Origin of the sequence: Ilumatobacter sp. (assembly GCF_039969435.1) — a bacterium.
Classification (GTDB): Bacteria; Actinomycetota; Acidimicrobiia; order Acidimicrobiales; family Ilumatobacteraceae; genus Ilumatobacter_A.
Genome location: NZ_JBDVNU010000017.1, coordinates 114,040 through 343,472 on the forward strand (window position 1 = coordinate 114,040; position 229,433 = coordinate 343,472).

Here is a 229,433-nt window from a genome sequence, read left to right on the forward strand (position 1 = left end):
CCGTACTCGTTGAGCATCGGCAGGCACATGCCGTGGCTGATGATGAACTCGCCCGTCATCATCCGGTAGTTGCCCTGCACCTCGCGCCAGATCTTGTCGTGCTCGAGCGTGAGCCCACCGCCGCCGAACTCCTCGTCGAAGGGGACGCCGGCGAGACCCGCGCCGGCAGCGGCCGCGAGGAACGCCTTCTGGTCGTCGATGCCCGGCATCGCCTTGCCCTGCGCGGCAGCGTGCTCCTCCATGAAGTCCACGCACTTCTGGCGGAACTCGGTGGCCTCTTGTTCGATCAGCGTCTGGCTCATGTGATGTCCTCTCGTTGCAACTCTCGAAACACTTCGACTTGGAACATACTGTATGTCGTCGTACAGTACGAATCCAGACGAGCCATGAGCAATCTCACCAACAACGAACTCGACGCTCCACCCTGGCTGCGGGTCGAGTCGACGCTGATGGCCACGGCGCGCCTCATCCGCGAGGCATTCGATGCCCGCCTCAAGCCGCTCGACCTCAACCTCACCCAGGCGAGCCTCCTCGCCTACGTCGCCGAGTTCGGCGCCACCACCCAGAGCCGGCTCGCCGACCAGATGGGCACCGGGCGCGCGGCGATGGGCAGCGTCGTCGACGGACTCGAGCGCCGCTCCCTCGTCGAACGGCACCCCGACCCCGACGACCGTCGGGTCTGGCGCGTCGACCTCACCGCCTCCGGGCGCGACCTCGCGGCGAGCGTCGTCACGGTCGACGAGATCCTGCGCAGCGAGCTCCGACGCGGCATCGGTCGCGAGGAACGCCAAGCCCTCAGCTGGGTGCTGACCCGGCTGCAGCACAACCTCCATTCAGCCATCCATCACCCCTGATCGCTCGCCAGTGCGACGCACTTGCGGACGATTCGCCACAACACAGGAGAACACCACATGACCGAAGCAGTGATCGTCGATGCAGTCCGGACCCCGGGCGGCAAGCGCAACGGACAGCTCAAGGACCAGCATCCCGTGGACCTCGCGGCCCACGTGCTCAAGGCGCTCGCCGAGCGCACCGGCCTCGACCCGGCCATGGTCGACGACGTCATCATGGGCTGCGTCATGCAGGTCGGTGAACAGTCGCTGAACATCGGGCGCAACGCCGTGCTCTCCGCCGGCTGGCCCGAAGAAGTGCCCTCGACCACCGTCGACCGCCAGTGCGGTTCGAGCCAGCAGTCGATGCACTTCGCCGCGCAGGGCGTCATCGCCGGCGCCTACGACGTCGTGGTCGCCGCCGGTGTGGAAGTGATGACCCGGACGCCGATGGGCGCCTCGATCGTCCAGGGCATGGGCTTCCCGTTCAGCCAGGACCAGCAGGACCGCTACGCCGAGACCGGCCTGCCCCCGCAGGGCATCGGCGCCGACATGATCGCCGACGAGTACGGCATCACCCGCGAGGACCTCGACGCGTTCGGCGCCGAGAGCCAGCAGCGCGCAGCGGTCGCCCGTGACGAAGGCCGTTTCGAGAACGAGATCGTGCCGGTCACCGTCGACATCGACGGCAGCCAGGTCGAGGTGAAGACCGACGAGGGAATCCGTGACGGCACCACGGCCGAGAGCCTCGCCAAGCTCAAGCCCGCCTTCAAGGAGGACGGCAAGATCACCGCCGGCAACTCCTCGCAGATCTCCGACGGTGCATCCGCCGTGCTGATCATGAGCAAGGAGAAGGCCGAGGAACTCGGCATGAAGCCCCGCGCCCGCTTCCACGCCTTCGCGCTCGCCGGCACCGATCCGGTCACCATGCTCAAGGGCCCGATCCCGGCGACCAAGAAGATCCTCGAGAAGACCGGCATGAGCATCGACGACATCGATCTGTTCGAGGTCAACGAAGCCTTCGCCTCGGTCGTGCTCGCATGGCAGAAGGAGACCGGCGCCGACATGAGCAAGGTCAACGTCAACGGCGGTGCCATCGCCCTCGGCCACCCACTCGGTGCGTCGGGCACGAAGCTGATGGCGACGCTGCTCAACGAACTCGAGCGCACCGGCGGACGCTTCGGCATGCAGGTCATGTGCGAGGGCGGCGGCATGGCCAACGCGACCATCATCGAACGCCTCGACTGATCGGAGCGGCGCCGGATCGGTTCTCGATCCGTCGTGCCACCGGACATCACTGCAGCGGCCGGGCCTTCGGGTCCGGCCGCTGCGCGTCCGGGGGTGGGATGATGGGCGGGTGGCGAGTGTTCCGAACCGGAGTCGGCGGGCGCGGGCGTCGCGCAAGCGGCAACGGCGGATGAAGCGTGTCGAACACGACCTCACCGACGAACAGTGGTCGGCGTTGCTGGGCGAGTGGGGCGGGTGCGCGTACTGCGGCCGGTCGGATGTCGCCATGCAACGCGACTGCGTCCAGGCGCTGTCGCGTGGAGGTCGCTACACGCTCGACAACATCGTTCCCGCCTGCGGTTCCTGCAACGCGAGCAAGAGCAACGACGAGGTCACCGGCTGGCTGCGACGCAAGAAGCTCGACGAGCGCACCTTCCTGCTGCGGCACCTCGAGGTCCGTACGGTGCTGGCCCGGCGCTACCCGGTCGACGATGCCGCGGGTCCACCGACAGCTGATCCGCTGCCGAGCGACGAGGCCGAACCGACCGTCTGAGGTCCGGTCGCCGCGAGAGGCTCGGGAACCGGGCGATCGTTCAGAACGGCTGATTGAGCTCGATCAGGTTGCCCGTCGGATCGCGGAAGAAGCACTGGCGGCAGATGCCGGCCTGCTCGGCGGGCTCGCTGACCGTGACGTCGTTGCGGAGCAGGTGCGAGCGGGCGGCATCGATGTCGGCGACACGCAGTGCGAAGTGCTGACCGACCGGCGGGACGAAGTCGGCGACCTCGAGCAGGTGGATCTGCTGTTCACCGGCTTGGAGCCAGGCTCCGTCGAACGAGAACGCCGGACGGTCCTCGCGCAGCCCCATGCCGAGGACGTCGACGTAGAAACGAATCGACTCGGCCGCATCGGTGACGTTCAACGAGACGTGGTGGACCCCGACATCGAACATCGGGCAAGGGTAGATCAGCGCGGTCAGCTCGGCTTGTCCGGCGCCATGGAGTACATCATCGGGACCATGTCGATCTGGTGATCGGGGAGGTGGAACCGTTCGTCGGCCTCGATCTGGTGGGCGAAGAACCGCCACTCGAGGAAGCGATGTTCGTCCAGTGTCGTCACCCTCAACCCGGCGTTGGTGAGCGCCATGAACACCTCGCCGATGCCGTGGTTCCACTCGTGGCTGACGGTCTCGGCCACCGCCACTCCACCGGTGTCGACGTACGTGTCGGCCTGGTCGAAGGTCATCGGCTCGACCGTTTCGAAGTACGGGTACTTGACCACGAGCGCCGTGTCGTCGCGTTCGTCGTCGAGGGTGCACAGCATCGGATGACCTTCGCGGATGTAGAACGAACCGCCGGGCCGGACGAGGGCGGCGACGACTCGGCCCCAGCGGGCGATGTCGGGGAGCCAGTTCAGCGCGCCGACTCCGGTGTAGACGAGGTCGAACTCCTCGCCGTCGAGAGCGTCGACGGCGTCGTACACGTTCGATTCGACGAACCGACCGGCGGTGTCGACGGACGCGAACAGTTCACGGGCGGCGGTGAGCGAGGAGCCCGACTGGTCCAGCCCCGTGACCGTCGCACCGAGTCGCGCGAGCGAGAGCGTGTCGGTTCCGATGTGGCACTGGAGGTGCAGCACCTTCAGCCCGCTCAGGTCGCCGAGGTACCGCCGGTCGAAGTCGACGACGTCACTGAGCAGCGAGCGGTCGTCGCGGTAGCGGTCGAGCCGGTACCCGGTCGTGGCCTGCGCGTGGAGACCGGCCCGGTCGTCCCAGTTGCGCCGGTTCTGTTCGATGAACGCATCGTTCGACATGGGCCACGTTCGCACAGCAGGCCGCGCGTTCGTCGGTCAGTTCGAAGCGGGGCGCACCCGTGGAATGATCGCCGGACCGCCCGGTGCGTGCCGGCGGTGGGATTCGCGCCATCGGGCGAACGTGTCGACGATGTGGACCGGCGACCCGTGGATCTCGGTGAACCCGCCGGTGATCGACCGGGTGTCGAAGTAGGCGGCGTCGACGTTGTCGGCGAACAGCCTCGTGGCACACACGAAGCCGGCATCGACGAGCCGGTCGAACTCCGCTTCGAAGTCCTCGACGAGGATGCCGATGTGGTGGAAGCCCGCACCGTGCGGCGGTCCGTCGGGATACATGTCGAGGTAGATCGACGGCGTGTCGTCGTGTTGGACGATGAACTGGATCATCACGTCGTCGAGGTAGCCGAATGCGTACGACACGTCGGCCTGGGCGTCCGTGCCGCGGTAGTCGAAGCGGTCGCAGCGATGATGCGGCGAGACGACGAACGGGCCGGCACCGAGCGATTCGGACCACGCCGCGGCGACTCGTTCGAGATCGTCGACGTAGTAGGCCTCCTGGAACAGCGTGCCGACGACCGGGAGTTGCATCAGGCTGCGACCTGGTCGCCGAGCAAGCGCTTCACCGCACGCGAGCTCTCCAGTTCCAATTCGGTGCAGCGCGCCAGGTCGGCGAGCGTGTCCGGGTCCGTGATGCCGGCATCGGCCAGCCGCACCCACGCCTGCGACCCCTGGATCTCCGCCTCCGACTGCAGGTACACCTGGTCCTCGGGGGAGTACGGCTCGAAGACGTCGTAGTACAGCGCGACCGCTGCGGGCAGGATCGCGTCGATCTGCGCCTGGTGTTCGCTCGACACCGGGAACCGACGGGAGATCACGTCGGCGATCTCGTCCTCGCGGCGGGCGCAGTCGCCGAGCACGTCGGCCCAGTCGGGCAGGGCCAGGGCCCAGTCCCGATAACGCTGCGCCGCCGATCGTTCCAGTCCGGAGAGGAAGGCGGGTTGCGCCTCGGGCGGGACGGACTGGATGTGCTCACGCAGGAGCGCACCGAACTGCGGAACCTCGGGTCGGTCGGCCATGGGACAGTGTCGCGCCGTCGCCCGCTCGGGTGTCGAGTCGGGGGAGTCGGTGGCGGGAGCCTGGTGCCCGACTTCGATCAGGGCGACGCCGAGCGGTGCGGTGCGTTCCATACTTGGATCGTGAGCGGAACCGAGAACTACGACGCACTCTGCCTGGTGAGCTTCGGCGGACCCGAAGGTCCCGACGACGTGATCCCGTTCCTGCGCAACGTCACCGCGGGTCGCGACGTGCCCGACGATCGTCTCGCCGTCGTGGCCGAACAGTACGAGCAGTTCGGTGGACGTTCGCCGATCAACGAGCAGAACCGGGCGTTGATCGATGCGCTGCGCGTCGAGTTCGACGCGAACGGGCTCGACCTGCCGATCTACTTCGGCAACCGCAACTGGGAGCCGTACCTGGCGGACACCGTGCGCGAGATGGCCGAGGACGGGGTGCGACGCGCACTCGTGCTGGTGACCTCCGCGTTCTCGTCGTACAGCGGCTGCCGTCAGTACCGGGAGGACCTGGCTCGAGCAGCAGCCGAGGTCGGCGACGACGCCCCCGAACTCGACAAGCTGCGGCTGTACTACAACCACCCGGGCTTCGTCGACGCCGTCGTCGACCGCATCGGCGAGGTCCACCGTCCCGGTGCTCGGCTGGTCTTCACCGCCCATTCGATCCCGCGGTCGATGTCGCAGTGGTGTGAGTACGAACCTCAACTGCACGAGATCGCCGGGCTGGTGGCCGACCGGGTGGGCGCGGAGTGGGACCTCGCGTACCAGAGCAGGAGCGGCCCACCGCAGGTTCCGTGGCTCGAGCCCGACATCAACGATCATCTGACGGCACTGTCCGAGCAGGGAGTCACCGACGTGACCCTGGTGCCGCTCGGCTTCGTCAGCGACCACATGGAGGTCGCGTACGACCTCGACCTGCAGGCATCGAAGACGGCCGCCGACGTGGGGATCGACCTGCGGCGTGCGCCGACGGTCGGCACCCACCCGGCGTTCGTGACCGGGCTGCGTCGACTGGTGCAGGAGAAGGTGTCGAACGGCGAGGTGCTGTGGGTCGGCGACGCCGGTCCCTGGCCCGACCCGTGTCCGGAGGGGCACTGCCTCTCACCCGCCGGCACCCCCACGGGCCGCCCCGCCCCGACCTGATTCCCCAGTCGCCGGGGTGTGGAGTGGGTCAGACCCCTGCCACACCACCGGGTGCGCTCCGTCTACGGTCGGCAGGATGACCTCGACACAGACGCCCATCGGCTCCGGCTTCGGCATGCGCAGCGAACCGGCCGAGATCCTCGATGGTGTCGACCTCACCGGAAAGCGAGTCGTGATCACCGGCGGCTACTCGGGCCTCGGGCTCGAGACCACCCGTGCGCTCGCCACGGCCGGTGCATCGATCGTGGCTCCCGCACGTCGCCCGGACCACGCCCGCCAGGTGTTCAGCGACGAGGGGATCGACGGCGTCAGCGGATCCGATGTGGTCGTGGCGGAACTCGATCTGGCCGACCTCGCCAGCGTCGAGGCGTTCGCCGCCGCGCAACTGGCCGAGGGCACGCCGATCGACGTCATGATCGACAACGCTGCGGTCATGGCCTGCCCCGAAGCCCGTGTCGGGGACGGCTGGGAATCCCAGTTCGGCACGAACCACCTCGGCCACTTCGCGCTCGTCAATCGGCTCTGGCCTCTGATCGCCGCAGCCGGTGCGGTCGATGGAGCGCGCGTGGTGTCGCTGTCGTCGACCGGGCACAAGCTGTCGCCGATCCGCTGGGACGACCTGCACTTCGCCGACGGTTCCTACGACAAGTGGATCGCCTACGGCCAGGCGAAGACCGCCAATTCCCTGTTCGCAGTGCAACTCGATCGGCTCGGCGAGTCGTCGGGCGTCCGGGCGTTCGCCCTGCACCCCGGCGGGATCATGACGCCGCTCCAGCGTCACCTGCCGCAGGAGGAGATGGTCGCCATGGGCTGGGTCGACGAGGAGGGACACGTGAACGAGCGGTTCAAGTCGACGACCCAGGGGGCTGCGACGACGCTGTGGTGTGCGACGTCCGAGCAGTTGGACGGTCTGGGTGGGGTGTACTGCGAGGACTGCGACGTCGCCGTGGTGAGCGATCCGGCGGACCCGGCGGCTCGTTTCGTCGGTGTCTTCGAGTACGCGATCGACCACGCACAGGCCGAACGGCTGTGGGCGTTGTCGGCGCAACTGACCGGCGTGGACGCCTTCGCCTGACGCCCGGAATCGAGTCGTCGGAATCTTTTCCGAGCGCGGTTTGATCCGGAATCGGCCGGGGTACGAACCCCTCCACAACACAACGACATCCGACACCGGAGAGCCTGCAGGCCCAATCCCTCCCCCTGAGTCTGCCGACCCGAGTTCTTCCCAGATCCATCCGGTTGGGGTGTCGCCACAACGAAGCCCCGGTCACCGATCCTCCCCCCCGTCGGTCCCGGGGCTTCGTCGCGTCCGGGCGACGTTTCCGACGACCCGGGGTTCCGACACCGTCGGACCCCGGGTCGGTTCGGACTCCGAACGCTCAGGCGGCGCCGGGGCGCGGCCCGAAGTCGGGGCCCTCGGTCCGGGTCTTCTTCAGTTCGAAGAACCCGTCGATGTCCATCATCGTGGTGAGGGCATCCCACATCCGCAGCGCGTCCTCGCCGCGCGGGATCTTCGTGATCACCGGTCCGAAGTAGCCGACGCGCTCACCGTGTGAGTTCCTCATCGCGATGATCGGCGTCCCGACGTCGTTGCCGACGAGTCCGAGTCCGTCGTCCATCGCCGCCTGGATGGCGACGTCCCACTGCTCGTCGTCCGCTGCTGCGGCCAAGGACGTGTCGAGCCCCACAGCAGACAGCGCGTCGGCGAGGTCGGGCGTGCGATCGCTGTCGTGGTGGATCCGAGAGCCGAGTTCCCAGTACAGCTTGAACACGTCACGATTGGCGTCCGACGGGGAGTCCGAGGCGGCGCGAATCGCCTCCATCACCCGCAGGTGCCCATGCGTGGTCTTGACGGGCCCGTAGTAGTCGGAGTCCTCCGGTGGATCGTTCTTCAGCAGCAGGCTGATCGAGCGCCACACGACCTCGATGTCTCGGTGTGGAACCACTTCGTCGACGACCCAACGGGCCGTCTCCCAGCAGAAGGGTCAAATGGGGTCGATCCAGAACTCGATCGTGTTCGGTGTGGTGGAGTCACTCATGACAAGAGCCTTGCAGAGGGACGTTGAAACCGAAACGTCGAGATCGTGGTCCGCCGAGTGACGATCAACTCGCTGATCGTGAGATGCCGAGCCCGCTGCGTGCGTCTCGTCCGAACCGCTCGAGCTCACGAGGAAGATGGAGTTCGGTCGTCTCGTCACGACCGGCGAGATCGGCATCGGTGAGATCCGCGGCAGGGATCAACCACACCACCTCGAACTCGAGACCATCGGGATCGCGTGCGTAGAGACTCTTCGTGCTGCCGTGGTCGCTGGCGCCGACGAGTGCGCTGGCCGAGCGCAACGACGAGGAGAGATCCTCCAGTTCGCCGAGCGTCTCGACCTCCCACGCCAGGTGGTACAGCCCGACCGTGCCGCGGCCCGACGGGTTCGGACCCGCTGCCGCGCCCACCTCGAAGAGGCCCAGGTCGTGATCGTTGGTCGAGCCCGGTGCCTGCAGGAAGACGGCGCGCGGCAACTCCGTGACGACCCGGAACCCGAGCAGGTCCATGTAGAACCGCTTCGACACCGCCACGTCACGCACGTGGAGGACTGCATGGTTGAGCCGATGGATTCCCATGTGCACACTCTACCTCCACCGACGCGGTACTTGCGAGCGCAATCAATTGGCCAGTTTGCGCTTGCGATGATCGGCGGTGTGCGTGCGGCTCGCGCATCGTGGGTCGGCGCAGAACCGTTTGGACCGATTCCGTGTGGCGTCGTAGAAGAGGTGATCGCAGTCGTCGGCGGCGCACACCCCGAAGCGGATGGTGCCGTTGTCGCAGATCTCCTGAGCCAGCACCATGAAGATGTCGGCGAGTACCTGGTCGTCGAATCGAGCGGTGGCGGGCGTCCAGTGGATGTGCGGACCGGCACCGTCGTGGTCGACGATCGAGGGTGTGATGGGCAACTCCGTGAGTTCCTCGGTGATCCGTGCGGCCGCGACGTCGGCGTCGAGGTGGGGGAGTTCGGTGAGGAACGGAGCGAGCGACGTGAATCGTTCGGCGACGCGCAACATCGAGGCGGCCGATGCGTCACGCGCGCGACTGAACCCGGCGGCGGTCAACAGCGGGCGCACGTCGGCGCCGGGCTGGTCGTCGAGTGCATTGTGAAGGTCGACCATCGCGTCGAGGGTGAGGCGGTGTTCGTCTGTGACGGATGCGACGTACATGCGCCGATTCTACCTTCATGATCGGTTGTGTCATGGGCTACAAGCTGTTAGAACCTTACATCTGTCAGGGTCTATCGGACCAACGGTCCTGACAGATTCGATCCCAACTTCCTCACCAGGTGAGATGGCTCCAGGAGGTGCCGACCAATGACTGCAATCTTCGTGACGATCGTGATCGTCGTCGCCAACGTGATGGGTGCCGGCATGGCGTACCCGCAGGCGTCGAGGCTGATCCGTACCGGCAACACACGTGGCGTGTCGGGCGTGTGGGCCGGGGTCAGCCTGACCATGAACATCTGGTGGCTCGCGTACGGGCTGGCCAACGACCTCTGGGGCCTCGTACCCGTGTCGGCCGTGGCCGCGGTGCTCTACGTCGCGATCATCGTGGCGTACGTGCGCGCCGCCGGCCGATCGGTGGTCGGCGGTGTGGTGCTCGGGGTCTTCGTGCTCGGTCTCGTGCCCGCTCCGTTTCTCGCATTCGGCGGGTGGACGGTCGCCGGCCTCGCGATCGGCCTGTGCTACGGCATGCAGTTGGTGCCGGCGGTCGTGGCGGCGTGCCGCACCCGCGAGCTCCATGGAGTGGCGCCCAGCACGTGGATCATGGCGTGGGTGGAGGCGGTGATCTGGGTCGTCTACGGAATCTTCGTGCTCGACGCAGCGCTGCTCGCCGGCGGAATCAGCGGCGCCGTGATGGCATCGGTGATCCTCGGACGCCTCGCCACGACCGGCCACGAGCCGTTCAGGCGGCGGCGTGCCGACTGGGCCATGGCCTGATCCGCGAACCGTTTCGCGCATGCCACGACTACAGTGGTGGGTGCACATGTGGGTCATTGAGAGGCTCACTGAACACAAGGAGCCCCAATGGCTACAGGCATCGTGAAGTTCTTCAACGACGAGAAGGGCTTCGGATTCATCACTCCGGACGAGGGCGGCAACGACGTCTTCGTGCACTACTCCAACATCGTTGGCTCCGGTCGTCGTTCGCTGAACAACGACGCCAAGGTCGAGTTCGAAGTCGCCCCCGGGCGCAAGGGTCCAGAAGCAGTCGACGTCAAAGAGATCTGATTTGAGAGGAGGTGATTCTGCATGGCATCCAGCCCGCAGAGTTACCAGAAACGCCAGCGTGAACTCCGCAAGAAGGAGCGCAAGGCCGAGAAGCAAGCAGTCCGCCACGGACGGAGCGCCGAGAAGAAGGACGGCGACGACGAGGACGGGCCCGACGAGGACGCGTTGCTCGAGGAGTTCCGCGTCCTGAACGAAGGGTTCGCCGAAGGCGAGATCGAGGAGCGGGTCTTCGAGTTCCGCAAGGCCGAGATCTTCCACCAGATGGGGTTGGGCGAGAAGCCCGAACCGCTGGAGGACGAGGAGGCCCCGGCTGCGGCCGGAGCCTGACCACCCGCAACGAACGTGTGGCCCCCGGAGCGATCCGGGGGCCGCTGTCGTTTTCCGAACACCTCACTGCGGGAGGACGCGACCGACCCGTCCGGACCCGGGCGACGACCGCCGTGCAGCGCAGCCTCCGAGGCGCACCCGCTCGGTTCAGGGTTGGCTGACGGTGACCTCGGAGAGGCCGGGGTCGGCGAGGATCTGTTCGTCCGTGAACGCCACGGTGCGCCAGTTCTTCTCGCTGAACCGGACGGTCTGCGCACCGAACAACGGCGAGTCGCGCAGCCCGGTCTGGCCGTACGTGAGGATGGCCGATGCCTGCACGTTCTCGGCGGTGTAGTCGACCACGAGCACGAAGCTGGTGCCGAAGTTGACCGGATGACCGTTCCCGCGCAGTGCGCCACCCGGTGCGACGACATCGCCGCGTGTGGGGGCAGGTTCGGTCGACGAACCGGAGTCGGACCACGACACGACGTTGGTGACGCCCTCGCTGTTCGTACCGCCGTGCAGTGGAATGCGTTCACCGGAGCGTTCGGTGAACTGCGCGGTGCCGAGCGTGGAGTCGACCGCGAAGCCGCCCGTCACCAGGGTCTGCACGCCCCGTGCGAGCGCCTGGAGGATGGCCGTGCCGTCGACCGTGAAGCCACCGGGGGTGGTGTACGGCTGCGCCGGATCGAAGGCCACGTCGAACAGTGGACCTGCCGAGGTGAACGCCGATGCGTCGAAGCGTGCGAGGACCTCGCGCCAGAGCAGCGCGCCGGAACTGGACAGGTCGAAGCGACCGTCCCACGCCGACAGCACGTCGCATGCAGCGGTGAGGTCGACCGCCTCGGCCGGGAGCGCGACCGTGCCGTCGGCGGCGAGGAGTTCGTCGACCTCGACGAGGGGGACGAACCTGCAGAGTTCGACGACCTTCTCGCGCAGGAGACGGGCGGTTCCGGCGGTGTTGTCGAAGGCTGCGGTGCGCAGCTCGTCGGCCGTCCAGTTTCCGTCGGGTCCGGCGAGCTGGAGGGGGTTCGCGTCGGAGAGCACCGCGGCGTTCTGGCGAGTGCGCATCGACAGCGGAACGTTCTGTTCGCCGTGCAGCACCGAGTAGTCGCCGCTCAACTGGAACTCGGCACTGGGGACCCAGAAGCTGTCGTTCGCGTTGAACACGTAGTCGGTGCGCAGGGCCCTGGGTTGTTCCTCGAACGGGACGAGGCCCGGATCGCGGGCGCCGTCGACCTCCTCCCACCGGAACCGCGAGTCGGATCCGTCGAGCAGGATCACGCCCTGGGCGAACGCGGCTCCTGCGAGGCCACCCTCCAGTCGCTGTGCGAGGTAGATCTGTTCGGCCTCGGCCGAGAGGTTGGGGGTGGCCGAGGTGTCGGCGTACCAGGTCTCGCCGGACGCGCCCACGGCGACCGTGTTGAACAGCGGCACGCCCTGGTGGCGCGCGGTGGTGTCGCGCAGGTCGGCGAGGTCCTCCACGTCGAGCAGGTCGGAGTAGAACTCGACGAATTCGTCGTTGTCGATGTTCGCGTCGCGATAGGTGAGCACCTGCTGGTCCGTCCAGCCGACGTTCGGGAAGTCGATGATCGGGCCGTATTCGCTGGCGTACAGCGTGCGGGTCTCGGTGTCGACGGTGCCGTCGGGTCGCAGGATCTCGACGACGTGATCCGTGGCGGTCATGGGTCGTGACACGCCGTCGACGAGGTAGCTGGTGGGCGAGGCCGGGTCGAGCGTGAGTGAGTAGGCTGTGAAGCGGTGCCCGGCCGACACGGTGTGGGACCAGGCGACGCCGTCGGTGAAGCCGATCCCGATGCCGGGCAGTCCGGTCAGCTGTGCGCCGTAGATGTCGATCTCACCGGGCACCGTGAGGTGCGTCTCGGCGAAGCGCAACTCGCCCTCCCACGGGAAGTGCGGGTTGGCGACGAGGATTCCGCCCTCTCCGGTCTCGGTTCGTTCGGAGCCGATCCCCCACGCATTCGAGCCGAGGTCGTCGTTGCCGAGCACACCGAAGTCGACCGCACCGGTCCCGGCCGGCAGGCGGCCTCGTGTCCCGTCGGCCGGGACGCCGGTCTCGGCGGCGGGCGCCGCAGGCGGCTGCGCTCGTGCGATGAAATCGAGGAAGTTGGCGCCGCTCGCCAAGAGCGCGACGGATCGCGCGTAGGTGTACACCTCGACGGGTTCGATCGGACGCACCCACGTCTCACCGACGCACCAACCGCTCAGCCCGACATCACCCTGGTCGCGCAGGAACTGGTTCCAGCCCGCGGAGAAGGCGCTGAACTGTTCCACGACCTCGGGTGATGCCGCCTCGAAGTCTCGGGCGGCGATCTCGGCGATGCCGATCGCCCGCCAGGCGAAGTCGCTGTCGACGTTCTGGCCGTTGTCGCCGGGGCCGAGGTTGCGAGCCCGCTCGCCCTCGACCTTGAGGATCTGGTCCATCAGCGTGCACCCGTAGTCGCCGCCGCTCACGTAGCCCTGTCCGTAGGCGAGGTCGGCCCGGTTGCGGCCCGTGATGTGCGGGACCCCGTCGGTGGTGCGGCGGATGTTCGCCTCGAACGTCGGCGGGACGGCGGTGGTCGTGGTCGTGGTCGTCGTGGTCGAGGTCGTGGTCGTGCTGCTGGTGGTCGTGGTGGTGTCGGGTGATGTCGGCAACGGGATCGACTCGGGACCCTCGCCGGGACTGCAGGACACGGCGACGACGGCTGCCACGACGAACGCTGCGAGCCTTCTCGATCCGGCGTTCGCTGCGTCCCGTCCCGTCATCTGCACGACTGGCCATGATGTCAGATCGGACGGCGTCACCTTCATCGAGACGGCCGACCCGACCGAACTTCCCCGGCGGGCGCCGTTCGGCCGACCAGTAACCTCGTTCCCGATGACGGTGCTTCGAGTCGCGCTCGCCCAACTCAACCCGATGGTCGGCGCGCTCGACGCGAATCTGGCCCGGTTGATCGACGCATACGACGAGGCCGAAGCGGCGGGTTGCGACATCATCGCATTCCCGGAGTTGTCGACCGTCGGCTACCCGCCGGAGGATCTGGTGCTGAAGCCGGGCTTCGTGGAGGACAACCTCGAGGTGCTCGACCGGTTCGCCGCACGCACACGAGGGTGCGCCGCCGTGGTCGGGTTCGTCGACCAGGACCGTGACATCTACAACGCCGCGGCGGTGTGCGTGAACGGCGAGGTCGTCGGGAAGTACCACAAGCGGTTGCTGCCCAACAACACCGTGTTCGACGAGCAGCGGTACTTCACCGCCGGCCACGACTCCGACCCGCTCGAGCTGTACGTGATCGGCGGCGTGAAGGTCGGCATCTCGATCTGCGAGGACATCTGGAGCCCGTTCGGGCCCGTTGCCGAGCAGGCGGCGGCGGGGGCCGAGGTGAACATCAACCTCAACGGATCGCCCTTCGCGACCGGCAAGGGAGCGGTGCGCGAGCGACTGCTCGCCACACGCGCGGCGGATTCGCACTGTGCGATCGTCTACGTCAACCAGGTCGGCGGACAGGACGAGTTGGTCTTCGACGGGGGGTCGCTGGTGTACGACCACGAGGGCACCCTGCTTGCCCGCGGCGTCCAGTTCGCCGAGCAACTGCTGATCGTCGACGTGCCGGTGCCGCCCGTCTACCGCAAGCGCCTGCTCGACCCGCGCGGTCGCGTCACCGAGGCCATGCTGCCGGTCGTCGAGGTGTCGGCCGTGCCCGTGCGTCACGAGGAACGCGTCGAGGAACTGGCGTCGCCGATCAGTGAGCCCTTCGATGCCGATCGCGAGCTGTACGACGCACTCGTGCTGGGGACGCGCGACTACTGCGTGAAGAACGGATTCTCCGACGTGGTGATCGGTCTCTCGGGTGGGATCGACTCGTCGATCATCGCGGCGATCGCCGTGGACGCCCTCGGGGCCGAACACGTGCACGGAGTCTCGATGCCGTCGCGCTACTCGTCGGATCACTCCCGGTCCGATGCGCAGTTGCTCGCCGACTCGCTCGACATCGAGTGTCGGACCATCTCGATCGAGCCGGCGTTCACCGCGTACATCGAGATGCTCGCCGATTCCTTCGACGGGCGCGAGCCGGGCCTCACGTACGAGAACATCCAGTCGAGGTGTCGCGGTCAGTTGCTGATGGCGCTGTCGAACGAGTTCGGTTGGATGGTGCTCACGACCGGGAACAAGTCCGAGGTGGCCGTCGGCTACTTCACGATCTACGGCGACTCGGTGGGTGGGTACGCGGCGATCAAGGACGTGCTCAAGACGCGCGTGTACGACCTGTGTCGCTACGTGAACCGGCGCGAAGGTCGCGAGATCGTCCCCGAGAGCGTCATCACCAAGGCGCCGTCGGCCGAACTCAGGCCCGATCAACGTGACGACGACAGCCTCCCGCCCTACGAGGTGCTCGACCCGATCCTCGAGCTGTACGTCGAGGACGACCGCACCGCCGGTGAGATCGTCGAACTCGGCCACGACGCCGAGATGGTGAGGCGGGTGACCCGCCTCGTCGACATCGCCGAGTACAAGCGCCGCCAGTGCCCGCCCGGCGTCCGCGTCAGCCGCAAGGCGTTCGGCAAGGACCGTCGCATGCCGATCACATCGGGCTACCGCGGGTGACCGCGTAATTCGTCAAAGCGGTTGTGTTCTTGTGACTACTGTCGCTTCGTCGATGAGGATCCACCTCACGATGATCCTCAGGAGGGACCGACATGAAGAAGTTCAACACGAGGCGCACGAGGCGCCTGGCAGGGGCGACCGTCGCGGTCGCCCTGGCCGCCACCGGCGTCATCGGCGCCAGTTCGTTCGCCAGCGGCGACGACAACACGTCAGACGTTCCCGACGCTCCGCCCGGCGAACCGTTCGTTCCCGATGAGTCCGAACTGCCCGCCGACGACCCGTCGGCGATCGGATCGGACGAACTGATCCAGACGTCGGGGACGACGTTCGACGAGACGATCCTCACCAAGTACATCCCGGCCAGCGGCTTCGACCCGTACACCGACGTCGCTTTCAACGGCGACTCGATCAACTTCGACAGTGGTTCGTGCCTCACGGTCGACACGGCGTCGGTCGGGGCGGTCACGAGGATGTGGGCACCCGTGGAGTTGCCCGACGGTGCACGCATCAAGCGAGTGACGTTCTTCGGTGAGGACAGCAGCGTGGCGGACAACATCACGGTGCGGTTGCTCCGTCAGGAGTTCACGTCCGGGCTCGCGATCTTCCCGCTTCCACCGACCGTGAGTCGCACGAACACCGTCGTGGACCTGTTCTCGACGTCGACCAGTGGCGGAGACGTCATCGTGTCCGGCGCCGACGGCCTCGGTGAACTCACCGGTTCACCGTCGAGCGGTGGGCTCGCGCTGAGCTTCCCGAATCGGTTCCACACCATCGAGGTCGACCTCGACAACAGCGCCGACGCCGATCACACACTGTGTGGAGTGCGGATCGAGTACCAGGTGGCGGCTCCGGCTGATGCCGGCACGGTGTTCCACCCGCTCGACCCGGTGCGTGCGTTCGACTCGCGTATCGCCTCGCTGCCGCAGAGTGGTCGGTTGGGTCCGAACCAGACCAAGGTGATCGACATCACCGACGGCTACGACTCCACCGGTGCCGCCGTGCCGGCACAGGACAACGTGGTGCCGACCTCCGCAACCGCCGTGGCGTACAACATCACGATTGCCGGAGCCGACGGCCCGAACTTCGTCGCGGTCACCGCAGGCGACGCGGCGGCCTTCACGGCGTCGGCGATCAACTACTCGGCCGGCTCGAACGTCGCCAACGGCTCCAGCGTCACGGTCGCAGCGGACCAGACGATCAAGCTGTGGGGCGGGGACAACACCGGCTCCAGCCACGTGATCATCGACATCGTCGGGTACTACTCGCCGCCGGTGCCGTCGAACATGGGCAACTGATCCTCACCTGAAGTTCCAACCTCTGTTGTTCCGTCCGGGACGGAACAACAGAGGTTGGTGTCAGTCGAGGGTCATCGAGTCGTCGATGTCTCCGGTCTCACCCACGGCGCGCTTGAGTTGGGCCTCGCCGAGAGCGGTGAACGTGGCGGTCGATTCGGCGCGGACGACACCCTTCAGGTTCAGGATGCGACCGGCGGTGACGATCTCGCTGTCGGACTGTTCGACGATCTCGGCTTCGACCACGTGGGGCTTGTCGACGTAGATCGCACGGTGGAACTTCGTGGAGGTCTCCGACGTGACGGCCCATTGACGACCGATCGCGATACAGGCCCACGCCATCGCCTCGTCGAGCACGGCGAGCGTGACACCGCCGTGGAGCATCGTGGGTGCACCGCTGAAGGCGTCGGACAGCGTGAACTCTGCGGTCACCAGACCACGATCGAGGTCGTGGAAGAACGGGATGCGGAGCCCCGCCTCGTTGGTCTGCTCGCAGACGAAGCAGTTCGTCTCGTACCCGAGGTCGTCGTTGTGCAGTCGGATCTTGCCCACGGCCAGCACCGTAGGCGCGTGCGACACTGGTGCCGTGCGCGACGTGATCGAATGTGACGAAGCCCTCCGAGCGGTCATGTCGGATCGACTCGCCGCCCACGACCGTCTCGAGTTGCCGCTCGACGGTCGGCGCCATGCGGCGGTGGCGATCGTGGTCGTCGACTCGAACGTGGGTGACGACGCCGAGGACCCGTACGAGTTCTCCGACGCGGACATGCGGGTGATCCCGGGATACCACTCCGGTCGCGCCGACGAACTCCACGGTCGGATGGCCGACGTCGCTGGTGGAGCGTCGTTCGTGCTGTGTCGGCGGAGCGCAGGATTGAGAAGTCATGCGTCCCAGTGGGCGCTGCCCGGAGGTCGACTCGACACGGGGGAGACGGTCGTCGACGCCGCACTGCGCGAGACGTGGGAGGAGGTCGGCGTGCGGTTCGACGAGGATCGGGTCCTCGGCGTGCTCGACGACTACGTCACCCGATCCGGCTACGTGATGACACCGGTCGTGGTGTGGGGCGGCCCGGGCGTGGAACTCGACCCGAACCCCGACGAAGTGCTCGCTGCGTACCGGATCGGACTCCATGAACTGGCTCGCGAGGACTCCCCGCGTTTCGTCGACATCCCGGAGAGCGATCGGCCGGTCGTGCAGGTGCCGCTCGGTGGCGACCTGATCCATGCGCCGACCGGGGCGGTGTTGGTGAACTTCCGCTGGGTCTGCCTCGACGGTCGATCGAGTGACGAGTCCCGCGTCGACGGGTTCGAGCAGCCGGTGTTCGCCTGGGGGTAGTGGTCTCCGTCGGCGGCCCGAGTGGTCGGGGCCGACCCGCTATCGCCCGCTGTGGCCGAAGCCGCCGCCGCGGTCGGCACCGTCGAGGTCGTCGGTGACCTGCCATTCGACGTGGGCGACCGCCTGGATCACGAGCTGGGCGACACGGTCGCCACGCTCGATCGTGTAGTCGGTGTCGGGGTCGGTGTTGACGAGGATCACCTTGATCTCGCCGCGGTAGGCCGCGTCGATGAGCCCGGGTGCGTTGACGACACTGATGCCGTGCTTCAGCGCCATCCCCGAACGGGGGAGCACGAATCCGCCGTGGCCCGACGGGATCGCGATGGAGATCCCGGTCGGCACGAGCCCTCGCCCGCCACCGGCCGCGAGGGTGATGCCCTCGCGGGCGTACAGGTCGAGTCCGGCGTCGCCGTCGTGGGCGTACGCGGGCAGCGGGAGGTCGGCGTCGAGTCGGACGATCGGCACGGGCAGGTTCACGCCGCCGACGTTACCCAGCACGCGCCGAGGGGATGTTCTCGTCCAGGAGGTGTCCGGTTCCGAGCAACCCGACGAAAACCCCCGACCGGACAGCGGGCGTGTGAACGGGTGCAGTCGTATGATCGAGCCGATGCGTCCCGGGGCACTTCTGTGATCGCACCGCAGCGTCCGCCGTCGGTGGACACCCTCGCCCGATCGCTGGGGTCGTCGGGCCTGCCTCACCCGATCTGTGTCGACATCGCCCGCGAGGCGATCGCGGCAGGTGACGTCGACTCGGCATCGGCCCGAGCCGAGGCCTTCCGCCGCACGCTGCTGACCGACGTGGTCAACGCCACGGGTGTGCTGCTGCACACCAATCTCGGACGGGCACCACTCGCCCACACGCAACGCGCCTCCGCCCAGACCGTCGAGTTCGACCTGGCGACCGGTGCGCGCGGCTCGCGGCAGAGTGCGGTCGGCCGACTCTTCAGTCGCCTCACCGGGGCCGAGGACGCGATGGTCGTCAACAACAACGCCGCCGCGGTGCTGCTCGTGCTGGCCGCCGTGGCCGCCGGACGGGACGTGCCGGTGAGTCGCGGCGAGAGCGTGGAGATCGGTGGCTCCTTCCGGGTTCCGGAGGTCATGGAGCAGTCGGGATGCCGTCTCGTCGACGTGGGGACGACCAATCGGACCCGTCTGTCGGACTACGAGCGCGCGGTGGCTCGCCCCGACACCGACGTCGCCCTGGTGATGAAGGTCCATCCGAGCAACTACCGGGTCGAGGGCTTCATCGAGGAGACATCGATCGCCGAGTTGGCGACGCTGGACGTACCGGTGATGGCCGACATCGGCAGCGGTCTCGTCGACTCGACCGTCCCGTGGCTGCAGGGGCCCCCACCGGCGTGGCTCGCCGGTGAGCCGGCCGCGGTTCAGGCGATCGCCGACGGCGCCGACATCGTCACGTTCTCGGGCGACAAGCTGTTCGGCGGCCCCCAGGCGGGGATCATCGCGGGTCGGCGTGACCTGATCGATCTGTGCAGGCGTCATCCGCTCGCACGTGCGTTGCGCCCCGGCGGGCTCGTGTTGCGTTCGTTGCAGGACACGGCCCTGACGTATCTCGACAAGCGTGCGGCGACGGACATCGCCTTCTGGCGGATGGTCGACCGGTCGACGGCCGATCTCCGCGCCGATGCCGAGCGGATCGTCGCACAGATCGGCGACGGGCGCGTGAGCGTCGCCGAGATGGACGCTCTGCCCGGCGCGGGGTCGGCACCGGGGATCACGATGCCGTCGGTCGGCCTCGTCGTCGAGGGGGACCACCTCGTGTCGCTGCGTTCGCACGTGGTGCCGGTGATCGCCCGTTCCCGTGACCACCGAACGTTCCTCGACCTGCGCGCCGTCGATCCGTCCGACCACGCCGTGATCGTCGCCGCGTCGATCGAGGCCCTCCGATGAGCACGAGTCGGGCCGTCGTCGGCGCAGCGGTCGACGCCCTCGACGGACGATGCCCGGCAGCGTGCCTCGGTTCGTGAGATGACCGTCGTCGCAACGGCGGGCCACGTCGACCACGGGAAGTCGTCGTTGGTGCTCGCGCTGACGGGGACCGACCCCGACCGGTTCGAGGAGGAGAAGCGACGCGGGCTCACCATCGACCTCGGATTCGCCCACACCGTGCTTCCATCGGGTACGGACCTGAGTTTCATCGACGTCCCCGGTCACGTGAAGTTCCTGCGGAACATGCTCGCAGGCGTCGGTGGCGTGAACGCGTGCGTCTTCGTGGTCGCCGCGACCGAGGGATGGAAGCCGCAGTCCGAGGAGCACCTCCGCATCCTCGAGCTGCTCGGTGTGCGGTTCGGACTGATCGCACTGACCAAGGTCGATCTCGTCGACGACGATCTCCTCGAACTCGCACGGATGGACATCGCCGACCACGTCGCAGGGTCGTTCCTCGACGGGGCTCCGGTGATCCCGGTGGCGGCCACCGCGGGCCGGGGCGTCGACGAGATGCGCCAGGCACTCGACGAACTCGTCACGCAGAGCGGTGCTGCCGCGGACCGGGAGCGTCCGCGTCTCTGGATCGACCGGGTCTTCGCTGCGAAGGGGAGCGGCACGGTCGCGACCGGGACGCTCGTCGGAGGGTCGCTGTCGGTCGACCAGACCGTGCACGTCGCACCGGGCGGCCACGACGCACGGATCCGCTCGATCCAGACCGCCGGTGCGACGGTCGAGCAGATCGGCCCGGGCAACCGCGTGGCCGTCAACCTGAGTGGCGTCGACCACCACGACCTGTCGCGTGGAGATGCGGTGATCGAACCCGGTCGGTGGCACCTCACGAATCGGCTCGACGCGTCGCTCGACGTGCTCGCCTCACTCGACCACGACGTGTCCCGACGAGGCGCATACGTCGCGTACATCGGTGCAGGTGAGCACCCGGTCACGATGCGCGTCCTCGGGACGGAAGCCCTGTCGCCCGGCACGACCGGAGCGGTGCGGTTGTTCCTGCCCGATGCACTGCCGCTCCTGCCGGGCGACCGGTACATCCTGCGCGAGTCGGGACGCGACGAGACCGTCGGCGGCGGCGAGATCCTCGACATCGAGCCGGTGATGCGCGCCTCACGAGCGGCACCCGACCGCACGGTCGAGCGTGTCGTGCGCGAGCGCGGGTGGGTCGACGCGGTCGAACTCGAGCGACTCACCGGCGAGGTCGTCGAGCCCACCCTCGGACGATGGGTCACCACGCCCGAGGCGGTCGCAGCGACGATCGCCGCGGTGATGGAACGCGTCGAGGAGGCCGGTGCAGTCGGCGTCGACCTCGCCGCGTTCGACGATCGCGAGCGTGCGGCGATCGAGACGAGCGACGAACTCGTCGTCGACGCCGGACTCGTGCTCCCGGCTGATGCCGTCGACCCGTATGCCGACCATCCGTTCCTCGCCGAACTGATGAACGGCGGGTTCACGCCGCCGAGCGCCGATCACGTCGACCGCAACGACATCCGCGAACTCGCCCGTCGTGGGCACATCGTGGAGAACGACGGCATCGTGTTCCACACCGACACGATCGACGAGGCTGCCCGTGTCGCCGCACGGCTGCTCGCGGACCACGTCGAGGGCTTCACCGTCGCACAGTTCCGCGACGCCACCGGTGCGAGCCGGAAGTTCGTGCTGCCACTCGTGTCGGAACTCGACAAGCGTGGCGTCACCCGCCGACGCGACGACGTGCGCATCGCCGGACCTCGCCTCCCGGGTCGCTGAGACGACGGGCCCGCGCCACGGGCGTGTCGCAGCGAATCAGTCGGACGCCACGACGGCGATCCGTCGTTCGCGATTCGTCAGCCCACCCCAGATGCCGAAGCGTTCGTCGTGGGCGAGCGCGTGGTCCAGACACTCGGACGTGACCGGGCACGACGCGCACACCGCCTTGGCCCGTTGTTCCCGGCTGGAACGAACGGACCGTCGCTCGGCGCGCAGCGGTGGGTAGAACACCGATCCGCTCTCGCCGGCGCACGCTGCGGACGCCTGCCATCCGCTCCGGTCCTGGCGTTCGAGACTGCTCATGGTGACGAATCCTCCGTGGTCGGCCGCCACGGTCACGCTACGAGGCGTGCGCATCGCGGTCAAGAGGTTCGTGCAGAGCGTCAGTCGTCGGTGGCGGCGCCGGTCGATTCGTCGTCGGCATCGTCGTCGGCGTCGGCCTCCGCCGAGTTGCCCCGACGTTCGCGGTAGTCGCGTGCCGCTCCCTCGAGCGGTTCGACCTCGAGGGTCACGCCGTCGATCGCTGCGACGCGGATCCGCTCGCCTGCCATGACCGGCGTCGCCCGGTTGGTGAGTGCGCGCCAGCGACCGTCGCCGACTTCGACCACGCCTTCGGGGTTCACGTCGGCGATGACGACACCCTCCTCGCCGATCATCCACTCGCGTCCGATGGTCGGCGTGGCGAAGCGGGTGCGGACCATGTTCGGCATGCCGACGATGAACGTCAGCGTGATGCCGACGATCCCGGTGAGCAACGCGATCCACGACGGCCTCAACGACGTGCCCGGGAGGCTCTCGAAGAGGAAGAGGCTGGCCACGATGGTGCCGCAGAGGCCGACACCGGTCCAGAACCGCGGGATGCCGACCTGCACGTCGACGGCGAATGCGACCATCGACAGCAGGATCACCACCACGGCCCACGGGCGCGTCGGCAACACGGCGAGTCCGGAGGTGGCGAGCACGAGGCACACCGCACCGACCACCGCGGCGACGCCGACGCCGGCCGTGAAGAACTCGAACAGGATCAGTGCGAGTCCGGTGAGCAACAGCAGGTAGGCGACCGGTGGACTCGCCACCGTGTGGAACAGTTGGTCGGTCAGCGAGAGCTTGGCGAAGCGGACCGTCGAGGTGGTTTCGCGTTGCACCTGGCCGCTGTCGGTGACGGCCTCCTCGGTGGTCTCGAGGGTGACTCCGTCGACCTGCTTGCCGTCGAGCACTTCGATCATCGAGGTGATCGTGGGCACGCCGATGTCGAGGGTCTCGGTGAGCAGCCCGAGGTCGGGCCGGGACGGATCGGAGGGGTCACCGCGCACCTCGTCGAGCCCACCCGAGTCGTTCCTCAGCTGCAGAATGGCGTCCTCGGACAGTTCGATCTCGACGTTCTGCGGGTTCAGTGGCGAGCCGAGGTAGCCGATGCGGGTGCCGGGGGACATGCCGGTGATGTCGGCCACGGTCAGCATCTGAGCGGCTGGACCGTAGAACCTGGCGCCGTTCGGGCCGACCCAGATGGCGATCGGGATCGGTGCGTCGGCCACCTCGTCGAGCAGCTCCTCGACGTCGTCGTCGGAGAGCACGGTGCCCGGGGAGTTGACCTGGAGCACGAGCGCCTGGGAGCCCTCGGAATCGGCACGGTCGATCGCTCCGCGGATCGAGTCGACGAGGATCGGGTCGATCAGGCCGCTGACCTGGAGTACGTCGACGCGTCCGATGGGAGCGTCGTCGTCGGCTGCCGTCGCAGGGCTCTGGGTGCCCAGCAACATCATGCCCGCAAGGGCGACGAGCATGCCGATCGCTAGTCTGCGCACGAGTGCCTCCGGAAAACGAGAACCCCGTGCGGTCGTCGATCGCATCCGGCGTCGTGATCGTCGCCGGCAAGGGTGGGGTGGGGAAGACCACGGTAACGGCAGTCCTGGCCCGTGCAGCAGCACGTGACGGCCGGCGGGTGCTCGTCGTCGAACTGGACGGCAAGGCGGCGATCGACGACCTGCTCCCGTCTCGCGAGGGGGAGTCGCTGGAGGTGGTCCACGTGTCGGCACCCGACGCCCTCGAGGAGTACCTGAACGACCACGGATTCAAGCGGATCGCCAAGCGACTGAACCGCACCGGCGTGATCGACATGATCGGCACGGCGGCTCCGGGCATCGACGACATCGTGGTGCTCGGCAAGGTCAAGCAGTTCGAGCGGTCGGGCGACTACGACCTCGTCGTCGTCGACGGCCCCGCTGCCGGGCACGCCGTGACCTTTCTCACATCGGCTCGCGGGTTGGCCGACGCAGTGCGCGGCGGCCCGATCCGCCAGCAGTCCGACGACGTGCTCGAACTCCTCACCGATCCCGAACGGTGCCAGGCGGTGCTCGTGGCCCTGCCCGAGACCACGCCCGTCAACGAGACGATCGAGACCGCGTTCGCACTGGAGGACGAGGTCGGAATCCGGCTCGGTCCGATCGTGGTGAACGGTGTCGACGACGGCGTCGCGCTTCCCGACGACGTGTCCGAGGCCGCTGCGCTCGAGGGGCTCGACGACGCTTCGGTTCGGACACTGGTGGCCGCCGCCGCGTTCCGGCGGTCGCGCCGCGCGATGGAGACCGAGGCACTCGATCGTCTCGCGACCGGGTTGCCGCTGGCTCGGATCACGATCCCGGCCCTCCCCGTCGCCGGTCTGTCGGCGCAGGACATCGACACGCTCGCCGACGGTCTCGTGAACGGCGTCGCCGACGGATCGGGCGGGTCGCGGTGACGGCCCGGGGCCGAGGCCGGCCGGCTGCGATGGCCGAGGTCGTGAGCGACGCCTCGGTGGTCGTGTGCTGTGGGTCGGGCGGCGTCGGCAAGACCACGACCGCCGCCGTGCTGGGCATGCACGCCGCACGAGCCGGTCGGCGCGCCGTGGTGGTCACGATCGACCCGGCCAAGAGGCTCGCGGACGCTCTGGGACTCGAGGCCGGCCTCTCGTCGGAGCCGCAGCGGATCGAGGGGGTCGCCTCCGCCGGCGGGGGCGAGCTCTGGGCGATGATGCTCGACACCGCCGCGACGTTCGACGGCCTGGTGCGCACGCACGCCGACGACCCCGAGCAGGTCGACCGCATCCTGACCAACCCGTTCTACCGGAACATGGCCGGCGCGATGAGCGGGACGCAGGAGTACATGGCGGCCGAGACGTTGCACGCGCTGCACCACGACGACCGCTTCGACCTCGTCGTGGTCGACACGCCTCCGAGCCGCAACGCGCTCGACTTCCTCGATGCCCCCGGCGTCCTCTCCCGATTCCTCGACCACAAGATCTTCAAGCTGGCGATGCTGCCCACTCGCAGCGGCCTGAAGATCTTCGGAGCGGCCGCACAACCGATCTTCAAAGCGATCGGCAAGGTGGTCGGATCCGACGTGCTCGCCGATTCGCTCGCCTTCTTCCAGGCGTTCTCCGGGATGGAGACGGGCTTTCGAGAGCGCGCGGACGACGTCGTCGCGCTGCTGCGGGCGCAGGGCACGGCGTTCGTGGTGATCGCGTCGCCACGCCACGACACGATCACCGAAGCGGTGTGGTTCGCACAGCAGTTGCGGGACCAGGAGGTGCGGTTGGCCGCGGCGATCGTCAACCGACTGGTGCCCGACTTCGGCGAACTGGGCGACGACGTGTCCGTCGGTGGACGAGGTGATCGAGCGGTGCTGGTGGCGAACGTTGCCGAGCTGCGAGCGATCCGCGAGGCGGAGTTGGCCGCGCTGCAACCGCTGATCGACCTGGCCGGCGACGCGCCGGTCGCTCTGCTCCCGCTGCTCGACCAGGACGTCCACGACCTGGCCGCCCTCGACCGCATCGGTGCCGAGCTCTTCCCCTGACCGGTCTGTCATTCGGTGTCAGACACCGTTTGGATTTGGGGCTGCGGGTAGCGTGGCGGGGTGCACATTCTGCTTGCCACCGATGCCGACTGGATCGTCGACGAGGTCACCAACGCGCTGGGCTCGTCGGGTGACACGTTCACGGTGTGCCGTGACGGCCGGGTCGTGGCCGACCAGGTCGAGGAGCGCGTTCCCGATCTGGCGATCTTCGACCTCCAGATCGGGTCGATGGGCGGCATGGCCGTCACGATGTCCCTCCGACTCGACGAATCGGCCGACCGCCTGCCGCACGTGCCGGTGCTGATGCTCGTCGACCGCCGCGCCGACCTGCACCTCGCTCGTCGCTGTGGTGCCGAGGGCTGGCTGATCAAGCCGCTCGACGCTCTCCGCCTGAAGCGGGCCGCGAAGGCGATCATGGCCGGCGGCACCTACACCGAGGGCCTGGCGGCCGACGCGACTCCCGTCGCCCCGATGGTGGAACTCGGCGAACTCGCCGGCGAGCCCATCTCCGCCGACTGACCCCGCGCACGTCGACCCGCCCCCTGCCCCGGATCGGCGGACGTTCGATCGCGCCTCGGTGACATTTCCTCTCAAGTTGGAGCCCGGGATGCCGACGGACTCCTGCGCGAATCGTCGAGACGGCCGTTGTCCCTGCCTGCCCACCGTCGATCGCAAGAACCCCGCGACGAACGAGAGCATCAGGCAATGTCGAGAACCACCGTGTTTCCCGGCGACTCGCCGTCGCCACGGCCGCGACCATCGTGGCCGGGTCGGCAGTCGTCGGGTCGTCCGGCCCTGCGTCGGCCGCCGATCCCCTGGAGTGCAGGGACGCGCTGTACATCGCCGACAACACCTCGGACAACGTGCTGCTCTTCGATCTCACCACGAACGGCGTCGTCGCCGGGTCCGGCTACGACGCCATTCCGGGCGCGCAGGCGACCGCGAACCAGAACGGCATCTCGAGCGGCGGACTGACGGCGATCAACACGGCGAGCGCGGGGACGGGCGCCGCGCAGATCGTCGAGTACGACACGGTGACCGGAACCTTCACATCGGTGGCCAGGCCGGAGGCAGCAGGCGGGGTCGCGGGAGCGATCAACCCGGCGGACGGCCTCTACCACTTCGGTGGCTACGGCACGGTCGCGACCCAGACGCCGTTCACCCTCTACACCTACGACCCGGCCACGAACACCGTGGCGGCCGGCACCCGCACGATCACCGTCGCCAACGCGCCCGGCGGCAATGGCGACCTGGCCTTCGACAGCGTCGGGACGATGTACTTCGTGGCGGCGAGCGCGACGGAGACCGTTCTGTACCGGGCGAACGCCGACGACACGGCGACCGAACTCGTGCGCACCACCGGTCTCGCGAGCGCGTCGAACGGCATCGCATTCGGGTCGGACGGATTCCTCTACCTGGGCCGCGCGACCGAGCTCAGCAAGGTCAACCCCATCACCGGCGCCGTCGTCGGATCCGCCCTGCCGCTCGGCGCGGGCTACCTCAGTACCGACCTCGCCTCGTGTGCGGGGCCCAGCTCGGTGCGGGTCAGTGTCGAACTGCCCGACGGGCGCATCGTGCCGGGCGACCAGTTCACGGTCGAGGTCACCGGCGGCGACTACGACACGGTCGACTTCCCGTCGGGGCTGACGCAGGGCTCGGACACGGGGGTGCAGGACGAGCCCGGTGAGTTCGCCGGTCCCGGCCTCGTTCTTCCCGGTTCCACCCATCAGGTCACGCTGTCGCCCGCTGCGCCGACCGACAGCGTCTACACCACGAGCTACGAATGCATCGACGCGGCGACGGCCACCACCGTCGCCAGCGGTCCCGGATCGGTCGTCGACCTCGTCGTGCCGTCCGACGACGCGGCCGGTTCCGTGGTCGACTGCCGGATCCTCGTCGAGTTCTCCGGCCCGACGGCCGAGGCTGACACGGCGACCACACCCTTCGACACGCCGGTGACGCTCCCGGCGGGCAACGACGACACCGCGGGCAACACGGCCATCGACCAGACGGCCACCGTCTTCACGTCCGCGGATGCGACGAACAACGGCAAGACGCTGACGAACGCAGAGGGGACCTGGACGATCGACGCCGCCGGCATCGTCTCCTTCACCCCGAACGGATGGGAAGGACCCACCACTCCGGTCGAGTACCGGATCGCCGACGCGAACGGCCTCACCGACACCGCTCTCCTCTCGGTCACCGTCGGATCGGCACCCACCGCCGGATCCGACGCCGGATCGACACCGTTCGCGACGCCGGTGACCGTCGACGTGCTCGTCAACGACACGGGGGGCACCGACGCGCCGCTGCAGCCCGGCTCGGTGGTGTTCACGTCGCCCGACGCCGCTGACGGTGGCAAGACACTGGTGATCGAGTACCAGGGAACCTGGACCATCGACGTCGACGACGTGGTCACCTTCACACCGCTGCCCGACTTCACCGGACCTGCCGACACCGTCGAGTACTCGGTGACCGATCTCAACGGCACCACTGCGACGGGCACCGTCGACGTGACCGTCGGCGCGCCGCCCGCAGCCCTGCCCGACGTGGACGTGACGACCCAGAACACGCCGAACGTCGTCGACGTCATCGGCAACGACCTCCCCGGCGACGACGGCACCGGAGACATCGGTGACGGGTTCGATCCCGCGTCGGTCGTGTTCCCGTCCGTCGGGCAGCCCGCCGGGTCCATCGTGACCGGAGGCGGATCGACGCTCACGATCGACGGTGAAGGAACGTGGACGATCGACCCCGACACGGGTGCCATCACGTTCAGCCCCGAGCCGACGTTCGTCGGCTTCACCAGTTCGGTGGTCTACGAGGCCACCGACGACTTCGGCCACACCGCCGACAGCATCCTCACCATCGAGGTCGAAGCGATCGTTCCCGTCGCCGACGACGACGCGGCGAACACCGCGTTCGACACGCCGGTGACGCTTCCCGGCGTCACCGACGACGAGGCCGGTGATCCGCGAGGCGGAGTCGCTGCGCCGCTCGTGCCGGCCGCCACCGTGTTCACGGCAACGGGGCAGCCCGTCGGAGCCGAACTGTCTCCGGACGCCAAGACACTCACCGTCGCCGACCAGGGGACGTGGACCATCAACGCAGACGGCACCGTGACGTTCGTCCCCGCACCGGGATTCACCGGACCGACCACCCCGGTCACGTACCGGATCAGCGATGCGAACGGCACGACCGACACCGCACTCCTGACCGTCACCGTCCAGGCCGGTCCGTCGTCCGTCGCCGACGTGGCCACGACGGATCAGAACGTGCCGGTCACCCTGCTTCCGCTCGGCAACGACACGCCGAGCCTGCAGGCCGACGGCAGCCCCGGTTCGTTCGTCCCGACGACGCTCACGTTCGACCTCGCCAACCAACCGGACGGGTCGCTGATCACGCTCGACCGCAAGACGCTGACCGTCGACGGCGCGGGGAGCTACGCGATCGCACCCGACGGATCGGTGACGTTCACCCCGGCTCCGCAGTTCCGTGGTGATGCTCCGCCCGTCTCGTATCTCGTGGACGACGCCGCCGGCAACACCACCGGATCGACGATGACGGTCACGTCGTGCCGGACGCCGCCGACGACGCCGCACGCACGCCGCTGGCCGCGCCCGTCACGATCCCCGTGCTCGACAACGACACGGCGGGCGACACGGCACCGTTCCAGGCCGGCTCGGTGATCTTCACGTCACCCGATGCCACCGCCGGCGGAAAGACCCTGGTCGTCGACGGTCAGGGAACCTGGACCGTCGAGGACGACGACTCGGTGACCTTCACGGCGGAGCCCGACTTCGAGGGCGTGGCCGACCCGGTCGAGTACGCCGTGACGGACCGCAACGGAACCGTGGCCAGGGCGACGGTCGACGTGGTCGTGGGAACAGGACCCCTCGCGCGGCCGGACTCGGACACGACACCGCAGAACACGCCGGTGGCGATCGCCGTCCTGTCGAACGACCTCCCCGGCGACGACGGTGCGGGTGACGTCGGCGACGGCTTCGATCCCACCTCGGTGGTGTTCTCCCCCGACGACCAACCGGACGGCGCAGTCGTCTCCGCCGATGCGAAGACGCTGACGGTCGACGGTGAGGGCACGTGGACGATCGACCCGGCGGGCGTGATCACGTTCACGCCCGATCCCGACTTCTCGGGTGTGGCGACGCCGATCGTCTACGTCGCAACGGATGACTTCGACAACACCTCGTCGACCACGGTGTCGGTGACGGTCGTCGGGATCACTCCGATCGCCAATGACGATGCAGCGGTCACGAGCTTCGCCACGCCGGTCACCCTTCCGGCCGTCACCGACGACGTCGCAGGTGACCCACAGGGTGGGACGCCCGCACCGCTGGACGCGGATGCGACGATCTTCCCGGTCGGCGGACGGCCCGCCGGAGCACAGGTGTCGGCCGACGGAAAGTCGATCGTCGTCCCGGGGCAGGGAACCTGGACCGTCGACGACGGCGGCACGGTCACGTTCGTCCCCGCTGACGGATTCAGTGGCCAGACGACGTCGGTGAGGTACCAGATCGCCGACACCAACGGCACCACGGTCTCGGCGCTGCTCACGGTCACCGTGCGGCCCGGCCCGGTCGCCGTGCCCGATCTCGAGGCGACGAGGCAGAACGTGCCGGTCACGTTCGACCCGATCGCCGACGACACCCCCGGTGAGCGGGTGGACGGCACCGACGGAACCTTCGATCGGTCCACGTTCGTGTTCCCGGCCGTCGGCCAGCCGAGCGGTGCCATCGTCTCCGACGGCGGACGAGCGCTCGACGTGCCCGGCGAAGGCGTCTACACCGTCGACGTCGAGGGCAACGTCACGTTCACCCCCGCCACCACGTTCTCCGGCCGCACGACGCCGGTCCGGTACGAGGTGTCCGACCAGGCCGGCAACGCCGCGGAGTCGACCATCACGGTCGACGTCGCGTCGATCGTCCCGATCGCCGTCGACGACGCGGCGACGACCGTGTTCGCCACGCCCGTGACCTTCGGCATCGTCGGCAACGACATCGCCGGCGACGACTCGGCTCCGATCGACGACGACGCATCACTCTCGTTCGAGGCGGGCGACAACCCTGCCACCTGGATCATCGGCGCCGATGGCACCAGCATCGTGGTTCCCGGCGAGGGGTCGTACGTCTTCGCCGACGACGGCACGGTCACGTTCGCACCGGCTGACGGATTCTCCGGCGTCACGTCACCCGTCGTGTACACCGTGCGCGACAGCAACGGGGAAACAGCGACGGCGTCGATCCAGGTGACGGTCCAGCCCGGGCCCGCAGCCCGTCCCGACACCGCGAGCGTGCCCCAGAACACGCCCGTCACGATCGACGTGCTCGGCAACGACACGCCGAGCGCCAACGTGGACGCCACCCCCGGGTCGTTCGATCCGGCGTCGGTCGTCTTCCCGACGACAGGTCAGCCGGCAGGGGCGACCGTCGCGGACGGCGGCACGACACTCACGGTGCCCGGTCAGGGCGTCTACAGCGTGCGCGACGACGGGACGATCGTGTTCACGCCCGACCCCCGGTTCAGCGGAACGGCCACGCCCGTCCGCTACCTCGTGACCGACGTCGGCGGGAACACCACCGGCTCCACGGTCACCGTGACGGTCGGTCGGGTGGCCCCCACCGCCGTCGACGACTCGGCCCGGACGAGTGTCGACACCGCGGTCACCATCGACATCGTCGGCAACGACGTCGCGGGTGACCCGGCGGCCCCCATCGATCCGACGGCGACGACCTTCGAGCCCGGCTCACAACCCGCAGGCTCCACGATCAGCGACGATGGCACGACCCTGACCGTCCCGAACGAGGGAACCTATGCACTCGATGCGACCGGACGGGTGGTCTTCACGCCCGTCACGGGATTCACCGGGGAGACCTCGCCGGTGACCTACACGATCCGGGACTCCAACGGGTCGTCGGCGACCGCCGAGATCACCGTGGTCGTCGAGGCACCGGGTACCTCGGTGCCGTCGAGGGCGACCAGCAACGGCGGTCCGGTGACGGTGCCGGTGCTGGACAACGTGACGCCCGCTGCCGGCGAGGAACTGGTCCCCAGCTCCGTGTGCCTCGTGACGACCACGTCGTCGGATCCGTGCCCGAAGCGGGTCACCGTCGATGGCGTCGGCACCTGGGTCGTCAACCCCGACGGCACGGTCACCTTCACCCCGGCCGACGGCTACTCGGGGACCGCCCGGATCGACTTCACGGTCGTCGACACGGCGGGCAACGTGTACCAGGACACCGTCAGTGTCGAGGTCTCACGCGTCGCCGCACCGACGACGACGACGACCACGACCACGACGACACCGACGACACGGCCCACGACGTCACCGAACCTGCCGAGGAGCGGTGCCGAGATCTTCTCGATGCTGCTGCTCGCGCTCGGGTTGCTCGCCGTCGGCGGGTTCGCGACGGTCGGGAGCCGACGAAGGAAAGCAGACGAGATCTGACGGACACGCCTCCGGTTCCGCCTCGCGCAGGAATCGGCGGCGGGGCCGTTACGATGCGCAGCGCACTGCACCGGGGTGTAGCGCAGCTTGGTAGCGCGCCACGTTCGGGACGTGGAGGCCGGGAGTTCAAATCTCCCCACCCCGACCAACGGGCCCTGATCAGAGCATCTCTGATCAGGGCCGAGTCGTTCGGTTCGTGACGCATCGGACGTCGACTTCTGTGCAGCTCCATCGCTGCGCACGAAAGTCGGCCGGAGGTCAGTTTCCCACGAGGCGAGTTCGCAGGGCGGCGAGCGAACGGCGACCGTCGGTGGGGGTCGTGGCCAGCACCACCACGTCGTGTCCCTCGCCGAACCGGCACCCGACGGTCAGGTCACCCACCCCGGTGTCGATGTCGACGGCTGCACGTGGCTGATCGACCGAAACGTCGTCCGGTTGCTCGCCCACGTCGAAGGTCACGGACGCACCGACCATCGCCCGGGCGGTCGGTTCACTGTGCACGCCGAGGTCGGTCATCAGGCTCTCGTGTCCCGGCACGCTTCGGCCCGCAGGGATCCGAACGGTGATGTCGAGTCCTCGTGCCAATCGGGTGGCCACCTCCGCTGCCAGGACCGAGTCCGATTCGGCACCCGACGTCAGCGTCACCGACGCCGGACGCCGTGGCGCATCGGTGTCGACGACCAGGACGTCGACACGGGCATCGTTGCGCAGACGTTGCGCGAGGGCGTACGTCTCGTCGCCCCGGTCGGCCAGCACCACCAGGTTGGGGCGGGTGCGCCCGACCTGAGCGACGAGCTCTCGGCCGACGTCGTCGGTGAACTGCGACAACGGCACCGAACGGATGCCGGCGTCCTCCAGTGAGCGAGCCATCGCCGACACGGCTTCGACGGCGCTGGTCATCGCCCCGAGGTCGCCGATGAAGCCGGTGCCCAGCTCGCCACGAGAGCGCAGTTCCCCGAGACGACTCAACACGATCTCGGAATCCGGCTCGCTGCGCGCCATCCCAGCAGCCAGATCGATCTCGGGGCCGACTTCGTCGGGGTCGTCGATCAGGACGAGAAGGCGATACGCGTCGGTGAGGGCGAGCCGACGGAGTTCGGCGTCGGCGAGATCGTTCGCGATCAGATCGTCGGAGTAGGTGAGGGAGAGCAGCGGGCCCGAGATGATCGTGGTGGCCACCGCGGTGGTGACCAACACCGTGAACATCGTCGTGTCGAGCACCCCGATGTCGCGACCGATCGACAGGATCGCCAGCTCCGTGAGTCCCCTGGTGTTCATCAGGCAGCCGACCGCCATGGCCCGTCGGCCGCGGAATCCACTCGCCCGAGCGCCGAGCGATGCGCCGATGAACTTGCCGGCAGTGGCCACCACCAGGAACACGACGAGCAGGAGCAGCCCGTCGCCGTCGAGGGCACTCAGGTCGACGCCCAGCCCCGTGACCACGAAGAAGACGGGCAGCAGGAGCAGCACGCTCACGCTCTCGAGGCGTTCTGTCGTCTCCTGCAGGATGCCGGTGGTGCCGATGCGTGGGACAGCTGCGCCGAAGAGGAAGGCACCGAGGATCGGAGAGATGCCGAGCCACGTCGTGAAGCACGCCGATGCGAGCAGCCCCACGAGGAGTGCGGCCAGCAGGTCGGGCGTCATGGACCCGTCACGGCCCCGGGTGCGTTCGATCAGGCGCGCCAGTGCCGGCCGCACGACGACGAACAACACGACCACGAACAGGGCGAGACCGCCGAGCGTGACGGGGACCCCGGCGAGTCCCGAGGCTGCGGAGACGGCCAGGACCACAGCGGCGATGGCCCACACCCCGATGTCGTCGACGACGGCGCATCCGACGAGGACCGGACCCATGCGAGTCCCGAACAGCCGCCGTTCGTCGAGGATGCGGGCGAGGATCGCAAAGGCACTCCCGCAGATCGACAGGCCGCAGAACAACACGAACGGCACGTACTCGACCGAGACCGACTCCGCCGCCGCTCCGATCCCTCGGAATGCGACGTCATGACTCCCGTGGATCACCACACCGACCAGTGCCCCACCGGCGAACGCGACGCTGATCGACGAGAGCGAGATCGTGACCGCTGCTCGACGATCGTTCGACAACACCGAGACGTCGAGTTCGAGTCCGACGATGAAGAGATAGAAGACGAGACCGAGCTGGGCGATGATGCGCAGGTACGGCACGATGTCGGGTGGGAACAGCAGCTCGTCGAGGCCTCCGGGGAGCACGCCGAGCATCGATGGTCCGAGCACGATGCCGCCGACGACCTCGCCGACCACCGCCGGCAGACCGATGCGTTGGAATGCCCACCCCAGCAACCGCGCCGTCACGACGATGACGCCGATCCCCGCGAAGACGAGGATGAAGATGTCGTCTGCGCTGCGGTCCATCGCCAAGAGCGGCACGGCGAAACAGTACATCCCGGCGGTTCGGCTCTGGGATGGTCGTACGAATGGAGGAGTCCGTGTCGATCGCCGCCCGGGAATCGGATCTCCTCCTGTGCCAGGATCGAGCGGTGGGCAACCCGAACGAAGCACGACCGGTACTGCTCGCCCACCGTGGAGGCGCCCAGGAGGGGAGTCCGAACAGTCTCGAGGCGATCCGGTCGGCCAGGGCCCACGGCGCCGGCGGTGTCGAGATCGACGTGAACGAGTCCGAGGACGGAACCCTGTTCGTCGTGCACGACGCCGTCTACACGACCGCAGCGCGTTGGATCAGCGACCTCGCCGGCCACGACCTGCCGCCGGTCGACGGAATCGAGTGGAGCCGACGCGACCTGGCAGACGCGGTGGAAGCGGCCTCGGCGGACGACCTGGTCGTCTACCTCGATCTCAAGTCGATCCGACGGACGGGCGTCGAGAGAATCCTCCGGGAGTGGAACGAGCCCATCAGGGCGGGCCGGATGATCCTGGCCTCCACCCGTGGTGAGGTGCTCGCGTACGTCGCGGAGCGTGTACCCGCTGCCACGACGTCGTTCCTGTACTACGACCCGCAACTCGACATCAAGTCGCTCGCCTCCTTCGTCCGACCGACGTACATCCACCCGTGCTTCGACCACCTCCGGGATCCTCTCCGTTCGGTGGACGAGCACTTCGTCGAGCGAGCACGAGCGCTGGACTTCGGGCTGGTGTCGTGGAGCGAGAACGACGGCGGACGCGTGGGGCGACTGGCCGATCTCGGATTCGACTACATCTGCACCGACGACCTCGACACGGCGACCGCTGCGATCCGCCCGGTCGAGGTGTGATCGACGCGCGGGTCCGCTCGTGTCAGGCGGGCGGTCTGGCGGCGAGCACTGTTGCGTGGTCGAGCGGGCGTGCGCCGTCGGGTGGCGGACGGACGTCGACCTCGGCGCCGACGAACCCGACATCGTGCAGGTGAGCGACGACCGTCGGTGGGAAGAGTTCGAAGGCCGTCGTCACGGCGTGATCGAAGGGTGCGCCGTGACGCTCGGAGGTCGCCGCGGCGAAGAACGACACCAGGACCGGAGCGCCCGGTTCGAGCGTCCGCATCCACTCCGCGAACACGTCGGGCAGGAGCGAGGGCGTCAGGTGGATCAACGAGTATCTCGAGACGATTCCGCCGAGTGACGAGTCGGCGGAATCGAGCGCCGTGAGGTCACCCAGACGGAAGTCCGCGTGGGGGAAGGCGGTGCGAGCCTGCTCGATCTGCCCCGGCGACAGGTCGACGCCGATGGTGGTCAGGCCGAGCCCGTTCAGGTGGTGGACGACGTGGCCGGGTCCACACCCGAGGTCGACGACCACGCCGATGCGGGGAGCGGCCAGTTCGGTGAACCTCGCGAGCCACGCCCGAGCGGCCGGATCCTGGTCGAGGTCGCCGAGGAACAGCGACGCGTACTGCTCGGCAACGGCGTCGTAGGACTCACGGATCTCCGCCGATCGTAGACGCTCGCGATCGCGAACCACTCGCGTCACTGGGGGATCGGGGCCCGATCGCGGTAGTCCTCCCACTCCCATTCGCTGCCGTAGTCGTCGAGCAGGTCGAGGAACGGCTTCGGCGGGAGCGCCTCGGGTCCGACGATTCCCACCGCCGACCAGACGCCGGTGGCCATCAACTCGATCGCCACCGCCGGCATCACCGCCGTCTGCCAGACGACGGCCTGGTGACCGAACTCCTTCATCGTCCATGCGTTGTCGACGAGGTGGTACACGTACACCTCGCGCGGTTCACCGTCGAGCCCCGTGCCCTTCACCCAACTCCCTGCGCAGGTGCGACCCGTCATGCGGTCGCCGAGGCTCGCCGGGTCGGGAAGTGTGGCCGCCACGAGATCCCGTGGTGACACGTTCACTCCCTTGACGTCGACCCCGGTGGTCGAGTCGAGCTTCAGGCGGTGCAGGGTCTTGAGCACATCGATGAAGTCCTCGCCGAGGCCGTACTTGAACGTGACCCGGTCGACGTCGATCCACCGCGGCATCAGGATCACCTCCTCGTGCTCGACGTTCACGCAGGTGACCTCGCCGATGCCCTCGGGGAAGGTGAACACCTCGGGTTCGCTGAACGGCTCGGTGGTGAACCAGCCACGCTCGCGCTCGTACACGACCGGTGGGTTCAGACACTCCTCGATGGTGGTCCAGATGGAGAAGGTGGGGGCGAAGTCGTGGCCGTCGACGACGAGGTCGGCTCCGTCGCGCACGCCGATCTCGTCGACCTTCGAGAACAACTCGTCGGCGGCGAAGCGGGCGGCCACGTCGGAGAAGCCCGGCTCGACGCCCATCCCCACCAGCGCCATCAACCCACGGTTCTTCCACGTGGGGTGCTCGGCGAACTGCCCGTCGCCGAGGCGGATGCCCGTCCGGTTGTAGGGGTCGTCGGGGTGCGGAGTGGACAGGTTCATCGCCATGTCGACGTAGTTGCACCCGGCGTCGAACGCACCGAAGAAGATCGGCGGATTGAACCTGGGATCACACGCGTTGAGGATCACGTCGGCACGCATCGCACGTGCCAGGGCGGTGACCGATTCACGGCTGCTCGCATCGACGTGGGCGGCGGCGAATCGGACGTCGCCACCGTGTTCCACGACGCGTGCGACGGTCGAGGCCGCCCTGTCCAGGTCGATGTCGGCCACCGTGATGTGTGTGAACACCTCACGCGTCGCTGCGATCGAGACGAACGCCGACCCCACACCACCGGCACCGACGACGAGGACACGCATCGCGCCAAGCTACTCAGAGGCGGGAGTTCGTCGGCCCACCCTGCGAGCAGGACGCGACGACGCGGGCGAGGCGCGTCGGTGCCTACGATCGGGCGATGCCGCCGGCAACGAGCTCGACCGACGCCGGGTCGTCGCTCTGGGCGAGTCAGGTCGGCCCACCGGGTGCGGTTCGGCCCGCCCTCGACGGCGACCGGCGCGCCGACGTGGCGATCATCGGGGCGGGCTACACCGGGCTGTGGACCGCCCACTCGATCCTGGCCGCCGAGCCGACGATGTCGGTGTGCGTGCTCGACGCCGAGCACGTCGGGTTCGGAGCGTCGGGTCGCAACGGGGGGTGGTGCGTCGGTGAGATCGCCGGAGGGCTGCACAAGGCGATCGCGCTGTCGCAGGCCACGGGCGGCGGCTCCGACGGCGGGGTCCGCCTCACCCGGGCCGTGATGGACACCGTCGACGAGGTCGGCCGAGTCGTCACCGCCGCCGGCATCGACTGCGGGTTCGTGAAGGGCGGCGTGATCCGGCTCGCCCGCACCCGCCCGCAACTCGACCGCCAGTTCGCCGAGGTCGGCGACCACCGTGCTGCGGGCTTCGACGACGACGACCTGCGCCTGCTCGATGTCGGCGAGGCACGCTCGATGCTCGCAGCCACCGGCGTCCTCGGTGGCGTGTACTTCGCCGCCGCCGCACGTGTCCAGCCGCTGCACCTCGCGTCGGGAGTCGCGCGGGAGGTCGAACGACTCGGCGGCGTGATCCACGAAGACACGCGGGTGATCGAGGTCGTCGCCGGTCGATCGGGCGGGGCGCCACGAGTCGTGACCGAGCGGGGGACGGTGACGGCCGATGTCGTCGTCCGGGCGACGGAGGGTTACACCGGCGGCCTGCCGGGTGAACGACGCTCGCTGATCCCGTTCTCCTCGTCGATGGTCGCGACCGAGCCGCTGTCTGCAGAAATGTGGGACGAGATCGGGCTCACCGACCGCCAGACCTTCGGTGACGACCGTCGGATGGTGATCTACGGTCAGCGGACCACCGACGACCGGATCGCCTTCGGCGGACGTGGAGCGCCCTACCTGTTCGGGTCGAAGGTGCGCACCGACCACTCCGACCCGGCGGTGTCCGACCGCGTGGTGCAGTCGCTGCACGAGTTGCTGCCCGTGCTCCGCCGGGCCGAGATCACCCATCGGTGGGGTGGCGTGCTCGGCATCCCTCGCGACTGGCGGCCGTCGGTCGGCCTGGATCGAGCGACGGGCGTCGCGTGGGCGGGCGGCTACGTGGGTGAGGGCGTCGCTGCCGCGAACCTCGCCGGCCGCACTCTCTGCGACCTGATCCTCGAGCGTGACTCCGACCTCACCACCCTGCCCTGGGTCGACCATCGCTCCCGGCGGTGGGAGCCCGAGCCCCTGCGGTGGGCCGGCGTGACGTCGATGCTCCGACTCTCGGCGTTCGCCGACCGTGACGAAGTCCGAACCGGGAGACCGTCGCGGCTCGGCGCCGTCGCCGACCGTCTGCGCTGACGAGGTGTACGGTCCGGAGAATGCCGCGGCCCGACGACAACGGACCCGCCGAGCCGCTGCTGGCATCGGTCCTCGTCACGGGCGGCGGAACCGGGATCGGCGCAGCACTGGCTCGCGAGCTCGCAGCCCGGGGGTGCGACGTGCTCGTGACGGGTCGCCGCCAGGGTCCTCTCGCCGAGGTCGCCGCATCGTCGGCGAGGATCACGACGCTCGTCGGAGACGTGACCGACGCGTCGCACCGCACGGAGTTGGCCACGGCGCTGGCATGTCTGCGCGCGCCAAGGGCGGTCTTCCACGGTGCCGGGTACTTCCAGGCCGGGCTCCTCGACTCGCTGTCGGCCGACGACTGGCGACGCTCGTTCGACATCAACGTGCAGGCGCGCTGGGAGTTGTCGCTCGCGTGCGCGTCGGCACTCGACGGCGGGCGGATCCTCTTCATCGGGAGCGACGCCGGGGCAGCACCGCGGGCCGGTGCGGCGGCCTACTCGATCGCGCAGGCCGCATCGGAGACGCTGCGCCGCTCCCTCCAGGCCGAGTGGGCGGACAGCGGGATCGCTGTCGGTGCGTTCAAGCCGGGGCTGGTGGACACCGACATGGTCCGTGGGTTCATGCGGCTCGCACACCGTGACTTCCCGGCGAGGTCCGCCTACGACGAGTACCTGGTGAAGGGCTTGATCGCGTCGGCGCGTGACGTCGCTCGCTTCGCCGCCTGGCTCCTGCTCGACGTCGCCGCCGCCCGGTTCACCTCGACCGACTGGGACGTCCGCGACGTCGGGCACCATGGCGAATGGACCGACGGGCCGCTGTATCCCGACGCACGGTGATCACCGGCCGGTCGGGATCTGCTGGGTGATGCAGTGGATGCCGCCCCCTCCGTAGGCGAGGATGCGACTCGACACCCCGACCACCTCGCGGTCGGGGAACGCGGCGCTGACGATCGCCAGCGCGTCGGCGTCGTTGCCATGGTCGGCGGTCGGGACGACCACACCCCCGTTCGCCACGTAGAAGTTGAGGTAGCTGTTGCGGTGGGTGTCGCCGCCGACCTCGAAGTACGAGTGCTGCGGCAGTTCGATCACTTCCAACGGAGACCCGGTGGCGTCGACGGCATGTCGCAGCACCTCGAGGTTCGCCGCCATCCGACCGTGGTTCGGGTTCGTCGGGTCGTCGCACGACTGGGTGATCACCTGGCCGGGACGGACGAATGCGCACACGTTGTCGACGTGGCCGTCGGTGTGGGTGTCCTCGACCAACCCCCACGGCAGCCAGACCACCGTGTCCACGCCGAGTGTGCGGTGCCATTCGGCCTCGATCTGCGCCCGCGACATCTCGGGGTTGCGGGACGGGTGCAGCACGCACTGCTCGGTCGTGACCAGGGTGCCCGCCCCGTCGACGGTGATCGAGCCGCCCTCGAGGACCATGAGCGAGTCGCGCCTCGTCTCCCCGAGGTGGTCGAGCACCGCCGCAGCGACCGCGGCATCGGCATCGAACGGGGCGAACTTCTCGCCCCAGGAGTTGAACACGAAGTCCACGCCGGCGCGACGGCCCTGCGAGTCGACCGTGAAGACCGGACCCGAGTCGCGCAGCCAGGAATCGTCGATCGGCAACTCGATCACGGTCACCTCGCCGGGCAGCGCGCAGCGTGCCTCCCCACCCTGTCCGGGAGCTGCGATCATCGTCACCGGCTCGAACGTCGCGATCGCCGCAGCGGTGTTCGTGTAGTCGACCACCGCAGCGTCGAACTGCTCCTGCCACAGATCCCGCCGAGTCGGCCACGCCATGAGGCACCCGTCGTGCGGCTCCCACTCGGCCGGCATCCGCCACCGCGCTCCGACTCCGGCATCGGGTTCGGTCACGTCGGGCGGCCCAGGTCGGAGTGGTGTGCGAGTCGTGCGTAGGCGTCGGGGCGACGCGTGTAGATCAACCCGAAGTCGAGCCAGTCCTCGCGTTGACCGAGGTCGAGTTGGGCCACCAGGACGGCGGGCCGGTCACGCGGTGCCTGGACGACGGTGCGGCCGTACGGGTCGGAGACGAACGACGACCCGTAGAACGTGAGTGGGCCTTCGGTGCCGATGCGATTGACCGCCACCATGAACGTCGCGTTCGCAAGCCCGTTGGCGGCGATCATCTGATGCCACATCGGCTGGGAGTCGAAGCCGGGGCGGTGTGGCTCGCTGCCGATGGCCGTGGGGTACACGATCACCTCGGCGCCGTCGAGTGACATCACGCGCGCCAACTCGGGGAACCACTGGTCCCAGCAGGTGGGGAAGGCGAAGCGGGCGCCGGACACCTCGGTCACCGGACAGCCCGTGTCGCCCGGCTCGAAGTACACGTCCTCGTGGTAGTACTCGAACTCCGGGATGTGCGTCTTGCGGGTCCCGGCGACGAGAGCACCGGTGCCGTCGACGCACACGGCGGTGTTGTAGCCGACGCCACGTGACGCGATCGGCTCGCCACGCTCGAAGAGCGACGCGTGCACGGCGATGCCGTGTTCGACGGCCAGCGAGCGGATCAGCGCAACGGTCGGCCCGCCCTCCAGGTCCTCGGCGAAACAATCGAGCGCATCTGCCACGTCGGGTTCCACGCAGAAGTACGGCGACAGGGTCAACTCCTGGAGCAGCACGATCTCGGCACCTTCCGCGGCAGCCAGCGCCACGCCGGCGCGCAGCGTCGCCTCGTGGGCGGAGGCGTCGGGGTGCCACGCACACTGCACCGCGCCGACGCGCAGCGGCCGCTCGTCCGTGCGGTCGCCGCGGAACGGCGAATCGAGCGCCGTGTCGGACACGATCACGTCGAATCGATCGATCACGCCGTCACCGCCGGGCGTGTCGGCGTGTTCGTCACGAGTCGAAGCCCAGGCCGAGTCGGTCGAGGGTGCGGAGCCAGGCGTTGCGTCGCCCGTGCTGGTCCTCGCGGTCCATCGACCAGCGGGTGGCCTGGATGCCGGCGAAGCGGAACGGTTCGGGCGGGAACGGCAGCGGCTTGGACCGGACGAAGTCGGTCTGGGTGGCGATCGTCTTGCGACCCTGGAGCAGGTCGAGCATCGTCGACGCGGCGAACCGCGTCGCCGCGACACCGAGGCCGGTGTAGCCGACGGCGTAGACGACCCGGTTCTGCATCGCCGATCCGAAGAACACCGAGAAGCGGGTGCTCGTGTCGATCGCGCCACCCCACACGTGACTGAACGCGACGTCCTCCAACTGCGGGAACGTCTCGAAGAAGTGCTCGGACAGCTTCGCCCACGTCTCGGGCCGCGACTCCAACTCGACGGAGGTCTTGGAGCCCCAGTAGTAGATGGCGTCGTAGCCGCCCCACAGGATCCGGTTGTCCGCGGTGAGACGGTAGTAGTGGAACTGGTTGGTGATGTCGGACAGCCCCTGGCGCTTCTCCCACCCGATGCTCGCCATCTGCTCGGCGGTGAGCGGTTCGGTCACGAGGCAGTAGTCGTACACCGGCACCATGTAGCGACGCACCCGCTTCAACAGCGGCTTGTCGGCGTTGGTGCCCAGCACCACCTGCGCACAGCGGATCTTGCCGAGCGGGGTCGTGACCAACGTGCCCACGCCGTCGGTCTCGACGTCGGTGGCCTTGGAGTGCTCGTAGATCCGCACGCCGAGGCTCTCGGCCACCCGCTTCAGCCCCCACGCCAGTCGGGCGGGGTCGACCAGTGCGGCACGCCCCGACCGGAACAGCCCGGCGACGTACGTGGGCGAATCCACCTCGGCGCGCATCGCGTCGGTGTCGAGCCAGTCGACGGCCTGACCCATGGACCGCAGGGTGTCGTGCTCCTCACGCAACTCGTCGACGTACGACGCAGGGTGACCCGTGTGGGCGACGTCGATCACGCCGGTGCGCTCGTACCCGCAGTCGATGTCGTAGCGCTCGATCGCCGCCTCGATCTGGTTCAGGTTCTGGAGGCCCAGTTCCTCCAGGACGTCGATCTCGTCCGCGTGACGGGCGAGGCCGTTTCCGACGCCGTGTGTGAGCGACGACTCCATGAACCCCCCGTTGCGGCCGCTCGCAGCGCCGCCGACCTCGCCCTTGTCGATCAGCACCACGTCACGCGACGGGTCGCGCTCCTTCGCGATGACGGCGGCCCACAGCCCGGTGTAGCCGCCACCGACGATGCACAGGTCGCAGTGCTCGTTGCGCACCAGGGTCGGGTTCGAATCGGGGATGTCGACGCTCTCGGTCCAGAACGGGATCGGCTCGGCGTCGGAGATCGCGTTCAGCGCGCGCTGCGACACTGCGGCGTCGAAGTCGTCGGGACGCTCGGATGCCAGAAATCTGGCCATGGTGGTCCTTGGTTGATCGGGAGGGTTCGTTCGGATGGGCTGGGTGGGCTGCGGTGACGTTCAGCGGGACTGCCGCCGGCCGCGCAGTGTGCCGATCAGCGTGCCCGACGCCATCAGCAACACCGACACCAGCAGCACGATGGTGGCCAACACGTTGATCTGCGGCGAGAACGAGTTCTTGAAGCTCGCGTTCACGAACAGCGGGAACGTGCTGAGCGAGCCCGCATTGAACAGCGTGATGATGAAGTCGTCGAGCGACAGCGCGAACGAGAGGAGGGAGGCAGCGAGGATCCCCGGCAGGATCAGGGGGAACGTGACCTTCCAGAACGTGCGCATCGGAGATGCCCCCAGATCCTGTGCGGCCTGTTCGAGCGTCCAGTCGAACCCGCGCACGCGGGCGCGCACCGTGAGCGCCACGAAGCTGATCTGGAACATCACGTGGGCGATCACGACGGTGTTGAACCCGCGCGTGATGTCCTGGTCGAGGAACAGGGTGGCGAGCGACGAGCCGATCACGATCTCGGGGGTGGTGAGCGGCAGCACCAGCACGAAGTCGAGCACCGCGTTGCCCTTGAAACGGTAGCGGGCCAGTCCGATGGCGATCAGGGAACCCAACACCGTGGCGATGACCGTGGAGATCGCGGCGATCTTCAGGCTCTCGACGAGAGCGTCGGTGAGCGCTTCGTCCTTCAGCGGTTCGCGCCAGTTGTCGAGCGTGGCGTTCTGCCACACGAAGTTGAACTTCCCCTTGGGTTCGTTGAAGGAGAAGAACACGATCCACAGGATCGGCAGGAACAGGTAGACGAGCACAGCTGCGGCGAACAGGTTCAGGCCCCACCGCACGACCGACCCCACGGACGACGACGGTGCGCTCACGATGCCACCTCCATTCCGCGGATCATGCGAGATCGTCGGTCCCGAAGAAGCGGCTGTAGATCACGACGAACACGGTGATGATCGCCATCAGCACGAACGACATCGCGGACGCGACCGGCAGGTTGTTCTGGACGAGGAACTGGTTCTGGATCGACTGGCCGATCACCGACGTGTTCGGATTGCCGAGGTACTGCTGGTTCACGAAGTCACCCGACGCGGGGATGAACGTGAGTAGCGTGCCGGCGAACACTCCGGGCAGCGAGAGCGGGAACACGATCTTGAAGAAGGCCCGCACCGAACCCGAGTAGAGGTCCTTCGCCGCGTCGACCAGGTTGAGGTTGATCTTCTCCAGGCTGACGTAGATCGGCAGTGCCATGAACGGCAGGAAGTTGTAGGTCAACCCGCCGATCACCGCCGCCGGTGTGTTGAGGATCTTGTCGCCGTCCATGATCCCGACGGCGTCGAGCAGCGGTTGCACGCCGATCGCGTCGAGCACGTTGGGGATCGGTCCGGTGTCGGCCAGGAGGCTCTGCCAGGCGATCGTGCGGATCAGGTACGAGGTGAAGAACGGGATGATGATCAACCCGAGCAGCAGACCACGGTACTTCCCCCCGCGGAACGCGATCACGTAGGCGAGCGGGTAGCCGAGCAGGATCGTCAGGATGGTCGCCACCGCTGCGTACCCGAAGCCCCGCCCGAACTGCCCGCCGAAGTCGCTGAAGGCGGTGGAGTAGTTCCCGAAGTTCCAGTCGAACTCGGCCTTGACGGCGAACCGACTCGGCAACGTGGACAGCGAGTTGCGCAGCAGCGTGACCAGGGGTGCCAGGTAGAACAGTGCGAGCCACAACATGCCGGGCTTGAGCAGGCCGTAGGGCGCGATCTTGCGCCGCGCCTCGGGGCCTCCCAACACCGCCGTCACCACGAGCATCACGATGGTGCCGAGCGTGAGGGCGAGGGCGATGACGGACACCACCCCCGTGACCAGCCTCGTGCCGACGAGCACGAGCAGCAGACCGGCGAGGACCAGCCCGGCGAGACCGATCCGTTCGGGATCGATCGGTCGACGGTCTGTGTCCGGGGCGTCTCCGGGTAGGTCGGAGCCGTCGTCGGGGTTGCTGACCGAATCGAGACTCGGGTCGGAGATGGTCACGGGAACGGGTGGCGATCGGTGTCGGGTGCGGGGTCGATGCGGATCAGGCGCCGGTGATCTCGGCGAACCTCGCGTCGTACTCGGCTTCGACGTCCTCGGCGAGGTTGGCGAAGGCGAAGGTGCGCGCCACGGTCTCGTCGTCGGGGAACAGCAGCGGGTTCACGGCGAGTTCGGGGTCGATCTTCTCGAGTTCGGCCTGCACGCCGGCGACCGGCGACACGTACTGCACCCACGCGGTGATCTGTGCTGCCTGGACCGGGTCGTAGCAGAAGTTCATCCACTGTGCTGCGGCGTCGCGGTTCACCGCACCCTTCGGCATGACCATTGCGTCGGCCCAACTCGTGCCGCCCTCCTCGGGGATGACGAAGCGGATGCTCGGGTTCTCGATGGCGAGTTGCACCACGTCGCCCGACCAGCCCACGCAGGCGGCGAAGTTGCCGGTGCTCAGGTCGTTCAGGTAGTCGTTGCCGGTGAAGCGGCGGATCTGACCGTCGTTCTTGGCCGCCTCGAGCTTCTCGAACGCCGAGGCGGCGGCGTCGAACGTCGACACGGTCGAGATGTCGACGCCTTCGGCCAGCATCAGCAGGCCCATCGTGTCGCGCATCTCGGTGAGCATGCCGATCTTGCCGTTGAACTCGGGGTCGAACAGGTCGGCGGTGCTGGTCAACTCGCGGCCGGTGGCGTCGATGTTGTAGGCGATGCCGGCGAATCCGGTCTGCCACGGCAGCGAGTACTCGCCCGTGGGGTCCCACGACGGGTTCATCAGGTCGGGGCGCAGGTTGGCGACGTTGGGCACCTGGTCGATCGGGAGCTTGTCGAGCCAGCCGAGCGAGATCAGGCGACCGACCAGCCACGAGGTGGGGGCGATGATGTCCGGATCGATGGTCTTGCCGGTGCCGAGGAGCGGCTGGATCTTGGCGAAGTACTCGACGTTGTCGTTGTACGTCTCGGTGTAGTTCATGTCGATGCCCGTCTCGGCCATGAACCGGTCGACCGTGCCGGTGAGGTCGTCCTCGGTGGGGTCGACGTACTCGGGCCAGTTCTCGAAGAGCAGGCTGTTGCCGCCTCCGCCTGCGACCGGAGCGCCGGAGCCCTCGGGTTGCGTTCCGGAGCCGCCGTCACTGGTCGGGCTCGCGTCGCCGTCGCCGTCGCTGCCGCCGCAGGCCGCGAGGAGGGCGGGCAGCGACATCCCGGCGGCACCGATCGCCCCGGCGCGTGCGAGCAGGCGGCGCCGGCTCATGGCCATGCGGGAGAAGTCGTTGTTGGGGGTGGTCATGGTGGAGGTTCCTTTCGTGGCCCCGATGCGTCGGCGTCGGGAGAATGGTGGCGGGAAGGTCGGTGTCAGCTCGTGGCGTGTGCTTCGAGCGTGTCGATGTCGTCGGCGGTGGCGCCCGGTCGGCTCGGCCACCCGGTCAGGAGGAAGGCGGCACCGGGATCCCATTCGAGGTGGACGGTCGCCCCGGGGAGCAGGAACGGCAGGTCGGTGCCGGTCCCGACGGTGGCGACGACCTCGCTGTGGTCGGCGAGGCGCAGGCCGAGCCGGGCCGTGGCACCTTGGAACACCAGGTCGGTGACCGTTCCGTCCAGCGAGCGACCGTTCGAGTTGGCCTCGGCCGACGCCCGCAGGCGTTCCGGGCGCAGCATCAACGACACCGGCGCACCGATCTCGTTGGAACGCGTCGCACGGGAGCGCACGACGGCACCGCTGTTCAGTTCGACGATCGTGTCGTCGCCGTCGAACCCGCGGACCTCGCCGGGCAGCAGGTTGGCCGAGCCGATGAATCCGGCGACGAACAGGGTCGCGGGGCTGTTGTAGATCTCTTCGGGTGTGCCGATCTGTTCGACGCGACCCTCGCTCATCACCGCGATGCGGTCGCTCATCGTGAGTGCCTCACCCTGGTCGTGGGTGACGAACACGAAGGTGATGCCCACCTCGCGCTGGATCCGCTTCAACTCGAACTGCATGGCCTCTCGCAGCTTGAGGTCGAGCGCCGCGAGTGGTTCGTCGAGGAGCAGCGCGCTCGGCAGGTTGACGAGCGCACGGGCCAGAGCGACGCGCTGCTGTTGACCGCCGGAGAGTTGAGCGGGCTTGCGGTGGGCGAAGTCGCCGAGGCGCACGACGTCGAGCATCTCGGTGACGCTCGCCTCGTAGTCGGACCGGGACCGCTTCTTCGACCGGGGCCCGAAGCGCACGTTGTCGGCCACGGTCATGTGGGGGAACAGCGCGTACTGCTGGAACACGGTGTTGACGTTGCGCTTGTGCGGCGGGACCCGGCTGACGTCGACACCGTTGAGCACGACCTCGCCCTCGGTGGGTTGCTCGAATCCGGCGATCATCTTCAGCGTGGTGGTCTTGCCGCAGCCCGACGGTCCGAGCATCGCGAAGAACTCACCTTCGCGGATGGAGAAGTCGGCTTCCTCGACCGCGACGAAATCGCCGAAGCGTTTGCGCACGTTGCGCAACTCGATGACGTTGCCCGTCTCGGTCATCAGTTCTCACTCTCCCCTGTGGTGCAGTCGGCGGGTGCCGCTCGTCGACGGCAACGTCCCCCGTCGCGGTTGCGCAGCAGAGTAGACGCGCGACGCTCGAGGAAGGAACCGTCGGGTCCCGAGTTCACATTGCCGACACGAATCGCCGGGGTGCCGGTGGTGGCGTCGCCGAGATGGGTGATCATCCGGTGCCCCAGTTGTAGGTCTGTTTGACGAGCTTGAGATAGGTGAGGATCTCGCTGCCGCACACCCCCGGCACGCTGCGGACGTGGTCGTTGACGACACGCAGGAGGTCGTCGGTGTCGGAACACACGACCTCGACGAGGATGTCGAAGCGCCCCGCGGCGACGACCACGTACTCGAACTGCTCGAATGCCGCGAGCTTGTCGGCGACGACGCCGATGTCGCCTTCGACGTTGATCCCGATCATCGCCTGGACCGGGAGTCCGATCTTGGCCGGGTCGGTGACGGCGACGATCTGCATCACGCCGCGCTCGGTGAGTCGATGCACCCGTTGGCGCGTGGCCGCTTCGCTCAGGCCGACCGCCGTCCCCAGTTGCGAGTAGGCCAGACGGCCGTCGCGCTGCAGCGCCCGGACGATCTCCTTGTCGATGTCGTCGAGGTCGTGGTTGGCCATCAGGTCGTCACCGTGTCGTTGCAGCACACTGTTGTTGCGGTGCGGTCGTCTCGGGCGAGGTTCCGCATCGGCCTGATCACATTCCGAGCTCGGCCATGCCCTTGAGGAGCACGGTGCGCAGAGCGGTGGTGATCTCCTCGAAGTGCTCGGGCCCCGCGATCAGCGGAGGGGAGAGTTGGATGACCGGGTCGCCACGGTCGTCGGCGCGACAGATCAACCCGTTCTCGAGCAGCGACTCCGACAGGACACGACGGATCAGCAGTTCGGATTCGGCTGGTGTGAACGAGGCCTTGGTGTCGCGGTCCTTGACCATCTCGATCCCGTAGAAGTATCCGGCGCCACGGACGTCGCCGACGATCGGAAGATCCTTCAGCGTCTCGAGTTGGCGGCGGAACTCGGGCTCGTTGTCGAGGACGTGTTGCAGCAGTCCCTCGTTCTCGAAGATGTCGAGGTTGGCCATCGCGACGGCGCAGCTGACGGGGTGGCCACCGAACGTGAAGCCGTGCAGGAACCGGTTCGTCGAGTTGATGAACGGTTCGACGAGGCGATCGCTGACGATCATCGCGCCGAGCGGGGAGTAGCCCGACGTGAGGCCCTTCGCGCAGGTGATGATGTCGGGGACGTAGCCGAAGCGGTCGGCACCGAACATGTGTCCCAACCGGCCGAACGCACAGATCACCTCGTCGGACACCATCAGGACGTCGTACCGGTCGCAGATGTCGCGAACGCGCTGCATGTAGCCGTCGGCCGGGACGAAGCATCCGCCCGAGTTCTGCACGGGCTCGACGAACACCGCGGCGACCGTGTCGGGACCCTCGTGCAGGATCATCGCCTCGATGTCGTCGGCGCACGCCAACGTGCAGCTTCCGGCGAGGGCGCAGAAGTTGCAGCGGTACTCGTTCGCGTTCGCGACCTTGAACGCGCCGGGCACGAGCGGTTCGAACGTGTTGCGCAGTGCCGGCACACCCGTGATCGACAGCGCACCCATGGTGGTGCCGTGGTACCCGAGATAGCGACTGATGACCTTGCGTTTCTGGGGTTTGCCGACCGACTGGAAGTACTGCATCGCGAGCTTCCACGCGGACTCGACGGCTTCGCCGCCACCGGTCGTGAAGAAGACCCGGTTCAGGTCGCCCGGCGCGTGGTTCGCGAGTCGCGCCGCCAGCTCGATCGCCATCGGGTGGGAGTACGTCCAGACCGGGAAGTAGGCCATCTTCTCGGCTTGCTCGCGCGCTGCCTCGGCCAGCTCGACACGGCCGTGACCGACCTGCACGGTGAACAACCCGGCGAGGCCGTCGAGGTAGCGGTTGCCCTGGTCGTCCCAGATGTAGCAGCCGTCGCCACGCTCCATGATCCGCACCGTGTCGATCCCGCCGCCCACCGTGGAGAAGTGACCCCAGAGGTGGCGGTTGCCGAGCTCGGCGAGTTGATCGTGGTTCATGGACGTCCTTGCAAGGAGTGACGACTCGATCGGTGACGAGCCACTGGATTCACGACGTGATCCGTGCCACGATGACCGTAACACGACGAAATCGGTCGTGTCGAGAGGCTCGCGTCCAGCGGCCACGAACCCACTCGCCCCGCGACGGGGCACCGACCGGAGAGGACCATCACCCGCATGGCCACGACCAACTCGCCGACCCTGGCAACTGCGAACTTCGTCAACGGTGGCTGGCAGGCCGCCGCCGACGGTGCGACGGACGTGGTGCTGAACCCCGCGACCGGCGAGGTGCTGGGGGAGGTCCCGGCGTCGTCGGCCGCCGACATCGACGCCGCGGTCACTGCGGCACATGCGGCGTTCGGCGGGTGGGCCGGACTCACCCCACGCGAGCGCAGCGAGGTGCTGCACCGGGTGGCCGACATCGTCGAGGAGAACATCGACGAGCTGTCCGAGTTGGAGTGTCTGAACGTCGGCAAGCCCGTGGGCATCGTCGAGTTCGAGATGGACCTGACGAAGGACAACTGGCGCTTCTTCGCATCCGCCTGCCGCTTCCTCGAAGGCAGGGCGGCCGGCGAGTACCTGGAGGGCTACACGTCGATGGTGCGTCGCGACCCGATCGGTGTGGTCGGGTCGATCACGCCGTGGAACTACCCGCTGAACATGGCCACGTGGAAGCTCGGCCCCGCCCTCGCCGCGGGCAACACGGTCGTGCTCAAGCCGTCGGAGCTGACGCCGTACACCGCACTGCGTCTCGCGGAGTTGACCGCCGACGTGCTGCCGCCCGGAGTGCTCAACGTCGTGTGCGGGCAGGGCGGCACCGCCGGTGTGGCGCTCACCGAGCATCCCGGCATCGCGATGGTGTCGATCACGGGCAGCGTCGGTGCGGGCAAGTCCGTGGCACGGTCGTCCGCCGACACGCTCAAGCGGGTGCACCTGGAACTGGGCGGCAAGGCACCGGTGATCGTGTTCGACGATGCCGATGTCGACGCCGCCGTCGAGATGTTGCAAGGCATGGCGTTCTACAACTCCGGACAGGACTGCACCGCTCCGTGCCGGGTGATCGCGGGAGCAAAGGTCCACGACGACTTCGTGAACAAGCTCACCGACGCGGTGGGCAACGTCACGACCGGCGACCCGATGTCGGCCGACACCGACATGGGCCCGGTCATCTCGGCTGCCCACCTCGACCGCGTGGCGGGGTTCGTCGACCGGGCGCGCGAGTCGGGCGCCGAGGTCACCGTGGGCGGGAACCGGATCGACGGCGGCGGCTACTTCTACGAACCGTCGGTCGTGATCGGCTCGCCGCAGAGCGCCGAGATCATCCAGCAGGAGGTGTTCGGCCCGGTCGTCACCGTGCAGTCCGCCGCCGACGAGGCGACCGCGCTGGAGATGGCCAACGACGTCGCCTACGGCCTGGCGGCCAGCGTGTGGACGAGCGATGTCGGGCGCGCCATGCGGATGAGCAAGGCGCTGCAGTTCGGCTGCGTGTGGGTCAACGACCACATCCCGATCGTGTCCGAGATGCCGCACGGTGGGTTCAAGAACTCGGGCTACGGCAAGGACATGTCGATGTACGCGGTGGAGGCGTACACCGAGGTCAAGCACGTGATGATCAAGCACTGACAGGATCCGACATGGCTGCCGATACGTCCAATCTCTCCAACGTGTGGTTCAAGGTCACCGACCTCGAGGTCGCCTCGGGCTCGGGATCGTGGGTCACCACCACCTCCGGTGACCGCTATCTCGACTTCTCGGGTGGCATCGCGGTCACGTCGACCGGCCACGCGCACCCGCACGTGGCCCAGGCGATCGCCGACCAAGCGCAGCGCTTCATCCATGCGCAGGCCAACGTCTACACCCACGATCTGATGCAACCGCTCGCGGCGCGCCTCGCCGAGTTGGCGCCCGCCGGCATCGACACGTTCTTCTACGCGAACTCGGGTGCGGAGATCACCGAAGCCGCCGTGAAGCTGGCCAAGCAGGCCACGAAGCGACCCAACATCGTCGTCTTCCAGGGCAGTTTCCACGGTCGGACGCACCAGGCGATGGCGATGACCACGTCGAAGACGGGCTACCGCGCCGGACACGCGCCGTTGCCGTCGGGCATCTTCATCGCGCCGTACCCCGAACTCCTCGCCGCCGATCCCGAGGCTGCTGTCGCCGCGGCGCTGCGCGGGTTCGACCGACTGCTGGCCGAGGTGACGGCGCCGAGCGAGACCGCTGCGGTGATCATCGAACCGGTGCTCGGTGAAGGCGGCTACGTGCCCGCGCCCCGCGGGTTCCTCGAGGGCATCGACGCCCGCTGCAAGGAGCACGGGATCCTGTTCATCGCCGACGAGGTGCAGTCGGGCTTCGGTCGATCCGGCTCGATGTTCGCCATCGAGCAGTACGACGTGGTGCCGGACATCGTGTGCATGGCCAAGGGCATCGCGTCGGGCTTCCCCTTCGCAGCACTCGGTACCCGTCGCGAACTCGACGACCTCTGGCCGACCGGATCCCACGGCGGCACCTACGGCGGCAACGCCATGGGATGCGCCGCGGCGCTGGCCACGATCGAAGTGCTGACCGCCGACGGATTCATGGACGCCGTCCGTGCGCGAGGCGAGCAACTGTGGTCAGGCCTGCGCGAGCTGCAGGGTCGCCACGACGGCGTCGTCGACGTGCGCGGACCGGGACTCATGGTCGCCGCTCAGTTCGACACCGCGGCGCGCACGTCCGCCGTCGTGTCGCACTGCCTGCAGCACGGCAAGCTGATCACGATGACCGCCGGCTCGGCCGGCACGACGATGCGCTTCATGCCACCGCTCACGGTGTCCGCCGACGAGATCGACCTCGCACTCGCCGCCCTCGACAAGGCCCTCGTCGACGCGGCATGACCAGCACGAGTCGGGGTCGTCTCGACCCGGCGGCGCTCCGGTTCGATCCGCCGTCGGTCCCTCTCGACCAGATCTCCGAGACACTCGCCGAACACTGGGGACTCTCCGGTCGTCTTCGCCCGCTCGACGGAGAACGCGACCAGAACACGCAGGTCACCACTCCCGACGGACGCGACTTCGTGCTCAAGATCGCGTCGCCGAGCGAGGACCCGCTCACCGCCGACTTCCAGTGCGCGGCGCTGCGCCACGTGGCTGCTGCCGATTCGAGCATCGGCGTCCCGCACGTGGTCCCGACCGCCGACGGGCACGACATCGTCTCCACATCCGTCGACGGTTCCCCCGCGCCGACGCGCCTGCTGACCTTCGTGGAGGGGATCACGTTCGACGATGCGGGAACGCTCGACCTCGCGGCGCTGATGGAGGTCGGCGCGTCCCAGGGTCGCCTCGCCCGAGCGTTCCGAGGCCTCGAACACCCGGCTGCCGGCAACTTCATGGCGTGGTCGCTCGATGCCGGGATGATCCATCACGACGATCTGTGGGACGGGTTGGGCGAGGCGGGCCGAGCCGCAGCGGGTCCGTTCCGTGAACGGGTCGACGCGGTCGCCACGCGCATCGAGTCGGCGGACCCCGCCCTTCGTCGTCAGGTGGTGCACAACGACGGACACCGGGGGAATCTGCTCCGCAGCGACGCATCGAGCACCGAGGTGACCGGCGTGATCGACTTCGGGGACATCGCCGACACGTGCGTGGTCGCCGACCTCGCGATCTGCGTCGCGAGCTTCGTCGACGGGCACCCCGATCAGGCCGACGCCGCGGCCTCGATCGCCGCGGGATACGACCGGTGGATGTCACTCACCGACACCGAGATCGAGGTGCTCGTCGACGCTGTCCTCCAGCGGATCGTGCTCGGCCTGCTGCTCGTGGAGTTCCAGCGGCGCCACGCGCCCGAGCATCGGCTGGGCGAGATCGGTGACGGATTGTCGGAGTACCGGGCGAACATGACCGCTTGGGCTGCACTCGACATCGGCCGGACCACCGACGTGATCATGAGACGCATCGAGCGTGATCGGGCCGACCGGGGCGGTGCGACATGACCGCCGACGCGCAGAGCGATCTGATCGAGCGACGCAAGGCTGCGTTGGCACCTGCGTACCAACTGTTCTACGACGATCCGGTCCACCTCGTGAGCGGGTCGGGCGTGTGGGTCCACGACGCCGACGGCCGTCGATACCTCGACTGCTACAACAACGTGCCGTCGGTCGGGCACTGCCACCCGCGGGTCGTGGCCGCACTCGCCGGGCAGGCCGCACTGTTGAACACCCACACCCGCTACCTCCACGGCAACGTGGTCGAGTTGGCCGAGCGGCTCGGTGCATCCCTGGCCGGGGACCTGTCCGTCTGCTTCTTCGTGTGCAGCGGCACCGAGGCGGTCGACCTGGCCGTGGAGATCGCGCGGGTCGCCACCGGAGCGCAGGGCGTCGTGGTGACCGAGTCGTCGTACCACGGCAACACGTCGCTGGTCTCGAAGCTCTCGACCGACGGCTACCCGGCGACGGATCGACCGGACTGGCTCGGGGTGATCGAGCCGCCCAACACCTATCGAGGCCCGTTCCGTGTCGCGACGTCGACCGACGCGACCACCTCGACCGACACGGCGGATGCGGTGCCGGTCGGTGAGCGATATGCGGGACTGCTCGCCGTCGAGATCGAGGCACTCGCCCGCCGCGGGAACGATCCGGCGGCCCTGCTCGTCGACACCAGTTGGGATTCCAACGGCGTGTTGACCGCGCCCGACGGCTACGTCGAGCGCATCGCCGAGATCACCCGTGCTGCCGGTGGGCTCGTGATCGCCGACGAGGTGCAGGCCGGCTACTGCCGACTCGGCGACCACTTCTGGGGGCACGACCGGTACGGGTTGATCCCCGACATCGTCACGATCGGCAAACCGATGGGCGCAGGACACCCGGTGGCCGCCGTCGTCACCACCCCCGAGATCGCCGCCACATTCGCCGAGCGGCGGTCGTACTTCAACACGTTCGGAGGCAACCCGGTGTCCGCGGCCGTGGCGCTCGCCGTGCTCGACGTGATCGACGACGAGAACCTGCTGGACAACAGCACCGACACGGGAACGTACCTCGGTGGTCTGTTGCGCGAGCTCGCGACGCGCCACGAGGTGATCGGCAACGTCCAGGGATCGGGCCTGTTCTGGGGACTCGACCTGGTCGCCGATCGAGCGACCCGCACGCCGATGTCCTACGACGACGGTCGGCGCCTGGCCACCGCGCTCCGTCACGACGGCATCCTGATCGGCCTCACCGGCCGCTACTCGAACGTGCTCAAGATCCGCCCACCACTCGTCTTCGGTCGAGAGCACGTCGACGAGTTGATCGCCACGCTCGACTCCCGACTCGCCGCCTTCGAGTTGCACGGCGGCGACTCGCGCCGTCGCCCCGGCGCCGAGTGGTAGTCGTGACCTGGTCGTTCCACCGTCAGCCGACCGTGGTTCGAGCCGGTCGGCGGTATTCCTGCGGTTCGCAGCGGCAGTTCCATGCTCCCGTTCCCTGAAAAGTCAGGCTGGGCTGACAGAGCGGAGTTCCGCGTCAGGCCAGCCTGACGAACAACCCGACCAGTCGTCGGAACTCATCCTCGGAGTGCGGCCGAAGCCGCTCCCACCGCCGCCGGGGCGGCCGATGAGTTCGTGAGGCCGCAGTCCACACCGAGCCTCGCTCTACGCTCTGGAGCATGGACTTCGCCGAACTGCAGGACGTGATCGACCGCACCTACGGCGACCGCGACCGGGACCGAGGAACGGCGCCGACGGTCGCATGGCTGTGCGAAGAGGTCGGGGAGTTGGCGCAAGCCGTCCGCAAGGGAACGCGAGAGCAGCAGATCCACGAGTTCGGCGACGTCGTCGCTTGGGTCGCGACGCTCGCGAATCAGATGGGTGTCGACCTCAACGAGGCCGCAGCACGCTTCGCGCTCGGGTGCCCCAAGTGCGACGTGCTGCCCTGCGTCTGCGTCGAGCCAGTCCAATAGCGCCGGGCCAGTAGCGCCGACCCGGCGGTCGACCTCAGTGCCGGCCGGCGGCGATCAGTTCGGCGATCTGGAGTGCGTTCAACGCGGCACCCTTGCGCAGGTTGTCGTTGCTGAGGAAGAGGGCGAGGCCCTTGCCCGCCGGGGCTCCCTCGTCGGCGCGGATGCGACCCACGTAGGTCGCGTCCTGGCCGGCCGCCTGGAGTGCTGTGGGGATGTCGCTCAGGACCACGCCGGGTGCGCTGCCCAGCAGCTCGATCGCCCGCTCGACGGAGATCTCGTTCGCGAACTCGGCGTTGATGGCCAACGAATGCCCGGTGAACACCGGGACGCGCACGCACGTGCCCGACACGAGGAGACCGGGGATGTCGAGGATCTTGCGTGACTCGTTGCGGAGCTTCTGCTCCTCGTCGGTCTCGAAGCGGCCGTCGTCGACGATCGACCCGCACATCGGCACCACGTTGAACGCGATCGTACGGGCGAACTTGCTCGGCGCCCCGAAGTCGAGTGCTGATCCGTCGTGCGTGAGCTGGTCGGCCTGGTCGATCACCTTGCGGCTCTGCTCGTGCAGTTCCTCGACACCGGCGAGTCCCGCACCGGACGTGGCCTGGAACGTCGCCGCGATCAGTCGGACGAGACCGGCCTCGTCGTGGAGCGGCTTGAGTACCGGCATGGCCGCCATGGTCGTGCAGTTCGGATTGGCGATGATCCCCTTCGCGAGGTCTGCGACGAGGTGGCCGTTCACCTCGGGGACGATCAGTGGGACGTCGGGGTCCATGCGGAAGGCCGAGGAGTTGTCGATCACGATGGCGCCGGCGGCCGCGTACCTGTCGGCGAGCGCTCGCGAGGAGGTGGCTCCGGCGGAGAAGAGTGCGATGTCGAGCCCGGACGGGTCGGCCGTCTCGGCGTTCTCGACGACGATCTCGCCGTCGCCCCACGGCAGGGTGCTGCCGGCCGAACGTTCGGATGCGAAGTAGCGCATCTCGGCGACCGGGAAGTTCCGTTCCGCCAGCAGCCGCCGCATCACGCCACCGACCTGTCCGGTCGCTCCCACGACGCCGACCCGGAGACCGTTCGACGAGTTCTGCTGCGTGTCCATGGCGAAAAGCCTAACCGGGTGCCCGCAACGACCCAGCGGAGGTTGACGACCAACCTCTGTTGATCCGTCCGGGAGCGAACAACAGAGGTTGGTCGAACGGGGTGGGGAGGTGGCACACTCCTGGGGTGAGTCGTCGTGGTCAGTTCGTCCCGTGGGTGACCGCCGGTCGCGTGACCGAGCGCCAGAGCAATCCCGACGACGTCGTCCGGGCGACCGGCTGGGTGTTCAACAACGAGACCGGCAGCGAGTTGACGCTCGAACAGTTCGTCGCGACCGGCGACCAGGAAGTGGCGACCTACCTCACGGTGTTCGGGTTGCGCGATCCGGAGAACGACGAGCAGACCTTCGTCGAGATCGGTTCCGGTATCGGGCGGATGACCTGCGCTTTCACGCGTGACTTCGGAAAGGTCGTGGCATGCGACCTCGATGCCGGCTTCCTCGAGCGCTGTCTCGAGACCGTCGGTCGCTTCGGCAAGCCCGATCGGCTGCAACGACTGCACGTCGCCGACGGCCGCAGCCTCGATCTGCGGGCGAACTCAGCGGACATCGCCTTCAGCTACATCACCCTGCAGCACTGCGACGCCGACGACGCGCTCGACCTCAGCTCCGAGGCGGTGCGGGTCGTCCAGCCGGGTGGCAAGGTCGTGCTGAACTACCGCAGCAGGAGCCGGGTCGACACGGTGATCCTCCCGCTCAGCAAGGTGATGCGGTCGCTGTTCAAGGTGCCCGGCATCGGAGGGTTCCTGTCACGCCAGCGCGTGTTCGCCCGCCTCGGGTGGCAGGCGAACCGGCTGCAGCCCGACGAGATCATCGGTCCGCTCGCGCCACTGCTGCGCGATGTCGAGGTGTGGCGCAACCCGCGCAGCCGCACCTCGGGCCACGAGGCGACGATCCGCGAGTTCGACGGGATCAACCGGCACCACTACTGGATCGTGGCCACCGTCCGCTGATCGCGGCCCTGGCGCCGGTCCGGGCTTCAGTCGATCGGTGAACGAGTGGCCGGGTCCGGCGGGGCCGGCTGCGCCCTCCGACGTCGACCTCGCGGGAGTGCACGCGCCGCGGTCCCGCCTCCGCGCTTCACCTTGTCGATCGCCCATCGACCGCCTTCGAGGGTCTTGTCGGCGAGCAGGCCGGTGCTGTCACGGAAACCGGGCAGACGGACGTTGAGGATCGGTGGCATGCGCAGGTCGCGCTGGCGGGCGAACGTGCTGGTCGCCGAGTGGATGGTCTCGACGTGGCGGATCAGTCGGCGTCGCTGCAGCAGTTCGAGGCCTTCGAGCCCCGTCGGCTCCATCAGCCTCTCGATGAGGTCGGCGAGGTCGTCGACCAGTGCCTGATCCTCCCGCCGGTGCATGTCGAGGCTGGACTCCATGTCGACCAGCACGGCGTCGAGGTGACCCGGCTCGGTGCGGGTGACCCGATCGAGTCGGAGCCGCTGCCAACCGACGAGGTTGTACTCGGTCGTGGCGAGCAACCCGAGAGCGTCGGCGAGGTTCGCATCGACGAGACGTTCCGCAGCGTCCACCCGGCTGCGGACCATGCGCCCGGGGTCGGTCAGCCCCATTCGCGAGCGGATGAAGAATCGGGTGCGTTCGAGCCCGCTGACGATGTGCGGGTGGAGGTGGGCGACCGCCGACCAGTCGGTCTGGCCGAGGCCACTGCCGTTCGGGTCCTCGATCATCGCGAGCCGTTCCCGGATCACCCGGTGGTGCCCGAGCACCTCGCCGGCCTGGCCCGCCCGCACGAGATCCCGGAGTTCGTCGACCCGGTTCTCCACGCGCTCGACGGCATCGGCGAGATTCTTGATCGATGCGTGGAGGGCGAGTCCGACCGCGGCGGTCTGGAGTTGGATCAGGTCGGCCCCACCGACGGCGGGCTGCCAGTCGATGGTGGCGGGCAGCACCCGACCGTCACCGAGCGCACCGCGGAACAGGCCGTCGCCTGCCTCGATCAGTCGGTTCTCGCGCAACAGCTCGAGCGCGCGCTGGGAGAACTGGAACACCCGGGGTCGTTCGTCCTCGCCGACGCCCGGGATGACGTCGATGCTCGATGCGATGGTCGATGCGTACTGCGTGGCCTGGGAGAAGTTGGGTGAACCGATGAGCCGCCGTGCCCGCTCGGCAAAGCGTTCGACCGCGTCGACCGGGCCCTGCACGGCCACCACTCCGTCCGAGCGCGTCGCGATGGTGATCGAATCCGCACGCCCATCGTGCGGCAACTCGAGGAACGCCGGCGTGTCGTCGGAGCTCGTGTCGGTGGGCTCGGTCATCGGCCTCGAACGGTATCCGTCGGGGAGCATCGGAGTCGTCGATCGCGCACCCTCGGTCGGACATGCCTCGATTCGCGCGCCGATCTGCGCCAGAGTATGGGGGACGAACGAGGTGTCGTCGCACGAGGGGATCATCATGAACCAGAACAGTCGTCACAGGATCGTTCGGCACGTCGCCGGTGTCGCGGCGCTCGCCGTGTTCGCCGTGGGATGCGGTGGATCGTCCGACGGAGACGAACCCGTGGCGTCGACCCCGGCATCGGAGGTCTCCACCGCTCCCGTCGCGACCGAGGCACCCGTGGCGACCGAGGCGCCGGAGGTGAGCGAGGTCCCCGTCGCGACCGATCCGATCGAGATCCCGACGGTGCCGTGTGCGGAGTACGTCGACGAGTCGGGCTACCCGCTCAAGCCGTGCGACAAGGGAGTGCTGACCGAGACGTTGCAGCGCGACCTGGAGTCGTTGTTCCCGGGCATCGCGATCGACGGCCTGTTCGGAGGCCAGACGTTCGAGTTCATCAAGGAGTACCAGACATCGAACGGGCTCGAGGCGACCGGGCTGGTGAGCGAGGAGCTGGCCGGCCAGATCGCCGACGCGGAGTCGCTCGGTGACGGATCCGACGCTGCGACGGCTCCCGACGACACGACGGTCGACACCGCGGTCGAAGCCGATGCGCCGGCGGTCGCAGGCGATGAGGTCACCGAAGAATTGTGCAACGGGCTCGTCGGCAATCCGGACGACCCGGACTTCACGTCGGCCCGGATCGAGCAGTGCGGCGACCTCGGCATCGACATCGTCGGAGAAGGCTGAACGCTCGCCGCTCCGCTCCGATGGGCAGCGGACGCCTCAGCGGACCGCGATCTCCAACCGCTCGACGCCGCGCAGGTTGATCCGTCCGTTCCACTCGACGTCACCGGTCGCATGCGCACCGGGGAAGCGGCGCAGGAAGGAGCCGATCGCCACCTGGGCCTCGAGCTTCGCGAGCGACGCGCCGAGGCAGTAGTGCGAGCCGCTGCCGAACGACACGTGTTGACCCGCACCCGTGCGTCGGACGTCGAGTTCGTCGGCGTCGTCACCCCACTTGGCCGGGTCGTGGTTCGCCGAGGCCAACCCGGCCATGACGAACGTCCCTGCAGCGATCTCGCGGCCACCGAACTCGATCGGCTGCAGGGTGATCCGACGTGAGAACTGGACCGGCGACACGAAGCGGAGCAACTCGTCGACGGCACCGGCATCGAGCGACGGGTCATCGCGCAGGATCGCCGTCTGCTCGGGTCGGTGGAGCAGTTCGTGGATTCCGGTGCCGATCAGGTTGACCGTCGTCTCGTGGCCGGCGACGAACAGCAACTGCACCTGGTCGCGCAGCTCGCTGGCGGTCAGACGGTCGCCGTCCTCCTCGGCCTGGATGAGGGCCGTGAGCAGGTCGTCGGCCGGGTTCGCCCGCTTCCACGTGATCACCTCGTCGAGCAGCGCCCGCATCGATCGCTCGGCGTTCGCCGCTGCCTGGATCTCCTCGTCGGTGATGATCGGGTCGAGGGTCTTGACCAGCGCCGACGACCACTCGGCCACCTGGTCGCGGTCGGAGTCGGGCATGCCGAGCATCACCGAGATCACGTCGAACGGCAGGGGGAAGGCGAGGTCGGCGACGATCTCGGTGGAGCTGCGCTCGTCCATGTCGTCGAGTGCCGTGTCGACCAGGTCCTGGATCACGGGTCGCAGGGCCGCGATGGTCGACGGTGTGAACGCCTTGCTGACCAGTCGACGCAACCGGGTGTGGTCCGGCGCGTCGCGACCGAGCATCGACCTCGTGCGCTCCATGTCGGAGAACGCGTCCTCGACGGCGGCGAGGCGGACCTCGTCGTGGACGGTGACGTTCACGTCGTCGACGCTCAGAGTCGGGTCCTTCAACAACCGGGACACGTCGTCGTAGCGGAACAGGAACCACTGCGTCCCGAACAGGTCGTGGACCGGTTCGCGTTCACGCATCTCGGTGAAGTGCGACCAGGGTGAGGCTGCGTAGCCCTCCTGGAGTGGGTTGAAGAACAACGGAGTGTCCTGTTCAGCGGTCGTCGAGGTGTCCGTCATGGACTGATACTAGACACGTTTGGAACACTGTTCTGGAACGGGGTCCACCGCGCTCAGCGACGGACGGAGAAGAGGTCGCCGGGTGTGCATCCGAGGACGTCACAGATCGCGGTGACGTCGTGAACCGGATGGCCTCGGCCTACGTGCGCTCGGGGAGCGGGGCGCTGTAGTCGCTGCCGGAGTCCAGACCGAACGCCGTGTGCAAGGCTCGCGCCGCGAGCTCCATCTGATTCGCGGGAATGATGATCGACACGCGGATCGTCGAGGTGGAGATCATCTGGATGTTCACGCCGTTGTCGGCCAGGACGCGGAACATCTTGGCGGCGATGCCGGGCGACGACTTCATGCCGGCACCGACGAGCGACACCTTGGCGATGTCGTCGTCGTGGGTCACCTTCGTGGCACCGATCTCCTCGGCGACGCGCTGGACGATCGACTCGGACTGCGCGAGGTCGGCCATCGGCATCGTGAAACTGATGTCGGTGGTGCCGTCGGTCGACGTGTTCTGCACGATCATGTCGACGTTCACGTTCGCCTCGGCGAGCGGCTCGAACAGCGCCGCCGACACACCCGGCTTGTCGGGGACGCCGAGCACGGTGACCTTGGCTTCGGTCATGTCGGTCACGACACCGGAGATGATGGGATCTTCCACGGAGGGCTCCTCGTTGCTGACCCACGTGCCCTGTTCCCACGTGAACGCGGAACGGACGTGGAGGGGGACGTCATGGTTTCTGGCGAATTCGACGGACCGCATGGCGAGCACCTTCGAGCCGGCGCCGGCCATCTCGAGCATCTCGTCGAAGTTCACCTTGGCGAGCTTGCGAGCGCGAGGCACGATGCGCGGGTCGGCGGTGAACACGCCCGTCACGTCGGTGTAGATCTCGCACGCATCGGCATTCATCGCACCCGCAAGGGCCGACGCCGTGAGGTCGGAGGCGCCCCGACCCATCGTGGTGATCTCCTTGTCGGTGCTCACCCCCTGGAAGCCGGCGATGACGGCGACGCGGCCCGCAGCGATCGACTCGCGGACGCGATCACCCTTGACCTCGATGATCTTCGCCTTGCGGTGCACGGTGTCGGTGATGATGCCCACCTGACTTCCGGTGAAGCTCACGGCGTCGACACCGCGATCGTGCAGCGCCATCGTCAGCAACGCAGCGGTCTGGCGCTCGCCCGTGGTGAGCAACATGTCCATCTCGCGGCCGGACTGGTTCTTGGAGACCTGGTCGGCGAGTGCGATCAGGTTGTCGGTGGCCCGGCCCATGGCCGACACGACGACGATCACGTCATCGCCGCGCCGCCGGGTGATGGCGACGTTGTCGGCAACGGCCTTGATGCGATCCGGGTCGGCAACCGAGGTGCCGCCGTACTTCTGAACGATCAGTGCCACGGGTACGGCAGGTTAGCGGTCGGCCGACGGTCGGGGGCGTGACGAGACGACGCCGATCATTTCCATAGCCATGGAAATCATTAGCTATGCTCAGTATTCGTGAACGCCGTCGCCGAAGTCCCCGAGATCGCCGACCTCTCGTCGGTCGACGACGTCAACCGGCTGCGGCTCGTGCTGCTGCGCACGGCACGGAACATCCGCACCCATTCTCTCGGCGACGTCACGCAATCGCAGGTCGCCGTGCTCGCGACGCTGTGGCGTCACGGCGACTCCACCATCGGACAGATCGCCGAGCACGAGCACGTCCAGCCTCCGTCCGCGAGTCGGATCGTGTCGAACCTCGAGGTGCAGGGGCTCGTCGTGCGCCGCCCCGATGGAGTCGATCGTCGCCGTGTGCTGATCGGTTTGAGCCCGTCGGGCGAGGAGTACCTCGCCGGGGTGCGGCGCGCCGGCACGAGTTGGCTCGGGTCGCGTCTGGCCCGACTCGCCGACGACGATCTGGCCCGACTGGGTGCAGCACTGCCCGTGCTCGAACGGTTGCTCGAGGTCGAGTCGTGAACGCACGGGTGTCGGCGGCCGGGAAGCGCACGTTCGCAGCGATGCGCTTCCGGAACTACCGGCTCTACTTCTTCAGCCAGATCATCTCCTTTTCGGGCACGTGGATGTCGATGCTCGCCCAGTCGTGGCTCGTGCTCGAACTCACGGGCAGCGGCACCGCTCTCGGCACCGTCGTCGCGATGCAGTTCCTTCCGACCATGTTGCTCGCCCCCGTCGGTGGCGTGATCGCCGACCGTTTCGACAAGCGGCGGCTGATCACCATCACCCAGACCGCCGCAGGGCTGCTCGCTCTGCTGCTCGGCGTGCTCACCGTCACCGACACGATCGAACTGTGGATGCTCTACGTGATCGCAGCGATGTTCGGCGGGGTCACGGCACTCGACAACCCGAGCCGCCAGACCTTCGTGATGGAGATGGTCGGGCCCGACGACGTGTCCAACGCGGTGACGTTGAACAGCGTGGTCGTCAACGGTGCACGCGTGATCGGCCCGGCGGTCGGAGGTGTGCTGATCGCGACCGTGGGGATCGGCCCCTGCTTCCTGATCAACGCGGCCAGCTTCGTCGCCGTGCTCGCGGCTCTGCGGATGATGTCGGCCGACGAACTCCACCCGACCGAGCGGACCAAGCGCGGCAAGGGGCAACTCCGTGAAGGCCTGCGTTATGCGTGGGCGGTTCCACACCTGCGCACGACGTTGATCATGCTCGTGCTGATCGGCACGATCACCTACGAGTTCACGGTCACGCTGCCGCTGCTGTCGGAGTTCACCTTCGGCGCCGGTTCGTCGGGGCTCGCCGCGATGACCGCGCTGATGGGTGCCGGGGCGGTGGTCGGAGGGCTCGTCGTGGCCGCAGCCGGCAACCCGTCGCCGCGCCGCCTCGTCATCGTCGCCGGCGCCTTCGGTGTGGTGACCGGCGCCCTCGCACTGATGCCGACGCTGTGGGCGGCGCTGGTCCTGATGCCGCTGCTCGGAGCGTGCAGCGTCGCAGTGATCGCGCTGTCGAACGCCACGCTCCAACTCAACTCGGCCCCGATGTTCCGGGGCCGGGTGATGGCGCTGTTCTCGGTCGCTCTGCTCGGCTCGACGCCCATCGGCGGACCGATCGTCGGGTTCGTGGGCGAGCACATCAGCCCTCGTGCGGCCCTCGGCATGGGCGGAGTGGCGTCGATCGGCGCCGCGATGTTCGGGTGGTACGCGTTCGGTCGCAGCGGCCACATGGCTCGGGCGCCGAAGATCCAGATCGCGGCAGAGCCGGAGCTCACACAGCCCGTGATCTCCGCGTCCGCAGGCAACTGAGGCGATCGCAACGGTGTGGACGGAACGAGCTCCAGGGGAATGACGGTCACACGACGTCGGACGATGGCATGGCTCGCGTCGTGCGTGTTCGTGGTCGTGTCCGCGTGCGGATCGAGTGGCGGGTCATCGGATGCAACGATCACCTCGGACTCGACCGCAGCGCCTGAACCTTCGGCCACCCTGGACCTCTCCGCAGTCCAGGTCGTGGCCGCGTTGGGGTACCCACGTGACCTGTTCGACCGTGGGCGGCTGAACCTGCGCATCGATCGGCCCGACGACACCGCCTTCGTGATCCTCGACAAGCAGCTCGTGGCCGATCACTTCACGCCCGCACCGGTCGAGGCACGACGCACCCTGATCCCTCCCGGCGGCCGGACCGTCGCGCTCCAGACCCTGTTCGGAGAGGTCGAGGACTGCGACAGCCCCGATCCGGTGACGGCGGACCTCGTGGTCACGTTCCTCCACGGCGACGACCCGACGCCGAGGACCGCCGCGATCCCGGTCGGCGCAACCTCGACGCTGGACGACATCCGGGCCCGGAAGTGCACCGTGCGGCAGGTGGTCGCGGAGAACGAGATCACCCTCGCGAACCCGGTCGTCGACGGTGAGACGATGACGGTCGACCTCGTGATCGCCCGCCGATCGGGGACGAGCCGTCTGGGCTTCGACTCGATCAAAGGCACGGTGCTCTTCGGAGTCGCGACCGCCTTCGAGCCCGGGTCGCCCGAGCGCACCCTCGATCCCGACGAGGTGGACGCGGTGATCCCCCTCCTCGTCGACGTGAACCGGTGCGACTCCCACGCTGTTGCCGAGACCACCCGCAAGTTCGGGATCGACCTCGCCGTGTCCGTCGACGGATCGGAGTCACAGCTGGTGCCCGTGTCGATCGATGACATCGAGGCGGACCTCGAGGCGATGCTCGATCGCTGCAGGGCGCGCACCGGTCAGTAGGGCACCCGACCCGGTCGTCGGGCGCGGTCGGACCTATGCGCCCTTGACGACGTGTTCGACGACCTCGAACGACATCAGGTCAGCGCCTTGCGCGACCGGCTTGCGGGCCTGTTCGCCGTCGGCATCGGTGTTGCCGTCGGCCTGGCCGGTGCCGTGACCCTTGGAGAAGTCCTGGCTGTTCATCCACGCCTGGAAGTTCTCCTCCGACGCCCAGCGGGTGTACACGAAGTACCGGCTCTCGCCCTCGACCGGGCGCAGCAACTGGAAGTCCTCGAAACCCTCGAAGGACTCGACCATCTTCGCTCGGCCGGCGAACCGACCTTCGAGCTGCGGGCCCATGCCCTCGGGGATCGTGATGGCATTGATCTTGACGACGCTCATCGGGCCAGTCTGCCCCGTCGGCTCGATCTCCATGCCGCGGAGGCGGACCACGCGTTGGATGGTCGGCGCCCGGACGCTCCCCGGACGGTCAGACGAGCGTCCAGGTGCCGCAGTCGGGATGGGTGCCGAATCCGACATCGGTCGCTTCGATGGTGACGGTGATCTCCCCGGCTTCGCCGCTGACGATGAGTTCGTCGTCGATCCTGGAGCGGACCGAGCCGTCGAACGTCGACACCCGCTCCCAGAAACAGCCCTCGACCGCCAGCGTCCGGTACGTCCCGGCCACGATGTGATCACCGACCACGTGCAGGCCCGGCACGATCGTCGTCGCCTGTCGCGTCGACGGCACGTACGCGGTCATGTCGCCGCACGACGTGTTGAACTCGAAACCGGCGTCGGTCGCGAGGATGTCGACGACGGCACGCCCGCCACTGCGGAAGTCGTTGGCGATGACCTCGTCCTGCGTCCCGCCGAGACTGCTCTGGCGTTCCCAGAAGCAGCCCCTCCGGGCATCCTCCATCACGTAACGGCCAGCGGGAAGGTCCGTACCGACTGCGTAGTCGTCGGGTGGGTAGACGCCGGTCGTCGGCGGCCCCGGAGGTGTCGGAGCGCCGTCGGGAGGACACGCGGCGCCGGACGTGGGTGGCGGCGTGCCGGTGAAGTAGCCGGCCACGTCGACGACGAGATGCGTCGAGCCCGATGTGAACATGCAGATGTCGCCGTCGGTCCCGAGTCGGGCCACGACGAGGTTGGCGACGTTCTGGGCGGGGACGTGGTTGACGTTGGAGGCATCGGGTCGTTCGACGCCACGCGGGTGAACGGTGACGAAGCCGGGGTCCACGCTCGCCACGGAGGTCACGTTCAATGCGACCGCCGTGGCGTCGGCCGGGATGTCGGCTCGTGATGCGGTGGGAACCGTCAGCGTCCCGCCTGCCGGGCGGATCCCGATCGATGCGCCGATGCCGTCACGGGTGCGGCCGTCCGGACGGCTGTCGACCAGCCGAGTCGGCGTCAGCGGTGTGAACGTCGCTGCGTCGAGCGACCCGGCGACGTCGACGATCACCTCCGTGCGTGTCGAGGCGAAGATGCACAGGGTCCCGCTCGGGCTGAGCTGGGCGGCGACGACGTTGGCCGTCGCCCGTCCCGGCGAGTAGTTGAGGTTGGAGGCGACCGGCTGTGTGCCGCACGCCCACACGGTCACGTACCCGATGCCGGAGGGGTCGGCTGCCGCGACGCTCACCACTGCCGCCGAGGCGTCGGCGGGGACGCCGGCTCGCCCGGCGACCCGCAGCTGATACGTGGCGCTGGGGCTGAGCGACCCCACCGCTTGGTCGGAGCCGTCGACGGTCTGCCCGAACGGGCGGGTGTCGAGGAGGCGGCGTGGCTCGGGGAGTGAGGTGAAGCCGTCGGCCGGGAGCGTGCCGGTGACGTCGATCAGCACGTCGGTCGTGGCCGAGGAGAACACGCAGACGCCACCCTGGGCATCGAGCCCGACGACGACGGCGTTGGCCATGTTCTGGTCGGCGACGTAGTTGACGTTCGAGGCGTTCGGAACCTCGCCGCAGGGATACAGCGTGAGGTAGCCGATGCCACCGGGGCGCACCGCCGTGACGTTGAGCACGGCGTTGCGGGCTTGCGACGGCACACCGACTCGGCCGGCGATCTGGATCCGGCGGAACTCGCGCGGCGTGAAATCGCCTTCCTGCGCGTTCGTCCCGTCCGCGGTCACGCCACCCGGTCGCGTGTCGAGCACTCGCTGTGGGGCGGGGAGGGAATCGAAGGGTGCAGCGGTGACCGGAGGCGCCTGGCCGACCAGCACCCCGCCGAGCAGGGTGAACAGGACGACGATTCTCCACGCCGGCATTCTTCGGGCAAGTCGTGGCATGGTGGGAGACTATTCTGTGCGTCCGATCGGTGGAGTGCACCGGCCGGGGACAACCCGTTCAGGCGATGAGATCGGCGAGCGTCGTGAGCCCTCGGTGGACGTCGACGAACCGGGTGGTCAGCGGCGACAACCCGAAGCGCAACACGTCGGGGTCGCGCTTGTCGACGATGACTCGCTCCGAGGCGAGCCTGCGCTGCAACTCGGTCGCATCGTCGTGGTGGATCGAGACGTGGCCGCCGCTCGATGCGGGCGTTCGCAGGGTCGAGCAGGTGAGGCCGAGTTCGCCGGCGACGTCGAGCGCGAAGTCCGACAGTCGTGCGGCCTTGCCTGCGATGGCGTCGATGCCGACGTCGGCCGCCAGGGAGATCCCGGCGACGGCGGCGGTGAGTCCGAGGATCCCGGGCGTGCCGTTGAGCATCCGCCCGACCCCGTCCCGTGGATCGAATGCGCGGTCCATCGCGAACTGGTCGCGTTGGGCGAACCATCCCCAGATCGGTTGCACCACGTCGTCCTGGACCGACCGTCGCACGTAGGTGAACGCAGGCGCACCCGGACCACCGTTGAGGAACTTGTAGGTGCAGCCTGCAGCGAGTTCCACGCCGGCGCCCTCCAGGTCGACCGCCACGACACCGGCAGCGTGGGAGAGGTCCCACACCGTGATGGCGCCTGCGTCGTTCGCCCGTCGGGTCTCCTCGACGATCGCGGCGAGCCGGGCGGTCCGGTAGTCGACGAGCGAGCGCACGACGACGTCGACACCCTGGAGGTCGTCGAGTCCGTGACGGACCACCACGACCGGCACGTCACCGGGTGAACGCAGGACGCTGATGCCGTCGATCACGTAGCGGTCGGTCGGGAACTCGGTGGCTTCGACCGCCACCACGATCGGCCGCCCGACGTCACCGTCGCGCGTGCGGTGCAGGTCGATCGCCACGTTCACCAGTTGGAACAGGCAGACGGTCGTCGAGTCGTGGACGGCGATCTCGCCGGGGAGGGCGCCGATCAGAGGCGCCAGCGTGTCACCGGCTCGCAGCGGCAGGTCCAACCATCCGTGCTCCCACCAGGACGCGATGAGGTCGCCGGCCCACTGCTGCTCGACCACGTGTCGGAGGGCATCGACGGCCCGTTTCGGCGTGCGCCCGAGCGAGTTGCCGTCGAGGTAGGCGAGGTGGTCGTCGGGGATCACGAACTCGTCACGCCAGTGAGCGAGGGGGTCGGTGGCGTCGCAGGCCTCGGCGTCGGCGCGGGTGATCATCGCGACATCATCGTCGGTGCGGTCCGTCACCGCTCGATCATGGACACGAAGCTCGCGTGGCGGACGTGGCCGTCGTTGGTGAACTCGGCGATCTCGATCACGGCGACCCGTTCGGGTCGGACCCAGGTCGCACTGCGGGCGACCTGGCGCGGTGGGTCGCTCGTGAACGGGTGCGTGTCGGTCGTGATCCGGGTGAGGGCGGCGGTGAGTGACTCGAGGGTCGCCAGGTCGAAGCCGGTACCGACCCCGCCGGCGAAACGGAGCCCGGCCCCGTCGGGGACACCGACGAGCAGTGCGCCGAGGGTGCCCGACCGCCGGCCCGCTCCTTCGGTGAACCCGCCGATCACCACCTCGGTGCGGATCCGGTTCTTCACCTTGACCCAGTCCTTCGAGCGCGCCCCCGGCCGATACGTCGAATCCGTGCGCTTGGCGATCAGGCCTTCGAGGCCCTGTTCGCGCGTCGCCGCGAGCAACTCCGCACCCTCGCCGATGCGGTACGCCGGCACGTCCCAGTGCGAACCGGGTTCGAGGAGACCGGCCAGCAGGGACCGGCGCTGCAGATAGTCGGCCGAGGTCACGTCGGTTCCGTCGACCTGGAGCACGTCGAACACGTGGAACATCGCCGGGTGCCGTGCCGGATCACGCCTCTGGACGAGGTCGAAGCTGGGTCGACCGTCTTCCCCGATCACCAGCATCTCACCGTCGAGGATCGCCGATCCGGCGTTGATCGCCGTACCGATCGCACGAACCTCGGGCCATCTGGCGGTCGCGTCCCCGCCCGCCGTCGCCTGCAACCGGACCTCGCCGTCCACGACGTGAGCGAGGGTCCGGTGCCCGTCCCACTTGATCTCGTGGGCCCACCCGTCGCCGTCGGGAAGCGTGCCGAGCGTCGCCTTCATCGGTGCGACGGGGAACGTCAACGCCATCTCTGCGGACCTTCCGGTGAGCCCGTCGGGCCGGTCGATCCACCGGTCGATTCCTGTTGCGCGATCTTGGTCGCGGTGCCGATGATCTGACGACGGCACCAGACGGCGCCGATCCCGCGGTCGATCTCGTCGAACTCGACGGTGTCGAACGGTCCCGACCGCAGGAGCGCACCGGAGTCCTGGTCGATGCGGCACCCGTTGAACAGCCACTCGTGCGGACGCTTCATCACGCGCTGGGCGCGGCGGGTGCCCGTCCCGTGGTCGGCGCGGACGTGTTCCAGGAAGAAGTAGGTCCCGCCCGGCGCGAGGATGCGGTGAGCTTCGGCGACGACGGCGGCGGGGTCGTCCACCCCGCACAGGAGCAAGGTCCCGACCACCCCGTCGGCAGCACCGTCGTCGACGTCGATCGCCTCCCCGCGCAGGCTACGGATCTCCAGGTCGACGCCGTGCTCGTCCGCCGTTGCCCGGAGACGATCGTGCATGTGCGGGTTGGGTTCGATGGCGACGACGCGGACGCCGGGGGCGTAGTAGCGCATGTTCGCACCGGTACCCGGGCCGATCTCCACGACGGTCCCGCGCATCGCTCCGATGATCTCGGTCTTGCGATCGCCGAGCGCTGCATGACTGTCCGCTGCACCCGCATCGAGCAGTCTCCGCTCGAGTCGACTCCGCCACTTCTGCTTCTCCAGGTCCGGCACGCACACGACCTTATGCAGCGCGACCTGACGCAGCCCGACCTCGGACAGACCCACCTCGGACAGAACGACGGTGCGTCGACGCCTACGTCGGGATCCGGCTCGACACCACCTTCGCCTCGGCCAGGTCGGCGATCCGTTCGTCGTCGTAGCCGAGGACGTCGCGCAGTACCTCGGCGTTGTCCTCCCCCCGGAAGCGTGGGGTGCCGGTGACGCCGACGTCGGGGCCGTCGGAGAATCGCCACGGTGCGTTCGGGATGCGGATGGTGCCCCCCGATCGATCGTCGACGTCGACGATCGCCCGGCGTTGCTCGGCCCAGTCGGTCGCCGCGAGTTCGCCGGGCTCGCGGACCCGCCCGACGGCGAGGCCGTGAGCGGCGAACGTGGCCTCGAAGGTGTCGGGGTCGGGCACGCCGAGTGCGTACTCGACGAGGATCGCCTTCAGCTCGTCCAGGTGCGCCAGTCGGGCGGCGACGGTCGAGAAACGAGGGTCGTCGGCGAGGTCGGTGCGTGACATCGCCGCGAGGAAGAGGTCGAACGTGCCGCGCTCGGCGGGGTGTCCGCTGACGATCAGTGACTCTCCGTTGGCGACGGTCAGCACCGGGTAGTCACCCGGCCGGAAACTGCGGATCCAGTTCGGGTCGACCTCGCCGTCCCAGAGCGCGTCGTGGAGGTGTTCGTTGACGTACAGCATCGTCTCGGCCATGGACACGTCGATGGTCTGGCCGCGTCCGGTCCGCTCGCGTTGGAAGAGGGCGGCGTTGATCGCGGCACACGCCTCGATCCCGGCGTAGACGTCGGCGTGGCTGTGGCGGTCCTTGGCGAGTCCGCCGTGAGCGGTGGCGTCACCGTCGGGGAACCGGGCGTTCGACTGCGAGGCGATCAGCCCGGCTTCGGCTTCGACCACGGGCGCGTACGCCCGCCGCTTGACCCACGGCCCGTCCTGTCCGTATCCCGAGATGGAGGCGACCACGATGCGCGGGTTGCGGGCCAGCAGCACCTCGCCGCCGAGCCCCAGTCGTGCCATGACACCCGGCCGGTAGTTCTCCAGCAGCACGTCGGCGCGCTCCACCAGGTCGAGCATGATCGCCACGCCGTCGGGGTGCGAGAGGTCGATGCTGAGGTTGCGTTTTCCGGTGTTCTGCTGGGCGAAGTAGGACGCGACCCCGTTGCGGCGCGGTGCCGAGAAACGCGTCAGGTCTCCAGCGGGCGGTTCGACCTTGATCACGTCGGCGCCGAGGTCGGACAGCATCCGCCCGCAGTGCGGGCCCGAGAGCACCCGGGTGAGGTCGAGCACCAGGATCCCGCTCAGTGGTGCACGTCGGTCATGGGTCGCGTTCGTCGGGGGATCGTCGAGGGGGTTCACGCACCCATCGTCGCAAACCGGACGCCGTCGCGGCGAAGCACGTCGAACGAGTGCCCGTGCAGGGATGACGCCTCCGCCGAGGGCGGCGATCCGGGTCGTCGACACGGGCCGTCGTTCGACACACTCACGGGATGGCACGCCTCGATGATCACGTCGCCCTCGTCACCGGAGGCGGGTCCGGGATCGGGCTCGAATGCGCCGATGCGCTCGCGGCCGACGGGGCCTCGGTGGTGCTGGCCGGGCGCGACGTGGGTCGCCTCGAGGCTGCAGCGACCGACCTGCGAACGCGCCGTGCCCACGCCACGATCGAGACCGTCGCGTGCGACGTGACCGACGAGTCCTCGGTCGCCGCAGCGGTGGCGGTCGCTTCCGGGATGGGTGCCCTGAAGATCGTCGTGGTCAACGCCGGCTTCGGGTCCGCGTCGCCGTTCCACCGGACCACGCTCGACGACTGGAACGCGGTGCTGGCGACGAATCTCACCGGCGCGTTCCTGACGATGCGCGAAGCGGCGGCACCGATGGTGGCGGCCGGTGGCGGATCGATGGTCGCCGTGTCCTCGATCGCCGCCGTCGAGACCCACCGGTTCATGACGCCCTACACGGTGTCGAAGGCGGGGCTCGAGATGTTGGTCAGGCAGGTCGCCGACGAGCTCGGCCCGTCGGGTGTGCGTGCGAATGCCGTGCGACCCGGGCTGGTCCCCACCGACGCCACCGCCGGCATGATGTCGATTCCCGCGATCGTCGACGACTACCGGGCCCAGATGCCGCTCGGCCGTGAAGGGACCACCGGCGACGTCGCGAGCCTCGTCCGGTTCCTCGCCGGTCCCGAGAGTTCGTGGATCACCGGCACCTGCATCAGCGTCGACGGCGGCCATCACCTCCGCCGCGGTCCGAACATCGACCCGATCATGGACATGCTCCACCCCGGCGACACCGCCCCCATCCAGGGGTGACGGGGGCCAGGGGTGATGGGGGGCCAGGGGTGACGGGGGCGACACGCGAGATGTCGGAACGCTCGGTACCGTGATGTTTTCGCTGGCCGTTCTGGTCGGTGGGCGCTGTTCGGGATCTCTGCTCCGGCCGTAGCGCTGTACGTGAAGCAGAACCGAAAGAAGTCCCCCCATGAGCACCCTCACCGAGGACGCCCCGGTGTCCTCCGACGCCCCCTCCACCGTCTCCTTCGCCGATCTCGGCCTCCCCGAGGCGATCGTCGACGCACTCGAAGCGCGTGGCATGACGGCACCGTTCGCCATCCAGGCTGCGGTCATCCCCGATGCGCTCGACGGACGCGACGTCGCCGGTCGCGCCCCGACCGGGTCCGGCAAGACCCTCGGCTTCGGACTCCCGATCGTGGCCGGCCTCACGAAGGCCAAGCCGAAGCGCCCCGTGGCACTCGTGCTGGCCCCCACCCGAGAGCTGGCCGAGCAGATCATGGCCGAGCTCACGCCGTTCACGAAGGCGATGCGCTTCTACGCCACGTCGATCTACGGCGGCGTCGGGTACGGCAATCAGAAGAACGCCCTCAACAAGGGCACCGAGCTCGTCGTGGCGTGCCCCGGCCGGCTCGAGGACCTGATGCAGATGGGTGCGATCGACCTGCGTGACGTCACCCAGGTCGTCATCGACGAGGCCGACCAGATGGCCGACATGGGCTTCCTGCCCGCCGTTCGCCGCATCGTCGGACAGACCTCGCCCGACCGACAGGTGATGCTGTTCTCGGCCACGCTCGACGGCCCCGTCGCCAAGCTGATCAAGGACTTCCAGCACGATCCGGTGCGTCACGAGGTCGGCCCCAAGGGACCCGACATCCACGCCGCCCACCACGTCTTCTGGCAGATGGACCGCGCCGACCGCAACGACAACACGGCCGGTGTGATCGAGAGCTGCGGGTCGACGATCGTGTTCACCCGTACCCGTCACGGCGCCGACCGCCTCTCGAAGCAACTCCTCAAGCTCGGTGTGTCGGCGCAGCCGATCCACGGTGGTCGCAGCCAGAACCAGCGCGACCGGGCGCTGGATGCCTTCAAGCAGGGCAAGGCCAGCGCACTGATCGCCACCGACGTCGCCGCTCGCGGCATCCACGTCAACGGCGTCAACGCCGTCATCCACTACGACCCGCCGGCAGACGGCGCCACCTACCACCACCGCTCGGGTCGCACCGCCCGAGCCGGAGCGTCCGGCATCGTCGTGTCCTTCGTCGAGCGCAACATGCACAAAGAGGTCAAGAAGCTGCAGAAGGAAGTCGGCATCCAGGTCGACGTGACCGACCCCGACCTCGACGACCTCGAAGTCACGTTGCTCCTCCTCGAGACCGAGGCCGCAGCCAGGGGCGACGTTGTGGAGACCCCGGTCCGCTCGACGCGAACCGACTCGGCCGACGACCGCCCCGCTCCTCGCGAGCGCAAGAGTGAGAACCGCCGCCGAGATTCGGCCGACCACGATGGGCCCGAAGCGCCTCAGCGCAAGCAGCAGCCCGAGAGCAACGCGCCCATCCCGACGGGTCACGAAGTGGGCACGGTCAAGTTCTTCAACGCCAGCCGCGGGTACGGATTCATCGTGCGCGATTCGGGGCGCGACGAACTGTTCGTCCACTTCTCGAGCATCGAGAGCGAGGGCTTCAAGACCCTCGACGAGAACGCACGCGTGTCCTACGCGGTCGGCCAGGGCAAGAAGGGCCCCGAAGCCACCCACGTCCGAGTCCGCTGACCTCGTCCCGGTGACGTCCATCCCGGATGGGCGTCACCGCCGGTGAGTGTGTTCCGACCGGCCGAGTCCTCAGCGCCCGAGGCGCGGGAGCAGCGGCCGCTGGCGGGCGTGTCGGAACACCTCGGAGAACCGGGCCTTGGCGTCGTCGGTGGCCACGAGCAGGAGTTCGCAGTCCGCCGGGAGCGGCACGTGAGGATCCGGATTCGAGTGGATTCCGTTGCCCGAGTCGACCGCGACCACGTTGCAGTTCGTCCGCCGGCTGACGTGCGACTCGGCGAGCGTCTGTCCGACGAGCTCGCGGGGGATCGGTGAGCGGAACACGTGCCGTCCGTGCGCGACGAGCAGCGTCTCGTCGCCTCGGAAGTGATTCCAGATCGCCGTCGATCCAGTCGCCGCGTACGACAGCACCGAGTCGGCTCCCGCCCGACAGAGGGTCGACACGTTGCGGTCGAGTCGGGATCTCGACACGATCCGGACATCGGGACGCAGCCCCGGCAGTAGCGGGTGAGGTAGACGTTGACGTTGTCGTCGCGGGTGGTGATCGACACGGCGTCGGCGTGGTCGATGTCGGCCCCGGTGAGCACGTCTCGGTCTGCGGCGTCGCCGATCACGTAGCGGACGCCGTCACGTTTCCGTTCGGCGGGTTGTTCGACGATGGCGTACTCGACGCCCTCACCGGAGAGTGCGGTGCCGATCGCTCGGCCCACTCGTCCGCCTCCGATGATGACGGCCGTCGGCGCGGTCGGCGAATCGACTGCGTGTCGGTCGTCGAAGTGCGCGAGCTGCTCGGCGGTACCGGCGAGCAGGAGCAACGATGATCGCGCAGCCCCGTGCCGGCGGATGCGATCTCGAATCCGCCACGATCCCACACGCCGATCACATGGCTGTCGCCACTGAGCCCGAGCGCACGTGCGGCCATGGCGGCACCGAGGATCTCGCCGAGATGCACGACGCTGTCGGCACCGGCGATCTCCAGGATGTCGACCGATGCCGGACTGTTGGGGGTGGCGACGATCGACACGTCGGGCGCGATCTCGCGCACCGTGAACGCGATGTTGGTCAGCCTGACCCGCCAGTCGGCGCGGGCGGTCAGCCGAGGCCGCACTCCTCGAAGTTGTTGACGAGTGGTGTGAGGCCGGCGGCTTCGGCGCGGGCACGGAACTCGGCCAGGCCGGGCTGTGCGGCCATCCAGTCGAGGCGGGCCTGCTGTCCGTCGGAGTACGTCTCGAGGTCGAACACGTAGGCGCTGAACGCCTCGGCGAAGTCCTCCTCCGGTGAGCTGCCCGCATACGGCCCGAAGAAGCCGGCGTCCACATCGCACCGCAGCTGACCGGTGTCGGCGGTGATCTCCTCGTTCGGATCGATCTCGTCGATCAGGCCGTCGCCCCAGAACTCCTGGATCCACGCATACATCAGGGAGTCGTCGAGGTAGCAGCCGTCGCCCGGAGAGTAGGTCGTGCAGTTGTCGATCGCCTCGATCGTTCGGTCGATCTGGGTGGACAGTGCGGTGAACACGTGGCTGAACTCGTGGGCGATCGTCAGTTGGGCCTCGTTGAGATCGGCCTCGTAGCTGTCGAGGTTGACCGACATCTGGAACTGGGTGCCGTCGTCGTCCAGGATGTTCACGAAGGCGAGCGTCACGTCGTCGCCCTCCTCGGCACTCTCGAAAGCCGCGAACACGCCGAGGTCGCCGAGTTGGCCCTCGGGGGTGATGGTCGCGAGCACGTTCCACGCGTCGAGCAGTCGGTCGTCGCTCTCGCCGAGGCACACGTCACCGAGCACGCCGTCCACGACGTAGTGGATGGTGGTGAACGTGTAGATGCCCTCACCGTCCTCGCTCACCGCCTGGCAGTCGATGTCGTCGCGACTCCCGCCGGTCGGTACGGGGACGTCCGGCACGTCGTCGATCGGCTCCTCGTCCACCGTGCCGTCGTCGAGAGGCGCTTCCTCGGGCGCATCGCCGACGCCGTCCTCGATGACGGAGTCCACGGGTGCGTCGCCGAAGTCGTCCTCGATGACCGAGTCCTCGGGGAACTCCTCGTCGACGAACTCCTCGTCGTCGACGAACTCCTCGTCGGTGACGCCTTCCTCGTCGGAGACGTCCGTGCCGTCCTCCGACCCCGCGGCACACGCACCGAGGATGAGGGTGAATGCTGTCAGTGCTGCCGCACCACGCCGCCCGTGCCGTTGCTTCATGTCCGTCCTTGTCGCCGTCGCCGACGACGTCGTCGGCTGGAGGGACACTACGCGATCAGCAACTACGGTTTCGGTGTGCACGACGACCGGAAGCTCGCCGAGCGACGCATCGAACGCGAACTGTGGGAGCGGATCATGCCGCACGTCCACGAGGGCCGGCGGTCGCTGACGATCGAAGCCGGCCCGACTCCCGACGAGCTCTCGTCGTTCGAGAGCGGTTCGTCGTGGGGTGCGGCCTGGCAGACGACGTGGTTCCGGATCACCGGTGAGGTCCCCGCCGACTGGTCGCAGCAACCGCGCTCGACCAGGATCGAAGCCGTGATCGACCTCGGCTTCACCCGGAGCCCGGCGGGGTTCCAGGCCGAAGGGCTCGTCGTCGAACCGCGCGGCGACGGTTCGTACCGACCACTCCAGGGCATCCATCCTCGCCGCACGAACTTCGTGCTGGACCCACTCTCGACGCGTGTCGACGTGCTCGTCGAAGCCGCATCGAATCCGACGTTCGCGCAGTTCGTCCCCTCGCAGCAGGGTTCCCTCGACACCGCCTCGACCGACCCGATCTACCGGTTTCGCACCGCCGACGTGGTGCTCGTGGACGTGGAGACCGAGGCGCTCGTCCACGACCTCGACATCGCGCAGGGCCTGATGCACGCTCTCGACGTCACCGACCCCCGCCGCACGAAACTCCGCCGCTCGATCGTCGATGCACTCGATGCGTTCCCCGATGTGCAGGCGGCGCGTCGCTGCGTCGCCCCACACCTGGTCGCCGTCGGAGGTGGGTCTCGACGTCACCGGATCGTCGCCACGGGGCACGCACACATCGACACCGCATGGCTCTGGCCGATCCGGGAAACCGTGCGCAAGTGCACCCGGACGTTCGCCTCGGCCGTCGCGTTGATGGACGACGACCCGACGTACCGGTTCAGTTGTTCCCAGGCGCAACAGTACGCATGGATCGAAGAACGACACCCCGACCTGTTCGCACGCATCGTCGACAAGGTGCGGGCGGGACAGTGGCTCCCGGTGGGGGGTATGTGGGTCGAAGCCGACATGAACCTGCCGTCGGGCGAGAGCCTCGCCCGCCAGATCGTGTACGGGCAGCGGTACTTCACCGAGAAGTTCGGTGCGCCGTGCCGCGAGGTGTGGATCCCCGACGTGTTCGGCTACCCGGCCGGCCTTCCCCAGTTGTTCCGGGCCGGGGGCATGGACCGCTTCGTCACGCAGAAGCTCTCCTGGAACAAGCAGAACCGGTTCCCCCACCACACGTTCCATTGGGAGGGACTCGACGGGTCGCAGGTGCTCACGCACTTCCCGCCCGTCGACACCTACAACGCCGAGATCACGCCTGGTGAGGTCGCCCACTCCATCGCATCGTTCAAGGAACACTCGTGGAGCGACGTGTCCCTGATGCCCTTCGGGCACGGCGACGGAGGTGGCGGGCCGACGCGCGAGATGCTCGAACGGGCGCATCGGCTCGCTGCGATCGACCCCGACGTGACACTCGAGATCGGGTCGACCGACGACTTCTTCGCCGCGCTGGAGCGTGAGGTCGTGCGTGGCGCCGACGTGCCGGTGTGGCGTGGCGAGCTGTACTTCGAGACGCACCGAGGCACGCTCACCAGTCAGTTGCGGACCAAGGTCGGCAACCGCCGCACCGAACACGCGCTGTTCGAAGCGGAGTTGTGGGAGGCGACCATCGGGGAGCGACCCTCGGCCGACGAGTTGGAGAAGATCGGTGCCCGGCCGATCTCCGGCATCTGGCCCGACGTGCTCACCCAGCAGTTCCACGACATCCTCCCGGGCTCGTCGATCGCCTGGGTGCACAGCGACGCCGAGAAGGTGTTCGCCTCGGCACAGCGCGAGCTCGCAGGTCATGCACACCTCGCCGCGGAGCGCCTCGGAACGGGCGACTCGGCGGCGAATCCCGCCGGCGTCGACCACAGTCGAGTGGTCGTCGTCGAAGCATCCGGTGATGCCGGGAACGTCGACCTCGACCGGCTCACGCACATCGCGCCCGATCGCGTGCAGCGCATCGGCGACCGCGAGTGTGCGATCGCGCTCGACGTGCCCGCGTTCGGCATCGCACCGGTCGTGCCGCGCGTCGTCACCGATCGGGTCGTCGTGACCGACTGCTCGATGACGAACGGTCGGCTCGCGGTCCGCTGGAACAAGCACGGCGAGTTGACGTCGATCATCGACATCGCCGCGCAGCGGGAACTGATCCCGGTGGGCGAGCACTCGGGAGTGATCGAACTCGGTCGCGACCAGCCGGTCGAGTACGACGCGTGGGATCTCGAATCGTGGACCCGCGAGGCGTCCCGCCCGGTCGGACGCGGGGTGGTCACGATCGACGCCGAGGGCCCGCTCGTCGGTCGGATCCGCGTCACGAACTCGTTCGGTCCGTCCGAGGTGGTCACCACGTTCCAGCTGCGTGCGGAGTCCCGTCAACTCGACATCGAGGTGGACGTGGACTGGCATCACGACGAGCACCTGCTGTCCATGGCGTTCCCGATCGACGTGCGTGCCGACACCGCCGCGTGCGACGTGCAGTTCGGCGTCACACATCGGCCGACGCACCCGTCGTCACCCTGGGACGCTGCGAAGTTCGAGGTCTGTGCACACCGGTTCGTCAGCGTCGCCGAGCCGTCGTTCGGTGTCGCCGTGCTGAACGACGGCCGCTACGGACACTCCATCTTCGGGGGCGCGATCCGCGTCAGCCTCGCCCGAGCGGCGAAGTACCCCGACCCCGATGCCGACCACGGTCGTCACCGGGTCCGCCTGGCGATCCGGGCACACGACGGCGACCTGGGTCAGGTGCGTGCCGCCGCCGAGCTGTTGAATCGCCCGCTGACCGTGTCGCTCGGAGCCTCGGCCGACGTTGGTGTCGGCGTGCCCGTCGACCCGATCCTGGCGATCGTCGGTGCCGACGGCGAAGCGATGCTCGGCGTCGAGGTCGACGCCGTCAAGCTCGCCGACGACGGACCCCACACGCAGCCCGGCGACCTGATCGTGAGACTCCACGAAGCGATCGGAGATCGCACCCGCATCACGCTTCGCACCCGTCGGCGGATCGGTGCGGCGTGGTCGTGTGACCTGATGGAGACGCCGCAGCGTGGCCACGAGGTCGGCGACGGTGTGCTGTCGCTCACGCTGCGCCCCTTCGAACTGGCGACCCTCCGACTCCGTCAGACCGACGACTGGGACGGACGCAGTGGAACTGGCGTCGGACCGTGAGTCACGAGCGCTGTGTCGACGATGGTGACACCGCCCTTGCGTCCGGTGTGATCGTCGCTCCTGGTCGTCCTACGACACTGAGATGCCGAGGGAGCGGGCGTTGGTGACCGGAAGCGTTGCGGAGTCGGAGTGGACCGACTGTCATGGTCGAGCGTGAGGCGTTGCCCTCGTCGGTTCGGTTCGGCCCGTTGGGTTCGGTCGGGACGATCTACGAGCTGCCGAACGGGCGGCGCTGTGTCGTGACGTTCGCCAACCGCGGCTCTGATGTGCTCACGCCGATCCGCAACGGTCGTGGGGAACTGTGGATCGGCCATCTGCTCCAGGACGACGTCGAGCCGGCTCGCTTCGACGACTGGGAGCGAGAGTGGGTGCCGGCCGAATTCCTGCGACCGGTGGGCACGCTGATCTGACGGCGACGTCATCGCTGCGTCATCGGTCGTGCACGGGCGTGGGACCCCGCGGCTGACCTACCATCGATCCATGGCGAGCCGAGCGATCATCTTCCACGGCACCGGGGGACGCCCGGACGCCGTCTGGTATCCGTGGCTCGATCGTCGACTCACCGAGCGGGGCTGGAGCGTCGAGCGACCGTCGTACCCTCGGCTGAACGAGGAGCCGATCGCCACCTTCCTTCCGCAGGTCCTCGAGTCGCACACCTTCGACACGGACACGGTTCTCGTCGGTCACTCGGGCGGTGCGGCACTGATCCTCGCGGTGCTCGAGCAGTTGGACGTGACGGTGGCTCAGGCGGTGCTGGTCGCCGGCTACTGCACGCAACCGAACGACGAAGCCGAACCGGTACTGCGAGCGGAGTACGACTGGAACCGGATCAGGTCCAATGCGACGGACTTCGTCTTCGTGAATTCGGCGGACGACCCCTACGGCTGCGACGCCACCCAGGGTCGGGCGATGTTCGATCGACTCGGCGGCACGCTCGTCGTGCGCGATGAAGGCCACTTCGGAGACTGGAACCAGCCCTTTGCGACCTTCCCACTCCTCGACCGGCTCATCTGATCGGACGACCTGCACCGACCGGTGTCGTCAGTCGGCGGGTCGGTAGCGCAACGCAACCGACCCCGAGCGGAACTCCTGGCGGTCGACGAGTTCGAGCTGGAGTCGATCGACCAGTCCGGCGAACAACGTCGGGCCGTGTCCGGCGATCACGGGTTGCACGACGAACTCGTACTCGTCGATCAACCTCAGATCGGCGAGTGCGAGCGGGAGGGTCACGCCGCCGACGAACACGCCGCTGCCCGGTGCGTCCTTGAGGAGTCGGACGGCGGTCTCCAGGTCGCCCGTCACGAGTTCGGCGTTCCAGTCGACCCGGTCCAGCGTGCTCGAGACGACGTACTTCCTGGCGTCGTCGATCGTCTGCGCGAAGGCGCGGTCGGATTCGTCCATCCAGTCCGGCCACGCTCCCGACGGCGGCCGGCGCCACGCTTCCTGCATCATCTCGTAGGTCACCCGACCGAACAGGAGGGCGTCGGCCCGAGCCAGGCTGGCTGCCCAGTACGCATGAGACTCGGCATCGGCGATGCCCACCCGGTGATCGCAGCAGCCGTCGAGCGTGATGTTGATCGAGTAGCGCAGCGGTCTCACGAGTTGCTCCGGCCGGCTTCGAACCTGCGCCATGTGCCTTCGGAAACGACCTCGACGGCACCGTCGACGACGCTGATGGCGGTGTCGTCGTCGATGGCGTACGAGGCGCAGCCGAGTCCGCCGGCCCACTTCTCGGCGTTGGCCATGGTGTTGGTCGCCAGGTCCGGGTGATCGAGATGAGGGTAGATCGCGAAGTCGACGACGCCGAGCGCCAGGTCGTCGCCGCTTGGTGGTCGCCAGCCCATGAACGCTTCGCCGATGCGTGGGGTCATCACCATGCTCCCGGCACTGAGGCCGACCCAGACGATTTCGTCGATCGTGGACAGCAGGTCGGCGAGGCCGGATTCGCGCATCCAGTGGGCCAGATACAGCGCGTCGCCGCCGGCCGCGAGGATGACGTCGGTGTCGTGGACGAGCGGCATCCAACGCTCGTCGTCGATGCTGGGCAGTGCGGTGAGTTCCAGGAGCCCGACCGACTTCCATCCGAGCTGGGTCATCTGTGCGTCCTCGCGCCCACTCACGAATTGCCACGGCTTCACACCGGGGCCGACCTGGGGGTGGCCGTACTGTGCGGTCGGGATGCACAGCGCAGTGCACTGCTCGACGGGCCTGTCGAGCATGCCGACGAGCGCGTCGTGGATGCTCGCATTGCCGATGCCGGCCGAGGTGAGAAGGAGTCGCATGGTGCTCCGAGCGGTTCGAGACGTGTGTGGCGCACGAGTGGTTGCGAAGTGCAATCACTTCGGCGTACGATAGCTGTCGTCGAGGTGCCGCGCAACCGGTCGCGCAACCGGTCGACGGGAGGAGCACGTGGCGACAGAACCGAGGTCGGGTTGCCCGATCAACGCCGCCGTCGAAGTCCTGGGCGACCCGTGGGCGGTGATCGTGCTGCGCGACATCATGTTCGGTGGGCGGCGCCACTTCCGCGAGCTGATCGCGGGGTCGGAGGAGGGCATCGCCACGAACATCCTCGCCGGCCGCCTCAAGCTGCTCGTCGCCGCCGACCTGCTCACTCGTGAGGAGACCCGACGTGGCCAGCGCGCGGCGTACTCGCTGACCGAGGCGGGCATCCAGGCGCTCCCGATCATGGTCGCGCTCGGCAACTGGGGGCTGGCTCACCGTGAAGGCGAGCGTCGACTCCGCGTCCGTGCCGAACTGCTTCGCGACGGCGGCCCGCAACTGGTGCAGGAGATGATGGACGAACTGCGCGAGATCCACATCGGCGTCCCACGCCCCGACCCCGGAGCACCCCGAGCGAGCGAGCGCTTGCACGCCGCGTACGAAGCTGCACTGGCCGTCGAGACGCCGGCGTCGGCCAGACCGATGTCGGGTCCGGCTCGACGCAGCCCCGGTGATCGACCGTGAACGTACGCCCCGTGATCGATGCGCTCGCCCCTCACGTCGACGCGGGCGACGTGTCCGGTCTCGTCGCGGTCGTCGGACGTGGTGCCGACGTCGAAGTGGTCGTGCTCGGCGACCAGGCGATCGGCGGGGCACCGATGCGTGAGGAATCGCTGTTCCGGATCGCTTCGGTGGGCAAGCCGATCACCGCAGCCGCGGTCCTGACGCTGGTGACCGACGGTCGACTGCGTCTCGACGACCCGGTCGACGACATCCTTCCCGAGCTCGCATCACCTCGCGTGATGCGACGCGTGTCCGGACCTCTCGACGACACGGTCTCCGCGGTCCGACCGATCCTCGTCGAGGATCTGCTGCGCTCGACGAACGGCCACGGCTTCCCGTCCGACTTCTCGTCACCCGTCACCACCCGGTTGATCGACGAACTCCACCAGGGCCCCCCGCGACCGCAGGCGATGCCGGCTCCCGACGAGTGGATGTCGATCCTCGGGACGGTCCCGCTCCTCCACCAGCCCGGCGAGGGGTTCACCTACAACACCGCCTTCGACATCCTGGGCGTCCTCGTGGCACGGGTCAGCGGGCGACCCTTCACCGACCACGTCGAGGATCGGCTCCTCCGACCGCTCGCCATGTTCGACACCGGCTTCTCGTCCCCGCCGGGATCGATCGACCGGATGACGACGTCGTATCGACGTGTCGACGACACCCTCGAGATCGTCGACGGGCCGGACGGAGAGTGGTCCGTCGAGCCCGTGTTCGCCTCGGGTGCCGGCGGCCTGCTGTCGACAGCAGCCGATCTGTTGGCCTTCCAACGGATGCTCCTCGACGGTGGTGGCGAGGTGCTCCCTCGAGAGACGGTCGCCGCGATGACGTCCGATCATCTGGACCCGACCATCCGCGACACCGACAGCGTGTTCCTCGACGGCCAGTCCTGGGGGTACGGCGGTGGCGTCGACATCGCGGTGCGCAACCCGTGGAACGTGATCGGTCGGTTCGGCTGGGTCGGTGGTACCGGAACATCGGCCCACGTCGTGCCCTCGCACGACAGCATCGCGATCCTCCTCACCCAGACCGAGCTCGGTGGCCCGGCAGACGCCGCAGTCTTGGAGTCGTTCTGGACCGTCGCCGCCGAGGTTCTCGGCCACCGACCCTGATCATCGCACCGCCGCCCGAACGTAGGATCTCGAGGATGCATCGGATCTTCACCACCAGCGTCGCTGCGGTGTACCCGCACTACCTGAACAAGGTCGAGCGCAAGGGGCGGACGCGAGCAGAGCTGGACGAGGTGATCACCTGGCTCACGGGGTACGACGAATCGACACTGCGCGACCACCTCGCGTCGGACACGACGTTCGAGGCGTTCTTCGCCGAAGCCGAGCTCCACCCGAACGTCTCGTCGATCACCGGCGTCGTGTGTGGTGTGCGTGTCGAGGACGTCGAGGATCCGCTGATGCAGAAGATCCGCTACCTGGACAAACTGGTCGACGAGCTCGCCAAGGGGCGGGCGATGGAGAAGGTTCTCCGCGCCTGACCTCGAGCGAGTCGGGTCCTACCGGACGACCAGACCCGACGGCGACAGCTGCCGGAGGGCGGTCGCCGCGTAGAGGGCGATGCCGGTGCCCATCGCCGCCTCCTCGAAGTACACCCGGTTGGAGTGATTGGGCGCGGCCTTCGCCAACGGGGTGTCGTGGGGCGTGGCGCCGAGGAACACCATCGCACCCGGAACCTCGTTGAGCAGGTAGCTGAAGTCCTCGGCGCCCATGACCGGGTGCGGCAGACGGACCGCGGCACCCGACCCTGCGACCTCGGCGGCGAGACCGAGGGAGAACTCGGCGAACTCGTCGTGGTTCGACGTGACCGGGTATCCGTACTCGATGACCGCTTCCGCGCCGCAGCCGTGCGCCGCCGCGATCCCGTCCGCGACACGCTTCACGCCGTCGTGGACCTTGGAACGCGTCGACTCGCTGGTCGCCCGGATCGTGCCTTCGATGAACGCCGTCTCGGGGATGACGTTGTTCGTGGTGCCTGCGTGGATCTGGCCGATCGTGAGCACGGCGGGGTCGAACGGGTCGATCGAGCGTGTGATCATCGCGTGCAGAGCCATCACGATCTCGCACGCAACGGGCACGGGATCGACCGCACGATGCGGTTCGCTCGCATGGCCTCCCTTGCCGGTGACCGTCACTCGCAACACGTCGGCCGACGCCATCAGCGGGCCGCCTCGTGTCGACACCCAGCCGCTCGGAAGTGCCGAAGTCATGTGGATCGCAAAGGCGCTCTCGACCGGCGAGTCGGTGCCGTCCGACATCGGCGGCACGTCGAGCAGACCCTCCTCCAGCATGTGCTTGGCACCGTGGTGGCCCTCCTCGCCGGGCTGGAACATGAACAGGACCCGTCCGGCGATCTCGTCGCGACGCTCCGACAGCACGCGCGCAGCCGTGGACAGCATTGCGGTGTGGGTGTCGTGGCCGCACGCATGCATGCAGCCCTCGACGCGCGAGGAGAAGTCCAGGCCGGTGTCCTCCGGCATCGGCAGTGCGTCCATGTCGCCGCGCAGCAGGATCGTCGGGCCCGGCCGGGTTCCTTCGAGGAGTGCGGTCACGCCACTCGTGGTGGAGTGCAGCGAGACGTCGAGTGGTAGGTCCTCGATCGACGCGAGCACCTCGTCACGGGTACGCGGGAGTTCGTTGCCGATCTCGGGCCACTCGTGCAGACGCCTGCGCATCTCGACGGCCCGTTCGAGGTGTTCGGCGGCGTGTTCGCGCACCGCAGCGATCTGCGGGTCGAGTTCATCGGTGGAGCTGGCGGCCTGGCGATCCGATCCCATCGGAGAACCGTATCGAAACTCGATTTCCTCTCCCCGACCCTGGCGACCCACTGAGTGGGTGGCGCACCCCCGGAGGGGTCGAGCCGACGTCAGATCCGACAACGACGGCAACGTCACATCACCCAGGAGAGAACACCATGGCAGCATCGCACGGCGCAACACCCGAGGAGCTCGACGGGATCGGAGCGACGTTGATCGCTCAGATCGAGATCGTGAACAAGATCGTGTCGGACGTCGACAGTCCGCTCAACAACAGTTCGTGGATCGGCCCTGCCCGTGACGCCTTCCAGGGCGAGTGGGACGGCAGCTTCAAGTCGGCTCTGACCAAGCTCAACGAGGCGTTCGACATCGCGGGCAAGGACTGCAAGAACCGGGCCGAAGGCACCCGGTTGGTCCTCGGCTCGGGAGGCGGAGGCATGCCGATCGCAGTGTGACGGTCAGCATCCCCGGCGTCGAGCGGGTCGTCCACGTCGTCTCGTTCTAGTCTCGTTCGATGTGGTGCGGGTGCTCGACGAGGAGTGGGTGATGGGGCGGAGTCGGCGGCGGATCGACGACTTCGACGTCGTGGCGTTCGACGCCGACGACACGCTGTGGCAGTCCGAGGACGGCTTCCAGCAGACCGAGGCTCGCTTCGCCGAACTCGTGTCGCCGTTCGCTCCGATCGGCATCGACGTGCTCGACGCGCTGCACGCGACGGAGAAGACGGACATCGCGTCGCAGGGCTACGGCGTCAAGGCGTTCACGTTGTCGATGGTGCGGGCGGCGATCTCGATGACCGACGGTGCAGTTCCCACCGAGGTGATCCGCCAACTCGTCGACCTCGGCGCTGCCCTGCTGGTCGAACCGGTGCACCTGCTCCCCGACGTGCCCGAAGTGCTCGCCCGGGTCGGTCGCGACGCCCGGCTGGTGATGATCACCAAGGGCGACCTCGTGCACCAGACGCGCAAGGTCACCACGTCGGGTCTCGAACACCACTTCACCGACATCGAGATCGTGCTGGAGAAGGACCCGGCGACCTACGCCAAGCTGCTCGCACGCTTCGGCGTGGAGCCCGACCGGTTCTGCATGGTCGGCAACTCGGTGCGCAGCGACATCCTGCCCGTGATGGCGATCGGTGCCCACGCGGTGCACGTCCCGTACCACCTCACGTGGGAACTCGAACGGGTCGACGACCACACCGAGGACGTCGTCGCCCTCGAGCGGCTCGCCGACCTCCCCGCCTGGCTCGGCCTGGACTGACGGAGGGTCGGCTCGGGTCGGACCCCAGCCGACCCCGGCAGTCCTCAGAGTCGGCGGAGTTGGACGCGGTCGATGCGGTGGTCCTTGCGTTTGCGCAGGATCGCCGACGCCCGGTCGCGGGTGGGGGCGATGTTCTCGCGCAGGTTGATGCCGTTGATCGAGCGCCAGATGTTGCGGGCGGTGTCGATGGCTTCGTCGTCGGTCAACTCGGCGTAGTTCGAGAAGAAGCTGTCCGGATTCTGGAAGACCGACTCGCGCAGGGTGAGGAACCGCTGGACGTACCAGTTCTCGATGTCGGACTCGTCGGCGTCGATGTAGATCGAGAAGTCGAAGTAGTCGCTCACGAACTCCGTCGACGACTCGCCCGTCTGCAGCACGTTGAGGCCCTCGAGGATGACGATGTCGGGTTGCTCGATCACGACGCGCTCGTCGTCCACGATGTCGTACACGACGTGGCTGTACACGGGCGCTTCCACGTGTGCGTGACCGCTCTTGATCTCGTTCAGGACGTTGAGCAACCGGCGGGTGTCGTACGACTCGGGGAAGCCCTTGCGGTGCATCAGGCCGCGGTGTTCGAGCACGTGGTTCGGGTGGAGGAACCCGTCGGTGGTGATGAGGTCGACCTGGGGGTGGTCGGGCCACTGCGCGAGCAGCGCCTGCAGGATTCTTGCGAAGGTGCTCTTGCCGACGGCGACCGAGCCGGCGATGCCGATGATGTACGGAACCTTGGGTGCCTTGGCTCCGAGGAACGTGGCCGACACCTTGTGCAGGTTCTGCGTGGCGATCACGTACAGGTTGAGCAACCGACTGAGTGGGAGGTAGATCGCTGCCACCTCGTCCATGTCGATGCGTTCGTTGATGCCGCGCAATCGGTCGAGTTCGGGTTCGCGCAGTGTGAGCGGCGTGGCGGCCCTCAACTCGGCCCACTCGTCACGATCGAAGGAGAGGTGTCGCGACTCGTCGGTGAACGCCCGGACGGTGGACGTCGTGGACTGCACGGCCTCGGTCACGGGGCGCACTGTAGACGGGGGTCCACCGCGATCCCTTCTCGGCCATACCCTCTCGGCAGTGACCGGGGAGCGCATCACGAACGACGGACCGGAGTCCGGCGCGACCGTCGACCGCAAGCAACGCGGCGCCTGGTTCACCCCCACCCACCTCGTCGACGCCCTGGTCGCCGCCGTCGTGACCGGGGAGTTCGTCGAGCGTCGGCGACGTCGACCGATCCACGTGATCGACCCCGCCTGCGGCGACGGCCGGTTCCTGGTCGCCGTCCGCGCAGCGGTGGAGGCCCACGGTGGCGACGTGCGACTGGTCGGTGTCGATGTCGACGCCGCCACCGTTGCCGCGATCGACCCGTCGTGCGGGATCCACGTCATCCGTGCCGACGCCCTGCGGGACGGACGTCTCGACGACGTACGACCGCGCGAGGGCTTCGACATCGTCATCGGCAACCCGCCGTACCTGTCGCAGATGGCGGCAGCGACGACGCGAGGAGGGTCGAGCGTTCGGGGAGGCGGCCCGTACATGGATGCGGCCGCCGAGTTCCTCGCGCTCGGCTCCGAACTCGTCGATCCCGACGGCGGGCGGCTCGCCTACGTGTTGCCACAGTCGATACTGTCGGCGCGCGACGCCGGTGACGTGCGGCGGAACATCGACGATCGGGCGACGATGTTCTGGTCGGCGTGGACGGGCGAGCGCGACTTCGCAGCGCAGGTGGTCACCTGCGCAGTCGCCTTCGAGTTCTCGCCGACAGCGGCGGCCAGCCTGGCGGCCAGCTCGACGGGCAACTGGTCGCACGTGGTGACCGCACGGTCGGGCGTTCCCGCGCTCGCCTCGGTGTTCGAACATCCCGAGCCGGCGGCCGGGCGACTGGGCGATCGCGTTCGACTGAACGCGAACTTCCGCGACGAGTACTACGGGATGGTGCCGGCGGTCGGCGACTTCCTGTTCGGACCGCCACTGATCACGAGTGGACTGATCGATCCCGGCCGGTCGTTGTGGGGCGAGCGGTCGGTGCGGTTCGCGAAGCGGCGTTTCACCGCACCGCGGATCGACGTGGCGGCTCTCGACGAGAAGATGACACGGTGGGCCGAGCAGCGTCTCGTCCCGAAGGTGCTGATCGCGAACCAGACCTCGATCCTCGAGGCCGTGTGCGACCCCCTCGGCGAGTGGCTGCCCGGTGTGCCGGTCGTGGCGGCCTATCCGCTCGACGTGACCAGCGGTGCGGAGGTCGCATGGCAGGTGGCGGCCGTTCTCACGTCCCCTGCCGCCTCGGTCTGGGCGTGGCACCAGCGTGGGGGAACGGGCCTCGGGCCGACGGCGATCCGGGTCGGGCCGACGATGCTCGCCGAACTCGCCTGGCCCGAGGGGTCCCTCGACGACGCCGTCGACGCGCTGCGAGCGGGGGACGTGATCCGGTGCGGCGAACTCGTCGACGCCGCGTTCGGACTCACCGCTGACGAACACGCGGCGGCGATGGCGTGGTGGTGCTCGGCGCTCGACCGCATCGGCGAGCGGTCCCGCTCACACCCGGTCCGAGACGCCAACCTCTGTTGATCGCTCCCGGACGGAACAACAGAGGTTGGCGGGTGCTGGCAGGATGACGACGATGGAGGAACGGACGTGTTGATCATCGCGAGTGACGAGCACCGGGGGCATCGGTATCGCGAGTTGCACAACGGGGAGATGGTCGACGGGTTCGAGCGACCCGAACGAGCCGACCTGATCGCCGCTGCACTGCGCTCTGCGGGCCACCACTTCGTCGAGCCCGGACCCGTCGATCGTGAGCTGCTCGGCCGGGTCCACACCCCGGCGTACGTCGAGTTGCTGGAGACCGCATGGGCCAGGTGGGTCGGAGCGGGACACACCGCAACGGCGGCGATGGGGTTCATGTGGCCGACCGGTGGCTTCACCGATCGCGAACCCGCCGACATCGTCGGCCTGCTCGGTCGACACAGTTTCAGTGCCGACACCTCGATCGTGGCGGGAACGTGGGCGGCCGTCGCGTCGTCGGCGGCGATCGCGACGACTGCCGCCGACCGGACCCTCGACGACGGCGAGACCGCGTACGGCCTGTGCCGCCCTCCCGGACATCATGCGGGCCGCGACCGCTTCGGCGGCTACTGCCTGGTGAACAATGCGGCCGTGGCCGCGCAGCGACTCCGGGACCGCGGGATGGGTCGGGTCGGCGTCCTCGACGTCGACTACCACCACGGCAACGGCACCCAGGAGATCTTCTACGCGCGTGACGACGTGGTGTTCGTGTCGATCCATGCCGACCCGGTCGAGGAGTTCCCGTGGTTCGCCGGCTTCCCCGACGAGCGTGGCAGCGGCGACGGCGAGGGCGCGAATCTGAACCTGGCGTTGGCGAGAGGTACGGGCCGAGCCGAGTGGTTCGCCGCGCTGGCCGTCGCGTTGGAGCGATTGCGGGGTCTCGACGCGCTGGTCGTGTCGCTCGGTGTCGACACCTTCGAGGACGATCCGCTCGGCACGTTCCACCTCACCACCGACGACTTCGGGCGGATGGCGACGGAGATCACCGGACTCGGAACTCCGACGGCGATCGTGCAGGAGGGCGGCTACGAGTCCGACGACCTCGGCCGCAACGTCGCCGCCTTCCTCGCCCACATCTGACGACGAACGTGCCCGAGTCGGTCCTTCTGGTTCAGAACCAGACGGACCGACTCGACCTTCGGGTGTGATCAGCGGACGGGGTGCAGGCGGTCGCCGACGCGGTCGCGTATGTCGCCCCAACCGTTCCAGCCGGGTGATCCGGCGATCATCCACAGCAGCGCCAGACCGGCGAGTTCGGCGAGGTGGGCACTCTCGGCGAGCGGCGACCTGTCGCCGTCGATCAGGTCGAAGCCGGCGCTCGCGAACATCGTCAGGACCAGGGCGCCGGCGAACGGCAGCATCCCGAACGAACGGTGCGGGCGCCACGCCACGTACGCGAACCCGATCGCCATCGCGACACCGAACGCGCCCAGGTGGCGGGCGAGGTGGGTCTCGGCGCCGTCGGTGCGACCGAGCACGAGGGGCACGATGTTCTGAGCGAACAGCACGATGGCGACCCATGCCAGGGCGGGGCGCATCCAGCCGCCGCGACCGAGTACCGCCGGTCGCACCCGTGAGGTGACCGCCAGGACCAGGTCCGGGACGGGCTCGGCGGGCCGCATCCGGAGGCGTCGTTCCGCACCCGTGAGCGCTGCGGCGAACGACGAACAGTCGGCGCAGCCGTCGAGGTGGGCGTCGAGCGTGCGTCGTTCGTGGCGCGTCGCTTCGTCGTCGGCCACGACCGAGACGAGGATGCGCGCATCGTCGCAACCGACCGTCTCGATCGATGCGTCGTCACCGGAGGTGTGCCCTTCATCACGTTCCACGAAGAACAGGTCGTCGGACCCTGGGAAACGGTTCCCCGGTGCGACACTGTTCGTGCGATGGATCATCTGACCCGACTGCTGATCGACGCCCGAGACGGTGACGGTCGCGCCCTCGAACGCTTCGTCGCCGAGACGCAGGGCGACGTGTGGAAGCTGTGCCGCTACCTCGGCGACGCCCGAGATGCCGACGACCTGGCCCAGGAGGTCTACGAACGGGCTGTCCGTTCCTTGCATCGCTACCGAGCCGAGGGTCCGGCTCGTGGGTGGTTGCTCACGATCGCCCGGCGTGTGTGCGTCGATCACGCCCGTCGTGCGCAGCGCCGACGTCGACGCGACGCCGCCGTCTTCGACGACGCCGTCGCCGGCGACGGTGTCGGCACCCTGACCTCGATCGACGCAGCCGACCGAGTCGCTCTCGACGACGTGCTCGAAGCGCTGAGCGACGATCGACGTGCCGCCTTCGTCCTCACCCAGGTCCTCGGCATGCACTACGACGAGGCCGCCGAGGTGCTCGACTGTCCGGTGGGCACGATCCGGTCGCGGGTCGCTCGTGCGCGGATGGACCTGGTCGAGATGATGACCGACGACACGGCGGACGACGAGCGGTCCACGGGAACCGACGGCCCCCGTCGCACGACCTGAAGAAGGTGAAGAGAAGGATGCCCACGCCCTCAGGCCACCGAACGCGAGGTCGATTCGCACTCGGAGCGTCGGTGGTCGCGCTCGTCGTCGGGCTCGCGGCGTGCGGCGGTGGCGACGACAGTGGCCTGTCCGAACTCGCTCAGCGTGGCAAGACGGTGACCATGGCCAACGGGTGCGCGTCGTGTCACGGCGCGGCCGGACAGGGCGGTGTCGGGCCGACATGGATCGATCTGGCGGGTAGCGAACGCGAACTGAAGGACGGCACGACCGTGGTCGCCGACGACGCCTACCTGCTCCGATCGATCCTCGAACCGTCGGTGGAGGAGGTGGCCGGGTACACGCTCGCGATGCCGGTCAACGGCGTGAGTGAGGCCGAAGCGGCCGACGTGGTGGCCTACATCAAGGAGTTGACGACCGATGAAGCATGATCGGTCCCGGTGGTCCGCACCGAGACGCGGCCGTCTCGTCGCGATCGCCTCGGTCGCTGCGATCACACTTGCCGCCTGTGGTGGATCGAGCGACTCGACCGCGTCCGACGACGATGCCGGAGCCGGCTCGCCCGACGCGACGCCGGACGACGCTGCCCCCTCCGATTCCGACGGGTCGGGTCTGTCGGGCATCGTGCGTTCACCGGCGCCCGCGGTCGGTGGGACTGCGCTGCCGTCGCTGACGGAGCCCGGCACCGAGGTCGAGTTCCGCGCCGAGCCGGGCGGCATCGAAGTGGTGTACTTCGGGTTCACCAACTGCCCGGACGTGTGCCCCACCACGTTGTCGGATCTCGGAGCTGCTCTGAACCGACTCGAACGGGACGAGCCGGGCATCACCGACTTGATCGAGACCACGATGGTCACCGTCGACCCAGGCCGCGACCTCGACGTGTTGGCGCCGTACGTCACCAGTTTCGTGTCCGACGCGGTCGCGTTGGGAACCAGCGACGAAGCGCTGCTGATGGAGGCTGCCGAGCCGTTCGGGGTGAGCTACGACGTGCGCACGCTCGACGACGGCACGATCGAAGTCGACCATTCGCCGTTCCTGTACGCCGTCGACGACCAGGGCGAGCTGGTGCTGACCTGGCAGTTCGGCGCCGCGCCGAGCGACATCGCGAACGACCTCGACATCCTGCTCGAGCGGGAATCGGCGTGACGTTCGCCCGGGCCCTCGCGGCGGCGGCCGTCGTGTCGCTCGGTGTCGTGGGTTGCGGCGGTGCCGACGGCGCCGACGGTCCGGGCCTCACGCCCACCGAGCAGTCGGGCGAGGCCACCTACGAGTACACGATCCCGCTCGGCGCCGGCGAGGCACTCGATGCGGGGACTCCACTCGAGATCCTCCCGGCCGAACTCTCGACCAGGGTCGGCGAGACGATCCGCATCGTCAACGACGACGACCGCGGGCACAACGTCGGTCCGTGGTTCGTCGGAGCGAACGAGACGTTGAACCAGGAGTTCACGTCGCCCGGGGAATTCGAAGGGGTCTGCACCGTGCACCCGAGTGGCCAGTTGATCCTCGTCGTCGAAGCGGCCTGATCGATGCCGGGCAGAGCCCAGACACGCCACGGCGGAGCCGACACGGGCTCCCTCGGGGTCGCCCGTCGACCTCGTGCGTGGACCGGTGGGCGACGATCGTCGTGGGTCGGTCTGCTCGTCGCGGTGGTCGCCCTCGTGCTCCTCCCGAGCACGGCGTTCGCAGACCCCGCCGGGCCGACCGACTACCTGAGCGAGGTCCGCAGCATCGAGCCCGCCACACCGGGAATCGAGGTGAACGTCCTCGGCGGCGACTCGTTCATCCAGTTGCAGGTGGCGACCGGGACCGACGTGATCGTCGTCGGCTACCAGAGCGAGGACTACCTGTGGTTCCGGGCCGACGGCACGGTGCTCGAGAACCGGAACGCTCCGAGCACGTACACGAACGACGATCGCTTCGGCGGCGCAGTGCCTCCTGCGAACGCGACCGTGGACGCGGAGCCCGACTGGGAGGAGGTCGCGAGCGGTGGCCGGTACTCGTGGCACGACCACCGTGCCCACTGGATGCAGACCATCCGGCCCGCAGGCAAGCAGGTCGGAGATCAGATCGTCGAGGGCGTGATCCCACTCGTGGTCGACGGTTCCGAGGTCGACGTGACCGTGATCAGCACATGGCAGCCCGAGCCCTCGCCGGCGTCCGCCATCGGCGGCGCGGCGGCAGGAGTCGCCCTCGTCGGAGCAGCGGTGTGGGCCTGGCGCTCGAAGCGGCACTGGGTCGTCGCAGCTGTTCCGCTGGCGCTCTTGGCACTGGTCGCCGGCGTGCTTCAGTACGTCAGCCTGCCGTCGGAGACCGGACCGCGGTTCGTGTGGTGGGTGCTCCCTGCGATCGCCGTCGTGGCTGCGACGGTGGGGGTCGTGACCGAGCGTCGCGGGAGTGGCTTCGCAGCCAAGGCGGCAGCCCTCGTCGTGGGCGTGCAACTCGTCGTGTGGGGCGTGATCAAACGTGACGGGCTCACGGCGGCGCTGATCCCGAGCGACGCGCCGGGATGGCTCGACCGCCTCGCCACGGCCTCGGCCATCACCGGCGGCGCGGCGTTCGCGGTCTTCGCCCTGTTCACCCTCTTCGGACCGCAGGATCCGGGTCCGAGCGGTGGCGATCGTTCCGCCACGACCTGAACGGGGTTGCCGACAACCCCGGTCAGCGGGTCAGCGGTGCCAGGGGGCGACGGGGCTGGCTGCGCCCTCACCGCCGGTGAACACCTCGGCGTCGCCGTCGGTGACCATCAGCGTGTGTTCGAACTGGGCCGTGCGCTTCCCGTCGGCGGTGACCGCGGTCCAGTCGTCGTCCCAGATCTTGTAGTTGATCGTGCCGAGCGCGATCATCGGCTCGATCGTGAACGTCATGCCGGGCCGCATGATGACCTTGTCCTGGCGGCTGTCGTAGTAGTGCAGCACCTGGGGCGGCGGATGGAACTGCTCGCCGATTCCGTGCCCGACGAACGCCTTGACCACCCCGTACCTGTAGGGCTTGACGTGCTCCTCGATCGCTCGGCCGATGTCGGAGAGGGGGCGGCCGGCCTTGACCGCTTCGATCCCCTTCCACATCGCCTCCTCGGTGACCTTCACCAACTGGCGGCTCTCCGGGCTGACATCGCCTGCGAAGAAGGTGGCGTTGGTGTCGCCGTGGACGCCGCCGATCCAACCCGTGACGTCGATGTTGCAGATGTCGCCGTCCTGCAGCGGCCGCGAATCGGGGATGCCGTGGCAGATCACCTCGTTGACGGACGTGCAGGACGCCTTGGGGTAGCCGTGGTAGTTGACCGTGGACGGATAGGCACCGAGCTCGATGAACCGTTCGTGGATGAAGAGGTCGATCTCCTCGGTGGTGACACCCGGAGCGACCATCTCGCCCGCTTCACGCAGCACGGTCGAGGCGACCTTGCCGGAGCGCCGCATCCGTTCGATCACGTCGGGCGACTTGACCATCGGCTCGTCCCACGGTTCGTACTCACCGGTGTCGGCGTACGGCGGGCGGGCGATGTGGTCGGGCACCGTGCGCATCGGCGTGACCTCGCCGGGCAGCACTCGGCCTTCGAGCTTCTTGTGGCAGCGCTTGTACTTGCGTCCGCTGCCACACCAACAGGGTTCGTTGGCCTGGGGGAGTGCGACGGGAGCCGTTGCGATGCTCATCGGTTCAGGTTACGGCGCGAATCCGTTCGGTCACAGGGCCGTGGGCCGCGTGACACACTGGGGCCATGTCCATCACCGACGAGAAGTACGTCAGCCTCACCACGTACCGCAAGGACGGCACGCCCAAGTCGCTCCCGGTGTGGATCGCCGACTTCGGCGACGGCACGATCGGCTTCACCACGGCGTCGTCGAGCCACAAGGTGAAGCGCATCGGCAACGACCCGCGCGTCACGTTGCAGCCGAGCAATGCCAAGGGCGAGGTGACCCCCGGCTCCGACGTCGTGTCCGGCACGGCCGTGATCGTGACGGATCCTCAGGAGTTCGCCGCCTGCGTGGCGTTCGTGAAGAAGAAGTACGGAATCCAGTACCGGTTGATCACGCTGTGGGGCAAGCTCGCCAAGGTCGTCGGCAAGGGTTCGGGGACCGACTGCGCCGTCAAGATCACCGTGACGTGACGAGTCGTGTCACGGCCATCCGGGCGGGTCGGTGTCGAGCCGTCAGGCGAGGAGGTCGGCGAATCGGCGGCGCCATTCGACCGACGGCCTGTCGGACTGCACGCTGACCGTCGCGCGTTGATCGAGCGGCAGCACACCCTTGACCTTCTCGAGCATCAGCTTGTCCTCGGCGCCGATCGCACGGTCGAACACGATCACCTCCTCGGCGGGCACGGTGAAGTCGTCGTTGCGCCAGATGACGAACGTGAAGTACGACGTCGTGTCGTCGACGGGCGTGGAGCACAGCAGGATCAGGTGGTCGAGGCCGGTCTCGTAGTGGATCGTGCTGCGCACGGTGAACGGCAGGTGGAACCCGGTGCTCATCCTGCGGGTGATCACGGCGTCGTCGAGACCCGACGCGGCGGCCCCCTCGTCGTTGCGGACGTCGACCTCGTACGCGTAGCCGAAGAAGTCGTCGTCGAGTTGTTCCATCTCGATCTTGGGGACGTCGGTGTTCTGCGCGATGCCGAACGTGCCGATGTGGACGTACGGGAAGTGCGAGATGTCGAGGAAGTTGTCGGTCATCCGCGTCGCCGACGTGGCCCACACGTCGACGCCGGTGTTGATCCGGCGGTAGGCGTCGTCGTCCTCGGCGGCCATGAACGGGATGTCGCTGCTCGGCTCGCCGAGGCACAGCCACACCAGGCCGTACCGCTCGGTCGCCCGGACGGTGGCGAGGTGCGCAGCGGGCGGCACCGGTCGGCCGGCACCGGAGGAGGGGACCTCCACACAGCGACCCTGGTCGCCGAACGCCCACCCGTGGTACGGGCACACCACGCACCCGTCGTGAACGGTCCCCTGGCTGAGCGGAGCCTCGCGATGCGGGCAGCGGTCCGGCGCGGCGACGATGTCACCCGAGGTCGATCGCCACACGACGAGGTCGCGACCGAGCAGCGTGACGCCCAGCGGTGCATCGGTGACGTCGGTGGTCTCGGCGACCACGTACCAGTGGTCGAGCAGTGCTTCGTTGTCGATCAGCATGTGTCGTGGGCTCCTGCTGTGCGCGCTGGTCGGGCCGTCGTGGTCGTCGGTGTCCGGCGATCGACGCAACCCTTCTGGTCTGATGGTCTTACCATAACGGCATGAGCGCGAACCCTGCGGACAACGGCCCCGATCCGATGGTCGAGGGGAGCGCCGGCTCCATGCCGGCCGGCACGGACGCCCCGGTCGACACGATCCTGCTGGCCGACACGGTGTTGACGATGGAGCCGGGTGCCGAGCCTCTGGTCGACGGTGCGATCGCGGTGTCGGGCGACCGGATCGTGGCCGTCGGACCTGCCGGTGCACTGCGAGCCGCCCACCCGCAGGCGCAGATCGTCGGCGGACCGGGGCACCTCGCGCTGCCCGGCCTGATCAACGCGCACCAACACCTCACCGGCGACCGGATCATCCGCTCGATGATCCCCGACGACCTGGAGCCCGGTCGATCGATCTTCGAATGGGCGGTCCCCGCACATGCCGCGCACACCGGCGGCGACGACCAACTCTCCGCGACGCTCTCCCTCGTCGAATCGGTGTGCAACGGTGTCACCTTCACGGTCGAGGCGGGCACCGTCGCACATCCCGAACGGGTGCTCGCCGGCTTCGACGCCGTCGGAGTGGGCGGCACGCTCGGCTCGTGGGGCTGGGACGTCGCAGGTGAGCCGTGGGCCGGATCGGTGAGCGAGGTCCTCGACCGTCAGCGTGAGGTGCAGCGCCTCACCGTCGACCATCCGCGCGTCCGCGGATGGGTCACGCTCGTCGGTCACGACCTGATGAGTGACGAGTTGGTGGTCGCCGCGAGCGACCTGGCCCGCGAGGTCGGCTGCGGGATCACGTTCCACCTGTCACCGTCCGACAGCGACACGACCAGCTACCTCGATCGGACCGGCAAGCGCCCGGCGGTGCATCTCGACGACCTCGGTGCGCTGGGTCCGCACGTCCTGATCGGTCATGGAGTCCATCTCGGCGACGACGAACTGGAGCGGTTGCTCGCGACCGACACGGCGATCGCCTACTGCCCGTGGGCGTACCTCCGTCTCGGCCAGGGTGTCACCCGTGCGGGTCGCCACATCGAGTTCATCCGGCAGGGCGGGCGGGTGGCCATCGGATGCGACGCCGAGAACGCCGGGGATGCCATCGACGTCCTGGGCGCCGCGGCCCTCGCTGCCGGGCTCGCCAAGGACATGGCGATGGACCCGACCGTGTTCGGAGCGCACGCCGCGCTGCACCACGCCACGCTCGGCGCGGCGCACGCCCTCGGCATGGGTGACGAGATCGGTTCGCTCGCAGTGGGCAAGCGGGCCGACATCGTCCTCGTCGACACCACCCGACCGGAGTGGGTGCCGCTGTCGCCCGACCCCGTGCTGCAACTGGTGTGGGCCAGCGACGGGCGCAGCGTGGCTCACGTGATGGCATCGGGTCGGATGGTCGTGGTGGACGGCGAGCCGACCCTCGTGGATCGCCCGGCTCTGGCGATCGAAGCCGCCGAGCGCCACCGCCGTCTGGTTCGCGACGCCCGACTGGGCGCCTGACGCGGCAGCCGATTCGAGGCAGCGCGGCTCAGTACTCGCCGCCGACCTCACCGAGTGGAGTCGTGTCCCGGTGGTGGAGGTGATCGGGACGTCGATCCGTTCGCTGCCGGTTGGTGGTCGGGTTGACGATCAGCGAGAAGATGCGGCGCTGCCACGGCGACATGTTGGACGGCGATCCGTGGATCAGGGTGTCACCGAAGATCAGCACCGTTCCGGCTCGTCCCTTCGGTGATGCGAGGCCATGGCGTTCGACGAGCGGTGCGACCACATCGGGCCCGACCGTCCACAGTGGGAAGCTGGTCGTCTCGGTGTCGAGCGACGTCGGGGCGGGGCCGTCGACGTGGGATCCGGGAACGAACACGAGGGGCCCGTTGAACTCGGTCACCTCGTCGAGGAAGATGTGGATGTTGAGAGCGATCGGCTCGGGCACGCCGTCCTCGTGGTGGTGCGTGGCGAAGTCGTAGTGCCACTGCCACTGCTCGCCGGTGAACGCCTGTTTCGCGTTCACCTTGACCTGTTGCGCGTAGATCTCGCCGTCGCCGAGGATCTGTCGCGCCGGTGCGAGCAACCGGTCGTCGTTCACCAGCTGCGCGAACAGCGGGTGACGGAGGTGGAGCCCCATCGCAGTGCGCACGACACCGCTCGACTTCTCACGGATGTTCTCCGGACAGTCCTGTGCGGCGAGGAGCGAGAACGCGTCGTTGATCCGCTCGACCTCCTCGGCCCCGAACCGGTCGGGGAGGACCACGAATCCGTCGTGCGCGAACGCGTCGAGTTGGTCGGCGGTGAGGGCGTTCGCGCCGGTGTCGATCGTCGATCTCATCGTTGGGCTCCTTGTGCGTGGCCGGGCCGAGCGTCGGGCTGGACGCCAGGCGATCGGAGTGGATTGTCGGGGTCGCGGACGAAGTGGACCGTGTCGAAGCGTCGCCGCAGTTCGCTGGTCGGCCCGGCGACGGCGTCGGGGTCGCGGAGCCCGCTGGCGATCAGGGCGGCGAGCTCGGGCATGTCCGTGGTGGTCATGCCGATCCTGGTGATCTCGGGGGTGCCGAACCGCAGCCCGGCCGCCTCGTCGCCGGGAAGGCCGATCGCGCTCGCCAGCAGGTTGCCACGACGGAGCCGCACGGCGGCCTCGCCACCGCCACCCCATCGGCGGGCGTCGACGACGAGTTGGTGTGATCGGGTGTGCACGCCGCCGACGGTGTGCACCGGGACGGCGAGGTCGTCCAGCGCGCCGGCGAGCGCCTCGGCGTTGGCGGCCATCGCGTGGGCGTAGTCGGCGCCGACGTCGAGCCAGTCGAGCAGCGTGATCGCCAACGCCGTGGTGACGGCGACGTCGAAGTTGGCGGTCAGGCCCGGGTAGGCGATCGCGTCGAGTCGGTCTGCCAGGTCCGCCCGGTTGGTGAACACGATGCCTCCGGCCGGTCCGCCCAGGCTCTTGTAGGTGCTCATCGTCATCAGGTCGGCGCCTTCGTCGAGAGGGTTGGGCCACACGCCACCGGCGATCATCCCGCACGCGTGAGCCGCGTCGAAGAGCACGCGAGCTCCGACGCGATCTGCGATCGTGCGGATCTCGGCGACCGGGTGGGGGAGCAGGTTCAGACTCGTCCCGACCGTGATCAGCTTCGGTCGGACGCGATCGACCAGCTCGGCGAGGCCGTCGAGGTCGACGCTGAACGTGGCCGGATCGATCGGGTGCTCGTGGATGTCGAGTCCGTAGAGACTCGCAGCGCCTGCCCGGCGATGGGTGACGTGGCCTCCGATCTCGGCCGGGGGAACGACGATCGAGTCACCGGGTTCGCACGTCGCCATGAACGCATAGAGGTTCGCCAGTGCTCCCGAGCCGACTCGGAGTTCGGCGTACTCGGCGTGGAAGACGGCTCGAGCGAGTTCGTTCGCGATCACCTCGATCTCCTCGATCGCTTCGAGGCCCATCTCGTACTTGTCGCCGGGGTGCCCGAGCGAGGCCCGGGTCGTCAGACCACTCGACAGGACGGCCTCGGCACGCGGGTTCATCACGTTCGACGCCGGGTTCAGGTTGATGCACTCCCTGTCGTGGATCTCGCGGTTCCGCTCGATCAGATCGAAGATCCGACGGTCCACCTCGTCCAGACCCGTCGACTCCAGCGACGAACGGATCTGCGCCTCGCGCGCCACCGCCTGCGGACTCATCCATGTTCGATCCGACGGCGGGGGCGACGAGAACAGCTGCGGCATCCGTCGATCGTGCCAGTTGCAGGCCGTGCTGGGAAGCGACGATCGGTGACGCTGTCCATAAGGTGAGCTGATGGTCCCCACCACGCTCGAACGGCTCACCATCCTCGACGCGATTGCGTCGTCCGGAACCATCGCAGGTGCCGCTCGCACACTCGGCTACACGCCGTCGGCCGTCTCCCAGCAGCTCGCCTCGCTCGAACGCGAAGCGCGGACCCCACTGGTCGAGCGATCCAACCGGGGCGTCGTCCTCACGTCGGCCGGCCAGCTGCTCGCAGTGCGATCCGGCGAGATCCTCGACGCCGTCCGCACCGCATTCGACGACGTCGACCCGACGGCAGCCACGACGGCGACGCCACTCATGGTCGCAGCGTTCCCCACCGCGATCATCGAGATCCTCCTCCCACTGCGCGACAGGCTGGCGTCCACGATCGATCTGACGATCGTCGACGCAGAGTCCGAACACGCACTGGAAGCGGTCGCCTCGCGCACCGTCGACGCGGCGATCATCGACGGCTACGCCCACCAACTACGCCAAGGTCTGCGCCAACTCGAACGCACACCCATCCGCGTCGAGCCGATCCGCCTCGTCGCGCGTCCCGACCGGCTCCACGACACGTTCGCCGCGTACTCCGAGGCCGAGTGGGTGATCGCGGGGCCGACGAGCCCCATCGGCCACGCGCTTCGTCAGCTGTGTCACGACACCGGATTCGTGCCGAAGGTGATCGCGGAGACCGACGACCACCGGATCACGTTCGACGTGATCCGAACCTGTGGTGCCGTGTCACTGCTCCCCGAACTGGCACTCGCCGACCTTCCCGACGACCTCGCCGTCGCCGACCGGATCGAACTGCCGATCGAGCGTCGCATCGAGTTCGTCACCCGTCGATCCCTGAGCGCCAATCGCGCCGTCGTCGCGCTCGCCGGTGCGCTGACCGATCCGGGATGAGCACCGGTCGACCGCCGGGCGATCCGATCATCCTGCGACATCGATGCGCGTCGCCTGCACGCTGACTCCGCCCGGCTCCCGCTCGGTGTTCAGTCGCGACGCGCGGTGAGCTCGGGGGCCAGTCGGGAGACGGCATCGACGACGCCGGGGCGGTCGGTGCCCACGGCGAACACGACCGCGGCATCGTCGGAGACGGGAAGCCACGCGACGCGCACCGAGTCGCAGACGAACGACCGCGCCGGGCCGGCGCCGACCCCGACGAGGATCGCGGACAGCACGTGGCGAGCAGCGCCGACGGAGACCGAACTCCCGGCGCCGCGCACGCGAGGTCCGAAGGACTCGTCGTGATGTACGAGCGGACGACCGTCGCGCTCCACGCGCAGTACGAGGCGCAGCAGACCCGAGTCCTCCCGTGTGCGACCGAGCGAGACCTCCTCGACGATCCGACACGTCGCCGACGCGTCGAGTGTCACCGCGGTGGTCACCGTGTGGGTGGACCCGACGACCGACACCGTCGGTTCACCGATCCAGTCGAGGTGCGCATCTCGACCCACGCGGCAGCGCGTGCTCATCGTCGACGGCTCACCGGTCGGTCCCGGCAGGACGACCGTGGAGGCGACGGTTCCCACGTCGGCGCAGGCACCGTCGTCGACCGCGACGTCCAAGGAGAGCTCGTCGCCACCGACCGGCGCCGCGGCCGACGCGGCGATCAGGATCCGGCCGGCGCACGAGCGGATGCCGAATGGCGGCTCCGACGCAGCCGACGAGAGCGATGAGCGCCCCGAGCGCTCGTCGTACGCGACCCGGATCGATCCGTGCCCCTTCATCGACGACGCCCGGTCATCGCGTCATCCGGTGTCTGACACCGTGTGGATCTCACGGCTGGTTCCGGGCGGCGATCTGGGAGAGGACCCAGTCGGCGACCGGGCGGGCACCCTGCTGGTCGACGAGTGACGTCGGGATGACGGGGCGGCCGGCGCGTCGTTCGCGAGCATCGCTGAGCATCCGGTCGGTGTCGGCGCGCACGTACGGTGCCAGGTCGACCTTGTTGATCACGAGCAGGTCGGCCATCGCCACACCCGGGCCGCCCTTGCGCGGGACGTCGTCACCGCCGGCGGTGTCGAGGACGAAGATCTGGACGTCGACCAGGCCACGGCTGAAGATCGCCGTCAGGTTGTCTCCGCCCGACTCGACGAGTGTCAGGTCCACCCCGTCGCCCGCCGAACCGTGGAGCGCCTCGAGTTCCTCCACGGCGTCGAGGTTCGCGGCGATGTCGTCGCGGATCGCCGTGTGCGGGCAGCATCCGGTCTCCACTGCAACGATCCGGTCGTCCGGAAGGACGGCGGCGGCACGTAGTGCGTCGGCGTCCTCCGAGGTGAAGATGTCGTTGGTGACCACGACCATCGACAGGTCCTCACGCAGGAGCGCGCACAGCGATCCGACGAGCGTGGTCTTGCCCGAACCGACGGGCCCACCGATGCCGACCCGCAGGGTGCGTCGAGGCGGTGTGTCCGAACCGTGGTGCGGCCGCCCGACCTGTGCGGCGTGGTTCTGGAAGTCGTCGTGGGGGATGTCGTGAGGTGGCATGGCGAGGATCCAGATCGGAGGGAGGGACGTGGGTGAGGGAGGGAGTGTCGAGGTGGTGCGGTCAGGCGACGAAGAGTCGTGCGTCCCACCCGGCATGGTCCTCGGCGAGGATGTCGGTGAGCGAGCCGCCGGTCGCCGGCAGCTCCGCCATGGGGGCGGCGGCCCACACATCTGCCTCGGCGCACGACGTGTCGACCCACCGGCCGACCCGGGCATGGAGGGCCGCGACGCTCAGCGGGTCGAGACCGAGCAACCTCACGCCGGCGGTCGTGACCGCCGTGCCGAGGTGGTGCAGTGCGATCGATGCGGCATCGTGGGGGGTGCCTCCCGCAGCGGCGACCAGCGCACCGAGCACGACCGGTTGGTGCGTGCCGCGGTCCGAGGTCGCGAGGACTTCGAGTGTCGGCGACGACCAGATGCCCGATCCCGCCCGCATCAGTTGGCGCCCGAAGCGACGGCTCGCGTCGCGCAGCGCCGGGGAGGGGATGCGTGCCGTCAGTTCGTCGTCGATCTCGGCGAGTTCCTCCTCCGTCGGGTCCACGAGCGCGCAGGTGTGCGCGGCGAAGGCCGCGTCCACGAGTCCGGTGGTCTCGAGTCGGCCGAGCAGGTAGCGCTCCAGGGTGGCGTCGTCGACGACGTCGCCGATCCGCACGGCGGCCTCGACGCCGGCCGAGTTGGTGTGCCCGCCCGCCGGGAACCGCCCGTCGATCAGCATCATCAACCCCGAATTCACGCACACCCCCGTTTGCGTGACGCTTTCGGCGGTCCGGACGACCGGAAGTGACACGCAGACCGGAGAGACGATGCGTTCATCAGTAGAGGAAGTATCGCTGGGTCATCGGAAGCGACTCGGCGGGTTGCTCGGTGACGAGGCCGCCGTCGATGCGCACGGCGAACGTGTCGGCGTCGATGTCGATGTCGGGAGTGGCGTCGTTGAGGATCATGTCCGCCTTGCCGACGGAGCGGGTGTTCGAGACGGGCACCATCGCTCGACGCACGTTCAAGCGGTCGGGCAGTCCGTCGTCGAGTGCCGCCAGCGACACCCAGGCGAGCGACAGGCCGGGTGCGACGCCGGGGGCCGCGCCGAACATCGGCCGGGGGAGCTGCGGCTGAGGTGTGGGGATGGAGGCGTTCGCGTCGCCCATCTGCGCGTAGGCGATCATCCCGCCCTTGATCACCACGTGGGGACGCACGCCGAAGAAGGCGGGATCGTAGAGCACGAGGTCGGCGAGCTTGCCGACCTCGATCGAGCCGACGTCGGCGGCCAGGCCGTGGGCGACCGCCGGGCAGATCGTGTACTTCGCCACGTAGCGGCGCGCTCTCAGGTTGTCGGCGACGCCATCGGAGTCGGAGCCGATCGTGAGTGCTCCACGACGGAGCTTCATCACGTGGGCGGTCTGCCACGTGCGCAGCACGACCTCGCCGATGCGGCCCATCGCCTGGCTGTCGGACCCGATCATCGAGATCGCACCCATGTCGTGGAGGATGTCCTCCGCAGCGATCGTCGACGGTCGGATCCGGCTCTCGGCGAACGCGAGATCCTCGGGAACCGACGGGTTGAGGTGGTGACAGACCATCAACATGTCGAGGTGTTCGGCGACGGTGTTGACCGTGTGCGGCCGCGTCGGGTTGGTCGATGACGGGAGCACGTTCGAGTGTGACGCGACCGTCATGATGTCGGGCGCGTGGCCGCCGCCGGCACCCTCGGTGTGGAAGGTGTGGATCGACCGACCGGCGATCGCCGCCAACGTCGAGTCCACGTACCCGGCTTCGTTCAACGTGTCGGTGTGGATCGCGACCTGGACGCCCGACGCGTCGGCGACCGTGAGGCATGCGTCGATCGTCGCCGGTGTGGTGCCCCAGTCCTCGTGCAGCTTGAACGCCGCCGCACCCGAACGCAGTTGCTCCCACATCGCTTCGGGGTTGACCGTGTTGCCCTTGCCCATCAGCGCCACGTTGATCGGCCAGTGGTCGAGCGCTTCGAGCATCCGCTCGAGGTACCAGGAGCCCGACACCGTCGTGGCCTTGGTGCCTTCGGCGGGGCCGGTGCCGCCGCCGATGATCGTCGTGATCCCGGCGGTGAGGGCCTCGTCGAGCAGCGTCGGGGAGATGAGGTGGACGTGGCAGTCGATGGCGCCGGCGGTGAGGATCCGCCCGTTGCCGGCGAGGATCTCGGTCGAGGGCCCGATCACGAGCGCGGGGTCGATTCCATCCATCGTGTCGGGGTTGCCGGCCTTGCCGATGCCGACGATGCGACCGTCCTTCACCCCGACGTCGGCCTTCACGACGCCCCAGTGGTCGAGAACGATCGCGCCCGTGATCACGAGGTCGGGCGCACCCTCGGCCCGGGTGCGCAGGGACTGGCCCATCGACTCGCGGATCACCTTGCCGCCCCCGAACACCACCTCGTCGCCGGCGGCCGATCCGCCCCCGGAACGATCCTCGGTGACCTCGATCCACAGGTCCGTGTCGGCGAGACGCACGCGGTCACCCGTGGTCGGGCCGTACAGGTTGCGATAGCGGGAACGCTCGATCCAGCTCATGCGTCGCCATCTATCTGATCTCCGCCATCCATCTGGTGTCTGACACCGGATGGATGGCCCGGTGGGGATGCGTCGAGGGGGCCTGCGGTCTCGCCGCGGAGGCCGGGGACGATGCGGGTACCGACGAGCGGGACGAGGGCGACGTCGGTCGCGATCCCGGGCTCGAAGCGGATCGCGGTGCCGGCGGGGACGTCGAGACGGAGCCCGTGGGCGGCAGCCCGATCGAACTCGAGCGACGGGTTCGCTTCGGCGAAGTGGTAGTGCGACCCGACCTGGATCGGCCGGTCACCGGCGTTCTCGACACGCAGCGTCTTCACGGGCCGACCGACGTTGATCTCGATCGGGTCGTCGGCCCCGGCGATCTCTCCGGGGATCACGAGGTGACTCCGTCGACAGTGACCGGGGGCTGGATCGGATCGTGAAGTGTGACGAGCTTCGTGCCGTCGGGGAACGTCGCCTCGACCTGCACGTCGTGGATCATCTCGGGGATCCCCTCCATCACGTCGTCGCTGCTCAGCACGTGACGACCCGCCTCCATCAGGTCCACGACGGTGCGTCCGTCACGGGCTGCTTCGAGGACCCAGTCGGTGAGGATCGCCACGGCCTCGGGGTGGTTCAACTTCAGCCCTCGCGCCTGGCGCGCCCGCGCGACGTCGGCGGCCACGTGGATCAGCAGTCGTTCCTGTTCGTGGGGGGAGAGGTGCATCGTCGTGATGTTCCCAGACGTCGCCGTCGTGTCAGCGATCGAGGATCGAGTGCGGGACGCCGGCGTGGCAGCCGACGATGCCGTCGACGACCTGGGTGACGCCCATGTCCACGGCCACCGATGCGAGCGAGTAGGCCTCGTCCATCGTGTAGCCGCCGCGATCGACCATCAGTTTCAGCATCTGCTCGGCGGCCATGGCCATCGCGTTGCCCAACCCACCGACGCCTTCGTCGATGCCGCCGGAGAAGCCGTGCGTGTACCAGTGCGTGTCCGTGCGCAGCAGCGGGGCCTGCACCGGGAGGTCGTCGGCGATCGACAGGCGGAGGGTGACGTCGAGCGACGCCTCGATCGCCGTCCCGCAGATCTCGCCGTCACCTTGTGCGAAGTGCGGGTCGCCGACGTAGAAGCCGGCCCCCTCGTGGAACACGGGGTAGTGCACGGTCGAGCCCGGACCGAAGCGCCAGTTGTCGACGTTGCCACCGAACACCCCAGGCGGGATGCTGCTGACGCGACCGCCCTCGGGGGCGACTCCCATGACGCCGAGATGCGGGCGGACCGGCACGCGAACGTCACGGCTGAAGGGCTGGCGTGCCGATTCGTCGGGTTCGGAGATGACACCGGGCAGCGTGTACAGCTCCATCGCGGTGAAGTCGAAGCCGAAGATCGGCTTCGCGAACTCCGGAAAGCCGGGCCCGCCTGCGTCGGCGAGAACCGGGTCGAGCAGTTCGTAGATGGTGATCCGCTCCTTGCCCATCTTCTCGTGGAACAGACCCCAGTTCGCTGCGCAGTTCGACCCGTAGGCCAGCCGCGGGGTCATCGACAGGAGTTCGACCCTGAGCGTGTCCCCGGGCCTCGCCCCCTGCACCTCGATCGGGCCGGTCATGATGTGGACGCCGGGGGCCCGGGTCTCGGGGGCGATGCCGTCCCAGATCGCCCGGATCCCGTCGTCCATCAGCAGGTCCGGCGCATCGCCGGAGTGGTGCGTGATCGCCTCGATCGTGACGGTCTCGCCAGGGGCCACGCTCATGACCGGTTGCTCCGATGCATCCAGGTACCCCCAGAAGCACGTGTCGGGTGTGGCGATCAGTCTCGAGCTCATGGTGGTCTGACCATAAGACCACTCTGTGAACCGGATGTTTCCGGTTCGTCACGACTGCGTGCCGAGCGGAGGACCGTCGCCGGGTTCTCCGGATCCGACGATCCGGCTCGGTGTTCGCAAGTCCGTCAGCGGCGTCGTGCTGCGGTGTCGAGCCCAGGCGACACCCAACCCGTGTCGGCCGGATTCAGGTCGATTCCCGGCGTGACCACCTCGTCGATGGCATCGAGGACGTCGCTCGTCAACGACACGTCGGAGGCGGTCAACAGGTCCTCCAGCTGCTCCTCGGTGCGCGGCCCGATGAGCGCACTGGTGACCGCCGGATGTTCCACCGCCCACGCGAGTGCGAGTTGCGTCATCGACAGCCCGGCCTCGAAGGCGATCGGAGCGAGCCGTTCCACGGCGTCGAACTTGTCGTCGTTCCCGCCGTCGAAGTGGTCGGGGTTCGTGGCGGCCCGCGACGACTCCGGTGCGCTCTCGCCCCGTCGGTACTTGCCCGTCAACCAACCACCCGACAGCGGCGACCACACGATGGTGCCGATCCCGTGCCGGCGACAGGTCGGGAGCACGTCACGCTCGATGCCGCGACACAGGATGGAGTACGGCGGCTGCTCCGAGTGGGGGAGGGCGACTCCACGACGCTCGGCTGCCCAGCACGTCTCGACGATGTCGGCTGCGGGAAACGTCGAGGTTCCCCACGCCAGGATCTTCCCGGCACGCACGAGGTCGGTGAGCGCATCGATGGTCTCGGCGATGTCGGTGCTCGGGTCGGGTCGATGCATCTGGTAGAGGTCGATCCGGTCGGTCCGAAGTCGACGCAGACTGTCGTCGACGGCGGTGTTGATCCAGCGCCGCGAGTTGCCCCGTCGATTCGGGTCGTCGCCCATCGGATTGTGGAACTTGGTCGCGAGGACGACGTCGTCGCGTCGCGCGGCGATCGCTGCCCCGACGATCTCCTCGCTCTCCCCGAAGGCGTAGACGTCGGCGGTGTCGACGAGGTTGATGCCGGCGTCGAGCGCACGGTTCACGATGCGATCGCAGGCGCTGCGGTCGGTGTTGCCCCACGCGCCCAGCACCATCGTGCCCAGCCCGAAGCGTGACACGCTGACGCCGGTTCGTCCGAGTGTGCGGTACTCCATCAGAACTCCATTCCGACCGGTGTGGTCATCACAGGCGGTGTCTCCATCACGTCTCCGTCACACGAGGGACTGGGACGGGTGCCAGCGCAGGGCGCGCCGCTCGATGGCCGCGAGGATCAACACGGCGACGACACCGATGAACGCGAGCACGAACACGCTGCCCCACAGCTGTTCGTTCAGTGCGGGCTGGGACTGGCCGACGCGGGCGGCGTTGCCGAGACCTTCGCTGGAGTTGAAGAACTCACCGATCACGGCGCCGACGAGCGCGAGCCCGATGCAGATGCGGGCCGCGGAGAACAGGTACGGCAGCGCGTGCGGCACGCGCAGCCGCCAGAAGATCTCCCACGAACTCGCACTGGTCGAGCGGAGCAGTTCGTGCGTGTCGGGATCGACCGCGCGCAGCCCGGTGAGGGCGTTGGCGACGAACGGCACCCACGCGAACAGCGCAGCGGTGAGCACTTTCGGCCACGGCGAGAAGCCGAACCAGAGCAGGAACACCGGGACGAGCACGGCGATCGGCGTGGACTGGATCAACACGATCACGGGCAGACCGGCGCGTTCCATCAGCCGCGAGTGCGCCATGACGCTGGCGACGACGACCGCGGCGACGAATGCGATCACGAAACCGGCGGCCGCCTCCTTCAGGGTGACGATCCCGTTCTCCCAGTAGAAGCCGGGATTGTCGAACACGTGGATGAAGATGTTCGACGGTCGTGGGAGCGTGAGAGGGCGCAGATCCATGATCCGCACGTACGCCTCCCAACCGAGGAACACCGACGCGAGTCCGAGTACGGGGGCAACGGTGAGCAGTGCCGTGCGGACACGATGGCGATCCTCGGGCGGCGGCAGGTCGTCGCCGGCGTCACCGTCACGCGGGTCGAGGATCGCATCGGCGGCCGACGCAGCGGCGTCGTGGATCTGGGTCATCTCAGTCCCATCCTGCCTTGAGCGCCCGGCGAACCGCCGCCACGCCGGCGTGGAACTCGTCGGAGTCCTCCTGCGCGTCGGAGCGCGGGCGGGCGAGGCCGACGTCGATCACGTCGGTGATGCGCCCCGGGCGGGCCCCGAGCACCACCACCCGGTCGGACAGGATCACGGCCTCGGGGATCGAGTGGGTGACGAACACGACCGTGCAGCCGACGCGCTCCCACAGCGCGAGCAACTGGTACCGCATGTCGGCGCGTGTGATCTCGTCGAGGGCGGAGAACGGTTCGTCCATCAGCATCAAGGGTGCGCCGAGGGCGAACGCCCGGGCGATGCTGACGCGCTGTTGCATGCCACCGCTCAGCTCACGCGGGTAGGCGTCGAGGAACGGGGTGAGCCCCATCTGCTCGATCAGTTCGAGCTGGGCCTCCTTCGACACGCCCGTCATGCGCGCCTTCCTGTTGGTCTCGCCGAGGAGTGCGACGTTGCGTCGAACGGTGCGCCACGGCATCAACGCCGGCTGCTGGGGGACGAAGGCGTAGTGCTTCCGCGCCAGCGCCTGTGCGGGGGTCTCGCCCTGGACGACGACCGTGCCCCGGTCGGCTTCGATCAGTCCGCCCGCGAGTCGCAGCAACGTCGACTTGCCGCACCCGGACGGCCCGATCAGGCTGACGAACGAGCCCGGCTCGATGTCGAGGTCGATGCGTGAGAGCGCGTGGGTCAACTGGCCCTTGCGACGGAACCACTTGGACACACCCTGGAAGTGGATCCCCTGCTGGGTCTTGGCGACCGCGTCGGGATCGATCAGCTCGTGCACATCCCTCCCGTCACGTTCAGCGCCTGCCCCGTGATGTACGACGCCCCATCGGACGCGAGGTACGCGACCAACGACGCGATGTCGTCCACGTCGGCGAGTCGACCCAGCGGGCTCATCGCCGTCCAACTCGCGACCTGTTCGTCGTTGCGCGTGTCGGCGCCCATGTCGGTCAGCACGTAGCCCGGACAGATCGAGTTCACCGTGACCCCGTGAGGCCCGAACTCCTGAGCGGCGATCCGACCGAGGGCCACGACTCCGGCCTTCGACACGGCATACGCCGCTTCGCCCGGTGTCCCGAGCTTCGCGGCCATCGACGCCATGTTCACGACCCGACCTCCGCCCGCCTCGATCATCGACGGGACCACCGCCTGCATGGTCGTGACCATCGAGCGGGTGTTGACGGTCTGGAGGCGGTCCCAGTCGGCCAGACACACGTCGAGCAGCGGTGTCGTGTCGAAGATCCCTGCGTTGTTCACGAGCAACCAGCACGGAGCGTCGTCGACGAGGGCACGCATGCGCTGCGAGGCGTCGGGAGCAGTGAGATCGATCACCGCGGATCGAGCCCCGAGTTCCGACGCCACCGACTCCACGGCCGGGTCGACGTCGACCAGGGTCGTGTCGTACCGCTCCGTCACGAGTCGGCGTGCGAGCGCGAGGCCGATTCCACGAGCGGCGCCGGTGACGATCGCCCGACGGGCGACGCGGTCGTCTGGATCGGCGTGCGTCATCCCTGCTGCAGCAACTCGCGCATGTTCGGGTCCTTCAACGTCTCGCGCACCGTGTTCACGATGGTCTGGGTCTGCGCGTCGACTTCGAGGTTCGCGACCGAACCCACCTCGAACCCGCCGAGCGTGGTCCGCTCGAGCGTTTCTGGGATGAGGCTGACCGCCACCTGGTTCGTCGCCCGGTCGACACGCGAAATCGTGAGGCTGGCACCGTCGACGGCGATCCAGCCCTTCCACATCAGGTACGGCATGTGGTCGGGGTCGACCGAGAACCACATCGTGCGGTTCGCGCCGTCGGCGTCGATGCGCGACACCGTCATCGTGCCCGAGACGTGCCCCGAGAGGATGTGGCCGCCCAGTTCGTCGCCGAACTTGAGGCTGCGTTCGATGTTCACCCGATGCCCGACCTCGACGTGGCGCAGGTTGGTCAACTGCACCGTCTCGGAGATCACGTCGAAACAGACGAGTCCGCCGTCGATCTCCGACGCCGTGAGGCAGGCACCGTTGTTCGCCACGCTGGCCCCCGTCTGGAGGCCGTCGGCGTGATCGCCGAGGTCGACGACGAGACGACGAACGCCGTCTCGATCCTCGACCCCGACGACCTCACACAGCTCCTGGACGATCCCGGTGAACATCGGACATGCGCTCCTGGTTCTTCGTATCCTGCTCGACCGGCCGGGTTCAGCTCGGGTAGATCAACGTCGTGCCGTCGTACACGGACTCAACGATCGACGTGTCGACCATCGACATCCAGTCGGGCGCTTCGGTGAACACTCCGGCTTCGACCATCGCATCGATCTCGGCACCCAGCAGTTCGAGATCCGGCGTGCCGACTCCGACACCGTCGGGCGCGAGCTCCGCGATGAGTCCGGACTCCACTGTCCAGCGGTTGAGTTCCGACTCGACGGCGAGGAAGTTCGGGTTGCCGGCGGTGTTGATCAGCTCGAACGCCGCGTCGACGGTCGCCTGTGGGTCGGCGGCGGCGTCCTCGTAGCCCTTGACCAGCGCGCGCACGATGTCCTGCACGGTGTCGGGGTGCTCGTCGATGAACGACTGGGTGGTGAAGGCGATGCCGAAGCTGGCCGGCACGTCGAAGTCGAGCGGGTCGAGGGTGGTGTACTCGACGCCTGCGGCGTCGAGCTGAGCCGGTTCGTTCGACTTGTACACGGGCAGCGCGTCGAGGCCGAGCTCGAGGTGCTGCACCGGGTCGAACCCGTCGAGCAACACCTCGTCGAAGCAGCTGCGCTCGATTCCCGACAGGGCGACCGCTGCCTGCAGCGAGTACGGCAGGTCTCCCTTGATCCCGACGGTCGTGCCGCACAGGTCGGCGAACGTGGCCACCTCGGAGCCCGCCGGGATGACCATCTCCTCGATCGCGGTGCGTCCCCAGTGCAGGAGGGCCACGAGGTCCCCGTCACCGGCGGTGTTGTTCGCGACCAGTTCGCTGAACGAGCCGGCCATGCCCATCTGGGCCTGGCCTTCGATCACGAGTGCCCCGTTCGACGGTGCGAAGCCCGATTGGATCTCGACGTCGATGCACAGTTCCTCGAAGTAGCCGTTGGCGTCGGCAACGATCAGTTCGGCGATGCCGGCAGCGGCGGCGTAGTCGAACGCGGTGACCCACGTGACGGTGCCGGCCTCACGGTTCGCAGCGCACCGTTCCTCGGAGATCGCCGGTTCGGCGTCGGGCGATTCGTCGTCCGGCGCCCCCGTGCCGACGGGCTCGGTGACCGTGTCGCCGGGTGCAGCGTCGGTCGCCGTGGTGACGGTGTCGGTCGCCGAAGGCGCCGGATCGGAGTCGGCGGCGTCGTCGTCGCTGCCGCAGGCGGCGATGACGACGGACAGGGCCGCGAGCCCCGCCATGGAACGTCGCATGCGCCGCCGACTCGTCGAGGTCGGTGTGTCCTGTGTGGTGAGCATCGGCTCGGTCCTCTCCCTGTATCGGCCTGATGGTCAGACCAGTCGGTTCATCGTACGCACACCGATGTTGCCGAAATGTTACGACACGGCAGCAGTGGGGGCTTCGATTCCGGTGGTCGGGTGGCTCAGGGCGAACAGTACGTGATGGTCCGTCGTCCTCGGGCATCGCCGACGCCCGGTGAGCGTCACCACACGCCGATGAGTCGCCCCGCCAGGTAGAGCGCCGACACGATCATGAACACGCGAACCAGTTGCTCGCCACCCTTGACCGCGAGCTTGGCGCCGAACCATCCGCCGATCATGAAGCCGGCAGCGAGGACGAGTGCCGGGGCCCAGACGACGTTGCCCTGCAGGACGAAGACCGGCAGGGCGATCATCGTGACCACCAGGTTGATCAGCACCTTGACGCTGTTCGCCGTGACCAGGTCGAACCCGGCTCGGGTGAGAGCAGCGAGCAGGACCAGGCCGACGCCGGCCTGGAACGCGCCGCCGTACAGCCCGATGAGCAGGAAGACGACGACGGTCACCGTCGGTGACCAGGGCTCGGCGTCGAGGTCGGGCTTCGGCTTGAAGATGGTCAGGAGGATGACCGGGATCAGCAGGTAGCCGAACACGGTCTCGAAGGTCTCGTCGGCGATCTGGCTGATCCCGAACGAACCGATCAGGGAGCCGATGACGGTCGGGACGAGGATCCGTCTCGCGTTCTGCAGTCCGTCGACCCCCGAGCGGCGGAACGACGCTGCGGCCGCGGCGCTCAATGTGAGCACACCGACCCGGTTCGATCCGTTGGCCTGGTTGCCGGGCACACCGGCGAGCACGAGCAGCGGCACGGTGAGTGCCGAACCGCCGCCGGCCATCGTGTTGATCACCCCGGCAGCGAGGCCGCCGACGATGAGCAGCAGCCCTTCCCAGATCGTCATCGCACGACGAACCGGATCAGGTCAGGCCGCGGACGAACGGTTGAGCGAGTGCCCGAGGTTGACGGACCCGGGTGGCGAACACCAGCACGACGGTCAGGGCCACGATGTACGGCGCAGCCTTCAGGATGAAGGGATCGATGGTGTATCCGTTGGCGGGGATCGACAGCGTCAGCGCTTCGACGAAACCGAACAGGACGCAGCCGATCAGTGTGCCGCGCAGGGTCCAGCCGCCGAAGATCACCGCTGCGAGCGCGATGAAGCCGCGCCCGTTCACGATGCCCGACTGGAAGGTGCCGACCTGACCGAGCACGAGGAAGGCGCCGCCCATCCCGCACGTGATCCCGGTGATGTAGATCGCCTGGCGTCGCCGGGCGTTGACGTCGATCCCGGACACGTCGGCGGCCTGAGGGTTCTCGCCGACCGCTCGAACCTCGAGGCCCCACCGGGTGCGGAACACCGCCCACCACAGGAGCGGCACCAACGGGTAGACCAGATAGGCGGGCCACGGTCGACCGAAGATCGCACTCCCGATCAACGGCAGGTCGACGAGGCCGGGAACCTCGATCACCTTGGCTCTCGCAGGGTCGAAGCCGATCGAGGAATCGAGGTAGGCGGTGAGGCCGAGCACGAGGACGTTGAGAGCGAGGCCGACCACGAACTGGTTCGCCGTGAGACGATGGGAGAGGTTGGCCTGAACGGACCCGATGAGCAGTCCGAACAGTGCCCCGACGAGCAGGCCGACGATTGCCGATCCTGCGATCTGGTGACCGACGACGGCCCCGAACGCTCCACCGAGGAGCATCCCCTCGACGGAGATGTTCAGCGTGCCGGCACGCTCCGCCACCCATTCTCCGGACGCTGCGAAGGCGAAGAGGACCGAGAACTGGAAGGCGCTGTCGTACAGAGCGTCGGAGGAGAGCAGCGTGGCGATGGCGTCGAACATGTCAGGCGGCTTCCGGCGTCGGGTTCGTGGAGGGAGCGGTCGACGGGCCGGTCGAGCGCAGTGCCCGCCGCCGGTCGCGGACGAAGAGCAGCGCCGGCGGGACCAGCAGGGCGAGGACGAGGAGGGCCTGGACCACGTCGGTGACCTTGCGGTCGACCCCCGTCGCGGCGAGGAAGCTCGACCCGGTGCGCAACGTCGCGAACACGAGCGCGACGGGCAGAGCGACGAGGATCCGGTTCCGCGCGAGGAGAGCCACGAGCAGACCGTCCCAACCGAAGTTGCCGGCGAACCCGAACACGAGACGGTCGCCCGCCGCCCCTCCGCTCAAGAGCACGGCACCGGCCATGCCGGCCGTCGCGCCCGAGCCGACGAGGACGGCGGCCGAGAGCGGACCGGCCGCCACGCCGAATCGCTGCGCTGCGCGCGGGTTGAAGCCGAGCATGTCCACTCGTGTCCCGAGCAGTGTGCGAGCCATCGCGAGCGTGAGGATCGCCGCCAGGCCGGCTGCGACGAGGAAGCCGGAATCGATGGCGTTGCCGAAGAGTCGGAGGTCCGGGAGGCGGGCATCACCGGGGATGATCTCGCCGGTGTTGAGCTGGTTCTGGCGTTCGGTGTCCCGGTCGGCGAGGAGCCAGGACTGGCTGAGCCCGTAGGTCAGCAACGGGAACGACACGAAGGTGAGCAGCAGCGTGGTCAACACCTCGGGCACCTTGCGCCACGCGCGGAGCCCTGCGGCGATGCCCGCCCAGGCGCCACCACCGACGGCGCCGAAGAGGAGTGTCGCACTCACCACGACCCATCCGGGTCCACCGACGCGCACGGCGGCATAGCCGGAGAACGCTGCACCGATCAGGACCTGGCCCTCCTGGCCGATGTTCACCAGACCGGCGCGTGTGGCGACGATGGTGCCGGTCGCGACGAGCAGCAGTGGCGCCGCGGTGGTCAGCGTCAGGCCCCATGCGCCAGGCGAACGCAGGCTGCCGTCGAGGAGGGCGTCGAGCACCGCGCCCGCCGACCCTCCGGTGGCGGAGACGAGCACCGCCGAGAGGGCGAGAGCAGCGATCAGCGAGACGGCGTACGCCGCCAAGGTCACGCCGGTGTCGGTCGATGCGAGTCGCCCGGTCAACAGACCGGGTCGGTTCCTGACATCAGCCATTGCGCTCTTCTCCTGTACCGGTTGGTCGGGGACGCGGCGGTGGTGCGTCGACCACGCCGCCCATCATCAGGCCGATCCGTTCCACGTCGGCGTCCTCGATGGCCATGGCGCCGACGATGCGGCCGGCGTGCATCACGAGGATCCGATCGGCGAGGTGCAGGATCTCCTCGAGTTCACTCGAGATCAACAGGATGCCGACCCCGGCATCGGCCGTGGCCCGCAGTTGTGCCCCCATGAACTCGATCGCCCCGACGTCGAGTCCCCGCGTGGGTTGTGCTGCGACGAGCACCTTCGGGTCGCCGCTCAGTTCGCGAGCGAGCACGACGCGCTGCTGATTGCCACCGGACAACGAGTGGAACGGTGCATCGGGGCCGCTGCAGCGGATCTCGAACCGCTCGATCAGGTCGATCGCCGCAGCCTCGTCGGAGCCTCGGTCGATCCGACGCAGCGCGCTGCCGACACCGACGCGACCGAGCGCGAGGTTCTCCGCGACGCTCATGTCGAGGACGCAGCCGGCGTCGTGTCGGTCCTCGGGGATCATGCCGACTCGTGCCGCGCCCATCGCTCCGGCCCGGCCGGTGGGAACCGTCTCGCCATCGACGACCACGGTGCCCGCATCGAGTGCGACGAGGCTGGACAACACGTCGGCGAGTTCGACCTGTCCGTTGCCCTCCACACCGGCGACGCCGACGATCTCCCCGGCGCGAACCTCCAGATCCACTCCGTCGAGGACGCGGTGACCGTAGCGGTCGAGCACGGCACCCTCGATGCGCAGCACGACGGCGGCTTCGGACGCGCCGGAACGCTCGTGGGCGTGACGCGCCTCGTCCTCGACGGCGTCGGTGACGCCGAGTGCAGCGGCATCGTCGCCGCGCAGCGAGACGGCGCGACCGACCATGGCCTGAGCCAGCGACTGCTGGTCGAAGCGATCGGTGGGCCCGTGATCCACGACCGCACCGCGTCGCAGGATCGTCACGGTGTCGGTGGCGCGCCGGATCTCGTCGAGCTTGTGGCTCACCAGCGCCACCGCCTTACCCTCCCGCTCGACCGCAACGCGCAGCACGGCGAAGAGTTGTTCGGACTCCTGGGGCGTCAGGACCGAGGTCGGCTCGTCGAAGATGACGATGGAGGGATCGCGACGCAGGCACTTGATGATCTCGACGCGTTGGCGCAGCCCGGCGGTGAGGTCGCCGACGCGGGTGTCGGGGTCGACGGCGAGTCCGTACCGTTCACCGATCGTCGCCACGAGGTCACGGGCGTGCTTCGGGTCGAGCCTCTCGCGTTCACCGAGCACGACGTTCTCCCACACCCGCAGTTCGTCGACGAGGCTGAAGTGCTGGTGGACCATGCCGATCCCGAGGGCACCCGCCCGCGCGGGGCTGTCGACGCGGACCTGCTCTCCGTCGACGTGAATCGTTCCGGCGTCGGGTTGGACGAGGCCGATCAGGACCTTCATCAGTGTCGACTTGCCGGCACCGTTCTCGCCGAGCACGCCGTGGATCTCACCCCGGCGAAGTTCGAGATCGACCGCCGAACAGGCGACCACATCGCCGTACCGCTTGGTGAGGCCGCGCACGGACACGGCGGCGGGCCCGGTGCCGGCGTCGGTCGCCCCCGCTGCGCTCGCCGCGTTCACCATGTCGGGAACTTCGCCTTGTCCGGCAGACCGGATCGCTGCACGATCGCCTCACCCCGGCGCTGGGCCTCGACCCACAGGGCCGCTTCGTCGACGTGGGTCATGTGACCGTCCTCCACGACGATCCGTCCGTCGACGACGACGGTGTGCACGCCGCGACCGTCGGCGGACCAGACGAGCTGGTTGATCACGTTGAGGAGCGGCCGCCACTCGGGCCGATCGGTGTCGTGGAGCACGGCGTCGGCTCGCTTGCCGACTTCGAGTGAGCCGATCTCGTCCTGCATCCCGATCGCCTTCGCGCCGCCGATCGTGGCCATCTCGAAGGCCTTCTCGGCCGGGAACATGTGCGGATCCATCCGGCCGTCCTTGAACAGCCCGGCGACGAGATAGGTGGCGCGCATCAGGTCGGAGTAGTTCGACGCGTTGTTGCCGTCGGTCCCGATCGACACGTTGACGCCCTTCTGGACCATCTCGGGCATCTTGCCGATCCGTGTGACACCGTAGGACACCTTGAGTGCGGTGGTCGGGCAGTGGGCGACGGTCAGGCCGTGGCCACCCATGATGTCGATCTCGCGATCGTCGACGTGGACGCAGTGGGTGATCGCGCAGTCCTCGCGCAGCACTCCGAGTTCCTCGAGGTGCTCCATCGGCCGGTGACCGAACTCGGCGATGAATCCGTCGGGGTCTGTCGCGGCGGGCGACATGTGGAAGCTCATGCCCACGCCGTGCTCGTCGGCGAGCTCACGAGTTGCCTTCCACAGCGGGTCGGAACACGTGGTGTGTCCCACCACGGTGGCCCACGTCCCGAGGCGACCGTCGCCGAACGTGCGGTAGGACTCGAGCTGCGCCTGGAGTCGGGCGATGGCCTGGTCGGTGCTCTGGTGGTACACGTCGGGCTGGGGCGGCAGGTCCCACACCCACGACCCGAGCTTGCCGCGGATCCCCGTGCCCGCGAGTCCGTCGAGGACTTCGTCGAGGAAGCGGACGGTGCCCGCCTCGAGGAAGGTGGTGGTGCCCGAGCGCAGCATCTCGGTGGCGGCGAGCTGCGCCGAGCAGCGCTCGTCCTCCGCTTCGTACACCGCGTACAGGTTGGTCAGCCAGACGAACACGTTCTCCTCGAACGGGGTGTCGTCGGGGACGTAGCCGCGAGTCAGCGGTTCGCCGGTGATGTGGATGTGGGTGTTGATCAGCCCGGGCGTCAGCACGAAGCGTTCGCCGCCGATGCGGCGCGCCGGTGCGAACCGTTGCTCGAGGTCGACGGTCTTGCCGACGGCCACGATCCGCCCGTCGGCGACGGCCACCGAGCCTCGGTGGATGATGTCGCGCGTGGCGTTCATCGTCACGACGTACCAGGCGTCGATCAGCAGGCCGACCGGGGTCGGGTCGGTGGTCTCCGGATCGCTCATCGGGTGGCTCCTCGTGCGGTGGGTGCGGTCGTGTCTGGTGGGATCGGGTTCGTGGCTCGCGTCGTCGTCACGTTCGGGTTCGCGACGTTCGGAGTCGGGGGCTTCGTGGCGACGAACACCTCCTGGAATCCGATCGGCTCGATGCACCGCACCGCTTCGAAGCCGGTGTCGGTGAGCCACCGTCCGACCTGGCCGTGCGTGAACGTGGCGCCGCGACGCGTGCTGGCCATCATCGTGACCCCCATCATCAACGCATGGGCGGCCTGGGATCGCTGCTCGTCGCAGAAATAGTCCCCGACGAGCAGTCGACCGCCGGGTCGCAGTGCGGTGTACGCCCGTCGCATCAGCGACACGGTCCGTTCGACACCTTCGGTGCGGCACACGTGGCCGAGCACGACGAGGTCGTAGGTGTCAGGTTCGATGTCGATGTCGTGGAAGCTGCCCGGACGGAACTCGACGCGCCCGGTGAGCTCCCGCTCGGCGACCTTGCGGCGGGCCACGTCGATCACGCCGTCGAGGTCGTTGACGACCGCGGATGCGCCGGCGTTCGCTTCGAGCACGGCGATCGCCCAGGGTGCGCCCCCGGCCCCGAGGTCGAGCACCATCGGGTCGGTGAGCGCCGAGTACCGCAGTTGGAGATCGGCGCGCATCGCGCACCGGTTGATCGTGGTGAAGGTGCCTTCGACCAGCGGGACGTGGAATCCGGTGTCGTCGTCGACGGGGTCGGCGGGGACTCCCGTCCGCACCGTGTCGGTGAGACGTCGCCAGTTCTCCAACGGACCGGGCGACACGGGGATCAGCGCCGCCATCGACGCCGGGGAATCCGACACGAGATAGCGCCTGGCCGTGTCGTTCAACTCGAAGCGTCCATGGCGTCGATCGAGCAGGCCCAGCGACACGACCCCTTCGAGCAGCGTCTCGAGGTGAGGAGCCGACACGTCGAGGGCCGACGCGAGTTCGTCCGCCGTGGTCGGGCCGGTGTCGGCGAGGGTGTCGAACACGTCGAGTTCGAGTGCGCTGGACAACACGTGGAACCTCCCGAACCCCTCGATCACGTCCCACACGGGAGCCGCCGCGGGCGGCTTGCGGTCGGTGAACGGCCGACCGACACGAGCCATCGTGTGGGTCTTCTTCAGTTCGGGGTAGGGGGAGTCGGCCATGGGGCTCGCTCAGGTGCCCTGCGGGCGCAGCACGATCTTGCCGAACACGTCGCCCGACACCAGTTGCTCCTGCGCATCTCCTGCGCCGTCGAGCGGATACTCGCGGTCGATGTGCACGTCGAAGTCGCCGGTGCAGAACGCATTCCACGCCGGTCCGAACTCGTCGGGGCGGTAGGCGTCGGAGCCGAGGATCGAGATGCGCTTGTGGAACATGTGGCCGAGACTCGGGATGACCGCTTCGTCGCCGGCGGTGTTTCCGCACGTCACGAGGCGGCCTCCGATGCCGAGCGAGAACAGCGACGGGGCGAGGAGAGCGGCACCCACGTGGTCGAGCACGACGTCGACGCCTCGCCCGTCGGTCACCTCGTGGGCCCAGGTGACGATGTCGTCGGTCCGGTTGTTCAGGACGTGGTCGGCGCCGAGTTCGAGAGCTCGTTCGACCTTGGAGGCCGAGCCGGCCGTGGCGAGCACGATCGCGCCGGCCCGTTTGGCCTGCTGGATCGCGGCGACGGACACGCCGCTGCCGGCGGCATGGATCATCACGGTCTCGCCCGCCGCGAGGCGTCCGACGTCGAACAGGGCGTGCGACGCGGTGAGGTGGCAGGTCGGAAAGGTCGCAGCATGCTCGATGGGCATCGTGTCGGGCACCCGGAACACGTGGCTCGCAGGGGCCAGACACAGCTCGGCGTACCCGCCGTCGGCGTTCGCACCGATCACACCCAGTTCGCCGTGGAGGTCGCCACGCCCGTTGAGGCTCGACCCGGCGGAGACCCCGGCGAGCGAAGGATCGACGACGACCCGGTCGCCGACGGCGACGTGGGAGGCGTCCACTTCGGTGCCGACCTCGACGACGGTTCCGGCGACGTCCATCCCGGCGATGTGGGGGAGGGTGAAACCGTCGAGGGTGAACCACCCGTTGCGCTGGACGACGTCGAGTCGGTTCAGGGCGCACGCCTCGACACGGACCACGACGTCGGCGGGACCGGGACGAGGATCGGCGATCTCGACCACGCGGAGAACCTCGGGGCCGCCGTGTTCGCTGTACTGGACTGCTCTCACGAGATCCTCCGTGTGGGGTCGATGTGTCGACTGGGTCGGCGGGAGGTGACGGTCGACGGATCGACCGTCACCTCCCATGCACGTGTGTGCCGACCGAGGTCAGCGGCTCAGAAGCCATAGACCTCGGACTTGATCTCGAACAGGGCGTCGGCGAACTCGCCGGCGGCGATCCCCGCCAGGACCTCGTCGAGTGCGGCGACCTGTTCGTCGGTGCCGTCGCAGAGTTTGGCGCCCACGAACGGGAACTCGCCGACGGTGAAGACGAAGGTCTCGCCCTCCACCAGTTCGCCCGTGGTGATCTGGTCGAAGATCACGTCGAGGTAGTCACCTGCGTCGAACTGCACGGCGATCTGGTAGTCGAGGTCCTCGCTCTCGCAGACGTCGGACGCTCCCGCCGACATCGTGATCACGCCGGCATCGTTGGCCAGTTGCACGATCGGCTCGAGTGCGCCGCCGAGGAACGGGTACACAGCGCCTGCTCCGTTGGCCGTGGCCTGGTTGAACGCCTCGGTCGCGCCGGCGACGTCGTTGAAGTCACCGGTCGGGATGTAGGTCATCGTGAACGACTCGTCGACCGCTTGCAGACCGAGTTCGAAGGAGCGGTAGGCCTCCTGCTCGAAGTCGAGGTCGCAGCAGCCGAGGAACGCCGCAGCAGTCGAGTCGGTGTCCTGCAGCAGGAGCCCGGTCGCGTAACCCGCCGAGTAGCTGATCTGAGCGGAGTCGTCGGCCGACTGGGCGACGCCTTCGACCTGTTGGCCCGCACCGCAGTTGCAGTACCAGAAGATGTCGGGGAACTCGGCGGCGAGCCCGGCGAGCGGATCGGCCAGCTCGCTGGCGCCCACTGCGATCACGTCGACGCCCTGGCGAGCGAGGTTGCGGATCTCGGTGTCGGCCTGTGCCGGGTCGATGTTGTCCACGACGATCGGTTCGGCGTAGCCGTTCTCGCTGGAGAAGGCTTCGATGCCTTCGACGAGAGCCTGGTAGTACGCGCCGTCGTCGCGGGGGCCCGGTGTCGCGACACCGAAGGTGACCACTCCGTCGCCGTCGGCGTCGAGGGACACGGGCTCTCCGTCGACGGCGGTGTCGTCGACGGTCGTGTCGTCGACGGTCGTGTCGTCGGTCGGCTCCGTCGGATCGGTGGTGTCCGCTCCGTCGGTGGCGGGCGCTGCGGTGGTGTCGGTCGTCGTGTCGTCGGTTGCGTCGTCGTCGCTGCCGCACGCGGCGACGACGAGTGACAGCGCCGCGACGGCTGACACCGCCCGGATCCTTCGGGAGACGCTTCGCTTCTGTGGTGTGTTGAGCATGGTGCTCGGTTCCTTCCCCTGGTGACCCGCAGAACGGGTTGGTCCGATGGTCAGACCATTAGACATCACCATAGTGCATCGACGTTTCGGCGGTGTGAACTCAGTCCGTCGACGACGGGGCGCAGGCCTCGGCGTGTCGGCGGTACCGATCGACGAGCCACCGGTTGAACCGCACGTGGCTCTCCTCCTGCCACGAGTATCGCCCACGTGGAGCGAATCGCGAACGGAGCCCGCGCTGCACCTTCGTCGTGGCGTCGGTGTCCTGCTCGACGAACACCTGCACGCCGACGTCGGTCAGCTTCAGCTTGTGCTCGAACAGCGGGTCCTCGAGCGCGCTCGGGTGGAAGATGTAGCCGATCTCGATGTCGACGGTGTTCGGCGACTTCGGCCGCACGAGGAAGAAGAACGCCTGGTCCGGCGCGGTGCCGAGGCAGAGCGTCGGCGGCACGAGCGCGAAGGTCGAGCGGGTGCGCTCCTCCTCGGTCAGCTTCGGGAACACCGGCATGATCGCCTGGTGGGTCGCGTTGAAACCGCCGTCCAGCACCGTGTAGCCGCCCTTGCGGAAGATCACGTTGGAGTCGGCATTCCACTCGGTGGGGAACTCGGTCATGTCGCTGGGGCAGAAGTCCTGCACGTACTGGTGCAGGCGGTTCGCGTGGTAGCCGTCGTTGAAGTTCTCGAACATCACCTTCCAGTTCCAGGGCCGGTCTTCGAGCGTGAACGTGCCGGTGCACACGGCGTCGGCGAGGTCGTAGTTGGCGATGAAGGGTTCGTAGTCGGCCAGCGTCGGTGCCAGCGGCGCCGCGTCCGGGTCCATGTTGAAGAACACGAAGCCCTGCCACACCTCGACGCGGAACCGGGGCAGGCCGTAGTCGGCCTTGTCGAAGTCCTCGGTGCGCTCCATCGCCGGAGCGCCGAGGAGCCGACCGTCGAGTGCGTAGTTCCAGTGGTGGTACGGGCACTTGAAGGTGCCGGAGTTCCCGCTGCCGTCGCACACCTGCATCGCCCGGTGCTGACACACCGCCGACATCGCGTGCACCTCACCCTTCTTGTCACGGCAGATGATGACGGGTTCGTCGCAGATGTCGACGGTGAACCAGTCGCCGTTGTTCGGGATGCGCTCGATGCGACCGGCGCACAGCCACTCCTTGGCGTAGATCGCCTCGCGTTCGACGTCGAGCACCTCGGTCGAGGTGTACAGCTCGGCCGGCAGGGTCGTGGCGTCGGCGACGTCGAGGATCGACTCGTCGAGCGCCGCCAGCAGGTCGGCACGCAGGCCGGGACCTGCCGGTGTGCCCGTGCGGGCGGTCCGGTTGGGGTCGAGCATCGTCATGTGCGGTTCTCCTCGGGGTGTGCGGATGGCTGGAGTGAGTCTGGGTCGGTGTTCGTGTCGACGGGATCAACACCGGGTTTCGAGTGTGGTGTGTCGCCGTCGCTGCGACTCGCCGCTTCGGTGAGCAGGAACTTGCGCACCTTGCCGACACTGGTCCTCGGGAGTTCGTCGACGAGGATCACGCGACGCGGTCGTTTGGCCTTCGCCAGTCGTTCGGCACACCACTCGCCCAGGTCGTCGACGAGGGTGTCGCCGGCACCGGGAGCGGCGACCACGTAGGCGACGGGCACCTCGTCGCGGATCGGATCGGGTGCACCGACGACGACGACGTCGAAGACGTCGGGATGTTCGCCGATGACGGCCTCGACCTCCACGACCGACACGTTCTCGCCGGACACCTTGAGCACGTCGGATCGTCTGCCGTCGAAGGAGAACCGCCCGTCGGCGTCGACGCGGGCCCGGTCACCGGTGACGAACCAACCGTCGCGGAACGACGCGGCGGTCGTGTCCGGGTCGTCGAGGTACCCGGCGAACAGGGTGTGGCCGGGTGTCCCCCCGACGACGATCTCGCCGACCTCACCGACCGGAGTCGGCGCGCCGTCGGCGTCCTGCAGTGCGACGGTGCAGCCCGTCGTGACGAAGCCCATCGAACTCGGGCGGGGAGCGACGGGCTCGTCGGTGAGCACGGCGGGGATCGTCTCGGTCATCCCGTAGAGCTGGCGCGGGCGGCAACCGAACCAGTCGGTCAGCGTCTCGTACTGGTCGTTCGTGATGTTCTGGGCGAACCAGCAGTGACGGAGCGCGAGCGGGGGTTCGGTCCCCTCCGGGGTCCACGGCCCCCCGCGAGCGAGGATCATCCGCAGCGGCCCGGCGAAGAGGCTGGCGTGCGTCGCTCCGTGCCGCGCCGCTTGTGCGACGAACCGGCTGGCGGAGAAGGTGTGCATCAGCGCGACGCTCGCGCCGACAGCGATCGCCGATGCGAACGAGTAGTACTGCGCGTTGGCGTGGAACATCGGGAGCACGACGAGTTGGCGGTCGTTCGGCCCGAGGTCGGCGGCCGCCGCCATGGTCGTGCCGGCGAAGGCGTAGTTGGCCTGGGTGACGACGACGCCCTTGGGTCGTCCGGTCGTGCCGCTGGTGAACATGACCGCGGCGCGGTCGGTCGGGTCGATCGCCGGCGGGATCACGACGGGAACCGACGGTCGCCCCTCGTTCGTCGTCAACGCGTCGAGCGTGACGTCGTCCTCGTCGACCGGGATGGTCACGAGGTCGCGCACGTCGTCGCCCGCCGTGGCCGAGGCCTCGGCGGACACGCCCTGTCGGGACATCGCGACGACCGACACCGCGGGCCGGGTCCGGCGGAGGTGCTCGGCGAGTTCGGGTGCGGTGGCCATCGGATCCGACGGCACGATCCACGACCCGAGTCGGATCGCGGCGAGCCACGCCGCGACGAACGACGGCGAGTTCGTGAGGGCGAGATGGACGCCGCGTTCGGCATCGACCCCTGCATCGGTGAGGCGACCAGCGGTGTGGGCGACGACGCGATCGAACTCGTCGTAGGTCCACTCGTGGACCGTTGCGTCCGACGCCTCGAAGCGCAGGAACACCTCGTTGCCACGGGACCGGACCGACGCGTCCCACATGGCTGCGAAGGTCATGGCAGCGAGTGTGGTCGGTTCGGTCATCGGTTCGGTCCTCTGGCCTCGGCGGCCGTCAGGCGCCGGTGCTCCCGTATCCGCCGCCGCCGGGAAGGTCGAGGCGCACGAGGTCGCCGGGTTGCAGCGTGATGCGCTCCTGGGTCCTGACCTTCTCGCCGTTGACGCTGAACGCACCGGCCGCGCCTGGTTCTCCACCGAAGATGCCCTGGGGTGCTTCGGCGAGTCGGCTCGTGACAGCGTTGAGCTGCCATTCCCGGGTGGTGTCGACCTCGAACTCGATGGTCTGGCCGAGGCCCCCGGTGTTCGCTCCGGCTCCACCAGACCCGGGTCGCAGTGCCTTCTTGGTGAACCGGATCGGCGCCGAGGCCTCGACCACTTCGATCGGCACGGCGGCCACGCCGGTCGGGTACGAGCAGGCGTCGAGGCCGGGTTTGGTCGCGCGTCCGCCGACGCCACCTGCGTAGGTGAACATCGCCGTGATGAACGGGCTGCCGTCGTCGTGGTTTCCGCTCACCTGCATCGTCCACACCGCACCCGATCCCTCGGCCATGGCCCCCTCGGGGCGGACCTGGGCGAGTGCCTTGAGCAGTGCGTTGGGAAGGAACATGCCCACCACGTGGCGGGCGGTACACGGCTGCGGCGACACCGCGTTGAGGATCGAACCCTCGGGGGCGATCATGTCGATCGGCTTGAGGCTGCCGTAGTTGTTGGGGATGTCCGGGCTCAGCACCGAGCGCACGACGAAGGTCGTGTAGGCGTGGCTGTAGTTCTTGACGACGTTGATGCCCCAGCGGCTGGCGTCGGCCGAGCCGGTGTAGTCGACGGTGATCGAGCCCTCCTCGGCATCGACGATCAGCGCGCACTTGATGACGATCTCGCTGCCGTCGGCCAGGTCGAGCAGCGCGCTCGACTCGTAGCGACCGGACTCGAGTTCGCGGATGCCCTTGCGGGTCGCCTCCTCGGACCGCGTGATGATCTCGTCGGCGAGGTCTTCGATGTCGTCGAAGCCGTGGTGGTCGCACAGGGCGAGCAGACGCTGTGCTCCGATCTGGCCCGACGCCATCTGGGCGTGGAGGTCGCCGCCCATGTGATCGGGTTGACGCACGTTGGAGAGGATGAACTTCCAGACGTCGTCGTTGCGCTCACCGGCCTTCATCAGCTTGACGATCGGGATCCACAGACCTTCCTCGAACACGTCGCGGCCGCCGGCACCGATGCCGTACCCGCCGACGTCGGTGTGGTGGATGGTCGAGCCGAACAGGGCGATCAGGCGCCCGTTGCGCCAGACCGGCACCAGCACGGTCACGTCGAGCAACTGCCCGGCGGTCTTGTACGGGTCGTTGGTGATGAGGATGTCACCCTCGACGAGGGAGTCGATCGGGTACTCCTCCAAGATGTTGCTGACCGCGATCGCGAGGCTGTTGATGTGACCGGGAGTTCCCGTCACGGCCTGCGCGACCATGCGACCTCGACGGTCGAAGACGGCGTTGGCGAGGTCACCCGCCTCGCGCACGATCGGGCTGAACGCCGAACGTTGCAGTGCCTTGGCCTGCTCGTTGACGGTCGCGATCAGGCTCTGCCAGCAGATCTCGAGTTCGATCGGGTCGAACCCGCCCGCCGTGGTGGGCGCTGCGTCGGTCATGGTCATGGTCTACTCCTCGACGATCTGTCATCCGGTGTCTGACACCGTGTGGTTGTCATTCGGTGTCTGACACCGTGTGGTTCGGCACCGCGTGGTTGCGGGTGGCGATCAGGCTGCCGTCGGGGCCGACCTCGACGTTCCAGCCGGGTCGGATGACGGCGGTGGTCTCACGCTCTTCCACGACGCAGGGTCCGGAGAACGTGGCGCCTCCACCGAGTTGTGTGCGCTTGTACACGGGTGCGTCGATCGGCTCCATGCCACGTCCGAAGACCATCGCACGATGCGAGACCGGCTCGGCACCGGCACCGGACGGAACCGGCTCGGGTGCCACCCGCTCGGCGTCGGAGGACACCGAGAGTCGCCACGTGACGATCTCGATCGGGACGTCGGGGATGGCGAGTCCGAAGATCCGCTTGTACTCCGTTTCGAACGCGCCGAGAACTCCGGCGTCGTCGACGGGCCAGATCGCGTCCTCGCCGGGCTCGGACTGCCCGACCCACACGGTCACCTCGTTGCCCTGGCCGACGTAGCGGCAGTCGAGTCCGTAGCGAAAGCGCACGGCGTCGGCAGCCGAACCGGCGGCTGCGAGCACCCGCCGGCCCTCGTTGCGGAGGTCGTCGAGCAGCGCGTCGCGCTCGGCGGGATCGATGGCGTGGAGGCGACGGGGCATCGATCGTGCGAGATCGATCCGCACGGGCGACACGAGCGTGCCGAACGCGGACAGTACGCTGGCGTTGACGGGGAAGATCACCGTGTCGGACTCGAGAAGTTCGGCCACGCCGCAGGCGTGGACCGGGCCGGCCCCACCGAAGGCGATCATCGACACGCCGCGCAGGTCGACGCCCTGCTCGACCGCGTGCATCCGCGCCGCGGCGGCCATGTTCTGGTTGACGATCTCGTGGATGCCCGCGGCGACTTCGACGGGGTTCAGACCGAGCTGGTCACCGATCGTGGCGGCTGCGGCGGTGGCCGCGTCGCCGTCGAGGGGCATGTCGCCACCGAGGAACGCGGCCGGGTCGAGCAGACCGAGGACGACGTCGGCGTCGGTGACCGCCGGGACGGTCCCTCCCCGTCCGTAGGACGCCGGGCCCGGTTCGGCGCCAGCGGATTCGGGGCCGACCTTGAGCAGGCCGAACTGGTCCACCCACGACAGTGAGCCGCCACCTGCGCCGATCTCGACGAGGTCGATCGACGGCACGGACACGGGGAATCCCGAACCCTTCTTGAACCGGTAGGCGCGGGCGACCTCGAAGACGTTGGTCAGTTCGGGCTCCCCACCATCGATCAGGCAGGCCTTGGCGGTGGTGCCTCCCATGTCGAAGCACAGCAGGCGGTCGATTCCGAGGCGTTCGGCGAACCACGTTCCAGCGAGCGCTCCCGCAGCCGGGCCGCTCTCCACGAGACGGATCGGGACCCGTGCGGCGTCGTCGGCCGAGACCACACCACCGTTCGAGAGCATCATCAGGACGGACCCGCCGAAGCCTTCGCCCGAGAGCCACTTCTGGAGTTCGTCGAGGTACGGCCCGATGACCGGCATGGTGGCGGCGTTGCACGCCGTGGTGACCATGCGCGGGTACTCGCGGATCTGAGGTGACACGTCGGCCGAGATGCACACCGGCACACCCAGCTCGCGTTCGAGGAAGGCGGCGAGCGTGCGTTCGTTGCTCGAGTCGACGTAGGAGTTGAGCAGGCAGATACCCACCGACTCCACCTCCAGCGCTCGGAGTTCGTCGGCCACCGCCTGCATGGCGGCGTCGCTGGGAACGAGCAGGACCTCGCCGCTCGCCGCCGTGCGTTCCTCGATCTCGATCGTGCGGTCACGCGGAATCGGCGGCGCCGGGAACTCGATCTGCAGGTCGTACATGTCGTACCGGTGCTCGTCGCGGATCAGGAGCGTGTCGCCGAATCCCGCGGTGGTCACCAGGCCGGCCCGGCCGGTCTTGCCCTCGATCAACGCATTGGTGATGAGCGTCGTTGCGTGGACGATCGGAGCGATGACGTCGCTCGGACGCAGGTTCGCACGGGCGAGGAGCTGGCCGACGCCGGTCCGGACGCCGTCGAGGGGATTCTGCGGGGTCGTCAACGTCTTGTCGACGACCACGTCACCCGATGCGGCATCGAGCAGGACCACGTCGGTGAACGTGCCTCCGATGTCGACGGCGAGGCGCCAGTCGGCCGTGGTCGATGGCTCGCGGGTGGGGGTCGGGTCGCTCACGATGCTGCTCCGTTCGTCGAGGCTCCAGGGGTGGGGGGTTCGCCGTCGGCGTCGCCCAGTCGGGTCACGATCGGTTCGGCGGTCGCGCTCCTCAGGTCGTCGCGCGGCGGGCTGAACACGTCGAGGATCCAGCACTCGTCGAGTTCGTCGTCGCCGACGAAGACCGAGTCGCCGTGCCACACCTGTCGGGGTGCGAGGTAGATCCCTCCGGCGCTGAGCACCGTCCGTGCGTCGTCGTCGACGTCGCCGATCCGGAAGTCGAGGGCGCCACGCATGATGATGCCGAGTTGCTCGTGGTCCTCGTGCTGGTGCATGTACGAGCCGGTGGCTCCGCCGTCGATCCGCCAGAAGCACAGCTGCAACCGCTCGCCGGTGATGACCCGCCGTCGGAATCCGGGGCGGGTGGTCTCCTCGAACGCCGCATCGTCGAAGAAGTGGCAGTACTGGTCGGAGAAGGCGTGGATGTCGATGCCGGTCACGAGTTGTCGCCCTTCGGCTCGGGTGCGACGTGGGTGGTCGAGCGGCGATCGGCACCGAAGGTCTCGATGGTCGCTTCGAGATCGAGGGGACGCACCACGGCTTCGTGTTCGTCGGCTCCCCAGAGTTCGGAGGGCGTCAGCCACATCACCTCGAACTCCAAGCCGTCGGGATCGATCGCGTAGAGGCTCTTGTTCACGCCGTGGTCCGATGCGCCCTTGAGTGCACCCGCCTCGCTGAGCCGGCGCCGCTGCTCACGGAGGTCGGACAGGGTCGCCACCTCCCAGGCGAGGTGATACATGCCGACCTGGTTGCGCCCGGCAGTCGTGTCACCCGCCTGTTCGCCGATCGTGAAGCAGGCGAGATCGTGGTGGTTCGCTGATCTCGGTGCACGGAGGAACACGAACGAACCGTCGGGGTCCGCAGCGACGGTCTCGAAGTCGAGCACGGTCTCGTAGAACGACTGATGCCGGCGGGCGTCGCGGACGTACAGCACGGCGTGATTCATCCCGGTGATCATTCGGTTGGCCCCCTGGCGTTCGAACCGGAGCGACGGCGGCTTCGGTCTGTTGGTCAGACCATAACGCCAACACGTCCCGCGCGACAACGTGATCGTGACGAAGCGCACCGGCGAGGACACTCTCCGGGGTGGATCCCGTTGTCTGGCGACCGCGTCGGCACTGTTACGGTCAGACCAACAGACCGACGACGAGCGCGCCGATGCGCGCCCGTCGCCTGCGACAAGGAGCATCCATGACCTATCCCAACGCCCTCGTGTTCGTCGATTTCCCGGTGACCGACGTCGACGCGGCCAACACCTTCTATTCCGAGGTCTTCGGCTGGGAGGTGGAGGAACGCATCCCCGGCGTGTTCCACCGCATCGTTCCCGGTCAGAACTTCAAGACCGACGACGGGAGCCAGGGGCCGACCGGAAATCTCCACATGGGGATCTCCAACGTCGCCAACATGCGCCCGCACCCGGACGCCGAACCGCCGGCGCCGCACGAGGTCGGACCGGGACGCGGCACCCGGGCCTGGATCCTCGTCAGCGACGACGATTCCTTCGACGGCATCCTCGATCGGGCGGCGGCACGCGGCGGCGAGGTCCTCTTCCGCGACCACTTCTGGACCGAGTTCGGCGGTGCGAGTGCGTCGTTCCTCGACCCGTGGGGGAACCAACTCATGCTGTGGAGCCACCCCGAGGGGGCGGAGCAGGACGAAGAGACCCATCAACTGATCGGCGACTGGCAGTTGCCCGAGGGGTGGACCATCGAGTGACGGGGGAGCGCGGACCGGATCGCCGTGCCCTCATCCACCGCTGAGGCGGCGCACCTCGTCGAATCGGGGCTGCGACGGGACAGCTCCCGCACGGGTGGTCGCCAGCGCCCCGGCCGCAGACGCGTATCGCAGAGCGGTGGCCATGTCGTCGCCGGCGGCGATCCGACTCGCCAGCGCACCGCAGAACGCATCGCCGGCTCCGGTCGTGTCGACGGGAACGACGTCGAACGGATCGATGTGGAGGGTCGTGTCGGCGTGGACGTGGTCGGCCCCCCGTGACCCCAGCGTGATCACGAGGTGTTCCACCCGAGAAGCGACACGATCGCGGCCTCCGAGCAGATCGACCTCGTGTTCGTTCGGCACGAGGACGTCGCACAGATCGAGCAGTGCGTCGGTCAAGGCGACGGCAGGCGCCGGGTTGAGCATCGTCGTGGACCCGTCGTGGCGGGCGCGTGCGAACGCGCCGACCACGCCGGCGACCGTGGTCTCGAGTTGAGCGAGCACGACGCGACCGGTCGGCAGATCGGATGCGACGGACCCGGCATTCGCTCCGGCCACGACGATGATCGAGTTCTCACCACGGTCGTCGACGGTGATCAGCGCACGACCGGTGGGCGCGTCGTCGAGGGTCCCGAGCCAGCGGTCGTCGATGCCCTCGCCGCGTACGATCGATCGGAGGTCGTCGCCGGCCGAGTCGGCGCCGACGTTGCCCACCAGCGCCACCGATGCGCCCGAACGAGCGGCGGCGACCGCCTGGTTCAGACCCTTCCCTCCTGCGTACTCGGCGTACTCGGACCCGCTGATCGTCTCGCCACCGTCGGGCCGGCGAGGAGCGCGGACCACCAGATCGAGGTTCAGGCTGCCGACCACGACCACGTCGAAGTCGAAGTCGCTCATCCAATCGCCCGGGCGCTCGTCGGAATCATCAGACCAGGCGGTCGATCAGGCTCCGCTCGACCGCCTGCAGGTGGGCGATGCCCTCCGACACGGCCACGACCGTGTCGCCCGCAGCCACGGCAGCGGCCAGACGATGGTGCTGGGCGGCCGCGTCGCTCACGATCCTGCCGACCTCGTCGCGGTTGGCCTCGTCGCCGAGGAGGGAACGCAAGCCGTCGGACTTGAACAGACGCGCCATGACCTTGGCGTACACCTCGACGAGGAGCGGGTTGCCGCACGCCGTCGACAGCGCGGTGTGGAACTCGCGATCCAGTTCCCGGAACGACGCGAGCGACATGTCGGCCGTGAAGCGTTCGGCCAGTTCCGAGATCTCGGCGCGTTCGGCGTCGCTGGCGCGGATCGCGGCCAGTTCGATCATCGGCACCTCGAGCAGTCGACGGGTCTCGAACAGTTGCTCGACGAACTGCTTGCGATCGTCGACGGCGTCGAACGACACGTCGGGCAGTTGCTCGGCGACGTAGGACCGGTTCCCCCGCCGTACCACGAATCCGAGCGACAACAATCCCTGCATCGCCTCGCGGACCGATGTGCGCGCCACGCCGAACTGCTCGGACAGCGATCGTTCCGACGGCACCTGGGCTCCGGGTTCGAGAGCGCCCGACGAGATCCGCTCGAGGAGCCGATCACGGATCTGAGCGCTCAGGGTCTCACGCGTGACGGGAGCGAAGTGGACGCCCGAATCCTGCGCGTGTTCGGCGGTGGTCGTTGCGCCGCTCACGGAGTTCGCGCGCCCACGACGGTGGAGAACGGACGAGTCGGTCTGACCATCCGACCGACTGTAGTCCGTCGCGTCATCTCGGCGTGGGCCTTGCGTCGTGGTGGATGACAGGTGCCGAGCGGTGCGAACGCAGTGGTCAGACCATCAGACCTTTGATACTGTGGCCGTCATGAGTGACACCATCGAGGACACCGCCGACCAGTCGGCGACGCACGAACTCCGGCCCACCTCCTCGAGATGGACCCACATCGCGCTGCGGGTGAAGGACATCGACGCGACGATCGCGTTCTACCAGCGCTACACCGATCTCGAACTGCTCGACAAGCGACAGGACGACGACGGTTTCGGCGCCTGGCTCGGCCACTCCGACCAGAAGGAGTTCCCATTCATCCTGGTGCTCGCCCAGTTCTTCCCGGACAAGGACCCGTTCGCACCGGCACCGCTCGCCAAGATGGCGCCGTTCAACCACTTCGGGATCGAACTCCCGACCAAGGAAGCCGTCGACGACATCGCGGCGCGAGCCGAGGCCGCCGGTTGCCTGGCGATGCCCGCTCGGACGATGCCCGACCCGATCGGCTACATCTGCATGCTCGAGGACCCGGACGGCAACCTCGTCGAGTTCTCCTACGACCAGGGCGTCTACGAGACCGTCCGCGCCAAGTGGGGCTGATCGCTCCGTGACCGATCACCGTGACGACCTCGATGTCGCGCTCGCCTACGTGGCCGCACTCGGAGGCGACGACCCGGCGGCGGTGGTCGATCTGGTGAGTGACGGCTTCCGCAACGAGCACCATGCCGAGTTGGGTTCGGGGTGCGTGGGGCGTGACGAGTACGCCCGTCGACTTCCCGGCTTCTTCGCCACGTTCGCGAACCGCCACTACGACGTGGTCGAGACCTCCGTCGGCATCCTCGTGGAGAGCGAACCGGACCACGACGGGGGCGACCCCGGCCCGGGCTCGGAGGTGATCGTGCGGTACCGCTTCGGTGCCGACGTCGACAGAACCCGGATCGACATCCCGGGGGTCATGTGGATCAGCGTGCGTGGTGGCCGCGTGTCGCGGCGCCTCGACTGTTGGGACTCGCTGACCTTCCACCGCCAGACCGGAACGGCACCCACGCTGTGAGCAGCGGCGCCGCACCCGTCCGACTCCGTCGCTGCTGGGAGGAGAACCGCACCGCCTTCGGCCTGTGGATCTCGACCGATGCACCGTCGTCGGCCGAGGCGCTGTGTGATGTCGACTTCGACTACGTCGTGATCGACCTCCAACACGGCTTGGTGGAGGTGGCGGGAGCGATCTCGATGATGCGCGCCATGCAGCGGACCGATGCCACGGTGCTGTGCCGTGTGCCCACGAACGAGCCGGGCATCATCGGCCGGGTCCTCGACGCCGGCGCGCACGGGGTGATCGTGCCGATGGTCGACGACGCAGATCTCGCCCGGGCGTGCGTCGCTGCTGCCAAGTACGCGCCGGCGGGAGGGCGCAGCTACGGCCCCACGAGGGCACGCATGGTCGGGACGTCGACCGATGTCGCCGCGGTCAACGACGCGACGATCGTGATCCCGATGATCGAGACCGCCGAGGCGGTGCGCAACGTCGAGTCGATCGCCACCGTGCCCGGCGTCGACGCGCTCTACGTCGGCCCGTCCGACCTGAGCATCACGATCGGCCTCGCGCCGGGCAACGACCAGACCGACGAGCGGTTCACTCACGCACTGTCCGCCGTGCGCGCCGCAGCGGAGCGTTGCGGTGTGGCGCCGGGCATCCATGCCGACCCCCAGGTCGCGGCGAAACGCGCCGCCGAGGGATTCGCGATGGTCACCGTCGTGACCGACCTGCAGGCCGTCACCGACGGCGCCCGACGGGCGCTCCACTCCGCCCGCCTCTGACACCTGCCGGGCCGGTGCCCGGTCGGCCCGAACCCCGATGCTCAGGCCGCAGGGAGCGACCAGATGAGGTGCTCGAGCAGGAGACGTTCGTTCGGGTTGCGTTCCAGTGCGTCGAGGGCCGCATGGATCGACCGGACCGCACCGACCGCAGCGTCGACCTCGACCGCGCCGGCCGTCAGCGCGTCGCGATAGGTCGCGGCCATCGTGGCCAGTCCGGCTCGGATCTCGTCGGTTCGGTGCCGGCGGAGTTCGCGCTTGTGGCGCTCCTCCAACTGCTTCTTCCCGCTGCCTCGTTCGCCGGACTCCTTGATCCGCGCCGTGAGTTCGTCGACCTCGGCGGCGTGACGGGCGGCCAGCGGCTCGGCGGCGGCGTCGATCATCGCGAGGAGTTCGCGAGCCAGGCCCATGGCCATCGCGCCCGACCCGTCGACCGACGTGGACACCGCGAGGAACGCCTTGCGTCGTTCGGCGAGACCCGGATCGGTGGCGAGCAGCCGGGCACGGTCGAGGTCGCCGAGCGCGGCCTTGGACGCCGCTTGGGCCTCGACGGGACCGACGCCTTCGGTCAGCAGTCGGGCCGCGATCACGCCGTCCGCGATCGCTCGGAAGTCGATACGTGCACAGCGCGAGGAGATGGTGATCAACTCGTGCGGGACGAAGTCGGCGCAGATGACGAACATGGTCGAGGGCGGCGGCTCCTCGATGGTCTTGAGCATCAGCGCCGCACCCTCGGGCCGCAGCAGGTGGAATTCGTCGAGGATCAGCACCTTGCGGTTGCTCTCGGTCGGCGCGAGCGAGGACACGCGCACGATCTCGCGCGCTTGTTCCGCCGAGATCGACGCCCCGCTCCGGCGGACCTCGCGGACGTCGGGGTGCTCACCCGACAGTGCGAGGCGGGCGTCGCGCTGCGCGGGATCGTCGCCGCCGCTGATCACCCGAGCGGCGAACGCCCGTGCGGCCTGCCACTTGGTGGAACCAGGCGGGCCGACGAACAGGTAGGCGTGGACCGGGCCGCTGTCGGCCGCTGCCTTCAACCGTTCGATCGCCGTGGTCTGACCGACGACGTCGTCCCAGACCGAACTCACGACGAGACGTCCCGTCGGTCGAGTGCGTCCTGGATCTGCTTCGCCACGTCGGCGATCGAGCCGACCGCAGCCACGGTGATCCAGCGGTCGGGGTCGGCGGCGGCCATGGCACGGAACCCGTCGATCACACGTCGATGGAAGGCGTCGCCGGCGGCCTCGAACCGGTCCAGGTTGCGCCGTGACATGCGTTCGGCGATCACGTCGTCGGGCGTGTCGATGAACACCACCACCTCGGGCCACAGGCCGTCGGTCGCCCACTCGTTGATCCGTCGCACCTCGTCGACGACCAGCTGGCGGCCGTAGCCCTGGTAGGCGAGCGTCGAGTAGACCGACCGGTCGCTGACGACGGTCCGGCCGGCGTCGAGCGCGGGTCGCACGATCTCGGCCATGTGCTGCGCCCGATCGGCGGCGGTGATCAGCGCCTCGGATCGCGCCGACAGGTTCTCGATCGAGGTGTCGTGGAGGATCCCGCGCAGCCTGGCGCCGATGTCGGTCCCACCCGTCTCCCGGGTGAGCACGGCGCCGACCGATTCGGCGTAGTGGGCCGCCTGGGTCGACTTGCCGCAGCCTTCGGCTCCCTCGAACGCGATGTACCTGGCCGACGTCACGCTCACGAGGCTAGTGAGGATCGAGCGAGCCAGGTCCCACCACCTCGGTCATCCAGAACTTGTGCATCCGAGCAAGCTGAGCGAGTTCCGATCGACAAATTTCGCCTGAGTGCGGGATCAGTCCTCGTTGAGGTCGGTGATCTCGACCGCAGGCTTCTCGGTGACGGCAGCCGTCTTCTTCGTCGCCGTCTTCTTCGCAGCGGTCTTCTTGGCTGCGGTGGTCTTCGTGGCGGTTTTCTTGGTGGCCGACTTCTTCCTGGAGGCGGCCTTCTTCTTGGTCGCCTTGGCCTTCTTGGCACCGGCGCCACCCTTGGCGATGATCGTCTCACGTCGGATCGCCAGCAGCTCGAACGCTCGCTCGGGCGTGATCTCCTCCAACCGGTCGCCCTTGCCGAGCGACGCGTTGGTCTCGCCGTCGGTGATGTAGATGCCGAACCGGCCTTCCTTGGCCACGACCGGCCGCTCGCTCACGGGGTCGTCGGCGAACTCGCGTAGCGGCTTGGCGGGTTGGCGTCCGCCGCGCTTGTACACCTTGGGCTCGCTGAAGATCTTCGCGGCTTCGTCGAGGGTGATCGCGAAGATCTGCTCCTCGGAATCGATGTTCCGGTAGTCCTTGTCCTTGCGGACGTAGGGCCCGTACCGACCGTTGTCGGCATGGATCTCCACCCCGTCGGCCGGGTCGTCACCGACGTGGCGGGGGAGCGACAGCAACTTCTCGGCGTCGGCCATGGTGATCGTCTCGAAGACCATGCTCGAGAGCAGGCTCGACATCTTCGGCTTCTCCATGCCGGGAGGCAGGTTGTCGTGGTCACCCCACTGCACGTAGGGGCCGTAGCGGCCGTTCTTCGCGTAGACCGGCAAGCCGTCGAGTTCGCCGATCGGTTCGTCGCCCTTGGGTGCAGCGAGCAACTCGATGGCCTTCTCGACCGTGAGCTCGTCGGGTGCGAGGTTGTCGGGGAGTCCTGCCGTGTCCTCCCCACGCTTGACGTAGGGGCCGTAGCGGCCGGGCTTGACGACGATCAGTTCGCCGTTCTCGTCGTTGCCCAACGGGAACGTGTTGATCTCCGCAGCGTCGATGTGGTCGAGGTTCTCCTCCACCAGACGCTTGAGACCGACGAGCGCATCGTCGGCGTCGCCGCCCGCCTCGGCGGTGATCGCCGGGATGTCCTGGTCGTCGGTCTTGCCGAAGTAGAAGCGCGTCAGCCAGTCGGCCTTCTGGCGTTCACCACGGGAGATCTCGTCGAGGTCCTCCTCGGTGGATGCGGTGAAGTCGTAGTCGACGAGCGCTTCGAAGTGCTCCTCGAGCAGCCGGATCACGGCGAAGGCGGTCCACGTGGGAACCAGCGCCTGGCCCTTCTTCCACACGTACCCGCGGTCCTGCACGGTCTGGATGATCGACGCCCACGTCGACGGACGCCCGATCCGCAGTTCCTCCAACTTCTTCACGAGCGACGCCTCGGTGTAACGCGCCGGTGGAGAGGTGGCGTGGCCGACCGGCGTGATCGACTCGGTCGGCACGACGTCGCCGACGGTCAGCGGCGGCAGCAGCGCTTCGGAGTCGGCGGCATCGTCGCCACGCTCCTCCTTGGACGCGACGTACACGGCGCGGTACCCGGGGAACGTGATCGTGGTGCCCGACGCTGCGAACTCGCACTCGACGATCTCGCCGGTCGTGCGGTCGGTCGCGGGCGCCGTCATCCGCACGCTGACGGTGACGCCGGTGGCGTCGGCCATCTGCGATGCGAGCGTCCGTTGCCAGATCATCCGGTACAGCGCGAGTTCCTGGCTGTTCAATTCGGTCGACAGCGAGTCGGGCGATCGGAACGGCGTGGTCGGACGGATCGCCTCGTGGGCGTCCTGGCCCTTCGACTTCTTCTTGTACTGCTTCGGCGCCGCGTTCAGATAGTTCGCGCCGTACTCGCTGGTGATCGCGCTGCGCACGGCGTTCATCGCTTCGTCGGACAGGATGACGTCGTCGGTACGCATGTAGGTGATGAAGCCGCGTTCGTACAGACCCTGCGCGACGCGCATCACCTGCGATGCCGACAACCGCAACTTGCGGCCGCCTTCCTGTTGCAGCGTCGAGGTCATGAACGGTGCCTTCGGCGACGACCGGTACGGCTTCTCCTCCACCGACGACACCGTGAAGGTGGAGCCGTCGAGGCTGTCGGCCAGCCCGCGTGCCCGCGCTTCGTCCAGCACCGTGACGTTCTGTCTGGCGACACCTCGCTCGTCGAAGTCCTTGCCCGATGCGACGCGGTCACCGGCGACCGACAGCAGCTTCGCGTCGAACGACGGGCTGCTCGCCGTGACGACGTCGATGTCCCAGTAGTCGGCGGTGACGTAGGCGATGCGTTCGCGTTCGCGCTGCACGATCAGACGCACCGTCGGAGATTGCACGCGCCCTGCCGACAGGCCGCGGTTGACGCGGCGCCACAGGACGGGGCTGACCTCGTACCCGTAGAGACGGTCGAGGATGCGGCGGGTCTCGGCGGCGTCGACCATGCCGTAGTCGATCCCGCGCGGGTTCGCCACGGCGTGGTCGATCGCGGTCTTGGTGATCTCGTGGAACACCATCCGCTTCACCGGGACCTTCGGCTTCAGGTACTCCAGCAGGTGCCACGAGATGGCTTCACCTTCGCGATCCTCGTCCGTCGCGAGATAGAGCTCGGAGGCGTCCTTCAGTGCTGCCTTGAGTTCCTTGATGACCGTCTTGCCTCGCTCGGTCAGCTCGTAGGTCGGCTTGAAACCGTTCTCGGTGTCGATGTTGAGACCTTTGGAAGGCAGGTCCGACACGTGACCCACCGATGCGCGCACGTCGTAGTCGCTGCCGAGCAACTTGGTGAGTGTTTTCGCCTTGGCGGGTGACTCGACGACGACGAGGGGCTTTGACATCGGGGACTTTCGCTGTGTGATCGCGGGACGTTCGGCGAGTTGGTCGCGACGCAACTCTCGGGCAGTGTGCCTGTCGGGCGGTGGATTCCGCACGCGTCGGCGCGCTGGACGTCGAGGCCCGAGCGGGTCGCGACGACGCGTCGACCCGTCTTGCGTAGGGTCGCGGCGGTGACGCCGAACGACGAGATCTGGCGACCGGACGACGCAGCTGCGACGCCGGTCGCGCCGATCGGCGATCGTCGCGAGGTTCGGTCGATCTCACCGGCCGACGAGTCGACGCCCAGTCCGTGGAGCGCCGGGTCCGGCGCGACGTTCTCGCCCACGGTGGCTCCGAGGCTCGATGTGGCCGACTCGGAGGTCGTCGCACGCACCGTCCCGGCGGTGTCGGGTGTCGAGTCGCCGGTGCGGCACGTGACGGTCGACGGCGAGGTCGTCGCGTTCGCGAGACGACCGAACCGACGCCGGATCGCCGTGGCCGCGATGGTCGCCGCTGTCGCCGCTGTCGTCGCTGTGTTGGTCGTGGTCCGTGCGGTCCGACCCGACGGGCTCGACGGCGACGTCACGACGGGTCTCTCGGACGAGTGGATCTATCCGAACTTCGACGGCGTGGGCGACGTGGTGGTGGCGTCGGGTGCACTGGTGGATCCGCTCGTCGACGAACCGTTCGCAGGTGCCGACCGTCGTCGTCTCCCGGCTCGACTCGACGAACGGTGGAGCACCGAGGTGGTCGACGTCGACGTGCCCAGCGGGACCGATCTGACGGTGCTCGACGACGGGTCGGTGATCGGCGTGTTCGACGACCGATCGGTCGACGCGGGCGAGATGGCGTCGGTGGTGGTCGCGCTCGACACCGACGACGGGTCGGAGCTCTGGCGATCGAGGTTCGAGTCGTCGGCACGAGATCTCACCGTCGTCGCGGCGTTCGACGGCGTCGTCGTGATGCAACGTCGCTCGTCCACCGAGCAGTCCCTGCTCGGTCTGGCCGCAGCGACCGGCGATGTGCTGTGGGCCGACGAGACCGACGGTTCGGTGTCCCACTCGGTCGTGCCCGGAACGTCGCTCGTCGCACGTGATTCGAGTGCGGACTTCCCGCCGCTGGGTTTCATCGACCCGGTGACGGGAGCCGAGGTCGGCCGTCCCGACGGCCGACCGTTCGCCGTCGACTCCCGCGGCGCGATGTTCTTCCGCAACGGCCGTGACGTGTCACGCCTGGACCTCCGGGACGGGTGGAGCCCGCCGGTCCCGGTCGGTGAACTGCCGGTCGACGGACCGGCGGTCGAGGATGCTCCGGCGAGCGTCGTCGACGGACGCCTCGTCGTGATCGTCGACGGCGATCTGCACGTCCGTGGCGACGACGGAACGCCACGCCGCGCGGAGATCGTCGGCGCCGACCCCGGTGACGGTCCGGTGGCATTCACGGAGTTGGTGCCGATCGGCGACGACGCCGTCGTCCTGCTCGGAGGCGGCGACGCATTCGGAGCGGACCTGCTGGACGACGGTGACGTCGACATCCGGTGGCGCGCATCCGGCACACCGATCTCGTTCCGATCGACCGACCGGGGGGCGACGATCGTCATGGCCACGGAGGGCGGCGGCGAGCAGCGGGTGATCGACGGGTCGACCGGGCAGGAGATCACGTCGGTCGACATGGTGCCCGGAGCGATCGACACCCTCCAGTTGGTCGGGAACGGTGTGGTCGTCAAGCGGTCGGCCACGGTCGGGACCGAGCGGGTCGGGCTCGACCTCGACGGCGACCAACTGTGGACGCTGGTGGGAGACGGCCCGCTCTCCGTCGGGCGTGGCGTCGTGGCCACGTACGCCGAGCGCGACGGGGGACTGGTCGTCACGGCCTACGGCGACGTCGTCGTCTGACACTCGCCACCGAAACCGGTCGGCGGCTGCTCGTCCACCGGGGGTACCGTCGTCGACAGATGACGGAGGAACGAGCAACGTTGCAGCGCCTCGGGTGGTCCGACGCGTTCGACGAGGCGTGGACCGCGCTCGACCGACCGGGCGCACCGGCCCGGGTGACGCGCCTCGACCGCGGATGGTCGACGGCGGCACGCACGCTGACACAGGCGACGGGTGACGACGAACCGGTGCGGCTGCGCAACATCGGTGCCGACGTGGCCGTGGGCGACTGGATCGTGCCGAGCGAGGACGGTGAACGCGTCGAACACGTCCTGGACCGCACGTCCGGCTTCACGCGGCGGGCGTCGTTCGACGGGATGCGAGCGGTGTCGCACACGCTCGCGGCGAACATCGACGTCGTGTTCCTCGTCCACGCCCTGGGTTCTCCGCCGAGCCCGCGCCGTCTCGAGCGAGAGCTCGTGTTGGCGTTCGACTCGGGCGCCGACCCGGTCGTCGTGCTGACCAAGACCGACCTGGTCGCCGACCCCGAGCCGATGCGCGCTGCGCTCGCTGCCGTTGCGCTCGGCGTGCCGGTCCTGTTGGCGAGCGGCATCACCGGGGACGGGATCGACGCGATCCGCGACTACGCCGTCGGGAACCGCACGCTGGCGTTCCTCGGGGCCTCGGGGGTCGGCAAGTCCACACTCGTGAACGGACTCGTGGGCAATCAGTTGCTCGCCACGTCGGCGGTGCGCGAGGGCGACCAGCGGGGGCGTCACACCACGGTCGCCGCCGAACTCGTCCCGATGCTCGGCGAGGGGTGGCTGATCGACACGCCGGGCGTGCGGGCGGTCTCGCTGTGGTTGTCGGGCAACGGGATCGAGCGGGCGTTCGCCGACGTGTTCGATCTGGTCGACGGGTGTCGGTTCCGCGACTGCAAGCACGACCGGGAACCGGGGTGCGCGGTGCAGCGGGCGATCGCCGACGGTGAACTCGACCCCGTGAGGCTCACCGCGCTCGAAGCGTTGATCGTCGAGGAGGAAGCGTTGGAGAAGGAACAGAAGGCGCGCGAGAAGGCCGCAGATCGACGGTCGAAGGACCAGCGCCGCCCCGAGGCGGCCGAGTACGACGGGATGAGGGACTGATGGGCCTCGGAGCGAAGCGCGGCGAGAAGGAGTTGGCGGCGGCCGGCGGTCGCGGGGCGACGGCGCAGAACGGGAAGCCGGTCGAGTCGGTGTGGGACTTCCCGCGGCCCCCGTCGGTCGAGCGCGTCGACTGGCGCATCCGGGTCGTCCATCGGGGCGAGACGATCGTCGACGCCCCACACGCCGTGCGGGTGCTGGAGACGAGCCAGGCGCCGGCGTACTACGTCGCAGCGGAGTTCGTCGCGCTTGACCGGCTCGCGCCCGCGGCGCGCACGTCGGGCTGCGAATGGAAGGGCGCGGCGAGCTACGCCGACGTGGTCGTGGACGGGTCCACCGCCCGCGAATCCTGCTGGACCTACCCGCAGCCCACACCGGCGTTCGAACCGATCCGGGACCACTGGGCGTTCTACGCACAGGCGCTCGACGAGTGCTGGGTCGACGACGAGCGCGTCGACCCGAACGACGGCAGCTTCTACGGCGGCTGGATCACGAACAACGTCACCGGCCCCTACAAGGGCGCCGTCGGCACGATGTTCTGGTGAGTTGGTCTTTCTGGTTCTGAATGGATCGGACCGACTGGGGCCGGGTGCGTTCTCAGAGGGCGTCCAGGGACCAGCCTGCGCCCGTCTCGTCGATCGTGCGGAGCCAGAAGGTCGCCGCAACCACGGCGGCGATGGGCAGCGGGCCGTAGAGGTGCGGGAAGAGTTCGTCGCCGGCGGGCGTCGGCGGCTCCCACTCGATCCTCGAGCCGACCTTCGTCGGGTCCACCGTGAGGAGCACGAGCTGATCCACGTCGGCGTAGAACCGGTTCGCCGTCGCTTCGACCTGCGCACGGGTCGAGAGGTGGATGAAGCCGACCTCGTCGAGGGTCGTGCCACGGGTCGACATCGTGTACTCGCCCGACTGGAACGCGGCGGCCCAGTCGTCGGGCATCGCAGCGTGGAAGAGAGGCTGGTCGGGGTTCGCGGAGGCGTCGGTCGGTTGGCTCACCTCGAGAGCTTGCCGGACAACCCGACGGGCGGCACGCCGGAGCCCGGCAGCGGTCCTCGAACGGAGGCGGACGACCGGACTACAACTCGCCGGCGTCGAGCATGCGCCGCACCTCGACGGCCCGCTCGCGCACCGCAGGGAGATCGGACAGCCGTTCCGATGCGCGGACCTGGCGTGCGATCCGTGGGTTCTTCACGAGGCGATCGTGGTGGCGGGCGAGGAAGTCCCAGTAGAGGGTGGTGAACGGGCACGCGTCGTCGCCCGTCCGCTTCTTGCGGTCGAAGCGGCACCCCGCGCAGTAGTCGCTCATCTTGTCGATGTAGTTGCCGCCGGCCGCGTACGGCTTGGTCGCCATCCGGCCTCCATCGGCCCACTGGCTCATGCCGATCACATTCGGCAACATCACCCACTCGGCGCCGTCGACGAAGCTCGACCACATCCAGTCGGTCAGGGCCCACGGGTCGACGCCGTGCAGCATCGACAGGTTGCCGAGCACCATGAGGCGCTGGATGTGATGGTTGTAGGCCTTGTCATGCAGCGTCGAGATGCACGTGCCGACACAGTTCATCTCCGTGCTCGCCGCGCCGGTGAACGCCGGCGGGATCGGCCGGTCGGCGCTGAGCACGTTGGCGGAGCGGTAGTCCGGCATCCACAGCCAGTAGACGCCCCACACGTACTCGCGCCAGCCGATCACCTGGCGGATGAATCCTTCCGCCGAGTTGATCGCCACACCGCCACGGTCGTACGCGTCCTGCACGGCGTCGCACACCTCGCCCGGAAGCAGCAGACCGATGTTCATGTACGGCGAGAGCACCGAGTGAGCGAGATGCCACGACCGCTCGACCATCGCGTCCTCGTGCGGCCCGAACTGCGGGAGGACGTCGTCGACGAAGTGGCGCAACCGGCTCAACGCAGCGCGCCGCGACGTCGCCCACGTGCCGTCGGGTTCGGCACCCCACAGTTCGCCGCCGTGGTCGCTCGCCGCCGCTTCGAGGTCGGCCATCACCTCCCGGTCGATGTCGTCGAGCTGCGAGGTCTGCGGGTCGGCCCACGGATCGGCGTCACCCTTCGGGGGCGGTTCGCGGTTCTCGTCGTCGAAGTTCCAACGGCCACCCGTCGGCTCACCGTCGGGCTCCATCAGATAGCCGAGACGCGTGCGCTGGTGGCGGTAGAAGTCCTCCATCTTGAAGCTCTTCCGGCTGTTCGCCCAGGCGGCGAATTCGTCGTAGTGGCACAGGAACTGGTTCGACCGGACGACCTCGACGTCGAGGTCGCGCAGCATCTCGAGGCCGTCCCAACTCGCGGGCTCGGTGGCGCGCACGACGTCGGGTTCGAACTCGTCCACGTGCTCGTGGAAGCCTGCGCGCAACGACGACGCCCGTCGGTGGTCCACCTCGAAGCCGGCCTCGGCGAGTTCGGCGGCGAAACGGCGCATCGAGGCGATGACGAAGTGGGCCCGTTGGCGATGCCACCGTTTCGACGTGGTCTTCGCGGTCGACTCGATCAGCAGGATCCGATCGGTCGTCCTGTCGGCGTCGGCCAGGGCCCCGATCTGTCGGTTCAGTTGGTCACCCAGCACCCAGATCGTTCGCACGGCTCGATGCTGCCCCACGCCCGGCGATCTGCAAACTCCTGCGACCGATCGCGGGAATCCGGGCGAGGAAGCCCCCGGGAACGCTCGAAGAGGACGTGGGGGCTCGACTCACGGTGGCTCGATGGCCATGGTCGCGGTCGCAGTGTGGGTGACCGGGCCGATGGCGGCACCGATGATGGCGATGTCGGTCGGGTCCACGTAGGTGACGGTGACCGATACGGCGTTGCCGTCGGAGGAGACCGTCACCTCCATCGGAAGTGCGACCGCGCGCCGTGCCGCCGCCGATGCCGAACCTGCCGAGTCGGCGGACACGGCTGCGGCACGAGCTCCTTCGCGAGCCGCCAGTTCGACGGCGATCTCGTGGCGGATCGACACGCCGACCTGAGCGATGGCGAGCATCGCGACCACGATCAACGGCAGCGCGACGGCGAACTCGACGGCTGCCTGTCCCGCGTCGTCACTCGAGCGGTGTCGTTCGGCCGGCCGGTCGGCGCGTCGATCCCGGGTCACGTCAGACCTTGTCGATCACGGAGTCGATGACGCTGTTGAACAGTCGGCTGACCCTGGCCGCACCGCCTCCCGCAGTCGCCCACGCGATCACCAGCAGTGCGACGAGTGCGGCAGCGAGCAGCACGAGTGCGTACTCGGTGGTGGCCTGGCCCCGGTCGGCACTCAGTGCGCTGTGCCGGTCGGCGATGACGTGGGCGACGGCATCGGCGAGACGGTGTCGGACGGCATCGCCGGCCTGGTGGACGGAGATGGCGAGCATCAGGATGGGAGTGGAGTCGAGCATGGTGGTTCCTTCGATGAAGTCACGACGGAGTGGGTTCCGCCGACGGGTCGGGGACGAAGTGTCGAGTCGGGCCGGTGACGGCCGAGGAGGTGCGGCGCCGTCAGAAGCCGGTCGTGTCGATCGACGACAGTGCGCCGAGCACGGCCGGCACGATCGCGATCAGGACGAACGACGGCAGCGTGCAGATCACGAGTGGGAACGACATGCGGATGGGCAGCTTGCGCGCCTGCTCTTCGGCGTGGCGCGCACGGCGTTCGCGGACGTCGACCGAGAGCTGTTCGAGTGCATCGCCGATCGGCGTGCCATATCGCTCCGACATGGTGAGCGTGTCGGCCACGACGTTCGCAGCTGACCCCACGAACTCGGGGAGCGCTCGCAGCGAGTCGGCGAGGGTGGCGCCGCGTGCGCGACGACGGTCGACTTCGACGAAGGCCGGCCGGATCGGCAGCGGTGCGCATTCGGTCAACATCGACACCGCTTGGTGCGGGGTCATGCCCGCCCTCACGACGAGGATCAGCATCTCGATGGCGTCGGGGAGCGCCGCCTCGATCGCCGCTCGTCGGCGGCGCTGCCGGCTGATGCGGACCACCCGGGGCCACACGACGAGGCCGATGCCCGCTGCCATGGTGACCGCCGACCCGAGAACGATCGCCGAGGCGACGGCGCCGAACGCGAGCGAGAGCGTCCGTCGATGTCGCCACGCCGACGACGCACGACGTCGCCGCGCCCGCCCTGCGACGCTGCCGGGAGACCGAGTTCCCGGCCGTCCGGCGCTGGCGAGGATCATCAGGACCGCGAACGACGACAGCGCGGCGGCGGTCATCATCGGCCGGCCGTTCGGCTGCCGACGATGTGGTTCATCCACACGGCACCGAGTGCGTTGAGCGTGAGCCCGAACGTCACGACGACGCCGCCCGTCGCCGAGGTGATCACCCCGCGCACGCCGTCGTCGGTGAGCAACAGCAGTGCCAGCACGGCCAGCGGCACCGAGGTGAGCACCTTGGCCGACATCTGGGCCTGGGCGCTCTGTGCGCCGCGTTCGAGGTCGTCCGATGCCCGCTGCCGCATGGTCACGGCGAACCGATCGAGAGGTGCGGCGGCCGCTCCGCCCAGTGACCCCGCAGCCGCGAGGACGGCGGACATGGTCACGAGGAGTTCGATGCGCTGGCCCGTCGGTCTCCCCCTGCCCGTCGCCGCCGCAGCGAGGTCGATCGACCATTCGTCGCACGCCTCGGCGACGGTCGATCCCCGCTCGAGCCAGTGACGGAGGGATGCAGAGCGACGCTCGACGACCGCATCGGTCGGAACGGTGTTGGTGAGTGCGGCGCGCAACGTCGACCCGTGGCGAAGTGCGCGAGCGAGATCGTCGGCCCACGCGGACAGCGCGACCGGCTGCACCACATGAGCTCGCCGCCGCAACCTCCTGGCGAGACGACGTCGCCGATCGGCCCATCGATCGACCGCGGGCTCGGACGTCGTGAGACGACGTGCGCTCGGATTCGGTGGTCGCGTCGATCGGCCGAGGAGCGTCGGCGCGACGACCAGGGCGACAGCCAGCGCAGCGAGCGACGCCGCGAGCAGCGTCATCGCCGGGTCCGCCGGAGTGAGGAGTGGACGACGAACCCGTTCGGTTCGGACTCGCCGAGCGTTCGCATCCGTGGCACCGTCGAGGACGCATGGGGGTCCGGGGGCACGACCTCGGAGATCGACGAGATGCGGCGCCGGCCGTCGACGCGATCGACGTGCACGACGACGTCGATCGACCGGGCCAGTTGCTGGCGCACGGCGTCGAGCGGCCACTGGGGTGCGGCCTGGAGCACCAGCGACTCGAGGCGGAGCAGTGCATCGAGCGGTCCGTTCGCATGACAGGTCGAGAACGATCCGTCGTGGCCGGTGTTCATCGCCTGCACGAGAGCCAGGCACTCGTCGGAGCGGACCTCGCCGACCACGAGACGGTCGGGTCGCAGCCGCAGCGCGGTCCGCACGAGGTCGCCGAGCGTGACCGCGGACAGACCCTCGGATGTGGCGGCGCGTGCCTCCAACCGGACCTGGTGAGCGGCCCGACACGGCAACTCGGCCGTGTCCTCGAGGACGATCAGGCGGTCGGCCTGGTCGATGCAGTCGATCATCGACGCCAGGAGGGAGGTCTTGCCGGAGGATGTCGAACCACTCACGATCACGTTGCAGCGCGCCGCCACGATCTCGTGGAGCAGGTGTTCGCCTGCCGCGTCGGTGAAGTCGGAGAGTGGGCGGACCTCGGATGCGAAGCGACGGATCGACAGCGCGGCTCCGCCCATCGCCACGGGCGCGACCACGGCACACACCCGCGACCCGTCGGCGAGTCGTGCGTCGACGATCGGGGTGGTGCGATCGACACGACGACCGATCGGAGCGAGGATCCGCTCGATCACCTGCTCGACGTTCGTGCCCGTCAGACGTCCTGCCGGCTCCACCCGCCCGTTGCGGTCGATCCACACGGCGTCGCCGTTCACCAGCACTTCGTCGACGTCGGGGTCGGTCAGGAAGGCATCGAGTTCGCCGAGCCCCGCCATCTGTGCGATCGCAGCGTCGCGCAGGGTCGTGCGTTCCGTCGCCGTGGCGAGCGGCGCGATCCGACGGACGGCACCCTCGACCAGTTCGCCCAGGTCGCCCGCCGAGTCGCGCACCGCGTCGCAGACTTCGTCGAGCAGTCGCCTGGCGGGCTCGTCGGAGATGTCGAGATCCCTCGTTGCGAGGATCATGCCGCGACCCTGCTGAGGCTGCGGTTGATCGACCGTGGGAGGCGTCGCTGGCCGAGGAGGCCGGCATCGACGGATCGGGCGACGCGGATGTCCCAGGGGATGGTGGCGATGATCGGTGCCCGGACCGACGCCTCGATGTCGCGGTGCTGCAGCGCACGGCCCGGCTCCTCGATCAACACGATGCCGGTCGGCGGGACGGCGAGTCGGGTCGCTCGACGCAGTGCCAGGTAGCACGCGCGCGTGACCAGCCAGCGGTTGGGGCACTGCTCGACGAACGACGTCGGGAGTGGTGTGGTGCCGGCGTCGACGACGATCGCGCCGCCCGTGTCGTGTGCCCACTCGGTGAACCAGTCGACGACCTCGTCCCAGCGTTCGGCGGGTGCGGTGGCGATGGCGGATCGCCGCGTCACCGAACCGGCCACCCCGTGGGCGGGCAACAGGACGGCATTCGGGGTGACGTCGATCAACAGGTCGTCGAGGTGTGCGCTCGGTGCTCGACTCGTGAGCCACTCGACGATTCCGGGTCGCTCGGGATCGGCGAGACCGAGCATGCCGGGGATGTCGCCTTCGAGGTCGACCAGCAGGACGGGGCCGGGGGATTCGATCGCACGCAGGCAGGCGACGAGCGTGGAGCCGCTCCCGCCCTTGGCGGCGTGACAGAGGGTGATCATGTTGCTCCCAAGTGGGACGTGCCGGTGGACCGGACGTGGACTCAGGAGGGAGTCGGCACCGGGCAACGTAGTACCACGGCGACGCGGACGCAAGGGGTGCCGTCCGGCGCGCGCCGGACGTCGCGGGCACTCCATCGGACGCACACGACTCGACGGACGCCTCGGCGTGGATAGGGTCCCTCACGCACTACCGGGAGGTGTCTGGGTACCTGGTGGGCTCCGCCGCCTTCAAAGCGGTTGGGATGGGCGATCCCCATCCGGCGGGTTCGATTCCCGTCCACCTCCGCTGATGCGTCCGCGATCGTTCGTGGACGCATCGTGAGAGTTCGTCGACCAGGGCCGCCGTACGGAGTCGTCCGCGGTGCCCGCAGGTGTTCGCGGTCGCTGGACGGAGCGACTACTCGGAGAACAAGGCGTCGAACGGTGCGAGCGGCACGAGGCCCGTGGCCTTCAGAGCGAGGTCCCCGTCGGTCGTGATCAGTGCGTCGGCTTGCAGCGTGCAGACGGCGATGTACTCGGCGTCGAAGATCGTGTCCCAGCCGTGCTCGCGAGCGATCTTCCACGCCGTGCGACGGGACACCCGGTCGCCGAGCAGTCGCATCTTGACGGCGGTGAGGCGTTCGTGCTGCTCGAGTGCGAATTTCTCGGTGATGTCACCCTGGTCCACAGCAGCCAACAGCAGGGTCATCGCCTCGGACCGGACGCGGTTCGGAGCAACGAGTCGATGAGCCGGATGCACGTCGACCGGGTGCGCGACGAGCTCGAGGAGTGTCGGCGCATCGATCACGTAGCGGGTCATCGACGCAGGATAGGTCGAGCCGAACCGGGCGTTCCCGACGTGACGCGGGCCCTGCTGCTCGGGCGCATCCGGCGGTAGGGTCGCGTTCGGCGAAGGGGAGTAGCTCGACGCTGGGAGATCGACACACTGGGTGATGAGCCCCGGTCCCCAGGCCCATCATCGTGGGTGAGCAAGACCTTCGGCCAGACATCGTCAGATGTCCGGTCGATGGTGTCCCACCTTCCTCCGGACGCAACCCGGAGGAAACCCGTGAACGCATTCCTGATCAGCTTCGGCATCATCTTCGTCGCCGAACTCGGCGACAAGAGCCAACTCATGGCGATGACGTTCGCCACTCGGTACCGAGCAACGACGATCCTCGCTGCGATCACGGTCGCCACCGCCGTCGTGCACCTGATCAGCGTCGCGGTCGGTGCGGTCGTCGGTGCGGCACTGCCCACCGACGTCATCTCGATCGTCGCAGGTGCGGCGTTCCTCGCCTTCGCCGTGTGGACCGTGCGCGGCGACGAACTCGGCGACGACGACGAAGCACGAGCAACCCGTGCCGGACGGTCGGTGTTCCTGACCGTGGCAGTGGCCTTCTTCCTCGCCGAGCTCGGCGACAAGACGATGCTCGCGACCGTCACGCTCGCCACCGACAACGGTGTGCTGGGGACGTGGATCGGTTCGACGCTCGGCATGGTCGCAGCCGACGGCCTGGCGGTGGTCGTCGGTCAGCAACTCGGCGCGCGGCTCCCCGAACGAACCGTCAAGATCGGTGCAGCGATCACGTTCGTCGTGTTCGGCGTCTACCTCATCGTCGAAGGACTGGTCTGAGCGGCACGCGGAACGAGCGACGGTCGATGTCACAGCCGACCGAACGGCCACGATGGGACCCCCCGAGGTGGCGATCACTATGTTCGGACGCATGGCAGCACTCGAATCCACCGTGGACATGTACGACCTTCGGATGTCGGAAGGCGTCCGTCCCCTCTACGAGAAGGTCAAGGCCTTCATCGCCGACGAGGTCGCTCCCATGTCGGAGAAGTTCTTCAAGCTCGGCGAGGAACGCACCGAACGCTGGTCGTACGCACCGGGCCAACTCGAACTGCTCGAAGAGGTCAAGGACAAGGCCAAGGCGAACGGCCTGTGGAACTTCTTCCTCCCCGACGCCGAGACCGGCGACGGACTGTCGAACCTCGACTACGCCTACATCGCCATCGAGTTGGGCAAGAACCCGCTCGCCTCGGAGTCGATGAACTGTGCCGCCCCGGACACGGGCAACATGGAGGTGCTGGAGCGCGTCGGCACGCCCGAGCAGAAGAAGCAGTGGCTCGAGCCGCTGCTGAACGGCGAGATCCGCTCCGCCTACGCCATGACCGAGCCCGACGTCGCATCGTCCGACGCGAAGAACGTGGCCTGCAAGGCCGAGCGCGACGGCGACGAATGGCTCATCAACGGTGAGAAGTACTACATCTCCGGAGCCGGCGATCCGCGCTGCAAGATCATGATCACCATGGTCCAGACCAGCGAGGACGGGCCCGCCCATCAGCGTCAGAGCCAGATCCTGGTCCCGATCGACACGCCCGGAGTGAAGATCCTCGGCCCGATGCACGTGTTCGGCAAGGACGACGCGCCGCACGGCCACATGCACATCCAGTTCGACAACGTGCGCGTGCCGTACGAGAACGTCCTGCTCGGTGAAGGCCGTGGCTTCGAGATCAGCCAGGTCCGTCTCGGCCCGGGCCGCATCCACCACTGCATGCGCTCGATCGGCCAGGCCGAGAAGGCGCTCCAGATGATGGTGTCCCGCGGTCACACCCGCGACGCGTTCGGCAAGCCGCTGAACAAGCTCGGCGGGAACATGGAGATGATCGCCAAGGCCCGCATCGAGATCGAGTCGATGCGGCGGATGGTGCTCACCGCTGCCAAGGCGATGGACGTCCTGGGCAACTCAGAGGCCCGCGTGTGGGTCAGTGCCGTCAAGGCGATGGTGCCGATCCGGGTCTGCGAGATCATCGACCAGGCGATCCAGATGCACGGCGCCACCGGCGTGTCGCAGTGGACGCCCCTCGCCGACATGTACGCCTCGCAGCGCACGTTGCGTCTGGCCGACGGCCCCGACGAGGTCCACTGGATGGTCGTCGGCCGCAAGGAGATCAACGACGGCGAGGACGTCGCACGCGACTACAACCCGAAGGAGACCTTCCTGGCGAGCGACAGTGCCGTCAAGGAAGGCGCCTTCACCGGTCCGGCCTGACGCCGCGTCGACGGTCGATCTCCTGGTCCGGTCATGACCCGGTCCACCACCGACCCGGCCCGGGAGATTCTCGGGTCGGCGCAACTCCACGCGGTCGACGGCGTGACCGTCGACGTCGGCGCGTCCCGTCTCACCATCGGTGCCGATCGAGATCTGGCAGGCCTCGCCACCGGGCGCTTCTCGACGCCGTCGGTGGGTGTGTCGTGGGCGCGCGATCAGTGGCCCGACCACATCGAGTTCCTCGGCTTCGCGTTCACCCAGTTCGCGTTGCCGGTCACGGCCGGTCGTGACCTGGCGTTCGACTTCGCGCCGGCGCCGGGGCTCCGGTCGCCGTCAGCGATGTTGCCGCTCGTCGCCCGCACCGGCGAGCGCGTCGTGCTGCTGGCGCCGCTCGACCACTTCCACGAGCAGATCGTCGCGGTCACCGACGACGGACTCTTCTGGGGGTGGCACGGAGACCTCGACGAGGTGCCGGCAGGGTTCTCGACCACGCTGGGCATCTACGAGTCGCGGTCGGTCACCGATGCACTGTCCAGGTGGACGTCGGACCTGGCAGTGTCCGCGGACAGGGTCAGGGACAACGTGCTCTCCACGCACCTGTCGTACTGGACCGACAACGGGGCCGCCTACTGGTACCGCACCGAACCGGGTCGCACGATCGCCGAATCGGTCGTCGACGTCATCGACGCGTTGCGCGCCGATGACGTACCCGTGCGATCGGTGGAACTCGACTCGTGGTTCTACGACCACGTCGTCGCCCGGCCGATCACCGAGATCGGGTACCCCGAGGAGGTTCCACCGACCGGGATGTTGCGGTGGGAGCCTCGAGTCGACGCATTCGGCGAGCCGGGCGGCCGACAGATCGCGGATCTCTCCCGCCGCCTCGGCCTTCCCCTCGTGTTGCACTCACGTCACATCGCTCCCGAATCTCCCTACGTCACCGACGATGGTTGGTGGATCGGGAGACATGCCGCGCATCCGCAGGATCCGGCGTTCTTCCGACGGTGGTTCGACGATGCGAAGCGGTGGGGTGCAACGGTCATCGAGCAGGACTGGATGCAGGTGTACTGGTTCGCCGTTCGCGAACTGCGTGCCGTCCCCGGACGCGCCGAGGCCTGGCAGCGTGCGCTCGACGAGCACGCCCGGGCGACCGGGGTCGACCTGGTGTGGTGCATGGCCACGCCGGGGGATCTGATGCTCGCGGCGTCGCTCGACCGTGTGATCGCCGTCCGAACCAGCGACGACTACCGGTTCAACGACGACCCTGCGTTCCTCTGGACCTGGTTCCTCGTCGTCAACCGGTTGGCCGGATGCCTCGGCCTGCCGGTCTTCAAGGACTGCTTCTTCTCCCACTCCGGCGTGGGTGACGTGCGACCCGAGAACGAGGGCGCCGCCGGCGGTGACGCGATCGACGGGGACCGCCACGCCGAACTCGAAGCAGCACTCGCGGCGCTGTCGAACGGACCGGTGGGGATCGGCGACCGGATCGGACGGACCGATCGGAACATCGTGATGCGAACCTGCGACGACGACGGTCGACTCCGGCGTCTCGACGGACCGATCGCCGCGATCGACCGGTGCCTGTTCGGTGGGCCGGGTCGCGGTGACGGCCTGATGTGGGCGACGACCACGGCGTCGAACTCGGCGGGCACGTGGACCTACGTGCTCGCGATCAACACGAGCGTCGACGAAGAGTTCGTCCAGGACGTGTTCGACCTGGACGGCGAGTCGACCGTGTACGACTGGCGACGACGTACGAGCCGTGTGCTCGCGACGATCGACCTCGGCCTCGACGCGAAGGACTGGGCGTTGTTCGTCGTCAGTCCGCCGGAGCGACCGGCTGCGGATTCGGTCGGGGACCCGGATCGCTACGTCGTCGTCGAATCCGCCACGTAGACCGCCGTCGCCGTCCGGTCCCGCTGGCGTCGGTTCGCGGTCGCGTGCGACCACTTCGTCGGCCGAGCGGGGAGTGCGACGCCGGTGTCGGAATGATGTCCCGTTTCGTTGTCCTCACAATAGTTGCCACTGTCCGTGGTTGTGACAGGAAGCAATTTTGATGGTGCTTGGCAGTCGAGATGCCAGCACTTTCGTGCCGTGGGGCGGAAATTGTCACCCAAGCCGCTCGCGACAGGGGTGTGCCTGGTCGCAGCGACCGCACTCGGAGGCAACTTCGTGGTCGCAGCCGCCGATGATGTTGCGATGTCGTCGTCGTTGACGACGGCCGACGCCGAAGTCTTCGCCGGCATCGATCCGGTGAGGCTCCTCGACACCCGCAACGGGGTCGGTGCCCCGGCACCCGGCCAGTTCGGTCCGGGGGAACTCCGCACGCTCGTGATCGCCGGGGCCAACGGGATTCCGGCCGATGCGACGAGCGTCGCCCTCAACGTGACGATCCCGCGATCCGCCTCCACGACGTCGTTCGTGACCGTGTGGCCGACCGGCACCCCACAGCCGGCCACGTCCACCAACAACGCCACGCCCGGTCAGGCCGTCCCGAACTTCACGATCACCTCTCTCGGCACCGGCGGAGCGATCCAGGTGTTCAACGAGCGCGGCAACACCGACATCGTGATCGACATCGTCGGCTACTACGTCGCTCTCGACTCGGTGGACGGCATGGGGGGTGCTCCGGGATCCGGGAGCAGCACCAACATCCTCAACGGGGCGGGTGCGCCGGCGTTCAGCCTCGGCAACGACGGTGACTTCTACATCGACACGACCAACAACGTGCTGTACGGCCCCAAGACCGTGACCGGATGGGGCCCCGGGGTCTCGCTCGTCGGACCAGCCGGACCTGCCGGCGCAGACGGGTCGACGGTCGACGTGGGTGACGGTGCGCCCGGCGCCGACGGCGATGACTCGATCGGCGACATCTACATCGACCAGTCCACGGGTGACATCTACCGCTTCGACGGGACCACCTGGGTCCTCGTCGGCTCCACGGCGCCTCCTCGCGCAGGAGGATCGGTCGCCGATTCCGCAGCCGCTCTGCCCGTCCCGGAATTGTCGGTGCTCGATCTGCCGGGCAACGACGTCCAGGTCGGCTCCCTCACCGGTCTGCCCGCCGGAACCTACGACGCCTCGGCCACCGTCGACCTCGCGATCGACGCAACCGGCGTGTTGGGCATCGGCGCAGGGATCCAGGCTCGCTGCTGGTGGGATACGAATCCGGCGGTGAAGTTCACGACGTCGTTGACTGCGGCCATCGATCTCAGCCTCAGCCTCGATTTCGTCATCCCGCTCCCCGTCCCGCTCCCGATCGACCTCGGTGAGATCCTCGATCTGGAACTCCCCGGTGTCGCCACGGGGTCGGTCACGGTGCCCGGCACGATCGACGGGACGTCGGCGAATCTGATCTGTGACGCCGGAGCCACTGCCGCACTTCTCGCGGAGATCGACGTTCGCTCGGTCGACATGAGCGCCGTGCGCACGGGTGCCGACATCGGCACGGTCACCTTGTGATCTGCGACTGACTCAAGCGGAACTCCAGATCAACCCCCCGATGAGTCGGATCCGCCACGCGGGTCCGACTCATCCGCGTCCGGGAGCGGTGGTGTCCCGGGACGCGCCACGGGCGCCGACCTCGCGGTCGGCGCCCGTGTGGCGCTCTCTCGATGTGATTCGGGTCAGACGGCGAGAAGATCGCGGGCGCCGGTGTCGCTCGACGGGTGGCGCAGCTTGCTCATCGCTCGAGCCTCGATCTGACGGATCCGCTCACGCGTCAGGCTGAAGTGATCGCCGACCTCTTCGAGGGTGCGGGGCTCGCCGCGATCGAGGCCGAAGCGCAGCTTGAGGATCTCACGTTCCCGCTCGTCGAGGGGGGCGAGCAGGCGCGTGATCTCGTCGGGCAGCAGCGCGGTGGCAGCGACCTCGAACGGGGACTCGGCCGAGCGGTCCTCGACCACGTCGCCGAGTTCGGCGTCGCCGTCTTCTCGGAGAGGCTCCGAGAGTGACAGTGGCTCCGCAGCGAAGCGCAGTGCCTCGGTCACCTTGTCCTCGGGCATCTCGACTTCCTTGGCCAGCTCGGACAGCGTGGCGGGTCGGCCGTACTTGAGTTCGAGGCGGGAGCGAGCCTTCTGCAGCCTGGCGAGCGTGTCGCCGGCGTGTACCGGGAGGCGGATCGTACGACCCGTGTTGGCGATGCCGCGGGTGATGGCCTGTCGGATCCACCACGTGGCGTACGTGGAGAACTTGAAGCCCTTGCGCCAGTCGAACTTCTCGACGGCGTGCATGAGCCCGAGGTTGCCCTCCTGGATCAGGTCGAGCAGTGGGAGTCCGGACGCCTGGTACTTCTTGGCGATCGACACCACGAGACGCAGGTTCGACTGGACGAACTGGCGCTCGGCCTCTTCGCCCTTGCGGGCGACGCGGCGCAGTTCACGCTTCTTGGCCGGGGTGAGTTCCTTGCCTCCGGCGTCGAGCTGTTCGATCGCCTCGTTGCCTGCCTCGATGGCCTTCGCGAGTCGGACCTCGTCGTCCTTGGTGAGCAGCGTGTACTGCCCGATGTCGGTGAGGTACAGACGGACGAGGTCTTCGTCGTCACGTTCGACTCGATCTTTTGCCACCATCGACTCCTTGGAAGTGTTGGAACTCGCTCGGCTTCGGTGTTCGTGTTCGTTGTGTCTTCGGACTCGTCGACCTGTTCGATCCGCTCACGCCCGGGACGAGTGTGGTAGTGAGGCCGTTGGCGAGACGTGGGTCACGATACCCACGCGGTGAGGCCCCTCAACTCCGAAAGTCGAGTGGTCCGTCCGGTATCGCTTGTTCAGATGAGCAGATCGGGAGTATCACAATGACAGATGGCCGTGATGATGCCCTGGCCGCCGGCGATGTGGAGATCGCGGTCGTCACCATGAGCTTCGACGCCCGCGACGCCGCAGGACTGCACGCCGTGCTGTCGAAGTACGTCGTGCTGACGCGCATGGTCGACGGGTGTCGCAACGTCGACCTCTGCGCGAGCACCACCCGCCCGGGTCGCATGCTGATCGTGCAGAAGTGGGACCACGCCGAGGCGCAGCGCGCCCACTTCGACTCGTCGCTGATGATCGAGATGGCGCGGTCCTGCGACGGTCTGCTCGCTTCGGCGCCCGACATCGATCTGTGGGACCCACTCAGCGCTCACGATCTGAAATGACGCGTCGCGCAAGCCGTTGATCCGCAGACGGATATCCTGGAGCGACCATGTCGAATCCGTTTTTCAACGAGAAGAAGATGAACGAAGACGCCAACGGCTGGGCGGCGCCCACGAGCGCCGCCGCCGTCGCGTCCAAGCCCCAGGGTTTCCCCGCGGAGCCGGACGGCGCGCTGCACCGGCCCATCCACGACGGCCCCACCAGTCGATACCAGTCGCAGGTGATGACCGTGAACGGCGTCATCACGGCAACCGCCGTGCTGTTCACGATCTTCCTCGTGGCGGCGTCGGTCGGATGGTTCACGTCGACGACGAACGCCGAGGGCAACTTCGAACCGGCCCCCGGAATCCTCATCGGTGTGATCCTCGGCTTCGTCGCCGTGATGGTGGCGTACCGCAAGCCGACGTGGGCGAAGTTCCTCGGACCGGTGTACGCCCTCAGTTACGGCTATGCGGTCGGGGCGATCTCACGGATGTACGAAGCCTCCCAGAACGGCATCGTCCTGCAGGCGGCCGGGGCGACGATGGCGGTGTTCATCGTCATGCTGACCCTGTACCGCACCGGAATCATCAAGGTCACCGAAGGATTCCGGCGCATCGTCATGGGCGCCACGCTCGGGGTGATGGTGCTGTACCTCGTGTCGATCGTGATCAGCCTGTTCGGTGGCGAGATCGGTTTCATCAACTCGCCCAGCCTCCTCGGCATCGGTTTCTCGGTGTTCGTCTGCGCCCTGGCCGCATCGAACCTCGCCCTCGACTTCGACCTCATCGAGAAGGGCACGGCGATGAAGATGTCGAAGGACTACGAGTGGGTCGCGGCTCTCGGCATGGTGGTCACCATCGTGTGGCTGTACCTCGAGATCCTGCGGCTGTTGTCGAAGCTCAACCGCCGGTGACCCCGGTGCGCCGGTGACGCCGGTGCCGGGCGTCCGCCTGTTCGAGTCGATCGTCGTCGCCGGAGTCGCCGCACTGCTGGGTGCGGCAGCCGGATGGACGCTCGGACTGGCCGTCCCCGGTGCGGTGGTCGCCGGTGCGAACGGAGCGGTGTCGGGATGGCGCGGTGTCTACGACTGGCGTCGGGTCACGGGCATCACCGCCTTCGTCCTCGACTCCACGTGGTCTCTCCTGATGACCGCAGCAGGTCTGTTCGCCAACACCGTGTCCCGACTCCAGCGCGACTCGGGCTACGTGGACGCGCTCTCGCGTCGCCAGAACCGCCACGTCCACCGTCGGGGGTTCATGCCGCGCACGGGCTTCGCCACCACGGTCGGCAACGTGATCGGGGGCGCGGGCGACATCGACCAGCCACGGCGCCGTCGTCTGATCACCGATCACGAGGACGTCCACTGTTGGCAGGCCCGTTGGCTCGGTCCGTTGTTCCCCGTCCTCTACGGAGGGTGGACCGTGCTCGCCGGGGCCGCCGGCATGGTGGTCTGGGTGGTGGCCCGCCGCGATCAGCCCTTCGCGAAGGTGGTCGAGTCGAGCGCGTACTACCTCAACCCGCTCGAGTGGTGGGCGTACAGCCGCGACGACCACTGGCCGCCGTCGGGCAAGGTCGCGGGGCTCGGCTGGAGCCGTCCCTGCTGCCGACCCCTCGCCGCTGTCCGACAGCGCGCCGACTGAACCTCGGCGTCAGCGCGTGGCGGCGAGGGCGCTGCGCAGCGCCTCGTCGAACTCGTCGGGCGATTCCTGCTGGGTCCAGTGTCCCGGGCCGTCGATCATGAACGTTCCCCGGTAGTCCGGCAGCGACGTCTCCATGCCGTGGACGTAGTCCATGCGGTGGGCGATCACCATGTCGCGAGTGCCGCCGATGAACGCGCACGGCATCGGCGGTGCCGGCAGCCCGCGTGTGAGCTCCCAGTTCGCATCGAGGTTGCGGTACCAACTGATCGGGCCGAAGAACCCGCTGTGGGTGAACTGTTCGACGTAGCGGTCGAAGTCGGCCTGAGCGAGCCAGGGTGGGAGGCCGTCGGGCGGGCCGGTCTCGCCCGTCCAACTGTCGAGCAGGCCGGTGCCGGCGAGCGGCGGCAGGTCCTCGGTCGCCGTGGGTTCACGCGCCGATTCACCGGCGCCGCCCCAGATGATGGTGCGCAGCGAGCGAGCGATGTCGGCATCGAGTTCGAGTTCGACCGGCCCGACCTCCTGGAAGTAGAGCATGTAGAAGAACCGGTCGCCGTACATGGCCCGGAACAACTCGGTCGGCTGCATGGGCCAGGGCGTGTACGGAACGCTGACGTTGATCACGGCGTTCACGCGATCGGGATGGAACCGGGCGAGGTCCCACACCACCAGTGCGCCCCAGTCGTGGCCGACGAAGGTGGCGGTCTCGGCACCGACGTCGTCGAGCAGTGCGATCAGGTCGGCCGACAGCAGGTCACTGCGATAGGCGGCGACGTCCGTGGGAGCCGACGACGACGCGTAGCCGCGCTGGTCGGGGATCAGCACCCGCCATCCGTCGGCGACGAGCGGATCGATCTGATGGCGCCACGAGTGCGAACTCTCGGGCCAACCGTGGCACAGCACGATGACCGGACCGTCCGATGGTCCGGCATCGATCACGTCGAGTTCGATGCCAGGCGCTGTCGTGATCCGTCGTGACTCCACCCGTGGACAGTACGCCAGCGGCAGCGCGGGACGACGATCCGAGTCGGCGTCAGGTGCCGGGGAGGTCGGACCAGGAGAGGCCGTCGGCCGCCCACAGGCGGTCGAACGCGGCGTCGGTGTCGTCGCCGAACCCGAACCGGTTGCGGAAGTCGTAGCGATACTGCTGCTCGACCGGCCCGAGGCCCAGCCGTTCGAGCCGGCCCCCGCAGTACGCGTCCCATGCTGCGTTCTGAGGGTTCGTCAACTCGGTGTCCTGCGGCGCATCCTGGAAGCGACCGCTCAGCCGGTCTGCCGCTCGCAGCAGCATCCGACCGATCGACAACCGGGCACGCGACTCACCGAAGGTGGTCAACGCCTTGGTGTTCTCCAGCGCTCCGCTCTCGAATCGGAGACGGACCGTCGCGTCCGACGACGACCCGTCGACGGCGGCTGACATCTTCGACAGCGGCGTTCGTTCGTCGACGTCGACGACGATCGGGTTCGTGACGCCGACGCGCTCGGCCAGTTCGCGCACGATCGAGACGATCCTGTCGGCGTCGTAGGCGACGAGTGAGAACCGTTCGGGAGTGACGGTGACGAGAGGTGAGGTGGACGTGGTCATCGAGGAATCCACGCAGCCCGGACGATCAGACGCCGGCGACTTCGCGTGCGCGACGCACCGCTGCCTTGCGTTCCTCCAACGCGTCGTGGTCCATCGACGCGATGGTGTCGACCTCCTCGTCGGTGAAGCCCGCGAGTTCACGGAACCGACGTGCGAGACCGATCGGGCTCTCGTCGCTCTCGCCTCGAGCGCCTCCGAAGCTGAACAGCTTGTCCACCACCTGCTGGAACTCGAGAGCCTTGGCGCGCCGCTCGGGATCCTTCTCGGTGACCTTGCGCAGCCAGTCGGACCCCATCTTCACGTGGGTGACCTCGTCGGCGAGCATCCAGTCCTCGCAGAACTCGAGGAAGGGGTCGCCGGCGAGTTGGCCGAACTCCTTCATCTGCGTGAACACGTCGATCGCGAGTCCTTCCAGCGCACGGTTCACGCCGGCGAGGCGCAGCACCGGGTCGTTCGAGCACGCCGCCTCGAAGAGGACCGTGTTCTCCTGGAACTGGCCGATCTCGGTACCCATCCAGTCCGAGAGCTTGGCGCTGATCTCCACGTGGCGAGCCTCGTCCCAGGCCTGGCGGGCCATGTCGAGCTTGAGTTCGAAGGGGATCGTGTCGCCCGTGCCGTCGCCGGCCGGGAAGTCGTGGGCGGTGCGCCCGGCGCCTTCGAGCGCCTGGATCTCACCGACCATGATCCCGTGCATCAGTCCACGAGCGGCGTCGGACGCATCATGGCGTTCGGGAGTGAGCCGGTTCGACGCGCTGCGACTCCTGGACTTCGACTTCTTGACGCCGACGGCGGAACGCGTGTCGCGCATCCGCTCGGCCATGTTCGTCTGCACGAAACGGTCGTCTCGTGCGAGGTCTTCGACCGGAAAGAACTGACGCATGTGGATCCCCTTGCCCTGCTGCGAATGTGAGGTCGACCCCACCGTACTCGCGCGATCGCGCAGGCATCCGGTCGTGAGGGTCAGCCGATGCTGCCGGGGCCGCAGATGCCGCCGGCTTCGACCATGATCGCTTCGAGCCTCGACTGCTGAGCGGTGGCCCGCTCGACGTGTTCGGGCGTGGTGATCAGCGACTGCAGCATCATCTCGCCGTCCCGCCAGTCGTCGAACTCGTCCTGCAGCGCGAACTTCAACGACCGGATGGTGGGCGCGTCGGTGATCTCACTCGTGTTGTTCATGTGGAAGGTGTACGTCGCGATGAAGCGCGGGATCAGCACGCGGTAGACGCCGACGAGTTTCTCGATCGTGAGGTCGGGTCCCTCCGGCTCGGTCATCGCGTCCATGAAGCGCTCCATCGCATCGTTGGCGGGAACCGTGAGCCGTTCGGGCTTCATCTCGCGCAACTCCGGGAGACGCTTGTGCCACAGTTCGGCGTGCCACGCGTGGTGGTAGCAGTGCGTGCCGAGGCGCAACTTGATGTCGAGTTCGGGCACCGTCGCGACCCACCCGCCGAGTGCCTCGAACAACTTCATCTCGGTCCACTTGTAGTTGCCGACACGACGCGCGGTCTCGGCGACGTCGAACGAGCCCGGCAGGTCGCGGCGATCCCACGGGGCGAACGGTGAGCGACCGGGTGAGCCGGACGAGTGGGTCGATGTGGTGTCGGTGTCGTCGGCCATCGAGCCCGATGGTAGGCGGCGGCGTGGCGTCGCCAAGCACCGCAGTCGGCTCCTCGACGGACCGCAGCGAGTTCTCGGGAGGGGGAGCCGGACCGTCAGTGACCGGTGCGGGTCGCCTGCCATGCGGCTTCGGCCACACCGAGTTCGGTCGCCGGTTCGCCGTCGTCGATGTACTCGAGCAGCATCGCGCGCCACGGACCGCGTGCGTCGAGCTTGCCGAGGATCGCGCTCACGCCCCAGATCACGCGATCGAGGATCACGAAGCTGGGTGGCATGTTCAACTTCTCGATGACCGGACCGTGCGGGCCCTGGACGTCGAAGATGGTGGCGAGGGTCTCGCGCATCCACTCGCGCGTGAAGGTGAACTCGTCGCTGAGGTACGGCGTGTAGGGACTCGACACGTAGTCGTAGACGAGTTGAGCGTCGAGCCCGTGCCCGGACTCGAGGAACCCGGAGTGCTCCATCCGACGCACGAGCAGTTCGGGGTCCCGATCCACGATGATCGCGTCCATGGCCGGCTTGAGCGTCTCCCACTCGTTCGGCGCCCACCGCTTGACGAGGCCGTAGTCGAGGAAGCTGATGCTTCCGTCACGGTGGAACCGGTAATTGCCGGGGTGGGGGTCACCGTTGAAGATGCCGTAGCGGTGGATCGCGTTCTGCGAGAACCGCCAGAGGACCTCGGCCGACAGCTGCTTGGTCGCATCGCTCGCGGTGGTGCGAAACTCCTCGAACGACAGACCGTCGATCCACTCGGTGGTGAGCAGGCGTGCGGTCGAGAACTCGGGGACGAGCTTCGGGATGCGCACCCACGGGTGACCGGCGAAGCGCCGCTCGAACTCGGCGACGTTGCTCGCCTCGAGTCGGTAGTCGAGCTCCTCGCGCATCCGGCCGCGCAGTTCGTCGACGAGGCCCTTCGCGTCGAGTCCCTTGAGCATCATCGAGGAGAACATCGCGTACATCACCTCGGCGGCGTCGAGGTCGCTCTCGATCGCCTCGTGCACGCCCGGGTACTGGACCTTGACGGCCACGTCGCGGCCGTCGGGGGTGACCGCGCGGTGGACCTGACCGATCGACGCTGCGGCCACCGGCATGTCGGTCCAGTCGAGGAACACCTGCTCGGGCGGCCTGCCGAGATCGCCGCGCACGACGTCGGCGGCGAGTGACGGTGCCATCGGCGCGGCATCGGCCTGCAGCGTGGCGAGCGCCGCCTGGGCCTCGTCGGGCAGGGCTTCGAAGATGAAGGAGATGAGCTGGCCCGCCTTCATCAGCACGCCCTTCATCTCACCGAGTTCCTTGGCCACGTCGGCGGCGGTGCGGATCGCGAACTGTTCGTCGAGTTCGGCCCGCCGTTCCTCCGCGCTGCCGATCCCGCGGACGCGGGTGACGGCATAGCGCGCCGAGTTGCGGGCGGTGAGTTTCCAGACCTTGGCCGAACGTCCGAAGCGGCTGGTGATCGGCGATGCGACGACCCGGTCGCGGGCCGTGTCGGTGGCGACGCGGGCCTGGGTGCCGGCGACCTTGCCGGCCCGCTGGGCAGCAGCCGCGAGGCCCGCAGCCAGCGCCACCATGGACGCCATCGACGCGACCGTGCGCCTCTGCATCAGGCCCGCCGTGCCAACGGGTCGACGTCGAGGACGTCGGCCGGGATCGGCTCGCCGGTGACCTCGTCGGTCCAGTACGTGCCGTCGGCGAGTCGCGCGAGCGCCGCTTGGACGCCGTCGAGGTCCGACTCGATGCCGACCAGATCGATCTCGCCCGGTCCACCTGCGTCAGGCACGGTCGAATCCGCCGGATCGGTGGCCGCCGGGCCGTTTCGCTCGCCAGGGTCGTCCGCGGTCGGGTCGTCGACGGCTTCGTTCACGGGTGCGACGCTATCTCCGGCAGCGGACCGCTCCGGAACCCTGTCCGAGGCGCCGACCGCTCGAGCCGACGCTTCGTGATGGCCGGTGCCCGAACGCGGCCTAGCCTGATCGGGTGCCACTCGAGAACGTCACGTCCAGCGCGCAGACGTCGCCGCTCCTGGCGCTCTCGACCAGCGAATCCGACCGGACCCGCGTCGAGGCGGCCATGCACCAGGCGGTCATCACGCCGGATGCGTACCTCACCGAGATCGCATCGCACCTGATCGTCGCCGGCGGCAAGCGGCTCCGTCCGGTCCTCTCGATCGTCGCCGCCCAGATCGCCGGTGAGTCGGCGTCCGACGACGTCGTCCGCGGCGGAGTCTCGTGCGAACTCGTCCACCTCGGGTCGCTCTACCACGACGACGTGATGGACGAAGCCGACACCCGACGTGGCGTGGAGACCGTCAACGCCAAGTGGGGCAACCTGCAGGCCATCCTCGCCGGCGACTTCCTGCTGTCGCGAGCGTCGGAGATCGCGGCATCGCTCGGCACCGAGGTCGCAGGCCTCCTCGCTCGCACGATCGGTTGGCTGTGCGAAGGGCAGATCGAGGAACTGCGGTTCACCTACGACGTCGCCCGCACCGAGGAGAGCTACTACACCTCGATCCACGGCAAGACGGCCTCGCTCTACGGCACTGCGGCGCGCATCGGAGGCATCGTGGCGGGTCACGACCAGCACACGATCGACGCGCTGACCGAGTACGGCAACGCGTACGGCATGGTCTTCCAGATCGTCGACGACATCCTCGACGCCACCGCCACGGACGAGGAACTCGGCAAGCCTGCGGGCCACGACATGGTCGAAGGCGTCTACACGCTGCCCGTGTTGCGCACGATGGCGCTCGGCACGTCCGATGCCGACCGCCTGGCCTCGCTGTTGGGTGCCCCACTCGACGCGCGGCAACAGCAGCGTGCGCTGGCGATCGTGCGTGCCAACGACGGCGTCGGCTCGGCCATCGACACCGCTCGCGACTACGTCGGACGCGCCACCGCCGCGTGCGCCGGATTCCCCGACACCGAGGCCACCGCCGCCCTCGTCGCCGCTCCCGCCGCGCTCCTCGCCGGCGTCACCTGACCCTCCGGCGCCCGACGGTGGCGGCGCGATGCGGGCAGACGCGTCACACTGGTCGGAATGCATGTGATCATCGTGGGCGCCGGCGAAGTGGGGCGCTACCTCGCTCAGCGACTCGGTGCCGAGGGCAACGACGTCGTCATCATCGAGCAGAACGAGGCGGTGGCCGCCACGATCGGCGAGGAACTCGACGTCCAGGTGGTGGTCGGCAGCGCCACGGTGCCGTCGACGCTCGCTGCCGCCGGCGTCGACCGCGCCGACATCCTGGCCGGCGTCACCCAGAACGACGAGGTCAACTTCATCGCCTGCCTGCTCGCGAAGGAGGCGGGGGTCAAGCAGACGGTCGCGCGCATCCAGACCGAGGAACTGCGTGGACCGGCCGGCAAGACCCTGCGGGAGGCGATGAAGGCCGACCTGATCATCGACCCCGATGCCGACACCGCCGACGAGATCATGGAACTCGCCCGCGTGTCGGGTGCCGACGAGGTGTACCGCATGTCCGACGGCGACCTGCTCGTGATCGGTGCGGTCATCCAGGAGGGCTCGGCGTTGGCGGGGAGCACGCTGGCCGAGATCGGTGCGAGCTTCGAGCCGAACTGGCGGTTCCTGTTCGGTGCACTCACCCGTCACGGGGAGACCGTGATCCCGCGCGGCGATCAACGCCTCGACATCGGCGACCACGTACGCGTGCTCACCACGCGAGACACCCGCGACGAGATCCTCGAACTGCTCGGGGCCAAGCACCGCAAGGCGAAGCGCGTGATGGTCCTCGGTGGCGGAGCGGTCGGTTCGCGTGTGGCCGAGCGACTGACCGACGAGGGTGCCGAGGTGGTGCTGGTCGAGCAGGACCTGGATCGTGCGAAGGAGTTGAGCGAGCAGTTGCCGTTCGTCACCATCGTCAACGGCGACATCGAGGACGTCGACCTGTTGAACGAGGAGTCGATCACCCGGATGGACCTCGTGATCGCCGCGACCGGCGACGACGCGGCCAACGTGCTGGCGTGTGCGTTCGCGGCGACCGAGAAGCGGACGTTCACGGTCGCGGTGCTGCACCGACTCGCGCTGCTCCCGCTCGTGCGCCAGTTCGGGATCGACGCGGCGCTGAGCCCGCGCACCGCGTCGGCGAATGCGGTGTTGCGTCACGTGCGTGGTGGTACGGCATCGGTCGCGACGTTCCTCGAGAGCGACATCGAGGTCGACGAGTTCGCCATCGAGGTCGGGTCCCATGCCGACGGGGTGCGCGTTGCCGACCTCCACCTCCCGCACTCGATCGTGCTCGGCGCAGTGATCCGCCCGGGCGCGCCGGGGGAGATCGTGCGCGGCAGCACCGTGCTGCACGGTGGCGACAACGTCGTCGTGTTCGCGCGCCCCGACTCGATCCCCTCGTTGCTCAGGGCCTTCTCGAAGTGAACGACGTCAACCGGTCGCACCGGGCGCGCCACGATCCGGATCCACGATCGTTGTTCAATCCGCGTACGTCGGTCTTCGGTGGTCGCGGGGAACGGTTGCTGCAGGCCGACCGGCGTCCGACGCTGACCGGGCACATCGTGGGCCTCACCGTGACGGTCGTCGGCGTGGGCATCGCCTTCTCGGGAGTGGTCGAACTGATCGACGGCGGGCCCGACGTGGTCACCCTGTTGCTGATCGGCATCGTGATGGGCTCGATCGGTGCACTGCTGTGGCGTTCGACGATGACCCCCAAGCAGATCCGCGTCCTCGACGTGTTCACGGCGGTCACCGTGACCTGGCTGATCATCGCCGTGGCCGGTGCGATCCCGTACGTGCTCACCGGTCACTTCGAGAGGTGGGACGACGGTCTGTTCGAATCGATCTCGGGCTTCACGACCACGGGAGCCACGGTCACGCCCGACATCGAGTCGACGTCGAAGGGTCTGCTCTTCTGGCGGTCGACCACGCAGTGGATGGGCGGGATGGGAGTCATCGTGCTGGTGGTCGCCGTGTTGCCGACCGTCGGCTCGGGCGGCATGAGCCTGATGCAGGCCGAGGCGCCCGGCCCCACCGGTGAGCGCCTCACGCCTCGGGTCCGCGAGACGGCACGTCGACTGTGGGCCGTGTACATCGGCTTCACCGGCGTGCTCGCGGCGGCGTACTTCGTTGCCGGGATGAGCGTGTACGACGCCGTCAGCCACTCGTTCACGACCGTGTCGACGGGAGGATTCTCGCCGTACCAGGCGTCCATGGGCCACTTCGACTCGGTCGCGATCCAGTGGATCTCGATCGTCGGCATGTTCCTCGCCGGCGGCAGCTTCACGCTCTACTACCGGGCGCTGCGGCGCGACCCGAAGCCGTTGCTCCGATCGACCGAGTTCCGGGTGTACGGCGCGGTCGTGCTCGCGGCGACCCTGTGGGCGTTCCTCACGTCCGGCACGTCGGGTGGTCAGCCCGGAGGATTCCGCGACGCGCTGTTCACGACCGTGTCGACCATGACCACCACCGGATACGTCTCGACGACGTACGGCCTGTGGAGCCAGACGGCGCAGTCCGTGCTGCTGATCGCGTTGCCGATCGGCGCCATGGCCGGCTCGACGGCGGGAGGCGTGAAGATCCTGCGCGTGATGGCCGTGGCGAGTTTCGCTCACCGTGAGGCGTTGCGACACCTCCACCCGAGGCTGGTGAGGCCCGTGCGCGTCGGGAACGGCATCCTCTCCGACGACGTGGCGGGCAAGGTCGTCGGGTTCCTGCTGCTCACGCTGGTGGTCTTCGGTGGTGGGTCGTTCTTCATCGCCGCGACCGGCCCGGATCTGATCACGTCGTTCTCCGCATCGGCGACGGCGCTCGGCAACGTCGGGCCCGGGCTCGGCGACATCGACCACACCGGCGACTTCCTCGCGATCCCGCGCGCCGGTCGCGGCGTGGCGATGATGCAGATGCTGCTCGGTCGCCTGGAGATCTACCCCGTGATCCTGGCGCTCAGCGTCGTGACGTTGCGCCTCCCGCGACTCGGTCGTGCCCGCCGCTCGCGTCCCCGCCACGAACACATCTGACGCGCCCGTGCGCACCGTTCGCGCCGGCGGCAGCTACCAGCTGGGAGCGAACCGGGCGACCTGCAGCGCGAGTCGGTAGGCGCGTTCGGCTCCGCCTCGGTCGCCGCCCGTGCGCAGTTCGTTCGTGGCGATCCGCAGGGCGGCGCCCATCGCAGCTTCGCTGCGGATTCCCGAGCGCAACGCGGTGCGTAGCAGCCAGGGTCGACCGAGGAACCGGGCGCTGAGCCGACCGACCTTGTGGTACCGGGCGAACGACTCGTCGAGGCGAGCCGGGTAGCGCTGCAGCGTGGTCGAGTTGCCGAACGTCAGCGCTTCATCGAGCACCTCCGCCGCGATGCGTCCCGTGGTGAGTGCCGCCAGCATTCCGTGAGCGGTGAACGGGTTGGCCATTCCCGCGGCGTCGCCGGCCACGAGGAAGGTCGGGCCCATGGTCGGGCCGACCGAACCGCCCAACGGGGTTCGCCGACGGACGGGCTCGACCAGGAGACGGGTGGGGTCGAAGCGCCACCGGTCGGCGATCGAGACGCAGAAGGCATCGAGCAGCTTGACGATGTTCACGCCGAAGACGTCGCGGTAGCTCGACGACACGGTGACCCCGATGTTGAGCGTGCCGTCACCGCGAGGGTGCACCCACGCGTGCCCGGTGACCGGGTTGGCGTTGGCATCGAGCGGACCGAGGTGCGTCTCGAGCCAGGCGTCGGACCCGCGATCGCTCGCGACGATGGTCGACGCCGTGACCGCGGACGGCCACCGTCGGTCCCGGTGCGTGCCGAGCCCCCGCCCGAAGCGGCTGTTGGCCCCGTCGGCGACGAGCAGGAAGCGGCATCCGATCTCGATGGTGGACGCCGTGTTCGCGCCGTCGTCGATCGTCGCGTCGTCGATCATCACGTTGGCGCCGCGGACGAAACCGCGGTCGACGAGTGGCGAGGTCGCCTGCGCTCCCATCCGCACGTCGGCACCGGCGGCGACGGCGCGTGCGCGCAGGGCGTCGTCGAGGCGGTCGCGCGCGATCACGGCACCAGCGGTGGCGGCCGTGGTGGCGGCGCGTCGCGACGACCCGTCCGTCGGCCAGCGGACGGCGACCGAGCGATCGCCGTGCCACATCCTGGTGCCGAGCACGGTGTGGCCGAGTCGGGCGACGTCGACGTCGAGTTCGTGGAGAGCGGTGACGGCCGCGGGAACGACGAGATCACCGCGGGTGACGGTTTCGCGACCGGTGCGTTGGTCCAGGACGGTCACCTCGTGCCCGGCTTCGGCGAGCACGATCGCGGCGGCGCATCCGGCGGGTCCGCCACCGACGACGAGGACGTCGGTCGACGTTCGCGTGCTCACGCCGCGCAGGCTAGTGGCGCGGTCGCAGGCCTCGGTCGGGCCCGACGCTGCGCGCCGCGACCCAGGAGGAGGTCAGCCTTCGCCAGGGGGAGTGCCGGGCTTGGGTGCGCCGACGATGTCGATGGTGAAGGTCTCGCCCTCGGCGTCGGTGAACTCGGGCTGCTCTTCGCTGTCGAGCGTGTACTCCCCGGACTCGAGCGCGGCGAACACCGGCGACTCCTCCGAGCAGAACTTCTCGAACTCTTCGGCCCACAGCTCGTCGTCGGGGGCCGCACCACCCAATGCGTACCGCTCGTGGCAGACCACGCCCAAGATCTCGTAGTCGGTCAGGCCGCCGCCTGCAGATGCACCCTGCTGCGGCATGACGCCGAACGAGCCCGTGAGGTGGGGGCCACCCTCGCGGTCGGGGTTGCCGTAGTTGTCGACCGCCGCCAGGTTGTACTCACCCGAGCCCCAGTAGACGAACCGGAGCTGGTCCTCGATGTTCGGGAACGTGGCGAGCACCTCGCCGCCCGAGAAGGCACGACCGACACCGCCACCGCCGTTGGCTCCGTGGCACGACGCACAGGCGCCGTACTCCTCGGCGCCGATACCCAGCGGGCCTTCGACCACGACCGGCGGTTCGGTGACGGAACGGACGTACATGAAGCCCCAGACCGGCATCAGGCCGAGGGTGGCCATGGCCCACCACGGGACCTTGCGCCGCTGCTTGGCAGCCGTGACGTAGGCCGGATCGGGCTTCGGTGGCTTGGGGGCCTCGGCGGGCGTCGCAGCAGTACGTGCGGGGGGCCCGGACGCAGCGGTGGTGGCGGGTGCCGCTGCCTTCGCGGTGGTGGCGGGGGTGGAGGCCGAGTCCGCAGCAGGAGCGTCGGACGCACCAGCGTCGCCGCCCTGACCGATGGCGGAACGACGCTCTCTCGACCGCTTCAGCAGGTGCTCGGGGATCTCAGTCACGGGCCAGAGGATAGATGCCCGACCCTCTGCACGGAAACTCTGGACCCGGATTGTGACGCCCGGCGGCCGTGCGCGAGAACTTGCGCACAACAGGCGCGCGTCTCGCATGGTTCTGCCAGACTTCGAACGTCCCTCTCACCGCAGTAGGCTCGCCGTGCCCTCGTATCCCGACCAGGAGTTGCCCGAATCCCGATGATCGCCGTCGATGTCCTCTCGTGGCCTGGCTTCAACCAGGCCTTCATCGCTGCCTTCCTCGCGTCCCTGGCCATGATCGGTGTCGTGGTCCTGTACGGGAAGCGTCGCAAGGTCGGGACCCCCGTCACGTGGGGCGAGGCGATGCTCGCCGCGACGTTCATCTTCTGGATGCTGTTCCTGACCTACGGCATCCTCCCGCACCAGTTCATCGACCACGCCGACAAGAACCTCGGGTGGGCGAAGGACAAGCTGATCTTCGGACCCGGCGGCATCCTCAAGCCCGAGTCGGCCGGGGGGTGGAACCCGATCACGCTGCAGTACGAAGCCGTGCGCGACACGCTGGTGGTCCTGCTCCACGCCCTCTTCTTCGGCCTGCACATGTGGCTCGCCGTCTGGTGGCAGAAGCGTGGCGAAGGCGACGCCGCCAAGAAGGAACTCCCCACGTCCACCTACGGCCGACCCTTGGTCAAGAAGGCGTGACGCATGGCGAAGACTGATGCCAATCCCCCGATGATGCCGTTCACCGACGACTACACGTTGGTGGAGGTCGACGCGGACTACCTGACCAAGGCCGTCAAGCCCAAGCAGTTCATCCACATCGACCAGTCGGAGTGCATCAGCTGTGAGGGCTGTGTCGACATCTGTCCGTGGAAGTGCATCCACATGGTCAGCCTCGACGCGATCGACGACGCCATCGGCACCGAGCAGCCCGGCACCGATCCCTCCGATGCCTTCATGTTCACCATCGACGACGACATCTGCACTCGCTGCGCACTCTGCGTCGACCGATGCCCCACGGGCGTCATCATCCTCGGCAAGGCCGGTACGGCCACGGCTGCCGGCGACTACCACACGCGAACGAACAACCACGGCTACGGCTACGGAATGAGGCTCTGATGTCCAAGATCATCGACGACAAACCGAAGCCCACGATCGGCGATCGCGCCAAGGACGCGATCGACGGCGTCCAGGGCAGCCAGGCGTGGAGCTCGATCTTCCGCCCCGGCTCGATCTTCCGCAAGGGCTACACCGACAGCCCGCGCAACCGCAGCTACGTCATCATGAACTCGGTGCTCTACCACCTGCACCCCGTCAAGGTGAAGCGTCACGCCGTGAAGGTCAGCTACACGCTGTGCCTCGGTGGCCTCAGCTTCTTCCTGTTCATCCTGCTCACGGTCACCGGCATCTTCCTGATGTTCTTCTACCGCCCCGAGACCACGGCGGCCTGGAACGACATCAACAACCTCCAGACCTCGGTCACCTTCGGTCTGCTGGTCAGGAACATGCACAGGTGGGGTGCCCACCTGATGGTGCTCGCCGTGTTCCTGCACATGGCCCGTGTCTTCTACCACGGTGCCTACAAGCCGCCGCGCGAGTTCAACTGGGTGATCGGCGTGATCCTGCTGATGCTCACCCTGCTGCTCTCCTTCACCGGGTACCTGCTCCCGTGGGACCAGCTGGCGCTGTGGGCGGTCACCGTCGGCACGAACATGATGGGGTACACCCCCGTGTTCGGCCAGGAGGTCAGATTCGTCTTGCTGGGTGGCGCCGAGATCGGTGCCGAGACCCTGCTCAGGTGGTACGTCCTCCACGTGCTGTTCCTGCCGTTCGTGATCGTGATCTTCATGGCGATCCACTTCTGGCGAGTTCGCAAGGACGGCGGTATCTCGGGTCCGCTGTGACCTGGGATTCGCGCCGGAGTGATCCGAATGATTGACTGGAAACGAACACGAGTCGAAGGGACCGTCCGATGACTGAAATCCCAGAACATCTCTTGAAGCGAGCCGCAGCTGCTCGTGACAAGTCGAAGGCAGAGCCCGAACCCGTCGCGGCCACGGAGCCTGCGGCAGAGGAAGCGGCCGGCGACTCGCGCATTCCCGCACACCTGTTGCAGCGCAGCAAGGCGGCCAAGGCCGGCAAGGACGCTCCCGTGGCAGAGTCCGGCGGTGGCGTGGCCGTGGCCGAGAAGGTCGGCGCCGTGGTCGCCGCCGCTCCCGCCGGCGGTGGCGTGCCGATCGGTGCAGGCCCCGGAGGCCACACGCAACGCCTCCTGACCGTCGTGAAGTCCGGCACCATCCAGGACGTCAAGGCCACCCCGGTCGACAAGGTCCACACCTGGCCGCACCTCCTCGCCGCGGAGTTCGTGGCCGCCCTCGCGTGCACGGCGCTCGTCTTCGTGTTCTCGATCTTCGTGCACGCACCGCTGCTCGAACTCGCCAACACGAACCAGACCCCGAACCCCTCGAAGGCGCCCTGGTACTTCCTCGGCCTCCAGGAACTCCTCGTCTACTTCCACCCGATGGTCGCCGGTGTGACCCTTCCGGGTGTCGGCATGATCGCGCTGATCCTCACCCCCTACCTCGACCGCAATCCTTCCAACAAGCCCGAAGATCGCAAGTTCGCGACCTCGATCCACACCATCCACCTGATGTTCTGGGCGGTGCTCGTGGTCATCGGATCCTTCTTCCGTGGTCCGGGCTTCAACTTCGTCCTGCCATGGGTCGAAGGCCTGTTCTTCGAACTGTGAGTCGTTCGCTCGTCGAAATGGAGACACCATCATGAGTACCGCAGCAATCATCGCCATCGCTGTCGGGGCCGTCCTCGTCCTCGCAGCCGTGAGCTTCTTCACCCTGGCCCGCCGCAGCGACGTGCGCGGTGCGGGCGCTCTGTCCAGCGAGACGCTGGACCGGGACAAGGCGAACCGCAAGGACTCGCGTGCCTTCGAAGCCGCAGCCACCAGCGGTGCGAGCCGTTCGGCTGCGCTGGCCGAAGCCGAAGGCACCGCATCACGTGGCACGGGCACCGGCCTCGCCACGGTCGACACCGAGCCGGCACTCGTGCCGTGGGTCGCCCCCGACCCCGAGGCCATCGGCGTGTCCCGCCGCCAGTTCTTCAACCGGGCCACTGTCACGCTGATGACCGCCGGTCTCGGCAGCTTCGCCGCGGCGTCCTTCGTCGGGTTCCTCTGGCCCACGGGCACCGGCGGCTTCGGCGGTTCGGTCCCGGTCGGCAAGCTCGCCACCATCAAGGACGGCATCGAGCAGGGCGGTGGCTTCTTCTACGCTCCCGAGGCCCGTTCCTGGATCACCGAGTACCCGACCGAAGCGCTGCCCGTGGCGTCCACCATCTACCCGGCCAGCCTGCTGACCGCGATGGAGCAGGGGATCGTCGTGCTCAGCCAGAAGTGCCCGCACCTCGGTTGCCGCGTGCCCGAGTGCCCCACGAGCCAGTGGTTCGAGTGCCAGTGCCACGGCTCGCAGTACAACCGTGTCGGTGAGAAGAAGGCGGGCCCGGCGCCGCGCGGCATGGACCGCCACCCGGCCACCATCTCGGCCAGCGGTGACGTCGTGATCGACACCGGCACCGTCGTGCCGGGCCCGGCCATCGGTGTGAACACCACCGGCCAGGAAGCCGAAGGACCGCACTGCACCGGTGGTGGCGATCACTGATGGTCGCACTCACCACCACGTCGATCGCCGGTCTGGCGTTCGTCGTCATCCTCATCGGGTTCGCGGTCTACGCGATGTTCAACGTGCGGGCCGGTCGATCCGAGGTCGGCTCCGAGATCGAACTCGCCGCCAACCGCAAGCCCTACTACGACGACGACACCCTCGAAGGCTCGCGCCTCGAGCGGATGCAGATGATCGGGCTCGCCTGCCTGCTGGTCTCGGTCATCGGCCTGCCGTTCTATTGGATCCTCGAGCCGTCCCGTCAGGCCGGTGCCGAAGAGGGTTGGAACAAGCGTTTCGCCACCTGGGGCTCGGAGCTCTTCGAGACGACCGCCGAGGGCGGCTTCAACTGCGCAGGTTGCCACGGCGGCATGAACGGTGTCGGCGGCGAAGCCCCCTTCACGGTCACCGACCCGCAGACCGGAGCGGTCACGGCCGTGAACTGGAAGGCCCCGGCGCTGAACACCGTCCTCTACCGCTTCAACGAGTCCGAGGTCGAGTTCATCCTCAACTACGGACGCCCGTTCTCACCGATGTCGCCGTGGGGCACCATCGGTGGTGGCCCGATGACGACGCAGCAGATCGAGACGCTCATCGAGTACATGAAGAGCATCCAGATCCCTCGTGAGGGGTGCCTCGAGGACGAACTCGGAGGCGAGGAGTACTTCGACGTGCAACTCTGCGGTTCGGGTGTCCTGCCCGCCGATGATCGAGCCGACATCGAGAACGCCGCACGCCTGGCCATGGAAGCCGACGGCGTGAGCTACGGGGAGGCTCTGTTCAACCTCGACCTCGCGGCCGGCGCGTACAGTTGCGCCCGCTGCCACACCCTCGGGTGGAGCTACGACGATCCAGGGGTGTCCGGACAGGGCGCCTACGGTTGGAACCTCACGGCGGGCTCGACGAACAGTCACTTCGCCAGCGAGGACGACATGGTCGATTTCATCAAGAACGGCTCCGAGTTCGGCCGGCTGTACGGGATCAACGGTCAGGGCAGCGGACGCATGCCCGGCTTCGGTTCCGTCCTCACCGACGAGCAGATCCGCGCCGTGGTCGAGTACGTCCGGAGTCTGTGAGCGATATGAATCTGTTGGCAATCGGCTGGGAGCCAGAACTCCGCGGCCTTCTCACGGTCGTCATCGCCGTCGTCATCCTGATGGGGAGCATCTACCTCATCATGTTGACGAACATGGGCGCACGGCTTGCGTTCCTCGTCGCACTGGCCGGTCTCGCCGGCTGGATGATGCTGATGGGGCTCACCTGGTGGATCTACGGCATCGGCCTGCGCGGTCCCGACCCCACCTGGCAGCCCGTTGCGGGCGCGACGGTGTTGCAGGACACCGATGCGCTGCGATCGGGCGGCGCCCTCCAGACGCTGCCGCAGATCCCCGACGGGGCGACGCCGAGTGAAGAGGGCGAACTCGTCGGCGACCAGTTCATCGAAGAGGGTTGGATCCTGTTGGACCCGGCGTCTCCGGCCTTCGGACAGGCCCAGGCCAGCGCCAGTGTCTTCCTCGAGGAGGAAGAAGCCTTCGCGGCCGGCCAGTACGTCGTGACCGACATCTTCGACATCGGTGGCGATCGCTACCCGCGGATCAAGGCCGGGGCGATTCCCGGGTTCACCAACGACACGCTCGACTTCTTCGCGTTCTTCCACGAGCCGCACTTCGTGGTGGCCGAGGCCGCTCCGTACGTGCAGGTCCGGACCGAGCCCGGTCGTGCGCCGGTCACCCCTCAGATCGACGAGACCCGCCAGCGCCAGTACGTGTACATGGTGCGCGACCTCGGGTCGCGGCGTCAGCCGGCCGTGGTCCTCACGCTCGGCGGTGGAGCGATCTTCCTCGCCCTGTGCTACCTCCTGCATCGCCGTGAGCGTCACCTGCAGGAGAACCTGACCAACAGCAAAGCCGTCGCCGCCGCGTAGGGTGGGCTGCTGATGGACCAGTACCTGCCGATCGTCGTCCTGATGCTCCTGGGCATCGTCTTCGGTGTCCTGAGTCTCGCGGCCTCCAAGTTGCTCGGACCGAGTCGCCCGTCGGCAGCCAAGGAAGCGCCCTACGAGTGCGGGATCGTCCCCACACGCGAGCCTCCGGAGCGGTTCCCGGTCAGCTTCTACATCGTGGCGATGCTGTTCATCATGTTCGACATCGAGATCATCTTCGTGTACCCGTACGCGGTGTCTCGCGGCGCGCTCGGTGCCTACGCCTTCTGGGCGGTGTTCATCTTCTCGGTGATCTTCTTCCTCACCTTCGTCTACGAGGTCGCCCGTGGCGGACTCGACTGGGGCCCGGTGCAGAAGTACCGCAGCCTCACGGCCGACGCCGACATGGTGGCGCCGCAGCGCACGCTCGGCTCGACGATCCGGCGGGTCGGCACCGACGGCCGCCTGGACCTGCCGGGCACCACATCACCCGCCGAACAACCCGCCGCATAAGGAGTCACTCATGGGCATCGTCAACGATGTGCTCGACGACGGACTGGGCGGCCTGACGCACAACGTCATCACCGGAAAACTCGAAGATCTCGTGAACTGGTCGCGGTCGCGTTCCACCTGGCCGGCATCGTTCGGTCTCGCGTGCTGCGCGATCGAGATGATGGCCACCGGCGGGGCGCACTACGACATCTCACGCTTCGGCATGGAGGTGTTCCGCGCCAGCCCACGCCAGGCCGACATCATGATCGTCGCCGGTCGGGTCAGCCAGAAGATGGCGCCCGTGCTGCGTCAGGTCTACGACCAGATGATGGAACCGAAGTGGGTCATCTCGATGGGGGTGTGCGCCAGCTCCGGCGGCATGTTCAACAACTACGCGATCGTCCAGGGTGTCGACCAGGTCGTGCCGGTCGACGTGTACGCGCCCGGCTGCCCGCCCACACCCGAGACGCTGATCCATGCGATCGAGACCCTCCACGGTCTGATCGAGAACGGTCAGATCCTCAAGCGTCGCTCCGAGACCGGCGCAGGGGCGAATGTCCACGTGCAGCAGATCGAAGCATCGACCACCCCGGTCCTGATGGGGAGCAAGAGCTGATGGACTCCAGCGACGCCGTCGATCCCGAGACCCCCGAGTCCGAGTCCGAGACCGCCACTCCCCAGATCCACGGGTGCCCGGTCACCGACTCGCACGGCCAGGAGGTGATCCATCCGACCCGCGAGCAGTACCTCGACGTCGCCAAGGCACTCGCCGACGAGGGGTACACCATGGCGATCGACCTCTGCGGAGTCGACTACCTGACGCACATGCGCCGTCCGCTTCCCGCCGAGATCGTGCCCGAGCGCTTCGAAGTGGTCGTGCAACTGCTCGACATCGGCAACCGCCGCAGGACGCGGCTGCGCGTCCAGGTGCCCGAGAACGATCCGGTCGTGTCGAGCCTGTTCGACCTGCACCCCGGCACCGAGGCCCCGGAGCGGGAGACCTACGACATGTTCGGCATCTCCTTCGACGGTCACCCCGATCTCACGCGCATCCTGATGCCCGAGGACTGGGAGGGTCACCCGCTGCGCAAGGACTACGAGATCGGCAGCATTCCCGTTCAATTCAAGGAGGCACACGCGTAATGGCCACCACGGAGGACGACCTGAAGCTGGCGGACACCGACGAACATCCCGTCGACGACACGCCGCTGATCGATCGCGTCGAGGGCGACCACCTCGACACCAACTACGCCGTGTTCATCCCGAACACCGACGAAGGCGCACAGCTGCTCAAGCCGCGCAGCCAGACCACCGCTCGCGAGCTGATGCGCGAAGTCGGTTCGGTGCTGCGCATGTCCGAAGCCGAGGCGGCGCTGCTCGGGGATCTTCCCGAGGACCCCGAAGAAGATCAGACGATGATCATCAACATGGGGCCCCAGCACCCGTCGACGCACGGCGTGCTGCGTCTGATGCTCGAGATGCAGGGCGAGGAGGTCCTGCGCTGCAAGCCGATCATCGGGTACCTCCACACCGGCATGGAGAAGACCGCCGAGTCGCTCACCTACATGCAGGGCGGCACCAACGTCACGCGCATGGACTACCTCAGCCCGCTCAACAACGAGCTGGTGTTCGCCATGGCCACCGAGAAGCTGCTCGGCATCGACGAGGACATCCCCGAACGGGCCACGTGGATCCGCATGCTGATGTCGGAGATGAACCGGATGGCGAGCCATCTGCTGTTCATGGCCACCAACGGCATGGACCTCGGTGCGGTGTCGATGATGATCTACGGCTGGCGCGAGCGCGAGGAGGTCCTCCGCTTCTTCCAGGAGGTCACCGGCCTGCGCATGAACCACAACTACATCCGCCCCGGCGGTGTGGCGGCGGACCTTCCCGCCGGCTGGCGAGACGGCGTGCTGCGTCTGCTCGAGATCATCCCCCCGCGACTCGACGAGTACGACATCCTCATGACCGGGCAGCCGATCTGGCGCGAGCGCCTGCAGGGCGTCGGTGTGATCACGCCGAAGGAAGCGCTCGCCCTCGGGGCCACCGGCCCGATCGTGCGTTCCACCGGCGTGCCGTGGGACCTGCGGCGTGACATGCCGTACCTCGACTACGACAAGACCGAGTTCGACGTGATCGTCGGGTCCTACGGCGACGCGTTCGACCGCTATGCGATCCGCCTCGCCGAGATCCGCGAGTCGATGAAGATCGTCGCGCAGATCGTGGAGATGATGCCCGCCGGCGACTACCGCATCCAGGACAAGAAGGTCACGCCGCCGCCGCGTGCGCGCATCGACGAGTCGATGGAAGCGCTGATCCACCACTTCAAGATCTTCACCGAGGGATTCAAGGTCCCCGAGGGCGAGGTGTACGTCGGGATCGAGAGCCCGCGCGGTGAGATCGGGTGCTACATCGCATCCGACGGTTCACCCAACCCGTACCGGATGCACATGCGCGACGCATCGTTCACGAACATCCAGTGCCTTCCGCACATGATGCGCGGCGGCCTCGTCGCCGACGCCGTCGCCGTCATCTCCAGCGTCGATCCCGTCCTCGGCGGGGTAGATAGGTAGCTCGTGTCTCGTCTCACTGATTCCAATCTGGCGATCGCACGCGAGATCATCTCGCGCTACCCGCGCAAGAAGTCGGCGTTGATCCCGTTGTTGCACCTCACGCAGGAGCAGAACGGGTACGTCACCGACGAGGCGATGCGTCACCTCGCCGAGCTGCTCGACATCACTCCGGCCGAGGTGATCGGCACCGCGACCTTCTACGAGATGTTCAAGTTCGAGCCGGTCGGCACCTACGTCATCAACGTGTGTCAGACCCTGAGCTGCGCTCTGCTCGGGGCCGGGAACCTGATGCACCACGCCGAGGCGAAGCTGGGCATCAAGTCCGGTTCCACGACCGAGGACGGCATGTTCACCCTCGAGGCAGCCGAATGCCAGGCGGCGTGTACCGAGGCGCCGACGTTGCAGGTCAACTACCGCCACCGGTATCGCGTCACGACCGACGACTTCGACCAGCTGGTCGACGATCTGCGCTCCGGTGCGCTGAGTGGCGAGATCCCGCCGCACGGGACACTCGGCCGCAACCGCCAGCACATCCCGGCCGACAAGTTCGTGGGCGCGCCGGACCCCGACGACGTGACCGAAGGTCCCGCGTGGATCCCGGTGAAGGTGGAGAGCACATGAGCACCGCGATCACCCGTGAGTACACGCCCGGTTTCTACGAGGGCGACCGGCCCAAGATCGTCACGTCGCGCTTCGAGTACGAGGACAGCCACACGCTCGAGCGTTTCGAGGCAACGGGTGGCTACGAGGGACTGAAGGCGGCACTCGCCATGGGGCCCGAGGCGATGGCGGGCGAGGTGAAGGCCTCGACCCTGCTCGGCCGCGGCGGGGCCGGCTTCCCGGCGGGAGTCAAGTGGGGGTTCACTCCCCAGGGCGTGTGGCCGCGCTACCTCGTCGTCAACGGTGACGAGTCCGAGCCGGGCACCTACAAGGACCGCCTGCTCATGGAGCGCGATCCGCACCAACTGATCGAAGGCTGCCTCATCGCGTGCTACGCCGCAGGGCTGTCGCAGTGTTTCCTGTACGTGCGGGGCGAGATGGCGTTGGCGCACGAGCGCATCGCTCAAGCGCTCAACGACGCGTACGCCGCCGGCTACGTCGGCAAGAACATCCTCGGCTCCGACTTCGGTGTCGACATCGTCCTGCACTGGGGTGCGGGTGCCTACGTCGTGGGGGAGGAGACCGCGCTGATCGAGTCGCTCGAAGGCGAGCGCGGCATGCCGCGCCTGAAGCCGCCGTACTTTCCCGCTGCGGTCGGGCTGTACGGCCAGCCGACCATCGTCAACAACGTCGAGACGCTCGCCAACCTGCCGTTCATCGCAGCGAACGGCTCGGCGGCCTTCACTGCGATCGGCACCGAGACCTCGCCGGGGACTCGCATGGTCGCCATCTCGGGTCACGTGAAGCGGCCCGGTGTGTACGAGATCGTCAACGGGTCCACCACGTTCCGCGACATCATCTACGGCGACGAGTTCTGCCAGGGCATCCGTGACGGCAACGAACTGAAGGCATTCGTGCCCGGCGGCGGCTCCGCGCCGTGGTTCGTGGCCGACCAGTTGGACATCCCGTTCGAGGGCAAGGAGGCCGGCGCCGCCGGATCCATGCTCGGTTCCGGTGCGGTGATGGTGATGGACCACACCACCGACATCCCCGAAGCCGCCCTCACCCTCGTCCGGTTCTACGCGCACGAGTCGTGCGGCAAGTGTGTGCCGTGTCGGGAAGGCGGCACCTGGTTGCTGCGCATCGTCGAGCGGATCTGTTCGGGCCACGGCACCGACGCCGACCTCGACCAGCTGCTCGAAGTCGGCCAGTCGATCTGCCCGGGGGAGATGCCACATGCTGCCAGCGAGCGTCTCGGCCTCGCAGCCGTGCCGTTCCCGTACAAGATGACGACCATCTGCTTCGTCGGACCGTCGGCCTATGCTTCGATCCACTCGCCCCTCACGTTGTTCCGTGACGAGTTCGAGGCCAAAGTCGTCCCGGCGCCCAAGCGCGTCTCGATCCCGGTTGCAGCAGGATGAGCGAAGAAGAAGACACAGTTCCGAGCACCGACGAACCGACCGAGGCAGTCCAGGAGGACGCGCCGCAGCAGGAGCAGGGCAAGGACGTCCCGGCCGAGGAGATCGCCGAAGAGGTCGACGCCGCCGAGGACACCGATTCGGTCGAAACCGACGTCCAGGGCGACGCGGTCGACCCCGGACCGGTGGTCGATCCGAACGTCGTGATGGTCACGTTGAACGGTCGCGAGGTCGAGGCCCGCGCGGGCGAACTCGTCATCGCCGCAGCGCAGCGCCACGACACGTACATCCCGCACTTCTGCTACCACCCGCGGATGAAGTCGGTCGGCATGTGTCGTCAGTGTCTCGTCGAGGTCGACACGGGCCGCGGCATGCAGCTCCAGCCGAGCTGCATGATCACCGTCTCGCCGGAGATGAAGATCGAGACCGAGTCGCCCACGGCCAAGCGTGCCCAGGAGGGCATGATCGAGCTGCTGTTGGCCAACCACCCGCTCGACTGCCCGGTGTGCGACAAGGGCGGCGAGTGCCCGCTGCAGGACCAGGCGTTCAGTCACGGTCCCGGCGAGTCGCGGTACATCGAGGAGAAGCGGCACTACGAGAAGCCGATCCCGATCTCCGATCTGGTGCTGCTCGACCGGGAGCGCTGCATCCTGTGCGACCGCTGCACCCGCTTCGCGGACGAGGTGGCCGGCGACAAGCTGATCCACTTCACCCAACGCGGCAACGAGACCCAGGTCATGACCTTCCCCGACGAGCCGTTCGCCTCGTACTTCTCCGGGAACACCGTGCAGATCTGTCCGGTCGGGGCACTCACCGCCGAGCCCTACCGTTTCAAGGCCCGCCCGTGGGACCTCGCACAGGAGGAGTCGACGTGCACGTCGTGTTCCGTCGGCTGTCGCGTGGTCGTCCAGTCGAGTCGTGACGAGATCCTGCGCTACCAGGGCGTCGACTCCGACCCCGTCAACCACGGCTGGCTGTGCGACAAGGGGCGCTTCGACTTCGAAGCGGTCAACTCCGAACTGCGCATCTCCGACCCGATGGTGCGCACCGAGGCCGGACTCACCCCGACGAAGTGGAGCGCGGCACTCGACGCTGCGACCCGGCTGATCCGCGAGTCCCTCGAGGCCGGCGGACCCGACTCGATCGGTCTGCTCGGCGGAGCACGCGGCACGAACGAGGACGCCTTCGCCTGGGCGCAACTGGCCGATGCCCTCGGCATCACGCACCGCGACGCCCAGTTCGGCGACGGCCTGCCGGCGTCGATCCTCGGCCTCGACCGGGCCACGATCGACGACGCGGCGAACGCGTCGACCATCGTCGTGCTCGGGGTCGACGTCAAGGAAGAACTGCCGGTGCTGTACCTGCGTCTGCGTGACGCAGTCGTCGAGAAGCGCTCGAAGCTCGTCGAGTTCGCCAGCATCGACACCGGACTCACGCGCTACGCAACGCAGAGCATCCGCCATCAGCCCGGGCTCCAGACCGAGGCGATCCGCGACGCGGCAGATCTGCTGGCCGGCGAGAACGTCGTCGTCGTCGTGGGTCGCGGCAACCTCGCCGAGTCCGCCGACGAGACCATGTCGGCCCTCGCCGCTCTCCTTGCGATCAACCCCGATGCCAAGGTGCTGCCGGCGCTTCGTCGCGGCAACGTCGTCGGTGCCCTCTCGGTGGGCATGGCACCGGCCGATGATGCCCACGACGGCCTGGCCACGCTGCGCGCCGCAGCCGACGGCAAGCTCGAACTGCTGATCCTGCTCGGAGCCGATCCGATCAACGACTGCCCCGACTCCGACCTCGCACGCCGTGCGATCGCCGGTGCGCGCCGGGTGATCTCGATCGACACGCATCCCTCGGAGTCCACGAAGCTCGCCGACGTCGTACTCGCGGCTGCCGCCTACGGCGAGAAGTCGGGCACCACGACGAACCTCGAGGGTCGCGTCTCCACGGTGTCCGACAAGGTCACCACCACCGGAACCGCTCGCCCCGACTGGATGATCGCGGCGGAACTCGCGATCATGCTGGACATCGAGGGCGACATCGCCGACGTCGCGAGCGTCGGTGACATCACCGCCGCCATCGCCGCCGAGGTCCCCGGGTTCGCCGGAGTCACGCCCGCCGCCCTGGCCGCCGATCGCAACGGGGTCCTCGTGACGGCGCCGACGGCGCCGCTGCCGGACGCCACGCACCACGCGGGCCAGCGCAACAGTTACGACCATCGACTCGTGGTCGGTCGGAAGCTCTACGATCGGGCGATCGGTACGGCCATGTCGCATTCCATCGCCAAGCTCGCTCCGGGTGCGGGCGCACACCTGCATCCGCTCGACATCGACGTGCTCGGAGTCGCCGTCGGCGCCGACGTGCGTCTGATCGGCGCCAAGGCGTCGGCCATCCTGCCCGTCGTGTCGAACCCCGGTGTCGCACGCGGCGTCGTCTGGGCGCCGTTCAACCAGGCGGGCGGATCGATCGAGGACCTGATCGACGCATCTGCTGCGGTGACCGACGTGAAGATCGAGGTGGCATGAGCCTGCTCGCGATCGACCCGCTCGGCACCGACGGTCTGTGGTGGAAGCCGCTGCTGATCATGCTGATCAAGGTCGTGGTGATCTTCGTCGTCGCCCTCGTCGCCACGATGTTGATGATCTGGGGCGAACGCAAGGTCGTGTCGGGCATGCACAACCGCATCGGCCCGAACAAGGCCGGCCCGTTCGGAATCCTGCAGTCGTTGGCCGACGGCATCAAGGCGTTCTTCAAGGAGACGTTCACCCCCGCCAAGTCCGACCCGTTCATCTACAAGCTGGCGCCGTACCTGATGTTCGTGCCGGCGTTCCTGATCTGGTCGGTCATCCCGCTCGGCGGTGACTTCAGCAACGGCAAGGACGGCACCGTCACGCTGTTCGGTGAGACCACGCGCCTGCAGCTCGCCGATCCGCCCATCGGCATCCTGCTCGTCCTCGCCCTCTCGTCGATCGCCGTGTACGGCGTGATGCTCGCCGGCTGGTCGTCGGGGTCGAAGTACCCGCTGCTCGGTGCCGTGCGCGGCTCGGCGCAGATGATCTCCTACGAGGCCGCACTCGGTCTCAGCCTCGCTGCGGTTCTGATCTCGAGCGGCACGCTGTCCACCGCCGGGATCGTCCAGGCGCAGAACAGCATCGCCGACTGGAACATCATCGCCACCGGCATCGTGCCGTTCGTGATCTTCCTGATCGCCACCACCGCCGAGCTCAACCGACCTCCGTTCGACCTCGTCGAAGCCGAGCAGGAGCTGGTGTCGGGCTTCAACACCGAGTACGGCGGCATCTCCTTCGCACTGTTCTTCCTGGCCGAGTTCATGAACCTGATCACCATGTCGGGCATCATCGTCACGCTCTTCCTCGGCGGACCCCAACCGATCGTGGTGCGCGGCACCGACATCTTCGCCTGGGCCGGGCCGGTCGGTGGAACCATCTGGTTCGTGCTGAAGCTGCTCGTCTTCCTCTACATGTACATCTGGTTCCGGGCCACGCTGCCCCGTCTGCGCTACGACCAACTGATGGACCTCGGCTGGAAGGTGCTGATCCCGATCTCGCTCGGCTGGTTCCTCCTCCTCGCGGCGCTGCGTCAGTTCTCACCGAACGGCGACGCCGTGGACTCGATCAGGGTCACGCTGATCTCCGTGGCCGTCGCCGCGGTGGCGATCGGCCTGTTCATGGCGGCGCTGCGGGTGAGCCGGAACCACCGCACCGTCGACGCGCTCGAACCCGAGCAGGAAGGAGCGCCTGTCTGATGGGCTACTTCGAAGGTTTCCTGGTGACCGCCAAGCAGCACCGTCTGTTCGGCGGCAAGCGCGTCACCACCGAGTACTCGGGTGGTCGCAAGGCCAGGAAGCAGGGCCAGACCAAGCAGGACGTCAAGGGCGACGAGAAGATCCCCAAGCCCGAGCGTCTCCACGGTCGCCACGTGCTCAACCGGTACGAGGACGGCATGGAGAAGTGCATCGGATGCGAACTGTGCGCGGGTGTGTGCCCGGCCAACTGCATCCACGTGCGCGGCGCCGACAACGATCCGGTCAACCCCACGTCGCCGGGTGAGCGGTTCGGCTACGTCTACGAGATCAACTACCTGCGCTGCATCCACTGCGACCTGTGTGTCGAGGCGTGCCCTACCGAGGCGATCACCGAATCGAAGCTGTTCGAGTTCTCGTTCACGAACCGCAAGGACGCGATCTACACGAAGACCGAACTCGTCGTCGACGACGACGGCAAGCCACAGCACCTTCCGTGGGAAGACTGGCGCGACGGCGACGACGAGCACACCTCCGGGTGGATGCGCGCCACGTCGCCGTCGGGCGACGCATCGTTCGAAGGCCACGTCGGCTGGAGCAACGAACTCGGCCACGGCACGCGCGCGCCCGAACCGTCCCAGACGGATCGGGACGCGTCCGAACGAGCTGTTTCTGTCAGAATCGTCGAGCGATGAACACCACCGTCCTCGAATACGTCGTCTTCTTCGCCGCGTCCCTCATGATGCTCGGCGGTGCCGTGGGTGTCGTGATGCTGAAGAACCCGGTGCATGCCGCACTCGGCCTCGTGCTCACGCTGTTCGGTGTGGCCGTCCACTTCGTCGCGCAGGAAGCGCACTTCCTGGCAGCGGTGCAGGTCATCGTCTACGCCGGTGCGATCGTCGTGCTGTTCCTGTTCGTGATCATGCTGCTCGGCGTCGACAAGGCCAACGACCTGTCCATCGAACCGATCCCGGTCCAGCGTCCGCTGGCCGCCGTGATGGGCGTGGGCCTCGTCGGCCTGATCGTCGCCGCCGTGGTCAAGGCCGGTGACGCGATCGGCACGGTCAACCCCGGAGCGGGCATCGACACCGCCACCGCCGAGAACAACGACGGCAACATCCAGCAACTCGCACAGAACCTGTACAACGACCACGTGCTCGCATTCGAACTCACGTCGGTCCTGTTGATCGTGGCGGTCGCCGGCACCGTGCTGCTGACCCGCAAGTGGCCCAAAGCTGGTCAGGCATGATCGCTGCGATCGAACCGTCCTGGTACCTGATCGTCGCGTCGCTGCTGTTCGCGATCGGCGCGTTCGGGCTGCTCGTGCGGCGCAACCCGTTGCAGATGTTCATGTGCATCGAGTTGATGCTCAACGCCGCCAACCTCACGTTCGTCGCCTTCGCCACCAGCCTCGGTGACATCAACGGCCAGACCGCCGTGTTCTTCGTGATGGTGGTGGCCGCAGCCGAGGTGGTCGTGGGGCTGGGCATCCTCGTGTCGATCCTGCGCCGCCGCCCGGGCGCCACCGCCGACGATCTCGCAGAGCTGAAGGGCTGATCCATGGTCGAACTCGTCTGGCTCGTTCCCGCGTTCCCGCTCCTCGGCTTCCTCACCATCCTGGTCGGGGGCCGCAAGCTCGGTGAACCTCTCGCCGGCCTCGTCGCGACGGCGATGGTCGGGGCGTCGTTCCTCGTCGCTGCGCTGATCTACTTCGACCTGCTCGGCATGGACGCCGAGGAACGCTCGCACGTGGAGACACTCTTCTCGTGGGTGCCCGTGGGCGATCTGCAGATCGACATGGCGTTCCTGGTCGACCCGCTGTCGATCACGATGTGTCTGTTCGTCACCGGGATCGGTTCGCTGATCCACCTGTACTCGATCGGGTACATGCACGGTGACCCGAAGTTCTCCAAGTTCTTCCTGTACCTCAACCTGTTCATCCTGTCGATGACGCTGCTGGTGCTCGGCTCGAACCTGCTGGTCACGTTCCTCGGCTGGGAGGGCGTGGGCACGTGCTCGTACTTCCTGATCTCGTTCTGGCACACCAAGGATGCGAACGCCACGGCGGGCAAGAAGGCATTCGTCACGAACCGCATCGGTGACTTCGGCGTGATGCTCGCGATGTTCCTCGCATTCGGCGCCGTCGGCTCGCTCGACTACGCCGTCATCAACGACTCGGCCCTCGCCGGCACGCTCACCACGGCCACCGCCACGGGCATCGCCGCCCTGCTGTTCCTCGGAGCGGTCGGCAAGTCGGCACAGCTGCCGCTCTACGTGTGGCTGCCCGACGCCATGGCCGGCCCCACACCCGTCTCGGCGCTCATCCACGCCGCCACCATGGTCACCGCCGGCGTGTACCTGATGGTGCGCATCAACCCGGTTCTCGGTGCTGCGGCCGATTGGGTCCCGATGCTCATCGCCTACACCGGTGCGATCACGGCGCTGTTCGCCGCAACGATCGCGCTGGCGCAGAACGACATCAAGAAGGTGCTCGCGTACTCGACCGTGTCGCAGCTCGGCTACATGTTCCTCGCGGTCGGCACCGGTGCCTACGTCGCAGCGATCTTCCACATGGTCACCCACGCCTTCTTCAAGGCGCTGCTCTTCCTCGGGTCCGGCTCCGTCATCCACGGGATGCACGAAGAGCAGGACATGCGCAAGATGGGCAAGCTGTTCAAGTTCATGCCGATCACGGCGTCGACGTTCATCATCGGTTGGCTCGCCATCGCCGGTGTGCCGCCGTTCGCCGGCTTCTGGTCCAAGGACGAGATCCTGCTGTTCGCGCTCGCCGAGAGCCCGATCCTGTACGTGATCGGCATCGTCACGGCCATCCTCACCGCCTTCTACATGACCCGTCAGGTCGTCATGACCTTCTTCGGCGAGCAGAAGTGGGGCAGCCACGCGAACGAGGCCGAAGCCGCCCACCTGAACGACCCGGCCGACACCGATGCCGAGACCGAAGGGTCCGAAGCCGAGGCGCTCGAGGAGACACCCGACGCCGTGCCGGTCACGCACGGCGCGCACGGCGAGTTCAAGCCGCACGAGTCGCCACCGTTCATGGTGCTGCCGCTGATCGTGCTGGCCGGGCTGTCGGTCGTCGGCGGGCTGATCCAGCTGCCGTCGCTCGGGATCATCCCGTCGTCGTTCCAGCACAAGCTGCTCGACTGGCTCGAGCCGATCGTCGAGTTCGGCGCAGGTCCCGAAGAGCGGGGCATCGGCGAGGCGATCATCGACGGCACGTGGGCGTACGACAACAAGGTGCTGCTCATCGGGATCGCCATCGCGTGTGCGCTGCTCGGCATCATCGCCGGCCTCGCCGTGTACCAGCGCAAGATGGTCAAGGCCGTCGAACCGGAGTTGCTCGCTCGGGGCTGGCGCTACGACGAGGCCATCTCGTGGTTCATGGGTCGGCCCGGTCGAGCCGGATTCCAGGCGGTCGCGGACGGCGACGGCAAGGTCGTCGACGGAGTGGTCAACGGCGTCGCCACCCTCGTGCGTGAGACGGCCCAACAGGTTCGCAAAGGGCAGACCGGATACGTGCGTCAGTACGCCGGTGTCATCGGCATCGGGGTCGTCCTGCTGCTCGGTTGGTTCGTGGTGATTCGAGGAATTCTGTGATTGCAGCTGAAGCCGCCCACGCAGGAGCCGGCGCGTTCCCGCTGCTGTCGGCGTTGGTCTTCATGCCGATGATCGGCGCCGTGGCGATCCTGTTCACCACGAAGTCGCGTCCCGAGTTCGCCAAGCTGATCGCGCTGATCTTCTCTGTCGGTACCGGTGCGATGTCGCTGTACATGCTCAAGGAGTTCGACCAGGGCGTCGACACCTTCCAGTTCGTGTCGCAACACGACTGGATCGAGCAGTGGGGGATCGGATGGCGCCTCGGTGTCGACGGCATCTCGCTGTTCCTGATCGTGCTCACCGGCATCCTCTTCCCGTTGGCCATCGTTGGGATCGACCCGCACCACCACGGAGCGAACACCGAGAAGCCCTACCTGGCGTGGCTGCTGATGCTCGAAGCCGGCGTGATGGGCTCGTTCCTCTCCCTCGACCTCTTCCTGTTCTTCATCTTCTTCGAGATCGTCCTCGTGCCGATGTACTTCCTGATCGGCGGATGGGGCTACGAGAACCGCGAGTACGCGGCCACGAAGTTCTACCTGTACACGTTCCTCGGATCGGCGTTCATGCTGGTCGCGTTGATCGCCACAGCATTCATCGCCGGCCGGAACACGGGCACCGTCACGTTCGACCTCGTCGAGATCGCCGAGAACGGCGACATCGCCACCACCACGGCGCGCTGGCTCTTCTTCGGGTTCGCGATCGCGTTCGCGGTGAAGGTCCCGATCTTCCCGCTGCACACGTGGTTGCCCGATGCGCACACCCAGGCGCCCACGGCCGGCTCGGTCGTGCTCGCAGGCGTGATGCTCAAGCTCGGCACGTACGGGTTCCTGCGCTTCGGGCTGTACCTCTTCCCGGAGGCCGCCGTGTGGAGTCGCTCGCTGTGGCTCACGGTCGCGGTGATCGGCATCATCTACGGAGCCATCGCCGCCACGATGCAGAAGGATCTCAAGAGACTCGTCGCCTACTCCTCGATCGCGCACCTCGGATTCATCGTGCTCGGGACGTTCGCGTTCACCTCGCAGGCGATCTCCGGCTCGGTGCTGCAGATGGTGAACCACGGCGTGTCGACCGGCGCACTGTTCCTGTTCGTCGGCATGATCTACGAGCGTCGCAAGACGCGCCAGATCGCCGAGTTGGGTGGCATCCAGAAGGTCGCTCCGATCTTCGCCGCCGGCTTCATGCTGGTGATGCTGTCGTCGATCGGTGTGCCGGGACTCAACGGGTTCATCGGTGAGTACCTGATCCTGCTCGGCTCGTTCCAGACCGCCCGCTGGTGGACCGTCGTGGCCACCGCCGGCGTCATCCTCGCTGCGCTGTACCTGCTCTGGGCCTATCAGCGTGTGTTCCACGGCGAGCCCGACGAGGAGAACTCGAAGTTCCCCGAACTGAAGCTGAAGGAGGGCCTCGTGCTGCTCCCGTTCTTCGTGGCGATCGTGTTCACCGGTGTGTATCCCAAGCCCCTTCTCGATCGCATCGAGCCATCGGTCGACCGTCTGGTCGCGCACGTCGCGGACAACAGCAGTGTCGAGACGGACCCGAGCTACACGACCCAGCGTGGCGAGTTCGAGGTCGAGCACAGCGACGAAGCTCACGGCGAAGAGGCCGATTCCGAGCAGGGCGATTCCGAGCAGGCCAATTCCGAGCAGGAAGGTGAAGGCTGATGTCGTTGCTCGCTCAAGCCGACCCGTTCCTCGATCCGAACGTCGAGCCCGAGGTGCTCTGGTTCGCACTGTCGCCGCTCATCGCGCTCGTCGGTGGTGCCCTGTTCCTGATGGTCGCCGGTGCATTGACGCCGAAGTGGCCCAAGGGTCTCTACGCATTCGGATCGGCACTCGTCGCCGGAACCGCCGGTGTGCTGGCGATCGTCAACTGGGACGACATCTCCGACCGCGGCCCGCAGACCCTGGTGGCCGGCGCACTCGCGTTCGACACCTTCGCGATGTGGTCGACGATCGTGATCACATCGGCCGTGCTGCTGGTGTCGTTGCTCACCGATCAGTTCATCCGCGACACGCCCAACGACGGACCCGAGATCTACGCCCTGTACCTCGTCGCGGCCGCCGGCGGCATCGTCATGGCGTCGGCCAACGACCTGATCGTGCTGTTCCTGGGACTGGAGACGTTGTCGCTCGCCTTGTACGTGCTCGCGGCCTCGAACCGGCGCAGCGACGAATCGGCCGAGTCTGGCCTCAAGTACTTCGTCCTCGGTGGCTTCGCCTCGGCGTTCTTCCTCTACGGGATCGCCCTCGTCTACGGCGGCACCGGCTCCACCAACATCGGTGAGATGGTCGCCTCGATCGGCGGCACCGCCCCTGGCGACAACGACGCCATCGTGCTCGCCGGCATCGCCCTGCTGATCGTCGGCCTCGGCTTCAAGGTCGCTGCGGCACCGTTCCACGTGTGGACGCCCGACGTCTACCAGGGCGCGCCGTCGCCCGTCACCGCGTTCATGGCATCGGCCGGCAAGGCAGCCGCGTTCGGTGCGTTGATCCGAGTGCTCGTTTCCGGTCTGCCCGCCTTCCGCGACGACTGGCAGCCGATCATCATCGTGCTCGCCGTCCTCTCGCTCACGGTCGGTTCGGTGCTGGCCGTGGTGCAGACCGACGTCAAGCGGATGCTCGCCTACTCGTCGGTGAGCCATGCGGGCTTCCTGCTGGTCGGTGTCGAAGCGGCGGCGTACACCGCCGGGGAGGCCGAGCCCGGCCTCGGGGTCTCGTCGGTGCAGCTGTACCTGCTGCTCTACTCGATCCTGGTGATCGGCTCGTTCGGCGTGGTCACGGTCGTCGCCGGCAACTCGAGGGCCGACATCGGCTCCTTCAAGGGTCTCGCCAAGCGCAAGCCGATTCTCGCCATCGCCTTCACGGTCTTCCTGCTCGCTCAAGCCGGCGTACCGTTCACGTCGGGCTTCGTCGCCAAGTTCGGCGTCATCCAGGCGGCCGTCAGCGAGGACAGCTACGTGCTCGCCGTGGTCGCCATGGTGACCGCCGTGATCGCTGCGTTCCTGTACCTGCGGATCATGGTCGGCATGTGGCTCCACGACGCCGACGACGACGCCCCCGCCGTGACGATCCCGTTCTCGGCCGGCGTGGCCATCGCCATCGCCGCCGTGTTCACCATCGCCGTGGGCCTCTACCCGTCACCCCTGATCGACCTCGCCGACTCGATCCGCCTCGTCCGCTGACGCTCCCTTCTTCGTGGGCGGGTGTCGCTCGGTACGGTCCCGGGTCATGACCAATGTCGCCCGCCGGATCTGGGATGTCGTCGAGCCGATCGCTGCGAACGTCTACTTCGCTCCCGAGGTGCACGCCGCCTACCACGAGATCGGGTTCGACCCGTCGTCCCGGTCGTCGGGCCGGGTGCACTACCCGGACATGGTCGCCTACTTCACGAGCCGCGGGGCGTGTCTCGGCCCGAACGTCGACGGACACCTCGTCGCGTCGGCGTTCGGTGTGTTCAAGCGGCCGATGGTCGTCGCCGCGGTCGCCGACGGGTGGCGCCGAACGGATCGACAGACGGTGCTCGCCGCCCGCGAGCGGGGTGCGGTCGCATCGTTGCGGCGGATCATCGGCGACGAACCCGAAGGTCTCACCTGGGCGACGGAGGTGCTGCAGCGGATGGTCGACGCCGCGCCGGGTGAGGGGCGCGCCCTGTTCTCCGGCCTGCTGTCGCTCGGTTCCCCCGGCGATCCGATGGGCGCGTTCTGGCGTGCGGCCGACCTCGTGCGCGAGCACCGTGGGGACAGCCACATCGCAGCGTGGGCCGGTGCCGACCTCGACGCGTGCGAGATCGGCGTGCTCACGGACCCGTGGCGCCATCAGCCGCTCAGGTCGTGGGTGCGATCCCGTGGTTGGACCGAGGACGAGCTCGACGCTGCGTGCAATCGGCTCCGCTCGCGCGGTCTGCTCGACGGAGACGAACTGACGGTCGCCGGTCGGGCGCTGCGCGAGGGCATCGACGACGCCACCGACCGGATGGAGGGTCGGCTCGTGGCCGCCCTCGGGTCGGACTCGCAGCGGCTGTTCGATCTGCTCGATCCGTGGTGCGACCTGATCGTCGCCGACGGCGGATACCCCGCACGCGTCACCTGGCCGACCTGATGTCGGTTCAGGACGCGTCGAGGCGGTCGACGAGCGTCTTGGGAGCCTTCTGTCGCCAGGCGTCCTCCAACAGGTCGGTCAGCAGAGACTCGTCGACGTCGGCGAGGCGAACGAGCAGGGCCCCGTAGCCCGAGTAGTGCGGAGTCTCGAACAGCGCTCGATGGGCATCGATCAGCAGAGGCTTCTCGTCGGCGTCGCACATGACCACCACGACCTCGGTGTCGGTGGGGTCGACACCGTCGCGTGCGTACTCCCGGTCGCCCCACATCCGACAGAACGACTTCCGGCGGACCTTCAACGCCGGGGTTCCGTACGACTGGTCGACGACGACCTCGGGCAGGTCGAGCCCGATCCGTGTGACGTCGTCCCAGGTCGCCATCGGACTGTTCGAACCCGAGTCGTCAGAAGCCGCGGTTGTTGTCGCGCTTCTTCGGCGGGGCCTTGAACGGCGCCTCGATCAGCATCTCGAAGCGCTGGTCGTCGGGTTGGTTCGGCTCGTTCATCTGCTGCAGGTACTTCTTGATGGCGGCCCGACCAGCCGTGACGTGGTCGCCCTTCATGCCGAGCGAGCGGCTCATCGCGTCCTTGGCCTTCTCGACGCGCTCCTTGCGCGTGGCCTTCTCCTCGTCGGTGTAGACCCGGGCGACCTTGTTGGCCTTCCTCTCGGCGGCCGCCTTGCGGTCGGCCTCGACCTGCTGGAGGGGAGTGAGCTGCTTGTCTGCCATGGGCGGCACGATACAAGCGTCGTCTGCCTGCGCCGAGGTTCGCCTCACGGCGGTCGCAGATACCGTCATCGAGCGTGACGGACATCGACGACGTGCACGCGGTCAACGACAGGTTCTACGCCGCGCACGAAGCTCGCGACCTCGCTGCCATGTCGGACGTGTGGGAGCACACGGAGCGTGCCGTGTGCGTGCACCCCGGCTGGCCGATCCTGCGTGCGTGGGACCAGATCGAGGAGTCGTGGAAGCGGATCTTCGCCGGCGTCGGCCGCAACCAGTTCATCATCACCAACAAATCGACGCACGTGGTCGGCGACATGGCGTGGGTGACGCTCGAGGAGAACCTCGTCGATCGTGGCAACACCCATGCGCTGGCCGCCACCAACGTCTTCGTCCGCCGCGACGGCGAGTGGAAGCTGATCGCCCATCACGGCTCCCCGATCAACGCGCGAGTGGGCTGAACGCGCCTGGTCACCGACGACCGTGCAGGCGTGGCCCCAACCACCTGACGGCGATGATCGAACCGATCAGGCCGCCGGTCGACGAGAGGAACAGGTCGCCGACCGTGTCCTCGTAGGTGAGAGCGAGACCGCCCGCACCACCGAAGCCGTCCTCGGAGACAGCCCACTCGAGGATCTCCCACCACACGATCGTGATCGCCCCGAACCCGTAGCCCAGCAGCGTGGCGTCGCGTCGGTCAGGAACGTTGCGGAAGCGGAACGCGTGGAACGCACCGACGAGCAGCACCCAGTTCAGAGCGTGGAGGACGTCGTCGGTGCGCGGGTACTCGTCGTAGATGCCGAGCAGGTTGCCGAGCGTGTCGATCAGGAACGGCGCGGCGAGCAGGGCGTCGGCGGTGTGTGGATACGGGTCCCACCTCCTCAGCCGTGCGAGGACCGGGACGACCACGACCGGAGCCAGGAACAGCGGTGCCCGGAATCCCATCGCCTTGCCCTCGACGGTGCTCGGTTCGAACCCGATGGCGATCACGAAGCTCACGATCAGGGCGCATTTCACTGCGATGTTCGCGATCCGTGTGGACGGGTGCCGGTCGACATCCAGGACGTGGGAGCCGTGGTTCACGTCGCCAACGTAGGCGCCGGTCCGCGGCCCCCACGCGATGCACGGAGTGTGCGCCTACCATCCGACGTCGTGCACGACCTGTCCGAGCCGGCCCGCGAGATCGTCCAGCGTCTCGGGCTGGAACCTCATCCGGAAGGCGGTTGGTACCGGCAGGTGTTCCGTGACGAGGGGCCCGACGGCGTGGTCCGCTCGACGGCCATCTACTTCCTCCTGGCGCACGGCGAGCGGTCGCACTGGCACCGGGTGCTGGACGCTGCCGAGGTGTGGCACCACTACGCCGGCGACCCGATCCGCCTGCGTCTGTCCGGGGACGGCGTCACCTCGGAGGAACACGTCCTCGGAACCGAACTGGCGGCAGGCTGGCGTCCGCAGGTGGTGGTACCCGTGGGCTGGTGGCAGTCGGCGGAGTCGCTGGGGGAGTGGACGCTTGTGGGTTGCACGGTCGCACCCGGGTTCGACTTCGCCCGGTTCGAACTGGCGCCGCCCGACTGGGAACCCGGGGAGCCGGTCAGCCGCGGAGTCGACTGAGCATCGACCACAGTTGGTCGTCGAACGACGAGAGCGCCTGGCGACCTCGGGGAACCGCACGGTCGCCGACGCGGGCGACGACCAGCGAGAGGGCGGGGGACACGTACATCTTCTGGTCGTCCTTGCCCAGCGCAGCGACCATGTCGGTGGGTGCGCTCGGGATCAGCGGTCCCGGCCGCGTCCGCCCGTCAGGCCCGGGGAGCACGAACGAGTCCTTCCCGTTCAGCCACCACAGCGAACCGTACGACGCGTTCAGGTCCTGGTCGGCGGCGAACGAGGAACGCAGCCACTCGCCGAACGGCTGATCGGCCTGCTCGTCGAACTGGTCCAGGACCCAGGTACCGATCGAGGTCAGGTCGTTGATCGACGCCACCATTCCGATCGGCGCGAACGCGCTCGACCGTCGCTCGTAGAACTCCGCCGTGTCGGCACCGGCGGGGCCGAACAACCAGTCGTCAGCGAGGTCGCCGAGTTCGCGACCGGTCGTGGCCACGAGCACGTCGAACAGCACGGCGAAGGCGCCGCTGTAGAGCCACACCGAGTCGGGAGCGGCCACGACCTCGAGGCGGTCGTCGAGTCCGCTCGTCATCGTCAGCAGATTCCGAACGGTGATCCCTGCCGTGTCTCCGTGCGACGTCCAACCCGTGCCGATCAGTTCGTCGATCGTGGTGTCGACGGTGAAGTGACCATCGACGACGGCGCGCCCGACCAGCAGCGAGAGCATGCTCTTCTGCGCCGATGCGATGTCGCGTCGGGCGTCCGGCTCGTCCCGGTACCACTCGTGGACGAGCACGCCCGCCTCGACCACGGCGAAGCCCGTCCCGTTCGTCGAGGAGATGAAATCGTCGAGTTCCCCGAAGTCGGCGCCGGCCCATGGGGTGGCGGCGACCGAGGTCGAGGGCACGGCAGTCGTCGACGTACTCGCGGTGGACGTCGTGCCGTGAGCGGTCGAGCCAGCCGTCGACGGGGCCGCGGTCGGATCGTTGTCGTCGGCATCATTCGAGCAAGCCGCCAGTGCGACGCCCAGCGCTCTGGCGGCTCCGATCAGGACCGAGCGGCGTGTGGGCATCTGCGGGGTCGATCAGGGTTCGCGGTCGTGGACGACGGCGTCGATCCTCGCCGCGACGGTGGGCAGACGCTCGGCCATGTGCTTGAAGTCCCACCCCATCATGCAGGCGAGTCGGCAGCGGGTCCGGGCGGTCACACGCGCGTTGCGCTTCTCGCCCTTCACCAGCGCGGTCTCACCGAAGAACTCACCGGGCCCGAGGCTGGCGATGTGCTCGAAGTCGCGGTGCACGTCGACCTCTCCGTCGAGCACGACGAAGAACTTGTAGGCGAAGTCGTCCTGCTTCGCGAGGCTGCTGCCCGCCACGATCTCGAACTCCACGAACAACTCGGCGTACGGGGCCAGCTCGTCGTCGGAGATCCCGTCGAAGAGCGACAGTGTGCGAAGTGGATCGATCTGCATGTGCGTCCCCTGTCTCCATCGCCCGGTGCGAATCCGACGGAGCCCCACGCCGGATGCACCGAACGTACCACTCGGTCGACGAGCGACCGCCGGGGTCAGATCTGCAGGCCGCTGGTCGCGCCTCCGTCGACCAGGATGTTGGTCCCGGTGACGAAGCTGGCTCGTTCGCTCACGAGGAAGGCCACGACGTCGGCGATCTCCTCGGGCGTGCCGAGACGACGGAACGGATTCTGCTTCACCGTTGCGTCCCACAGCTTGCCCCCTTGCTCACGAACCGTGTCCCAGGTTCCGCCAGGGAAGATGACGTCGCCGGGCGAGACGACGTTGGCGCGGATGCCGCGCCGTGCCACCTCGAGTGCGAGCGACTTGACCATGCTGACCGTGGCGGCCTTGACCGCGGCGTAGGCCACGATGCGCGGCGCTGCGGTGCTCGCCGCCCGCGATCCGATGCACACGATGTTGGCTCCGGCGTGGTCGTCCATGTGAGCGAGGGCGGCTCGGATCAGTTCGTCGGTGCGCACGAGGTCGACGTTGACCGACGCGACCCAGTCCGTGCCGGCCATCGCCGACACGTTCGACACGAGCACGTCGAGCCCACCCATCTCGCTCACCGCCCAGTCGACGAGCGCAGTCGGGTCGCCCTCGACGGCCATGTCGGTGACCCGGTGGTGAACGGTTCCCAGCGCGGACAACTCCTCCGCGGTGACGGCGAGTTCCTCGCCGTTGCGAGCGCAGATCGCGACGATCGCGCCTTCGCGCAGCAGTGCCTCGGTGATCCCGCGACCGATGCCCTTGCTCCCGCCGGTGACGATGATGCGCTTGCCCGTGAGTCCGAGGTCCATGTGCGCAAACGTACCGCTCGGTCCGTCTCGGGTTCCGTTCGAGTCGGGCTCGGTAGGGTCGGGAGATGTCGAGGTCGTGCGTGGTGGTCGGATCCGGGCGGGCGGGCGGTTCGTTCCACGCAGCGCTGTCCGAGGTCGGCTGGCGATCGGTCCTGGTGGCACGCGCCGGCGACGTCCAGGTCGACGGCGACCCGGACCTGGTGCTGCTCGCCGTCCCCGACTCGGTGATCGCCGCCGTGGCGCACGCACTCCCTGCGACCGACGCCGTCGTGGCGCACGTGTCGGGGGCGTGCGGTCTCGACGTGCTCGCGCCGCACCGGCGGGTCGGCTCGATCCACCCGCTGATGTCGTTGCCCGACGCGCTCGTCGGAGGTCGCCGACTGCTCGATGCGTGCACCTTCGCGGTCGACGGCGACCCGTTGATGGCCGAGGTCGTCGGCGACCTGGGCGGACGGGCGATCCAGGTACCGGCGGCGAGTCGTGCGCTCTATCACGCCACCGCGTCGATCGCCGCGAACCACCTCACCGCGCTCTGCGCCCAGGTCGAGTCGCTGGCGGCGGAGGTGGGCGTGCCCGTCGATGCGTACTGGACGCTGATGCGGACGACCCTCGACAACATCGTGGACGTCGGCCCGGCCGCGGCACTCACGGGACCTGCGGCCCGTGCCGACTGGGACACCGTGCGAGCACACCTCGATGCACTCCCCACCGACGACGACCGCCGCCTGTACTCGGTCCTCTGCGAGCGTGCGGCACGACTCGCCGGCCACGAGGTACCCGGCGACGTGACCGGTCGAGTCGACCCGGTGCCACCCACCGGCGCTGTGCCAGAGTGAGGCATGAGCGAACAGCGGATCGAAGTGGAACGGGCGATCGCGGCAGAGCCGGCGGCGATCTTCGAGATCCTCCGGAGCCCCGAAGGGCACGTGAAGATCGACGCATCGGGGATGCTGATGTCGTCCACCGGTGAGGCGGCGAGTGCAGTGGGTGACACGTTCACCGTGCACATGGACCGTGATGCACTGCGTGACTTCGACCTCGGTCTGTACGACGTGATCGTGGTGATCAGCGAGTACGAGCAGGACCGGGAGATCGCCTGGACGATCGACGGCCAGATGCAGCCGCCGATCGGCCACGTCTACGGCTACCGGCTCGAGCCGGTCGAGGGCGGCACCAACGTCACGTCGTACTACGACTGGTCCGACATCCACGAGAACTACCGCGAGTTGGCGGCGACGCACTTCCCGATCATCTCCGAGACCAACCTGCGTGCGACGCTCGGCATCCTGGCGCGCACGGTCGCACCCGGCCAGCCCCGCCTCGGCGCCTGACCCGAGCCGTCGTCGGTCAGTCGGCGTTGCTCCGAGCCGCGAGTTCGGGATGGAGGCGGGCCTCGGTCTCGGCTCGCATGTTCTCGGGGATCGACATCGCCCGTCGCGCACCGATGTCGAAGAGCACCGAGACGATCTCGAACGTGGCGAGCAGTTCCCCGCCGTCATCGCCGTCCAGGGCGTAGACCCACATCGACATCTGCGTCGTCTTGTCCGCGATCGCCGTGGTGGCGGCGAACGACTGGATGCGGTTGCCGAGGTCGGGGAGGCGATTGATCGCGATGCGCGTCTCCATCGTGGCCCACCCCATGTTCTCGCCGTTGGGCCCGGTGTGCAGCAGTTGGTGTTCCGTGCCGTCGGCGGGCGTGCCGCCCCAGAACAGCATCGGCGCCATGCTCGACGCAACGGTGTCACCGCCGCCGGTGTCCTCGCGATCGATCTCACGCGGTTCGCGCATCGCGAGTCCGAGTCGTCGGAGTTCGTCCAGTGACGGGCTCGCCATGACGGAGGTGAGGTCGATGCTGCGCGGTCGGCCGTGCTCGGGGAGGTCGATCGTGTCGACGTGGTCGATCGGCGTGTCGGTCTCGACCCGGTAGACGAAGGTCGCCGCGATGTCACCCGTCGAGGCATTCACCAACTCGTGGTAGAGCTGCGTGGAGCCGGTGTCGACACCGAGGACGCCGCTGCGCACCTCGAGTTCCGTGCCGAGCAACTGCTCGCGGTGGTGGCGGGTGTACATGTCGAGGATCCGCCCGTTGCCGGCGATCGAGCGGGTGGCGGCGCGCGCGTTCACGGCGTAGTAGCGCACGTTCATGTGGCCGAGGTGGTCGATCTGGTCGGGGGTGACCGTGCTCGTGTGGGTGACGGTCAATCCGTCCGGGGCTGTCATGTCGCCGAGGCTAGGAGGCGACCGCCCGAGCGGCGCGTTCGACGATCGACGGCGCCTCGGTCTTGGGGAGTGACACGATGGCGAGATCGGCGCCCGCAGCGTCCATGGCCGCGACGTGCGACCGCAGTTCGTCGTCGTCGCCGGTGTAGCGGGCGAGGACCGAGCAGGTGATCTCGCCGGGGTCGCGCCCGATGTCGTGGCAGGCGGCGTGCAGCACTCCCCGCAGTTCGGCGAACTCGTCGGGGTCCTGGCCGCCGTAGTTCCAGTGGCTGGCGTACTTCGCCGTGAGCGGCAGGGTGCGCTTGCGGCCGGTGCCACCGATGCAGATCGGCAGCGGCGACTGCACCGGCTTGGGGTTGTTCATCGCGTTCTCCAGGACGTAGTACTCGCCGTCGAAGGTGGTCCGGTCGTTGGTCAGCAGCGAGTCGATCACGGCCAGCCCCTCCTCGAACCGGTCGAAGCGCTCGCGCATCGTGCCGAGGTCGATCCCGTGGTCGCCGCACTCCTCCTCGTTCCAGCCGGCGCCCAACCCGAGTTCGAGGCGACCGCCCGAGGTGATGTCGAGCGTGGTGGCCATGTTCGCCAGCACGCTCGGGTGGCGGTACACCATGCCGGTCACGAGCACGCCGCCGCGCAACCGCTTCGTCGCCTGCAGCAGTGCGGTCAGCGTGATCCACCCTTCCATGCAGTCCTGGGTGGAGTCGCCGAAGAGCGGATACAGGTGGTCGAAGGTCCAGCCGGACTCGAACACGTCGAGTCCGTCGGCCCGCTCCCAGACCTCGAGCATCCAGTCCCAGGTCGTGTACTGCGGTGAGGTCGAGAAGGCGTAACGCATGTGTCCATCCTTCCCACTGCGGCGATCCCGCTCGCAGTCGTGGCGGCGTCGGTCCCGCCGTAGATTCAGCGTCGTGGCAGCCTTCGGCATCCCTTCCCGCCTGGCTCGGTTGCTGCCACGACTCGCACCGGACTCGACGGCGAAGGCGGATTCGGCGTTCACGAAGGCGCTCGACTGGGCGATCGAGAACGCCTGGGACGATGCCGTCGTTCGTGCGGCGGCGCTCGAGGGGCCCGACACACGGAGTCGGTTGAAGCGTCTGTGGACGTCGTTCGGCAAGGAACTCGCCGCCGTCGGTGCGGCGACCGGTGGTGTGGCGGCGGTGCCCACCGTGGGCACGGTCGGTTCGCTCTCTGCCTCGGCTGCCGAGTTCGGCTGGTTCACGAAGCGAGCCGCCGAACTGATCCTGACCGTGGCGGCACTGCACGGCCATCGTGGATCGTCCGTGCTCGAGCGGCGGGCGTGGGTGCTGGCGGTCGTCCTCTACGGCAACAAGGCGGGTCGTGAGTTCCATCGCATGGTCGCCGACGCGAGCAAGGCCGACGGCACGGTCACGCTGACGTCGCTCCCGCTCTCCACCCTCACCCGGATCAACGGCTCGCTGGGACGCAAGGCCGCCACCCGCTACGCCACCCGTCGTGCTGCGATCGCCGCCGGTCAGGCCGTGCCCTTCGGCATCGGTGCCCTCATCGGCGGCACCGCCAACTACTGGGCCACCCGCCGCCTCGCCCGCCAGGCCGACAAGTTCTTCCGCACGCTCCCGCACTCCGTGAGCCCTGCGACCTGACCCGACCGCACACCAGCCATGACCATGACGTCGTGGTGATCTGTTCTCGGCCAACGAGCTGTGCAAGGGTCGCAGGCAGCATGCGTGCCCGCGACGTCGCCGACCCAGCGAGTTCGTCCGCATGAAGCGCTCGACCGTCCTGATCGGCTGCAGCCTCGTCGCCGCCACCGTGGCAGCCACCTTCCAGTTCGCAGGCGGACTCGGCGGAGATGCACCGGCGGCGGGTGAGTCCGAGGTGACGGCGCCGACATCCCCGGCCGACGACTCCGTGCGGGACGTGCTGGACCTCCTCGGATCCTTGACCGTCGCCGACCCCGATCCGGCTCGCCCGGCGTACGACCGAGACACGTACCAGCCCGACGGTTGGGCGGACCTCGACGGGGACTGCATCTCGGGCCGCCACGAGGTGCTCGCCACGCAGTCCCGGATCCCCGTCGTCATGGACCCGTCGGGCTGTTTCGTCGAGAGCGGATCCTGGACCGATCCGTACACAGGCACGGTCGTGACGCAGGCGACCGACATCACGATCGATCACGTCGTTCCCCTCAGTGCGGCGCATCGTGCCGGTGCGTGGCGGTGGGACCCGGAAACGAAGATCGCCTTCGCCAACGACGAGGCACCCGGCGTGCTGGTGGCCGTGGTGGGTTCGGTCAACCAGGCGAAGGGCGACATGACGCCCGATCGGTGGCTCCCTCCGCGCCGGGAACACCACTGCGCCTATGCATCGAACTGGGTGAGCACGAAGGCGCGCTGGCAGCTGTCGGTCACCGCTCCAGAGGCGGCGACGCTGGAGCAGATCCTGTCGTCGTGCGCGCCTGCCGACATCCCGTCACGGCCGGCGAGTGAACCGTCGGTCATCGTGCTCGCCCCGCCGGTCACGTCGACGACGATCGGTGGCGTGGTGGTGCCGGTCGACGGATCGGGAGTCGGTGACGTCCGGATCGCGCAATGTCAGCGGCGCGAAGAACGTGTCGTCCTCGTGAACCCGACCGCCGCCTCCATCTCGTTGGTGGGCTACGAACTGCACGACGAGGAGTCCCGACACTCCACGCTGCTCGACCGGTTCGGATCGATCGACGCAGGAGCGACGCTCGTGGTCCTCACGGGCGAGGAGGCGGTCGAGTCGCCGGGTGAGGTGGTTTGGAAACCTCAGAACGTCTGGAACAACGACGGCGACACCGCATTCCTGGTCACCCCGTCCGGCTCGGTGTCCAGCGTGCGGTGCTGAGACCGATCGCTCTCATCGGGTGGTTCGTGGCGCCCTGACTCGGGCACACCGGGCCCATGACTGCCATTGCCATCGTCCTGATCCTCCTCCTGCTGCTGGGAATCCTCGGCGCAGTGATCAAGGGACTGCTCTGGCTCACCGTCATCGCCATCGTGCTCTTCGTCGGTGCCGGCGTGTACGGGTGGTTCAAGTTCAAGCGTCGCTCGAGCTGACCTGCGGCGCAGCTCGGGCTCGCCGCTTGCCCTCGTGCATGGCGGCGACTCGTGGGGTCGGGATCTCGCTGCCCTCCTCCACCAGCACGGCGGGCACCTGCTGCGGAGAGGGGAGCAGGGCACTCCACGGCTCGCGACCGTCGAGCAGCCCGAGAGCGTTCTCGATGGTGACGTCGCTCGGTTCGAACCCGTTGAGCTCGTCCCAGGCGAGCGGCCACGACACCGGTGCTCCCGGGCGCAGCCGTGGGCTGTAGACGGACACGACCGTGCTCAGCCCGCCCCTGGTCGCATCGAGGAACAGGCGGCCGCCGCGGTCGTCCTTGAGGAACGCCGTGGTCAGCGCGTCGGGATCGAGCCGCTCGGTGCGAGCGGCGATCGCACGCGTGGCGAAGATCGCCTCCTCGCTCGACACGTCGGTGACGGGCATGACCACGTGCACGCCCTTCGAGCCGCTCGACTTCACCGCAGCGGCGAGCCCTACCTCGTTGAGCACCTCGTGGACACGATGCGCGGCCGCTGCCACCACCGAGAACGCTGCTCCTTCGGGCGGATCGAGGTCGATCACCAGATGCGTCGGCGCGTGGAGGTCCGCCGTGCACGACAACGTCACGTGGTACTCGACGGCGCGCTGGTTGGCGAACCACATCAGCGTGCGCACGTCGTTGCAGAGCGCGTAGTCGACCGTCCGTTGCGACGCCTCCGCCCAGAGCGGAGCACGTTCGATCCATTCGGGCGCGTGGTCGGGAAGGTTCTTCTGCATGAAGGGCATCTGCCCCCGGGTCGACCTGATCACCGACAGCGGGCGGTCACGCAGTGCGGGCAGCATCCGGTCGGCGATGCCGTCGAGGTAGTCGACCAACGCCCGCTTGGACACGCCCGTGCCAGCAGCCAGTTCGGTGTCGAGGCTGCTGAACGACACCCCGTGGCGTTCCTCCTTCGGTTCTGCGCGGCGCGCCATGGCTGGAGCGTAGACCCGGAGCCGATTCAGTCGAGGGCTGCGCCGAGGTGGGTCTCCATCTGGTTCAGGTCGATCCGGTTCAGGAGGTTGGAGTACGCCATCCACGACGCGAGTGCGCTGATGTCGGCCACGTGGGGAGGCAACCTCGACGGAGACTCGAGGAGGCCCTCCTCGACCAGGTGCGCGAGCACGCCGAGTTCGCGCACGGCGAGCTTGCCGGCGAACAGCAGGGGCAGCCGGTCGATCAGACCACGCTTCACCGCGAGCCGCATGAAGTCGTAGACCTCCAGGAAGCCACGCGTGTACACGAGGTCCTTGGTGAACGGCCCGTCGGTGGGCGTGCTCCCGCGGAACACCCGCACCGACGACGCCCACGCGTCGGCCTCCGCCAGTCCCTCGTCGACGAACCAGCGGAAGACGTCGAGGAACGTGCCTCCCTCCTGGGCCATCTTGATCGCCAGGACCCGTCGCGTCACCTTGCGCAGCCGGTCCGGCGTGGACGACATCGTCGTGATCTCGGTGAACACGGCGAGCCCCTCCTGCGTCGACGTGGTCGACGGAGTGCCCTTGCCGAGGAACGTGCACCACGGCTGGTGACGACCGTTGAGCGTGGTGGCGACGTGGACCCACCCCTCGTGGACCTCCAGCACCCGCAGGTCCCGAGCCGAGAACATCGCGTCCGCCCGCAGCTTGATGTAGTCGCCGCCGGCGGCTGCGTCGGCCACGATCCCGTCGTCGATGATCACCCGCAACTCGTCACCGCACACCGGTGCCAGGCGGTCGCGGAGGATGTCGACACCGGTCTCCGCGGTGTACGAGTGCTCCTCCGGCGGTTGCCACGTGCCGAGGTCGATGCTGGTCAGCGCATCGTCCATCAGCACACCGAGGTCTGCCAGAGTCGGACCGTCCGGATGCAGTCCGTCGTCGATGCCTCCGTACAGCTCCGACGCGATCGGGCTGAAGGCCGGCGTGCCCCGGGCGTCGAGCATGTCGATCACCCGCAGATACTCGTCGATCCGCTCGACGAGCAGGCCGGCGACCGGCGCGCCTCCCAGCCCACGCGAGATGCGGCTGCGTAGATCGGTGAACCCGGCCCGCACCTCCTCGGGCTCGAACCGCAACGGTCGATGCGGGGCGTAGTACTCCGCATCGACGTTCGGCTGCCTTCGGCACCCGGCAGCGAAGAACTCGGCGGCGACGTCATCACCCCACGCCACCGCGTCGAGGATCCTGATCGGCTGCTGCAAGGCGACCAGCTCGTCGGAGAAGCCACGCACCGCCTCGCGGAACTCGTTCGCCGACCCGGGCATCGCCCCGAACTTAGCCCGCACCCGGCGGCGCTTGCGGCGACCCGAGCCGGACCCCTCATCGCTCCTCGGGCACGCCAGGCATCAGACGTTGGGCAGCGACGGTTGGGTCGGCGGTTCGGTCGGGAGGGCGAGGCCGACCAGGGGCGGGCGCAGGAACTGTGCGCCGCCGTGCGGATCGTTCAGATTGAAGTGTCCGCCCCCGAGGGGCTCGATACTCCAGTGCTGCTCGTGCAACAGGTGGTGGTGGAACCAGCACAACAGCACCAGATTGTCCGGCTTCGTCTCACCGTCGTCGAGCCAGTGGGTGGCGTGGTGGGCGTCGCAGCCGCCGGCGGGGATCCCGCAGCCGGGCCAGCGACATCCGTGGTCGCGGATCAGCAGCGTGTCGAACAGCGAGTCGGACACGACTCGTGTGGAGCGTCCGTAGTCGACGACGGTGCCGAGTGGGTTGGTGATGTAGCGGTGCACGTTGCAGTCACATGCCATGCGCCGGACTGCTTCGGCCGAGATGATGGTGCGGTCGGTGTCGGTGTCGAGTGCCCCGCCGAGCGGCCGTGGTGTCGGCGCAGCAATCTCGGAGCGGGAGCCGGCGTGGATCAGATCGAGCACATCGCCACCGGTATCCGCAGCGTTGTCGGCGTGAGTGATGGCCTTGGCGGTTTGTTCGGCGTGCCACTTCGAGGCGAGACCGTCGTAGCTGCTGGTGGCGACCACTTTGGGCTTGCGCCGCTTCTTGCCCGGGACAGCGATGTGGTTCTCGATCGCCATGCGGGCGATCGTGACCAAGGCGTCTGCCCGTCGTTGCGCGGCGGAACGCGTCTCGCCGTCGGCGGGCTGGGCGTAGAGGCGGATGGCTTCTCGCAACAGCGAGAAGCCTTCGGAGTCGAGATTGCCGTCGATGACGCCGACGCCGTCCATCAGCTTCGACAGGTGCACCGCACGCGAGTCGAACTGTTCCTGTGCGGTCTTGGCCTCACGGTCGGGGTCGGCGTGCATCCGCCAGGTGTCCAGAACCAGTTTGAAGTCGGCGTGGGGCATCGACGTCGCCCACCCACACAGCATCTGCTCGTCACGCTCGAACACATCGGCAACCGATTCGGCCCACGCACCGGCGAGCAGCCGCAGCGAAGATTCGGCGAGGTCGCCGCTAGCGAACGCAGCCCTGATGATCGGCATCCTCTGAATGCGCTCGGCAAGATGAAGTGTGAGCTTGCAGAACCCGACGCCTTCGCGAGTGGTGACCATCAGCCAGTCCGTCGGCGATCGGAACCCTTTGGCGTAGAACGAGCCTCCATTCACGACGGCGTCGACCTCGTCCAACTGCTCGGCTCGCAGCCTGCGCATTCCGCGAGTTGCGGCGTCGACCGCGGGTGTCGGCGTGGCGCGTTCGGCCAACTCCTCCACACACTCGACGAACGCCTGTCGGATCATGATGTCCATTCAAGCACAGGGGTACCTCAGAGTTTCTCGAAGCAGGAAAGGCCAGGTCAGGTGGGTGACCGGGCGCGCCTCGCCTTTCTCAGTGCCCTCAGGATCGATCGCTGGAACCTCGGCCTCGCCGGGTCGTTCGACCGTAGAGACGGAGCGCTCCGATGATCACCGGTCCACCCGGACACGTCGAGAAGCGCACGGATCGTCGCCGGTCGGCCGACCGTGGCAACCGAGCACCCTGATGATCCGGTCCGCCCCGGACACCTCGAGGAGCACTCAGATCCAAACACCGAAGCGCATCGAGCGGACGCCCGCGAAGATCGGCGGATCGGATCGCGCCGAGCAGGGGCACGCACCGGATGCGCCGCTGCGAACGTGCGAAGAGGTCGGCCGCTCAGCAGCGACTCGTAGAGGTCGAGGGTGGCCTGGTCGAAGCAGACGAAGATCACCCGCTCGACAGATGTCGAAGCCGATCGGACTGCGTCGACGGCGACCTCGGCCGCCAACTCCTTCGGGTAGCCGTACACGCCGGTCGAGATCGCAGGGAATGCGACCGACGTCGCTCTGGCCTCGGCGGCGAGTTCGAGCGAGCGGCGGTAGCACGAGGCCAGCAGTTCGGGTTCGCCCTCGTCGCCGCCACGCCAGGACGGGCCGACGGTGTGGATCACCCACCGGGCAGGCAGGTCGTGGCCGCCTGTGATCTTGGCGGCGCCGACGTCGCAGCCGCCGAGCGTGCGGCACTCCTCGAGCAGTCCGGGTCCGGCTGCTCGATGGATCGCCCCGTCCACGCCTCCTCCACCGAGCAGCGAGGTGTTGGCGGCATTGACGATCGCGTCGACGTCGAGCGTGGTGATGTCGGCGACGACGGACTCGAGGGCCGCAGCGGTGCTCATCCGCCAGATCATAGAAACCGGCACGGGCGTAGGAAGCCGGGGACTGCCGGGCGCAGCTGTGCCTACGATCCCGACATGGACTGGTTCGCTGACCTGACGGGGTTCACCGAGAACGCAGACGCGGTGCGGGAGCATCTCACCATCGACGGCGAGATCATGCGGTTCGCCGTGAACGGTCGCGAGATGCGATGCGGAGCGCTGACGACGCCGTCGCTGGCCGACCTGCGCCGCGATCGACCCGAGCGGGACGGACCGGTGACCGTGCGGGAGGTCGTGGCCGATGCCCGTGCGCTGCACCTCGATCCGCAGAACGCCGACGCCATGTTCCAGGTCGCGTCCCAGTTCAACCTGCTCGAGATGCCGGCCCCGTCGGTGACACCCGAGCGCGGCGTGACCGGCTACTGGAACGACCGCACGCAGGGGCCGGCGTGCGCGATCGCGTGCGGTGCGGGCACCATCCAGCGAAACTGGTTCGCTCCGGTCGGCGACCAGATCGGACAGACCGCCGAACGACAGATCGACTGTGCCGCTGACCTGGGCAACGCCCTGGGTGGTGCAGGCGACCTGTGGACGATGCAGAACGGCTACCTCTTCGCGACCGGTGACGGCCTCGACGCGGTCGCAAACATGGTGTCGACGAGTGACGACGAGCAGCGCGACGAACTGCTCGGCGCACTGCGGATCGGCCTGCAGTCGAACACCGAGGTGACCTTCGGGACGACGGAGGAGACGCCTGGGCATCTGGTCAGCCAGGCGTACTGCTCGGCCGTGCCGGTGGGTTACTCGGACCAACCGGCGAGTCGGTGGGAGCCGCTCGCTCGGCTCGTGCTGGATGCGACGTACGAGGCGACCCTGTCCGCCGCGGCGATCAACGCCGAATCGATCGGGAACCGCTCGCTGTTCCTGACGCTCGTCGGCGGAGGCGTGTTCGGCAACCGGACCGAGTGGATCGTCGACGCCATCCGACGGGCCGTCACCCGCCACGAAAACGCCGATCTCGACGTCGCGATCGTCAGCTACGGCTCGTCGCAACCGGAGCTACGTCCGCTGCTGACCTGAGCGGTGGACCTGGTCAGACGGAGACGAAGTTGCCCGACTCGAGCGTCGGTTCGCCGTCCCACCGGTAGGCAACGAGGGGCCCGCCCTTCACTGCACTGAAGTCGACACACGCCGTCGTCGGTGTGCTCGGCCTCGCGTCGCTCTCGGTGAACCAGTAGTGCCCGAACAGGACGGGCGGGGCGTCGTCGGGATACGGCGACACGAGACCGACGACGTCGGCGAGCGGTGTCGCCGGAAGGTCCGTCGCCGGATTGCCCAGGGGGTCGGTGAGTGTCCACGACGGGTCGATGCGGACGATGTCACGCAGCGTCTCGGCCTCGGTGTTCCACCACTCGACGCGACCCTTGGTGCGCTCGTTGCCGTCCTTGTCGGCGTAGGTGTATCCCTCCATCTGGACCTCGGGTCCCTTGAGCACCGTCTCGATCGCGTCGTAGGCGGCAGTCCCCTTCGTCGTGCCGGCGCGGACGAGGTCGTCGGTCAGCCCGCCATGCGCTCCCACGTGCGTGCGGAGGACGTCGATCGAATCGTCGTGCCAGCAGGCATGCACGACGCGGACACCGCCGAGGTCGAGCCAGAGTGGGAGCGACATGAACCAGTCGAGGATGCTGCGATGGGTCACCGATCCGAACCCGACCGCATCAAGGAACTCCTGGTGCTGTCCGACGTTCTTCTCGCTGTGCCGTCGGCACCAGTCCGTGTCGTCGGCGTTGCGGGTGGCGTAGGCAATGGCGTTGAACTCGTGGTTGGCGACGACCATCTGGGCGGTGCCGTGTTCGACCATCGCCCGGGGGATCGCGACCGACTCGAGCTGCAGCGGACCTCGGTCGATCAGGTCGCCGACGAAGATCGCCTGGCGTTGGTCGGCGTGCCGGTGTGCGCCGTCTCGGTGGACGTATCCGAGCTTCTTCAACAGCGTCTTCAGCTTGTCGGCGCAGCCGTGCACGTCGCCGATGATGTCGTAACCGGTCACCGGCTGAGTATGCCGACGGGTAGATCCGTCGAGAGGCGACCGCCGAGGATCGTCATCATGCGCGCCGCTTCTTCGACCGCTTCACCGGCGAGCCCCAGGTCCATGCCTCGTCCGCCTCGACGAGCTCCGGTGGGCGCCGCCCCTGGGTTCGGTCGCAGCACGTCGGCCGGTGGATGAGTCGGTGCCGATCACGACACACCGCGTGAGGCGGCAGCACGCCAGCGGACGAGGCCGACCACCGCCATCACGAAGAAGAGCACGTAGAGCGCGGCGAACATGTTCGCTTCGGTCTTCAGATAGAGGCCGATCGCAGAGATGTTGACGGGGCCGATCCACAACCACCACGACTCGACCTTCTTCAACGACAGCAGCAGCATCGCAAGTACGGAGGCAGCGACGATCGACGCGTCCCAGTAGGTGTAGACGGCGTCGTCCCATCCCGCATCGAGGACCCATCCGAGCAGGATCGTGGCGGCGACACTGGCGACGAGGACCAGTACACGCATCGACGCGGCGAGCCGAGTCACGAGCAGTTCGCCGCCGCCCTCGCCACCGCGGGTCCACATCGCCCAGGCCCAGAACTGGATCGGCAGGTAGTAACCCCACTGGAGCCACTGCTGACCGACGAGTCCGATGTCGCTGAAGAACGAGCCCATCAGGATCACCGAGACGATCCCGATGGGCAGGGCGAGCACGTTGCGCCGTTGCGTGATCCAGACCGACCACAGCGAGGTGGTGGTGGCCGAGAACTCGACGACACCAGGTGTGGTTTCGGGCGCGAACTCGCGAGTGCCGGCCCAGTAGATCCCACACGCAACCAGCGACCCGGCGCCGGCCACTGCTGCTTGGCGATGTTCCCACGGTCGACCGAACCAAGGTGCCGGAGAAGCGAGAAGGGACTGCTCCTCGGCGATCAGTGCGGGCGTGGAATCGGTCATGTGAGCGTCCATTCATACGAGTGGGGGAAAGGTGCGGAGCGGGGCGATCGCGTCGAGGGCGGTCTCCACCCGCTGCTCGTGCGGCCCTCGCAGAACGACGACTCGGGCGCCCGATGCTCCTGTGCGAGCTTCGATCGACCGCTGCATCGAAGCGCGTTCGTCACGGGACTCCCGGGTGCCGTCCTGTACCCAGGCGAAGTCGTCGGCGCAGACGAGGTAGAGATCGGGGCGCTGGCGACTCGCAAGTTCGTCGAGGTGCTGATCCGACGACCCGAGGTAGCGCTCGTGCCAGACGGCGGTGACGAGCGCATCGGTGTCTGCAATCACCACACCGTTGGTCGACAGTCTCGCCATGTCGTCCTCCAAGCGACGCTGAGCAGCTGCGATCCGGTGGAACTCGTCGGTGTCCCACGACTGGTCCGGCCGATACCTCCGACCTTCCCAGTACCAGCGACCGTGTTCGGGCACCCAGACCGATCCGGTCGCTGCGGCGAGAGCTTCGGCCATCGTCGACTTGCCGGTCGACTCCGCTCCGACGATCACGATCCGTCGAGCGAGAGCCACCCGAGCCGCAGGTACGAGCCAACCGAAGTTGGCGCCGAGGTCTGCGCGGAGTGCGGTGCCGGAAGTCGGAAACGCTTCGCGTTGCAGGTCGACGCGATGGTGGCTTGCACCCATGAGCGCGGCCCACTCGTCTCCCCATGGTTCGGATGTGACAGCAAGGTCGGGAGGCTCCGGGATCGCGGCCAGCGTCCGTGCGGCCCAGGGGGCGTTCGCCGCTGGCAGGTCGTCCGGCGTGACGATCACCGAGACGTTGTCGGGGACCGCATCGCGCAGCCAGGCAACCCGGTCGGCAGCGGGAAGGGTCTGGTCGTCGCGGTCGCACAGCAGCACGTACATGCGCTCGACCATCGACGCTCCGGTGCGGATGAGGTGGAGGTGCCCGAGGTGGGGAGGGTTGAACTTCCCGACTGCCACCCCGACAGTTCGCACAGGGGGCGGAGCCATGGGTCGAAGCTAGTCGGCATGGCAGTTCAGCCGCCTCTGCTGTTTCAGCCCGATCGTGCCCGGCAAGGCGGTTCGGAAGTCCATCGCCCGTTTCGGACTCAGCAAACGCGAGTTACTCGGGCTGGTCCGTGCTGTCGAGGAGTGAGCGGGCGATCGTGGGACGCCGTTCGAGCGTGACGACGACGCGCGAGTGGTCGGTGAGTCGTCGGCCGTCGATCACATTCGACCATGCCTCGATGCTCGCAGCCGTGAGATCGAACGAGGCAGCGACGTGGTCGATCAGCGTTCCGCAGCCGAACTCGCCGGCGGTCACGACCTCGAGGTCGTCCAGAGAGATGCTGAGCTGACGTGAGTGCCGCTCAGTCGATGGGTTCAGCGCAAGGGTCCGACCTCGTCGGGGGTGACCCGCTCTCGAGCGGCCGCCCCAGACCTTGCGAAGTCGCATCGCCAGGGTGTCGGCGGACTTAACGATCGGGATCGTCCATCGGGGTATCGATCGCCGCAAGCTCGTCGGCTGCGTTGACATCGATCACGTCAGCAAGATCTGGTGTCGGCTCGTCCACGTCGAGTCCGTACTTCTCGATGAGGAAGCGCTCGCGGTACATGAATGAGGCCGCCGTTCCGACCTTTCGCATGAGCGTGTAGTTCAGTCCGGCGCCGGCGGCGATGCCGGCGATCGGCAACGCCTGAGCCAGCTTTCGTTGAGTGAGCCGAACACTCAGCTTGGCGAACAGGCCCTGAATCAATTTGACGATGGCCTCCTCGCCGAGCTCCCTCCAGGTCGCCCGCCGAGCGATCATCATCGATACTTGCCGAACATGAAGGAGTGCAGCCTGCTTGGCCGCACCCTCTCCCGCCACGCCAACCCCGATCACGGCAAGGAGCACGGCTTTCTCGTCTTCCTCTCTCGTGTCGTAGCCGTAGTAGCCCGCGTAGTGGGTGACGACACGAGCAGCGAGGCCGATCGTTGCGACGACATCACCGGCGAGCGCCCCGCCAACCGCCAGGCCTCCGGGTGCGGCGGCCACTCCTCCGGTGCCAACGATGGCCGTTGTACCCCCGCCTGCCACAAATCCCGACCCCGCGCCCGTCGCAGCGGACGTGAGTGCGTATCGGAGATTCAGACTCGGAAGGATGTGGTCGATCACGCGAAGGTCCAGCGTCCGTAGGTCGGACAGGTCGCTGACGTCCGCGCCAGCGTCACGAGCGGCCTGCAGGATGCGGTCCCGAAAGAGGGACGCCGCCACAGCGTCGGTCAGTGCCTCGTTCCCCCCTGCCAGAACCTTGCCCACGATCTCATCGAGCTGCGCAGTGCCGGGGACGGCTTTCCAGCCCTTGGCCGCGATGCCGCCCAGCTGCTTCGATCGGTCCCGAATCGGCGCTGGAATCCGACTGCGACGGCTCGATTGGTTATGTCGCCAGCGTTGGATGCGATCCCATTCCTGGCGTTCGTATTCACTGAGATGAATCAGGTCGTAATTGGTCAATGTCCGTTCGCTCCATTTCAAAAGCCGATTCAACGCTGCAAAAGACGACTGCGACGGGTGAGGTTGACGAGTTCCCTCTGCCGGACCTTGATCTGCAGTTTCGGTGTCGCCTTCTCGGCGGCGTCCAGTTCGTGCTTCATCGTTCTCCCTTGGGTCGCCACGAGTGATGACACTGGAAAGTAGTCCAGTGCTCGTCAATTCATCGGCTTCCCGACTACCGAACCTGCTGTACGTGGGCATCAGCCGAGCGACATCGGGCCTCACAGTGGTTGCCCCCGCAGCCGTGGCGCAGCGCCTCGGCCCGCTCGATCACTCATGATTGGATCCTGCGCCGTCACGCGAGCGAAGAAATCGACAACTCAGAGAGTTGCAGGCTGCAAGCGGCGCCGCCGTTCGTCGACGACCGATGCGGTTCGCTCCGCGGCCTCGAGTGGGTCCTCATGCTCCCAGAATCTGATTACCTCCCAGCCGGCCTCTCGGAGTTCCGCGTCGACCCGTCGATCGCGTGCCACGTTCGCGTCGAGCTTCTGGTCCCACCACTCCTGGTTGTTCTTGGGCCTGGTGCCGTGCTCGGGGCAACGGTGCCAGAAGCATCCGTCGACGAAGACTGCGACCTTTGCTGGACCGAACACGATGTCGGGACGGCTCCGCATTCCGGGTAACACCTTGCGGTCGACACGGAAGCGAAGTCCTTGGCGATGCAGCGCCGACCTCAGCGCGACCTCGGGCTTGGTGTCCCTCCGCCGCTGCTTGCGGAAGCGATCCCGGATGTTCTCGTCGAGTGGTTCCACCACGAAGTCCGAGTCCTTATCCCACCGGATAAGCCGGTCGAACTGGGTCGACCGCTCTCATCAGCTCGGGTCGGCGGGCTTCCAGGCGGCGTCTCCGCCGAGCACAGAGAGCCCTGCGACATATCCGAGGGGCATCGGGACAGCATCGCCGATCCACTTGCCGAGCTGGGACTTCGCCGAGACCTTCTCCGGGTGCGGGTGGAAGTCGTAGCTGTCCGGAAAACCCTGGAGACGCGCGGCCTCGTGAGGCGTCAGGGTGCGCCGCCGCGTCGGGTGGATGTAGCGCCCGCGCCCCGGAGTCATGAAACCGGTCGTGATCGTCGGCGCAGGCTTGTCCTGGTACAACCGCCCGTAGACGGCGTTGTAGGTCGTACCTTCCTGGTGGCACTCCGGACGCTCCGACGGCGGCAGGTTGTGTTCGCCGTTGTCGAAGAGCCAGTCGATCCGTCGACGATTCTCGTCGCTGTACCCGGCCTCGACCACGAGGCGCCCGTCGATGGCCTCGTCCTCGAGGTCCTCGATCGCCCACCAGAGGTCTCGCTGTTCGCTCTGAAGCGCTTCGCCGACGGCCTCGATCTCGGCAGGAGCCGAGTCTCTGCGAGCCAGGAGGAAGAACCGTTGCCGGGTCTGGGGCCAGCCGAGTCGATCGGCGAACGCTCGACCGAGAGTGACGGTGTAGCCGGCGCTCTCGAGCAGCGCCTTGGTGGTCGCCACGACCTGCTGGCGGTCGTGCACGACCGCCGGCACGTTCTCGATGACGACCATCGACGCGCCGGTGGCGATCGCGAACGCAGGGACGGTCAGGTAGAGCTCGTTCCGCCTGTCTGTGCGTCGGGTGTGGTTGTTCAGGTTCGAGTGCCCCTGACACGGGGGACCTGCCAGAACGACGTCGACGTTGTCGACCAGTTCGGCTGCCACGTCGTCCACGATCTCGGGGTCGTACAGGAACTTGGCCTTCTCGCCCATGCCCCGCACCTGGAAGTCGATGAGCGAACGAACCGAAGCCGAGATCCGCCGCTTCGTACCATGGTTCGTGGCGTACACGTCGACGGCGCCGGCGTCATCGTCGATCGCTGCCTCCGACACGAAATCGAATCCCATCTCGGCGCACGCCTGCGAGAAGCCGAGGGCGAGACCACCCGGTCCGCAGAACAGATCGAGACCCCGAACGGTACCGAGGCGGGCCTCGTTGCTCAGTGTCCGGCCCTGGAGAAACGCTCGCCACCAGTCGCCGAGATCGTCGCCCGTCGGGTCGGCCATCGGGTACGAGGAGCGGCCGATCAACCCGCCGACCTCGACCGTGCGATGCAGTCGGCCGTCACGGAGATCGAACGATGACGCTGCGGTGATCGTGGGTGCGTCCTCGAGCTGCGTCATGATTCGAGGCTACGCGGCTCGTCGTGAGAGTCCTGACCGCTGTGCATCTCGGCGTAGAGACCGGCGAGGAGCTTGTCGCAATCATCGTCCTCCCACTCCTGGAACACGATGTTCGACCAGAGCCGGTTGATGCGTCGGGCAAAGGGTCGGACGTCGTCACTGACCATCAGCTTTTCCTTCTGGAGGCGGGCGAAGCTCCGAGCGAGCGGTGGAGCGGTCCCCGTCTTGACTCGGAGCACGTGGCTCCGCCAGAAGTCAGCGGCCTTCGGTAGCGCACCTGCGAGGGAGTAGTCGTCGTCCCGCCGGATCGCCTGAGCACGCAGGAACATCCTGAACGGGACGCACTCCTTCCCACCGTTGACGTACGTCATCACGTTCCCGCGTCCGATCGCCGGCGCTTCGCGGATCGCGACGAACCACCAGAAGTCGACGAGCGAGAGGAAACGCCAGAAGCCGGGATCGTCGAGAGCCTCGATCGGTAGGTCCCTGAGGGCTCGATGCACGTCGCCGGCGAATCGGCCCTCGAATGCCTCGGGTGAATCGTTCACCGCCTTCGGGTCACGGCTCTCGAAGGTCTCACGCATGTCTGCCATCGCTGCCCCGAGGGGCCCGAGGTCGACCTCCTGCCCGGACCCGACCCAGGTCCGCTCGAGTTCCCAGTTCGGCGCGAATCCGGTGGCGACCATCTCGCGGGCCAGGGACTCCGTCGTCGAGCGAGTGAGGATCGGGTATCTCATGTGATGTCTCCGAAGGAATCGAGCATGTCCTTGCGCATCCCGGTCTTCGCCTCGATCTGAGCGAGGAAGGCCGTGGGCTCGTCGCGAAGCCGGTGGAACTCGATCTGGCGATGATCCCGTCCGGCCGAATCGAGACCCTTGCTCGCAATGAGCTCGGTCAGCTTGTGAACGAGACTTCCTCGGAAGTCGTCCACGTGCTGGGCTCCGAGACCCGGGTCGTCGGTGAGGCGTCGGTGTGCCGCGAACACGATCGCCGTCGTCGCATCGAGGAACAGCTGGCGTTGGATGTGCTTGCCGACGGGAGTGCCCGTTGCGACTGCCAGACGGTCGAGGAGGTCGCCGTCCACGTACAGCTTGACGATGTCGGTCGCCGGGTCGACATCGAACGGGTCGCCGTCGTCGAGCGTGACGAAGCGGGCGGTGTCCTGCGGGATGCCGAGATGATCACGGTCGTCGTCGGTCATCCGGATCGGGACGAAACCCGACCCCGACAGGTCGGAACGGACCCGGTACTCCTGCTGCCCGAGCCAGGTGCCCTTCCTCCACGGGCTGAGCGGGCGGGGGTCGAGATCCCTGTTGAGGCAGAAGTAGACCCGGAGGTCGGCGCCGCCGTGAGGGGCGCGCAGAGCACGGGGTCGCTCCGGGAAGCTGAGCGGCACGTGGTCGGGCATCCCTGCAGCGTCGGCGAGGTCGCGCCTGAAGATGGTGTCCACGAACCGGAGCCGGGGCGCGGCCACCAACACGAGGAGATCGATGTCGGCGGGGTCGAGGTCGAGCGCAGCAGCGCCGCTCTCCGCCAGGCTCCAGTCCAGTTCGTCCATCAGCAGGGCGAAGGGGTAGTTGAGGTATTCGTCGAGGTTGACCGACACCTCGCCACCACCCTCGACGATCTCGTCAGCGCAGCGAAGCGTGCACGAGTCGAGCATCTGCTGGAACTCCTGGCCACCGACGTACGGGCGCACCGTCCGGGTCTCGGTACTCATCCCACCGACTCCTTCTCGCTCGTGAATTCCACATCGCCCTTGATCCGACCCGTCCAGTCAGCCGGATACGGCACCGATGCGAATTCGAAGACCACGCGGTCGTGCGTCAGCGCGCCGCGGTACACGTACGGCTTCTCGTCCCTGGCTTCGAATCCCTCGGGGGCGACGACGTCCAGCTCGGCCTCTTCTCCGTTTCCGCCTTCCTCGACGAACCGATACGACAACGAGACGTCGACCACCTCCTCGGGGTCACCGAAGTGTGGAGACAGAGCGAACCCGATACGTGCCTTGACTCGGATGAGGCCGTCGCCAACGTGTTCGAGTCGCTCTTCCACCACGATCGAGAAGGGACGCTCGCTCTGCGGCGGGCCAGAGGAGTTCGAGCTGGACGACGAGAAGATCCGTCCGAAGAGTCGTTCGAGTTCCGGAAGTCGGACGTCCTCGGCGGGTCGTGTCGCCGGCCGCAACTGATCTCGGAACTTGCGAACATGGTCGCGCACTCGATTGATGACAGCGTCGGCGACCCGCGGCGCATCCGGGTCCGACCCCGCCTCCTCGATGCGTGTCTGCCAACTGTCGTGGGCTTTCGGCTCGGTCTGTCGGAGCAACTCGTCGACTTCGTCGTCCGCGATGAACGCACCGCGAACGAACGGGCGCGCCTGTCCTGCGTCGAGGTATTCCACGACCATCCGTGGACCTCGGACGAGAGCCACAAGACTGCGATGTTGGACGTCGTCGGGCTCGTCGGCACCTGATTCGTAGGACCAGCCACCGGTTTCTGCGACGAGACCGAGCGAGCCCAACTTGAGGGTCCGCTCACCGAACGAGCCACGTCGGAACGACTGGCGGTACTGGTTGGGCTTGGCGTTGTCCTGGTCGGTGGCTGCGAGGTGATAGGCGTCGACGAAGGTCTTCAGGATCGGATCCTTCATCGGGCGGGGAACTGACGTCCTCCCGTCGGCGGAGACCATCACCGTCATGCGCCCGTCCTCCAGGGCCGGCCACCAGTTGCGAGCGACGGCGACGCTCAGGTCGTCGGGCTCGACGGTCGGTTCGATCAGCAGGAACGTCGTGCCGAGATCCTCGAGATCGTCGGCGCAGCGCAGATCGATGCCGAGTCGCTCTGCCATCGAATCGGCATCGTCGTTCTCGAAGGGCCTGATCGCACCGTTGACCTGCTCGGCACCGAACCGAGCGAACCCCGTGTACGACAGGTCGTCCAGATCGTGCTGGCCCCAATAGGTCATGCCCAGGAGGCGGCGGGTGACACCGGGGTCGTCGGGCCGCTCCCGGAACGCGCTGTACGCGACGACGGTCCTGATCGCCGAGCCGCGGATGAGGCCGGCTTTGCCGTACCCGTACGAACCGCCTGCCCCACTCGCCTTGGCGGTGTACCCGAGCGAGATGAGGGCGAGGTACATCTTCGACTTCGCGCCATTGAACGGTCCGTACATGCCCGTCGTGCCACTCTCCACGACCTTGAGCGTTCTCAAGGGTGCGGAGTCGTGCAGATGATCCAGCAGGTCGTCGCTGTCCAGACCCAACCGTGAGCGCCAACCCGGATCGGCCGGGTTCGTCCCGCGTGCAGCGATGGAGGAGAGATCCAGCGCCTTGACGAGGGAACTCTTGGCTTCGTCCGTCAGCGACTCGAATTCGAACGTGATCTCGAATTCCGGAGCGTCGTCGCCGAGTTCATCGCTCAACTCGCTCGCCGCGTCGGATGAGTTCTGGATGACTTCGCGAGCCATGAGCGTCGCGTGTTCCGAAGGAGCGGTGGCGGCGAAGACTCCCGGGTTCTTGACCGTCTCGTTCTTGAACAGTTTGGCGAGGTCGCCGGAGGAGCCACTCCGGTCCGGGTCGGTCTGCTCCCATTTCCACCTTGCTTCCAGAGGTTCACTCACTTTGCTTCCACCCGCTCGCGTCCATGGTCCGCGCACTCTATGTGCGGAGCGCCCAGCTCGTCGAGTCCCGATGTCGACAAGCGGTCGGAACATTGTGTTGTAGGCGCAGTCTTGTGCCACAATTTTGCCGGACGCCGAAAGCGGTGCGAGCTGCCCGGGTAGGGGTTGCATGGCGATTGGGGTGGAATCGAAACAAATGGATCCAGACGACCTCGAGGACTTTCTCGCTGCCTACAGCGGACAGGTGAAGCGTCACGGCGTGGATTGGGCAGAAGCCAATCTTCGCGAACGACGCCCCGGCCGTGCGGAGATCGTCATCGCGGAATTCCGTCGACGCATCGGTGAGCCGCTTGAGAACAATCGTGGACTGCTAGCCAGTAAGCCAACGGGGTGGTACTACCCGAAGGCAGACCATGATTCGCCGCGATGGGTCCACGCAAGAAGCCGCCTCGGGATTCCGGACGACGTCGTGCCGGCAACCAATGACTCTGCGGATCAGATCGTCGCCCGTCTGGGCAATCCTCTCGCTGAGAACATCACCACCCGAGGACTGGTCCTCGGCCATGTTCAGAGTGGCAAGACGACCAGCTTTTTGGCAGTCGCTGCAAAGGCGCTCGACAACGACTACGACCTCGTGATCGTGCTCGCCGGAGTCCACAACTCATTGCGCCGCCAGACCCAGGAGCGGGCCGTCCGGACGCTTGTCCACAAACCGGAGCACTGGTGGCTCGGGACAGCCGTGGGTGATTTTCGACCTGATGGCAACAGCCTGTCGAGTCATCTCGCTGGAAACGGCAAACGCGGTCTCCTCGTGGTGAAGAAGCATTCGACGATCCTTTGCAAGCTGGCCGACTGGCTCGAGAAGGAAAGCGACGCTGCGCTCCGCAAGTTGGCTGTGCTGGTCATCGACGACGAAGCCGACCAGGCAGGACTCGACGTGAGCACGGGCAGCGAACTGGCAGGCGTGCACAAGCAGCTCAGCCGAATCGTGAACCTGAGGACGTCCGACGACAAGCGACGATGTGCCTACCTGGCGTACACAGCAACCCCGTACGCAAACATCCTCACGTCACAGGACGATTACGGCCTCTACCCACGCGACTTCATCTTCCCGCTCGATCCACCGCCCTCGTACGTCGGGTCTCGGGAACTCTTCGGAGATGGTTGCGTCGGCAGCCCCGTCCAGCTCGAAACGGACGACACGGACGACACGGACGACGTACTCACCGACGGCCTGTGCGACGCCATCCGTTGGTTCGTGCTCGCCACGGCGGCTCGCGCCGGGCTCGGGAAACCCGTCGACTCGTTCAACTCGTCGATGCTCATCCACACCACTCAGCTCACCGAGGACCAGAAGGCCTATCGCCCTGCGATCGAGAGCTACCTCGCCGGTCTCCTCGAGGAATTCCAGAACGATCCGACCGCAATGCGGCAGTTCTACGACGAGACGCTCGAACAGGTCCCGTCCCGGGAATCGAGCGGTGATGGATACGTCGCCGAGACAACCGCCGCGTGGGTCGAGGTCGAACCACATGTCTTGACTGTGCTGGGCCGATTGATCGACAGAACCGAGGCCGGAAAACCGTTCAAGGAGGACGGACTCCTACAGCACGCTCATTCTGGCGTCATCGTGGACAACAGCAAGGTCGATCACGTCGATCGGTTGACGTATTCCGACCCGGGGGCTGGGGAACCCGGCGTCACCGTGATCGCCATCGGTGGCAACACGCTGAGCCGCGGCTTGACCTTGGAGGGTCTCGTCTGCAGCTACTTCGCACGGACAGCCCGAAACTACGACTCGCTCATGCAGATGGGCAGGTGGTTTGGCTACCGACCCGGCTATCGACATCTGCTCCGGATCTGGACGACACAAGGACTGTTGGACTGGTTCCAGGAACTAGACCAGGTCGAGCAGGATCTCAGAAGAGAACTGGAATGGATGGCAAAGCAGGGGTTTTCGCCCGACGTGTATGGCCCGCGCATTCGGATGTCGCCGAACATGAACATCACGCGAGCAGCTGCGATGAAGTCTGTGTCGAAGGAGATCTCCTACTCCGATCACCGCATAGATCCGGCGTGGCTCGACCTCGATGACCAAGTGCTGCACGACAACCAGGTTGCTGCCCGAACTCTTGCCGAAGGACTGGGCAGCGCCGAGACCGTGGGTCAGGGATCGCTACTCTTCCGCCGTGTCCCGCTGGAACGCATCCGAGCGTTCCTCCGGGCGTACGGGTTCCATCAAGAGGAGAAGCGGCTCGACCGACCCAGCCTCGACAGCTACATCGACCGGGAAGCCGAGAATCTTCGCGAGTGGAACGTGGTTTTTAAGTCGAGTGAACGCGGAAGCAAGTCTGACTTCGAATTCGGCGGAGATGTCGGGAGCGTCGGAACGATCAGCCGAGGCCGCGTGAAGAACACGTCACTGGCCTTCATCCAATCGCTCGTCGACTCCAACGATCACCGCCTCGACTTCGACGGGAACCCCCCTGCGGGCGGAGTTCTCTACCGATCCTCGGATGAACCGCCGTTGATGGTCGTCTACGCGATCGACCCGGTCAGCACGCCGAAGGCGAACAGCGCGCGTGTCCCACTCGATGCGAGCACCACTCCGATCAGCGTGTCGCTCACGTTCCCCTCGTCGAACACGTTCGTTCGGTACGTCACCCCCCTGGTCGCAGAGATCGAAGCCTCGACCGTCGACATCGATATGGGAGATCATCAAGATGACCGATGACCAGACAGGCTGGACTCCTGACATCGGGTCTCGTCTGGCCGTGCTCCGATCTGCGATCGACAAACCCGGTACCGATCACGCCGAACTGCCGATCCAGAATCTTCCCGTCGACAGCCACCTCGGAATGGAGACTGCTGGCAGCGTCTGGCTTCGAATCACATGCGACCCGACGACGGTCGCGAGCGACGACCAGGCCGCCGCCGTCCGATTCACGACATTGACCGACGGCTACAAGGTGACTATCGCTCCGACGGCAGCCTCCAGCGTCACCGACCATCTCCTTGACGAGATGGTCCAACTACTCGGAGAAGGACACGATCCCGGCGACGTCGGACGAACAGCCCTGCAGAATTGGCGTGATCTCCTTGCTCGTCCCGCTGGAAGCCCGCTCAGCGACAACGCACTCGTCGGACTGTTCGGCGAGCTGGAGGTGCTCGAGACGATCCTTCGCCACGGAGGTCAGCTCGATCAGTGGACCGGCTGGGATAAGGATCACTGCGATTTCAGGCTGTCGAAGCTCGTGATCGAAGTGAAGTCGACCACCTCCGCAAACTATCGACGCGTCCAGATCCACGGGCTCGGGCAGCTCGCAGACCCGGAAGACGGCTCGGCGCTAGTGCTCGTTCTCCGTCGCCTCGAACCGTCTCCCGACGGCAGGAGCGTGCCGGACCTCATCGAGTCGATCGTTCGCCTCGGGGCTTCCCGTTCTGTCTTGCTCGATCGACTCTCGAACCTCCGCTACTCCGAGCAACACAAGGACCACTACGACCACTCCAAGTTCGTGTCGGTCGAAGTCGGCCTCCGTAACGTCGACGACTCCCACCCTCGGCTGGTACCGAGCATGCTCGCAGCCGTCGACATGTCGAGCATCGACAAGGTCGACTATGAACTCAACCTGAACGGCGACGCCGAGGCAGACCTCGACACCGACCTCGACTCGCTGATCGCCCGACACCTGGGCAACTCGTGACACACCTCGATCTCGTCGCCCAAAGCGAACGAATGCCCCCTACCGGGGGCAAAATCGAGGGCCCATCGCCACTGACCGGGCACCTCGGACTTCCCGCCCTGCTCGTTCGGGAAGCGGTGCAGAACTCCTGGGACGCAAGAGACGCAGATCGAGGCGACGCTCCCGTCGTGTTCCAGATCGACGGATGGGACATCGACACCGACCGTCTCGAACACCTGAGAAAGTTGCTGCCCATCGACTCACTCGGGGGTTTCGACAGGGAGTCAGATGGTGACTCGGGGAACGGTCTCCTGCACCCCAAGGCCGTGCTCCAACGCGACAACGTGAGGCTGCTCGTCATCTCCGACCGCAACACTGTGGGGTTGTGCGGCCCGAGTCGAAGCGGCACCCATTGGGATCCGATCCGGAACGGCAACTCACTCGGCAACGGTCAGCAGCGTTTCGCCAACTTCATCCGAAACATGGGTCGGGCGACGGACGACGTCGGCAAGGGCGATGGCGGGTCGTACGGCGTCGGCAAGAGCGCCCTGTGGATGGCGAGTGAGTGCGGAACGATCCTCGTCCACACGCGAACGACGGACAGCGCTGGCGAACCGGTCGAGAGGTTCATCGGGTCTGTCCATGGTGAGTTCTTCGTCCATGGCGATCAACAGTTCACGGGTCGACATTTCATCGGAGCGCAGGCCGAAGGCGACATCATCGAACCGATCGTTGGGGCGCGTGCTGCCGCAGCAGCAGGCGGACTGCCTCTGCCGTCGTACACACACGATGGTGAGCCGGTCGATGGAACCTCGATCGTGATCGTGGCTCCACGGCTACATCTGGGCTGGGAGATCGAGATGAATCGTCTTCGTGATGCGGTCCGGTGGCACGTGTGGCCGAAGCGAGTTCCCGGAGTTCGCGACACCATGGCCGGGGCGGACATGGATTTTCGTATCCACTGGAACAATCATCAGGTCGACCTCCCTGCGCCGCTTGACGACCCGGAGATCCGTCCGTATGCGAAGGCGTTGCTCGATTGCGCTCGGGAGCGCAACAGCGACGAAGCCGACCGAGATCTGGTCGCTGAGTGCCATCGACCCAAGAAGGTCCTCGGGACGGCCAAGTTCCGTTCCGGCGGAAGTCACGATCAAAACGTGTTCCATCTGACGCTGACCGATGAAGAACTCGAGACGGTCCGGCCCGACGGTTTTCAGGACGGAGACGAGATCGACGACGAGCCAGCCGTCGATTTCGGCGTGCCATGGGGACAGATGGCGCTCATTCGCCGAGAGCCGCTACTGCTCGTCAAATACGAGCCGATCAACGGTCCTGACGCCGCTGCCACTGACGTCGGCGTGTTTCTGTCTGCCGATGACCCTGAGGTCGAGGGAGCGCTCACCAAAGCCGAGCCACCAGCGCATGACGACTGGATTCACAAGATCGTGCCGAAAGAGCACACCCGGGACCACCGACGAACGTTCGCGAAGCGAACCGTGGAGGAGATCAAGCGAGCCCGCAAGCAACTGATCGGCAGCTACCGCTCAGCCGACGCCGGTGAGCGAGGCGGTGGCGAACAACTCGTGTCGAGACTGATCTCGGATGGGCTTCTCGGCGGACTCGGTGGTGGCGGTGCCCCGAAGCCTCCGAGTAAGCCGGGAAAGGCTCCGACTCGGAAACCACGAGCAGACCTCACCGTGGTGAAGAGCTACCGAGTGGCAAAAGACATGGTTCACGAACTCGACGTCCTTCTCGGCGGCATCGGCGAGAAGCCCATGAGCATCTCGCTCACGGCGGCAGGGAGCGGGCACGACAACACCGGTACGATGCCGGTCGACGGGCTCGTCACCTTCAGCTGGATCTCGGACTCGGGAACTTCTCAGCCGGGTGACCACTTCTCGACCACCGGGGTCGACGGAGCCCGACTCGGACTCGTCGTCCACGTCAGAGGCGACGTTCGGTTCCGGCCGAAGGTGAAGGTGGAGATCACCGATGCCTCTTGAACTCAGACCCGGCTGGTGTCTTCCAGACGACGCGGTCAATGAAGTGATCTCGCTCGGCGACTGGACCGTCGCCGACACCGGGCGATCGGCACTCGCGAACAATGGTGACGACTGGAAGCCAGGACAGTCCATCACCATCACGAGGTCAGTCCAGTTCAGCGTCGAAGCACTCGATGTTCGGAGGCGACTCGACCTCGTTGCCGGACAGGTGCTCGGAGTCGCGGCGCGCTGGTCCTGCAGGGCGACGAGCACAGCCGGCATCCATTCGGGTGGTCCCGTTCCCGTCCCGCTCTCGGACTCGACCTGCCTCACGCTCGACATACCGGCCGATATCGCTGGGTCGGTCGAGGTCGAGACGTGCTTGATCGTTCATTGGACTGTCGATGAACGACCCAACGATTCCTGTCCTGACGGGGCGCTCGTCTGGAGCGATGGTTGGACGAATCCGATCCGCGAGCGGACGATACTTCTCGAGGGTGCAGAGACTCGGATACCGGTTCGGACCGTCTCGTTCGAACAGCGTTTCGGTGAGCCATCCGGTTCGCTCTGGGCAGTCGACCTCGACACGTCCATCGAACTCGACGACCTCCTCGCAAACGTCGTGACGGTGCTCTTGAACCGTGACGTCATGGATCGCGACTTTCATGATGCAAACGGCGACCCCGACCCCGCAACACTCCCGCCTTCGTCTCTCGCAGGGATCTCGGTCGACCTCGTCCGTGTGCTGACCGCCGCACTCGCAGAGGAGCTGCATGCGGTTGAGGACTGGACCGACCTGGCGGACGGCACGGTCGGTCAGATGCTCGTCCTGAGGCTGACCGAGGCGTTCGGATCGGTGAGTGGTGCGCTGGCCGATCACGAACACGATCAACCAACTTTTTCGCGTCGCCTCTGGAACAGGTTCGCTCCTGACTCGTGGAGGGCGCAGGGATGACCCGCTTCGAGCAGGGTACGCACTTTCCGAGAGCGTCAGGAAGCAGCACCTGGCTACCGCTGATCGATCTGCACGGAGCGGCACCGGACTCGCTGGAGCAGATGCCGATCGACCTTCGCCGCGCCGAGTTCCACCCTGCGGGCGACCGCCAGGTGAGCCAGGATGAACTTGTCGCTTGGCGCGACGATCTGAACGCGTGGGCCCACGATCGTGGCTACCCGTCCGCGTTGAATTCCGAAAGACGGTCCACTTGGGACGTTGAGCTCGGCGCCCGGCTCATCGAGGACACCTCCGGCCTCTCGGAAGCATTACACCCCGACGTGTGGTGTTGGATCGCTACGCACCTCCTCCCCCATTTCGTTGTCTATCGCTGGGGCTGGCCCAACCTGAAGGATGGAAGTCCACCGGCTGGTCGATCTGAGTGGGCCCGATTCGGGCCGGATCTCAGGAACGCTCTCCGCCTGGCAATGCACCGAATCCTGACGTACGGCCCCGATCTTGCTGCGCGTGCGAGCGAGCAGGAGTTCCAGAGCATCCAGTACCGACCCGCATTCGGACTTGACCAACGCGTTGCGCGAATCGTCCTTCACACGCTCGTCGAAGCCTTCGACGACCCGAACTCGAACTACGGCAAGAACGGGGGAACGAGGTCGCTGGACAACAACGACGTCTGCATCGAACTCCGAGTGATCAACTCGCTGCGACCTCTGTGCTTCGTCTCCGATGAGAACCTTGTTCAGATCGTGCATGACGTCGTGAAACGGCTTCCCGATCTGCGCTCCAACGAGTCGAATTCCGCTGCCCCGACTGAGTTGGCTGAGAGAGAGACGTCTCGACGGATCCAAGGGTTGGCCAGTTCCTCACTGCGGGAGGGTCCAAGGGCTGAAACCGCACCGGTTGAGTGGCACGTGGGATCCGAGTTCCGATCGCCACAGATGGCGAAGAACAACCGTGCTTCTGAGACCTACCGCTCCTCGCCGACCGCGAAACTTCGCGACATCTCTGCCGTTCCCCTCGGTCGAACCCAGTGGACATCGAGAATCAACGGGCTGGTGGGCTTGGTGACGGTCGAACACACAACGGCGCGGCTTCGATTCAGCGGGGTGGATCGCGAATCCGGGAGGCAACTTCGTTCGCACGATGGGCCAAGCCCTGCTGTGTTGGACAGCGTTGGAAATCCCCCCGGGAAGGGAAAGAACGGAGAATTCACATGCAACGGGTGGCTTTGCCTCTACGACGAATTCGGACGGCGGCTCAACGAGATCGCCCCGCCCGTTGAGGGAGATGTGCGGTAAGCCCATTCGTTGTCGGCTGTGCGACTGAAGTCGAATCTGTTTCCTGGAGTTCTCGCACGGTCTGAGTCGGTGGAGCGACCTCACATCAACCAAAAGGAATCGAACCCCATGCCTGGGCGTAACCGAAGCGGCCAGAGTTCTGTAGAGCCTCCACGAGTCCCGGAGCGCGACTGAACCACTAGATGAACTTCGTTATCGTCAGGAGGTGGCATCCAGCAGCACAGACGTAGACATTCGCTTCCTCCGGCACCGTCGGGCGGACCGTGTGCTACGACTCGACGGCCACGGAATGCCGAGACCCCGGTCAATCGACGAGGAGGCGGTGGACGAGTTTCACCGAATCTGCGCTGAGGGCCAACATCCCGTCGAAGCGGGGCCTGACTACGGGAACGACTTTCTCCTCATCGATTGCCATGACGGTCAGCCGATCGCGTATTCACCGCCACACCGCTTTGGTCAGTTCTGGATCGTTCCACGTCTGTGGCTTCGTCAAGTCGAAGGCATTTGGAACCTCTTCAGTCCTTATCCATGCGCTGGCACGTATCGAGCGCATCATGTTCTCCGAGTGAACCGAGGAAAGCGGATGACATGCCTCGAGCGAGACGACTGCTCGATGCTGGTCATCGCTCCGTCGTTGGCGTCGATCGAGCAATACGGACTGTCGCAGTACGAAGACGACGGTTTTCACCTCGGCGACTGAGGGAGCTGTCGAAAGAGTGGTCCGGCTCGATCTGGGTCGAAAGTCCAGTTAGGACGGCGTTGAGTGCGGATGCGTTTGGAGGTTCTGGCGAGCTACACGTTCGCTTGGTAGTCCGCCCGTTCGACGAAGGCGCACAGCGCGCCGATCTGTTGCATCTGCGTCACTGACTTCGCTGTCGTGTCCAGCAGTTCCTCCGTGCACACCAGGTAGGCGAGGCACCTCGCCCGGCTGATCGCCACGTTCAGGCGGTTCTTCGAGAACAGGAAGTCCGACGTGCGGGGCATGTGCGCCGACGACGATGTCGTCATCGAGAAGAACACGACCGCTGCTTCCTGACCCTGGAACTTGTCGACCGTCCCGACCGGCACGCCACGCGTGCGGACATCGGCGCCGAGCACTTCGTCGATCAGACGACGCTGGTCGTTGTACGGCGCCACCACGATGAAGTCCTGCGGTGTCAGCGGTGCGACGTCGCCCTTCGAGTCGGTCCAGTCGGTCCCCGTCAACTCGATGATCTGTGCAGCGATGAGGTCGGCTTCCACCCTCGACGAGCGTGAGCAGCCATCGTGCTCCGCACGGATCCAGCGCAGGCCCGTTCCGGCCGCCGTCGACTGCGTCGAACACGACGGGTGCGTGCCGAGTTGACCGTCGTACATCACGTCGGAGATGAACTCGTTCACGTCGGGATGCATCCGCCACGTCGTGGCGAGGAACACGCCGCGATCGGTCGGCATGGTCTGGCTGTCGCCGAGCACGTGCTGCAACGCACTGCGACCCGATCCACCCGGATGGCTCGCCTTCGAGACCTGCGGCAGCTGCTGCGGGTCGCCGAGCAGGATCACGCTCTTCGCCCCCATCGACGCCGCCAACATGTCGGCGAGACCCAGCTGGCCGGCCTCGTCGATGAACAGGACGTCGACCGGTTGCTCTCGCATCTTCTCGCTGGCGAACAGCCACGCCGTCCCGGCGAACACGTTGCACTCGTCGAGGTGCTTGGCCTTGATGTCGCCGTACTCGACGTCGTCACGATCCTCGAACGTGCGGTCCGAACCACTCTGCTTGATCGCACGCAGCCCACGGTCACCCGCATCGTCGAACATGCCGACGACCGCACGCATCAGGTTGTCGATCGCCGAATGGCTCATCGCGCAGACGCCGACCCGCAGCCCATCCGACACGAGCGCTCGGATCACATGCGACCCCACGTAGGTCTTGCCCGTGCCAGGTGGGCCCTGGACCGGGACGACCGTGCGATCCATCCGCGTCGCCCAGTCGACGACCGACTCGACACCGGGCTCGAAGCCGTCGGCGACCGGATCGGGACCGGCGGTGAACCGCGGTGGCTCGCCGAACAGGAAGCGGGCGGGAGCGCTGTCGACTCGACCGTCCAGCACCTCGGTCGCCAGGTCACGCAGCGCGACGAGCTTCGCCTTGGCAGGGAACAGCGACCACTCGGCGACGGCGGTCGGGACCACACCTTCGTCGATCCGTTCCTGGTTCCAGGGGATCGTCAACCGGCGTGCGTCGACGTCCACATCGGCTCGGGCGGTGCGTGTCGCCTGGTCGTCGACGAGGAACGCGACGTCGCATCCCATTTTCAGGTCGTGGCTGATGTCCTGCGTTGGGAAGTCGAACGCGTAGCCGGGGGTGATCGGCTTGCCCGTCTTGCCGAGACGTTCGACGACGCCCACCGGGACGAGGCCACCGATCGCCGCCGGGTCGTCGACGAGCTCGGCCAGCGGACGGCTGAGCTGGAGCCGGACCTCCATGTAGGTCGCAGCATCCTCCCGACGCCAGTAGCCGAGCAGGTCGCCGAGCAGGTGCTGCGGCGTCTCGGGTTCGAACTCGTGGAGCCGCCGGATGAGTTCGTCGGTCTCCTCGTCGCGTTCGTACGGGTCGAGCACCGCGGCACGCCACTCGATGTTCGGCCGCACGTCGACGAGCCAGTCGCGCACGGCGCGCGTCGCCCGGACGTCGTCCTCGTTGTACCTCGCGATCGCTTCGAGGTGAGGTGCTCGAAGCACCGTGTCGAGTTCGCGCATCCAACGCTCGTACTCGACGACGGCGCCGCTGCCCTTCGTGATCGCCTGGCTCCGGACGAACCCGGTCACCGACTCGACCTTCTTCAGGCCGTACGACTCGACACCGATCTGGACGGCGCCGGTGACGATCGGGAACAGGTCGACGAATCGGCCCTCGGCCACCAGCTTCTCGAGTTCGAGTTCCGCCACGCCGTGGTGCTGGGTCAGGCGTTGCAGTGACGACCGTTCGGTGTGGTTGTAGTGGTACACGTGCATGCCGGGAAACCGGTCTCGGCGGTCGGCGAGGTACTCGACCAGTGCGACGGTCGAGGCACGCTCCTCGTCGACATCGTGCGACCACCAGGTCGTGAACTGCCAGTCGTCGTCGTCACCTGTGGCCGTGTTACCGCTGGCGGTCAGCGACGCTTCGGTGCGTTCGATCAGGCCGAACAGGAAGAACAGACCGGCGTCGGCCGTCCAGAACGGGTGGCCCTCGAAGTCGAGGAACACGTCGCCGGGAGACGGCTCGGGCAGCGC

218 protein-coding genes, 2 tRNA genes and 5 pseudogenes (2 of these 225 only partly in view) are annotated in these 229,433 nt (G+C 67.8%); 105 read left to right on the plus strand and 120 right to left on the minus strand.

Annotated elements, in window-relative coordinates; all coding sequences use genetic code 11:
• On the minus strand, positions 1-302 hold the 5' portion of the coding sequence (locus ABJK40_RS09480; RefSeq protein ID WP_348480519.1) for an acyl-CoA dehydrogenase family protein. Its footprint begins 907 nt before the window's first position; the window shows 302 of its 1,209 coding nt (coding positions 1-302); the start codon lies at positions 300-302; its stop codon lies off the left edge, out of view.
• A gap of 84 nt (positions 303-386) precedes the next feature.
• On the opposite strand from ABJK40_RS09480, the gene ABJK40_RS09485 reads away from it, so the two are divergent.
• The 3 genes from ABJK40_RS09485 (at position 387) to ABJK40_RS09495 (ending at position 2,610) form a co-directional block, all read left to right on the plus strand.
• Entirely contained in the window at positions 387-854 is a 468-nt protein-coding gene (locus ABJK40_RS09485; RefSeq protein WP_348480520.1) for a MarR family transcriptional regulator, read from the plus strand.
• Between the two features lie 57 nt (positions 855-911).
• Positions 912-2,078 (plus strand): thiolase family protein, encoded by a 1,167-nt coding sequence (locus tag ABJK40_RS09490; RefSeq protein ID WP_348480521.1) that lies wholly within the window; start codon positions 912-914, stop codon positions 2,076-2,078.
• A 169-nt stretch (positions 2,079-2,247) separates the two neighbouring features.
• Entirely contained in the window at positions 2,248-2,610 is a 363-nt protein-coding gene (locus tag ABJK40_RS09495) for an HNH endonuclease signature motif containing protein (RefSeq protein WP_348480542.1), read from the plus strand.
• A gap of 40 nt (positions 2,611-2,650) precedes the next feature.
• Here ABJK40_RS09495 and ABJK40_RS09500 read toward each other — a convergent pair whose 3' ends face one another.
• Genes ABJK40_RS09500 through ABJK40_RS09515 form a run of 4 tightly spaced genes read right to left on the minus strand, consistent with a single transcriptional unit; the run spans position 2,651 to position 5,054 of the window.
• On the minus strand, positions 2,651-3,007 hold the full coding sequence (locus ABJK40_RS09500; RefSeq protein ID WP_348480522.1) for a VOC family protein: 357 nt from the start codon (positions 3,005-3,007) through the stop codon (positions 2,651-2,653).
• 23 nt (positions 3,008-3,030) lie between these two features.
• Positions 3,031-3,867 carry a class I SAM-dependent methyltransferase gene (locus ABJK40_RS09505; protein ID WP_348480523.1) on the minus strand — a complete coding sequence of 279 codons (837 nt, stop codon included), beginning with the start codon at positions 3,865-3,867 and terminating at the stop codon, positions 3,031-3,033.
• Positions 3,868-3,903: 36 nt separating this feature from the next.
• Positions 3,904-4,455 carry a VOC family protein gene (locus tag ABJK40_RS09510; RefSeq protein WP_348480524.1) on the minus strand — a complete coding sequence of 184 codons (552 nt, stop codon included), beginning with the start codon at positions 4,453-4,455 and terminating at the stop codon, positions 3,904-3,906.
• The gene (locus ABJK40_RS09515) at positions 4,455-5,054 is read right to left on the minus strand and encodes a hypothetical protein (RefSeq protein ID WP_348480525.1); all 600 of its coding nucleotides are present in this window, start codon (positions 5,052-5,054) and stop codon (positions 4,455-4,457) included. The genes ABJK40_RS09510 and ABJK40_RS09515 overlap by 1 nt, the downstream gene beginning before the upstream one ends.
• A 9-nt stretch (positions 5,055-5,063) precedes the next feature.
• On the opposite strand from ABJK40_RS09515, the gene ABJK40_RS09520 reads away from it, so the two are divergent.
• Both ABJK40_RS09520 and ABJK40_RS09525 read left to right on the plus strand, forming a co-directional pair.
• A complete protein-coding gene (locus ABJK40_RS09520) occupies positions 5,064-6,080 on the plus strand; it encodes a ferrochelatase (RefSeq protein ID WP_348480526.1) in 1,017 nt (338 codons plus the stop codon).
• A 76-nt stretch (positions 6,081-6,156) separates the two neighbouring features.
• Positions 6,157-7,155: an SDR family NAD(P)-dependent oxidoreductase gene (locus ABJK40_RS09525; protein ID WP_348480527.1), complete on the plus strand. Its 999-nt coding sequence runs from the start codon at positions 6,157-6,159 to the stop codon at positions 7,153-7,155.
• Positions 7,156-7,459: 304 nt separating this feature from the next.
• Here the strand turns inward: ABJK40_RS09525 and ABJK40_RS09530 are convergent, their stop codons facing one another.
• The 3 genes from ABJK40_RS09530 to ABJK40_RS09540 all read right to left on the minus strand — a co-directional run bounded on the left by ABJK40_RS09530 (position 7,460) and on the right by ABJK40_RS09540 (position 9,287).
• Positions 7,460-8,026 carry a disulfide bond formation protein DsbA gene (locus tag ABJK40_RS09530; protein WP_348480528.1) on the minus strand — a complete coding sequence of 189 codons (567 nt, stop codon included), beginning with the start codon at positions 8,024-8,026 and terminating at the stop codon, positions 7,460-7,462.
• 157 nt (positions 8,027-8,183) lie between these two features.
• Entirely contained in the window at positions 8,184-8,696 is a 513-nt protein-coding gene (locus tag ABJK40_RS09535) for a VOC family protein (RefSeq protein ID WP_348480529.1), read from the minus strand.
• A 42-nt stretch (positions 8,697-8,738) separates the two neighbouring features.
• Positions 8,739-9,287 carry a CGNR zinc finger domain-containing protein gene (locus ABJK40_RS09540; protein WP_348480530.1) on the minus strand — a complete coding sequence of 183 codons (549 nt, stop codon included), beginning with the start codon at positions 9,285-9,287 and terminating at the stop codon, positions 8,739-8,741.
• Positions 9,288-9,434: 147 nt separating this feature from the next.
• Between ABJK40_RS09540 and ABJK40_RS09545 the strand changes: the two genes are divergently transcribed.
• The 3 genes from ABJK40_RS09545 (at position 9,435) to ABJK40_RS09555 (ending at position 10,679) form a co-directional block, all read left to right on the plus strand.
• The gene (locus ABJK40_RS09545; RefSeq protein ID WP_348480531.1) at positions 9,435-10,061 is read left to right on the plus strand and encodes a hypothetical protein; all 627 of its coding nucleotides are present in this window, start codon (positions 9,435-9,437) and stop codon (positions 10,059-10,061) included.
• Positions 10,062-10,148: 87 nt separating this feature from the next.
• Positions 10,149-10,352, plus strand: coding sequence for a cold-shock protein (locus tag ABJK40_RS09550; RefSeq protein ID WP_015439674.1), 204 nt, complete (start codon positions 10,149-10,151; stop codon positions 10,350-10,352).
• Positions 10,353-10,373: 21 nt separating this feature from the next.
• Complete coding sequence (locus ABJK40_RS09555) at positions 10,374-10,679, plus strand: hypothetical protein (protein WP_348480532.1); 306 nt, start codon at positions 10,374-10,376, stop codon at positions 10,677-10,679.
• A gap of 147 nt (positions 10,680-10,826) precedes the next feature.
• Here ABJK40_RS09555 and ABJK40_RS09560 read toward each other — a convergent pair whose 3' ends face one another.
• Complete coding sequence (locus ABJK40_RS09560) at positions 10,827-13,427, minus strand: penicillin acylase family protein (RefSeq protein ID WP_348480533.1); 2,601 nt, start codon at positions 13,425-13,427, stop codon at positions 10,827-10,829.
• Positions 13,428-13,539: 112 nt separating this feature from the next.
• Here ABJK40_RS09560 and ABJK40_RS09565 point away from each other — a divergent pair, with 112 nt between their 5' ends.
• Both ABJK40_RS09565 and ABJK40_RS09570 read left to right on the plus strand, forming a co-directional pair.
• Positions 13,540-15,267: an NAD+ synthase gene (locus ABJK40_RS09565; protein WP_348480534.1), complete on the plus strand. Its 1,728-nt coding sequence runs from the start codon at positions 13,540-13,542 to the stop codon at positions 15,265-15,267.
• A gap of 92 nt (positions 15,268-15,359) precedes the next feature.
• On the plus strand, positions 15,360-16,562 hold the full coding sequence (locus ABJK40_RS09570; protein ID WP_348480535.1) for a hypothetical protein: 1,203 nt from the start codon (positions 15,360-15,362) through the stop codon (positions 16,560-16,562).
• A 60-nt stretch (positions 16,563-16,622) separates the two neighbouring features.
• Here ABJK40_RS09570 and ABJK40_RS09575 read toward each other — a convergent pair whose 3' ends face one another.
• On the minus strand, positions 16,623-17,111 hold the full coding sequence (locus tag ABJK40_RS09575; protein ID WP_348480536.1) for a PaaI family thioesterase: 489 nt from the start codon (positions 17,109-17,111) through the stop codon (positions 16,623-16,625).
• 76 nt (positions 17,112-17,187) lie between these two features.
• Here ABJK40_RS09575 and ABJK40_RS09580 point away from each other — a divergent pair, with 76 nt between their 5' ends.
• Entirely contained in the window at positions 17,188-17,895 is a 708-nt protein-coding gene (locus ABJK40_RS09580; RefSeq protein ID WP_348480543.1) for a CoA pyrophosphatase, read from the plus strand.
• Positions 17,896-17,934: 39 nt separating this feature from the next.
• Here the strand turns inward: ABJK40_RS09580 and dut are convergent, their stop codons facing one another.
• Entirely contained in the window at positions 17,935-18,372 is a 438-nt protein-coding gene (gene dut, locus ABJK40_RS09585; protein WP_348510242.1) for a dUTP diphosphatase, read from the minus strand.
• A 177-nt stretch (positions 18,373-18,549) separates the two neighbouring features.
• Between dut and selA the strand changes: the two genes are divergently transcribed.
• The gene (selA, locus tag ABJK40_RS09590; protein WP_348480538.1) at positions 18,550-19,806 is read left to right on the plus strand and encodes an L-seryl-tRNA(Sec) selenium transferase; all 1,257 of its coding nucleotides are present in this window, start codon (positions 18,550-18,552) and stop codon (positions 19,804-19,806) included.
• A 78-nt stretch (positions 19,807-19,884) separates the two neighbouring features.
• Entirely contained in the window at positions 19,885-21,603 is a 1,719-nt protein-coding gene (gene selB, locus ABJK40_RS09595) for a selenocysteine-specific translation elongation factor (RefSeq protein WP_348510243.1), read from the plus strand.
• A 36-nt stretch (positions 21,604-21,639) separates the two neighbouring features.
• Here the strand turns inward: selB and ABJK40_RS09600 are convergent, their stop codons facing one another.
• The gene (locus ABJK40_RS09600) at positions 21,640-21,906 is read right to left on the minus strand and encodes a WhiB family transcriptional regulator (protein ID WP_348479251.1); all 267 of its coding nucleotides are present in this window, start codon (positions 21,904-21,906) and stop codon (positions 21,640-21,642) included.
• A gap of 80 nt (positions 21,907-21,986) precedes the next feature.
• On the minus strand, positions 21,987-23,387 hold the full coding sequence (locus ABJK40_RS09605) for an NfeD family protein (RefSeq protein WP_348510244.1): 1,401 nt from the start codon (positions 23,385-23,387) through the stop codon (positions 21,987-21,989).
• 23 nt (positions 23,388-23,410) lie between these two features.
• Between ABJK40_RS09605 and ABJK40_RS09610 the strand changes: the two genes are divergently transcribed.
• The 6 genes from ABJK40_RS09610 (at position 23,411) to ABJK40_RS09635 (ending at position 32,048) form a co-directional block, all read left to right on the plus strand.
• Positions 23,411-24,340 (plus strand): ArsA-related P-loop ATPase, encoded by a 930-nt coding sequence (locus ABJK40_RS09610; protein ID WP_348510245.1) that lies wholly within the window; start codon positions 23,411-23,413, stop codon positions 24,338-24,340.
• A 41-nt stretch (positions 24,341-24,381) separates the two neighbouring features.
• Positions 24,382-25,434, plus strand: a complete 1,053-nt coding sequence (locus ABJK40_RS09615) for an ArsA-related P-loop ATPase (protein WP_348479254.1) — start codon at positions 24,382-24,384, stop codon at positions 25,432-25,434.
• A gap of 60 nt (positions 25,435-25,494) precedes the next feature.
• Positions 25,495-25,953: a response regulator gene (locus tag ABJK40_RS09620; RefSeq protein WP_348479255.1), complete on the plus strand. Its 459-nt coding sequence runs from the start codon at positions 25,495-25,497 to the stop codon at positions 25,951-25,953.
• A 242-nt stretch (positions 25,954-26,195) separates the two neighbouring features.
• Positions 26,196-29,123 (plus strand): cadherin-like domain-containing protein, encoded by a 2,928-nt coding sequence (locus ABJK40_RS09625; RefSeq protein ID WP_348479256.1) that lies wholly within the window; start codon positions 26,196-26,198, stop codon positions 29,121-29,123.
• Positions 29,009-31,900 carry a tandem-95 repeat protein gene (locus ABJK40_RS09630; protein ID WP_348479257.1) on the plus strand — a complete coding sequence of 964 codons (2,892 nt, stop codon included), beginning with the start codon at positions 29,009-29,011 and terminating at the stop codon, positions 31,898-31,900. The genes ABJK40_RS09625 and ABJK40_RS09630 overlap by 115 nt, the downstream gene beginning before the upstream one ends.
• Before the next feature lie 71 nt (positions 31,901-31,971).
• Positions 31,972-32,048 (plus strand) — tRNA-Pro (locus ABJK40_RS09635).
• 110 nt (positions 32,049-32,158) lie between these two features.
• Here the strand turns inward: ABJK40_RS09635 and ABJK40_RS09640 are convergent.
• Positions 32,159-34,309, minus strand: coding sequence for a cation:proton antiporter (locus tag ABJK40_RS09640; RefSeq protein WP_348479258.1), 2,151 nt, complete (start codon positions 34,307-34,309; stop codon positions 32,159-32,161).
• A gap of 47 nt (positions 34,310-34,356) precedes the next feature.
• Between ABJK40_RS09640 and ABJK40_RS09645 the strand changes: the two genes are divergently transcribed.
• On the plus strand, positions 34,357-35,151 hold the full coding sequence (locus ABJK40_RS09645) for a glycerophosphodiester phosphodiesterase (RefSeq protein WP_348479259.1): 795 nt from the start codon (positions 34,357-34,359) through the stop codon (positions 35,149-35,151).
• 22 nt (positions 35,152-35,173) lie between these two features.
• On the opposite strand, the gene ABJK40_RS09650 is transcribed toward ABJK40_RS09645, so the two are convergent.
• Together ABJK40_RS09650 and ABJK40_RS09655 are read right to left on the minus strand one after the other, a co-directional pair.
• On the minus strand, positions 35,174-35,839 hold the full coding sequence (locus tag ABJK40_RS09650) for a class I SAM-dependent methyltransferase (RefSeq protein WP_348479260.1): 666 nt from the start codon (positions 35,837-35,839) through the stop codon (positions 35,174-35,176).
• On the minus strand, positions 35,836-37,077 hold the full coding sequence (locus ABJK40_RS09655; protein WP_348479261.1) for a saccharopine dehydrogenase C-terminal domain-containing protein: 1,242 nt from the start codon (positions 37,075-37,077) through the stop codon (positions 35,836-35,838). The genes ABJK40_RS09650 and ABJK40_RS09655 overlap by 4 nt, the downstream gene beginning before the upstream one ends.
• 95 nt (positions 37,078-37,172) lie before the next feature.
• On the opposite strand from ABJK40_RS09655, the gene ABJK40_RS09660 reads away from it, so the two are divergent.
• Positions 37,173-38,588: an FAD-binding oxidoreductase gene (locus tag ABJK40_RS09660; RefSeq protein WP_348510246.1), complete on the plus strand. Its 1,416-nt coding sequence runs from the start codon at positions 37,173-37,175 to the stop codon at positions 38,586-38,588.
• Positions 38,589-38,608: 20 nt separating this feature from the next.
• On the plus strand, positions 38,609-39,412 hold the full coding sequence (locus tag ABJK40_RS09665; protein WP_348478994.1) for an SDR family oxidoreductase: 804 nt from the start codon (positions 38,609-38,611) through the stop codon (positions 39,410-39,412).
• On the opposite strand, the gene ABJK40_RS09670 is transcribed toward ABJK40_RS09665, so the two are convergent.
• The 9 genes from ABJK40_RS09670 to ABJK40_RS09710 all read right to left on the minus strand — a co-directional run bounded on the left by ABJK40_RS09670 (position 39,413) and on the right by ABJK40_RS09710 (position 49,474).
• Positions 39,413-40,402 (minus strand): agmatine deiminase family protein, encoded by a 990-nt coding sequence (locus ABJK40_RS09670; protein WP_348510264.1) that lies wholly within the window; start codon positions 40,400-40,402, stop codon positions 39,413-39,415.
• Positions 40,403-40,437: 35 nt separating this feature from the next.
• Entirely contained in the window at positions 40,438-41,394 is a 957-nt protein-coding gene (locus tag ABJK40_RS09675) for a nitrilase-related carbon-nitrogen hydrolase (protein ID WP_348478996.1), read from the minus strand.
• Positions 41,395-41,425: 31 nt separating this feature from the next.
• Positions 41,426-42,880 carry an FAD-dependent oxidoreductase gene (locus ABJK40_RS09680; RefSeq protein WP_348478997.1) on the minus strand — a complete coding sequence of 485 codons (1,455 nt, stop codon included), beginning with the start codon at positions 42,878-42,880 and terminating at the stop codon, positions 41,426-41,428.
• Between the two features lie 60 nt (positions 42,881-42,940).
• A complete protein-coding gene (locus ABJK40_RS09685) occupies positions 42,941-43,735 on the minus strand; it encodes an ABC transporter permease (protein WP_348479180.1) in 795 nt (264 codons plus the stop codon).
• 43 nt (positions 43,736-43,778) lie between these two features.
• Entirely contained in the window at positions 43,779-44,906 is a 1,128-nt protein-coding gene (locus tag ABJK40_RS09690; protein WP_348478998.1) for an ABC transporter permease, read from the minus strand.
• A 43-nt stretch (positions 44,907-44,949) separates the two neighbouring features.
• Positions 44,950-46,182 carry a spermidine/putrescine ABC transporter substrate-binding protein gene (locus ABJK40_RS09695; protein WP_348478999.1) on the minus strand — a complete coding sequence of 411 codons (1,233 nt, stop codon included), beginning with the start codon at positions 46,180-46,182 and terminating at the stop codon, positions 44,950-44,952.
• A 65-nt stretch (positions 46,183-46,247) separates the two neighbouring features.
• Positions 46,248-47,396 (minus strand): ABC transporter ATP-binding protein, encoded by a 1,149-nt coding sequence (locus ABJK40_RS09700; RefSeq protein ID WP_348479000.1) that lies wholly within the window; start codon positions 47,394-47,396, stop codon positions 46,248-46,250.
• 181 nt (positions 47,397-47,577) lie between these two features.
• On the minus strand, positions 47,578-48,033 hold the full coding sequence (locus tag ABJK40_RS09705) for an Lrp/AsnC family transcriptional regulator (RefSeq protein WP_348479001.1): 456 nt from the start codon (positions 48,031-48,033) through the stop codon (positions 47,578-47,580).
• Positions 48,034-48,109: 76 nt separating this feature from the next.
• On the minus strand, positions 48,110-49,474 hold the full coding sequence (locus ABJK40_RS09710) for an aspartate aminotransferase family protein (RefSeq protein ID WP_348479002.1): 1,365 nt from the start codon (positions 49,472-49,474) through the stop codon (positions 48,110-48,112).
• Positions 49,475-49,651: 177 nt separating this feature from the next.
• Between ABJK40_RS09710 and ABJK40_RS09715 the strand changes: the two genes are divergently transcribed.
• The 5 genes from ABJK40_RS09715 (at position 49,652) to ABJK40_RS09735 (ending at position 55,386) form a co-directional block, all read left to right on the plus strand.
• On the plus strand, positions 49,652-51,097 hold the full coding sequence (locus tag ABJK40_RS09715; protein ID WP_348479003.1) for a gamma-aminobutyraldehyde dehydrogenase: 1,446 nt from the start codon (positions 49,652-49,654) through the stop codon (positions 51,095-51,097).
• 11 nt (positions 51,098-51,108) lie between these two features.
• Positions 51,109-52,350 (plus strand): aspartate aminotransferase family protein, encoded by a 1,242-nt coding sequence (locus ABJK40_RS09720; protein WP_348479004.1) that lies wholly within the window; start codon positions 51,109-51,111, stop codon positions 52,348-52,350.
• Entirely contained in the window at positions 52,347-53,444 is a 1,098-nt protein-coding gene (locus tag ABJK40_RS09725; protein ID WP_348479005.1) for a phosphotransferase, read from the plus strand. The genes ABJK40_RS09720 and ABJK40_RS09725 overlap by 4 nt, the downstream gene beginning before the upstream one ends.
• On the plus strand, positions 53,441-54,817 hold the full coding sequence (locus ABJK40_RS09730) for an aminotransferase class III-fold pyridoxal phosphate-dependent enzyme (protein ID WP_348479006.1): 1,377 nt from the start codon (positions 53,441-53,443) through the stop codon (positions 54,815-54,817). The genes ABJK40_RS09725 and ABJK40_RS09730 overlap by 4 nt, the downstream gene beginning before the upstream one ends.
• Positions 54,818-55,092: 275 nt before the next feature.
• The gene (locus ABJK40_RS09735) at positions 55,093-55,386 is read left to right on the plus strand and encodes a MazG nucleotide pyrophosphohydrolase domain-containing protein (protein WP_348479007.1); all 294 of its coding nucleotides are present in this window, start codon (positions 55,093-55,095) and stop codon (positions 55,384-55,386) included.
• A gap of 34 nt (positions 55,387-55,420) precedes the next feature.
• On the opposite strand, the gene ABJK40_RS09740 is transcribed toward ABJK40_RS09735, so the two are convergent.
• Entirely contained in the window at positions 55,421-56,482 is a 1,062-nt protein-coding gene (locus ABJK40_RS09740; RefSeq protein WP_348479008.1) for an aspartate-semialdehyde dehydrogenase, read from the minus strand.
• Positions 56,483-56,607: 125 nt separating this feature from the next.
• On the opposite strand from ABJK40_RS09740, the gene ABJK40_RS09745 reads away from it, so the two are divergent.
• Positions 56,608-57,432, plus strand: coding sequence for a class I SAM-dependent methyltransferase (locus tag ABJK40_RS09745; protein WP_348479009.1), 825 nt, complete (start codon positions 56,608-56,610; stop codon positions 57,430-57,432).
• A 26-nt stretch (positions 57,433-57,458) separates the two neighbouring features.
• Here the strand turns inward: ABJK40_RS09745 and ABJK40_RS09750 are convergent, their stop codons facing one another.
• Positions 57,459-58,751, minus strand: a complete 1,293-nt coding sequence (locus tag ABJK40_RS09750) for a hypothetical protein (protein WP_348479010.1) — start codon at positions 58,749-58,751, stop codon at positions 57,459-57,461.
• A gap of 136 nt (positions 58,752-58,887) precedes the next feature.
• On the opposite strand from ABJK40_RS09750, the gene ABJK40_RS09755 reads away from it, so the two are divergent.
• Entirely contained in the window at positions 58,888-59,559 is a 672-nt protein-coding gene (locus ABJK40_RS09755; RefSeq protein ID WP_348479011.1) for a peptidoglycan-binding domain-containing protein, read from the plus strand.
• A 36-nt stretch (positions 59,560-59,595) separates the two neighbouring features.
• On the opposite strand, the gene ABJK40_RS09760 is transcribed toward ABJK40_RS09755, so the two are convergent.
• Together ABJK40_RS09760 and ABJK40_RS09765 are read right to left on the minus strand one after the other, a co-directional pair.
• Positions 59,596-60,834 (minus strand): cytochrome P450, encoded by a 1,239-nt coding sequence (locus ABJK40_RS09760; RefSeq protein WP_348479012.1) that lies wholly within the window; start codon positions 60,832-60,834, stop codon positions 59,596-59,598.
• Positions 60,835-60,973: 139 nt separating this feature from the next.
• Entirely contained in the window at positions 60,974-62,224 is a 1,251-nt protein-coding gene (locus tag ABJK40_RS09765; RefSeq protein ID WP_348479013.1) for an aspartate kinase, read from the minus strand.
• Positions 62,225-62,323: 99 nt separating this feature from the next.
• Between ABJK40_RS09765 and ABJK40_RS09770 the strand changes: the two genes are divergently transcribed.
• The 3 genes from ABJK40_RS09770 to ABJK40_RS09780 all read left to right on the plus strand — a co-directional run bounded on the left by ABJK40_RS09770 (position 62,324) and on the right by ABJK40_RS09780 (position 65,028).
• Positions 62,324-62,782 (plus strand): MarR family transcriptional regulator, encoded by a 459-nt coding sequence (locus ABJK40_RS09770; protein ID WP_348479014.1) that lies wholly within the window; start codon positions 62,324-62,326, stop codon positions 62,780-62,782.
• Positions 62,779-64,077, plus strand: coding sequence for an MFS transporter (locus tag ABJK40_RS09775; RefSeq protein WP_348479015.1), 1,299 nt, complete (start codon positions 62,779-62,781; stop codon positions 64,075-64,077). Before ABJK40_RS09770 ends, ABJK40_RS09775 begins: the two co-directional genes overlap by 4 nt.
• A 63-nt stretch (positions 64,078-64,140) precedes the next feature.
• Positions 64,141-65,028, plus strand: a complete 888-nt coding sequence (locus ABJK40_RS09780) for a hypothetical protein (RefSeq protein ID WP_348479016.1) — start codon at positions 64,141-64,143, stop codon at positions 65,026-65,028.
• 33 nt (positions 65,029-65,061) lie between these two features.
• Here the strand turns inward: ABJK40_RS09780 and ABJK40_RS09785 are convergent, their stop codons facing one another.
• The 6 genes from ABJK40_RS09785 to ABJK40_RS09810 all read right to left on the minus strand — a co-directional run bounded on the left by ABJK40_RS09785 (position 65,062) and on the right by ABJK40_RS09810 (position 71,533).
• Positions 65,062-65,409, minus strand: a complete 348-nt coding sequence (locus ABJK40_RS09785; protein ID WP_348479017.1) for an antibiotic biosynthesis monooxygenase — start codon at positions 65,407-65,409, stop codon at positions 65,062-65,064.
• A gap of 88 nt (positions 65,410-65,497) precedes the next feature.
• Positions 65,498-67,294 carry a hypothetical protein gene (locus ABJK40_RS09790; protein ID WP_348479018.1) on the minus strand — a complete coding sequence of 599 codons (1,797 nt, stop codon included), beginning with the start codon at positions 67,292-67,294 and terminating at the stop codon, positions 65,498-65,500.
• A gap of 58 nt (positions 67,295-67,352) precedes the next feature.
• Entirely contained in the window at positions 67,353-68,576 is a 1,224-nt protein-coding gene (locus tag ABJK40_RS09795; protein WP_348479019.1) for a kynureninase, read from the minus strand.
• The gene (gene ligD / locus ABJK40_RS09800; protein ID WP_348479020.1) at positions 68,573-69,472 is read right to left on the minus strand and encodes a non-homologous end-joining DNA ligase; all 900 of its coding nucleotides are present in this window, start codon (positions 69,470-69,472) and stop codon (positions 68,573-68,575) included. The genes ABJK40_RS09795 and ligD overlap by 4 nt, the downstream gene beginning before the upstream one ends.
• Complete coding sequence (locus ABJK40_RS09805; protein WP_348479021.1) at positions 69,463-70,170, minus strand: class I SAM-dependent methyltransferase; 708 nt, start codon at positions 70,168-70,170, stop codon at positions 69,463-69,465. The genes ligD and ABJK40_RS09805 overlap by 10 nt, the downstream gene beginning before the upstream one ends.
• An 82-nt stretch (positions 70,171-70,252) precedes the next feature.
• Positions 70,253-71,533: a CoA transferase gene (locus tag ABJK40_RS09810; protein WP_348479022.1), complete on the minus strand. Its 1,281-nt coding sequence runs from the start codon at positions 71,531-71,533 to the stop codon at positions 70,253-70,255.
• A 131-nt stretch (positions 71,534-71,664) separates the two neighbouring features.
• Between ABJK40_RS09810 and ABJK40_RS09815 the strand changes: the two genes are divergently transcribed.
• The gene (locus ABJK40_RS09815; protein WP_348479023.1) at positions 71,665-72,486 is read left to right on the plus strand and encodes an SDR family oxidoreductase; all 822 of its coding nucleotides are present in this window, start codon (positions 71,665-71,667) and stop codon (positions 72,484-72,486) included.
• A 169-nt stretch (positions 72,487-72,655) separates the two neighbouring features.
• Positions 72,656-74,239 (plus strand): DEAD/DEAH box helicase, encoded by a 1,584-nt coding sequence (locus ABJK40_RS09820; RefSeq protein WP_348479024.1) that lies wholly within the window; start codon positions 72,656-72,658, stop codon positions 74,237-74,239.
• Between the two features lie 69 nt (positions 74,240-74,308).
• Here the strand turns inward: ABJK40_RS09820 and ABJK40_RS09825 are convergent, their stop codons facing one another.
• From ABJK40_RS09825 to ABJK40_RS09835, 3 genes and pseudogenes are all read right to left on the minus strand, one after another.
• The gene (locus ABJK40_RS09825) at positions 74,309-74,707 is read right to left on the minus strand and encodes a TrkA C-terminal domain-containing protein (protein WP_348479025.1); all 399 of its coding nucleotides are present in this window, start codon (positions 74,705-74,707) and stop codon (positions 74,309-74,311) included.
• An 80-nt stretch (positions 74,708-74,787) separates the two neighbouring features.
• Positions 74,788-75,396: pseudogene (locus ABJK40_RS09830) on the minus strand (NAD-binding protein); the annotation flags it as partial.
• Positions 75,329-76,435: a putative zinc-binding metallopeptidase gene (locus ABJK40_RS09835; RefSeq protein WP_348479026.1), complete on the minus strand. Its 1,107-nt coding sequence runs from the start codon at positions 76,433-76,435 to the stop codon at positions 75,329-75,331. The gene ABJK40_RS09835 and the pseudogene ABJK40_RS09830, both read right to left, overlap by 68 nt.
• Positions 76,436-76,510: 75 nt before the next feature.
• Between ABJK40_RS09835 and ABJK40_RS09840 the strand changes: the two genes are divergently transcribed.
• From ABJK40_RS09840 to ABJK40_RS09850, 3 genes are all read left to right on the plus strand, one after another.
• Positions 76,511-79,669: a glycoside hydrolase family 38 C-terminal domain-containing protein gene (locus ABJK40_RS09840; protein WP_348479027.1), complete on the plus strand. Its 3,159-nt coding sequence runs from the start codon at positions 76,511-76,513 to the stop codon at positions 79,667-79,669.
• A 161-nt stretch (positions 79,670-79,830) separates the two neighbouring features.
• On the plus strand, positions 79,831-80,079 hold the full coding sequence (locus ABJK40_RS09845; RefSeq protein WP_348510247.1) for a hypothetical protein: 249 nt from the start codon (positions 79,831-79,833) through the stop codon (positions 80,077-80,079).
• 70 nt (positions 80,080-80,149) lie between these two features.
• On the plus strand, positions 80,150-80,683 hold the full coding sequence (locus ABJK40_RS09850) for an alpha/beta fold hydrolase (protein ID WP_348479029.1): 534 nt from the start codon (positions 80,150-80,152) through the stop codon (positions 80,681-80,683).
• Between the two features lie 27 nt (positions 80,684-80,710).
• On the opposite strand, the gene ABJK40_RS09855 is transcribed toward ABJK40_RS09850, so the two are convergent.
• Both ABJK40_RS09855 and ABJK40_RS09860 read right to left on the minus strand, forming a co-directional pair.
• Positions 80,711-81,268: a dihydrofolate reductase family protein gene (locus tag ABJK40_RS09855; protein ID WP_348479030.1), complete on the minus strand. Its 558-nt coding sequence runs from the start codon at positions 81,266-81,268 to the stop codon at positions 80,711-80,713.
• The gene (locus ABJK40_RS09860; protein WP_348479031.1) at positions 81,265-81,951 is read right to left on the minus strand and encodes a Type 1 glutamine amidotransferase-like domain-containing protein; all 687 of its coding nucleotides are present in this window, start codon (positions 81,949-81,951) and stop codon (positions 81,265-81,267) included. Before ABJK40_RS09860 ends, ABJK40_RS09855 begins: the two co-directional genes overlap by 4 nt.
• Before the next feature lie 127 nt (positions 81,952-82,078).
• On the opposite strand from ABJK40_RS09860, the gene ABJK40_RS09865 reads away from it, so the two are divergent.
• From ABJK40_RS09865 to ABJK40_RS09875, 3 genes are read left to right on the plus strand one after another with little or no spacing between them, the layout of a single operon-like run.
• Entirely contained in the window at positions 82,079-82,633 is a 555-nt protein-coding gene (locus ABJK40_RS09865; RefSeq protein ID WP_348479032.1) for a helix-turn-helix domain-containing protein, read from the plus strand.
• Positions 82,630-83,781 carry a serine hydrolase domain-containing protein gene (locus ABJK40_RS09870; RefSeq protein ID WP_348479033.1) on the plus strand — a complete coding sequence of 384 codons (1,152 nt, stop codon included), beginning with the start codon at positions 82,630-82,632 and terminating at the stop codon, positions 83,779-83,781. The genes ABJK40_RS09865 and ABJK40_RS09870 overlap by 4 nt, the downstream gene beginning before the upstream one ends.
• Positions 83,782-83,816: 35 nt before the next feature.
• Positions 83,817-84,158: a DUF2200 domain-containing protein gene (locus ABJK40_RS09875; protein ID WP_348479034.1), complete on the plus strand. Its 342-nt coding sequence runs from the start codon at positions 83,817-83,819 to the stop codon at positions 84,156-84,158.
• 18 nt (positions 84,159-84,176) lie between these two features.
• Here ABJK40_RS09875 and ABJK40_RS09880 read toward each other — a convergent pair whose 3' ends face one another.
• On the minus strand, positions 84,177-85,454 hold the full coding sequence (locus ABJK40_RS09880; protein ID WP_348479035.1) for a M20 family metallopeptidase: 1,278 nt from the start codon (positions 85,452-85,454) through the stop codon (positions 84,177-84,179).
• A 137-nt stretch (positions 85,455-85,591) separates the two neighbouring features.
• Here ABJK40_RS09880 and ABJK40_RS09885 point away from each other — a divergent pair, with 137 nt between their 5' ends.
• Positions 85,592-85,888, plus strand: a complete 297-nt coding sequence (locus tag ABJK40_RS09885) for a hypothetical protein (RefSeq protein WP_348479036.1) — start codon at positions 85,592-85,594, stop codon at positions 85,886-85,888.
• Between the two features lie 70 nt (positions 85,889-85,958).
• Positions 85,959-86,693, plus strand: a complete 735-nt coding sequence (locus ABJK40_RS09890) for an HAD family hydrolase (protein WP_348510248.1) — start codon at positions 85,959-85,961, stop codon at positions 86,691-86,693.
• Between the two features lie 44 nt (positions 86,694-86,737).
• On the opposite strand, the gene coaA is transcribed toward ABJK40_RS09890, so the two are convergent.
• Positions 86,738-87,703 carry a type I pantothenate kinase gene (gene coaA / locus ABJK40_RS09895; RefSeq protein ID WP_348479038.1) on the minus strand — a complete coding sequence of 322 codons (966 nt, stop codon included), beginning with the start codon at positions 87,701-87,703 and terminating at the stop codon, positions 86,738-86,740.
• A 58-nt stretch (positions 87,704-87,761) separates the two neighbouring features.
• Here coaA and ABJK40_RS09900 point away from each other — a divergent pair, with 58 nt between their 5' ends.
• Both ABJK40_RS09900 and ABJK40_RS09905 read left to right on the plus strand, forming a co-directional pair.
• Positions 87,762-89,252, plus strand: a complete 1,491-nt coding sequence (locus tag ABJK40_RS09900) for an N-6 DNA methylase (protein WP_348479039.1) — start codon at positions 87,762-87,764, stop codon at positions 89,250-89,252.
• 66 nt (positions 89,253-89,318) lie between these two features.
• Positions 89,319-90,329 carry a histone deacetylase family protein gene (locus tag ABJK40_RS09905; protein ID WP_348479040.1) on the plus strand — a complete coding sequence of 337 codons (1,011 nt, stop codon included), beginning with the start codon at positions 89,319-89,321 and terminating at the stop codon, positions 90,327-90,329.
• Positions 90,330-90,397: 68 nt separating this feature from the next.
• On the opposite strand, the gene ABJK40_RS09910 is transcribed toward ABJK40_RS09905, so the two are convergent.
• Entirely contained in the window at positions 90,398-91,075 is a 678-nt protein-coding gene (locus tag ABJK40_RS09910; protein WP_348510249.1) for a zf-HC2 domain-containing protein, read from the minus strand.
• A gap of 57 nt (positions 91,076-91,132) precedes the next feature.
• Between ABJK40_RS09910 and ABJK40_RS09915 the strand changes: the two genes are divergently transcribed.
• The 5 genes from ABJK40_RS09915 to ABJK40_RS09935 are packed head-to-tail and all read left to right on the plus strand — an operon-like array spanning position 91,133 to position 94,353.
• Positions 91,133-91,717 carry a sigma-70 family RNA polymerase sigma factor gene (locus ABJK40_RS09915; RefSeq protein WP_348479042.1) on the plus strand — a complete coding sequence of 195 codons (585 nt, stop codon included), beginning with the start codon at positions 91,133-91,135 and terminating at the stop codon, positions 91,715-91,717.
• A 17-nt stretch (positions 91,718-91,734) separates the two neighbouring features.
• A complete protein-coding gene (locus ABJK40_RS09920; protein WP_348479043.1) occupies positions 91,735-92,145 on the plus strand; it encodes a cytochrome c in 411 nt (136 codons plus the stop codon).
• Entirely contained in the window at positions 92,135-92,860 is a 726-nt protein-coding gene (locus tag ABJK40_RS09925) for an SCO family protein (protein ID WP_348479044.1), read from the plus strand. The genes ABJK40_RS09920 and ABJK40_RS09925 overlap by 11 nt, the downstream gene beginning before the upstream one ends.
• The gene (locus ABJK40_RS09930) at positions 92,857-93,240 is read left to right on the plus strand and encodes a hypothetical protein (RefSeq protein WP_348479045.1); all 384 of its coding nucleotides are present in this window, start codon (positions 92,857-92,859) and stop codon (positions 93,238-93,240) included. The genes ABJK40_RS09925 and ABJK40_RS09930 overlap by 4 nt, the downstream gene beginning before the upstream one ends.
• A gap of 3 nt (positions 93,241-93,243) precedes the next feature.
• Complete coding sequence (locus ABJK40_RS09935; protein ID WP_348479046.1) at positions 93,244-94,353, plus strand: hypothetical protein; 1,110 nt, start codon at positions 93,244-93,246, stop codon at positions 94,351-94,353.
• 30 nt (positions 94,354-94,383) lie between these two features.
• Here ABJK40_RS09935 and map read toward each other — a convergent pair whose 3' ends face one another.
• Entirely contained in the window at positions 94,384-95,367 is a 984-nt protein-coding gene (gene map, locus ABJK40_RS09940) for a type I methionyl aminopeptidase (protein WP_348479047.1), read from the minus strand.
• A 65-nt stretch (positions 95,368-95,432) separates the two neighbouring features.
• Here map and ABJK40_RS09945 point away from each other — a divergent pair, with 65 nt between their 5' ends.
• A complete protein-coding gene (locus tag ABJK40_RS09945) occupies positions 95,433-95,822 on the plus strand; it encodes a PPOX class F420-dependent oxidoreductase (RefSeq protein WP_348479048.1) in 390 nt (129 codons plus the stop codon).
• 42 nt (positions 95,823-95,864) lie between these two features.
• Here the strand turns inward: ABJK40_RS09945 and ABJK40_RS09950 are convergent, their stop codons facing one another.
• Positions 95,865-96,842, minus strand: a complete 978-nt coding sequence (locus ABJK40_RS09950) for an aromatic ring-hydroxylating dioxygenase subunit alpha (protein ID WP_348479049.1) — start codon at positions 96,840-96,842, stop codon at positions 95,865-95,867.
• Between the two features lie 101 nt (positions 96,843-96,943).
• On the opposite strand from ABJK40_RS09950, the gene ABJK40_RS09955 reads away from it, so the two are divergent.
• Positions 96,944-98,374, plus strand: a complete 1,431-nt coding sequence (locus ABJK40_RS09955) for an amidohydrolase family protein (RefSeq protein WP_348479050.1) — start codon at positions 96,944-96,946, stop codon at positions 98,372-98,374.
• A gap of 28 nt (positions 98,375-98,402) precedes the next feature.
• Here the strand turns inward: ABJK40_RS09955 and ABJK40_RS09960 are convergent, their stop codons facing one another.
• Together ABJK40_RS09960 and ABJK40_RS09965 are read right to left on the minus strand one after the other, a co-directional pair.
• Positions 98,403-99,197, minus strand: a complete 795-nt coding sequence (locus tag ABJK40_RS09960) for a phytanoyl-CoA dioxygenase family protein (protein ID WP_348479051.1) — start codon at positions 99,195-99,197, stop codon at positions 98,403-98,405.
• Complete coding sequence (locus ABJK40_RS09965) at positions 99,194-100,588, minus strand: aminotransferase class I/II-fold pyridoxal phosphate-dependent enzyme (RefSeq protein WP_348479052.1); 1,395 nt, start codon at positions 100,586-100,588, stop codon at positions 99,194-99,196. The genes ABJK40_RS09960 and ABJK40_RS09965 overlap by 4 nt, the downstream gene beginning before the upstream one ends.
• A gap of 70 nt (positions 100,589-100,658) precedes the next feature.
• On the opposite strand from ABJK40_RS09965, the gene ABJK40_RS09970 reads away from it, so the two are divergent.
• A complete protein-coding gene (locus ABJK40_RS09970; protein WP_348479053.1) occupies positions 100,659-101,534 on the plus strand; it encodes a LysR family transcriptional regulator in 876 nt (291 codons plus the stop codon).
• Between the two features lie 89 nt (positions 101,535-101,623).
• Here ABJK40_RS09970 and ABJK40_RS09975 read toward each other — a convergent pair whose 3' ends face one another.
• The 27 genes and pseudogenes from ABJK40_RS09975 to ABJK40_RS10105 form a co-directional block, all read right to left on the minus strand.
• A complete protein-coding gene (locus tag ABJK40_RS09975; protein ID WP_348479054.1) occupies positions 101,624-102,361 on the minus strand; it encodes an urease accessory protein UreD in 738 nt (245 codons plus the stop codon).
• 49 nt (positions 102,362-102,410) lie between these two features.
• Positions 102,411-103,025 (minus strand): annotated as a pseudogene (gene ureG / locus ABJK40_RS09980) (urease accessory protein UreG); the annotation flags it as partial.
• 157 nt (positions 103,026-103,182) lie between these two features.
• The gene (locus ABJK40_RS09985; protein ID WP_348479055.1) at positions 103,183-103,854 is read right to left on the minus strand and encodes an urease accessory UreF family protein; all 672 of its coding nucleotides are present in this window, start codon (positions 103,852-103,854) and stop codon (positions 103,183-103,185) included.
• A gap of 79 nt (positions 103,855-103,933) precedes the next feature.
• Positions 103,934-105,664 (minus strand): urease subunit alpha, encoded by a 1,731-nt coding sequence (locus tag ABJK40_RS09990; RefSeq protein WP_348479056.1) that lies wholly within the window; start codon positions 105,662-105,664, stop codon positions 103,934-103,936.
• On the minus strand, positions 105,661-106,041 hold the full coding sequence (locus ABJK40_RS09995) for an urease subunit beta (protein ID WP_348479057.1): 381 nt from the start codon (positions 106,039-106,041) through the stop codon (positions 105,661-105,663). Before ABJK40_RS09995 ends, ABJK40_RS09990 begins: the two co-directional genes overlap by 4 nt.
• Positions 106,038-106,370 (minus strand): urease subunit gamma, encoded by a 333-nt coding sequence (locus tag ABJK40_RS10000; RefSeq protein ID WP_348479058.1) that lies wholly within the window; start codon positions 106,368-106,370, stop codon positions 106,038-106,040. The genes ABJK40_RS09995 and ABJK40_RS10000 overlap by 4 nt, the downstream gene beginning before the upstream one ends.
• 31 nt (positions 106,371-106,401) lie before the next feature.
• Positions 106,402-107,469, minus strand: coding sequence for an acetamidase/formamidase family protein (locus tag ABJK40_RS10005; protein ID WP_348479059.1), 1,068 nt, complete (start codon positions 107,467-107,469; stop codon positions 106,402-106,404).
• 125 nt (positions 107,470-107,594) lie between these two features.
• Positions 107,595-108,605, minus strand: coding sequence for an aldo/keto reductase (locus ABJK40_RS10010; RefSeq protein ID WP_348479060.1), 1,011 nt, complete (start codon positions 108,603-108,605; stop codon positions 107,595-107,597).
• 57 nt (positions 108,606-108,662) lie between these two features.
• The gene (locus tag ABJK40_RS10015) at positions 108,663-109,532 is read right to left on the minus strand and encodes an ABC transporter permease (RefSeq protein WP_348479061.1); all 870 of its coding nucleotides are present in this window, start codon (positions 109,530-109,532) and stop codon (positions 108,663-108,665) included.
• Position 109,533: 1 nt separating this feature from the next.
• Positions 109,534-110,346, minus strand: coding sequence for an ABC transporter ATP-binding protein (locus tag ABJK40_RS10020; protein WP_348479062.1), 813 nt, complete (start codon positions 110,344-110,346; stop codon positions 109,534-109,536).
• The gene (locus ABJK40_RS10025; RefSeq protein WP_348479063.1) at positions 110,334-111,074 is read right to left on the minus strand and encodes an SDR family NAD(P)-dependent oxidoreductase; all 741 of its coding nucleotides are present in this window, start codon (positions 111,072-111,074) and stop codon (positions 110,334-110,336) included. Before ABJK40_RS10025 ends, ABJK40_RS10020 begins: the two co-directional genes overlap by 13 nt.
• Positions 111,071-111,706, minus strand: a complete 636-nt coding sequence (locus tag ABJK40_RS10030; RefSeq protein ID WP_348479064.1) for a riboflavin synthase subunit alpha — start codon at positions 111,704-111,706, stop codon at positions 111,071-111,073. Before ABJK40_RS10030 ends, ABJK40_RS10025 begins: the two co-directional genes overlap by 4 nt.
• Positions 111,707-111,752: 46 nt before the next feature.
• Positions 111,753-112,991, minus strand: coding sequence for an ABC transporter substrate-binding protein (locus tag ABJK40_RS10035; protein ID WP_348479065.1), 1,239 nt, complete (start codon positions 112,989-112,991; stop codon positions 111,753-111,755).
• Between the two features lie 185 nt (positions 112,992-113,176).
• Positions 113,177-113,911 (minus strand): sulfite exporter TauE/SafE family protein, encoded by a 735-nt coding sequence (locus tag ABJK40_RS10040; RefSeq protein WP_348479066.1) that lies wholly within the window; start codon positions 113,909-113,911, stop codon positions 113,177-113,179.
• A 16-nt stretch (positions 113,912-113,927) separates the two neighbouring features.
• The gene (locus ABJK40_RS10045; protein WP_348479067.1) at positions 113,928-114,854 is read right to left on the minus strand and encodes an ABC transporter permease; all 927 of its coding nucleotides are present in this window, start codon (positions 114,852-114,854) and stop codon (positions 113,928-113,930) included.
• 1 nt (position 114,855) lies between these two features.
• On the minus strand, positions 114,856-116,010 hold the full coding sequence (locus ABJK40_RS10050) for an ABC transporter permease (protein WP_348479068.1): 1,155 nt from the start codon (positions 116,008-116,010) through the stop codon (positions 114,856-114,858).
• Entirely contained in the window at positions 116,003-117,649 is a 1,647-nt protein-coding gene (locus ABJK40_RS10055) for an ABC transporter ATP-binding protein (RefSeq protein WP_348479069.1), read from the minus strand. Before ABJK40_RS10055 ends, ABJK40_RS10050 begins: the two co-directional genes overlap by 8 nt.
• Positions 117,643-119,052, minus strand: a complete 1,410-nt coding sequence (locus tag ABJK40_RS10060; RefSeq protein ID WP_348479070.1) for an amidohydrolase family protein — start codon at positions 119,050-119,052, stop codon at positions 117,643-117,645. Before ABJK40_RS10060 ends, ABJK40_RS10055 begins: the two co-directional genes overlap by 7 nt.
• Positions 119,049-120,212, minus strand: coding sequence for a class I SAM-dependent methyltransferase (locus ABJK40_RS10065; RefSeq protein WP_348479071.1), 1,164 nt, complete (start codon positions 120,210-120,212; stop codon positions 119,049-119,051). The genes ABJK40_RS10060 and ABJK40_RS10065 overlap by 4 nt, the downstream gene beginning before the upstream one ends.
• 9 nt (positions 120,213-120,221) lie before the next feature.
• Positions 120,222-121,271, minus strand: coding sequence for a zinc-binding dehydrogenase (locus ABJK40_RS10070; RefSeq protein WP_348479072.1), 1,050 nt, complete (start codon positions 121,269-121,271; stop codon positions 120,222-120,224).
• Between the two features lie 107 nt (positions 121,272-121,378).
• A complete protein-coding gene (locus tag ABJK40_RS10075) occupies positions 121,379-122,527 on the minus strand; it encodes a BMP family ABC transporter substrate-binding protein (RefSeq protein ID WP_348479073.1) in 1,149 nt (382 codons plus the stop codon).
• A 148-nt stretch (positions 122,528-122,675) separates the two neighbouring features.
• Positions 122,676-123,908, minus strand: a complete 1,233-nt coding sequence (locus tag ABJK40_RS10080; protein ID WP_348479074.1) for an aromatic ring-hydroxylating dioxygenase subunit alpha — start codon at positions 123,906-123,908, stop codon at positions 122,676-122,678.
• A complete protein-coding gene (locus ABJK40_RS10085) occupies positions 123,905-125,593 on the minus strand; it encodes an AMP-binding protein (RefSeq protein ID WP_348510250.1) in 1,689 nt (562 codons plus the stop codon). The genes ABJK40_RS10080 and ABJK40_RS10085 overlap by 4 nt, the downstream gene beginning before the upstream one ends.
• A gap of 28 nt (positions 125,594-125,621) precedes the next feature.
• A complete protein-coding gene (locus ABJK40_RS10090; protein WP_348510251.1) occupies positions 125,622-127,214 on the minus strand; it encodes a hydantoinase B/oxoprolinase family protein in 1,593 nt (530 codons plus the stop codon).
• 49 nt (positions 127,215-127,263) lie between these two features.
• Positions 127,264-129,423 (minus strand): hydantoinase/oxoprolinase family protein, encoded by a 2,160-nt coding sequence (locus tag ABJK40_RS10095; RefSeq protein ID WP_348479077.1) that lies wholly within the window; start codon positions 129,421-129,423, stop codon positions 127,264-127,266.
• Positions 129,420-129,902: a cupin domain-containing protein gene (locus ABJK40_RS10100; protein WP_348479078.1), complete on the minus strand. Its 483-nt coding sequence runs from the start codon at positions 129,900-129,902 to the stop codon at positions 129,420-129,422. Before ABJK40_RS10100 ends, ABJK40_RS10095 begins: the two co-directional genes overlap by 4 nt.
• Complete coding sequence (locus ABJK40_RS10105) at positions 129,899-130,408, minus strand: VOC family protein (protein WP_348479079.1); 510 nt, start codon at positions 130,406-130,408, stop codon at positions 129,899-129,901. The genes ABJK40_RS10100 and ABJK40_RS10105 overlap by 4 nt, the downstream gene beginning before the upstream one ends.
• A gap of 245 nt (positions 130,409-130,653) precedes the next feature.
• On the opposite strand from ABJK40_RS10105, the gene ABJK40_RS10110 reads away from it, so the two are divergent.
• On the plus strand, positions 130,654-131,178 hold the full coding sequence (locus ABJK40_RS10110) for a VOC family protein (RefSeq protein WP_348479080.1): 525 nt from the start codon (positions 130,654-130,656) through the stop codon (positions 131,176-131,178).
• Positions 131,179-131,208: 30 nt separating this feature from the next.
• On the opposite strand, the gene ABJK40_RS10115 is transcribed toward ABJK40_RS10110, so the two are convergent.
• Complete coding sequence (locus ABJK40_RS10115) at positions 131,209-132,075, minus strand: ribokinase (RefSeq protein WP_348479081.1); 867 nt, start codon at positions 132,073-132,075, stop codon at positions 131,209-131,211.
• A gap of 28 nt (positions 132,076-132,103) precedes the next feature.
• Positions 132,104-132,853, minus strand: coding sequence for an FCD domain-containing protein (locus ABJK40_RS10120; protein ID WP_348479082.1), 750 nt, complete (start codon positions 132,851-132,853; stop codon positions 132,104-132,106).
• Positions 132,854-133,022: 169 nt separating this feature from the next.
• On the opposite strand from ABJK40_RS10120, the gene ABJK40_RS10125 reads away from it, so the two are divergent.
• From ABJK40_RS10125 to ABJK40_RS10135, 3 genes are read left to right on the plus strand one after another with little or no spacing between them, the layout of a single operon-like run.
• Complete coding sequence (locus tag ABJK40_RS10125; protein WP_348479083.1) at positions 133,023-133,523, plus strand: VOC family protein; 501 nt, start codon at positions 133,023-133,025, stop codon at positions 133,521-133,523.
• A 7-nt stretch (positions 133,524-133,530) separates the two neighbouring features.
• Positions 133,531-133,977, plus strand: a complete 447-nt coding sequence (locus ABJK40_RS10130) for a nuclear transport factor 2 family protein (RefSeq protein ID WP_348479084.1) — start codon at positions 133,531-133,533, stop codon at positions 133,975-133,977.
• Positions 133,974-134,741, plus strand: coding sequence for an aldolase/citrate lyase family protein (locus ABJK40_RS10135; protein ID WP_348479085.1), 768 nt, complete (start codon positions 133,974-133,976; stop codon positions 134,739-134,741). The genes ABJK40_RS10130 and ABJK40_RS10135 overlap by 4 nt, the downstream gene beginning before the upstream one ends.
• A 41-nt stretch (positions 134,742-134,782) precedes the next feature.
• Here ABJK40_RS10135 and ABJK40_RS10140 read toward each other — a convergent pair whose 3' ends face one another.
• The 3 genes from ABJK40_RS10140 to topA all read right to left on the minus strand — a co-directional run bounded on the left by ABJK40_RS10140 (position 134,783) and on the right by topA (position 139,329).
• A complete protein-coding gene (locus tag ABJK40_RS10140; protein WP_348479086.1) occupies positions 134,783-135,826 on the minus strand; it encodes a hypothetical protein in 1,044 nt (347 codons plus the stop codon).
• Entirely contained in the window at positions 135,823-136,434 is a 612-nt protein-coding gene (gene tmk / locus ABJK40_RS10145) for a dTMP kinase (protein ID WP_348479087.1), read from the minus strand. The genes ABJK40_RS10140 and tmk overlap by 4 nt, the downstream gene beginning before the upstream one ends.
• Before the next feature lie 117 nt (positions 136,435-136,551).
• Positions 136,552-139,329: a type I DNA topoisomerase gene (gene topA / locus ABJK40_RS10150; protein ID WP_348479088.1), complete on the minus strand. Its 2,778-nt coding sequence runs from the start codon at positions 139,327-139,329 to the stop codon at positions 136,552-136,554.
• 168 nt (positions 139,330-139,497) lie between these two features.
• On the opposite strand from topA, the gene ABJK40_RS10155 reads away from it, so the two are divergent.
• From ABJK40_RS10155 to ABJK40_RS10165, 3 genes are read left to right on the plus strand one after another with little or no spacing between them, the layout of a single operon-like run.
• Positions 139,498-141,201, plus strand: a complete 1,704-nt coding sequence (locus tag ABJK40_RS10155) for a PQQ-binding-like beta-propeller repeat protein (protein WP_348479089.1) — start codon at positions 139,498-139,500, stop codon at positions 141,199-141,201.
• Positions 141,202-141,260: 59 nt separating this feature from the next.
• On the plus strand, positions 141,261-142,325 hold the full coding sequence (gene rsgA, locus ABJK40_RS10160; RefSeq protein ID WP_348479090.1) for a ribosome small subunit-dependent GTPase A: 1,065 nt from the start codon (positions 141,261-141,263) through the stop codon (positions 142,323-142,325).
• Positions 142,325-142,867, plus strand: a complete 543-nt coding sequence (locus tag ABJK40_RS10165) for a DUF427 domain-containing protein (protein ID WP_348479091.1) — start codon at positions 142,325-142,327, stop codon at positions 142,865-142,867. Before rsgA ends, ABJK40_RS10165 begins: the two co-directional genes overlap by 1 nt.
• 52 nt (positions 142,868-142,919) lie before the next feature.
• Here ABJK40_RS10165 and ABJK40_RS10170 read toward each other — a convergent pair whose 3' ends face one another.
• The 8 genes from ABJK40_RS10170 to ABJK40_RS10205 form a co-directional block, all read right to left on the minus strand.
• Positions 142,920-143,315 (minus strand): DUF952 domain-containing protein, encoded by a 396-nt coding sequence (locus ABJK40_RS10170; RefSeq protein WP_348479092.1) that lies wholly within the window; start codon positions 143,313-143,315, stop codon positions 142,920-142,922.
• A gap of 79 nt (positions 143,316-143,394) precedes the next feature.
• The gene (locus ABJK40_RS10175; protein WP_348479093.1) at positions 143,395-144,909 is read right to left on the minus strand and encodes a cryptochrome/photolyase family protein; all 1,515 of its coding nucleotides are present in this window, start codon (positions 144,907-144,909) and stop codon (positions 143,395-143,397) included.
• A gap of 108 nt (positions 144,910-145,017) precedes the next feature.
• Complete coding sequence (locus tag ABJK40_RS10180) at positions 145,018-145,419, minus strand: TadE/TadG family type IV pilus assembly protein (protein WP_348479094.1); 402 nt, start codon at positions 145,417-145,419, stop codon at positions 145,018-145,020.
• A 1-nt stretch (position 145,420) separates the two neighbouring features.
• On the minus strand, positions 145,421-145,702 hold the full coding sequence (locus tag ABJK40_RS10185) for a hypothetical protein (RefSeq protein WP_348479095.1): 282 nt from the start codon (positions 145,700-145,702) through the stop codon (positions 145,421-145,423).
• A 100-nt stretch (positions 145,703-145,802) separates the two neighbouring features.
• Positions 145,803-146,528, minus strand: coding sequence for a type II secretion system F family protein (locus ABJK40_RS10190; protein WP_348479096.1), 726 nt, complete (start codon positions 146,526-146,528; stop codon positions 145,803-145,805).
• Positions 146,525-147,289, minus strand: a complete 765-nt coding sequence (locus tag ABJK40_RS10195) for a type II secretion system F family protein (protein ID WP_348479097.1) — start codon at positions 147,287-147,289, stop codon at positions 146,525-146,527. The genes ABJK40_RS10190 and ABJK40_RS10195 overlap by 4 nt, the downstream gene beginning before the upstream one ends.
• Positions 147,286-148,443, minus strand: a complete 1,158-nt coding sequence (locus tag ABJK40_RS10200) for an ATPase, T2SS/T4P/T4SS family (protein ID WP_348479098.1) — start codon at positions 148,441-148,443, stop codon at positions 147,286-147,288. Before ABJK40_RS10200 ends, ABJK40_RS10195 begins: the two co-directional genes overlap by 4 nt.
• Positions 148,440-149,114 carry a hypothetical protein gene (locus ABJK40_RS10205; RefSeq protein WP_348479099.1) on the minus strand — a complete coding sequence of 225 codons (675 nt, stop codon included), beginning with the start codon at positions 149,112-149,114 and terminating at the stop codon, positions 148,440-148,442. Before ABJK40_RS10205 ends, ABJK40_RS10200 begins: the two co-directional genes overlap by 4 nt.
• 193 nt (positions 149,115-149,307) lie before the next feature.
• Between ABJK40_RS10205 and ABJK40_RS10210 the strand changes: the two genes are divergently transcribed.
• Positions 149,308-149,401: transfer RNA gene (locus tag ABJK40_RS10210), tRNA-Sec, on the plus strand.
• Between the two features lie 110 nt (positions 149,402-149,511).
• Here ABJK40_RS10210 and ABJK40_RS10215 read toward each other — a convergent pair.
• Positions 149,512-149,913 (minus strand): hypothetical protein, encoded by a 402-nt coding sequence (locus ABJK40_RS10215; RefSeq protein WP_348479100.1) that lies wholly within the window; start codon positions 149,911-149,913, stop codon positions 149,512-149,514.
• 207 nt (positions 149,914-150,120) lie between these two features.
• On the opposite strand from ABJK40_RS10215, the pseudogene ABJK40_RS10220 reads away from it, so the two are divergent.
• The 4 genes and pseudogenes from ABJK40_RS10220 to ABJK40_RS10235 all read left to right on the plus strand — a co-directional run.
• Positions 150,121-150,723: pseudogene (locus tag ABJK40_RS10220) on the plus strand (TMEM165/GDT1 family protein); the annotation flags it as partial.
• 97 nt (positions 150,724-150,820) lie between these two features.
• Positions 150,821-152,152, plus strand: a complete 1,332-nt coding sequence (locus ABJK40_RS10225) for an acyl-CoA dehydrogenase family protein (RefSeq protein ID WP_348479101.1) — start codon at positions 150,821-150,823, stop codon at positions 152,150-152,152.
• 33 nt (positions 152,153-152,185) lie between these two features.
• A complete protein-coding gene (locus ABJK40_RS10230; RefSeq protein ID WP_348479102.1) occupies positions 152,186-154,048 on the plus strand; it encodes a hypothetical protein in 1,863 nt (620 codons plus the stop codon).
• 198 nt (positions 154,049-154,246) lie between these two features.
• On the plus strand, positions 154,247-155,614 hold the full coding sequence (locus tag ABJK40_RS10235; RefSeq protein WP_348479103.1) for a hypothetical protein: 1,368 nt from the start codon (positions 154,247-154,249) through the stop codon (positions 155,612-155,614).
• Between the two features lie 164 nt (positions 155,615-155,778).
• Here ABJK40_RS10235 and ABJK40_RS10240 read toward each other — a convergent pair whose 3' ends face one another.
• Positions 155,779-156,717, minus strand: a complete 939-nt coding sequence (locus ABJK40_RS10240; protein ID WP_348479104.1) for a sigma-70 family RNA polymerase sigma factor — start codon at positions 156,715-156,717, stop codon at positions 155,779-155,781.
• Between the two features lie 227 nt (positions 156,718-156,944).
• Between ABJK40_RS10240 and ABJK40_RS10245 the strand changes: the two genes are divergently transcribed.
• From ABJK40_RS10245 to ABJK40_RS10255, 3 genes are read left to right on the plus strand one after another with little or no spacing between them, the layout of a single operon-like run.
• Positions 156,945-157,286: an antibiotic biosynthesis monooxygenase gene (locus ABJK40_RS10245; RefSeq protein WP_348479105.1), complete on the plus strand. Its 342-nt coding sequence runs from the start codon at positions 156,945-156,947 to the stop codon at positions 157,284-157,286.
• 47 nt (positions 157,287-157,333) lie between these two features.
• Positions 157,334-158,179 (plus strand): Bax inhibitor-1/YccA family protein, encoded by an 846-nt coding sequence (locus ABJK40_RS10250; protein WP_348479106.1) that lies wholly within the window; start codon positions 157,334-157,336, stop codon positions 158,177-158,179.
• A 13-nt stretch (positions 158,180-158,192) separates the two neighbouring features.
• Positions 158,193-158,906: a hypothetical protein gene (locus tag ABJK40_RS10255; RefSeq protein WP_348479107.1), complete on the plus strand. Its 714-nt coding sequence runs from the start codon at positions 158,193-158,195 to the stop codon at positions 158,904-158,906.
• 9 nt (positions 158,907-158,915) lie between these two features.
• On the opposite strand, the gene ABJK40_RS10260 is transcribed toward ABJK40_RS10255, so the two are convergent.
• From ABJK40_RS10260 to ABJK40_RS10285, 6 genes are all read right to left on the minus strand, one after another.
• Complete coding sequence (locus ABJK40_RS10260) at positions 158,916-159,887, minus strand: alpha/beta hydrolase (protein WP_348479108.1); 972 nt, start codon at positions 159,885-159,887, stop codon at positions 158,916-158,918.
• Between the two features lie 49 nt (positions 159,888-159,936).
• Positions 159,937-160,488, minus strand: a complete 552-nt coding sequence (locus ABJK40_RS10265; RefSeq protein ID WP_348479109.1) for a hypothetical protein — start codon at positions 160,486-160,488, stop codon at positions 159,937-159,939.
• 25 nt (positions 160,489-160,513) lie between these two features.
• Complete coding sequence (locus ABJK40_RS10270; protein WP_348479110.1) at positions 160,514-161,368, minus strand: DUF455 family protein; 855 nt, start codon at positions 161,366-161,368, stop codon at positions 160,514-160,516.
• An 80-nt stretch (positions 161,369-161,448) separates the two neighbouring features.
• Positions 161,449-162,105, minus strand: coding sequence for a hypothetical protein (locus tag ABJK40_RS10275; protein ID WP_348479111.1), 657 nt, complete (start codon positions 162,103-162,105; stop codon positions 161,449-161,451).
• 95 nt (positions 162,106-162,200) lie between these two features.
• The gene (locus ABJK40_RS10280) at positions 162,201-163,682 is read right to left on the minus strand and encodes an AarF/ABC1/UbiB kinase family protein (protein WP_348479112.1); all 1,482 of its coding nucleotides are present in this window, start codon (positions 163,680-163,682) and stop codon (positions 162,201-162,203) included.
• Between the two features lie 23 nt (positions 163,683-163,705).
• Positions 163,706-163,966, minus strand: a complete 261-nt coding sequence (locus ABJK40_RS10285) for a hypothetical protein (RefSeq protein WP_348479113.1) — start codon at positions 163,964-163,966, stop codon at positions 163,706-163,708.
• Between the two features lie 113 nt (positions 163,967-164,079).
• Here ABJK40_RS10285 and ABJK40_RS10290 point away from each other — a divergent pair, with 113 nt between their 5' ends.
• From ABJK40_RS10290 to ABJK40_RS10300, 3 genes are read left to right on the plus strand one after another with little or no spacing between them, the layout of a single operon-like run.
• Positions 164,080-165,081, plus strand: coding sequence for a polyprenyl synthetase family protein (locus ABJK40_RS10290; protein WP_348479114.1), 1,002 nt, complete (start codon positions 164,080-164,082; stop codon positions 165,079-165,081).
• Positions 165,082-165,138: 57 nt separating this feature from the next.
• Positions 165,139-166,488 carry a Trk system potassium transporter TrkA gene (trkA, locus tag ABJK40_RS10295; protein ID WP_348479115.1) on the plus strand — a complete coding sequence of 450 codons (1,350 nt, stop codon included), beginning with the start codon at positions 165,139-165,141 and terminating at the stop codon, positions 166,486-166,488.
• Between the two features lie 50 nt (positions 166,489-166,538).
• Positions 166,539-168,083, plus strand: coding sequence for a TrkH family potassium uptake protein (locus tag ABJK40_RS10300; RefSeq protein ID WP_348510252.1), 1,545 nt, complete (start codon positions 166,539-166,541; stop codon positions 168,081-168,083).
• A gap of 33 nt (positions 168,084-168,116) precedes the next feature.
• Here the strand turns inward: ABJK40_RS10300 and ABJK40_RS10305 are convergent, their stop codons facing one another.
• Positions 168,117-169,415 carry an NAD(P)/FAD-dependent oxidoreductase gene (locus ABJK40_RS10305; protein WP_348479117.1) on the minus strand — a complete coding sequence of 433 codons (1,299 nt, stop codon included), beginning with the start codon at positions 169,413-169,415 and terminating at the stop codon, positions 168,117-168,119.
• 72 nt (positions 169,416-169,487) lie between these two features.
• Positions 169,488-170,369 (minus strand): hypothetical protein, encoded by an 882-nt coding sequence (locus ABJK40_RS10310; RefSeq protein WP_348479118.1) that lies wholly within the window; start codon positions 170,367-170,369, stop codon positions 169,488-169,490.
• 192 nt (positions 170,370-170,561) lie between these two features.
• On the opposite strand from ABJK40_RS10310, the gene ABJK40_RS10315 reads away from it, so the two are divergent.
• From ABJK40_RS10315 to ABJK40_RS10420, 22 genes and pseudogenes are all read left to right on the plus strand, one after another.
• Complete coding sequence (locus tag ABJK40_RS10315; protein WP_348479119.1) at positions 170,562-171,044, plus strand: hypothetical protein; 483 nt, start codon at positions 170,562-170,564, stop codon at positions 171,042-171,044.
• 3 nt (positions 171,045-171,047) lie between these two features.
• Positions 171,048-171,461: a 4Fe-4S dicluster domain-containing protein gene (locus ABJK40_RS10320; RefSeq protein WP_348479120.1), complete on the plus strand. Its 414-nt coding sequence runs from the start codon at positions 171,048-171,050 to the stop codon at positions 171,459-171,461.
• On the plus strand, positions 171,461-172,246 hold the full coding sequence (extP, locus tag ABJK40_RS10325) for a selenite/tellurite reduction operon b-type cytochrome ExtP (RefSeq protein ID WP_348479121.1): 786 nt from the start codon (positions 171,461-171,463) through the stop codon (positions 172,244-172,246). Before ABJK40_RS10320 ends, extP begins: the two co-directional genes overlap by 1 nt.
• Before the next feature lie 68 nt (positions 172,247-172,314).
• Positions 172,315-173,091 (plus strand): menaquinol-cytochrome c reductase cytochrome b subunit, encoded by a 777-nt coding sequence (locus ABJK40_RS10330; RefSeq protein ID WP_348479122.1) that lies wholly within the window; start codon positions 172,315-172,317, stop codon positions 173,089-173,091.
• A 31-nt stretch (positions 173,092-173,122) separates the two neighbouring features.
• Entirely contained in the window at positions 173,123-174,013 is an 891-nt protein-coding gene (locus ABJK40_RS10335; RefSeq protein ID WP_348479123.1) for a Rieske 2Fe-2S domain-containing protein, read from the plus strand.
• On the plus strand, positions 174,013-175,089 hold the full coding sequence (locus tag ABJK40_RS10340; RefSeq protein ID WP_348479124.1) for a cytochrome c: 1,077 nt from the start codon (positions 174,013-174,015) through the stop codon (positions 175,087-175,089). The genes ABJK40_RS10335 and ABJK40_RS10340 overlap by 1 nt, the downstream gene beginning before the upstream one ends.
• Positions 175,090-175,094: 5 nt before the next feature.
• A complete protein-coding gene (locus ABJK40_RS10345) occupies positions 175,095-175,937 on the plus strand; it encodes a hypothetical protein (RefSeq protein WP_348479125.1) in 843 nt (280 codons plus the stop codon).
• 12 nt (positions 175,938-175,949) lie between these two features.
• Positions 175,950-176,447, plus strand: coding sequence for an NADH-quinone oxidoreductase subunit A (gene ndhC / locus ABJK40_RS10350; RefSeq protein ID WP_348479126.1), 498 nt, complete (start codon positions 175,950-175,952; stop codon positions 176,445-176,447).
• 10 nt (positions 176,448-176,457) lie between these two features.
• Positions 176,458-176,964: pseudogene (locus tag ABJK40_RS10355) on the plus strand (NADH-quinone oxidoreductase subunit B family protein); the annotation flags it as partial.
• 77 nt (positions 176,965-177,041) lie between these two features.
• Positions 177,042-177,569 (plus strand): NADH-quinone oxidoreductase subunit C, encoded by a 528-nt coding sequence (locus tag ABJK40_RS10360; RefSeq protein WP_348479127.1) that lies wholly within the window; start codon positions 177,042-177,044, stop codon positions 177,567-177,569.
• Positions 177,569-179,002, plus strand: a complete 1,434-nt coding sequence (locus ABJK40_RS10365; RefSeq protein WP_348479128.1) for an NADH-quinone oxidoreductase subunit D — start codon at positions 177,569-177,571, stop codon at positions 179,000-179,002. The genes ABJK40_RS10360 and ABJK40_RS10365 overlap by 1 nt, the downstream gene beginning before the upstream one ends.
• Positions 179,003-179,005: 3 nt before the next feature.
• The gene (locus tag ABJK40_RS10370) at positions 179,006-179,623 is read left to right on the plus strand and encodes an NAD(P)H-dependent oxidoreductase subunit E (protein ID WP_348479129.1); all 618 of its coding nucleotides are present in this window, start codon (positions 179,006-179,008) and stop codon (positions 179,621-179,623) included.
• Positions 179,620-181,023, plus strand: a complete 1,404-nt coding sequence (gene nuoF, locus ABJK40_RS10375; protein ID WP_348479130.1) for an NADH-quinone oxidoreductase subunit NuoF — start codon at positions 179,620-179,622, stop codon at positions 181,021-181,023. The genes ABJK40_RS10370 and nuoF overlap by 4 nt, the downstream gene beginning before the upstream one ends.
• Entirely contained in the window at positions 181,020-183,539 is a 2,520-nt protein-coding gene (gene nuoG, locus ABJK40_RS10380; RefSeq protein ID WP_348479131.1) for an NADH-quinone oxidoreductase subunit NuoG, read from the plus strand. The genes nuoF and nuoG overlap by 4 nt, the downstream gene beginning before the upstream one ends.
• Positions 183,536-184,780 carry an NADH-quinone oxidoreductase subunit NuoH gene (gene nuoH, locus ABJK40_RS10385; RefSeq protein WP_348479132.1) on the plus strand — a complete coding sequence of 415 codons (1,245 nt, stop codon included), beginning with the start codon at positions 183,536-183,538 and terminating at the stop codon, positions 184,778-184,780. Before nuoG ends, nuoH begins: the two co-directional genes overlap by 4 nt.
• Entirely contained in the window at positions 184,780-185,472 is a 693-nt protein-coding gene (locus tag ABJK40_RS10390) for an NADH-quinone oxidoreductase subunit I (protein ID WP_348479133.1), read from the plus strand. Before nuoH ends, ABJK40_RS10390 begins: the two co-directional genes overlap by 1 nt.
• Positions 185,469-186,026: an NADH-quinone oxidoreductase subunit J gene (locus tag ABJK40_RS10395; RefSeq protein WP_348479134.1), complete on the plus strand. Its 558-nt coding sequence runs from the start codon at positions 185,469-185,471 to the stop codon at positions 186,024-186,026. Before ABJK40_RS10390 ends, ABJK40_RS10395 begins: the two co-directional genes overlap by 4 nt.
• Positions 186,023-186,334: an NADH-quinone oxidoreductase subunit NuoK gene (nuoK, locus tag ABJK40_RS10400; protein WP_348479135.1), complete on the plus strand. Its 312-nt coding sequence runs from the start codon at positions 186,023-186,025 to the stop codon at positions 186,332-186,334. Before ABJK40_RS10395 ends, nuoK begins: the two co-directional genes overlap by 4 nt.
• 3 nt (positions 186,335-186,337) lie before the next feature.
• Complete coding sequence (nuoL, locus tag ABJK40_RS10405) at positions 186,338-188,395, plus strand: NADH-quinone oxidoreductase subunit L (protein WP_348479136.1); 2,058 nt, start codon at positions 186,338-186,340, stop codon at positions 188,393-188,395.
• Positions 188,392-190,056 (plus strand): NADH-quinone oxidoreductase subunit M, encoded by a 1,665-nt coding sequence (locus tag ABJK40_RS10410; RefSeq protein WP_348479137.1) that lies wholly within the window; start codon positions 188,392-188,394, stop codon positions 190,054-190,056. The genes nuoL and ABJK40_RS10410 overlap by 4 nt, the downstream gene beginning before the upstream one ends.
• A complete protein-coding gene (locus ABJK40_RS10415; protein ID WP_348479138.1) occupies positions 190,056-191,576 on the plus strand; it encodes an NADH-quinone oxidoreductase subunit N in 1,521 nt (506 codons plus the stop codon). Before ABJK40_RS10410 ends, ABJK40_RS10415 begins: the two co-directional genes overlap by 1 nt.
• Before the next feature lie 46 nt (positions 191,577-191,622).
• Entirely contained in the window at positions 191,623-192,492 is an 870-nt protein-coding gene (locus tag ABJK40_RS10420) for a hypothetical protein (RefSeq protein ID WP_348479139.1), read from the plus strand.
• A 7-nt stretch (positions 192,493-192,499) separates the two neighbouring features.
• On the opposite strand, the gene ABJK40_RS10425 is transcribed toward ABJK40_RS10420, so the two are convergent.
• Entirely contained in the window at positions 192,500-192,871 is a 372-nt protein-coding gene (locus ABJK40_RS10425) for an MmcQ/YjbR family DNA-binding protein (protein WP_348479140.1), read from the minus strand.
• Between the two features lie 22 nt (positions 192,872-192,893).
• On the minus strand, positions 192,894-193,217 hold the full coding sequence (locus tag ABJK40_RS10430) for a hypothetical protein (RefSeq protein WP_348479141.1): 324 nt from the start codon (positions 193,215-193,217) through the stop codon (positions 192,894-192,896).
• 74 nt (positions 193,218-193,291) lie between these two features.
• Between ABJK40_RS10430 and ABJK40_RS10435 the strand changes: the two genes are divergently transcribed.
• Positions 193,292-193,675 carry a nuclear transport factor 2 family protein gene (locus ABJK40_RS10435; protein ID WP_348479142.1) on the plus strand — a complete coding sequence of 128 codons (384 nt, stop codon included), beginning with the start codon at positions 193,292-193,294 and terminating at the stop codon, positions 193,673-193,675.
• A gap of 10 nt (positions 193,676-193,685) precedes the next feature.
• On the opposite strand, the gene ABJK40_RS10440 is transcribed toward ABJK40_RS10435, so the two are convergent.
• On the minus strand, positions 193,686-194,297 hold the full coding sequence (locus ABJK40_RS10440; RefSeq protein ID WP_348479143.1) for a hypothetical protein: 612 nt from the start codon (positions 194,295-194,297) through the stop codon (positions 193,686-193,688).
• Between the two features lie 69 nt (positions 194,298-194,366).
• Here ABJK40_RS10440 and ABJK40_RS10445 point away from each other — a divergent pair, with 69 nt between their 5' ends.
• Positions 194,367-194,825 (plus strand): cupin domain-containing protein, encoded by a 459-nt coding sequence (locus tag ABJK40_RS10445; RefSeq protein WP_348479144.1) that lies wholly within the window; start codon positions 194,367-194,369, stop codon positions 194,823-194,825.
• Here ABJK40_RS10445 and ABJK40_RS10450 read toward each other — a convergent pair.
• The 3 genes from ABJK40_RS10450 to ABJK40_RS10460 form a co-directional block, all read right to left on the minus strand.
• Entirely contained in the window at positions 194,806-195,894 is a 1,089-nt protein-coding gene (locus tag ABJK40_RS10450; RefSeq protein ID WP_348479145.1) for a serine hydrolase, read from the minus strand. The two genes, ABJK40_RS10445 and ABJK40_RS10450, sit on opposite strands and share 20 nt — an antisense overlap.
• Positions 195,895-195,906: 12 nt before the next feature.
• Entirely contained in the window at positions 195,907-196,293 is a 387-nt protein-coding gene (locus ABJK40_RS10455) for a cyclic nucleotide-binding domain-containing protein (RefSeq protein WP_348479146.1), read from the minus strand.
• Positions 196,294-196,388: 95 nt separating this feature from the next.
• Complete coding sequence (locus tag ABJK40_RS10460; protein ID WP_348479147.1) at positions 196,389-197,135, minus strand: SDR family NAD(P)-dependent oxidoreductase; 747 nt, start codon at positions 197,133-197,135, stop codon at positions 196,389-196,391.
• 65 nt (positions 197,136-197,200) lie between these two features.
• Here ABJK40_RS10460 and ABJK40_RS10465 point away from each other — a divergent pair, with 65 nt between their 5' ends.
• Both ABJK40_RS10465 and ABJK40_RS10470 read left to right on the plus strand, forming a co-directional pair.
• The gene (locus ABJK40_RS10465) at positions 197,201-197,971 is read left to right on the plus strand and encodes a Rossmann-like and DUF2520 domain-containing protein (protein WP_348479148.1); all 771 of its coding nucleotides are present in this window, start codon (positions 197,201-197,203) and stop codon (positions 197,969-197,971) included.
• Positions 197,972-197,974: 3 nt separating this feature from the next.
• Complete coding sequence (locus ABJK40_RS10470; protein ID WP_348479149.1) at positions 197,975-198,466, plus strand: SRPBCC family protein; 492 nt, start codon at positions 197,975-197,977, stop codon at positions 198,464-198,466.
• Positions 198,467-198,482: 16 nt separating this feature from the next.
• Here ABJK40_RS10470 and ABJK40_RS10475 read toward each other — a convergent pair whose 3' ends face one another.
• A complete protein-coding gene (locus ABJK40_RS10475; protein WP_348479150.1) occupies positions 198,483-199,355 on the minus strand; it encodes an acyl-ACP thioesterase domain-containing protein in 873 nt (290 codons plus the stop codon).
• A gap of 10 nt (positions 199,356-199,365) precedes the next feature.
• The gene (locus ABJK40_RS10480) at positions 199,366-200,190 is read right to left on the minus strand and encodes a TIGR03560 family F420-dependent LLM class oxidoreductase (protein WP_348479151.1); all 825 of its coding nucleotides are present in this window, start codon (positions 200,188-200,190) and stop codon (positions 199,366-199,368) included.
• A 73-nt stretch (positions 200,191-200,263) separates the two neighbouring features.
• On the opposite strand from ABJK40_RS10480, the gene ABJK40_RS10485 reads away from it, so the two are divergent.
• The 3 genes from ABJK40_RS10485 (at position 200,264) to ABJK40_RS10495 (ending at position 202,417) form a co-directional block, all read left to right on the plus strand.
• On the plus strand, positions 200,264-200,977 hold the full coding sequence (locus tag ABJK40_RS10485; protein ID WP_348479152.1) for a hypothetical protein: 714 nt from the start codon (positions 200,264-200,266) through the stop codon (positions 200,975-200,977).
• Between the two features lie 121 nt (positions 200,978-201,098).
• On the plus strand, positions 201,099-202,205 hold the full coding sequence (locus ABJK40_RS10490) for a lamin tail domain-containing protein (RefSeq protein ID WP_348479153.1): 1,107 nt from the start codon (positions 201,099-201,101) through the stop codon (positions 202,203-202,205).
• Positions 202,206-202,261: 56 nt separating this feature from the next.
• Complete coding sequence (locus ABJK40_RS10495) at positions 202,262-202,417, plus strand: hypothetical protein (RefSeq protein ID WP_348479154.1); 156 nt, start codon at positions 202,262-202,264, stop codon at positions 202,415-202,417.
• Here ABJK40_RS10495 and ABJK40_RS10500 read toward each other — a convergent pair.
• From ABJK40_RS10500 to ABJK40_RS10515, 4 genes and pseudogenes are all read right to left on the minus strand, one after another.
• The gene (locus ABJK40_RS10500) at positions 202,398-203,375 is read right to left on the minus strand and encodes an ATP-dependent DNA ligase (protein ID WP_348479155.1); all 978 of its coding nucleotides are present in this window, start codon (positions 203,373-203,375) and stop codon (positions 202,398-202,400) included. The genes ABJK40_RS10495 and ABJK40_RS10500 overlap by 20 nt on opposite strands.
• 26 nt (positions 203,376-203,401) lie before the next feature.
• On the minus strand, positions 203,402-204,685 hold the full coding sequence (locus ABJK40_RS10505; protein WP_348479156.1) for a flavohemoglobin expression-modulating QEGLA motif protein: 1,284 nt from the start codon (positions 204,683-204,685) through the stop codon (positions 203,402-203,404).
• Between the two features lie 81 nt (positions 204,686-204,766).
• Positions 204,767-206,116 carry a DUF222 domain-containing protein gene (locus tag ABJK40_RS10510; RefSeq protein WP_348479157.1) on the minus strand — a complete coding sequence of 450 codons (1,350 nt, stop codon included), beginning with the start codon at positions 206,114-206,116 and terminating at the stop codon, positions 204,767-204,769.
• Positions 206,117-206,511: 395 nt separating this feature from the next.
• Positions 206,512-207,009, minus strand: a pseudogene (locus tag ABJK40_RS10515) (O-acetyl-ADP-ribose deacetylase); the annotation flags it as partial.
• 75 nt (positions 207,010-207,084) lie between these two features.
• On the opposite strand from ABJK40_RS10515, the gene ABJK40_RS10520 reads away from it, so the two are divergent.
• Positions 207,085-208,068 (plus strand): hypothetical protein, encoded by a 984-nt coding sequence (locus tag ABJK40_RS10520; protein WP_348479158.1) that lies wholly within the window; start codon positions 207,085-207,087, stop codon positions 208,066-208,068.
• Positions 208,069-208,081: 13 nt separating this feature from the next.
• On the opposite strand, the gene ABJK40_RS10525 is transcribed toward ABJK40_RS10520, so the two are convergent.
• The 10 genes from ABJK40_RS10525 to ABJK40_RS10570 all read right to left on the minus strand — a co-directional run bounded on the left by ABJK40_RS10525 (position 208,082) and on the right by ABJK40_RS10570 (position 218,260).
• Positions 208,082-209,038, minus strand: coding sequence for a metallophosphoesterase (locus ABJK40_RS10525; protein WP_348479159.1), 957 nt, complete (start codon positions 209,036-209,038; stop codon positions 208,082-208,084).
• 188 nt (positions 209,039-209,226) lie between these two features.
• A complete protein-coding gene (locus tag ABJK40_RS10530; RefSeq protein ID WP_348479160.1) occupies positions 209,227-209,976 on the minus strand; it encodes a nicotinamide mononucleotide transporter family protein in 750 nt (249 codons plus the stop codon).
• A 12-nt stretch (positions 209,977-209,988) separates the two neighbouring features.
• Positions 209,989-210,984, minus strand: a complete 996-nt coding sequence (locus ABJK40_RS10535) for an AAA family ATPase (protein ID WP_348479161.1) — start codon at positions 210,982-210,984, stop codon at positions 209,989-209,991.
• 112 nt (positions 210,985-211,096) lie between these two features.
• Positions 211,097-211,297 (minus strand): hypothetical protein, encoded by a 201-nt coding sequence (locus ABJK40_RS10540; protein WP_348479162.1) that lies wholly within the window; start codon positions 211,295-211,297, stop codon positions 211,097-211,099.
• Between the two features lie 151 nt (positions 211,298-211,448).
• Entirely contained in the window at positions 211,449-212,471 is a 1,023-nt protein-coding gene (locus tag ABJK40_RS10545) for an EcsC family protein (RefSeq protein ID WP_348479163.1), read from the minus strand.
• Between the two features lie 359 nt (positions 212,472-212,830).
• Positions 212,831-213,262, minus strand: coding sequence for a very short patch repair endonuclease (locus ABJK40_RS10550; RefSeq protein WP_348479181.1), 432 nt, complete (start codon positions 213,260-213,262; stop codon positions 212,831-212,833).
• A 60-nt stretch (positions 213,263-213,322) separates the two neighbouring features.
• Entirely contained in the window at positions 213,323-214,639 is a 1,317-nt protein-coding gene (locus ABJK40_RS10555) for a DNA cytosine methyltransferase (RefSeq protein ID WP_348479164.1), read from the minus strand.
• Complete coding sequence (locus ABJK40_RS10560; RefSeq protein WP_348479165.1) at positions 214,636-215,376, minus strand: hypothetical protein; 741 nt, start codon at positions 215,374-215,376, stop codon at positions 214,636-214,638. The genes ABJK40_RS10555 and ABJK40_RS10560 overlap by 4 nt, the downstream gene beginning before the upstream one ends.
• On the minus strand, positions 215,373-216,359 hold the full coding sequence (locus ABJK40_RS10565) for a hypothetical protein (protein WP_348479166.1): 987 nt from the start codon (positions 216,357-216,359) through the stop codon (positions 215,373-215,375). Before ABJK40_RS10565 ends, ABJK40_RS10560 begins: the two co-directional genes overlap by 4 nt.
• Positions 216,356-218,260: a hypothetical protein gene (locus ABJK40_RS10570; RefSeq protein WP_348479167.1), complete on the minus strand. Its 1,905-nt coding sequence runs from the start codon at positions 218,258-218,260 to the stop codon at positions 216,356-216,358. The genes ABJK40_RS10565 and ABJK40_RS10570 overlap by 4 nt, the downstream gene beginning before the upstream one ends.
• Positions 218,261-218,429: 169 nt before the next feature.
• Between ABJK40_RS10570 and ABJK40_RS10575 the strand changes: the two genes are divergently transcribed.
• From ABJK40_RS10575 to ABJK40_RS10595, 5 genes are all read left to right on the plus strand, one after another.
• The gene (locus tag ABJK40_RS10575) at positions 218,430-220,994 is read left to right on the plus strand and encodes a Z1 domain-containing protein (protein WP_348479168.1); all 2,565 of its coding nucleotides are present in this window, start codon (positions 218,430-218,432) and stop codon (positions 220,992-220,994) included.
• Positions 220,995-221,283: 289 nt separating this feature from the next.
• Complete coding sequence (locus ABJK40_RS10580) at positions 221,284-221,964, plus strand: PD-(D/E)XK motif protein (RefSeq protein WP_348510265.1); 681 nt, start codon at positions 221,284-221,286, stop codon at positions 221,962-221,964.
• Positions 221,965-222,131: 167 nt separating this feature from the next.
• A complete protein-coding gene (locus tag ABJK40_RS10585) occupies positions 222,132-223,946 on the plus strand; it encodes a hypothetical protein (RefSeq protein ID WP_348479170.1) in 1,815 nt (604 codons plus the stop codon).
• Positions 223,947-224,574: 628 nt separating this feature from the next.
• Positions 224,575-224,880, plus strand: coding sequence for a hypothetical protein (locus ABJK40_RS10590; protein ID WP_348479171.1), 306 nt, complete (start codon positions 224,575-224,577; stop codon positions 224,878-224,880).
• Positions 224,881-224,981: 101 nt separating this feature from the next.
• Positions 224,982-226,175, plus strand: coding sequence for a hypothetical protein (locus ABJK40_RS10595; protein ID WP_348510253.1), 1,194 nt, complete (start codon positions 224,982-224,984; stop codon positions 226,173-226,175).
• A gap of 792 nt (positions 226,176-226,967) precedes the next feature.
• Here the strand turns inward: ABJK40_RS10595 and ABJK40_RS10600 are convergent.
• Positions 226,968-229,433: the 3' portion of a TM0106 family RecB-like putative nuclease gene (locus ABJK40_RS10600; RefSeq protein ID WP_348479173.1), read on the minus strand. 1,053 nt of this gene lie beyond the right edge of the window; 2,466 of the gene's 3,519 nt are visible here — the last part of the coding sequence; the start codon falls outside the window, past its right edge — the gene reads right to left on this strand; its stop codon occupies positions 226,968-226,970.

Bases quoted from the DNA above. Each gene is read 5' to 3' on its own strand.
- ABJK40_RS09485 (WP_348480520.1), top strand. From the start codon at position 387: ATGAGCAATCTCACCAACAACGAACTCGACGCTCCACCCTGGCTGCGG.
- ABJK40_RS09490 (WP_348480521.1), top strand. From the start codon at position 912: ATGACCGAAGCAGTGATCGTCGATGCAGTCCGGACCCCGGGCGGCAAG.
- ABJK40_RS09495 (WP_348480542.1), top strand. From the start codon at position 2,248: ATGAAGCGTGTCGAACACGACCTCACCGACGAACAGTGGTCGGCGTTG.
- ABJK40_RS09500 (WP_348480522.1), bottom strand. From the start codon at position 3,007: ATGTTCGATGTCGGGGTCCACCACGTCTCGTTGAACGTCACCGATGCG.
- ABJK40_RS09505 (WP_348480523.1), bottom strand. From the start codon at position 3,867: ATGTCGAACGATGCGTTCATCGAACAGAACCGGCGCAACTGGGACGAC.
- ABJK40_RS09510 (WP_348480524.1), bottom strand. From the start codon at position 4,455: ATGCAACTCCCGGTCGTCGGCACGCTGTTCCAGGAGGCCTACTACGTC.
- ABJK40_RS09515 (WP_348480525.1), bottom strand. From the start codon at position 5,054: ATGGAACGCACCGCACCGCTCGGCGTCGCCCTGATCGAAGTCGGGCAC.
- ABJK40_RS09525 (WP_348480527.1), top strand. From the start codon at position 6,157: ATGACCTCGACACAGACGCCCATCGGCTCCGGCTTCGGCATGCGCAGC.
- ABJK40_RS09535 (WP_348480529.1), bottom strand. From the start codon at position 8,696: ATGGGAATCCATCGGCTCAACCATGCAGTCCTCCACGTGCGTGACGTG.
- ABJK40_RS09540 (WP_348480530.1), bottom strand. From the start codon at position 9,287: ATGTACGTCGCATCCGTCACAGACGAACACCGCCTCACCCTCGACGCG.
- ABJK40_RS09545 (WP_348480531.1), top strand. From the start codon at position 9,435: ATGACTGCAATCTTCGTGACGATCGTGATCGTCGTCGCCAACGTGATG.
- ABJK40_RS09550 (WP_015439674.1), top strand. From the start codon at position 10,149: ATGGCTACAGGCATCGTGAAGTTCTTCAACGACGAGAAGGGCTTCGGA.
- ABJK40_RS09555 (WP_348480532.1), top strand. From the start codon at position 10,374: ATGGCATCCAGCCCGCAGAGTTACCAGAAACGCCAGCGTGAACTCCGC.
- ABJK40_RS09560 (WP_348480533.1), bottom strand. From the start codon at position 13,427: ATGACGGGACGGGACGCAGCGAACGCCGGATCGAGAAGGCTCGCAGCG.
- ABJK40_RS09565 (WP_348480534.1), top strand. From the start codon at position 13,540: ATGACGGTGCTTCGAGTCGCGCTCGCCCAACTCAACCCGATGGTCGGC.
- ABJK40_RS09570 (WP_348480535.1), top strand. From the start codon at position 15,360: ATGAAGAAGTTCAACACGAGGCGCACGAGGCGCCTGGCAGGGGCGACC.
- ABJK40_RS09580 (WP_348480543.1), top strand. From the start codon at position 17,188: ATGTCGGATCGACTCGCCGCCCACGACCGTCTCGAGTTGCCGCTCGAC.
- selB (WP_348510243.1), top strand. From the start codon at position 19,885: ATGACCGTCGTCGCAACGGCGGGCCACGTCGACCACGGGAAGTCGTCG.
- ABJK40_RS09600 (WP_348479251.1), bottom strand. From the start codon at position 21,906: ATGAGCAGTCTCGAACGCCAGGACCGGAGCGGATGGCAGGCGTCCGCA.
- ABJK40_RS09605 (WP_348510244.1), bottom strand. From the start codon at position 23,387: ATGCTCGTCGCCCTTGCGGGCATGATGTTGCTGGGCACCCAGAGCCCT.
- ABJK40_RS09645 (WP_348479259.1), top strand. From the start codon at position 34,357: ATGGAGGAGTCCGTGTCGATCGCCGCCCGGGAATCGGATCTCCTCCTG.
- ABJK40_RS09655 (WP_348479261.1), bottom strand. From the start codon at position 37,077: ATGCGTGTCCTCGTCGTCGGTGCCGGTGGTGTGGGGTCGGCGTTCGTC.
- ABJK40_RS09660 (WP_348510246.1), top strand. From the start codon at position 37,173: ATGCCGCCGGCAACGAGCTCGACCGACGCCGGGTCGTCGCTCTGGGCG.
- ABJK40_RS09665 (WP_348478994.1), top strand. From the start codon at position 38,609: ATGCCGCGGCCCGACGACAACGGACCCGCCGAGCCGCTGCTGGCATCG.
- ABJK40_RS09670 (WP_348510264.1), bottom strand. From the start codon at position 40,402: ATGCCGGCCGAGTGGGAGCCGCACGACGGGTGCCTCATGGCGTGGCCG.
- ABJK40_RS09680 (WP_348478997.1), bottom strand. From the start codon at position 42,880: ATGGCCAGATTTCTGGCATCCGAGCGTCCCGACGACTTCGACGCCGCA.
- ABJK40_RS09695 (WP_348478999.1), bottom strand. From the start codon at position 46,182: ATGACCACCCCCAACAACGACTTCTCCCGCATGGCCATGAGCCGGCGC.
- ABJK40_RS09700 (WP_348479000.1), bottom strand. From the start codon at position 47,396: ATGACCGAGACGGGCAACGTCATCGAGTTGCGCAACGTGCGCAAACGC.
- ABJK40_RS09705 (WP_348479001.1), bottom strand. From the start codon at position 48,033: ATGGCCAACCACGACCTCGACGACATCGACAAGGAGATCGTCCGGGCG.
- ABJK40_RS09710 (WP_348479002.1), bottom strand. From the start codon at position 49,474: ATGAACCACGATCAACTCGCCGAGCTCGGCAACCGCCACCTCTGGGGT.
- ABJK40_RS09715 (WP_348479003.1), top strand. From the start codon at position 49,652: ATGGCCACGACCAACTCGCCGACCCTGGCAACTGCGAACTTCGTCAAC.
- ABJK40_RS09720 (WP_348479004.1), top strand. From the start codon at position 51,109: ATGGCTGCCGATACGTCCAATCTCTCCAACGTGTGGTTCAAGGTCACC.
- ABJK40_RS09725 (WP_348479005.1), top strand. From the start codon at position 52,347: ATGACCAGCACGAGTCGGGGTCGTCTCGACCCGGCGGCGCTCCGGTTC.
- ABJK40_RS09730 (WP_348479006.1), top strand. From the start codon at position 53,441: ATGACCGCCGACGCGCAGAGCGATCTGATCGAGCGACGCAAGGCTGCG.
- ABJK40_RS09735 (WP_348479007.1), top strand. From the start codon at position 55,093: ATGGACTTCGCCGAACTGCAGGACGTGATCGACCGCACCTACGGCGAC.
- ABJK40_RS09740 (WP_348479008.1), bottom strand. From the start codon at position 56,482: ATGGACACGCAGCAGAACTCGTCGAACGGTCTCCGGGTCGGCGTCGTG.
- ABJK40_RS09750 (WP_348479010.1), bottom strand. From the start codon at position 58,751: ATGACCGAGCCCACCGACACGAGCTCCGACGACACGCCGGCGTTCCTC.
- ABJK40_RS09755 (WP_348479011.1), top strand. From the start codon at position 58,888: ATGAACCAGAACAGTCGTCACAGGATCGTTCGGCACGTCGCCGGTGTC.
- ABJK40_RS09760 (WP_348479012.1), bottom strand. From the start codon at position 60,834: ATGACGGACACCTCGACGACCGCTGAACAGGACACTCCGTTGTTCTTC.
- ABJK40_RS09780 (WP_348479016.1), top strand. From the start codon at position 64,141: ATGGCATGGCTCGCGTCGTGCGTGTTCGTGGTCGTGTCCGCGTGCGGA.
- ABJK40_RS09785 (WP_348479017.1), bottom strand. From the start codon at position 65,409: ATGAGCGTCGTCAAGATCAATGCCATCACGATCCCCGAGGGCATGGGC.
- ABJK40_RS09790 (WP_348479018.1), bottom strand. From the start codon at position 67,294: ATGCCACGACTTGCCCGAAGAATGCCGGCGTGGAGAATCGTCGTCCTG.
- ligD (WP_348479020.1), bottom strand. From the start codon at position 69,472: ATGGCGTTGACGTTCCCCGTCGCACCGATGAAGGCGACGCTCGGCACG.
- ABJK40_RS09815 (WP_348479023.1), top strand. From the start codon at position 71,665: ATGGCACGCCTCGATGATCACGTCGCCCTCGTCACCGGAGGCGGGTCC.
- ABJK40_RS09820 (WP_348479024.1), top strand. From the start codon at position 72,656: ATGAGCACCCTCACCGAGGACGCCCCGGTGTCCTCCGACGCCCCCTCC.
- ABJK40_RS09835 (WP_348479026.1), bottom strand. From the start codon at position 76,435: ATGAAGCAACGGCACGGGCGGCGTGGTGCGGCAGCACTGACAGCATTC.
- ABJK40_RS09850 (WP_348479029.1), top strand. From the start codon at position 80,150: ATGGCGAGCCGAGCGATCATCTTCCACGGCACCGGGGGACGCCCGGAC.
- ABJK40_RS09860 (WP_348479031.1), bottom strand. From the start codon at position 81,951: ATGCGACTCCTTCTCACCTCGGCCGGCATCGGCAATGCGAGCATCCAC.
- ABJK40_RS09875 (WP_348479034.1), top strand. From the start codon at position 83,817: ATGCATCGGATCTTCACCACCAGCGTCGCTGCGGTGTACCCGCACTAC.
- ABJK40_RS09880 (WP_348479035.1), bottom strand. From the start codon at position 85,454: ATGGGATCGGATCGCCAGGCCGCCAGCTCCACCGATGAACTCGACCCG.
- ABJK40_RS09885 (WP_348479036.1), top strand. From the start codon at position 85,592: ATGGCAGCATCGCACGGCGCAACACCCGAGGAGCTCGACGGGATCGGA.
- ABJK40_RS09915 (WP_348479042.1), top strand. From the start codon at position 91,133: ATGGATCATCTGACCCGACTGCTGATCGACGCCCGAGACGGTGACGGT.
- ABJK40_RS09920 (WP_348479043.1), top strand. From the start codon at position 91,735: ATGCCCACGCCCTCAGGCCACCGAACGCGAGGTCGATTCGCACTCGGA.
- ABJK40_RS09925 (WP_348479044.1), top strand. From the start codon at position 92,135: ATGAAGCATGATCGGTCCCGGTGGTCCGCACCGAGACGCGGCCGTCTC.
- ABJK40_RS09935 (WP_348479046.1), top strand. From the start codon at position 93,244: ATGCCGGGCAGAGCCCAGACACGCCACGGCGGAGCCGACACGGGCTCC.
- map (WP_348479047.1), bottom strand. From the start codon at position 95,367: ATGAGCATCGCAACGGCTCCCGTCGCACTCCCCCAGGCCAACGAACCC.
- ABJK40_RS09945 (WP_348479048.1), top strand. From the start codon at position 95,433: ATGTCCATCACCGACGAGAAGTACGTCAGCCTCACCACGTACCGCAAG.
- ABJK40_RS09950 (WP_348479049.1), bottom strand. From the start codon at position 96,842: ATGCTGATCGACAACGAAGCACTGCTCGACCACTGGTACGTGGTCGCC.
- ABJK40_RS09955 (WP_348479050.1), top strand. From the start codon at position 96,944: ATGAGCGCGAACCCTGCGGACAACGGCCCCGATCCGATGGTCGAGGGG.
- ABJK40_RS09960 (WP_348479051.1), bottom strand. From the start codon at position 99,197: ATGAGATCGACGATCGACACCGGCGCGAACGCCCTCACCGCCGACCAA.
- ABJK40_RS09965 (WP_348479052.1), bottom strand. From the start codon at position 100,588: ATGCCGCAGCTGTTCTCGTCGCCCCCGCCGTCGGATCGAACATGGATG.
- ABJK40_RS09970 (WP_348479053.1), top strand. From the start codon at position 100,659: ATGGTCCCCACCACGCTCGAACGGCTCACCATCCTCGACGCGATTGCG.
- ABJK40_RS09975 (WP_348479054.1), bottom strand. From the start codon at position 102,361: ATGAAGGGGCACGGATCGATCCGGGTCGCGTACGACGAGCGCTCGGGG.
- ABJK40_RS09990 (WP_348479056.1), bottom strand. From the start codon at position 105,664: ATGAGCTGGATCGAGCGTTCCCGCTATCGCAACCTGTACGGCCCGACC.
- ABJK40_RS10000 (WP_348479058.1), bottom strand. From the start codon at position 106,370: ATGCACCTCTCCCCCCACGAACAGGAACGACTGCTGATCCACGTGGCC.
- ABJK40_RS10005 (WP_348479059.1), bottom strand. From the start codon at position 107,469: ATGAGCTCGAGACTGATCGCCACACCCGACACGTGCTTCTGGGGGTAC.
- ABJK40_RS10010 (WP_348479060.1), bottom strand. From the start codon at position 108,605: ATGGAGTACCGCACACTCGGACGAACCGGCGTCAGCGTGTCACGCTTC.
- ABJK40_RS10015 (WP_348479061.1), bottom strand. From the start codon at position 109,532: ATGACCCAGATCCACGACGCCGCTGCGTCGGCCGCCGATGCGATCCTC.
- ABJK40_RS10025 (WP_348479063.1), bottom strand. From the start codon at position 111,074: ATGACGCACGCCGATCCAGACGACCGCGTCGCCCGTCGGGCGATCGTC.
- ABJK40_RS10030 (WP_348479064.1), bottom strand. From the start codon at position 111,706: ATGTTCACCGGGATCGTCCAGGAGCTGTGTGAGGTCGTCGGGGTCGAG.
- ABJK40_RS10035 (WP_348479065.1), bottom strand. From the start codon at position 112,991: ATGCTCACCACACAGGACACACCGACCTCGACGAGTCGGCGGCGCATG.
- ABJK40_RS10040 (WP_348479066.1), bottom strand. From the start codon at position 113,911: ATGACGATCTGGGAAGGGCTGCTGCTCATCGTCGGCGGCCTCGCTGCC.
- ABJK40_RS10045 (WP_348479067.1), bottom strand. From the start codon at position 114,854: ATGTTCGACGCCATCGCCACGCTGCTCTCCTCCGACGCTCTGTACGAC.
- ABJK40_RS10050 (WP_348479068.1), bottom strand. From the start codon at position 116,010: ATGGCTGATGTCAGGAACCGACCCGGTCTGTTGACCGGGCGACTCGCA.
- ABJK40_RS10055 (WP_348479069.1), bottom strand. From the start codon at position 117,649: ATGGTGAACGCGGCGAGCGCAGCGGGGGCGACCGACGCCGGCACCGGG.
- ABJK40_RS10060 (WP_348479070.1), bottom strand. From the start codon at position 119,052: ATGAGCGATCCGGAGACCACCGACCCGACCCCGGTCGGCCTGCTGATC.
- ABJK40_RS10065 (WP_348479071.1), bottom strand. From the start codon at position 120,212: ATGGCCGACTCCCCCTACCCCGAACTGAAGAAGACCCACACGATGGCT.
- ABJK40_RS10080 (WP_348479074.1), bottom strand. From the start codon at position 123,908: ATGACGATGCTCGACCCCAACCGGACCGCCCGCACGGGCACACCGGCA.
- ABJK40_RS10085 (WP_348510250.1), bottom strand. From the start codon at position 125,593: ATGACCGAACCGACCACACTCGCTGCCATGACCTTCGCAGCCATGTGG.
- ABJK40_RS10090 (WP_348510251.1), bottom strand. From the start codon at position 127,214: ATGACCATGACCGACGCAGCGCCCACCACGGCGGGCGGGTTCGACCCG.
- ABJK40_RS10105 (WP_348479079.1), bottom strand. From the start codon at position 130,408: ATGAATCACGCCGTGCTGTACGTCCGCGACGCCCGCCGGCATCAGTCG.
- ABJK40_RS10110 (WP_348479080.1), top strand. From the start codon at position 130,654: ATGACCTATCCCAACGCCCTCGTGTTCGTCGATTTCCCGGTGACCGAC.
- ABJK40_RS10115 (WP_348479081.1), bottom strand. From the start codon at position 132,075: ATGAGCGACTTCGACTTCGACGTGGTCGTGGTCGGCAGCCTGAACCTC.
- ABJK40_RS10125 (WP_348479083.1), top strand. From the start codon at position 133,023: ATGAGTGACACCATCGAGGACACCGCCGACCAGTCGGCGACGCACGAA.
- topA (WP_348479088.1), bottom strand. From the start codon at position 139,329: ATGTCAAAGCCCCTCGTCGTCGTCGAGTCACCCGCCAAGGCGAAAACA.
- rsgA (WP_348479090.1), top strand. From the start codon at position 141,261: ATGACGGAGGAACGAGCAACGTTGCAGCGCCTCGGGTGGTCCGACGCG.
- ABJK40_RS10165 (WP_348479091.1), top strand. From the start codon at position 142,325: ATGGGCCTCGGAGCGAAGCGCGGCGAGAAGGAGTTGGCGGCGGCCGGC.
- ABJK40_RS10185 (WP_348479095.1), bottom strand. From the start codon at position 145,702: ATGCTCGACTCCACTCCCATCCTGATGCTCGCCATCTCCGTCCACCAG.
- ABJK40_RS10190 (WP_348479096.1), bottom strand. From the start codon at position 146,528: ATGATGACCGCCGCCGCGCTGTCGTCGTTCGCGGTCCTGATGATCCTC.
- ABJK40_RS10195 (WP_348479097.1), bottom strand. From the start codon at position 147,289: ATGACGCTGCTCGCGGCGTCGCTCGCTGCGCTGGCTGTCGCCCTGGTC.
- ABJK40_RS10200 (WP_348479098.1), bottom strand. From the start codon at position 148,443: ATGATCCTCGCAACGAGGGATCTCGACATCTCCGACGAGCCCGCCAGG.
- ABJK40_RS10205 (WP_348479099.1), bottom strand. From the start codon at position 149,114: ATGATCACCCTCTGTCACGCCGCCAAGGGCGGGAGCGGCTCCACGCTC.
- ABJK40_RS10215 (WP_348479100.1), bottom strand. From the start codon at position 149,913: ATGACCCGCTACGTGATCGATGCGCCGACACTCCTCGAGCTCGTCGCG.
- ABJK40_RS10225 (WP_348479101.1), top strand. From the start codon at position 150,821: ATGGCAGCACTCGAATCCACCGTGGACATGTACGACCTTCGGATGTCG.
- ABJK40_RS10230 (WP_348479102.1), top strand. From the start codon at position 152,186: ATGACCCGGTCCACCACCGACCCGGCCCGGGAGATTCTCGGGTCGGCG.
- ABJK40_RS10245 (WP_348479105.1), top strand. From the start codon at position 156,945: ATGACAGATGGCCGTGATGATGCCCTGGCCGCCGGCGATGTGGAGATC.
- ABJK40_RS10250 (WP_348479106.1), top strand. From the start codon at position 157,334: ATGTCGAATCCGTTTTTCAACGAGAAGAAGATGAACGAAGACGCCAAC.
- ABJK40_RS10265 (WP_348479109.1), bottom strand. From the start codon at position 160,488: ATGACCACGTCCACCTCACCTCTCGTCACCGTCACTCCCGAACGGTTC.
- ABJK40_RS10270 (WP_348479110.1), bottom strand. From the start codon at position 161,368: ATGCGTCAGTTCTTTCCGGTCGAAGACCTCGCACGAGACGACCGTTTC.
- ABJK40_RS10275 (WP_348479111.1), bottom strand. From the start codon at position 162,105: ATGGCCGACGACACCGACACCACATCGACCCACTCGTCCGGCTCACCC.
- ABJK40_RS10280 (WP_348479112.1), bottom strand. From the start codon at position 163,682: ATGGCGTCCATGGTGGCGCTGGCTGCGGGCCTCGCGGCTGCTGCCCAG.
- trkA (WP_348479115.1), top strand. From the start codon at position 165,139: ATGCATGTGATCATCGTGGGCGCCGGCGAAGTGGGGCGCTACCTCGCT.
- ABJK40_RS10315 (WP_348479119.1), top strand. From the start codon at position 170,562: ATGATCGCCGTCGATGTCCTCTCGTGGCCTGGCTTCAACCAGGCCTTC.
- ABJK40_RS10320 (WP_348479120.1), top strand. From the start codon at position 171,048: ATGGCGAAGACTGATGCCAATCCCCCGATGATGCCGTTCACCGACGAC.
- extP (WP_348479121.1), top strand. From the start codon at position 171,461: ATGTCCAAGATCATCGACGACAAACCGAAGCCCACGATCGGCGATCGC.
- ABJK40_RS10330 (WP_348479122.1), top strand. From the start codon at position 172,315: ATGACTGAAATCCCAGAACATCTCTTGAAGCGAGCCGCAGCTGCTCGT.
- ABJK40_RS10335 (WP_348479123.1), top strand. From the start codon at position 173,123: ATGAGTACCGCAGCAATCATCGCCATCGCTGTCGGGGCCGTCCTCGTC.
- ABJK40_RS10340 (WP_348479124.1), top strand. From the start codon at position 174,013: ATGGTCGCACTCACCACCACGTCGATCGCCGGTCTGGCGTTCGTCGTC.
- ABJK40_RS10345 (WP_348479125.1), top strand. From the start codon at position 175,095: ATGAATCTGTTGGCAATCGGCTGGGAGCCAGAACTCCGCGGCCTTCTC.
- ndhC (WP_348479126.1), top strand. From the start codon at position 175,950: ATGGACCAGTACCTGCCGATCGTCGTCCTGATGCTCCTGGGCATCGTC.
- ABJK40_RS10360 (WP_348479127.1), top strand. From the start codon at position 177,042: ATGGACTCCAGCGACGCCGTCGATCCCGAGACCCCCGAGTCCGAGTCC.
- ABJK40_RS10365 (WP_348479128.1), top strand. From the start codon at position 177,569: ATGGCCACCACGGAGGACGACCTGAAGCTGGCGGACACCGACGAACAT.
- nuoF (WP_348479130.1), top strand. From the start codon at position 179,620: ATGAGCACCGCGATCACCCGTGAGTACACGCCCGGTTTCTACGAGGGC.
- nuoG (WP_348479131.1), top strand. From the start codon at position 181,020: ATGAGCGAAGAAGAAGACACAGTTCCGAGCACCGACGAACCGACCGAG.
- nuoH (WP_348479132.1), top strand. From the start codon at position 183,536: ATGAGCCTGCTCGCGATCGACCCGCTCGGCACCGACGGTCTGTGGTGG.
- ABJK40_RS10390 (WP_348479133.1), top strand. From the start codon at position 184,780: ATGGGCTACTTCGAAGGTTTCCTGGTGACCGCCAAGCAGCACCGTCTG.
- ABJK40_RS10395 (WP_348479134.1), top strand. From the start codon at position 185,469: ATGAACACCACCGTCCTCGAATACGTCGTCTTCTTCGCCGCGTCCCTC.
- nuoK (WP_348479135.1), top strand. From the start codon at position 186,023: ATGATCGCTGCGATCGAACCGTCCTGGTACCTGATCGTCGCGTCGCTG.
- nuoL (WP_348479136.1), top strand. From the start codon at position 186,338: ATGGTCGAACTCGTCTGGCTCGTTCCCGCGTTCCCGCTCCTCGGCTTC.
- ABJK40_RS10415 (WP_348479138.1), top strand. From the start codon at position 190,056: ATGTCGTTGCTCGCTCAAGCCGACCCGTTCCTCGATCCGAACGTCGAG.
- ABJK40_RS10420 (WP_348479139.1), top strand. From the start codon at position 191,623: ATGACCAATGTCGCCCGCCGGATCTGGGATGTCGTCGAGCCGATCGCT.
- ABJK40_RS10425 (WP_348479140.1), bottom strand. From the start codon at position 192,871: ATGGCGACCTGGGACGACGTCACACGGATCGGGCTCGACCTGCCCGAG.
- ABJK40_RS10430 (WP_348479141.1), bottom strand. From the start codon at position 193,217: ATGGCAGACAAGCAGCTCACTCCCCTCCAGCAGGTCGAGGCCGACCGC.
- ABJK40_RS10450 (WP_348479145.1), bottom strand. From the start codon at position 195,894: ATGCCCACACGCCGCTCGGTCCTGATCGGAGCCGCCAGAGCGCTGGGC.
- ABJK40_RS10455 (WP_348479146.1), bottom strand. From the start codon at position 196,293: ATGCAGATCGATCCACTTCGCACACTGTCGCTCTTCGACGGGATCTCC.
- ABJK40_RS10460 (WP_348479147.1), bottom strand. From the start codon at position 197,135: ATGGACCTCGGACTCACGGGCAAGCGCATCATCGTCACCGGCGGGAGC.
- ABJK40_RS10465 (WP_348479148.1), top strand. From the start codon at position 197,201: ATGTCGAGGTCGTGCGTGGTGGTCGGATCCGGGCGGGCGGGCGGTTCG.
- ABJK40_RS10470 (WP_348479149.1), top strand. From the start codon at position 197,975: ATGAGCGAACAGCGGATCGAAGTGGAACGGGCGATCGCGGCAGAGCCG.
- ABJK40_RS10475 (WP_348479150.1), bottom strand. From the start codon at position 199,355: ATGACAGCCCCGGACGGATTGACCGTCACCCACACGAGCACGGTCACC.
- ABJK40_RS10480 (WP_348479151.1), bottom strand. From the start codon at position 200,190: ATGCGTTACGCCTTCTCGACCTCACCGCAGTACACGACCTGGGACTGG.
- ABJK40_RS10490 (WP_348479153.1), top strand. From the start codon at position 201,099: ATGAAGCGCTCGACCGTCCTGATCGGCTGCAGCCTCGTCGCCGCCACC.
- ABJK40_RS10495 (WP_348479154.1), top strand. From the start codon at position 202,262: ATGACTGCCATTGCCATCGTCCTGATCCTCCTCCTGCTGCTGGGAATC.
- ABJK40_RS10500 (WP_348479155.1), bottom strand. From the start codon at position 203,375: ATGGCGCGCCGCGCAGAACCGAAGGAGGAACGCCACGGGGTGTCGTTC.
- ABJK40_RS10505 (WP_348479156.1), bottom strand. From the start codon at position 204,685: ATGCCCGGGTCGGCGAACGAGTTCCGCGAGGCGGTGCGTGGCTTCTCC.
- ABJK40_RS10510 (WP_348479157.1), bottom strand. From the start codon at position 206,116: ATGATCCGACAGGCGTTCGTCGAGTGTGTGGAGGAGTTGGCCGAACGC.
- ABJK40_RS10520 (WP_348479158.1), top strand. From the start codon at position 207,085: ATGGACTGGTTCGCTGACCTGACGGGGTTCACCGAGAACGCAGACGCG.
- ABJK40_RS10530 (WP_348479160.1), bottom strand. From the start codon at position 209,976: ATGACCGATTCCACGCCCGCACTGATCGCCGAGGAGCAGTCCCTTCTC.
- ABJK40_RS10535 (WP_348479161.1), bottom strand. From the start codon at position 210,984: ATGGCTCCGCCCCCTGTGCGAACTGTCGGGGTGGCAGTCGGGAAGTTC.
- ABJK40_RS10555 (WP_348479164.1), bottom strand. From the start codon at position 214,639: ATGACGCAGCTCGAGGACGCACCCACGATCACCGCAGCGTCATCGTTC.
- ABJK40_RS10560 (WP_348479165.1), bottom strand. From the start codon at position 215,376: ATGAGATACCCGATCCTCACTCGCTCGACGACGGAGTCCCTGGCCCGC.
- ABJK40_RS10565 (WP_348479166.1), bottom strand. From the start codon at position 216,359: ATGAGTACCGAGACCCGGACGGTGCGCCCGTACGTCGGTGGCCAGGAG.
- ABJK40_RS10575 (WP_348479168.1), top strand. From the start codon at position 218,430: ATGGCGATTGGGGTGGAATCGAAACAAATGGATCCAGACGACCTCGAG.
- ABJK40_RS10580 (WP_348510265.1), top strand. From the start codon at position 221,284: ATGGTCCAACTACTCGGAGAAGGACACGATCCCGGCGACGTCGGACGA.
- ABJK40_RS10590 (WP_348479171.1), top strand. From the start codon at position 224,575: ATGGATCGCGACTTTCATGATGCAAACGGCGACCCCGACCCCGCAACA.
- ABJK40_RS10595 (WP_348510253.1), top strand. From the start codon at position 224,982: ATGCCGATCGACCTTCGCCGCGCCGAGTTCCACCCTGCGGGCGACCGC.